This is a genomic window from Mycobacterium noviomagense (genome assembly GCF_010731635.1).
Taxonomy (GTDB): domain Bacteria; phylum Actinomycetota; class Actinomycetes; order Mycobacteriales; family Mycobacteriaceae; genus Mycobacterium; species Mycobacterium noviomagense.
Genome location: NZ_AP022583.1, coordinates 859,320 through 1,085,768, shown reverse-complemented (window position 1 = coordinate 1,085,768; position 226,449 = coordinate 859,320). Strand labels below are relative to the sequence as shown.

At 65.2% G+C, this 226,449-nt stretch carries 222 protein-coding genes, 1 tRNA gene, 7 pseudogenes and 1 riboswitch (2 of these 231 running past the window's edge); of the genes and pseudogenes, 117 read left to right on the top strand and 113 right to left on the bottom strand.

Annotation, left to right across the window (positions count from 1 at the left end; all coding sequences use genetic code 11):
* The 7 genes from G6N15_RS04980 to G6N15_RS04950 form a co-directional block, all read left to right on the top strand.
* Positions 1-400, top strand: partial view of an LLM class flavin-dependent oxidoreductase gene (locus tag G6N15_RS04980; protein WP_083087488.1) — the 3' end only. Its footprint begins 938 nt before the window's first position; only the last 400 of its 1,338 coding nucleotides appear in the window; its start codon lies off the left edge, out of view; it ends in the stop codon at positions 398-400.
* Between the two features lie 3 nt (positions 401-403).
* A complete protein-coding gene (locus G6N15_RS04975) occupies positions 404-1,234 on the top strand; it encodes a coniferyl-alcohol dehydrogenase (protein WP_083087487.1) in 831 nt (276 codons plus the stop codon).
* On the top strand, positions 1,222-2,211 hold the full coding sequence (locus G6N15_RS04970) for a cyclase family protein (RefSeq protein WP_083087486.1): 990 nt from the start codon (positions 1,222-1,224) through the stop codon (positions 2,209-2,211). Before G6N15_RS04975 ends, G6N15_RS04970 begins: the two co-directional genes overlap by 13 nt.
* Before the next feature lie 12 nt (positions 2,212-2,223).
* Positions 2,224-2,808 (top strand): NADPH-dependent FMN reductase, encoded by a 585-nt coding sequence (locus G6N15_RS04965; protein WP_083087485.1) that lies wholly within the window; start codon positions 2,224-2,226, stop codon positions 2,806-2,808.
* A complete protein-coding gene (locus G6N15_RS04960; protein ID WP_083087484.1) occupies positions 2,805-3,623 on the top strand; it encodes an alpha/beta fold hydrolase in 819 nt (272 codons plus the stop codon). Before G6N15_RS04965 ends, G6N15_RS04960 begins: the two co-directional genes overlap by 4 nt.
* Before the next feature lie 54 nt (positions 3,624-3,677).
* Positions 3,678-4,790: a phosphate ABC transporter substrate-binding protein PstS gene (pstS, locus tag G6N15_RS04955; protein ID WP_083087483.1), complete on the top strand. Its 1,113-nt coding sequence runs from the start codon at positions 3,678-3,680 to the stop codon at positions 4,788-4,790.
* Positions 4,791-4,863: 73 nt separating this feature from the next.
* Positions 4,864-6,807 (top strand): serine/threonine-protein kinase PknD, encoded by a 1,944-nt coding sequence (locus G6N15_RS04950; protein ID WP_083087482.1) that lies wholly within the window; start codon positions 4,864-4,866, stop codon positions 6,805-6,807.
* Positions 6,808-6,814: 7 nt separating this feature from the next.
* Here G6N15_RS04950 and pstA read toward each other — a convergent pair whose 3' ends face one another.
* The 3 genes from pstA to pstS (G6N15_RS04935) are packed head-to-tail and all read right to left on the bottom strand — an operon-like array spanning position 6,815 to position 9,837.
* Positions 6,815-7,714 carry a phosphate ABC transporter permease PstA gene (gene pstA, locus G6N15_RS04945; protein WP_083087481.1) on the bottom strand — a complete coding sequence of 300 codons (900 nt, stop codon included), beginning with the start codon at positions 7,712-7,714 and terminating at the stop codon, positions 6,815-6,817.
* Positions 7,711-8,709, bottom strand: coding sequence for a phosphate ABC transporter permease subunit PstC (gene pstC, locus G6N15_RS04940; RefSeq protein ID WP_083087480.1), 999 nt, complete (start codon positions 8,707-8,709; stop codon positions 7,711-7,713). The genes pstA and pstC overlap by 4 nt, the downstream gene beginning before the upstream one ends.
* A gap of 12 nt (positions 8,710-8,721) precedes the next feature.
* The gene (gene pstS, locus G6N15_RS04935; protein WP_083087479.1) at positions 8,722-9,837 is read right to left on the bottom strand and encodes a phosphate ABC transporter substrate-binding protein PstS; all 1,116 of its coding nucleotides are present in this window, start codon (positions 9,835-9,837) and stop codon (positions 8,722-8,724) included.
* Between the two features lie 283 nt (positions 9,838-10,120).
* Between pstS (G6N15_RS04935) and G6N15_RS04930 the strand changes: the two genes are divergently transcribed.
* The 10 genes from G6N15_RS04930 (at position 10,121) to G6N15_RS04885 (ending at position 20,883) form a co-directional block, all read left to right on the top strand.
* A complete protein-coding gene (locus G6N15_RS04930) occupies positions 10,121-10,933 on the top strand; it encodes an SDR family NAD(P)-dependent oxidoreductase (RefSeq protein ID WP_083087478.1) in 813 nt (270 codons plus the stop codon).
* Positions 10,934-10,995: 62 nt separating this feature from the next.
* Positions 10,996-11,661: a TetR/AcrR family transcriptional regulator gene (locus G6N15_RS04925; protein ID WP_083087477.1), complete on the top strand. Its 666-nt coding sequence runs from the start codon at positions 10,996-10,998 to the stop codon at positions 11,659-11,661.
* Positions 11,658-11,852, top strand: coding sequence for a ferredoxin (locus tag G6N15_RS04920; protein ID WP_083087476.1), 195 nt, complete (start codon positions 11,658-11,660; stop codon positions 11,850-11,852). The genes G6N15_RS04925 and G6N15_RS04920 overlap by 4 nt, the downstream gene beginning before the upstream one ends.
* A 3-nt stretch (positions 11,853-11,855) precedes the next feature.
* Complete coding sequence (locus G6N15_RS04915) at positions 11,856-13,100, top strand: cytochrome P450 (protein WP_083087475.1); 1,245 nt, start codon at positions 11,856-11,858, stop codon at positions 13,098-13,100.
* Between the two features lie 179 nt (positions 13,101-13,279).
* Positions 13,280-14,341 (top strand): amidohydrolase family protein, encoded by a 1,062-nt coding sequence (locus G6N15_RS04910; RefSeq protein ID WP_179961812.1) that lies wholly within the window; start codon positions 13,280-13,282, stop codon positions 14,339-14,341.
* Positions 14,342-14,362: 21 nt separating this feature from the next.
* Complete coding sequence (locus tag G6N15_RS04905; protein ID WP_083087512.1) at positions 14,363-15,586, top strand: M24 family metallopeptidase; 1,224 nt, start codon at positions 14,363-14,365, stop codon at positions 15,584-15,586.
* The gene (locus G6N15_RS04900) at positions 15,576-16,709 is read left to right on the top strand and encodes a M24 family metallopeptidase (protein WP_083087473.1); all 1,134 of its coding nucleotides are present in this window, start codon (positions 15,576-15,578) and stop codon (positions 16,707-16,709) included. Before G6N15_RS04905 ends, G6N15_RS04900 begins: the two co-directional genes overlap by 11 nt.
* The gene (locus G6N15_RS04895; protein ID WP_083087472.1) at positions 16,702-17,655 is read left to right on the top strand and encodes an enoyl-CoA hydratase/isomerase family protein; all 954 of its coding nucleotides are present in this window, start codon (positions 16,702-16,704) and stop codon (positions 17,653-17,655) included. Before G6N15_RS04900 ends, G6N15_RS04895 begins: the two co-directional genes overlap by 8 nt.
* 3 nt (positions 17,656-17,658) lie before the next feature.
* Positions 17,659-20,067 carry a CaiB/BaiF CoA-transferase family protein gene (locus G6N15_RS04890; RefSeq protein ID WP_083087471.1) on the top strand — a complete coding sequence of 803 codons (2,409 nt, stop codon included), beginning with the start codon at positions 17,659-17,661 and terminating at the stop codon, positions 20,065-20,067.
* A 12-nt stretch (positions 20,068-20,079) separates the two neighbouring features.
* Positions 20,080-20,883 (top strand): SDR family NAD(P)-dependent oxidoreductase, encoded by an 804-nt coding sequence (locus G6N15_RS04885; RefSeq protein WP_083087470.1) that lies wholly within the window; start codon positions 20,080-20,082, stop codon positions 20,881-20,883.
* A 5-nt stretch (positions 20,884-20,888) separates the two neighbouring features.
* Here G6N15_RS04885 and G6N15_RS04880 read toward each other — a convergent pair whose 3' ends face one another.
* The 4 genes from G6N15_RS04880 to G6N15_RS04865 form a co-directional block, all read right to left on the bottom strand.
* Complete coding sequence (locus G6N15_RS04880) at positions 20,889-21,716, bottom strand: SDR family NAD(P)-dependent oxidoreductase (protein WP_083087469.1); 828 nt, start codon at positions 21,714-21,716, stop codon at positions 20,889-20,891.
* An 18-nt stretch (positions 21,717-21,734) separates the two neighbouring features.
* A complete protein-coding gene (locus G6N15_RS04875) occupies positions 21,735-22,571 on the bottom strand; it encodes a mycofactocin-coupled SDR family oxidoreductase (protein WP_083087468.1) in 837 nt (278 codons plus the stop codon).
* A 27-nt stretch (positions 22,572-22,598) separates the two neighbouring features.
* Entirely contained in the window at positions 22,599-23,801 is a 1,203-nt protein-coding gene (locus G6N15_RS04870; protein WP_083087467.1) for a cytochrome P450, read from the bottom strand.
* A gap of 233 nt (positions 23,802-24,034) precedes the next feature.
* Positions 24,035-24,700: a TetR/AcrR family transcriptional regulator gene (locus G6N15_RS04865; protein WP_179961780.1), complete on the bottom strand. Its 666-nt coding sequence runs from the start codon at positions 24,698-24,700 to the stop codon at positions 24,035-24,037.
* A gap of 196 nt (positions 24,701-24,896) precedes the next feature.
* Here G6N15_RS04865 and G6N15_RS04860 point away from each other — a divergent pair, with 196 nt between their 5' ends.
* Positions 24,897-26,069, top strand: coding sequence for an acyl-CoA dehydrogenase family protein (locus G6N15_RS04860; RefSeq protein WP_083087465.1), 1,173 nt, complete (start codon positions 24,897-24,899; stop codon positions 26,067-26,069).
* A gap of 73 nt (positions 26,070-26,142) precedes the next feature.
* On the opposite strand, the gene G6N15_RS04855 is transcribed toward G6N15_RS04860, so the two are convergent.
* Genes G6N15_RS04855 through G6N15_RS04825 form a run of 7 tightly spaced genes read right to left on the bottom strand, consistent with a single transcriptional unit; the run spans position 26,143 to position 31,769 of the window.
* Positions 26,143-26,877: an acyl-CoA dehydrogenase family protein gene (locus G6N15_RS04855; RefSeq protein WP_083087511.1), complete on the bottom strand. Its 735-nt coding sequence runs from the start codon at positions 26,875-26,877 to the stop codon at positions 26,143-26,145.
* 50 nt (positions 26,878-26,927) lie between these two features.
* Positions 26,928-28,025, bottom strand: coding sequence for an acyl-CoA dehydrogenase family protein (locus G6N15_RS04850; RefSeq protein WP_083087464.1), 1,098 nt, complete (start codon positions 28,023-28,025; stop codon positions 26,928-26,930).
* Positions 28,022-28,444 (bottom strand): nuclear transport factor 2 family protein, encoded by a 423-nt coding sequence (locus G6N15_RS04845; RefSeq protein ID WP_083087463.1) that lies wholly within the window; start codon positions 28,442-28,444, stop codon positions 28,022-28,024. The genes G6N15_RS04850 and G6N15_RS04845 overlap by 4 nt, the downstream gene beginning before the upstream one ends.
* Positions 28,428-29,642: a metal-dependent hydrolase family protein gene (locus G6N15_RS04840; protein ID WP_083087462.1), complete on the bottom strand. Its 1,215-nt coding sequence runs from the start codon at positions 29,640-29,642 to the stop codon at positions 28,428-28,430. The genes G6N15_RS04845 and G6N15_RS04840 overlap by 17 nt, the downstream gene beginning before the upstream one ends.
* A gap of 3 nt (positions 29,643-29,645) precedes the next feature.
* On the bottom strand, positions 29,646-29,969 hold the full coding sequence (locus G6N15_RS04835) for a hypothetical protein (protein WP_083087461.1): 324 nt from the start codon (positions 29,967-29,969) through the stop codon (positions 29,646-29,648).
* Positions 29,953-31,233 carry an aromatic ring-hydroxylating oxygenase subunit alpha gene (locus G6N15_RS04830; protein WP_083087460.1) on the bottom strand — a complete coding sequence of 427 codons (1,281 nt, stop codon included), beginning with the start codon at positions 31,231-31,233 and terminating at the stop codon, positions 29,953-29,955. Before G6N15_RS04830 ends, G6N15_RS04835 begins: the two co-directional genes overlap by 17 nt.
* Positions 31,234-31,238: 5 nt before the next feature.
* Complete coding sequence (locus tag G6N15_RS04825) at positions 31,239-31,769, bottom strand: carboxymuconolactone decarboxylase family protein (protein ID WP_083087459.1); 531 nt, start codon at positions 31,767-31,769, stop codon at positions 31,239-31,241.
* Positions 31,770-32,024: 255 nt separating this feature from the next.
* Here G6N15_RS04825 and G6N15_RS04820 point away from each other — a divergent pair, with 255 nt between their 5' ends.
* From G6N15_RS04820 to G6N15_RS04765, 12 genes and pseudogenes are all read left to right on the top strand, one after another.
* Positions 32,025-33,320, top strand: a complete 1,296-nt coding sequence (locus tag G6N15_RS04820) for an amidohydrolase family protein (protein WP_083087458.1) — start codon at positions 32,025-32,027, stop codon at positions 33,318-33,320.
* Positions 33,321-33,452: 132 nt separating this feature from the next.
* On the top strand, positions 33,453-34,619 hold the full coding sequence (locus tag G6N15_RS04815; protein ID WP_083087457.1) for an acyl-CoA dehydrogenase family protein: 1,167 nt from the start codon (positions 33,453-33,455) through the stop codon (positions 34,617-34,619).
* Positions 34,619-35,377 carry an SDR family NAD(P)-dependent oxidoreductase gene (locus G6N15_RS04810; RefSeq protein ID WP_083087456.1) on the top strand — a complete coding sequence of 253 codons (759 nt, stop codon included), beginning with the start codon at positions 34,619-34,621 and terminating at the stop codon, positions 35,375-35,377. Before G6N15_RS04815 ends, G6N15_RS04810 begins: the two co-directional genes overlap by 1 nt.
* Positions 35,377-36,591: a CaiB/BaiF CoA transferase family protein gene (locus G6N15_RS04805; RefSeq protein WP_083087455.1), complete on the top strand. Its 1,215-nt coding sequence runs from the start codon at positions 35,377-35,379 to the stop codon at positions 36,589-36,591. The genes G6N15_RS04810 and G6N15_RS04805 overlap by 1 nt, the downstream gene beginning before the upstream one ends.
* Positions 36,581-37,390 carry an enoyl-CoA hydratase/isomerase family protein gene (locus tag G6N15_RS04800; RefSeq protein ID WP_083087454.1) on the top strand — a complete coding sequence of 270 codons (810 nt, stop codon included), beginning with the start codon at positions 36,581-36,583 and terminating at the stop codon, positions 37,388-37,390. The genes G6N15_RS04805 and G6N15_RS04800 overlap by 11 nt, the downstream gene beginning before the upstream one ends.
* Positions 37,383-38,528 carry a thiolase family protein gene (locus G6N15_RS04795; protein ID WP_083087453.1) on the top strand — a complete coding sequence of 382 codons (1,146 nt, stop codon included), beginning with the start codon at positions 37,383-37,385 and terminating at the stop codon, positions 38,526-38,528. Before G6N15_RS04800 ends, G6N15_RS04795 begins: the two co-directional genes overlap by 8 nt.
* A gap of 1 nt (position 38,529) precedes the next feature.
* Positions 38,530-39,697 (top strand): annotated as a pseudogene (locus tag G6N15_RS04790) (acyl-CoA dehydrogenase family protein).
* 96 nt (positions 39,698-39,793) lie between these two features.
* A complete protein-coding gene (locus G6N15_RS04785; RefSeq protein WP_083087510.1) occupies positions 39,794-40,411 on the top strand; it encodes a TetR/AcrR family transcriptional regulator in 618 nt (205 codons plus the stop codon).
* A complete protein-coding gene (locus tag G6N15_RS04780) occupies positions 40,408-40,914 on the top strand; it encodes a hypothetical protein (protein WP_083087452.1) in 507 nt (168 codons plus the stop codon). Before G6N15_RS04785 ends, G6N15_RS04780 begins: the two co-directional genes overlap by 4 nt.
* Positions 40,915-41,040: 126 nt before the next feature.
* The gene (locus G6N15_RS04775) at positions 41,041-42,294 is read left to right on the top strand and encodes a cytochrome P450 (protein WP_083087509.1); all 1,254 of its coding nucleotides are present in this window, start codon (positions 41,041-41,043) and stop codon (positions 42,292-42,294) included.
* Positions 42,291-42,479, top strand: coding sequence for a ferredoxin (locus tag G6N15_RS04770; protein WP_083087451.1), 189 nt, complete (start codon positions 42,291-42,293; stop codon positions 42,477-42,479). Before G6N15_RS04775 ends, G6N15_RS04770 begins: the two co-directional genes overlap by 4 nt.
* A 20-nt stretch (positions 42,480-42,499) precedes the next feature.
* Positions 42,500-42,784 (top strand): DUF1330 domain-containing protein, encoded by a 285-nt coding sequence (locus G6N15_RS04765; RefSeq protein WP_083087450.1) that lies wholly within the window; start codon positions 42,500-42,502, stop codon positions 42,782-42,784.
* A gap of 73 nt (positions 42,785-42,857) precedes the next feature.
* On the opposite strand, the gene G6N15_RS04760 is transcribed toward G6N15_RS04765, so the two are convergent.
* The 10 genes and pseudogenes from G6N15_RS04760 to G6N15_RS04715 all read right to left on the bottom strand — a co-directional run bounded on the left by G6N15_RS04760 (position 42,858) and on the right by G6N15_RS04715 (position 50,791).
* Entirely contained in the window at positions 42,858-43,280 is a 423-nt protein-coding gene (locus G6N15_RS04760; RefSeq protein WP_264019274.1) for a type II toxin-antitoxin system VapC family toxin, read from the bottom strand.
* An 8-nt stretch (positions 43,281-43,288) separates the two neighbouring features.
* Entirely contained in the window at positions 43,289-43,516 is a 228-nt protein-coding gene (locus G6N15_RS04755; RefSeq protein ID WP_232070352.1) for a ribbon-helix-helix domain-containing protein, read from the bottom strand.
* 32 nt (positions 43,517-43,548) lie between these two features.
* Entirely contained in the window at positions 43,549-43,746 is a 198-nt protein-coding gene (locus tag G6N15_RS04750; protein WP_083087447.1) for a ferredoxin, read from the bottom strand.
* Positions 43,743-44,948, bottom strand: coding sequence for a cytochrome P450 (locus tag G6N15_RS04745; protein WP_083087508.1), 1,206 nt, complete (start codon positions 44,946-44,948; stop codon positions 43,743-43,745). The genes G6N15_RS04750 and G6N15_RS04745 overlap by 4 nt, the downstream gene beginning before the upstream one ends.
* 110 nt (positions 44,949-45,058) lie before the next feature.
* Entirely contained in the window at positions 45,059-45,856 is a 798-nt protein-coding gene (locus G6N15_RS04740; RefSeq protein WP_083087446.1) for an NAD(P)-dependent oxidoreductase, read from the bottom strand.
* A complete protein-coding gene (locus tag G6N15_RS04735; protein ID WP_083087445.1) occupies positions 45,853-46,668 on the bottom strand; it encodes an NAD(P)-dependent oxidoreductase in 816 nt (271 codons plus the stop codon). The genes G6N15_RS04740 and G6N15_RS04735 overlap by 4 nt, the downstream gene beginning before the upstream one ends.
* Positions 46,668-47,563, bottom strand: a pseudogene (locus G6N15_RS04730) (alpha/beta fold hydrolase). Before G6N15_RS04730 ends, G6N15_RS04735 begins: the two are co-directional and overlap by 1 nt.
* Positions 47,560-49,218, bottom strand: coding sequence for a thiolase C-terminal domain-containing protein (locus G6N15_RS04725; protein ID WP_139797815.1), 1,659 nt, complete (start codon positions 49,216-49,218; stop codon positions 47,560-47,562). Before G6N15_RS04725 ends, G6N15_RS04730 begins: the two are co-directional and overlap by 4 nt.
* Complete coding sequence (locus G6N15_RS04720; protein WP_179961810.1) at positions 49,200-49,499, bottom strand: ferredoxin; 300 nt, start codon at positions 49,497-49,499, stop codon at positions 49,200-49,202. Before G6N15_RS04720 ends, G6N15_RS04725 begins: the two co-directional genes overlap by 19 nt.
* A gap of 8 nt (positions 49,500-49,507) precedes the next feature.
* Positions 49,508-50,791, bottom strand: a complete 1,284-nt coding sequence (locus tag G6N15_RS04715) for an NADH-ubiquinone oxidoreductase-F iron-sulfur binding region domain-containing protein (protein WP_083087443.1) — start codon at positions 50,789-50,791, stop codon at positions 49,508-49,510.
* Between G6N15_RS04715 and G6N15_RS04710 the strand changes: the two genes are divergently transcribed.
* Positions 50,790-51,263 (top strand): hypothetical protein, encoded by a 474-nt coding sequence (locus tag G6N15_RS04710; RefSeq protein WP_083087442.1) that lies wholly within the window; start codon positions 50,790-50,792, stop codon positions 51,261-51,263. The two genes, G6N15_RS04715 and G6N15_RS04710, sit on opposite strands and share 2 nt — an antisense overlap.
* 2 nt (positions 51,264-51,265) lie before the next feature.
* Here G6N15_RS04710 and G6N15_RS04705 read toward each other — a convergent pair whose 3' ends face one another.
* The 6 genes from G6N15_RS04705 to pcaC form a co-directional block, all read right to left on the bottom strand.
* Entirely contained in the window at positions 51,266-52,132 is an 867-nt protein-coding gene (locus tag G6N15_RS04705) for an alpha/beta fold hydrolase (protein WP_083087506.1), read from the bottom strand.
* Positions 52,133-52,200: 68 nt separating this feature from the next.
* Positions 52,201-52,593 (bottom strand): Rieske (2Fe-2S) protein, encoded by a 393-nt coding sequence (locus tag G6N15_RS04700; protein WP_083087441.1) that lies wholly within the window; start codon positions 52,591-52,593, stop codon positions 52,201-52,203.
* Positions 52,594-53,739: an amidohydrolase family protein gene (locus tag G6N15_RS04695; RefSeq protein ID WP_083087440.1), complete on the bottom strand. Its 1,146-nt coding sequence runs from the start codon at positions 53,737-53,739 to the stop codon at positions 52,594-52,596.
* Between the two features lie 22 nt (positions 53,740-53,761).
* Positions 53,762-54,856 (bottom strand): amidohydrolase family protein, encoded by a 1,095-nt coding sequence (locus G6N15_RS04690; RefSeq protein ID WP_083087439.1) that lies wholly within the window; start codon positions 54,854-54,856, stop codon positions 53,762-53,764.
* 184 nt (positions 54,857-55,040) lie between these two features.
* A complete protein-coding gene (locus G6N15_RS04685; protein WP_083087438.1) occupies positions 55,041-55,940 on the bottom strand; it encodes an NAD(P)-dependent oxidoreductase in 900 nt (299 codons plus the stop codon).
* 4 nt (positions 55,941-55,944) lie between these two features.
* Complete coding sequence (gene pcaC, locus G6N15_RS04680; protein WP_083087437.1) at positions 55,945-56,325, bottom strand: 4-carboxymuconolactone decarboxylase; 381 nt, start codon at positions 56,323-56,325, stop codon at positions 55,945-55,947.
* Between the two features lie 95 nt (positions 56,326-56,420).
* Here pcaC and G6N15_RS04675 point away from each other — a divergent pair, with 95 nt between their 5' ends.
* Together G6N15_RS04675 and G6N15_RS04670 are read left to right on the top strand one after the other, a co-directional pair.
* Positions 56,421-57,419 carry an acyl-CoA dehydrogenase family protein gene (locus G6N15_RS04675; RefSeq protein ID WP_083087505.1) on the top strand — a complete coding sequence of 333 codons (999 nt, stop codon included), beginning with the start codon at positions 56,421-56,423 and terminating at the stop codon, positions 57,417-57,419.
* A complete protein-coding gene (locus tag G6N15_RS04670; RefSeq protein ID WP_083087436.1) occupies positions 57,403-58,575 on the top strand; it encodes an acyl-CoA dehydrogenase family protein in 1,173 nt (390 codons plus the stop codon). The genes G6N15_RS04675 and G6N15_RS04670 overlap by 17 nt, the downstream gene beginning before the upstream one ends.
* A gap of 8 nt (positions 58,576-58,583) precedes the next feature.
* On the opposite strand, the gene G6N15_RS04665 is transcribed toward G6N15_RS04670, so the two are convergent.
* The 5 genes from G6N15_RS04665 to G6N15_RS04645 all read right to left on the bottom strand — a co-directional run bounded on the left by G6N15_RS04665 (position 58,584) and on the right by G6N15_RS04645 (position 63,004).
* Complete coding sequence (locus G6N15_RS04665; protein WP_083087435.1) at positions 58,584-59,024, bottom strand: PIN domain-containing protein; 441 nt, start codon at positions 59,022-59,024, stop codon at positions 58,584-58,586.
* A 772-nt stretch (positions 59,025-59,796) separates the two neighbouring features.
* Positions 59,797-61,170 (bottom strand): cytochrome P450, encoded by a 1,374-nt coding sequence (locus G6N15_RS04660; RefSeq protein WP_083087433.1) that lies wholly within the window; start codon positions 61,168-61,170, stop codon positions 59,797-59,799.
* Positions 61,167-61,412 (bottom strand): ferredoxin, encoded by a 246-nt coding sequence (locus G6N15_RS04655; protein ID WP_083087432.1) that lies wholly within the window; start codon positions 61,410-61,412, stop codon positions 61,167-61,169. The genes G6N15_RS04660 and G6N15_RS04655 overlap by 4 nt, the downstream gene beginning before the upstream one ends.
* A 10-nt stretch (positions 61,413-61,422) precedes the next feature.
* On the bottom strand, positions 61,423-62,283 hold the full coding sequence (locus G6N15_RS04650) for a mycofactocin-coupled SDR family oxidoreductase (RefSeq protein ID WP_083087431.1): 861 nt from the start codon (positions 62,281-62,283) through the stop codon (positions 61,423-61,425).
* A gap of 19 nt (positions 62,284-62,302) precedes the next feature.
* Positions 62,303-63,004: an SDR family NAD(P)-dependent oxidoreductase gene (locus G6N15_RS04645; RefSeq protein ID WP_083087504.1), complete on the bottom strand. Its 702-nt coding sequence runs from the start codon at positions 63,002-63,004 to the stop codon at positions 62,303-62,305.
* A gap of 337 nt (positions 63,005-63,341) precedes the next feature.
* Here G6N15_RS04645 and G6N15_RS04640 point away from each other — a divergent pair, with 337 nt between their 5' ends.
* The 10 genes from G6N15_RS04640 (at position 63,342) to G6N15_RS04595 (ending at position 75,977) form a co-directional block, all read left to right on the top strand.
* Positions 63,342-64,796: an aldehyde dehydrogenase family protein gene (locus G6N15_RS04640; protein ID WP_083087430.1), complete on the top strand. Its 1,455-nt coding sequence runs from the start codon at positions 63,342-63,344 to the stop codon at positions 64,794-64,796.
* Entirely contained in the window at positions 64,793-65,998 is a 1,206-nt protein-coding gene (locus G6N15_RS04635; protein WP_083087429.1) for a CaiB/BaiF CoA transferase family protein, read from the top strand. The genes G6N15_RS04640 and G6N15_RS04635 overlap by 4 nt, the downstream gene beginning before the upstream one ends.
* 343 nt (positions 65,999-66,341) lie before the next feature.
* Positions 66,342-67,151: an MlaE family ABC transporter permease gene (locus G6N15_RS04630; protein WP_083087503.1), complete on the top strand. Its 810-nt coding sequence runs from the start codon at positions 66,342-66,344 to the stop codon at positions 67,149-67,151.
* 13 nt (positions 67,152-67,164) lie between these two features.
* Positions 67,165-68,028, top strand: coding sequence for an MlaE family ABC transporter permease (locus G6N15_RS04625; RefSeq protein ID WP_083087428.1), 864 nt, complete (start codon positions 67,165-67,167; stop codon positions 68,026-68,028).
* 22 nt (positions 68,029-68,050) lie between these two features.
* A complete protein-coding gene (locus G6N15_RS04620) occupies positions 68,051-69,238 on the top strand; it encodes an MCE family protein (protein WP_083087427.1) in 1,188 nt (395 codons plus the stop codon).
* The gene (locus tag G6N15_RS04615; protein ID WP_083087426.1) at positions 69,235-70,287 is read left to right on the top strand and encodes an MCE family protein; all 1,053 of its coding nucleotides are present in this window, start codon (positions 69,235-69,237) and stop codon (positions 70,285-70,287) included. The genes G6N15_RS04620 and G6N15_RS04615 overlap by 4 nt, the downstream gene beginning before the upstream one ends.
* The gene (locus G6N15_RS04610) at positions 70,284-71,408 is read left to right on the top strand and encodes an MCE family protein (RefSeq protein WP_083087425.1); all 1,125 of its coding nucleotides are present in this window, start codon (positions 70,284-70,286) and stop codon (positions 71,406-71,408) included. Before G6N15_RS04615 ends, G6N15_RS04610 begins: the two co-directional genes overlap by 4 nt.
* Positions 71,405-72,862, top strand: a complete 1,458-nt coding sequence (locus G6N15_RS04605; RefSeq protein WP_083087424.1) for an MCE family protein — start codon at positions 71,405-71,407, stop codon at positions 72,860-72,862. Before G6N15_RS04610 ends, G6N15_RS04605 begins: the two co-directional genes overlap by 4 nt.
* Positions 72,863-72,963: 101 nt before the next feature.
* A complete protein-coding gene (locus G6N15_RS04600) occupies positions 72,964-74,328 on the top strand; it encodes an MCE family protein (protein ID WP_163747942.1) in 1,365 nt (454 codons plus the stop codon).
* Positions 74,328-75,977 carry an MCE family protein gene (locus tag G6N15_RS04595; protein ID WP_083087655.1) on the top strand — a complete coding sequence of 550 codons (1,650 nt, stop codon included), beginning with the start codon at positions 74,328-74,330 and terminating at the stop codon, positions 75,975-75,977. Before G6N15_RS04600 ends, G6N15_RS04595 begins: the two co-directional genes overlap by 1 nt.
* Before the next feature lie 26 nt (positions 75,978-76,003).
* On the opposite strand, the gene G6N15_RS04590 is transcribed toward G6N15_RS04595, so the two are convergent.
* The 3 genes from G6N15_RS04590 to G6N15_RS04580 all read right to left on the bottom strand — a co-directional run bounded on the left by G6N15_RS04590 (position 76,004) and on the right by G6N15_RS04580 (position 78,050).
* Complete coding sequence (locus G6N15_RS04590; protein ID WP_083087592.1) at positions 76,004-76,522, bottom strand: Rv2253/PknI dimerization domain-containing protein; 519 nt, start codon at positions 76,520-76,522, stop codon at positions 76,004-76,006.
* A gap of 167 nt (positions 76,523-76,689) precedes the next feature.
* The gene (locus tag G6N15_RS04585) at positions 76,690-77,205 is read right to left on the bottom strand and encodes a twin-arginine translocation pathway signal (RefSeq protein ID WP_083087656.1); all 516 of its coding nucleotides are present in this window, start codon (positions 77,203-77,205) and stop codon (positions 76,690-76,692) included.
* 71 nt (positions 77,206-77,276) lie between these two features.
* Entirely contained in the window at positions 77,277-78,050 is a 774-nt protein-coding gene (locus G6N15_RS04580) for a hypothetical protein (RefSeq protein WP_083087593.1), read from the bottom strand.
* Between the two features lie 141 nt (positions 78,051-78,191).
* On the opposite strand from G6N15_RS04580, the gene G6N15_RS04575 reads away from it, so the two are divergent.
* Together G6N15_RS04575 and G6N15_RS04570 are read left to right on the top strand one after the other, a co-directional pair.
* Entirely contained in the window at positions 78,192-78,596 is a 405-nt protein-coding gene (locus G6N15_RS04575; protein ID WP_139797821.1) for a hypothetical protein, read from the top strand.
* 772 nt (positions 78,597-79,368) lie between these two features.
* Entirely contained in the window at positions 79,369-79,674 is a 306-nt protein-coding gene (locus tag G6N15_RS04570) for a DUF732 domain-containing protein (protein WP_139797822.1), read from the top strand.
* A gap of 53 nt (positions 79,675-79,727) precedes the next feature.
* On the opposite strand, the gene G6N15_RS04565 is transcribed toward G6N15_RS04570, so the two are convergent.
* Positions 79,728-80,051 (bottom strand): hypothetical protein, encoded by a 324-nt coding sequence (locus tag G6N15_RS04565; RefSeq protein WP_083087658.1) that lies wholly within the window; start codon positions 80,049-80,051, stop codon positions 79,728-79,730.
* A 1,255-nt stretch (positions 80,052-81,306) separates the two neighbouring features.
* Here G6N15_RS04565 and G6N15_RS04560 point away from each other — a divergent pair.
* From G6N15_RS04560 to G6N15_RS04550, 3 genes are all read left to right on the top strand, one after another.
* Positions 81,307-82,149: a hypothetical protein gene (locus G6N15_RS04560; RefSeq protein WP_169922510.1), complete on the top strand. Its 843-nt coding sequence runs from the start codon at positions 81,307-81,309 to the stop codon at positions 82,147-82,149.
* The gene (locus tag G6N15_RS04555) at positions 82,146-82,754 is read left to right on the top strand and encodes a twin-arginine translocation pathway signal (RefSeq protein WP_083087596.1); all 609 of its coding nucleotides are present in this window, start codon (positions 82,146-82,148) and stop codon (positions 82,752-82,754) included. Before G6N15_RS04560 ends, G6N15_RS04555 begins: the two co-directional genes overlap by 4 nt.
* A 209-nt stretch (positions 82,755-82,963) precedes the next feature.
* Positions 82,964-84,412, top strand: a complete 1,449-nt coding sequence (locus G6N15_RS04550) for an adenylate/guanylate cyclase domain-containing protein (protein WP_139797830.1) — start codon at positions 82,964-82,966, stop codon at positions 84,410-84,412.
* Here G6N15_RS04550 and G6N15_RS04545 read toward each other — a convergent pair.
* From G6N15_RS04545 to G6N15_RS04535, 3 genes are read right to left on the bottom strand one after another with little or no spacing between them, the layout of a single operon-like run.
* Positions 84,409-85,233 (bottom strand): SDR family NAD(P)-dependent oxidoreductase, encoded by an 825-nt coding sequence (locus tag G6N15_RS04545; RefSeq protein ID WP_083087660.1) that lies wholly within the window; start codon positions 85,231-85,233, stop codon positions 84,409-84,411. The two genes, G6N15_RS04550 and G6N15_RS04545, sit on opposite strands and share 4 nt — an antisense overlap.
* Before the next feature lie 15 nt (positions 85,234-85,248).
* Positions 85,249-86,445 (bottom strand): cytochrome P450, encoded by a 1,197-nt coding sequence (locus tag G6N15_RS04540; RefSeq protein ID WP_083087597.1) that lies wholly within the window; start codon positions 86,443-86,445, stop codon positions 85,249-85,251.
* Positions 86,442-87,470 carry an LLM class flavin-dependent oxidoreductase gene (locus tag G6N15_RS04535; RefSeq protein WP_083087598.1) on the bottom strand — a complete coding sequence of 343 codons (1,029 nt, stop codon included), beginning with the start codon at positions 87,468-87,470 and terminating at the stop codon, positions 86,442-86,444. Before G6N15_RS04535 ends, G6N15_RS04540 begins: the two co-directional genes overlap by 4 nt.
* Before the next feature lie 167 nt (positions 87,471-87,637).
* On the opposite strand from G6N15_RS04535, the gene G6N15_RS04530 reads away from it, so the two are divergent.
* The 3 genes from G6N15_RS04530 (at position 87,638) to G6N15_RS04520 (ending at position 89,999) form a co-directional block, all read left to right on the top strand.
* Positions 87,638-88,231 (top strand): TetR/AcrR family transcriptional regulator, encoded by a 594-nt coding sequence (locus G6N15_RS04530; protein WP_083087599.1) that lies wholly within the window; start codon positions 87,638-87,640, stop codon positions 88,229-88,231.
* Positions 88,232-88,359: 128 nt separating this feature from the next.
* Entirely contained in the window at positions 88,360-89,070 is a 711-nt protein-coding gene (locus tag G6N15_RS04525) for a MaoC/PaaZ C-terminal domain-containing protein (protein WP_232070349.1), read from the top strand.
* Positions 89,067-89,999: an LLM class flavin-dependent oxidoreductase gene (locus G6N15_RS04520; RefSeq protein ID WP_083087601.1), complete on the top strand. Its 933-nt coding sequence runs from the start codon at positions 89,067-89,069 to the stop codon at positions 89,997-89,999. The genes G6N15_RS04525 and G6N15_RS04520 overlap by 4 nt, the downstream gene beginning before the upstream one ends.
* A 111-nt stretch (positions 90,000-90,110) precedes the next feature.
* On the opposite strand, the gene G6N15_RS04515 is transcribed toward G6N15_RS04520, so the two are convergent.
* Complete coding sequence (locus G6N15_RS04515) at positions 90,111-91,388, bottom strand: cytochrome P450 (RefSeq protein ID WP_083087602.1); 1,278 nt, start codon at positions 91,386-91,388, stop codon at positions 90,111-90,113.
* Positions 91,389-91,559: 171 nt separating this feature from the next.
* On the opposite strand from G6N15_RS04515, the gene G6N15_RS04510 reads away from it, so the two are divergent.
* Entirely contained in the window at positions 91,560-92,171 is a 612-nt protein-coding gene (locus G6N15_RS04510; RefSeq protein WP_083087603.1) for a TetR/AcrR family transcriptional regulator, read from the top strand.
* Between the two features lie 171 nt (positions 92,172-92,342).
* Here G6N15_RS04510 and G6N15_RS23090 read toward each other — a convergent pair whose 3' ends face one another.
* From G6N15_RS23090 to G6N15_RS04485, 5 genes and pseudogenes are all read right to left on the bottom strand, one after another.
* Positions 92,343-92,594: a VOC family protein gene (locus tag G6N15_RS23090; RefSeq protein WP_232070348.1), complete on the bottom strand. Its 252-nt coding sequence runs from the start codon at positions 92,592-92,594 to the stop codon at positions 92,343-92,345.
* A 40-nt stretch (positions 92,595-92,634) separates the two neighbouring features.
* Positions 92,635-93,088: pseudogene (locus tag G6N15_RS23725) on the bottom strand (nuclear transport factor 2 family protein).
* 16 nt (positions 93,089-93,104) lie between these two features.
* Entirely contained in the window at positions 93,105-93,761 is a 657-nt protein-coding gene (locus tag G6N15_RS04495) for a TetR/AcrR family transcriptional regulator (RefSeq protein ID WP_232070346.1), read from the bottom strand.
* The gene (locus G6N15_RS04490) at positions 93,758-94,846 is read right to left on the bottom strand and encodes an NAD(P)H-dependent amine dehydrogenase family protein (protein WP_083087605.1); all 1,089 of its coding nucleotides are present in this window, start codon (positions 94,844-94,846) and stop codon (positions 93,758-93,760) included. The genes G6N15_RS04495 and G6N15_RS04490 overlap by 4 nt, the downstream gene beginning before the upstream one ends.
* A 206-nt stretch (positions 94,847-95,052) precedes the next feature.
* Positions 95,053-95,778 carry an enoyl-CoA hydratase/isomerase family protein gene (locus G6N15_RS04485; RefSeq protein WP_083087606.1) on the bottom strand — a complete coding sequence of 242 codons (726 nt, stop codon included), beginning with the start codon at positions 95,776-95,778 and terminating at the stop codon, positions 95,053-95,055.
* Between the two features lie 92 nt (positions 95,779-95,870).
* Here G6N15_RS04485 and G6N15_RS04480 point away from each other — a divergent pair, with 92 nt between their 5' ends.
* The 5 genes from G6N15_RS04480 to G6N15_RS04460 are packed head-to-tail and all read left to right on the top strand — an operon-like array spanning position 95,871 to position 100,884.
* Positions 95,871-97,427, top strand: a complete 1,557-nt coding sequence (locus G6N15_RS04480; protein WP_083087607.1) for an AMP-binding protein — start codon at positions 95,871-95,873, stop codon at positions 97,425-97,427.
* 13 nt (positions 97,428-97,440) lie between these two features.
* The gene (locus G6N15_RS04475; protein ID WP_083087608.1) at positions 97,441-98,622 is read left to right on the top strand and encodes an amidohydrolase family protein; all 1,182 of its coding nucleotides are present in this window, start codon (positions 97,441-97,443) and stop codon (positions 98,620-98,622) included.
* A 10-nt stretch (positions 98,623-98,632) separates the two neighbouring features.
* On the top strand, positions 98,633-100,060 hold the full coding sequence (locus G6N15_RS04470; protein WP_083087609.1) for a FadD3 family acyl-CoA ligase: 1,428 nt from the start codon (positions 98,633-98,635) through the stop codon (positions 100,058-100,060).
* Positions 100,057-100,686: a type 2 periplasmic-binding domain-containing protein gene (locus G6N15_RS04465; protein ID WP_083087610.1), complete on the top strand. Its 630-nt coding sequence runs from the start codon at positions 100,057-100,059 to the stop codon at positions 100,684-100,686. The genes G6N15_RS04470 and G6N15_RS04465 overlap by 4 nt, the downstream gene beginning before the upstream one ends.
* A gap of 12 nt (positions 100,687-100,698) precedes the next feature.
* Entirely contained in the window at positions 100,699-100,884 is a 186-nt protein-coding gene (locus G6N15_RS04460; RefSeq protein WP_083087611.1) for a (2Fe-2S)-binding protein, read from the top strand.
* An 84-nt stretch (positions 100,885-100,968) separates the two neighbouring features.
* Here the strand turns inward: G6N15_RS04460 and G6N15_RS04455 are convergent, their stop codons facing one another.
* On the bottom strand, positions 100,969-102,648 hold the full coding sequence (locus G6N15_RS04455) for an alpha-keto acid decarboxylase family protein (RefSeq protein ID WP_179961779.1): 1,680 nt from the start codon (positions 102,646-102,648) through the stop codon (positions 100,969-100,971).
* Between the two features lie 65 nt (positions 102,649-102,713).
* Between G6N15_RS04455 and G6N15_RS04450 the strand changes: the two genes are divergently transcribed.
* From G6N15_RS04450 to G6N15_RS04435, 4 genes are read left to right on the top strand one after another with little or no spacing between them, the layout of a single operon-like run.
* Positions 102,714-103,157, top strand: a complete 444-nt coding sequence (locus G6N15_RS04450; RefSeq protein ID WP_083087613.1) for an SRPBCC family protein — start codon at positions 102,714-102,716, stop codon at positions 103,155-103,157.
* Complete coding sequence (locus G6N15_RS04445) at positions 103,157-104,230, top strand: CaiB/BaiF CoA transferase family protein (RefSeq protein ID WP_139797823.1); 1,074 nt, start codon at positions 103,157-103,159, stop codon at positions 104,228-104,230. The genes G6N15_RS04450 and G6N15_RS04445 overlap by 1 nt, the downstream gene beginning before the upstream one ends.
* Positions 104,231-104,277: 47 nt before the next feature.
* Positions 104,278-104,733 carry an SRPBCC family protein gene (locus G6N15_RS04440; protein WP_083087663.1) on the top strand — a complete coding sequence of 152 codons (456 nt, stop codon included), beginning with the start codon at positions 104,278-104,280 and terminating at the stop codon, positions 104,731-104,733.
* 8 nt (positions 104,734-104,741) lie between these two features.
* Entirely contained in the window at positions 104,742-105,200 is a 459-nt protein-coding gene (locus tag G6N15_RS04435; RefSeq protein WP_083087614.1) for an SRPBCC family protein, read from the top strand.
* Here the strand turns inward: G6N15_RS04435 and G6N15_RS04430 are convergent.
* Positions 105,175-106,374 (bottom strand): pyridoxal phosphate-dependent aminotransferase, encoded by a 1,200-nt coding sequence (locus G6N15_RS04430; RefSeq protein ID WP_083087615.1) that lies wholly within the window; start codon positions 106,372-106,374, stop codon positions 105,175-105,177. The genes G6N15_RS04435 and G6N15_RS04430 overlap by 26 nt on opposite strands.
* A 111-nt stretch (positions 106,375-106,485) precedes the next feature.
* Between G6N15_RS04430 and G6N15_RS04425 the strand changes: the two genes are divergently transcribed.
* Both G6N15_RS04425 and G6N15_RS04420 read left to right on the top strand, forming a co-directional pair.
* Positions 106,486-107,697: an acetyl-CoA C-acetyltransferase gene (locus G6N15_RS04425; protein WP_083087616.1), complete on the top strand. Its 1,212-nt coding sequence runs from the start codon at positions 106,486-106,488 to the stop codon at positions 107,695-107,697.
* A 4-nt stretch (positions 107,698-107,701) separates the two neighbouring features.
* On the top strand, positions 107,702-109,837 hold the full coding sequence (locus G6N15_RS04420) for a 3-hydroxyacyl-CoA dehydrogenase NAD-binding domain-containing protein (protein ID WP_083087617.1): 2,136 nt from the start codon (positions 107,702-107,704) through the stop codon (positions 109,835-109,837).
* 63 nt (positions 109,838-109,900) lie between these two features.
* On the opposite strand, the gene G6N15_RS04415 is transcribed toward G6N15_RS04420, so the two are convergent.
* The 3 genes and pseudogenes from G6N15_RS04415 to G6N15_RS04405 form a co-directional block, all read right to left on the bottom strand.
* Complete coding sequence (locus tag G6N15_RS04415; protein ID WP_083087664.1) at positions 109,901-110,521, bottom strand: class I SAM-dependent methyltransferase; 621 nt, start codon at positions 110,519-110,521, stop codon at positions 109,901-109,903.
* Between the two features lie 53 nt (positions 110,522-110,574).
* Positions 110,575-111,438 (bottom strand): LLM class F420-dependent oxidoreductase, encoded by an 864-nt coding sequence (locus G6N15_RS04410; RefSeq protein ID WP_083087618.1) that lies wholly within the window; start codon positions 111,436-111,438, stop codon positions 110,575-110,577.
* A gap of 3 nt (positions 111,439-111,441) precedes the next feature.
* Positions 111,442-112,649 (bottom strand): annotated as a pseudogene (locus G6N15_RS04405) (FAD-dependent monooxygenase).
* Positions 112,650-112,718: 69 nt separating this feature from the next.
* Here G6N15_RS04405 and G6N15_RS04400 point away from each other — a divergent pair.
* The 3 genes from G6N15_RS04400 to G6N15_RS04390 all read left to right on the top strand — a co-directional run bounded on the left by G6N15_RS04400 (position 112,719) and on the right by G6N15_RS04390 (position 115,373).
* Positions 112,719-113,708, top strand: a complete 990-nt coding sequence (locus G6N15_RS04400) for an LLM class F420-dependent oxidoreductase (protein WP_083087619.1) — start codon at positions 112,719-112,721, stop codon at positions 113,706-113,708.
* A gap of 87 nt (positions 113,709-113,795) precedes the next feature.
* Positions 113,796-114,209, top strand: coding sequence for a Zn-ribbon domain-containing OB-fold protein (locus G6N15_RS04395; RefSeq protein WP_083087620.1), 414 nt, complete (start codon positions 113,796-113,798; stop codon positions 114,207-114,209).
* 18 nt (positions 114,210-114,227) lie between these two features.
* Entirely contained in the window at positions 114,228-115,373 is a 1,146-nt protein-coding gene (locus G6N15_RS04390) for a thiolase family protein (RefSeq protein ID WP_083087621.1), read from the top strand.
* Positions 115,374-115,438: 65 nt separating this feature from the next.
* Here G6N15_RS04390 and G6N15_RS04385 read toward each other — a convergent pair whose 3' ends face one another.
* Both G6N15_RS04385 and G6N15_RS04380 read right to left on the bottom strand, forming a co-directional pair.
* Positions 115,439-117,091 (bottom strand): DNA repair helicase XPB, encoded by a 1,653-nt coding sequence (locus tag G6N15_RS04385; RefSeq protein ID WP_083087622.1) that lies wholly within the window; start codon positions 117,089-117,091, stop codon positions 115,439-115,441.
* 30 nt (positions 117,092-117,121) lie between these two features.
* Positions 117,122-119,404, bottom strand: a complete 2,283-nt coding sequence (locus G6N15_RS04380) for a helicase C-terminal domain-containing protein (protein WP_083087623.1) — start codon at positions 119,402-119,404, stop codon at positions 117,122-117,124.
* Between the two features lie 155 nt (positions 119,405-119,559).
* Here G6N15_RS04380 and G6N15_RS04375 point away from each other — a divergent pair, with 155 nt between their 5' ends.
* The 4 genes from G6N15_RS04375 (at position 119,560) to G6N15_RS04360 (ending at position 121,172) form a co-directional block, all read left to right on the top strand.
* Positions 119,560-119,760 (top strand): hypothetical protein, encoded by a 201-nt coding sequence (locus G6N15_RS04375; protein WP_083087624.1) that lies wholly within the window; start codon positions 119,560-119,562, stop codon positions 119,758-119,760.
* Positions 119,761-119,842: 82 nt separating this feature from the next.
* Complete coding sequence (gene moaC / locus G6N15_RS04370) at positions 119,843-120,268, top strand: cyclic pyranopterin monophosphate synthase MoaC (RefSeq protein WP_232070345.1); 426 nt, start codon at positions 119,843-119,845, stop codon at positions 120,266-120,268.
* Entirely contained in the window at positions 120,268-120,750 is a 483-nt protein-coding gene (locus tag G6N15_RS04365; RefSeq protein ID WP_083087626.1) for a MogA/MoaB family molybdenum cofactor biosynthesis protein, read from the top strand. Before moaC ends, G6N15_RS04365 begins: the two co-directional genes overlap by 1 nt.
* Entirely contained in the window at positions 120,747-121,172 is a 426-nt protein-coding gene (locus G6N15_RS04360) for a molybdenum cofactor biosynthesis protein MoaE (RefSeq protein ID WP_083087627.1), read from the top strand. The genes G6N15_RS04365 and G6N15_RS04360 overlap by 4 nt, the downstream gene beginning before the upstream one ends.
* A 3-nt stretch (positions 121,173-121,175) precedes the next feature.
* Here G6N15_RS04360 and G6N15_RS04355 read toward each other — a convergent pair whose 3' ends face one another.
* From G6N15_RS04355 to G6N15_RS04340, 4 genes are all read right to left on the bottom strand, one after another.
* Positions 121,176-122,369 carry a transglycosylase family protein gene (locus G6N15_RS04355; protein ID WP_083087628.1) on the bottom strand — a complete coding sequence of 398 codons (1,194 nt, stop codon included), beginning with the start codon at positions 122,367-122,369 and terminating at the stop codon, positions 121,176-121,178.
* A gap of 8 nt (positions 122,370-122,377) precedes the next feature.
* Positions 122,378-122,592: riboswitch (cyclic di-AMP (ydaO/yuaA leader) on the bottom strand.
* A 210-nt stretch (positions 122,593-122,802) separates the two neighbouring features.
* Positions 122,803-123,075: a MoaD/ThiS family protein gene (locus tag G6N15_RS04350; protein ID WP_083087666.1), complete on the bottom strand. Its 273-nt coding sequence runs from the start codon at positions 123,073-123,075 to the stop codon at positions 122,803-122,805.
* A 4-nt stretch (positions 123,076-123,079) separates the two neighbouring features.
* A complete protein-coding gene (gene moaA / locus G6N15_RS04345; RefSeq protein ID WP_083087665.1) occupies positions 123,080-124,159 on the bottom strand; it encodes a GTP 3',8-cyclase MoaA in 1,080 nt (359 codons plus the stop codon).
* Entirely contained in the window at positions 124,156-124,560 is a 405-nt protein-coding gene (locus tag G6N15_RS04340; RefSeq protein ID WP_083087629.1) for a YccF domain-containing protein, read from the bottom strand. The genes moaA and G6N15_RS04340 overlap by 4 nt, the downstream gene beginning before the upstream one ends.
* Positions 124,561-124,717: 157 nt before the next feature.
* Between G6N15_RS04340 and G6N15_RS04335 the strand changes: the two genes are divergently transcribed.
* The 3 genes from G6N15_RS04335 to G6N15_RS04325 all read left to right on the top strand — a co-directional run bounded on the left by G6N15_RS04335 (position 124,718) and on the right by G6N15_RS04325 (position 128,201).
* Entirely contained in the window at positions 124,718-125,125 is a 408-nt protein-coding gene (locus tag G6N15_RS04335; RefSeq protein WP_083087630.1) for a cold-shock protein, read from the top strand.
* A gap of 97 nt (positions 125,126-125,222) precedes the next feature.
* Entirely contained in the window at positions 125,223-127,160 is a 1,938-nt protein-coding gene (locus G6N15_RS04330; RefSeq protein ID WP_083087631.1) for an acyl-CoA dehydrogenase family protein, read from the top strand.
* Positions 127,161-127,184: 24 nt separating this feature from the next.
* Positions 127,185-128,201, top strand: a complete 1,017-nt coding sequence (locus tag G6N15_RS04325; protein ID WP_083087667.1) for a glutathione S-transferase family protein — start codon at positions 127,185-127,187, stop codon at positions 128,199-128,201.
* On the opposite strand, the gene G6N15_RS04320 is transcribed toward G6N15_RS04325, so the two are convergent.
* The gene (locus tag G6N15_RS04320; RefSeq protein ID WP_083087632.1) at positions 128,198-128,677 is read right to left on the bottom strand and encodes a DUF2771 domain-containing protein; all 480 of its coding nucleotides are present in this window, start codon (positions 128,675-128,677) and stop codon (positions 128,198-128,200) included. The genes G6N15_RS04325 and G6N15_RS04320 overlap by 4 nt on opposite strands.
* Positions 128,674-130,275, bottom strand: coding sequence for an MFS transporter (locus G6N15_RS04315; protein WP_139797825.1), 1,602 nt, complete (start codon positions 130,273-130,275; stop codon positions 128,674-128,676). The genes G6N15_RS04320 and G6N15_RS04315 overlap by 4 nt, the downstream gene beginning before the upstream one ends.
* Before the next feature lie 183 nt (positions 130,276-130,458).
* Here G6N15_RS04315 and G6N15_RS04310 point away from each other — a divergent pair, with 183 nt between their 5' ends.
* Positions 130,459-131,250, top strand: a complete 792-nt coding sequence (locus G6N15_RS04310; RefSeq protein ID WP_139797826.1) for a DUF3027 domain-containing protein — start codon at positions 130,459-130,461, stop codon at positions 131,248-131,250.
* Here the strand turns inward: G6N15_RS04310 and G6N15_RS04305 are convergent.
* The gene (locus G6N15_RS04305) at positions 131,247-131,702 is read right to left on the bottom strand and encodes an SRPBCC family protein (protein ID WP_083087635.1); all 456 of its coding nucleotides are present in this window, start codon (positions 131,700-131,702) and stop codon (positions 131,247-131,249) included. The two genes, G6N15_RS04310 and G6N15_RS04305, sit on opposite strands and share 4 nt — an antisense overlap.
* A gap of 22 nt (positions 131,703-131,724) precedes the next feature.
* Entirely contained in the window at positions 131,725-132,006 is a 282-nt protein-coding gene (locus G6N15_RS04300) for a DUF2530 domain-containing protein (protein ID WP_083087636.1), read from the bottom strand.
* A 93-nt stretch (positions 132,007-132,099) separates the two neighbouring features.
* On the opposite strand from G6N15_RS04300, the gene G6N15_RS04295 reads away from it, so the two are divergent.
* The 3 genes from G6N15_RS04295 to G6N15_RS04285 are packed head-to-tail and all read left to right on the top strand — an operon-like array spanning position 132,100 to position 133,657.
* A complete protein-coding gene (locus G6N15_RS04295; protein ID WP_083087637.1) occupies positions 132,100-132,531 on the top strand; it encodes an Rv0880 family HTH-type transcriptional regulator in 432 nt (143 codons plus the stop codon).
* A complete protein-coding gene (locus G6N15_RS04290; protein ID WP_083087638.1) occupies positions 132,528-133,364 on the top strand; it encodes a TrmH family RNA methyltransferase in 837 nt (278 codons plus the stop codon). The genes G6N15_RS04295 and G6N15_RS04290 overlap by 4 nt, the downstream gene beginning before the upstream one ends.
* A gap of 14 nt (positions 133,365-133,378) precedes the next feature.
* Complete coding sequence (locus G6N15_RS04285; RefSeq protein WP_083087639.1) at positions 133,379-133,657, top strand: DUF2537 domain-containing protein; 279 nt, start codon at positions 133,379-133,381, stop codon at positions 133,655-133,657.
* Here the strand turns inward: G6N15_RS04285 and sepH are convergent.
* Both sepH and serC read right to left on the bottom strand, forming a co-directional pair.
* On the bottom strand, positions 133,654-134,451 hold the full coding sequence (gene sepH, locus G6N15_RS04280) for a septation protein SepH (protein ID WP_083087640.1): 798 nt from the start codon (positions 134,449-134,451) through the stop codon (positions 133,654-133,656). The genes G6N15_RS04285 and sepH overlap by 4 nt on opposite strands.
* A 112-nt stretch (positions 134,452-134,563) precedes the next feature.
* Entirely contained in the window at positions 134,564-135,682 is a 1,119-nt protein-coding gene (gene serC, locus G6N15_RS04275) for a phosphoserine transaminase (protein WP_083087641.1), read from the bottom strand.
* Positions 135,683-135,875: 193 nt separating this feature from the next.
* Here serC and G6N15_RS04270 point away from each other — a divergent pair, with 193 nt between their 5' ends.
* Both G6N15_RS04270 and G6N15_RS04265 read left to right on the top strand, forming a co-directional pair.
* Positions 135,876-136,892 carry an AurF N-oxygenase family protein gene (locus G6N15_RS04270; protein WP_163747940.1) on the top strand — a complete coding sequence of 339 codons (1,017 nt, stop codon included), beginning with the start codon at positions 135,876-135,878 and terminating at the stop codon, positions 136,890-136,892.
* A gap of 8 nt (positions 136,893-136,900) precedes the next feature.
* Positions 136,901-138,583 (top strand): FAD-dependent oxidoreductase, encoded by a 1,683-nt coding sequence (locus G6N15_RS04265; RefSeq protein WP_083087643.1) that lies wholly within the window; start codon positions 136,901-136,903, stop codon positions 138,581-138,583.
* On the opposite strand, the gene G6N15_RS04260 is transcribed toward G6N15_RS04265, so the two are convergent.
* The gene (locus G6N15_RS04260) at positions 138,580-139,035 is read right to left on the bottom strand and encodes a VOC family protein (RefSeq protein WP_083087644.1); all 456 of its coding nucleotides are present in this window, start codon (positions 139,033-139,035) and stop codon (positions 138,580-138,582) included. The two genes, G6N15_RS04265 and G6N15_RS04260, sit on opposite strands and share 4 nt — an antisense overlap.
* A gap of 87 nt (positions 139,036-139,122) precedes the next feature.
* Entirely contained in the window at positions 139,123-140,241 is a 1,119-nt protein-coding gene (locus tag G6N15_RS04255) for a citrate synthase 2 (RefSeq protein WP_083087645.1), read from the bottom strand.
* 75 nt (positions 140,242-140,316) lie between these two features.
* Between G6N15_RS04255 and pdxH the strand changes: the two genes are divergently transcribed.
* The 3 genes and pseudogenes from pdxH (at position 140,317) to G6N15_RS04240 (ending at position 143,655) form a co-directional block, all read left to right on the top strand.
* Complete coding sequence (gene pdxH / locus G6N15_RS04250; protein ID WP_083087646.1) at positions 140,317-140,973, top strand: pyridoxamine 5'-phosphate oxidase; 657 nt, start codon at positions 140,317-140,319, stop codon at positions 140,971-140,973.
* A gap of 4 nt (positions 140,974-140,977) precedes the next feature.
* Positions 140,978-142,245 (top strand): annotated as a pseudogene (locus G6N15_RS04245) (MFS transporter).
* 114 nt (positions 142,246-142,359) lie between these two features.
* Positions 142,360-143,655 (top strand): citrate synthase, encoded by a 1,296-nt coding sequence (locus G6N15_RS04240; RefSeq protein ID WP_083087647.1) that lies wholly within the window; start codon positions 142,360-142,362, stop codon positions 143,653-143,655.
* Between the two features lie 3 nt (positions 143,656-143,658).
* On the opposite strand, the gene G6N15_RS04235 is transcribed toward G6N15_RS04240, so the two are convergent.
* Positions 143,659-145,215 carry a phytoene desaturase family protein gene (locus G6N15_RS04235; protein ID WP_083087668.1) on the bottom strand — a complete coding sequence of 519 codons (1,557 nt, stop codon included), beginning with the start codon at positions 145,213-145,215 and terminating at the stop codon, positions 143,659-143,661.
* A gap of 47 nt (positions 145,216-145,262) precedes the next feature.
* Positions 145,263-145,526: a DUF2630 family protein gene (locus G6N15_RS04230; RefSeq protein ID WP_083087669.1), complete on the bottom strand. Its 264-nt coding sequence runs from the start codon at positions 145,524-145,526 to the stop codon at positions 145,263-145,265.
* A gap of 152 nt (positions 145,527-145,678) precedes the next feature.
* Here G6N15_RS04230 and arfA point away from each other — a divergent pair, with 152 nt between their 5' ends.
* From arfA to arfC, 3 genes are all read left to right on the top strand, one after another.
* Complete coding sequence (gene arfA, locus G6N15_RS04225; protein ID WP_139797827.1) at positions 145,679-146,335, top strand: channel-forming protein ArfA/OmpATb; 657 nt, start codon at positions 145,679-145,681, stop codon at positions 146,333-146,335.
* 65 nt (positions 146,336-146,400) lie between these two features.
* Positions 146,401-146,553 carry a channel accessory protein ArfB gene (gene arfB, locus G6N15_RS22685; protein WP_169922507.1) on the top strand — a complete coding sequence of 51 codons (153 nt, stop codon included), beginning with the start codon at positions 146,401-146,403 and terminating at the stop codon, positions 146,551-146,553.
* On the top strand, positions 146,553-146,702 hold the full coding sequence (gene arfC, locus G6N15_RS04220; RefSeq protein ID WP_163747938.1) for a channel accessory protein ArfC: 150 nt from the start codon (positions 146,553-146,555) through the stop codon (positions 146,700-146,702). The genes arfB and arfC overlap by 1 nt, the downstream gene beginning before the upstream one ends.
* Before the next feature lie 11 nt (positions 146,703-146,713).
* On the opposite strand, the gene G6N15_RS04215 is transcribed toward arfC, so the two are convergent.
* Genes G6N15_RS04215 through G6N15_RS04205 form a run of 3 tightly spaced genes read right to left on the bottom strand, consistent with a single transcriptional unit; the run spans position 146,714 to position 149,973 of the window.
* Positions 146,714-148,054, bottom strand: coding sequence for a sensor histidine kinase (locus tag G6N15_RS04215; RefSeq protein WP_083087648.1), 1,341 nt, complete (start codon positions 148,052-148,054; stop codon positions 146,714-146,716).
* Positions 148,055-148,068: 14 nt separating this feature from the next.
* Positions 148,069-148,779, bottom strand: a complete 711-nt coding sequence (gene prrA, locus G6N15_RS04210; RefSeq protein ID WP_139797828.1) for a two-component system response regulator PrrA — start codon at positions 148,777-148,779, stop codon at positions 148,069-148,071.
* Between the two features lie 54 nt (positions 148,780-148,833).
* Positions 148,834-149,973, bottom strand: a complete 1,140-nt coding sequence (locus G6N15_RS04205) for an FAD-dependent monooxygenase (RefSeq protein ID WP_083087650.1) — start codon at positions 149,971-149,973, stop codon at positions 148,834-148,836.
* A gap of 95 nt (positions 149,974-150,068) precedes the next feature.
* Between G6N15_RS04205 and G6N15_RS04200 the strand changes: the two genes are divergently transcribed.
* Positions 150,069-150,620 carry a TetR/AcrR family transcriptional regulator gene (locus tag G6N15_RS04200; RefSeq protein ID WP_083087651.1) on the top strand — a complete coding sequence of 184 codons (552 nt, stop codon included), beginning with the start codon at positions 150,069-150,071 and terminating at the stop codon, positions 150,618-150,620.
* Here the strand turns inward: G6N15_RS04200 and G6N15_RS04195 are convergent.
* Together G6N15_RS04195 and G6N15_RS04190 are read right to left on the bottom strand one after the other, a co-directional pair.
* The gene (locus tag G6N15_RS04195; protein ID WP_083087652.1) at positions 150,617-152,080 is read right to left on the bottom strand and encodes an acetyl-coenzyme A carboxylase carboxyl transferase subunits beta/alpha; all 1,464 of its coding nucleotides are present in this window, start codon (positions 152,078-152,080) and stop codon (positions 150,617-150,619) included. The genes G6N15_RS04200 and G6N15_RS04195 overlap by 4 nt on opposite strands.
* Before the next feature lie 11 nt (positions 152,081-152,091).
* Entirely contained in the window at positions 152,092-153,348 is a 1,257-nt protein-coding gene (locus G6N15_RS04190) for an MFS transporter (RefSeq protein WP_232070344.1), read from the bottom strand.
* An 85-nt stretch (positions 153,349-153,433) separates the two neighbouring features.
* Here G6N15_RS04190 and G6N15_RS04185 point away from each other — a divergent pair, with 85 nt between their 5' ends.
* The 5 genes from G6N15_RS04185 (at position 153,434) to G6N15_RS04165 (ending at position 158,336) form a co-directional block, all read left to right on the top strand.
* On the top strand, positions 153,434-154,165 hold the full coding sequence (locus G6N15_RS04185; RefSeq protein WP_083087653.1) for an enoyl-CoA hydratase: 732 nt from the start codon (positions 153,434-153,436) through the stop codon (positions 154,163-154,165).
* Positions 154,166-154,169: 4 nt separating this feature from the next.
* Positions 154,170-155,282 carry an MBL fold metallo-hydrolase gene (locus G6N15_RS04180; RefSeq protein WP_083087654.1) on the top strand — a complete coding sequence of 371 codons (1,113 nt, stop codon included), beginning with the start codon at positions 154,170-154,172 and terminating at the stop codon, positions 155,280-155,282.
* Positions 155,283-155,340: 58 nt separating this feature from the next.
* Complete coding sequence (locus G6N15_RS04175) at positions 155,341-156,861, top strand: HNH endonuclease signature motif containing protein (RefSeq protein ID WP_163747936.1); 1,521 nt, start codon at positions 155,341-155,343, stop codon at positions 156,859-156,861.
* Between the two features lie 182 nt (positions 156,862-157,043).
* The gene (locus G6N15_RS04170; RefSeq protein ID WP_083087159.1) at positions 157,044-157,481 is read left to right on the top strand and encodes a type II toxin-antitoxin system Rv0910 family toxin; all 438 of its coding nucleotides are present in this window, start codon (positions 157,044-157,046) and stop codon (positions 157,479-157,481) included.
* Between the two features lie 81 nt (positions 157,482-157,562).
* The gene (locus G6N15_RS04165) at positions 157,563-158,336 is read left to right on the top strand and encodes a VOC family protein (protein ID WP_083087160.1); all 774 of its coding nucleotides are present in this window, start codon (positions 157,563-157,565) and stop codon (positions 158,334-158,336) included.
* 8 nt (positions 158,337-158,344) lie between these two features.
* On the opposite strand, the gene G6N15_RS04160 is transcribed toward G6N15_RS04165, so the two are convergent.
* Positions 158,345-158,788 (bottom strand): cupin domain-containing protein, encoded by a 444-nt coding sequence (locus G6N15_RS04160; RefSeq protein WP_083087161.1) that lies wholly within the window; start codon positions 158,786-158,788, stop codon positions 158,345-158,347.
* A 120-nt stretch (positions 158,789-158,908) separates the two neighbouring features.
* Between G6N15_RS04160 and G6N15_RS04155 the strand changes: the two genes are divergently transcribed.
* From G6N15_RS04155 to G6N15_RS04145, 3 genes are all read left to right on the top strand, one after another.
* Positions 158,909-159,340, top strand: a complete 432-nt coding sequence (locus G6N15_RS04155; RefSeq protein WP_083087162.1) for a hypothetical protein — start codon at positions 158,909-158,911, stop codon at positions 159,338-159,340.
* 215 nt (positions 159,341-159,555) lie between these two features.
* Positions 159,556-160,242: a GAF and ANTAR domain-containing protein gene (locus G6N15_RS04150; RefSeq protein WP_232070412.1), complete on the top strand. Its 687-nt coding sequence runs from the start codon at positions 159,556-159,558 to the stop codon at positions 160,240-160,242.
* Positions 160,243-160,329: 87 nt separating this feature from the next.
* Positions 160,330-161,772, top strand: a complete 1,443-nt coding sequence (locus G6N15_RS04145) for an amidase (protein WP_083087244.1) — start codon at positions 160,330-160,332, stop codon at positions 161,770-161,772.
* A 32-nt stretch (positions 161,773-161,804) separates the two neighbouring features.
* Here the strand turns inward: G6N15_RS04145 and G6N15_RS04140 are convergent.
* The 13 genes from G6N15_RS04140 to G6N15_RS04080 all read right to left on the bottom strand — a co-directional run bounded on the left by G6N15_RS04140 (position 161,805) and on the right by G6N15_RS04080 (position 172,631).
* A tRNA-Arg gene (locus G6N15_RS04140) sits at positions 161,805-161,877 on the bottom strand.
* 256 nt (positions 161,878-162,133) lie between these two features.
* Complete coding sequence (locus G6N15_RS04135; RefSeq protein WP_083087164.1) at positions 162,134-162,529, bottom strand: TA system VapC family ribonuclease toxin; 396 nt, start codon at positions 162,527-162,529, stop codon at positions 162,134-162,136.
* A gap of 59 nt (positions 162,530-162,588) precedes the next feature.
* Entirely contained in the window at positions 162,589-162,819 is a 231-nt protein-coding gene (locus tag G6N15_RS04130; RefSeq protein ID WP_083087165.1) for a hypothetical protein, read from the bottom strand.
* A 91-nt stretch (positions 162,820-162,910) separates the two neighbouring features.
* Entirely contained in the window at positions 162,911-163,723 is an 813-nt protein-coding gene (locus G6N15_RS04125) for an LLM class F420-dependent oxidoreductase (protein WP_083087166.1), read from the bottom strand.
* 15 nt (positions 163,724-163,738) lie between these two features.
* On the bottom strand, positions 163,739-164,806 hold the full coding sequence (locus G6N15_RS04120; protein ID WP_083087167.1) for a poly-gamma-glutamate hydrolase family protein: 1,068 nt from the start codon (positions 164,804-164,806) through the stop codon (positions 163,739-163,741).
* A gap of 97 nt (positions 164,807-164,903) precedes the next feature.
* Positions 164,904-166,136, bottom strand: coding sequence for an Nramp family divalent metal transporter (locus tag G6N15_RS04115; RefSeq protein ID WP_083087168.1), 1,233 nt, complete (start codon positions 166,134-166,136; stop codon positions 164,904-164,906).
* Positions 166,137-166,174: 38 nt separating this feature from the next.
* Complete coding sequence (locus G6N15_RS04110) at positions 166,175-167,251, bottom strand: NAD(P)H-dependent amine dehydrogenase family protein (protein WP_083087169.1); 1,077 nt, start codon at positions 167,249-167,251, stop codon at positions 166,175-166,177.
* 3 nt (positions 167,252-167,254) lie between these two features.
* Positions 167,255-168,046, bottom strand: coding sequence for an SDR family oxidoreductase (locus tag G6N15_RS04105; protein ID WP_083087170.1), 792 nt, complete (start codon positions 168,044-168,046; stop codon positions 167,255-167,257).
* Positions 168,047-168,087: 41 nt separating this feature from the next.
* Positions 168,088-170,289, bottom strand: a complete 2,202-nt coding sequence (locus tag G6N15_RS04100; protein WP_083087171.1) for a SpoIIE family protein phosphatase — start codon at positions 170,287-170,289, stop codon at positions 168,088-168,090.
* Entirely contained in the window at positions 170,286-170,912 is a 627-nt protein-coding gene (locus tag G6N15_RS04095; RefSeq protein WP_083087172.1) for a SpoIIE family protein phosphatase, read from the bottom strand. Before G6N15_RS04095 ends, G6N15_RS04100 begins: the two co-directional genes overlap by 4 nt.
* The gene (locus G6N15_RS04090; protein WP_083087245.1) at positions 170,905-171,315 is read right to left on the bottom strand and encodes an ATP-binding protein; all 411 of its coding nucleotides are present in this window, start codon (positions 171,313-171,315) and stop codon (positions 170,905-170,907) included. The genes G6N15_RS04095 and G6N15_RS04090 overlap by 8 nt, the downstream gene beginning before the upstream one ends.
* A complete protein-coding gene (locus G6N15_RS04085; protein WP_083087173.1) occupies positions 171,305-171,694 on the bottom strand; it encodes an STAS domain-containing protein in 390 nt (129 codons plus the stop codon). Before G6N15_RS04085 ends, G6N15_RS04090 begins: the two co-directional genes overlap by 11 nt.
* Before the next feature lie 34 nt (positions 171,695-171,728).
* Positions 171,729-172,631: an STAS domain-containing protein gene (locus tag G6N15_RS04080; protein ID WP_083087174.1), complete on the bottom strand. Its 903-nt coding sequence runs from the start codon at positions 172,629-172,631 to the stop codon at positions 171,729-171,731.
* A 168-nt stretch (positions 172,632-172,799) separates the two neighbouring features.
* Between G6N15_RS04080 and G6N15_RS04075 the strand changes: the two genes are divergently transcribed.
* Positions 172,800-173,168: an STAS domain-containing protein gene (locus G6N15_RS04075; protein WP_083087175.1), complete on the top strand. Its 369-nt coding sequence runs from the start codon at positions 172,800-172,802 to the stop codon at positions 173,166-173,168.
* A gap of 13 nt (positions 173,169-173,181) precedes the next feature.
* Here the strand turns inward: G6N15_RS04075 and ku are convergent, their stop codons facing one another.
* The 6 genes from ku to G6N15_RS04045 all read right to left on the bottom strand — a co-directional run bounded on the left by ku (position 173,182) and on the right by G6N15_RS04045 (position 180,284).
* Positions 173,182-174,111: a non-homologous end joining protein Ku gene (gene ku / locus G6N15_RS04070; protein WP_083087176.1), complete on the bottom strand. Its 930-nt coding sequence runs from the start codon at positions 174,109-174,111 to the stop codon at positions 173,182-173,184.
* 70 nt (positions 174,112-174,181) lie between these two features.
* Positions 174,182-175,495 carry an adenylate/guanylate cyclase domain-containing protein gene (locus G6N15_RS04065; RefSeq protein ID WP_139797788.1) on the bottom strand — a complete coding sequence of 438 codons (1,314 nt, stop codon included), beginning with the start codon at positions 175,493-175,495 and terminating at the stop codon, positions 174,182-174,184.
* Positions 175,496-175,548: 53 nt separating this feature from the next.
* Positions 175,549-176,475 (bottom strand): carbohydrate kinase family protein, encoded by a 927-nt coding sequence (locus G6N15_RS04060; protein WP_083087178.1) that lies wholly within the window; start codon positions 176,473-176,475, stop codon positions 175,549-175,551.
* Positions 176,472-177,881, bottom strand: coding sequence for a mannitol dehydrogenase family protein (locus G6N15_RS04055; protein ID WP_232070410.1), 1,410 nt, complete (start codon positions 177,879-177,881; stop codon positions 176,472-176,474). Before G6N15_RS04055 ends, G6N15_RS04060 begins: the two co-directional genes overlap by 4 nt.
* 10 nt (positions 177,882-177,891) lie before the next feature.
* Positions 177,892-178,749 carry an HAD family hydrolase gene (locus G6N15_RS04050; protein ID WP_083087180.1) on the bottom strand — a complete coding sequence of 286 codons (858 nt, stop codon included), beginning with the start codon at positions 178,747-178,749 and terminating at the stop codon, positions 177,892-177,894.
* A complete protein-coding gene (locus G6N15_RS04045; protein ID WP_083087181.1) occupies positions 178,746-180,284 on the bottom strand; it encodes a mannitol dehydrogenase family protein in 1,539 nt (512 codons plus the stop codon). The genes G6N15_RS04050 and G6N15_RS04045 overlap by 4 nt, the downstream gene beginning before the upstream one ends.
* Positions 180,285-180,613: 329 nt before the next feature.
* On the opposite strand from G6N15_RS04045, the gene G6N15_RS04040 reads away from it, so the two are divergent.
* From G6N15_RS04040 to G6N15_RS23080, 3 genes and pseudogenes are all read left to right on the top strand, one after another.
* The gene (locus tag G6N15_RS04040; protein WP_083087182.1) at positions 180,614-182,917 is read left to right on the top strand and encodes an ATP-dependent DNA ligase; all 2,304 of its coding nucleotides are present in this window, start codon (positions 180,614-180,616) and stop codon (positions 182,915-182,917) included.
* Positions 182,918-182,923: 6 nt separating this feature from the next.
* Positions 182,924-184,852 (top strand): fumarylacetoacetate hydrolase family protein, encoded by a 1,929-nt coding sequence (locus G6N15_RS04035; RefSeq protein WP_083087183.1) that lies wholly within the window; start codon positions 182,924-182,926, stop codon positions 184,850-184,852.
* A gap of 15 nt (positions 184,853-184,867) precedes the next feature.
* A pseudogene (locus G6N15_RS23080) lies at positions 184,868-185,005 on the top strand (enoyl-CoA hydratase/isomerase family protein); the annotation flags it as partial.
* A gap of 58 nt (positions 185,006-185,063) precedes the next feature.
* Here the strand turns inward: G6N15_RS23080 and G6N15_RS04025 are convergent.
* Positions 185,064-185,930, bottom strand: a complete 867-nt coding sequence (locus tag G6N15_RS04025) for an LLM class flavin-dependent oxidoreductase (protein ID WP_083087246.1) — start codon at positions 185,928-185,930, stop codon at positions 185,064-185,066.
* A gap of 145 nt (positions 185,931-186,075) precedes the next feature.
* Here G6N15_RS04025 and G6N15_RS04020 point away from each other — a divergent pair, with 145 nt between their 5' ends.
* Together G6N15_RS04020 and G6N15_RS04015 are read left to right on the top strand one after the other, a co-directional pair.
* Positions 186,076-186,837 carry a GAF and ANTAR domain-containing protein gene (locus G6N15_RS04020; protein ID WP_083087247.1) on the top strand — a complete coding sequence of 254 codons (762 nt, stop codon included), beginning with the start codon at positions 186,076-186,078 and terminating at the stop codon, positions 186,835-186,837.
* Positions 186,837-187,217 carry a hypothetical protein gene (locus G6N15_RS04015; RefSeq protein WP_083087184.1) on the top strand — a complete coding sequence of 127 codons (381 nt, stop codon included), beginning with the start codon at positions 186,837-186,839 and terminating at the stop codon, positions 187,215-187,217. The genes G6N15_RS04020 and G6N15_RS04015 overlap by 1 nt, the downstream gene beginning before the upstream one ends.
* A gap of 20 nt (positions 187,218-187,237) precedes the next feature.
* Here the strand turns inward: G6N15_RS04015 and G6N15_RS04010 are convergent, their stop codons facing one another.
* From G6N15_RS04010 to ctaD, 6 genes are all read right to left on the bottom strand, one after another.
* Positions 187,238-189,082: a CheR family methyltransferase gene (locus tag G6N15_RS04010; protein WP_083087185.1), complete on the bottom strand. Its 1,845-nt coding sequence runs from the start codon at positions 189,080-189,082 to the stop codon at positions 187,238-187,240.
* A gap of 48 nt (positions 189,083-189,130) precedes the next feature.
* A complete protein-coding gene (locus G6N15_RS04005) occupies positions 189,131-189,889 on the bottom strand; it encodes an STAS domain-containing protein (RefSeq protein WP_372506502.1) in 759 nt (252 codons plus the stop codon).
* Entirely contained in the window at positions 189,879-190,895 is a 1,017-nt protein-coding gene (locus tag G6N15_RS04000; RefSeq protein WP_083087187.1) for a chemotaxis protein CheB, read from the bottom strand. Before G6N15_RS04000 ends, G6N15_RS04005 begins: the two co-directional genes overlap by 11 nt.
* A 133-nt stretch (positions 190,896-191,028) precedes the next feature.
* Positions 191,029-192,048, bottom strand: a complete 1,020-nt coding sequence (locus G6N15_RS03995; RefSeq protein WP_232070409.1) for a DUF4873 domain-containing protein — start codon at positions 192,046-192,048, stop codon at positions 191,029-191,031.
* A 224-nt stretch (positions 192,049-192,272) separates the two neighbouring features.
* Positions 192,273-193,175 carry an AurF N-oxygenase family protein gene (locus G6N15_RS03990; protein WP_083087188.1) on the bottom strand — a complete coding sequence of 301 codons (903 nt, stop codon included), beginning with the start codon at positions 193,173-193,175 and terminating at the stop codon, positions 192,273-192,275.
* Between the two features lie 82 nt (positions 193,176-193,257).
* Complete coding sequence (gene ctaD / locus G6N15_RS03985) at positions 193,258-194,979, bottom strand: aa3-type cytochrome oxidase subunit I (protein WP_083087189.1); 1,722 nt, start codon at positions 194,977-194,979, stop codon at positions 193,258-193,260.
* A gap of 104 nt (positions 194,980-195,083) precedes the next feature.
* On the opposite strand from ctaD, the gene cobF reads away from it, so the two are divergent.
* The 5 genes and pseudogenes from cobF (at position 195,084) to G6N15_RS03965 (ending at position 198,000) form a co-directional block, all read left to right on the top strand.
* Positions 195,084-195,830, top strand: a complete 747-nt coding sequence (gene cobF / locus G6N15_RS03980) for a precorrin-6A synthase (deacetylating) (RefSeq protein ID WP_083087190.1) — start codon at positions 195,084-195,086, stop codon at positions 195,828-195,830.
* Between the two features lie 132 nt (positions 195,831-195,962).
* Complete coding sequence (locus tag G6N15_RS03975; RefSeq protein ID WP_083087191.1) at positions 195,963-196,361, top strand: phage holin family protein; 399 nt, start codon at positions 195,963-195,965, stop codon at positions 196,359-196,361.
* 16 nt (positions 196,362-196,377) lie between these two features.
* Positions 196,378-196,617, top strand: a pseudogene (locus tag G6N15_RS23500) (DNA-formamidopyrimidine glycosylase family protein); the annotation flags it as partial.
* A 156-nt stretch (positions 196,618-196,773) separates the two neighbouring features.
* On the top strand, positions 196,774-197,241 hold the full coding sequence (locus G6N15_RS23070) for a zinc finger domain-containing protein (protein WP_232070408.1): 468 nt from the start codon (positions 196,774-196,776) through the stop codon (positions 197,239-197,241).
* A gap of 9 nt (positions 197,242-197,250) precedes the next feature.
* A complete protein-coding gene (locus tag G6N15_RS03965; RefSeq protein ID WP_083087193.1) occupies positions 197,251-198,000 on the top strand; it encodes an SDR family oxidoreductase in 750 nt (249 codons plus the stop codon).
* 76 nt (positions 198,001-198,076) lie between these two features.
* On the opposite strand, the gene pgi is transcribed toward G6N15_RS03965, so the two are convergent.
* A complete protein-coding gene (pgi, locus tag G6N15_RS03960; RefSeq protein ID WP_083087194.1) occupies positions 198,077-199,741 on the bottom strand; it encodes a glucose-6-phosphate isomerase in 1,665 nt (554 codons plus the stop codon).
* Between the two features lie 41 nt (positions 199,742-199,782).
* Here pgi and G6N15_RS03955 point away from each other — a divergent pair, with 41 nt between their 5' ends.
* Entirely contained in the window at positions 199,783-199,956 is a 174-nt protein-coding gene (locus tag G6N15_RS03955) for a hypothetical protein (RefSeq protein ID WP_163747934.1), read from the top strand.
* A gap of 10 nt (positions 199,957-199,966) precedes the next feature.
* Here the strand turns inward: G6N15_RS03955 and G6N15_RS03950 are convergent, their stop codons facing one another.
* A complete protein-coding gene (locus tag G6N15_RS03950) occupies positions 199,967-200,269 on the bottom strand; it encodes a chorismate mutase (RefSeq protein ID WP_083087195.1) in 303 nt (100 codons plus the stop codon).
* Between the two features lie 230 nt (positions 200,270-200,499).
* On the opposite strand from G6N15_RS03950, the gene pcrA reads away from it, so the two are divergent.
* On the top strand, positions 200,500-202,824 hold the full coding sequence (gene pcrA, locus G6N15_RS03945; RefSeq protein WP_083087196.1) for a DNA helicase PcrA: 2,325 nt from the start codon (positions 200,500-200,502) through the stop codon (positions 202,822-202,824).
* Between the two features lie 10 nt (positions 202,825-202,834).
* On the opposite strand, the gene G6N15_RS03940 is transcribed toward pcrA, so the two are convergent.
* Positions 202,835-203,350, bottom strand: coding sequence for a hypothetical protein (locus G6N15_RS03940; protein WP_232070407.1), 516 nt, complete (start codon positions 203,348-203,350; stop codon positions 202,835-202,837).
* Between the two features lie 218 nt (positions 203,351-203,568).
* Entirely contained in the window at positions 203,569-204,630 is a 1,062-nt protein-coding gene (locus G6N15_RS03935) for a M23 family metallopeptidase (protein WP_083087197.1), read from the bottom strand.
* A 254-nt stretch (positions 204,631-204,884) separates the two neighbouring features.
* Between G6N15_RS03935 and sucC the strand changes: the two genes are divergently transcribed.
* The 3 genes from sucC to G6N15_RS03920 are packed head-to-tail and all read left to right on the top strand — an operon-like array spanning position 204,885 to position 208,505.
* On the top strand, positions 204,885-206,048 hold the full coding sequence (sucC, locus tag G6N15_RS03930; RefSeq protein ID WP_083087198.1) for an ADP-forming succinate--CoA ligase subunit beta: 1,164 nt from the start codon (positions 204,885-204,887) through the stop codon (positions 206,046-206,048).
* A 22-nt stretch (positions 206,049-206,070) separates the two neighbouring features.
* Positions 206,071-206,973, top strand: a complete 903-nt coding sequence (gene sucD / locus G6N15_RS03925) for a succinate--CoA ligase subunit alpha (protein ID WP_083087199.1) — start codon at positions 206,071-206,073, stop codon at positions 206,971-206,973.
* Positions 206,974-206,978: 5 nt separating this feature from the next.
* On the top strand, positions 206,979-208,505 hold the full coding sequence (locus G6N15_RS03920; protein ID WP_083087200.1) for an acetyl-CoA acetyltransferase: 1,527 nt from the start codon (positions 206,979-206,981) through the stop codon (positions 208,503-208,505).
* A 64-nt stretch (positions 208,506-208,569) separates the two neighbouring features.
* Here G6N15_RS03920 and G6N15_RS03915 read toward each other — a convergent pair whose 3' ends face one another.
* The gene (locus tag G6N15_RS03915; protein ID WP_083087201.1) at positions 208,570-209,418 is read right to left on the bottom strand and encodes an LLM class F420-dependent oxidoreductase; all 849 of its coding nucleotides are present in this window, start codon (positions 209,416-209,418) and stop codon (positions 208,570-208,572) included.
* A 270-nt stretch (positions 209,419-209,688) separates the two neighbouring features.
* Between G6N15_RS03915 and G6N15_RS03910 the strand changes: the two genes are divergently transcribed.
* The 7 genes from G6N15_RS03910 (at position 209,689) to G6N15_RS03880 (ending at position 218,064) form a co-directional block, all read left to right on the top strand.
* Entirely contained in the window at positions 209,689-210,615 is a 927-nt protein-coding gene (locus tag G6N15_RS03910; protein WP_083087202.1) for a DUF5336 domain-containing protein, read from the top strand.
* Positions 210,616-210,663: 48 nt separating this feature from the next.
* Positions 210,664-211,986 carry a cell division protein PerM gene (locus tag G6N15_RS03905; RefSeq protein ID WP_083087203.1) on the top strand — a complete coding sequence of 441 codons (1,323 nt, stop codon included), beginning with the start codon at positions 210,664-210,666 and terminating at the stop codon, positions 211,984-211,986.
* Between the two features lie 9 nt (positions 211,987-211,995).
* A complete protein-coding gene (purN, locus tag G6N15_RS03900) occupies positions 211,996-212,625 on the top strand; it encodes a phosphoribosylglycinamide formyltransferase (protein WP_083087204.1) in 630 nt (209 codons plus the stop codon).
* Positions 212,622-214,205: a bifunctional phosphoribosylaminoimidazolecarboxamide formyltransferase/IMP cyclohydrolase gene (gene purH / locus G6N15_RS03895; protein WP_083087205.1), complete on the top strand. Its 1,584-nt coding sequence runs from the start codon at positions 212,622-212,624 to the stop codon at positions 214,203-214,205. The genes purN and purH overlap by 4 nt, the downstream gene beginning before the upstream one ends.
* Positions 214,206-214,269: 64 nt before the next feature.
* Positions 214,270-215,664, top strand: a complete 1,395-nt coding sequence (locus G6N15_RS03890; RefSeq protein WP_083087206.1) for a sigma 54-interacting transcriptional regulator — start codon at positions 214,270-214,272, stop codon at positions 215,662-215,664.
* Positions 215,657-217,642, top strand: a complete 1,986-nt coding sequence (locus G6N15_RS03885; protein WP_083087207.1) for a VWA domain-containing protein — start codon at positions 215,657-215,659, stop codon at positions 217,640-217,642. Before G6N15_RS03890 ends, G6N15_RS03885 begins: the two co-directional genes overlap by 8 nt.
* Before the next feature lie 80 nt (positions 217,643-217,722).
* The gene (locus G6N15_RS03880) at positions 217,723-218,064 is read left to right on the top strand and encodes a hypothetical protein (RefSeq protein WP_083087250.1); all 342 of its coding nucleotides are present in this window, start codon (positions 217,723-217,725) and stop codon (positions 218,062-218,064) included.
* Between the two features lie 18 nt (positions 218,065-218,082).
* Here G6N15_RS03880 and G6N15_RS03875 read toward each other — a convergent pair whose 3' ends face one another.
* The 7 genes in view from G6N15_RS03875 to G6N15_RS03845 are tightly spaced (at most 46 nt apart) and all read right to left on the bottom strand, a layout consistent with a single transcriptional unit that may run on beyond the window.
* Positions 218,083-218,673: a DUF1707 SHOCT-like domain-containing protein gene (locus tag G6N15_RS03875; RefSeq protein ID WP_083087208.1), complete on the bottom strand. Its 591-nt coding sequence runs from the start codon at positions 218,671-218,673 to the stop codon at positions 218,083-218,085.
* Between the two features lie 46 nt (positions 218,674-218,719).
* A complete protein-coding gene (locus tag G6N15_RS03870; protein WP_083087209.1) occupies positions 218,720-219,508 on the bottom strand; it encodes an enoyl-CoA hydratase family protein in 789 nt (262 codons plus the stop codon).
* On the bottom strand, positions 219,508-220,674 hold the full coding sequence (locus G6N15_RS03865; RefSeq protein ID WP_083087210.1) for an acyl-CoA dehydrogenase family protein: 1,167 nt from the start codon (positions 220,672-220,674) through the stop codon (positions 219,508-219,510). The genes G6N15_RS03870 and G6N15_RS03865 overlap by 1 nt, the downstream gene beginning before the upstream one ends.
* Positions 220,671-222,665, bottom strand: coding sequence for an acetyl/propionyl/methylcrotonyl-CoA carboxylase subunit alpha (locus tag G6N15_RS03860; RefSeq protein ID WP_083087251.1), 1,995 nt, complete (start codon positions 222,663-222,665; stop codon positions 220,671-220,673). Before G6N15_RS03860 ends, G6N15_RS03865 begins: the two co-directional genes overlap by 4 nt.
* A 5-nt stretch (positions 222,666-222,670) precedes the next feature.
* Complete coding sequence (locus G6N15_RS03855; RefSeq protein ID WP_083087211.1) at positions 222,671-224,266, bottom strand: acyl-CoA carboxylase subunit beta; 1,596 nt, start codon at positions 224,264-224,266, stop codon at positions 222,671-222,673.
* Positions 224,263-225,411 (bottom strand): acyl-CoA dehydrogenase family protein, encoded by a 1,149-nt coding sequence (locus G6N15_RS03850; RefSeq protein WP_083087212.1) that lies wholly within the window; start codon positions 225,409-225,411, stop codon positions 224,263-224,265. Before G6N15_RS03850 ends, G6N15_RS03855 begins: the two co-directional genes overlap by 4 nt.
* Positions 225,408-226,449, bottom strand: partial view of an acyclic terpene utilization AtuA family protein gene (locus G6N15_RS03845; protein ID WP_083087213.1) — the 3' portion only. Its footprint extends 656 nt past the window's final position; 1,042 of the gene's 1,698 nt are visible here — the last part of the coding sequence; its start codon lies beyond the right edge, outside the window; it ends in the stop codon at positions 225,408-225,410. Before G6N15_RS03845 ends, G6N15_RS03850 begins: the two co-directional genes overlap by 4 nt.

The following is a 226,449-nucleotide window of genomic DNA, read 5'->3' as shown; positions in this document are numbered from 1 at the left end:
CGAATTCCTTCGCGGCTACGAGGAAAGCGGCGTGGACGAGCTCATCCTGCTGCTCACACCACGCAGCCACGAGGCGACGATGGAATCGATCGAGCTGATGGGAAAGCAGGTGTTGCCCGAGTTCATCGAACGCGACGAGAAGGCAAGGGCCGAAAAGGCGAAGCGGCTCGAACCCATCATCGAAAAGGTCGAGGCGCGCCGGGCCGAATCGCAAGCTCCGGAGTTCGACGAAAGCTATGCGTTCGGCGGCCTGCCCACTGGTCGGGACCACTACACCGCGAACGAGGTGTCGCTGGCGATGGACGAGATGAACGCCGGCATCGAGCAAGCCGCCCAGAAACTCAAGGAAGAAGGGTGGGCCAGCAGAAACCCGGCCGCCGACCAGCAGCGAACCACGTGAACCATGGGACGGATCGACGAACTTTGGCGCTACGACGGCCGCCGGGCGGTAGTGACCGGATGTTCGTCGGGCATCGGCGCGCACGTCGCAAAGCAGCTTACCGAGCTCGGCGCCGACGTGGTCGGACTAGACATGCGCCAGCCCACGTTCGAGATCGCCGAATTTCACGAGCTTGACCTCACCGAGCCGGCGTCCATCGACCGTGCCGTCACCGCGACCGGCAGTCAGGTCGATTCGTTGTTCAACGTCGCCGGCGTCTCCTCGGGGATCGGTGACCCGTTGCGCGTCGTGACCATCAACTTCCTGGGCCTGCGCCACCTCACCGAGGCCATCACGCCCAAGATGTCGGCGGGTTCTACCGTCGTGAGCGTGTCCTCGCTCGCGGCTGCCTCCTACCAGGAGCATCGAAAGGAGGTGGCCGGGCTGCTGCATACGCAGACGATGGCCGAGGGGATAGATTGGTGTCGCGCTCATCCCGACGCACTGGCCGACGGCGGCTACCGGTTGTCGAAAGAGGCCATCATCCTCTACACGATGAAGAAAGCTGTCCCATTGGGGGCCAACGATATTCGCATCAACTGCACCGGGCCGGGCGTCACCGAGACCCCGATCCTCGATCAGCTGCGCAGCGCGTACGGTCAGCAGTACCTGGATGACATCCCCAAACCACTGGGCCGCAATGCCGAGCCCGCCGAACAGGCCGCAGTGCTGGTGTTCTTGAACAGCCGAGCGGCCAGCTACATCACCGGCCAAGTCGTATGGGTCGACGGAGGAAACATCGGCGCTGCCATCGCCCGCGACCTCGAGAAGGGACCGGCTCCGTGGCCAGCCTGACCGAGTTTCGCCGAGTCGCCCGCGACGTCTGCAACTGGGGCCGCTGGGGTGAGAGCGACGAACTGGGCACGTTGAACTTCATCACCGCGGAGAAGGTCGCGGAAGCGGCAACCCTGGTCAAGCATGGCAAGGTGTTCCCACTCGGCGTCGACTTCGGGTCGGGCGGCCCGCAGGGCGCGTTTGAGTTCCGGCACAACCCGATGCACGTCATGACGGTCGACGGGGGTGACGCCAGCACGCTGCTTCGCTACGGCCCCGAGTGGGCCCGCAATACCGTGGCGCGCCAACTGAGCGGGTACTTCCAGGACAACCCGTTTCGGTTCAACGACGACATGATCATCATGCCGCTGCAGGCGGCCAGCCAGTGGGATGCGTTGTCTCACGTCTACTACGACGACCAGCTCTACAACGGCTTTCCGGCAAGCTCGGTGACCAGCTTCGGGGCGTACCACTGCGGTATCGACAAGGTCGACGGCAAAGGCATCACGTCTCGCGGTGTGCTGCTCGACCTCGTCCGGCACCGCGGCGTGGAAACCTTTCTCGAGCCGGGCAATCCGGTCACGCCCGAGGAACTGGACGAAGTCGTACGGGCTCAGCATGTGAGCGTCGGGCGCGGTGACATCGTCGTGATCCGCACCGGCTGGTGGGCAAGGTTTCTGGCCACCGGCGACGGCAGCGAGCCTGGATCCGGGCTGGATTGGCGGTGTGCATCGTGGTTCTACGACCACGACGTCGCGGCGGTCGCCGCCGACAACCTCATGGTCGAAGATCCGGTATCCGGGGTCGAGGGCACGTTTTTGCCGATGCACATGCTCTGCCTGCGCGACATGGGCTTGATGCTCGGCGAATACTGGGACCTCACCGCGCTGGCCGAAGACTGCGCCAACGACGGTGTCTACGAATTCCAGCTCATCGCCCCACCGCTGAGAGTCGTTGGCGCCGTGGGCTCGCCAGTGAATCCGATCGCCATCAAGTAAGTAGGTGCGTTCATGACTGCAAGCAAGACCCAAGGACCGCTCATCGTCGGGATCGGTGGCACCTTACGGCCGAACTCGTCGACCGAACGGGCACTGCGGTACTGCCTGGCGGCCGTCGAGCGACAAGGCGGGCGCACCAAGCTGTACTGCGGCAAGGATCTCGATCTGCCGATGTACAGTCCGCACGAGCTGGAACGCACCCCGAAAGCTGCGGAATTGGTCCGCGCGCTTCGCGATGCCGACGCTGTCGTGGTGGCCTCGCCCGGATACCACGGCAGCGTGTCGGGGCTGATCAAAAACGCCCTCGACTACATCGAAGACTTGCGAGAAGACCAGCGCGTCTATCTCGACAACACCCCTTGGGGCTGCATCACCTGTGCGTACGGCTGGCAGGCCTCCGTCGGTACGCTCAACCATCTGCGCAGCATCGGACACGCGCTGCGTGCCTGGCCGACCCCACTCGGTGTGGCGATCAACTCCGCGGACCGGATCTGGGACGAGAACGGCGAATTGACCGATATGACGATCAAGAGCCAACTTGAGTTGCTCGCAACGCAATTGGTCACGTTTGCACCTCCTGCCCGCGGGACGGAATGAGTACGGGCATTCAGCGAAAAACGGCAGTAGTCGACGGGCTGCTCACCCACTACTTAGAGGCCGGGCACGGCGACCCGGTGGTGTTGCTGCACGGCGGCGAATTCGGCGCCAGCGCCGAAATCGGTTGGGAACGCAACATTGCGGCGCTGGCCGAGCACCATCGCGTCATCGGCCCGGATCTGTTGGGCTTCGGCGAGTCTGCGAAAGTCATCGACTTCAACGACGGGCGCGGCATGCGGATTCGGCATGTTGCGCGGTTGTGCGTCGAGTTGGGGATCAACTCCGCGCACTTCGTCGGCAACTCGATGGGTGCCATCATGCTGCTCACCGACGCGACGTCGGATGCGCCGCGGCTGCCGGTGCGGAGCATGGTGGTCATCTGCGGCGGCGGAGAGCTCCAGCGCAATCAGTACATGCAGGCGCTCTACGAGTACGACGCGACCCTGCCGGCCATGCGCCGCATCGTCGAGGCATTGTTCTACGACCCCAGCTATCCCGCCGACGACAAGTACGTGCGGCGCCGTTACGAGTCGAGCACCGCTCCTGGAGCGTGGGAGGCGGTGGCCGCGGCGCGGTTTCGCCGCCCCGGTGCGCCGCCGCCGCCCGCTGCGTCCAGCGCACGACCGTACGAGCGCATCGACGTGCCCACGCTGGTCGTGGAGGGAGGCGACGACAAACTCCTACCGGCCGGATGGGCCGCCGAAATCGCCAAGCAGATCGACGGCGGCCGCCGGGAGGTGGTAGATCGTGCCGGCCACTGCCCGCAAATCGAGAAGGCCGACGTAGTCAACGAACTTCTGCTCGATTTCCTCTAGCGGCGCGCGACCGTTCACGCTCCGTTCACCTCCGAACCGCCGTATATTCGCGGTGTGTTCAACCACCGGTTCGGCGCCGCGCTGAGTGTGCTGGCTGTCAGCGCACTGGTGTTATCGGGCTGCGGTAGCAACGCAAACACGTCGTCGGCGGGATCCAACGGCGGGTCGACACCAGTCAATTGCGGCGGCAAGAAGAAACTCCATGCCAGCGGATCGACCGCGCAAGTTCACGCCATCGAACAATTTGTCTACGCGTATATCCGGGCATGCCCCGGCTACACGCTCGACTACGCGGCAAACGGCTCGGGCAAGGGGGTGGAGCAGTTCACCAGTAACGAAACTGATCTGGCGGGTTCCGATAAGCCGCTGAATCCGACGAAGGGTGAGCCCGACCGAGCAGCGGCGCGGTGCGGTTCGCCGGCGTGGGACCTGCCGGCAGTGTTCGGCCCGATCGCGATCACCTACAACGTCAAAGGCGTGAGCACGCTGAACCTGGACGGCCCGACCACGGCGAAAATCTTCAACGGCGGCATCACGATGTGGAACGACCCGGCAATCCACGCGCTCAATAGCGATACCGACCTTCCCGCAACACCTGTACACGTCATCTTCCGCACCGACAGGTCCGGTACCACAGCCAACTTCCAGGACTACCTCGACGACGCATCCAACGGCGCTTGGGGCAAAGGCACCGGCGAGACTTTCCATGGCGGTGTCGGCGACGGGTACAACGGCAATGACGGCACGTCAGCTGCGGTGAAGAGCACCGACGGGGCGGTCACTTACAACGAGTGGTCATACGCGGTGGGTCGTCAGCTGAGCATGGCGCAAATCATCACGTCAGCCGGCTCCGATCCGGTGGCGATCACCACCGACTCCGTCCGCAAGACGATCGACGGGGCCAGGTTCAAAGGACAGGGCAATGACTTGGTGCTCGACACGACGTCGTTCTACAAGCCGACGCAGTCCGGCGCCTATCCGCTGGTGCTGGCGACGTATGAAATAGTCTGTTCCAAGTATCCGGATTCCGCCACCGGGGCGGCTGTAAAAGCGTTTATGCAAGCCACAATTGGCGCCGGTCAAGACGGCTTGGACCAGTACGGATACATTCCGCTGCCGGACTCGTTCAAAAACAAACTCGCCACGGCGGTGAACGCAATCGCGTGAAACAGAGTCACGGTGGTAACGCTGCGGCCGGCCGTGGTCGTCTCGCTCACCTGGGCGGGGGAAGGGAGCATCGATGGTGAGCAACCCCCAGCTTTCGCGGGTCGGATCACGGTTTGGGCCGTATCAACTCTTGCGGCTGCTGGGCCGCGGCGGGATGGGCGAAGTCTACGAAGCCGAGGACACCCGCAAACACCGCGTGGTGGCCTTGAAGCTGATCTCGGGGCAATTCTCGGGCAACCCGGTGTTCCGCGCGCGCTTGCAACGCGAGGCCGACGCCGCCGGCCGGCTGACCGAGCCCCATGTGGTCCCGATCCATGACTACGGCGAGCTCGACGGCCAGTTCTACGTGGAAATGCGTTTGATCGACGGCATCTCGCTACGCAACGTTCTGCTGCGGGAGGGTCCAATGCCCCCCGCACGGGCGGTTGCGATCCTGAGTCAAGTGGCCGCCGCGCTGGACGCCGCGCATGCCGCCGGCGTCACGCACCGAGACGTCAAACCGGAAAACGTCTTGATCACCGGAAACGACTTCGCCTATTTGGTGGATTTCGGTATCGCCCGCGCTGCCACCGACCCGTCGCTGACACAGACCGGGATCGCGGTCGGCACCTACAACTACATGGCACCCGAGCGCTTCAGCGGCAACGAGGTGACACACAGCGCCGATATCTATTCGCTGGCCTGTCTGTTGAACGAGTGTGTGACCGGGGCGCCTCCGTATCCAACGGACAGCATGGAGCGGCTGATCGCCTCGCATCTGATGCAACCGCCGCCGCGGCCCAGCCAGCTCCGACCCGGACAGGTTCCACCGGCGTTAGACCAGGTGATCGCCAAGGGTATGGCCAAAAATCCGGCAGAGCGTTATCGCAGCGCCGGTGAATTCGCCCGGGCCGCCCACGATGCGCTGACCACCTCCGAGCAGCACCAGGCCGCAACGATTCTGCAGCACAGCGAGGAAGAAACCCGGCCGTCGCGCGCCCTGGGAGCCGATCCCCGGACGGGCCGTGCGCCGGCGCCCCCCGGCGGCGGTGCGACGATGGCTCGTCGTTCGCCATCGGGCACGTCGCCGGGGATGCCGACGGGAGGATGGTCACCGACTCCCGCGCCAAACAGCCTGCCGGAGTGGCTGCAACCCACCGAGCACCGCCAGGGCAGGCGGGGCATTCTGATCGGCGCTGCTTTGCTCGTCGTTATCGCGGTGGTCGCCGCGGTCGCATACCTGGTGTTGTCGCCGCCGCACGGCAAGCAGTCGGCGTCGGGAGAAACCGTGCTTCCCTTCAACGGTCTCAACTTCCGCCTCTCCCCGGGTGGGGTTGCGCTGGACAGCGCCGACGGTGTCTACGTCACCAATCAGGGCATGTACGGCCGGGTGGTGAAGCTGCCGGCCGGGTCGAGCACTCCGGCGGTGCTGCCGTTCTCCGGCCTTTACGAGCCGCAAGGCATCGCGGTCGACAGCTCCGGCGCCGTGTACGCCACCGACTTCAACAACAGGGTGGTGAAGTTGCCCGCTGGGTCGAACAACCAGAGCGATCTACCGATTACGGGTCTCAACTACCCCGAGGGAGTAGCGGTGGATACCGCCGGCAACGTGTATGTCGCCGACCGCGGCAACAACCGGGTGGTGAAGCTGGATATCGGCTCGAGCACGCAGTCCGACCTGCCGTTCACCGACCTCAATCACCCGGACGGTGTCGCGGTGGACAACGCGGGCAACGTCTACGTCGTCGATACCGACAACAACCGGGTGGTGAAGTTGGAGGGCGGCTCGAACCAGACCGTGCTGCCCTTCACTGGCCTCAGCGTGCCCTGGGGCGTCGCGGTGGACAAGGCCGGCAATGTGTACGTGACCGAACACGACGACAGCAAGGTAGTGAAACTGACGGCGGGATCGAACGCCACGAGCGTGCTGCCGTTCACCGGTCTCAACACTCCGCTCGACGTGGTGGTCGACAACTCCGGCAATGTGTATGTCGCCGACCGGGGCAACGACAGGGTGGTGAAGCTGCCACCGAGCTGACTCGGAGCTATCGCACTCTTCCTGCCCAGACTCGGATCACTGCGGCGACCAGGTTCACGGCGGCCACCACGATGATCAGGGTCAGCGCGGCACCCCAAACCCGGAGGTAGCCGGCATGTTCGGGGTTGTCGAGTTCGGTGTAGATCAACAGCGGCAGCGACGCCATGTTGCCGTTGAAGATGTCGTAGTTGATCGATCGGCTGTAGCCGACCAGCACCAGCACCGGAGCGGTTTCGCCGATGATCCGCGCGATCGACAAGAAGACACCGGAGATGATGCCCGGCGCGGCGGTAGGGATGACGACTCGCACGATCGTCTTCCATTTCGGAATCCCTAACGCGTAGCTGGCTTCTCGCAGTTCATCGGGCACCAGTTTGAGCATCTCCTCGGTGGCCCGCACCACGATCGGCAACATCAACAACACCAACGCCAGCGACACGGCGAAGGCGCTCTGCTCGAACCCCAGGGTGGCGATCCACAGGCTGAAGATGAACAGTGCTGCCACGATCGAGGGCACCCCGGCGAGCACGTCCACCATGAAGGTGGTCAACCGCGTCAGCCGATCAGGGCCGTATTCGGCCAGATACACCCCGACCATCAAGCCCAGCGGGACAGCGATCATGGCGGCCACCACGGCTTGAACCACCGTTCCGTATATCGCGTGGTACACGCCGCCCGCGAATTGCTCTGGTAGCACGCCCCGCAGCGAGTGAGTCCACCAGCCCGACCGGGTGACGGCCCACCAGCCTCGTTTGACAACGACCCACAGCAACCACACCAGCGGCACCATCGCGATGACGAACGAGGTGAAGAAAAGTGTTGTCGCCACGCCGTTTTTGATACGGCGACCGATACTGATGCCACGAAACACCGGTGCTTTGACCGGCTGGTCAAGCGTGAGGCTCATGCGTTGACCTTCCCGCCGGCGATCGCTCGGGCAGCTGCGTTGACGATGAACGTCAGGACGAATAGCGCAAACCCCGCCGAAATATAGGCGCCGGTCGGCAGCGGCTGACTGAATTCCGTGGCGGCCGAAGCGATCTTGGAGGCGAACGTGTACCCGCCGTCGAACAGCGACCAGTTCCCGCCATGCACAGTCGAGCGCAGGATGATCAGCACCGCCACGGTCTCGCCCAGAGCGCGGCCCAATCCGAGCATTGACGCAGCCACGACACCGCTACGGCCGTACGGCAGCACGGTCATGCGGACCACTTCCCATTTCGTGGCGCCCAATGCCTGGGCTGCCTCGATGTGAGTAACTGGCGTCTGCTGGAACACTTCTCGCGACACCGATGTGATGATCGGCAGGATCATCACTGCGAGCACGATGCCGGCCGTGAAGATACTGCCGCCCCCGGCCAACGACACATTGCCTTTCTTGAATAAAAAGAACCATCCCAGTTCGTCGTTGAGAAACGTTGCGACCGGCTCGAGTTGCGGCGCCAGCACGAAGATGCCCCACAACCCGAAGATGATCGAGGGCACCGCGGCCAGCAGATCGACCATTGCGCCGAACACACGCGAAAGCTGTGCCGGCACGTATTGGGCGAGGAACACCGCGATCCCGACTGCGACCGGCATGGCCAACACCAGTGCGAACACCGAACTCAGTACCGTGACCATGAACAGGTCACGGATACCGAACGCCAGGTTGGCGGGGTCGGTGGTGTCGAACCTGGCGCTGGTGAAAAAGTTCGCGTGATTCGCCCGGAGTGACGGCACCGCGCGGAGCAACAGGAATGTGGCGATCAGCGCGATCGCGGTGACGATCGTCAAACCGGCAGCGACCGCGAGCGACTTGAACAGTCGGTCTCCCCACTGCGCCGACCGTGCATCGACCGCTGTCAACGCGGAGGTCGACTCGCCGGGATCGGCCCGGCGGTTTAGCTGTCTTTCGGCCATGACGGCCTCAGACTACGAGATGGCGTTGATCGCGGTCGACAGCCGCGGCTTGAACGCAGCCGGAAGCGGGATGTATCCGTTGTCCGCCAAGCCGTTCTGCCCGGGACCGATGGTGGCTTGCAGAAACGCTTTCACCGCTGTGCCGACCGCCGGGTCAGGGTACTTGGAGCAAACAATCTCGTATGTCGCCAGCACAATCGGGTAGGCGCCGGCCTGCGTCGGCTTGTAGAACGACATCGTGTCGAGCACCAGGTCATTGCCTTGTCCCTTGATCGTCGCCCCCGAAATGGTCTTGCCAACAGAATCGGTGCTGATTGCGACGGGGTTGGGGCTGGCCGACGTGACGATCTGGGCCATGTTCAGCTTTTGCGCCTGGGCGAACGACCACTCGTTGTAGGTAATGGAGCCGTCGGTCCTCTTGACAGCCGCCGATGTGCCGTCATTGCCCTTGGCGCCCTCGCCGACACCGCCGTTGAACGTCTTTCCGCCGCCTTTACCCCACGCGCCGTTGGATGCGGCATCGAGGTACTCCTGGAAGTTGGCGGTGGTGCCGGACTGGTCGCTGCGGAACACGACATGGATCGGCTCAGCGGGCAGGGCGGCGTTGCCGTTCAGCGCCTTGATCGCCGGATCGTCCCAGCTGGTGATGGTGCCGTTGAAGATCTTCGCGGTCGTCGGCCCGTCGAGGGCCAGTGTGGTCACACCTTTGACGTTGTAGGTGACCGCGATCGGGCCGAACACGACCGGCAGGTCCCATGCCGGCGATCCGCAGCGCTGCTGCGCTCGGGTTTGCTCTTCCGGTTTCAGCGGTACGTCCGACCCGCCGAAGTCTGTTTGTTTCCCTAGGAATTCGCTTATCCCGGCACCCGAACCGTTGGCGGTGTAGTTCAACGTCTGACCTGGGCACGCTTGTTCGAACGCATTGACAAAGCGGGCCATCGCGTTGGCCTGGGCTGTCGAGCCGCTGGCCTTCAGCGTTTTGGTGCCGCCGCAGGTGACGTTGGCCGACGACGTACCGGACGTCGGCTGCTGCCCTTGATTGGCGTTGTTCTCGCTGCCACACCCAGACAGCACGAGTGCGCAGGTGGCCACGACACCGAGCGCAGCGCCAAATCGGTTGAGTTTCAAAACGGCTCCTTTGAACGGTTGACGAGCAATACCGATGCTTCTAGCAGATCCGCGAACGCGCGAGGCCAACGCCGAATGGATTCCTGGTTAACATAGGCCCCACCCACCGTCGGCGAACGTATCACGCAGCGGTGGCCTTAGTCGCTGATCGCGCGAACCAGAAGCCACGGCTGTTGTTGTGGACCGAACCGCAGCCGTAGCTTCTGGCTCGCGGCGTTGGCCCCGGCGCCGACCTAAATCAATCGCTTGACTTAACCAGGTGCGCGCAGATTAACTCGTCGATGTGGTCAACGAACTTGCCGGCAAGGTCGCGATCGTCACCGGCGGCGTGTCTGGGATCGGCGCGGGAATCGTCGAAAAGTTCCTCGCCGAGGGCGCCAAGGTGGTAATCGCCGATATCGCCGCCGACAAGGGCGCCGCAATCGCCGAGCACCACGGCGGCAATGCGGTTTTCCGGCGGACCGACACCGCAGAACCCGATCAGATCGGTGAGTTGGTGTCGTTCGCGGTAAAGCGATTCGGCGGTCTCGACGTCATGGTCAACAACGCCGGCATCTCCAGCAGGATGCACCGCAGCTTCCTTGAAGACGACCTCGCTGACTTCCATCGCGTGATGGCGGTCAACGTGCTCGGCGTGATGGCCGGTACCCGCGACGCCGCGCGTCAGATGGCAGCCAGCGGAGGTGGGTCGATCGTCAACATCTCATCGATCGGCGGCATCCAGGCGGGCGGCGGGGTGATGACGTATCGCGCGTCCAAGGCGGCGGTCATCCAATTCACCAAGTCGGCCGCAATCGAATTGGCGCACTATGACATTCGGGTCAACTGCATCGCTCCCGGCAGCATCCCGACGCCGATCCTGGCGTCCTCGGCAAAAGACATGACGCCCGAGCAGGTCGAGCGGTTCGAGCAGGTGACACGGCAGCAGATGCGCGCGGACCGGCCCTTGCAGCGCGAGGGCACACCCGAGGACGTCGCCGAGGCCGCCCTCTATTTCGCCGGCGAGCGGTCTCGCTATGTCACCGGCACGGTGTTGCCGGTCGACGGCGGCACCTCCGCAGGTAAGGCGATCAGGCGCCGTACCACGTCCCAGTAACGCAGATCTCCGTTTAAATCAAGCGCTTGACTTAACACGCCGGACGGGGTTGACTGGGGGTCGTGACCACGGCCAGGAGCGCGCGCACCGAACGTGCCAGCACGACGCAGGAAGCGATCCTGGCTGCGGCCGAGCGGCTGTTCGCCGAGCACGGAGTTTTCGCTGTCTCCAACCGCCAGGTCAGCGAGGCGGCCGGCCAGGGCAACAACGCCGCGGTCGGCTACCACTTCGGCACCAAGACCGACCTGGTGCGGGCCATCGAGGAAAAGCATCGGATACCGATCGAACAGCTGCGCGAGCAGATGGTGGCCGAGCTGGGCGACTCTGCGGACATGCGCGATTGGGTGGCCTGCCTGGTGCGCCCGATGACCGAGCATCTGGCCGCGCTGGGCAACCCCACCTGGTATGCGCGCTTCGCCGCACAGGTGATGACCGACCCCGCCTACCACAACATCGTCGTCAAAGATGCGCTCAGCTCACCGTCGCTGGTGCAAGTGATCGACGGCATCAACAGCTGCCTGCCGGAGCTGCCGGTCGAGGTCCGCGTGGAGCGCAATGTGATGGCCCGAAACCTGTTGGTGCACACCTGCGCGGATCACGAACGTGCGCTGGCCCGCGGCGCATCGGTGCCACGGCCGAGTTGGCACGCAGCAGCGTCGGGCCTCATCGATGCGATCGTCGGGCTGTGGCTGGCGCCCGTCACACCGTTGGAAGGCAGCCGCAGATGAAAGTGACTGTGGATCAAGACAAATGCGCCTCCTCGGGAAACTGTGTGATGCGCGCACCCGAGATTTTTGACCAGCGTGACGAGGACGGCGTCGTCGTGCTGCTCAACCCGAACCCGCCGGCCGACCAAGCCGACGACGCCCGCGCAGCCACTGCAAACTGCCCCGCACTGGCCATCCACATCGAGGAGTGAGAAGTGTCCGACACCCTCACGGGAACTGCAACCGAAGCGGCCGCCACCTTCCCGGAATATCCGATGGCCAGAGACAACGGCTGCCCGTTCGCCCCACCACCGGACGTGCTGGCACTCGGTCAGTCCAAACCGCTGACCCGAGTACGGATTTGGGACGGCAGCACGCCGTGGCTCATTACAGGGTACGAAGCGGTGCGGACGCTGTTCTCCGATCCGCGCGTCAGCGTCGACGACCGGCGTACCGGGTTCCCACACTGGAACGAAGGAATGCTGTCGACGGTGCACAAGCGCCCGCGCTCGGTCTTCACATCTGATGCCGAGGAGCACACGCGCTTTCGCCGGATGCTGTCGCGACCGTTCACGTTCAAACGGGTCGAAGGCCTGCGGCCGGTGATCCAGCAGATCACCGACGAGCACATCGACGCGATGCTGGCCGGCCCGAAACCGGCCGACCTGGTGGCCGCACTGGCCCTGCCGGTTCCGTCGCTGGTGATCAGCCAGCTGCTGGGTGTGCCCTATGAGGACGCCGAGTTCTTCCAGCACCACGCCAACATCGGGCTGGCCCGCTATGCAACCGGCGAGGACACCGCCAAAGGTGCGGCCGGGCTGTCGAAGTATCTGGCAAAGCTGGTCGAGGCCAAGACGGACAATCCGGCCGAGGACGCGGTCTCGGATTTGGCCGAACGGGTCAATGCCGGGGAGATCAGTGTCCGCGAAGCCGCGCAGCTAGGCACCGGGCTGCTGATCGCCGGGCACGAGACCACCGCGAACATGATCGGGCTGGGCGTGTTGGCGCTGCTGGAAAATCCCGATCAGCTGGCCGTTCTGCGTGATGCCGACGACCCGAAGATCGTTGCAAACGCGGTGGAGGAACTGCTGCGTTATCTGTCCATCATCCAAAACGGGCAGCGCCGGGTCGCGATCGAGGACATCGAGATGGGGGGCGAAGTCATCCGCGCCGGCGAGGGCATCATCATCGATTTGGCGCCGGCCAACTGGGATCCTCAGGTGTTCGACGAACCCGACCGGCTCTATCTGCATCGCTCGAAGGCCGGTCAGCATGTCGCGTTCGGTTACGGCAGACACCAATGCGTCGGCCAGCAGCTTGCCCGCGCCGAACTGCAGATCGTGTACCATTCGCTGTTTCGCCGCGTGCCGACGCTGCAACTGGCCGTCTCGGTCCACGACATCCCGTTCAAACACGACCGGCTCGCCTACGGGGTCTACGAATTGCCGGTGACCTGGTAGAACGCCCACACCCGTCAGCCCACGATGACTAACCTCGACACCACGGCGATCCGATTGGAGGGTCAATAATGTCGACTCAAACCGCAAGCGTCTCGCTTTACCCGCCGGAAGGATATGGCGCACCGAAGAATCGACGTGGTCACGCCGACCTCAGCCGTGTGGGTTTGCCCGAAGGGACGGTGGTTTTCTCGGCGGACAACCACATTTCGCTGGCCGAGGACATCTTCTACCAGCGTTTCCCCGACGACCTCAAGGACAAGGCGCCGCGGATCTGGTACGAGGAGGGCGCCTATCAGCTCGGCCGCAAGGGACAGTCGTTTCTACCCGGTGATTTCAGCGCGGTGCTGATGCAATACGACGACCTACCGGGCGCCGGGAGCACCAACATCGAGGCACGAATCCAAGAGTTGCGGGAGGACGGCGTCGAGAAGGAATTGGCGTTCCCCAACGCCGTTCTGGCGCTTTTCCACTACCCGGACAAGCAACTTCGCGAGCTGGCATTCCGGATCTACAACGAGTACATCGCCGAGCTGCAAGAGCGCTCCAACGGCCATTTCTACGGCGCCGGGCTGATCAACTGGTGGGATCCGCAAGGCACTCGGCGGACCCTCTCCGAACTGAAGTCGTTGGGCCTCAAGACATTCCTGTTGCCGTTGAACCCGGGTAAGGACGATGACGGCAACATCATCGACTACGGCAGCGACGCCATGAGCGCAGTGTGGGACGAGATCGAAGACGCCGGCCTACCGGTCACCCACCACATCGGCGAGACCCCGCCGAAAACACCATGCCGGTACAACAGTGTCGTGGTCGGCATGATGATCAACATCGACGGATTCCGGGAAACGTTCTCCAAGTACATCTTCACCGGCATCCTCGACCGCCATCCCAGGCTGCGGATCGGCTGGTTCGAAGGCGGAATCGCCTGGGTGCCATGGGCGCTGCAAGACGCCGAGCACCTGGTGGCGTCGTATCAGCACATGTTCAACCGGCCCCTTGAGCACGACGTCCGCTACTACTGGGACAACCACATGAGCGCGTCGTTCATGGTGGACCGGCTGGGACTGGAGCTGATCGACCGGATCGGGGTCGACAAAGTGATGTGGTCGAGCGACTACCCGCACAACGAAAGCACTTACGGCTATTCGGAAAAGTCGCTGACCGCGGTCGTGAACGCGGTCGGGCCCGAGAGGGCCGCCCGAATCGTCAGCGGCAACATCACCGAATTTTTAGGCCTTTAAGGCGGTTTCGTGACGACATTCATGCAGACACCGTCGTCTGCGCTCGACATCCCGCAGGCACCCGACCTGACCCGGATGCGATCGGAGACCAGTGCTCGGCTGCGATCGGCAATGGGCGACAGTGGTGTCGACGCGTTGGTCCTGCTCGGCAACAGCAACGTCGTCTATGCCACCGGGGTGAGTTGGCCGCTGGGCGACGCCGGCTTGTCCTACGTCGAACGCCCGGTTGCGGTAGTGCTCGCCGACGACCCGTGGCCGCACCTGTTTTTGCCCTTCCGCGAAGGCACCACCTCGGAGTCCGGGCTTCCGGCTGACCATCTGCACGGCCCGGTCTATTTAGAATTCGACGAGGGTGTGCGGCACTTCGCCGAAGTGCTCCGCGATGTGATCCCCGCCGGTGCAGTGGTCGCGGTGGACGAACTCACCGGAGCCATGCGCCGAGCACAACAGCAGTTGTTTCCGTCAGGGCGGCCGGTGGACGCCGCTCAGGTGATCGGCGCAGCCAAGGTCGTCAAAACGCGTGACGAATTAGCCTGTATTCGCAAGGCGTGTCGCATCACCGATGAAGCCATGGTCGATGTCCAGGCGGCGCTTGCCCCGGGGATCCGCCAGATCGACCTATCGGCCAGTTTCTTGCGCCGGGCATTCGAGCTGGGCGCGATGGCCAGCATGCTTGAGCCGATCTGGCAGGTTATGCCGCGTAGCAAAGCAGACGGGGTGTGGACCACACACGGTGACTTGGCGTTGCCACTGTTGACCACCGAGCGCGAACTCGCCGAAGGTGACGTGTTGTGGACCGACGTCAGCATCACCTATCACGGCTATTGCTCCGATTTCGGCCGCACCTGGATCGTCGGCCGCGATCCCACACCACGCCAGCAAGCCCAGTTCGACAAGTGGCGGGAGATCATGGCCGCAGTGCTCGAGGTGCTCCGCGCCGGCACGACCGCCGCGGAACTGGGCCGCGCAGCGACCAAAGCCAACGGCGGCACGCGGCCATGGCTGCCGCACTTCTATCTGGGCCACGGCATCGGGGTGAACGCAGCCGAAGCGCCAATGATCGGAACCGATCTCGGCGATGAGTTCGACGAGAATTTCGTCTTCGAGCCGGGAATGGTGCTGGTGCTGGAGCCGGTGGTGTGGGAGGACGGCACCGGCGGCTACCGCAGCGAAGAGGTCGTCGTCACCACCGAGAAAGGCTGGATTGCGTTGACGGACTACCCATACCATCCTTATGAAAACTGAGGTCCTGCCCGACGAGCGGGCTCTGCGTGTGGGGCGCCGGGAGCGGGCATTCGCCCAGATGGCGGCACACGACCTCGACGTCTTGGTGTTGGGGCGCCAAGCCAACGTGCGCTATGTGGCTGGAGCACCGCAACTGTGGGTGGCCGGCACCCGCCCGTTCGGCCCGACCTGTGTGGTGGTTCGCGAAACCAAGGCGATCCATCTGCTCAGCACCTGGGACGAGGGCGTGCCTGATGACATCCCGCACGAAAACTTGTACGGCATCGCGTGGAACCCGATGAACACCATCTCGGTGCTGCAACGCATCGACGGGGCGGCGACCGCGAAACGCGTTGGCACCGACGCGCTTTCGCCGGGATTTGCCCAGCTGCTGCCGATGGCCTTCCCCAACGCGCAGCTGGTCGACGGGGAGCCGGCCATGCGCTACGCTCGCCGCATCAAGACACCGGAAGAGGTGCAGGCCCTGCGCGAGGCAATACGGGTGGCCGAGCACGCGTTGGCGGCGGCGGTGGCCGAGCTGCGCCCCGGAGTCAGCGAGAACACCTTGGCCGGTGTCCTGCTGGAGGCCATGACGGCAGGCGGGGTGAGCACCCCGTCAATCCAGGACGTCGCATGGGTGACCTCACGCGATCACCCGTGGCGGCGGGGGAGCGACGACGGGTTGGTGCGCTCCGGCGATCTGGTGGCGTTGTCCGCGGGCGTGCTCGCCGGCGGCTACACCGGCGAGGTCGGCCGCACGTGGCCGGTCGGCGAACCGGACGCAGCCCCGGGCCTGTACCGGCGTTGGGAGGCGTTGTGGCACAAGCTCTACGATGCGTGCCGGCCCGCAGCACCGGCCAGCGACCTGCTGGCCGCTTACCAAGCCGCAGGCGAGCCGCTGCCGCCCATGCCGGTAGCGCGCGGGTTGGGCATGGGATTCGACCCTCCGGTCGTTTCCCAGCATCTGCCCGCGACCGCCGCCGATGAACGGCTGGAGCCCGGCATGGTGCTCGCGGTCACCGGCTACATCTGGGAGCGCGGCGTCGGAGCGGTGTTCGGCCGCGAGGCTGTGCTGGTTACTCCCGACGGCCCTGAGGTGCTTACGACGAGTCCGAACGCTGCGGTGGGCGTGCCGAATGGTTGAGAGCCAACGTCCTTCGCCGGAGGAAATCATCCTCTACGCGAAGGATCCGGAAACCAAGATCGCGACGATCACATTCAACCGGCCCGAGTTCCTCAATGCGCCCATTTCGGCGGCGCGACTGCGCTACGCCGATCTGCTGCACGCCGCCACCGTCGACGACGATGTCAAGGTGGTGGTCATTCGCGGTGTCGGCGACGACTTCGGCAGCGGCGCTGATCTTCCGGAGTTCATGGAAGGCCAAGTCTCGCCCGATTTCCGGCTGGCCGAACTGCGGCTCGAAAACGACGGAATCCGCTACCCGCCCAAAGGATCGTTTCGTTACGGCGCGACGATCAGCGCATGGTTTGCGAACCCGCAGGCCGGAAACCGTGCGCTGCAGGACTTCAGGAAAATCAGCATCGTCGAGGCGAAAGGCTACTGCTACGGCTGGCATTTCTACCAGGCCGCCGACGCCGACCTGGTGATCTCTTCCGACGACGCGCTCTTCGGGCACCCGTCTTTCCGGTATTACGGGTGGGGCCCGCGGATGTGGACGTGGGTCCAAACCATGGGGCTGCGCAAGTTTCAGGAAATGGTGTTCACCGGACGCCCATTCACCGCCGAGGAGATGTTCCAGTGCAACTTCCTCAACAAGGTGGTGCCGCGGGAACAGCTCGAAGCCGAAGTGCAGAAGTACGCGCTGGCGTGTGCGCGTAACCGACCGACTGACACCGTTTTCATGCAGAAAATGTTCTTCGAAGTGGTCAAGCAGTACCAGGGCGAATATATGGGCAGCCTCCTGTCGGCGTTCTTCGAATCAATGGGCAGCCACATCCATTACGACGCCGACGACCTGCAAATGGGCGACGCGATCGACCACGGCCTAAGCGACGCGGTTAAAGACAACGACAGCAAGTTCCCGCCGGGCTTCCGGCTGAGCAAGTCCAGCCGCACTCGGAACGGCTAAGTCGTGGAGCCGCTGAACGGATACCTCGTCGTCGACCTGTCCATCGGTATCGCCGGCGCCTACTGCACCAAGCTGCTGGCCGACGGCGGCGCACAGGTGATCAAAGTAGAGCAGCCACAAGGAGATCCACTGCGCCAGTGGTCGGCATCTGGCGCTCACATCCAGCCCGGAGACGACGGTGCACTCTTCAAATTCTTTGGTTGCTCCAAGCACAGCGTCGTCGCCGACCCGCACATCGACGCTGACATCAGCTTCGTCGACGAGCTGCTCGCCGCCGCCGAGGCGGTGGTGTGGTCGCGCGGATCCCAGATCACCGAACACCCCGCCTTCGCCCCCGCCGAGATACACCGTCGCCATCCCCATCTGACCGTCACCGCGATAACACCATTCGGCCTCGATGGGCCATGGCATGACCGTGCGGCGACCGAGTTCACACTGCAGGCATGGTCGGGCGGAATCGTGGGGCTGGGCCGCGGATCGCCCGATCGGGCACCCGTTTTCGTGGGCGGCCAGGTCGGGGAATACCTGGCCGGAGCATACGCGAGCGCAATAACGCTTGCGCATCGACGATGCGGTGGCCAGCTTGTCGATCTGTCCATGCTGGAGACTCAGATTCTCGGTCTCACTTATTACCCGGTCACCTATTTCGAGATGCTGGGCCGCCCGTGGCGGGATGCGCGGAAGCTGACCGTGCCCGGGATTGCCCAAGCCAAGGACGGTCTCGTCGACCTCGGCTGCGGCACGGCTCAGCAGTGGTTCGACCTGTGCGCGATGACCGGCCACGACGACTGGATCGACGAGGAGTCGCCGCTGTCGATCACCGAGCAGGCGAACGATAAGGCCGACGAACTCTACGCGTGGGTGCGTGACCACACCGTCGATGAAATACGGGAATTGGCAACGGCGTTCCGCATTCCCAACGCCCCGGTCGCCAACGGCGCCACGATCGCCGACCTCGACCACTTCCAGGCCCGCGGATCTTTCGTCAGCAACCCAAGCGGCGGCTTCCGCCAACCGGGACCGCCCTACCGCATGCAGTCCGCACGACTTCGTCCGCCGCAGCCCGCGCCGCGACTCGGGGAGCACACCGCGCGGTATCGCCGGTCGCGGCCGGCAGCGTCTCATCCGACCCATGACCGCGCGCCTCAGTTGCCGCTAAGTGGCCTTCGGGTTCTGGATATGACGACGTTTTGGGCCGGCCCCTGCTGCACGCATTTTCTGGCCATGCTCGGCGCCGACGTCATTCATGTTGAGTCGACCCGCCGACCCGACGGCACCCGGCTGATCGCCGGCATCCCGGTGACCGAAGAACAGTGGTGGGAAAAGTCGCCGATCTTCTCGGCGCTCAACACCAACAAAAAAGGCGTGACACTCGACCTGCAAAGCGAACGCGGCCGCGACCTGTTGCGCCGCTTCGTGGCAACATGCGACGTGATTGCCGAGAACTTCACTCCCAGGGTGCTGGACCAGATCGGGTTGGATTTCGCTGCTATCCAAGCGATTCGATCCGACGCGATCCTGCTCCGAATGCCCGGATTCGGACTCGACGGGCCTTGGCGCGACAACCCGGCCTTTGCATACGTCATCGAAGCAGCCGCCGGGTTGAGCTGGCTGACGGGCTATCCGGACCGCAATCCCTACGAGCCGTACACGATCGGCGATCCCAACGCGGGCATACATGCCGTCACTGCTCTACTGGTGGCGCTCGAGCACCGCCGACGCACCGGTCAGGGCGTGATGGTGGAAGCGGCGATGGTCGATGCCGCCCTGAACATCGCCGCCGAGCAGGTCATCGAGTACTCCGCGTACGGTGCACTGCTGGAACGTGCGGGCAACCGTGGACCTACTGCGGCGCCCCAAAACCTCTACCAGACCGCCGATGTCGACGAGTTCGGCCGGATTGACAGCTGGGTGGCGATCGCCGTAGCAACCGACGAGCAGTGGGCAGCCCTGTGCGAAGCGCTCGGACGGCCGCAGTGGGCCACAGACCCGGAACTGTCGACGATCGCAGGTCGGCGAGAACAGCACGACCTCATCGACGAGCAATTGGTTGCGTGGTGTCAGCAACGAAGCGGCGACGACATCGTCCGCTGTCTATGGGACGCCGGGGTACCGGTGGCCACAGTGATGCAGCCACATCGACAAACCGCGTTGCCGCAGCTGGCCTTCCGCGGCTTTTTCGAAGACGTCGGACATCCGGTCAATGCGCCCGCCCCACACAGCACGCTTCCCACGCGGCTCTCACAGAGACCGGAACGCTTCCACGTTCTTCCCGCACCGCTGCTCGGGCAGCACAACCAGGAGCTGTTCGCCGAGCTGGGCCTGACCGAGCAGGAGATCGCCGACCTCGAGGCCGATGGCGTCATCGGCCAAACGCCCGCCGGCTACGGCAGGAAAACCGCCCGAGCATGAGATGGTAGTTGCGTGGCGATCAGCCCATCCGACATTCAGCTGACCGGCCGTGTCGCAGTGGTGACCGGCGGGGGCGCCGGCATCGGGCGCGGCATAGCGGCCGGCATGGCGGCTTTCGGCGCCTCGGTTGCTATTTGGGAACGTGACGCCGACAGCTGCAAGTCGGCCGCCAATTCCATAGGAGCACTGGGCATTACGACCGACGTGCGCGACAGCGCGCAGATCGACGCTGCCCTGCAGCGCACAAACACTGAACTGGGCCCGGTGACGATCCTGGTCAACAATGCCGGCGGCACGTTCTCCTCCCCGCTGCTCGAAACCAGCGAAAACGGCTGGGACGCGCTCTATCGAGCGAACTTGCGCCATGTGCTGCTCTGCACCCAGCGGGTGGCGCGCCAGCTGGTTGCCGCCGGCCTGCCAGGTAGTGTCATCAACCTGACGTCCATCGAAGGTGTACGCGCCGCACCGGGATTCGCCGCATACGCCGCAGCCAAAGCCGGGGTGATCAACTACACCAAGACGGCGGCATTCGAGCTCGCCCCACACGGTATCCGCGTCAACGCAATCGCGCCGGATGTCACCGTGACGGAAGGGCTGGCCAACCTCAGCTACGGCGAACTCAACGAGATCGGACACGCCATCCCGATGGGCCGCCCGGGTAGCGTTGACGAAATTGCCAGCGCAGCAGTGTTTCTCGCATCCGACATGGCGAGCTACCTCACCGGGGAAACCCTGCACGTCGACGGCGGAACCCATGCCGCCGGTGGATGGTATCGCCACCCGCAGACCGGCCAGTTCCGATTCGGCCCCGGCTGACGCGACTAGTGTTCCCACCCCTCGGCGGCCTGCTCGTCGAAGGCACGGTCGATGCGCTCGAACCTGCGTCGGATCGAGGCCCGCGCGGCCTGGTGCGGCAATATGTAGAGTCGGCCGGCCAGCATTGACTCGACGGTCAGACGCGCGACGTCGGCGGCGTCGAGGACGACGTTGTCACCCGTGGCAACTTGGCCAGGGTCTCTCAGCGTCGGCGAGCCTCCGTAGTCGGCGGTGCGGTTACGCACGGAATCGGCGATATTCGTAGCGACGAGCATCGGACACAACACCGACACGCCGATGCCTGCTGATTTGACTTCGCGAGCAAGCGATTCAGCGAGTGCGACGACGCCGTACTTGGCAACGGAATACGGCCCCAGGCCGATATTGGTCACCAGACCCGCGAACGATGAGGTGAACAGCAGATGCCCGCCTTCGCCCTGCTCGAGCAGCCTGGGCAGGAAGACCTCGACGCCGTGAATGGGCCCCCAGAGGTCGACGTCGATCACCCACCGCCAGTCGTCGTGTGTCATCTGTGTCATCGGACCGGCCACCGCGATACCGGCGTTGTTGAACACCACATGCACCCTGCCCAGCAGGCGGAACGCCTCATCGGCAAGGTGACCCACCTGGTTCAGGTGACGGACATCGCAGACGACGCCGTGCGCGTCGAGTCCCTCGCCGCGCAGCTGGTTGACCGCTCGTTCCAGCGCAGGTTGTTCGATGTCTGCCAGCACCACGGTGGCCCCGCGGCGGGCGAGTTCCCTGGCGGTGGCCAAGCCAATTCCACTCGCGCCGCCCGTGATGACTGCGCCGCGCCCGGTGAATCCGTCCATAGACGGGACCTTACGCGCCTACTTCAGGCAGCTGCCCGCGTCGACCGGAAGTGTCACACCGGTGATGTAGCGGGCCTCGTCCGAAGCCAAGAACAGCACCGCGTTGCTGATGTCTTCGGGTTCCACCCAGCCGATCGGCAGCGTGTGCATCATCTGCGCGACGACCTTCATGTCGTCGGGCCCGGGGTTCTCCAAGTCCGGCCGGAACAGTTTCATCGTGCCCTCATTCATGAACAACGGAGTGTTCACATTGGTCGGGTGCACTGAATTGACGCGAATCATGTGCTGGCCCAGTTCGACTGCGAACGTGCGCATCAGCCCGACGACGCCGTGCTTGGCCGCCACATAGTGACCGGTGTGCGGATAGGCCTTCAGCCCGCCGACTGAACTGGTCAAGATGATCGATCCGCCGCGGCCGCCCGAGAGGATATGTGGCACACCGGCTTTCACCGTCTTCCAGACGCCGGAGAGGTTGACGTCGATCATGTCGGTCCAGTCTCGTTCGCTGGTTTTGTCGAGCGTTGCCCCACCATTGCCGATGCCCGCGTTGGCCACGATGATGTCCAGCCTGCCCAGCTGCTCCACACCAGCGTCTACCGCAGCTTTCAGTGCTTTGTAGTCACGGACGTCGACTTCGGCGGTATAGACGCGGCGGTTCTGGCCTTTCACCAGATCGGCGGTCTCGGCCAGATCCTCCGGGGTCGCAAGCGGAATCTGGACGCTTTCGATCGGCTTGCAGATGTCGACGGCAATGATGTCGGCACCCTCCTGCGCCAATCGCACCGCATGCGCGCGACCTTGCCCCCGCGCTGCGCCGGTGATGAATGCGACCTTGCCTTCGACTCGCCCAGTCATCGTTACCTCGTTTCTTTCAGATCGGGCTCAGGGGATAACGGCTACCATCGACTCCCAGCCGCGCACGGTAGAGGTCGGGGACAGTTTGGCGTTCGTCAGATCGACGTCCCACTCAGGGAACCGCTTCAAAATCTCTTCGAGCGCAATTCGGCCCTCCAGACGCGCCAGCGCCGAACCCAGACAGTAGTGAGTGCCGACACTGAACGTGAGGTGTTGGCGCAGTTCCCGGTGAATGTCGAAAACGTCTCCGTCCGGCGGGAATTGGCGGTGATCGCGGTTCGCCGCGCCGATGAGCATCATCATGACGCTGCCCTCCGGCACGGTCTGCCCATACCACTCGACATCGCGGGTCACGTAGCGGGCGACATGCGGTGCCGGCGGCTCGAAGCGCAGCAGCTCCTCAATGGCCCTGGGGATAAGGGCGGGGTTTTCCACCAATTCGCGCCGCTGGTCCGGATGTTCGGCCAGCACCTTGCCGGTCCAGCCGATCAGTCGGGTTGTGGTCTCATTGCCCGCACCCGAGACCACGCTGACGTAGGTCAGAAGTTCTTCGCGGGTGAGTCGACGCCACACTCCCTTCTCGTCTTCGAACTCGACGGTGAGCAGTTCGGTCATGATGTCGTCGGAGGGATGCTCGGCCCGCCAGTCGATGTACTGGGCGAAGAACTCGCCGCTGACCATGCCGTCCATGGACGCCTTCATCGGCTGACCCGCTTCTGTGCGCATCTGGGCATTGGCGAAATCGCGGGCAGCTTCTTGATCTTCTTCGGGCACGCCGAGCAGCATGCCGATCACCCGCATCGGCATCTGAGCACCGAGGTCGGCGACGAAGTCGAACCGGTCGCCACCGACCAAGGGATCCAGACAACGAGCGCAGAATTCGCGGATCTTGGGTTCCAGCGCGTTGACCTTGCGCGGTGTGAACATTCGGGCCAGCAGCTTGCGGTGGACGTCGTGCAGCGGCGGGTCTTCGAAGATCAGGACGCCCGGCGGCATTTCGATGTTCGCCTTGATCAGCTCGAGGATGGCACCCCGCGCCGAGCTGAAAGTCTCGTAATCGACCAGCGCCCGGTCGACATCGGCGAACCGGCTCAGCGCATAGAAGTCGTGCTGCTCGTTGTAGTACAGGGGCGCTTCCTCACGAAGCCTGCGGAACATCCCGTAGGGGTCAGCGTTGAGCTCAACGTTGTACGGGTCGTAGTAGACGTCGCTGGTAGCGCCGACTGTCACCGATATCGCCTCTCGCCGAAACCAAGTTGTGGCCAGGTCACAAGCTGTCGCAAGTGAACTGTGTCATCCGACTTCACCAGTGTCAACGCCGGATACATTTATGCTACTTCGCACTCTTGATTTTCAAGAATCCAATTCTCAATTCGTGCGATATTCGAACAGATTCGGTTTGGTAAGAACAGTCCGGCCGGCCATGCCCCGCAGGCGATGATGCGTTACCGGCAGGCGGTAATCTAATTCTCGCCCTTGTCGCTGACGAACCCGCGCGAGCAGAAATCCCACACCTCGTCGGCGGTGATGGGATGAACCGTCGCGTCGTCGGCGCCGCCGCTGGACTGTGCGATGAACATGACCGTCTGCATCGTCATCGCGGCCATCCGCCTGGGATTGATCTCGGCACGCAACTGACCGGCTGCAGCCGCCTCCTCCATCAGTTCGGTAAGCAACGCCAGAAGCGGCGCGTGGGCCACCTTCACCTCGGCGGGATGGGAAACCAGCAAACGAGGTGCGAAGTCGGTGAACAGCGGCCGCTTTGCGGTGGGGTCCGGACGCGACGCCTCGAACAGCAGCTGGACAGCGACTTTCAATCGCTCCAACGGATCGGAATACCCTGCGGTGGCCGCCCGGATCTGATCGGCTGACCGGCTCAGCGCATCCTCGAACAGGGCAAGCAGCAACTCATGCTTACCGTCGAACTGCAGGTAGAAGCTCCGCAATGACTGACGCGAGCGGTCGACAACCTCTTGGACCGTGAAGTCGGTGCTGCCCTTTTCGATAATGATGGCCTGCGCGGCGTCGAGGAACCGTTGCACACGCTGCGCTGCACGCAGCTTGGCCGTCTTGATGGAGCGCTCGACCGCGCGCTGCTTCCAGGCCGGCTCCTCGCTGGGGCTGGTCACGGGCGCCTCGGTTGATTGCCGCGAGGGGAGAACATGATTGAACTGTACAGGAGAACGCCGTGCCATCGGTCTTGTAGACCCCCTCACAGACGCCGTGTCTGAGATTGTAACTTTCCTATCGTGAGAATAGTATTCTCTTGCCTGCGTCCGGGGAAGCGTAATGCCGATAGTGGGACGCCGCCGGCGAGGAGTATCCATGCAACTGACCTTTGATGCCGAGGTCGAGGCTTTCCGCGCGGAGTTCGTCGCATTTCTCGACGAGAATCTGCCCGACGAAGCACAAGCCGTCCAGCGGCCGCGCTCGTGCTCGGACATCCCGGCGTGGGCACGGCGCTGGCAGCGGCTGTTGTTCGACCGCGGATGGTTGCTGCCCGGTAATCCGCCGGAGTTCGGCGGCCGCAATGCGTCGATATTGCAGCAGTATGTGCATGCTGACGAATTGGCGCGGCGACGAATCCACCTCAGTTTCAATCCGCAGGGCGTAGGCATTATTGCCGCATCGGTGTTGTCGTTCGGGACGCCGGAGCAAAAGCAGCGCTGGGCAGTGCCGATTCTCCGGGCCGAGATAACCGCATCGTTGGGCATGAGCGAACCGGGGGCCGGTTCGGACCTCGCGTCGCTGCGGACCCGAGCGGTGCTCGACGGTGACCACTTTGTGGTCAACGGTCAGAAGGTATGGACGTCCGGTGCGCATGACGCCGACGTGTTGTTGACGTTCGTGCGTACCGATCCAGATGCGTCGAAACACAAGGGGATTAGCGCACTGTTGATCCCGACGGACACCCCGGGCGTGGTGCGCCGGCCCTTCGCCTCGGCATCTGAGGCCAACGACGTGGATTTCAACCAGGTTTTTTTCACCGATGTGCGAGTGCCCGCCGAGAATCTGGTGGGCCGGCTGAACCAAGGGTGGCAGGTGGCAACCGGTTCGCTGGGACATGAACGCACCATGCTGTGGATGGGATATGCCGACCGGCTGCGAGAACTCGTCGTCGATTTCCGCCCGTCGCAGGTGCTCGACCGCGACCACTACGCCACCCTGGTCATGGATACCTACGCGTTGCAGCTGCTCGGGTCAGCTGCGCTGGCGCGTGCCGACCGCGGCGAGGAAGACGTGCCCTCGCTGTCGGTGCTGAAATTGCTCGGATCCGAAGCGGTGCAAAGCGCATCCGAGCATGCGCTGAACGCGACGGGTTCCGACGGTCTCGTGCACCCGGCAGTGACGGGACCGGTCGCGCCGCTGAACCTCGACGCCCACTACGGAAGCTGGTTCGATCGCTACTTCCGCAGTTTCGCCGGCACCATCGCCGGTGGCACGTCGGAGATCCAGCGCAACATCATCGCCGAACGAGTTCTGGGGTTGCCTCGGTAATCAGGCGCGAGCAGACGCAAAAGCTCCTATTCCACAGCGAAATCGGGGACTTATGTGTCTGCTCGCCGAAGGTTCACAGCTGCGCCAGCCGCGGGGCAAAACCTTTCACCCGCAACAAGCCTCCAGCCTCTCGGGTCAACTCCCTTGCGCTGCCCAGCATTGCGTCGAGGACCAAAACTCGCTTCACGTGCCGGTGCAGTTCGTGTTCGGCGGTAAAGCCGATTCCGCCGAGCACCTGCTGGCAGTGCCGTGCCGTGGTCAACGCGGCCTGGCCGGCCGCGGCCTTCGCCAGCAGGCAGCCGAGGTCATCGGAGGGTGCTTGCAGCGTGGCCTCCGCGCCTTCGACGGCGACCAAGGTCTCGGCCAGCCGGTGCCGAATCGCCTGAAAGGATGCGACGGGCCGGCCGAATTGGATGCGGTCGAGGGCATGCCGGCGTGCCAGTGCAAGCATCGCTCGACTGCTGCCCACCAACCACCAGCCCAGTGCGCGCCGGCCCGCGGCCAGTCGCACCGGGTCGCCCACGGACACACGGTGAATCGGAAGGTCACCGCCCAACGTCGTGCCCGCCTCGTCTGTGCGGTCCCAGACCACCCACGAACCGCCCGCGAACGGCAGCGGCACGGTGCCACCACCCTCGCCTCCAGCGGCACCCAGTACGACGTCGTTGATCACCGGCGCATGGGCACCGGTCTCACCAAGTAGACGGAATACCAAGGGGATAGCGGTGTCCGGCATTTCGGCCAGCATGTCGAGCCAGCCGAGTTCGGCCAGCGCCTCGTCGAGCTGCCGGCCCGACACTGCGGTCATCGTCTTGCGTAGCGCATCCTCGAGCAGCTGCAGGGACTCTGTGTCCACACTCACTCCTTGCCCAAGTCCAACAGCCGGCGCGCGATAATATTGCGCTGGATCTCGACGGTGCCGCCATAGATGGTCGCGGCGCGCGAGTACAAAAACTCCGTCCGCCACGAGGTGTCGTCGAGCTCGATGACACCGGGCAGCAGATCGCGCGCGGTGTCATATAACCGTTGCTCCGCGGTGGCCAACAGCACCTTGTCGATCGAGGTCTCCGGACCCAGCCGCTCGCCGTCGGCCAGCCGATGCAGCGTTGCGCGTGATCGGCAGCGCAGCATGTGCAGCGCCAGATATGCCGATCCGAGGTCATAGTCGTCGGGGTCGTTCACTTCGGCGATGAGTCGATCGAATCGTGAATACAGGTAAGCGATCCGCTGCCAAAAGCATGTCGAGCGCTCGTAGGGCAACAGGTCCATCGCCAGCCGCCAGCCGTCTCCCGGCTTGCCCAGCATGCGGCTAGCCGGGATCACCACGTCGTCGAAATACACCTCGCAGAATTCGTCGACGTCGTGCATGGTGCGCAACGGCCGAACGGTGATACCGGGCGTGTCCATGTCGACGAAGAATGCCGTGATCCCATCGTGGCCCGGTGCGGTGCGGGTCAGAAGCACGCACCGGGCCGAGTACTGCGCGAAGCTCGTCCAGACCTTCTGGCCCTTGACGATCCAGTCTTCCCCCTTGTTGCCACGCGGCTTAGCACGGGTGGACAGCGATGCCAGGTCGCTGCCCGAACCAGGTTCGGAAAAGCCCTGACACCAAAGCTCGCGACCGCTCAGAAGACGTGGCACCATTTCGGCGGCGAGTTCCGCTGGCGCGTAGTCGATCATCGTGGGCGCGAGCACCTCGACCATCGAGTACGGGCCCGGCTCGGCCAGACCGCGGCCGACGACTTCCTCTCCGACGATCGCCCGCAGTATCGGGCGCCCGCCCAATCCGCCGACGTCGACCGGCCAGCCGTAGCGCATCCACCCGGCGTCATAGAGCGCACCGTGTACGCGGGCGAGTTGGCGCATATGGCCTTCGAGCGAATGATCCGGCCCCGGTGTCAGGTCGTGGTCGTCGAGCCACGCACGCAGATCCGCCCGGAACTGCTCGACGTTCATGTCGACGACGGGCGCCCGACTGCGTGGGGGCGCCCGGAGTCGTGGGCGCCGCTGCGACGGATGAAGGTCATGGCACGGGTTTTCAGTCGCCAGCCGTCGGCGGTGCGGACATAGGTGTCGCGGTAGTAGCCGATGCGCATGTCGTGGGTGGCGTGCTCGATGAAGCACAGTGGTTGGGTGCCTTTCGCGGTGTCGCCATCGAGGTCGACCAACGCTGTTCCGGTGAGGAACAATCCTTTCGGCGCGGCCGCGACCAACTCCGGGAACTTGTCGAGGTGGTAGGTCTCCCCGAATGCGCTGTAGGTGCCGTCCGGTGTGAACACCTCGAGCAGTCCGTCGATGTCTTCTTGGGTGATGGTGACCGCGTACCGGGCAAGCAGCTGCTGGATCTCGACGAGGTCGTCAGTTCTTGTTGGCATACACCTTGCCGCCTTTCATGACGAACTGCACGTTGCGGGTAACGGTGATGTCTTCCAACGGATTTCCCGGCACCGCGATGACGTCGGCGAGTAAGCCCTCGGCCAGCCGGCCGCGGTCGGTGACGTCGATGAGCTCCGCGGCGGTGACCGTCGCTGCGCGCAGTACCGCCACCGTCGGCAGCCCGAGCTCAACCAGCGTCACCAGCTCGTCGGCGTTGCGGCCATGGGGTATTGCTGGCGCGTCCGTGCCGACTGCGATCTTGACCCCGGCCTCGTAGGCGGCCACGATCGACTTGCGTGCGCGGGGAAACATCTCGGCGGCCTTGGCTTGCAGCGCGGGCGGCGCGTGCGAGACGTCCATCGCGTCGGCGAGCCGCCGCGTCGTCACCAAAAACGTTCCGCGCTCCACCATCAACGCGATCGCCTCGTCGTCGACCAGGAAACCGTGCTCGATGCAATCGATACCCGCGGCCACCACGTGCTTGACCGCGTCGGCACCGTGTGTGTGCGCGGCGACGCGCAGGCCGCGCCGATGTGCCTCGTCGACGATGGCACATAGCTCGTCGTCCGAATAGTGTTGGGCGCCAGGCGGTCCGGTCAACGACATGACGCCGCCGGATGCGCACACTTTGATCAGCTGGGCGCCGTGCTTGATCTGGTAGCGCACCGCTTTGCGCACTTCGTCGATCCCGTTGGCGATGCCTTCTTCGACCGTGAGCGGCAGTACGCCCGGCGCGAGAGCCTGAAACATGGTGGGGTCCAAGTGCCCGCCGGTCGGGGTGATCGCATGACCGGCCGGCACCACCCGCGGGCCGTCGATCCAGCCGGCGTCGATCGCTTTGCCCAGTGCGACGTCGAGCAGATAACCGCCGGTCTTGACGAACAGCCCGAGGTTGCGCACCGTGGTGAATCCGGCACGCAGCGTGCGGCGGGCATTACCGACGGCTCGCAGCAGCCGCGTCGGGGGGTCGTCTTGAACCTGGGAGAGCCCGGGTTGCTCCCCGCGCCCGCCCATCAGGAGGTTGACCTCCATGTCCATCAGCCCCGGCAGCAGGATCTGGTCGCCGAGGTCGATGACGTCACCGTCGACGTTGCCGCCCACCCCGGCGATCCGGTCGCCGTCGACCCGCAGGATGCCGGGCCGGACGATCTCGCCCGCGTCGACGTCGAGCAGCCCAGCGGCCTTGAGCGTCAACACCTCTCAGATCACCGGTTCCCTGATGCAGTCCAGATAGGTGGCGCCGCTGTCGGGCACCCTCGGTTGCTTCCACGCCTCGATCGGGAACGACACCATGATCAGCGACTGCATCAGGTGCATCAAAGACCTGGCATCGTCGGGCAGCTCGTCGAGCGGAAACTGGTCGCAGTAGGCGATGGCGTCGTCCAGGCGTGGGAACGCAGCGTCGTAGAACGCCTGCATTTCGGCCATGGACGAGGACAGCCGCTTGGCGTAGCGCTCGGGCTCGGTGGCCAGATCCCAGTCCGAAAACGGCTCCAGGTCGGCGAATTCAGCGGGCAGAGCCATTGTTGCGGTACTCCTTAACGTAGTCTCCGGTCACCTTGTGCAGGTGGCGCAGCAGGATCTCTTGGTCACAGAGCGGAAATTCGCGGACCACTTTGGTGCCGATCATGGTCTGGGTGGCCTCCAGCGTATTGGCATCCTGAAGCGCGTACTCCTTGAACGTCACCGCGGCCAGCTCCTGGGCCAACCGTTCGCGCGCGTTCCGCGGCGGCACGAAGTACAAACTGGTCTCGAAGATGTGCTTGTCGACGGCGGTGGGCCAGTAGTGGTAGGTCAGGTACCAGCCGGGCTCCCAGATCAGCAGCATGAAGTTCGGGAAGAAGTGCCATGAATCGATACCCCACTGCGGGGCGCCGGTCGGATTGACGCCGGGCGGCAGCTGCTCGAGCTTCTCGATGACCTCGGGCTTATCCCAGGGACCGAACAACCCGCTGCGCAACTTCCGGTCCATGGGCTTGACCATGTTCAAGTCCGGGGGCGGGGCCTGGCCGCCCCAGGTGGAGATCATCGCGTGCGGGCTGGCCAGTTCGTAGTACAGCGCCTCGAAGCCGTGCTTGATGATCTTGGCGGCTTCTTCTTTGGTGTACTGGCCCTGGTGCAGCACCGGGGCGTGGTAGAACTCGGCGAACGCGTCGATGAACAGCTTCCAGTTGCTGTTGACTTCGGCCTTGTACGTGTAGACCTCGGTCATCTCGTGGAACGGGTAGCCTTCGATGCCCTTGGCCAATTGGCCGAGGTATTCGCGCAGCGGTTGCGCGTTGGAGTCGAGGTTGACGAAGACGAACCCCTCCCATACCTCGCAACGTACCGGGACCAGTCCGTACTGGCTTTTGTCGACCTCGAAGAACTCGTCCTCTTGCTGGATGAACGTCAGCTCGCCGTCAAGGTTGTAGCGCCACGCGTGGTACTTGCAGGTGAACTGCCGGCACGTACCCGCGGTTTCCTCGTGCGGATAGTCGTTCCATACCAGCTTGTTTCCGCGGTGGCGGCACACGTTGTGGAACGCCTTGATCGACCCGTCCTTGGTCTTGACCACGACCACCGACATCCCGGGGCCGGCCGAGGGCAACTCCTTGGTGAAGTAGCTGCCGGTGCGCGGGAGCCGCTCGACGCGGCCGACGGTGAGCCATGTCCGCTTGAAGATCGCCTCGCGCTCGGCTTCGAAGAAGTCCGGGTCGATCGAATCGGTGTAATCGACGGGTGCGGTGCCAAGTTCGGGATAGTTCTCTGTCCAGCTCCCCGCAGCCGGTTTCGGGAAGTGCGCCACGGTTGTTACCTCTCTCGTTCCACTTCAACGCCAAAAGTGTTCAGCGCCATCGCCAGTGCGGTGTAGCCGCCGATGGTAAAGATCAAGTCCATTAGCTGCCGCTCGTCGAGCCGCTCGCCGAGCGCGGCCCAGGTCGCATCCGACAGGTTGGACTTCTCGTCGAGCTCGTCGACGGCGCGCAGCAGGGTGCGGTCGAATTCGTCGACCGCCTCGCCCGATTGCGCGGCGGCGATGTCGGCGTCGGAGAGCCCCACCCGCTTGCCGAGCGTGACATGGTGTTCCCACTCGTAAGCACAACCGCGCCGGTGCCCGACCCGCAGGATGACCTGCTCTCGCAGCCGCGGCGGCAGCGTCGATCTGGTCAGCAGATACCCGCCGAATCGAAGAAACGCGCGCGCCAACTCCGGATGGCGCGCCAGCGTGGCCAGGAGGTTGCCGGCATCGCGCGGATTCCGGCGATCCTCTGGGAGCATCTCGGCGAGCGATCGCTGCACGGCCTCGTCCCACTGATCCGCCGGCAGCGGTTCCACGCGCATCCAGCCGCCCCTCTCAGATAGCGAGAATCATATTCTCATTTCGAACTAATAGACTTGCACGATTCGACGAATTGGTCAATGCCCGCCTTCAACCAGCCAGTTTGCGGGCCACAGTTGTGCAACAGCGCCCCTTGCGGGCGCCCGTGGCGGCGGCAGATGTTGATTCTCGTAGTGCGAGAAGATAGTTTTCAGAGGTAGAGAACTGCAGGCGGAAGCTGGGGCCAGCGGACCCGCGGCCGATCGAAAGGAACGGCGATGAACAAAGACGACATGATCCTGATCAGCGTCGATGATCACACGGTCGAGCCGCCGGACATGTTCAAGAACCATCTGCCGAATAAGTACCTCGACGACGCGCCCCGGCTGGTGCACAACCCGGACGGTTCGGACACCTGGCAGTTCCGCGACACGGTGATACCCAACGTGGCGCTCAACGCGGTGGCCGGCCGGCCGAAGGAGGAGTACGGCATCGAGCCAACCGGGCTGGACGAGATTCGGCCGGGTTGTTACAACGTCGACGAGCGGGTCAAGGACATGAACGCCGGTGGCATCCTGGCGTCAATCTGCTTCCCGTCCTTCCCGGGTTTCGCCGGGCGGCTGTTCGCCACCGAGGACCCGGAGTTCTCGGTGGCGCTGGTGCAGGCCTACAACGACTGGCACATCGAAGAATGGTGCGGGGCCTACCCCGCCCGGTTCATCCCAATGGCGCTACCGGTGATCTGGGATGCGGAGGCGTGCGCCCAGGAGGTGCGGCGCGTCTCCAAGAAAGGGGTGCACGCGCTGACCTTCACAGAAAACCCGGCGGCGATGGGTTACCCGAGCTTCCACGACCCGTACTGGAACCCGCTGTGGAAGGCGCTGTGCGACACCAACACCGTGATGAACGTGCACATCGGGTCATCAGGCAGGTTGGCCATCACGGCACCCGATGCGCCGATGGACGTGATGATCACACTGCAGCCGATGAACATCGTGCAGGCCGCCGCGGATCTGCTGTGGTCCAGGCCGATCAAGGAATACCCGGATTTGAAGATCGCGCTGTCGGAGGGCGGCACCGGCTGGATCCCGTACTTCCTCGAGCGAGTGGACCGCACGTTCGAGATGCATTCGACATGGACCCATCAGAACTTCGGCGGCAAGCTGCCCTCCGAGGTTTTCCGCGAACACTTCCTGACCTGTTTCATCAGCGACCCGGTGGGCGTCAAGCTGCGCGACATGATCGGCATCGACAACATCGCCTGGGAGGCCGACTACCCGCACAGCGACTCGATGTGGCCGGGGGCGCCGGAAGAACTCTGGGATGTGTTGTCGGAGAACAACGTTCCTGACAGCGAGATCCACAAGATCACCCACGAGAACGCAATGCGCTGGTACTCCTTCGACCCGTTCACCCACATCTCCCGTGAGCAGGCGACGGTCGGCGCGCTGCGCAAGGCCGCCGAGGGGCACGATGTGTCGATCCGAGCGCTGTCCCACCACAAAGACCGGGCGGGCTCGTCGTTCGCGGATTTCGCAGCCAACGCGAAAGCGTTGACCGGCAACAAGGACTGAGGCGCGACCTTCTCGGGCCTGGATGAGCTGCGTCGAGATTGCGCTCAGGTCGTGATTTTCGGTAATCCACGACCCTCACGGCAATCTCGGCGCAAGCAGTGAAAAGGAGATTCAGGAGTGCCCGGCGGTGGAATGAACTTCGAGCTGACCGAAGACCAGGAACTGATCCGACGGTCGGTGGCGGAGCTAGCGCAGAAGTTCGACGACCACTATTGGATGGAAAAAGATCAGGCGCATGAGTTTCCGACCGAGTTCTACCGCGCGATCGCCGATGGCGGCTGGCTCGGCATGACGATTCCCGTCGAATACGGCGGCCACGGTCTCGGGATCACCGAAGCCACCCTGCTCGCCGAGGAGGTCGCCAAGTCCGGCGGTGGCATGAACGCTGCCAGCGCGATTCACCTGTCGATTTTCGGCATGCAGCCGGTTGTGGTGCACGGCTCCGACGAGCTCAAGGCGCGCACCCTGCCTCGTATCGTGACCGGAGATCTGCACGTCTGCTTCGGTGTCACGGAACCCGGTGCAGGACTGGACACTTCCCGAATCACCACATTCGCCAAACGCCAAGGTGATCATTACGTTGTCAACGGGCGAAAAGTGTGGATCTCCAAAGCGCTGGAGTCAGAGAAGATCCTGCTGCTCACCCGCAACCAGAGCTACGACGAGGTGACCAAGAAGACTGACGGGATGACGCTGTTCTTGACCGACCTCGACCGTGCCCGCGTCGACATCCGGCCGATTCCGAAAATGGGCCGCAACGCTGTCTCTTCCAACGAGTTGTTCATCGACAACCTCGAAGTACCGGTCGAAGACCGGATCGGCGAGGAGGGCAAAGGATTTCAGTACATCCTTCACGGGTTGAACCCAGAACGGATGCTCATCGCCGCTGAAGCACTCGGCATCGGACGGGTCGCGCTGGACAAAGCGGTCAAGTACGCGACCGACCGTGAGGTCTTCGGCCGTCCGATCGGCATGAACCAGGGCATCCAGTTCCCGCTGGCCGACTCGCTGGCCCGGCTGGATGCGGCCGAACTGATGTTGCGTAAGGCCACCTGGCTCTACGACAACGGCAAGCCTTGCGGCCGGGAAGCCAATACCGCCAAATACCTTTGCGCCGACGCGGGATTCACCGCTGCGGACCGCGCCTTGCAAACCCACGGCGGCATGGGCTATGCCGAGGAATACAACGTGTCCCGCTACTTCCGTGAGGCCCGACTGATGAAGATCGCGCCGGTCAGTCAAGAGATGATCCTGAACTACCTGGGGTCGCACACCCTCAAACTGCCGAGGAGTTATTGATGAGCCGGTATTTCGACTTGTCCGGCCGCGCGGCGATGGTTACCGGCGCCGCGGGCGGCATCGGCTCCGCCGTCGCGAAGGCCCTGGCCGACGCAGGCGCGGCGGTGCTGGTCACCGATGTCGACAAGGACGCGGCAGCGGCTGTGGCAGAAAGCATTTTAGCGTCAGGCGGACGAGCCGAGTCGGCTGCGCTGGATGTCTCGGATCGAGAGTCGGCCGATGCCGCGGCCGCACAGGCGGCCGATCTCGCCGATGGCAAGCTGCACATCCTGGTGAACAACGCAGGTGTGACACAGCCGGCGATGTTCGAAAAGACCACCCAGGAATCGTTCCGCTTGCTGTTCGACATCCATGTGATGGGCACGTTCAACTGCACGCAGGCCGCGCTGCCGTACATTCCCACCGACGGGACCGGGCGCGTCATCAACGTGACGTCGGCGGCGGGAATCACCGGAACCCTCGGTCAGGTCAACTACTCTGCGGCCAAGGCAGGCATCATCGGCATCACGAAATCGTGTGCCCGTGAGTTCGCGACCAAGAACATCCTCGTCAACGCGCTGGCGCCGCTGGCCGCCACGCCGATGACGGAAACTATCCGCACCAACGAGAAGTTCGCGGCCAACATGATGAACCGCATACCGCTCAAGCGCTGGGCCGAGCCGGAGGAGATCGCCGGAGCGTTCGTCTTTCTCGCTTCTGATGCTGCGTCGTACATCACCGGGCAGGTGCTGCCGGTGGATGGCGGCATGGTGATGTGATGGCCCAAGCCCGGGCGCCACTGGCCGGCATTACGGTGGTGGCGCTGGAACAGGCGGTGTCGGCCCCGATGTGCACCCGGGTGCTCGCGGATTTCGGCGCACGCGTTATCAAAGTCGAGAACCCCAAAGGGGGAGATTTCGCTCGGCACTACGATGACGTCGTCAACGGCCTTGGCGCGCATTTCGTCTGGGCCAACCGCGGCAAGGAGTCGGTCACCCTCGATCTGAAAGCACCGGCGGGCCTGGACATCCTGCACCGACTGCTCGACCGCGCCGACGTGCTGGTGTCCAACCTGGCGCCGGGCTCCACGGCCCGGCTGGGAATCGCTCCGGCCGATCTGGCGGTACGCCACCCGAGGGTGATCGTGGTCGAAATCGACGGCTACGGCTCCGGCGGTCCGCTTTCCCACAAGCGCGCCTATGACCTGCTGGCACAAGCGGAATCAGGCGCCTGCGCGGTCACCGGTTATCCCGGGGCACCGGCCAAGCCCGGGCCGCCAGTCGCCGACATCAGCACCGGCTTGTATTCGGCCTTGTCGATCCTGGCTCTGCTCTACTCCCGGGACTGCGGTAACGACGCGTTGGGTAGAGCGGTCAGTGTCAGCCTGTTCGACACCATGACCGATCTGATGGGGTACCCGCTCACCTACACCCAGCATTCCGGCGTCGACCAGGAGCCGCTGGGAATGAGCTCACCGGCGGTGGCGCCCTACGGCGCCTACCGCACCGCCGACGGCCACACCGTGGTGCTGGGAACCACGAATGACCAAGAATGGCAACGGCTTTCGCGCGACATCCTGCAGCGTCCCGATCTCGCCGACGACGAGCGGTTCACCTGCAACGCCGGCCGCGTCGCTCACCGCGACATACTCGATGAGGCGATCGCACAGTGGTGTGCGCAGCACGATCTCGAACATGTGCAGAAGACGGCGGATGCCGCCGGGATCGGCAACGCGCGCTACAACCTGCCCAGCGAGGTGCTCACCCATCCGCAGTTGACCGCCCGAGACCGTTGGCGCCAAATCGAGACCCCGGCGGGACCGATTCCCGCGCTGCTGCCGCCTCCGGTCATTTCCGGTTACGAGCCGTCAATGGGTGCTGTACCGGGACTTGGACAACACACGGACTCGGTCCTCGCCGATTTCGGCGTGACAGCAGGGGAGATCAGCGCGCTGCGGCAACACGGCGTCATCGGGCCGGCCTATGCCGGCTGACGAGCCCGTGCTGCTCGCCGAGGACCGCGACGGCGTGCGGACGCTGACGCTGAACCGTCCGCACCGCAAGAACGCGATCAACCCCGAGTTGTGGATCGCGTTGAGGGACGCGCTGGTGGCCGCGGCCGACGACCGACACGTGCGGGCACTCGTGATCACCGGCGCCGGCGGGGCGTTCTGCTCCGGCGCCGACATCTCCGCCCCCGACGACGCCCACCCGGTCCACAAGCTGCGTCGGCTGACCGATGTGGCGTTAGCGCTGCACGAATTTCCTATGCCGACGATCGCCAAGGTGACCGGAGTCGCTGTTGGAGCGGGTTGGAACCTCGCGCTGGGTTGCGACCTGGTGGTGGCGACCCCGGAATCCACGTTCTCCCAGATATTTTCCAAGCGTGGGCTCTCGCTGGACCTCGGCGGCTCGTGGCTGCTGCCGAAGCTGGTGGGGCTGCAGCAGGCCAAACGGCTTACGCTACTGGCCGAGATCATCGACGCGGAGGAGGCACAAGCCCTGAACCTGGTGACATGGGTGGTGTCCGAGCAGGAGATCGACGAGTTCGTCACCGAGCTCGGCGAGCGCCTGGCGTCCGGCCCGGCGATCGCGCTCGCCCAAAGCAAGGCGTTGCTGAACGAAGGCGCGGATCGGACGCTGCGCGACGCGGTGGCCAACGAAGCCCGCGCCCAGATCGCGAATTTCGCGACCGTCGACGCCGCCGAGGCCTATGCGGCGTTCGCCGAGAAACGTGAGCCGTCGTTCACAGGTCGATGGGCAGTGCCCAGATCGGAGCAAACAGATGCGTGAAGCGGTGATCGTCGAGGCGGTGCGCACACCCGTCGGGAAGCGAAACGGAGCGCTGTCGAGCATGCACGCCGCCGACCTGTCGGCGGTCGTTCTCAAGGAACTGGTAGAGCGTGCCGCTATTGATCCGCAGATCATCGACGACGTGATCTGGGGATGCGTATCCCAGGTCGGCGACCAGTCCAGCAACATCGGCCGCTACGCGGTGCTGGCCGCCGGGTGGCCAGAGACCATCCCGGGCACCACGGTCAACCGGGCATGTGGCTCGAGCCAGCAGGCGCTCGACTTCGCGGTGCAGGCGGTGATGTCGGGACAGCAGGACGTCGTGGTTGCCGGCGGGGTAGAGGTGATGAGCCGGGTACCGCTGGGTGCGGCGCGGGCCACCGGAATGCCGTACGGGCCGAGAGTCCTTGAGCGCTATAACGATTTCTCCTTCAACCAAGGCATCTCCGCGGAGATGATCGCCAAGAAATGGGGGTTTTCACGCACCCGGCTCGACGAGTACTCGGCGTTGTCGCACGAGCGGGCTGCCGCCGCGCAGGACAGCGGCGCGTTCGATGCCCAGATCGTCCCGGTATGGGTCGACGGGCAGCCGGTCACCGCCGACCAGGGAGTGCGACGGGGCACCACGGTGGAAAAGCTCGCCACGCTCAAACCGGCGTTCGTCGACGACGGCGTGATCCATGCCGGCAACTCGTCGCAGATCTCTGATGGGGCAGCCGCGCTGTTGGTCACGACGCCTCCCGTGGCGCTCGAGCTCGGGTTGACCCCGATCGTGCGCTACCGCGCCGGCGCAGTCACCGGTGCCGATCCTGTGCTCATGCTCACCGGCCCGATCCCGGCCACCGAGAAGGTGCTGCGGAAGGCGGGAGTCTCGCTCTCCGACGTCGGTGTTTTCGAGGTCAACGAAGCCTTCGCTCCGGTGCCCCTGGCGTGGCTGGCCGAAACCGGCGCCGACCCGGACCGGCTCAACCCGCTTGGCGGCGCGATCGCGCTGGGCCACCCGCTCGGCGCGTCCGGCGCGGTGTTGATGACCCGCATGGTTCATCACATGCGTGACAACGGGCTTCGCTACGGCTTGCAAACCATGTGCGAGGGCGGCGGCACTGCCAACGCCACGCTTGTGGAGCTTGTGGCCTGACATGCGTCGCGAACTGTTCACCGAAGACCACGAGGCGTTTCGGCAGCTGGCCCGCGATTTCATCGAGAAAGAGATCGAACCGCACTACTCCGAGTGGAGAGAAGCCGGCCGTACAAAGTTCTGAGCCGCGCGAGGTCTTCGAAAAGCTCGGGTCGGTCGGAATGCTGGGCATGGCGATCCCCGAGGAGTACGGCGGCTCCGGCCTTCCGGACTACCGCTACAACTTCGTCCTGCAGGAGGAAGCCGCTCGCGCTCTGGTCACGACGGGAACCGTTCGCACCCAGCTCGAGGTGATCCTGCCGTACTTCCTGCACTACGCCAACGCCGAACAACGGCAACGCTGGTTCCCCCGGCCTGGCCGCCGGCACACTGCTGACCGCGATCGCGATGACCGAGCCCGGCACCGGCTCGGATCTCGCCGGCATCCGTACCACCGCGGTGCGCAGATCTGGTTAAGGGGGCGACGAGTACGTCGTCAACGGCGCCAAGACGTTCACCGGAGGTTTGCTGGCCGATCTCGTCATCGTGGTGGCGCGGACGTCGACCGACCCGGACAACCGTCGCCGCGGATTGACGCTGCTGGTGGTCGAAGACGGCATGCCCGGGTTCGTCAAGGGCCGGGCCCTGGACAAGATGGGCTGCAAGGTGCAAGACACCGCCGAACTGTCCTTCACCGACGTGCGGGTGCCGGTTGCCAACCGGCTCGGCGAAGAGGGAAACGCGTTCGAGTACCTCGGCCACAACCTGCCCCAGGAGCGCATGACGGTCGCCGTCGGGTCGGTGGCGCAGGCCCGCGCGGCCGTTGCGGCAACCATCGATTACGTCAAGGAGCGCAAGGCATTTGGGACGCCGGTGGCTTCGTTTCAGAACACGAAGTTCGAGCTGGCTGCTATGGCCGCCGAGATCGAGGCGGCGCAGACCATGGTCGACCGCGCGGTGGTGGAGCTGGTGGCCGGCGAGCTATCGGGCTCGGACACGGCGAAGGTGAAGTTGTTCTGCACCGAGATGCAAGGACGCGTCGTCGACCGGTGTCTGCAGCTGTTCGAGGGCTACGGCTACGTGATGGAGTACCCGATCGCCCGGCTCTACACGGACGCCGGGTCGCCCGCATCTATGCCGGTACCAGTGAGGTGATGAAGATAATCCTCGCCAAGTCGTTGGGGTTGTGACTCCGGGGAAAAGTTCCTGCGCTGAGACCCTTGTCACACTGGCCAAACCAACCTACTGTGTGTTCACTAGGTTAGTTCTCTCGCCCGAGGAGTGTGGTGTCCGGCGTCTCCAGCGCGACCCGCCCGTACGACACGCTGCTTGCCAAGGGTGAGGACCGTAAACAGCGGATTCTCGCCGTGGCGCAGCGGCTGCTGACCCGCAACGGCTGGCGTAATACGACGCTGGCGCAGATTGCCCGGGAAGCCGGGGTCAGTCCGGCCGGACTGCTGCACCACTTCCAGTCCAAAGAACAGCTCTTGCACGCGGTGCTCGACGTCCGCGACGCCGACGACGATGCGCACGCGGATCGAGCGGGCGATCTCATCACCGAAATCGAACGGGTGCCTGAGCGCTACGACCGGACACCCGAATTGATGGGTGCGTACACGGTGCTGCTGGTAGAGAACCTGCTGCCCGATGCTCCGCTGCACGACCGCCTTGTCAAGAGATATCGCGATGCGGTCGACATCGTCGCCGAGCTCATCCGGCAAGGCCAGCAGGCCGGCAGGTATCGCACCGACATAGACCCCGCCGTCAAGGCAGTCGAAATCCTCGCCTTCATCAACGGAATGGAAACCACATGGTTGCTCGATCCCTCGATACCGCTGACCGAGGTCTTCAAGGGGTACGCGGAGTCTCTGGCTCGCGACCTCACGCCGCCGAGCCCGAGATGAGGTACCGGCTCGACGTTGTGGCAGCCAGCGTCGTCGACGTGGTGATGTTCGCCGGCGGCTGGCTGTTCGACCGGGCGATGGCCGGCTGGGACGTCACGGTGCTGCTCACCGACCATCCCGATGATCGGCCGTTGCGGATCCTCGGCGCACGGACCCTCGACCTGGAATACGCGTTGACCTCGGTCGACCACTGGCCGCGTCCCCAGACACTGGCCGCGGCCGCGGACCTCTTCGGGTGCGACGCCCGGGTCCGGCAAGGAGTGCTGCAGGCCCTCGACCACGGCGTCACCGAAGTCACGTTGTGGGGCCAGACCTGGCCGGCCGAGCTCGACGACAGCGTCGGATTGGTGCAGCACCAGCTCAGCGCGGCCGCACAGGCGTTCAAAGGTCACGCCCTCGCCGCCGCCGCGGTCCCGCAGCCGGTCGTCGGCGCGACAGAGATTTTCCGCAGCGGCCTCATGGCCTGCCCCTCGGTGGCGGCTGACCTGGTGCCCGCGAGCTGACGCACGCCGCGGCGCTGGTTGACGACGCAGAACAGCTATGGAAATCTAATACTCATACATGAGAGGCAGATTCTCGCTAATCGAGATTGTCGAACGGAGTAGCGGACAGTGACTGACTTGACCGCGATGGATTTCTTCCGCGACGAGCGGCTTGTCGAGGATCCGTACCCATACTTCGAGGCCTTGCGCCAGCAGTGTCCGGTGGTGCGCGAACCGCATCACGATGTGATGATGGTGACCGGCTGGGACGAGGCGGTCTCGGTGTTCAACGACGCTGAGACGTTTTCGTCGTGCATCTCGGTGACCGGGCCGTTCCCCGGATTCCCGGTGCCGCTAGAAGGTGACGACGTCACAGAGTTGATCGAGCAGCACCGCGACGAGCTGCCGTTCAGCGATCAACTGCCCACGCTCGACCCGCCAACCCATACCAACCATCGCGCGCTGCTCATGCGGCTGATCACCCCGAAGCGCCTCAAGGAGAACGAGGACGCGATGTGGGCGCTGGCCGACGAGGTGCTGGACACCTTCTTGGTGGGCGGCGAGGGCGAGTTCATCAAGGGGTTCGCCGCGCCGTTCACGTTGTTCGTAATCGCCGATCTACTTGGAGTGCCCGACGCCGACCGCGACGACTTCGTGCGCAACCTGCACCGCAATGTCGGTGGCGGCCTGGGCAGTACCGAAGGCGAATCTTTGGCCCACAGTCCGCTGGAGTTCATTTACGGGCGGTTCGCCACCTATATCGAGGACCGCCGCCGCGAACCGCGTGATGACGTGCTGACCGGACTGGCGACCGCGACGTTCCCCGACGGCTCCACACCCGATGTGGCCGACGTCGTGCGGGTGGCGACCAACGTGTTCTCGGCCGGTCAAGAGACCACGGTGCGGCTGCTTGGCAGCGCGTTGAAGATCATGGCCGAAAACCGCGACGTGCAGCGGCAGTTGCGCAAAGACCGCAGCCGCATACCGAATTTCATCGAGGAGACGCTGCGCATCGAGAGCCCGGTCAAGGGTGACTTCCGCTTGTCGCGCGTTCCGACCGAGGTGGGCGGCGTCGAAATGCCAGCCGGAACAACGGTGATGGTCCTGCAGGCGGCGGCCAACCGTGACCCGCGCCGCTTCGAGGAGCCCGCCACATTCGACCCGGCACGCAAGAACGCCCGCCAGCACCTGGCGTTCGGGCGGGGAATCCACACGTGTCCCGGTGCGCCGCTGGCGAGAGCCGAGACCCGGGTCGGCATCGAGCGGCTACTGGACCGCACGACCGACATCAGGATCTGTGAACGGGTGCACGGTGCGGCGAACAGCCGCCGCTACCACTATCTTCCGACATATATCTTGCGCGGCCTGACCGAACTGCACCTGGAGTTCGACCCGGCATGAAAGTGACGGTTGACGACCAGCGTTGTCGTGGTCATGGCGTGTGTATCACGTTGTGCCCGGAAGTGTTCCAACTCAACGACGACGGCTACTCCGAAGTCCAGGTGCCGGAAGTCCCAGCTGGGCTTGAGGAATCAGCACGACAGGCGATCGCAGATTGCCCCGAGCAAGCCATCAGCGAAAGCTGATCTTAGACAAGGAGATTCGTTTGGCCAAGGGCTACATCATTCTGACCGAGGCCATCAAAGACCCGGAGGGCATGAAGGCCTACGCGCAGGCGGCGGGTGCGGCGATGGGCGGAGTCAACATCCTCGCAGTGGATACCGCACCCCAAGTCCTGGAAGGCGATTGGCACGGCGACCAGACCGTCGTCCTCGAGTTCGAATCGGTCGAGGCTGCGCGCAAGTGGTATGAGTCCGAGGCCTATCAGAAGGCAGCCAAACTGCGCCAAGCCGCCGCTGACTGCAACGCGGTCATCCTCAGCGGGTTCTAGACGCCGTCGGGCTAAAACGGCGGTGGTTCAGCCGGATCTGTGGGTAAGAGAAGCCGAGCAACTCAAGCACGAGCTAGGGCCAGTGCGTCGTCAGGGGGATCAGGGTAAAAGCGTCGACGTGGGTCGGGCGCACGACCTTGAAGTGTCGTCGATCCACGGTCGCGATCTCGCTGATGCCGAATCGCTCCGCTGCGGCCACCACTGATGCGTCGACGGTGCCCAAAGGGAGGTCTCGATACCATGCGACGAGCTCAGCGATGCGCAACCAGTCTCCGGCAGCGACGGGCTCGACCTTGAATGCGCCGTCGGCGAGGTCGCCGAGAAATCGGATTTCAGCTTTCGCGCCAAGGCGCGTACCGAGTAGGTAGACGACTTCGGTGATCACAAGCGTTGGGATGACCAGCGGCCCGGAATGCGTTTCGAGAAGCTCGAGCGACGAAGCATGGTGAGCGTCGTCAGCATCGACGTAGGCATACAGCGGGCCAGCATCGACAATGATCGCGGCTATTGCCCGACCTCAGCGGCAAGGATGGCTTCGATGCGCTCTGAGATATCGCTGCGACCGCTGCGGCCGGCGCGCGCTGCCTGAAGATGACGACGGCCACCGGACTGGCCGAAATAGGCTTCGAGGGCCTCACGAGTGATCTCCGAGACGGTCAGGTTCCGCCGCTCGGCCTCATGCCGCAGGCGCGCATCGAGAGCGTCCGAGATCTTGACCGTTGTACGTTTCATGTATGCCAGCATACCTCGCTGCGCAAGCCGGCTTACTCTTCCTTGATCGAGATGGCCTGCCGCGGGCATTGGCGCACCGCTTCCTGAATCAACTCCTCGTTCTCCGGCGTGACTTCCGGCTGAAGCACGGTCAGCATGTCGTCATCGCTTAGGTGGAACACCTCGGGAATGATGCCCATGCACACGCCATTGCTTTCGCACAGACCGAAATCGACTTCCACCTTTTTCATCGCAGCACCCTCACTGGTACGTTCTGCCAGCCCGCCACGTTCTGCATGTTGACGCGTTTGCAGCCGTCCCAATCGACTTCGTAACGCGGCATGAAGTCGAGCAACTTCTCCAGCGCGATCGCGCTTTCCATACGAGCCAGCGCCGCACCGAGACAACTGTGAATCCCATAGCCGAAGCCCACATTCAGCGCTTCATGCGGGTCGCGGTCGATGTCGAACTTGTCCGGATCGGTCCACGCCTCGGGATCCCGATTCGCCGAACCTCCGATCAAGAACACCGGCTTGCCGGCCGGAATCGTGACTCCGTGCAGGGTAACCTCTTTGCGAGAGCAGCGCACGTTGTACTGGGATGGCGCCTCGTAGCGCAACAGCTCCTCGACCGCGGCCGGGATCTTGCTGCGGTCGTCGAGCAGTTTCTGCCACTGGTCGGGGTTGCGAGCGAACACCATCGCCGCATTGCCGATCAGCTTCGTCACGGTCTCAGCACCCGCACCACCCAACAGCGTTGCGAAGCCAGCGATTTCGACGTCGTCGAGCCCTGTCTTCTCCCCGTTCTCCCGCTCGATCTCAGCGGTAATCAGCTTGGTGAACAGATCGTCGCGCAATTCGTTGCGCCGCTGCTGTACCAGGTCGAGGTAAAACATCGCCGTCTCGACGTTGGCCTGCATCCCAGCCTCGCTTGGCTCGACCTGGCCTGGCTCGCGATGCAGCGACTCGTCGATCCACAGCCGGATCTTCTGCCGGTGTTCGGGCGCCACCCCGAGCATCGTCGTGATCACTTCGACCGGGAACGGAGCGGAAAAGTCCTGCACCACATCGAACTGGTCGGGGTTCGCGGCACCCAAGAACCGCTCGATGGTCTCGGTGACCATCTGCTTCTGCGCCTGGATAGCCCGCGGCGTGAACACCTTGTTGAGCAGGCTGCGCATGTGACGGTGTTCCGGCGGATCCATGAAGATGATGGATTTCGGATGGGGGACTTGACCGGAGCGCACCATCGCCAAGTCGACTCCCCGTGCCGATGAGTACGTTTGGTAGTCCTTAAAGGCAGCGGCCACGTCGGCATGCCGGCTCAGCGCGTAAAAGTCGTACTTCTCGTCGTAGTAGACCGGGGCTTCCTCCCGCATCCGCCGATACATCTCGTACGGGCTGTTGAAGAACTCCTCGGAGAACGGATCGAAGACGACTTTGGGCTTGGTCACTGACTCCTCCTGCGGCGACATGCGGGCTGGACCGTTACAGCGGAATCGCTGACTGTAACGCTAACGGTAGCGTGTTCACGGGCCCAGCGGAATCGAAACTTCGGCAAATGTCATCCCTTCACCGCGGCGTCGATGACGTCGTCCAGTAGGCCGAGGTCGCTGCCAAGTTCGGCGGCGATCGCTCTGACGACGCCGACGTCTTTGCCCACGAATTCACCGACGCTTTCGATAAACGACGCGACTGACCCGCCCGCCGCGACGATGCTCAGCACCCGACTGGCCGCGCTGCCCTGGGGAAGGGCTTTTAGCAGCGTCGGTTCCGGTACGCCGAGCCGCGTGCCCAGTTGCACGGATTCGGCGAGCAGCCCGATCTGCGCGGCAAACAGCGCATTGTTGACCAGCTTCACCTTCTGGCCGGTGCCGGTCGGGCCGACGTGCAGGACGGGATCGCCGTAACAGCCCAATACCGGCTGCAGGCGCGCGACTGCATCATCGCCGCCACCGACGAACAGCGTCAGGGCGCCGGCCGCCGCGTCGTGCGGGCCGCCGCTGACCGGCGCGTCGGCGACGGCGACGCCATGGGTGGCCGCGCGGGCGGCGATCGCCTCGATGGTGGCGGGACTTGCGGTGGTGTGCACGACCAGGACCGAACCAGGCGGCATGCTCGCCAGCAGGTCGCTGTCCAGACAGACTTGCCGCACTTGTTCATCGGTGAACACGCATACCACCACGACGTCGGCCTCCGCGCCGACCTCCGACATGTCGGCCACCGGACTGGCGCCCAATTCGGCGACGGCAGCGCGCTTTTCAGCGGATCGGCCCAAAGCACGAACGTCGTGACCGGCTTCGACCAAACGCGCCACCATCGGGCGCCCCATCCGTCCTGCGCCGACGAATCCGATTCTCACCGCGGGTGTTTCATGAGCGTCAGCGCAGCGTCGGCAGCGTCGAGCACTGCACCGGATGACGCCGAGGCCCGCTCAGCCAGGTCGGCCACCAGCCGGACATCCTTTTGCAGCAGCGATCCCGCATAACCGGCCAGTCGGTCCAGGCCGCCGATGCCACCAAGAGCGTTGAGCGCAAAGCTGTTTCCGCTACCACGGGAAATGACCTCGGTGAGACCCTCGGGCGAGACGCCGAGCGCCTGCCCGAGGCTCAGGGTGGTCGCAGACGTGGCCAGATTGGCGGTGAACAACAGGTTGTTCAGCAGCTTGGTGGTTTGTCCGGAGCCGAGCTCGCCCAAATAAACCACGGGGTCGGCGTAGGTTTCGAACACCGGCCTGCACCGCTCGACCACGTCGGCATCGCCGCCGACCATCACGAGCAGCCGGCCTTCGGCCGCCGCGCCGCCACCGCCGCTGACCGGCGCATCGATCACCGAGACATCCTGCACTGCAGCAGTTTGCGCTAGCTCGCGGCAACTATTTGGGTGAACAGTGCTGTGCACGGCGATCACACCGCCGGGCGTCAGACCGGCAAGCACGCCCTGCTCACCGGTGGTGACCTCGTCGACGTCGGCGTCACCGACGACGCACAGGCATACCAGATCGCTGTCGGCGGCGAGTTCGGCGGGAGAGCCGGCAACCTTCGCTGCGGTGTCGGCGAACGGTTCGAGCGATTCGGGCCGACGGGCCCACAACGTCGTTGGGTATCCGGCGTCGACGATCCGTCGTGCCATGGGGCCGCCCTGGCTGCCCAACCCGATGAAACCCACCCGCATCAACCGGCCTCCAAATCGGCATCGGTGGTCGCGTTCGCGACTGCAGGATTCTCGCGCGCGACGATGCATTCCTCGACGAAGGAAAAGGCCTTCAAGTGGTAGGCGGCAGCAGTGTGGCCGAGGCTGAGATTGTGTCCGGCTGCGACTTGTTCATTGATGGTGAAGCGGGGCGCCGCCGAGAACATCGCGGCGATCTCAGCCAACGCCGCCGGATCGGACTGCCAGACCCGCTCGTGTTCGGCGACGCTGAGCTGCACCGGGACACGCACCCGGGCCGCCAGCGCCGGAAAGTCTTGGCGGGCCCAGCTTGTCACCACCGTCTCCTCGTAGGCGGGAGCCGTCGACGAATTCGTGATCCCGGTGAGCAGGTCGGGCGGATACAGCCGCGTCGGGTGCCACAACAGCTCGCGCAGTCCGGCGGGGCGGTGCTCGCGCGTCGCTGCTTTGAGCACCTCGCGGCTCGCGGGGTGATAGTGCCGGCCAGTTCGATACCGAGCAGCTGATCGCCTCGCTGGTCAGCGGCCATCCGTAGTGCCAACTCGCACCCGCCTGAATGCGCCAGCAAGAACAAGCCGGCCCCATGTGGTCGCTCGGCAAGAATGCGGTGGACTGCCGCGTAAGCGAGGGCGGCCCGCTGCTCGGGCTGTGCCATCGCGTCCGGGTAGGGCGCCGAGCTGCCATAGCCGGGCCGGTCGAGCGCAATCACCGTGTAGCCCAACATGGCTCCCAGCCGCAGCAAGGACAACGACGGGTGGCCCGGACAATCGAAATACACGGAGCTGGTGCCACCGCCGTGCAAGGCCACCACCACCGCCCGCGGTGCGGTTACTTCAGTGACCAACGCGGACATCGGTACGCCGTCGGCGTTGACGATCCGGGGGCGGGGAGCATTCATGTATCGGCCCGCAACAGGAGCACACCGCTGGGCGTGAGACCGCCGCTGCTGACCACGCCGACGCGCGCGTCGGCAACCTGGCGGTCGCCGGCCTCGCCGCGCAGCTGGCTGACCGCTTCGTGCAGCAAACCCATGCCATGAGTGCGACCGTGAGATAGCTGGCCGCCGTGCGTGTTCAGCGGCAACAGGCCGTCGCGGGCGATGTTCTTGCCGCCGTCCAGGAACTCCTTGGCCTCACCGATACCGCAAAAGCCAAGGGCCTCGATCCAGGACAGGCAGTTCATCGTGAACCCGTCGTAGAGCTCGGCGACGTCCACGTCCTGCGGGGTCAGCGAGGTGCGCGTCCACAGGTGCGCAGATTGGCCCAGTACCTGCGGCTCATGGGTCAAAGTGCTTTGGTCCCAGTCGATCCGCTCGATGATCTGTGTTCCCACCGCCTCCACCAACACCGGCGGCTTGGCCAGGTCGCGGGCAGCGTCGACCGCGGACACGATGACGGCGATCGCCCCGTCGCACGGCACGTCGCAGTCGTAGAGACCGAAGGGCGTCGTGATCGGCCGCGCGCTGAGGTAGTCCTCCATCGTCATCGGCGACCGATAGACCGCGGTCGGGTTGAGTTCCGCATTGGCCCGCTGGTTCAACGCAATCCAGCCCAGCGTCTCCTTCGTCGTCCCGTACCGATGCATGTGTCGCTGCGCATTCTGCGCCAGGGTGTGCGCTGCTGACGTGGCACCGAACGGGAAGAGCCAGCTGGTGGTACGGCCTCCAGAGGGGACGATCTTGCCCTGTTTCATCAGTTCGTTGTAGGTGGCCTCCCACAACGTCCGGAAGCACAGCACGTGACGGGCCAAGCCGCCGGCGACCGCGAGCATCGCGGCGATCACCGATCCGCCCGGGCCGAAGGTTTCGATGCCGCCGTTGTGCCACGTCGGGCGGATTCCGAGCGCGGCCTCCAGCGCGGTGACCCCGCCCTCACCGAACCCGCCGAGGTTGCCACCACCGGGATACGTTGAGAGGCCGTCGATGTCGTCGAGGGTCAGCCCCGCGTCGGCGACCGCGGCCTCGCAGGCCTGCACCGTCAGCGTGAGCGGGGGCACCATCAGCCGGCGGCCGATGTCGGACATACCGATCCCGGTCAGCGCAACTTTGTCCTCGAACTTCTCGCGGGTGAGCATGGGATGCACATGGTCGGCGAAGCGTTCCGGCTCGATCTCGTCGGCCGGGAGCGACGCGGGCTCACCACCAACGGGCCGAAATAGCGGCAGCCACACATCCTCGACGTGCTCGAAAACCACCTCCACCGGCTGGCCGAGCTGCAGCTGATCGGGGTCACACCCAATGATATTGGTAGTCAAGCGGGCTCGCGGGTCCTCGGCGATCGAAACTTGGGCCACCACATACGGCGCCGGCAAACCGGGCAGGCTGAACCGATGATTGACGGTGAAGCCGGCCAGCGTCCCACGACCGGACAGCGCTCGCACGCAGAGATTGTGGGAGCGGCAGTATCGGCAGATCGGTGCGGGCGGATGGATCAGTGCGCGGCAGTCCGCGCATTCCTGCAGTCGCAGCTTCCCGTCGGCACCTGACGTCCAGAAGAACTCATTCTCGTGGGTTAGCAGCGGCAGTGGGCGGCCGGTCAACGGGTGAACCCCCACTCCGCTTCGTTCTCTTCTGTTTTGAGATGCGCAGTGGGATCCTCGTCAGGACCGCTCGACGGTAGCCGGGTGTCGTAGGGCCTGTGCTCACCAACCTCCATGATCGCGTGGACGGGACAGTCCAGCAGCGCCCGCATGACCGCGTCGTGGTCTTCCTCGGTCACTGTGCCGTCGCCGATCAGCGACGCATACCCCCAATCGTCGAGCGAGAAATACTTCGGCGCATGCTTGGCGCAGATACCGAACCCGTCGCACAGGGTGCGGTCGAGGCGGATCGTCATGCGTTCGGTCATGCCTGGACCACCGCCTCCACTTCGTAGGGCCGGTAAGCGCGAAATGCGCCGACACGGCAAGGCTCGCAGGCATTGTCGAGATGACGTTCCACCGCATGCGGGAATTGGTCCAGCAGGCTGGCCGCCGTGTTGGTCGCGGCGTCCAGCGTCGCGCAGGCACCGCGACCGCGCAGCATCACCGACCAGCGCCTCAGCCGGGACACATCCTCGGTGGTCGCCGCACCGTCACGTAGCGCCCCGGCGACTGCCGCCATCGCGGCGGTGCCGTTGAAACACGACCCGCACTGACCGGCGTTCTCCCGATCGAAGTAGGCCAACACCGACGCGGCGACCGCAACCGCGCAGTCGTCGGTGAGCACCGAGATTGCGCCCGCGCCCAGGCCGCTGCCGAGGCCGCGCAGCCTCTCGTAGTCCAAGGTGGCATCAAGGACGCTGCGGTTGAGCATGCCCGCGAAATAGCCACCCATCAACACACCCCGCACCTGCTCAACAGAAACACCGTGCAGCGCAAGCACTTCAGTGAACGGCAGGCCGAGGGGCAGCTCGTAAAGACCGGGTGGGCGGCCCGCCCCGGTGAGTGTGAGCAAGAATGTGCCGGGGGACAGCGACGTGCCCTGGCTGCGGAATTCCGCGGAGCCGTGCTGCTGCAGATACGGCAGGTTGGCCAGCGTTTCGACATTGCTCACCAACGTCGGTCGCCCGCCGACGCCTTCTTGGAACGGGCGGGGCGGCTTGTCGGCGGGCTTGACCGGTCCGCCGTTGAGTGCCCGCACCGCGGCCGTCTCCTCACCGGCCACATAGCCGGGCTCGACTGTCCACACCTCCACCGGGACACCGAGACTGCGGAATTCGGTCAGCGCATCCTCGACGCTGCGCGCCGCTTCCGGATCGGACACATACACGTATGCGCGCTCGGCGTCGACAATCGCCGCGGCCAGTCGCAGCCCGTCGAGAACCAAGTGCGGCCGATGGCGCAACAACCAACGGTCCTTGACCGACGCCGGTTCACCCTCTTCGCCATTCGCGATCACTACCGTGCCGACTCCGCTACGCCTTCCGTTGTCGCGCACCGCACGCAGCTTCACCGCCAGCGGGAAGGCGGCACCGCCACGGCCCAGCAACCCGCTGCGCTCGACTTCGGCAAGCAAGTCGTCGGCCGATCCGAGGGCCTGATACCCGTCCAACTCTCGGTAGGCCGCGTAGTCCTCTCGGCCCGGCTGGTCGCGCAGCAGCCGCGCAGCGCACCCAGGCCAAGCCGCCACGGTTAGGCTGGCACCCATGCGAACTGCGGTGGTGCGGGTCAATGTCGATCCCTCTGGCACGTTGGCCCCGGCGCGGTTAGACGAGGGCATGACTGCGCTCCGGCAACTGGCCGGCGATGCCGGCGCGGAGGTAGTGGACAAAGACCTTGCGGCTACGTCGGTGACGCGGCGGGAAGTGCAGCTGCTGATCGCCGGCGACGACGCCCACACTCTCAAACAAACCGCGGTCGACATGTGCGCCAAGGCTTTCGGTACCGCGCCGGCTGCCGGAGTGGTCACCTACGTCAGCAGAGGAACCGACGACGACGCCCACGGCGTGCTTTCCGGCTTCGGCCTCACCGGCGACATCAAGCGCGTGGCCGGCGACGACGGCTACGACATCGTCTACGTGACGCTGCGCCAGTCCGATCTGGACCGCATCCCGGAAAGCCGCATCCACACCGCACTGGAAGCCTCGCTCAACTGCGAAGTCCACATCCGCACCGACTGACATCACGAGCCCAGGAATTCCAGGATCGCGGGCGCGGCCTGCACCCATGTGTCGAACATGTTGAAATGCTTCACTTTTCCCGCGGCGCGCTCTTCAGCGGCACGCTCCCAGGCATCCTCCGGCCAGGGCGGGTCGATGAGCTTCGATCCCTTGATCAGACAGCTGACTTCCAATGACGTCCGCTTAGGATGATCCCAGTCGTTCTCGCCGCCGCGGATGATCAGGGTCGGAACCGTGATCCGGTCGAACATTTCGTCGTCGACACCAGGAATGGTCTGCCCCGGCTTAGAGACGAACGCGCCCAGCCAGCGCAACATCACCTTGAGGAACTCGTCGCGGTCGAGCTCGAGGAATCGCTGTTTGTTGTTCGGATTCTCCTCGATTCGCTCGCGCCATTCGGGAACTTTTACAACCCCTTCCATGCCCGTTCCGCGCGCCGCGAGAATGCTCGGGATCACGTAGTAGGAGCCAAGGACGAACGTGCCGTAGATACCGCCGACGATGTTCCACACCACCAGCTTGGTGACGAGCTCGGGATAAAGCATCGTCGTCAACATCGAATCCCGCGCCCCACCCGAGCCGCCAGCGAGAATGCAGGGGCCGAGATCGAGCTTGGTCAGCAAGCCCTGCAAAGTCTCGGCGCGCATGTGCGATTCGCTTTGCCCGTAGAACTGCACATCGGATGCCCCGCAGTTCGGCCGGTCCCACAGCAAGACCTGATACCCGCCGTCCACCAGCGCCTCAGCCAACGGGCGCAGACCCGGGATTTCCTTGCTGAACCGCCCGCCCGGTGTCAGAACGATCAGATCCCCTGAGTCGCCGAGGATTTCGTAGACGACGTTGCCGCCGTTCACTTCAACAGAAGACACCGGCCACGCTCCTGTCATTGGCGACGCTCCTCCTCATCGCTTCGCTCTGCATCGTCGCCGTCGCGCGTTCACGCCTGCACCAGCACATCGTTGCCCACCACCCGGACCGGGTAGGTGCGAATGCTCCACTCCGGCTTGACTGCGGTCGTGCCGGTCGCGAGCTCGAAACCCCATTGGTGCCACGGGCAGTAAATGAATTCCTGGTCGCGGACCACCACCGCGTCGCCGGGCACGTCTTCGTCGACAACAGTGCGGCCCCGCAGCCGCCCGGAACACAGCGGACCGCCTTGGTGCGGGCAGTAATTCGCGATCGCGTAGAAGGTGCCGTTGATGTTGTACACGCCGACGCCGTGGCGCCCGATCGGCACCAGTTTGTGTGTGCCCGGCGGTATTTCGTCCACCGTGGCGACGACATGCTCGCGGCCCTGGGCCAGCCGGGGCCGTGTGGTCTGGGCGGGCATCTAGAACACCCGCACCTGACCTTCGAGGACGGGAACCGTCTCGGGGAGGTGATAGGTGGCGATGCCGTTTTTGAACATGACGGCTTCGCGGGCCGCTTTGGGTAGGTGCTTGACCAGCCAGCGCGGGTCGTCGAAGGTCCAGTGCGGGTAGTCCGAGGAATACAGCAGGATCTTGTCGCACTCCATCCACTCCAGCGCCCGCGTCAGCTCGGTCTTGTCCTCCGGATAATCGAGCGGCTGGGTGGTGAACTTGATGTGGTCCTTGACGTATTCACTTGGCTTGCGTTTGATGTCCACCCACGACTTGCGGGCCTCGTAGATGGCGTCCATCCGCCACATCAGCGGCAGTATCCAGCTGAACGCGTGCTCGACGAACACGATTCGCAGCGTGGGGAAGCGGTCGAAGACGCCGTCGAAGATCAGGCTCATCACCTGGTTGGCGGCCAGCAGCGAGTAGGTGACCATGAAGTCGTGGTTGTAGCTCGGGAACCCGACCGGCGGCATGGGCAGCATCTCGTAGTTGCTGCGGGACAGATGGCAGCTCACCACGATGTCGTGTTTGGTAGCCGCCGCCCATATCGGGTCGTACATCCGGTGGCCCCATGACGGCCGCGGTTCGGCCTTGATCAGGATCTGCGCCATGTAGGGGTGTCCGGCCCACCGCTCGATCTCGCGGGCCGCCCCTTCGGGATCTTCGATGGCCACGCAGATCGACCCGCGCCAGCGCTGGTGCCAGTTGTTGTGGCTGTCCAGCCAGTGGTTGGCCTGCCAATCGTTGAGTGCGGACGACATCGCCTGGTGTGCTTCGGGATGCTTCGGACTGCGCGCGGCGGGCTCGAGAATCGCGATGTCGGAGCCGGCCTCCATGATCAGCTGCCGGAACGCCATGTCCGGGTCGCTGCCGGGGAATTCGCCGTCGGGCGGGAAGGTATCCACCCGCATGGCGTAGGAGTGCGCGTAGTCGGGAGCGTCGTAGTAGATGAGCTCGCCGACCCGGTGCTGCAGGAAGAACTTGCTGCGCCACGGCTCGGGGATGTATTGAGTGAGCTCACCGCGTTTCGGTACCGGGTGGACGTCGGAGTCCACGCACCGGACGGCGATTTGCTCCTTCGCGGGAACCCGTTCTTGGGTTTGTATCAGCGTCATCGCGGTCTCCCTTGGTCTACGTCTACTGTGCGGCCAACTGTGCCGGAATGTCTATGCCGTAGAGCCCAGCGGCGTTGCGCCAGCACACCTTTTCGCGTTGCTCGGCGGTGAGCGCGCTGGGCAGCTGGCTGGCATCCCAGCACTGCCAGTGCGGATAGCTCGAGCCGAACATCACCATGTCTTCCTTGCCGGTGAAGCCGAACCACTGGTCGGCGAACTCGGCGTCGCGCGGAGGGCCGTCCAGACCGCCGGCGATGAAGTACACATGCCCGGGCAGGTAGTCACTCGGGATCCGCGGCGCCCACGGCGTCTGCTCCAAGTGCGGCCGGCCGAAGGTGTCCATCCGCCAGATGAACGGCGTGACGAAATCGGCGGCACCGTCGGCCCAGACGAACTTCAGCGTCGGGAAACGCTCGAAGACTCCCTCGGCGATCATGTTCATCAGGTGGTACAGGTAGTTCAGCGCCATGAAGCTGACGTACTGCTCGTAGGTCTGGGTGTGCCCCGACGGTGTTGGCGGGTACCCGATGCCTTCACCGGTTTCGATGTGCACGGCCACCGGAAGATTGGCGTCGGCCGCGGCTTCCCACAGGGGCCAGAACTGCGGCTTGCCGTAGAGCTCACGGGACTGCAGCGGAACACCGATCTGCACGACGCGGGGATGGTCTTTGTACTTCGCGAGCTCGCGCAGCGCGCCGGCGATGTCATCGGGATTCAGCCGGATGGTGCCGCGGAAGCGCTCACCGAACTCTGCGTTTTCCAGCCAACGCGCCACCATCATCTCGTTGTGTGCCGCGCACAGTGCGCTGCCCAGATGCCGGTCGGGCATGATGCCGCGACCCATCGGGTGCAGCACCGCGACGTCGACACCGCGTTCGTTGAAGAGATGGTTCCCCACGAAATCCGGGTTGGAGCCCGGATAGCTGCGGTCCGGCCCGTGGGTGTCGCGTGCGTACTCGCCGCCCGGCGCGCCGTACCAGTCCATCTCATAGTCGGGGAAGCCGCGGCTCTTGAACGGCTCCCGCAGGAACTTGCGGATGTCAGGAGTGGACGCGGAGAAAATGTGCACGCTCGCGTCGATGACGGGCGTACGGGTTCCGTCGGGATGCTGTATCACTAAACCAACCCTCCGCGGTTCCGACGACGATGTCGGACCAGGTGGCCATACGCTAGGTAATCTAACATTTTTGCCGCTCGCCAATCAACGCGTTTCCGGTAAGCATTTCGATTAAACATTGTCCCTGGTAGTCGCCACTATTGCCACCACGAGCTGTAAGGGAAGTTCTTCAGAACGGATAATATCATTCTCGCATGCGGCGGGCGCCCACGATTACGCCGGCGGCCTGTTCGATCGACTTGATAACGGTCGTGAAATCCGACTCCGGGCCCTGATCGCGGACCGTGTCTTCCCAGAGCCGTGCGACCGCTTCAGCGACACCGGTCGGCACCCCCAGCGCTTCGGCTTCGTCGAGATAGAGCCGGACATCTTTGACCATCAGCCCGGTAGCAAAGCCGTAGTCGAAAGTGCGCGGCAGGATCGCGCGCGGGAACTTGTCGCGGCTGGCGCTGGTCGCGCCGGAACCCGCATTGAGCACCTCGACCATCACGTCGGGGTCGAGACCGGACTTGACTCCCATGACGACGGCCTCCGAAGTCGCAGCCAACACGGTGGCCGCCAAGATGTTGTTGGCCAGCTTCATCGTCTGCGCTAACCCCGGCTGCTCGCCGACGTAGAACGGCCGGCCAATCGTGGTGAAAGCTGGCTGCAGCGAATCGAATTCGGTCCTCGGTCCGGACACCATGACCGCAAGCGTCCCGTTCTCCGCCCCGTTGACCCCGCCACTGACCGGACTGTCCAGCGCGACGACGTTGCGCTTGGCAAGAAGGTCATGGATGCGAGTCGCGGTTCGGCTGCCGACGGTCGACAGGTCGACATAGCGCTTGACCCGCGAGCCCTGGATGACGCCCCCTGTGCCAGTCGAGACCTCAAGCGACGCTGCGGGCGAGGGCAGGCTTGCCATCACCGTTTCGGCGCGATCAGCGACCTCTTTCGGAGAGGATGCGGGATGCGCGCCGTGGCCGACGAGGCGCTCGAGTGCTTCCCTGCGCGTGTCGAAGGCGACCACGCGGTGACCGGCCTCGATGAGCCGGCGCGCGATGGGAAATCCCATGTGGCCCAAGCCGATGAATCCGATCTCCAAGGTCCTAGTCCTGGTCGAGTTCGGCGAACGTCTCGCGGGCTATGCGAAAGCTGTCGACGGCCGCCGGAACGCCCGCGTAGATGCCGACCTGCAGCAGGATTTCGCGGATCTCTTCGCGGGTGACGCCGTTGGTCAGTGCCGCTTTGATGTGCATCCGCAGTTCATGCGGTCGGTTGAGCGCGGCAATCATGGCCACGGTGAGCATGCTGCGCGTCTTGTGGGTAAGCCCGTCGCGCCCCCACACCGAGCCCCAGCAGTACTCGGTCACGAGATCCTGAAGGGGCTTGGTGAAGTTGTCGGCTTCGGCTAATGCCTTGTCGACATGCGCCTTGCCCAGCACCGCGGAGCGTATTTGCAGGCCCTTGTCGTAGGTCTTCTGATCCACGTGTCGCCTCCTTTACGAGGAGCATGAGATTGTGACTGTGCTAATCGGAGAATGATATTCTCAGAGCGTTGGGGGGCGGCGAGGAGGCGATCCGGATGCTTTTGGAGTTCGATGCTGACCAGCGGCTGTGGCACGACACGGTGCGCGACGTCGTCACCAAGCAGTGCCCGCCCTCGCTGGTGCGCAGCGTCGCCGAGGACGGCGTCGACCCCACGCCGTTGTGGAAGTCCTATGTGGACCTCGGCTGGACGGACCTGAGCGACTCGGCCAGTGCGGTCGAGTTGGCCATCGTGCTCGAAGAGCTCGGCCGTGCCACCGACCCCACGCCGTTTTTGGCCACCATGACCCAGTTCGCGCCGTTGGCCGGCGGCCGCTTCGACCCGCACGAGTCCGGCGCCGCCGTGTACGAGGGGGTGACCGCGCATCGGGACGGCGAGGGATGGGCACTGGAGGGCACGGGTCGCCACGTCCTCGACGGTGACCGGGTCGACCGGTTGGCGGTGGTGACCGACGCCGGGGTCTTTCTTGTCGGCGCGGGTGCGGTGTCTGCCCGGCGCAGTTCGGTCTTCGACCCCGTGTTGCATGTCGCGGAGGTGTCTTTCCCGGGAGTGCCGGTGCCCGACAGCGCTCGGGTCAAGGTCGACGCCGAGCGTGCCCACCATGTCGCACTGACCGGGATGGCGATGACGATGGTCGGTGCCTGCCAACGCATTCTCGACTTGGTCCTCGACCATGTCCGCAGCCGCCACCAGTTCGGGGTACCGATCGGGTCGTTTCAGGCGGTCCAGCACAAGGCCGCCGACATGCATGTGGCAATAGAGCGCGCCCGCGCGTTGGGATATTTTGCCGCGCTGACGATTTCGGCGGACGACCCGCGGCGGCGGCTGGCGGCGGCAATGGCGAAGGCGTCGGCGGGGGAGTGCCAGGCGCTGGTTTTCCGCCACGGCCTGCAGCTTTTCGGCGCAATGGGATTCACCTGGGAGAACGATCTGCAGTTCGCGCTCAAGCGGGCCAAGGCGGGCGAGCTCATGCTCGGCGGCGCTGCGCAGCATCGGGCGATGATCGCGGAGGAGTACCGTGCAGCTGAATTTTGATCCCGACGTCGAGGCCTTCCGGGCCGAGTTTGTCGCCTTCCTGGACGAGCATCTGCCCGATGCGGCGGAGACTCTGGAGCGGCCTCGCTCGGTTTCGCACATGCCGGCGTGGGCGCGGCGCTGGCAGCGACTGCTGTTCGACAACGGCTGGCTGCTGCCCGGGCAACCGCCGGAGTTCGGCGGCCGCAACGCCACCGTGTTGCAGCAGTTCGTTCACCTCGAGGAGTTGTGCCGGCGGCGCATCTACCACAGCTTCAACCCGCAGGGCGTGAATATCGTTGCAGCGTCGCTGTTGTCGTTCGGCACCGAGGAGCAGAAGCACCGCTGGGCGGTGCCGATCCTGCGGGCGGAGATCACCGCATCGCTGGGGATGAGCGAGCCGAGCGCCGGCTCGGATCTGGCGTCACTGCGTACCCGGGCGGCGCGCGACGGCGACCACTACGTGGTCAGCGGGCAGAAGGTGTGGACGTCCGGAGCCCATGACGCCGACGTGTTGCTGACCTTCGTACGCACCGACCCAAACGCGCCCAAGCACAAAGGGATCAGCGCACTCTTGATACCCACCCATACGCCGGGCGTGGTACGGCGACCCTTCCCGTCGATCTGTAGCCGCGACGACCTGGACTTCAACGAGGTGTTCTTCACCGATGTGCGGGTCCCGGCGGAGAACCTGGTCGGGCAGGAGAACCAGGGCTGGCGGGTGGCCAACGGATCGCTCGGCCATGAACGCACGATGATGTGGCTGGGTTTCGCCGATCGCCTCCACAATCTGATCACCGATTTCCACCCCGCCACCGTGCTCGACCGCGACCACTACGCGACGCTGGTCATGGACTACCACGCCCTGCGGCTGCTCGGATCGGTGGCGCTGGCCCGCGCTGCCCGCGGGGAAGAAGACGTTCCCGCGCTGTCGGTACTCAAGCTGCTCGGCTCCGAAGCCGAACGAAACGCCTCGGAGCACGCGCTGGAATCGGCGCGCTCCGACGGGCTCATCTCTCCCGCACTGACGGGTCCCTACGCTCCGATGAACCTCGACCATTACTTCGCCAGCTGGTTCGAGCGCTATGCCCGCAGTTTCTCAGGCACGATCGCCGGCGGCACCTCGGAGATTCACCGCAACATCATCGCCCAGCGAGTGCTGGGCCTGCCGCAGTAACTCCGACGTCATGGCGGCGGCCTCCAAACATGGCCGCGACTGTCCGGTAGAACCACCATGCCGATCGCCTCGTCATGGCAAAGATCGAGCAGGTGCGGATCGGACGTAGCGACCGATGTCGCTGCAACCCGAGCGAATTCGACGACGACGCAGTCGGCGAGGCTCACGGCGCGGCGACGCCGGTGGTAGTGGCGGGCCCGCAGCAGCCCTGCCCGCATCGCCACCGTTGCGTCCAATGGCGGCGGGTCTGCCAGGCCGAGCTGGGCGAGGTCCAGCGCAGCCTCCTCTTCCGCTGCTTTTTCAATGCGGACGAGGTGATCGAGAACCTCCGCGACTCCCAACGGCGTCAACGTCGCGTCAGGGTCATCCCGCAAGAGTTGCTCAACTGGCTTCGCAGCAGGTTCGCCCTTGAGCAAAGCCAGCACCGCGTAGGCGTCGAGGACGGTCAAGCTCGCTTGCGCCGCTCAGCTGCGCTCTGGTCGGCGCGAGCGCGCCGGCGGGCGTCGTCGCTGCTTGGGTGTCGCGGATATTTGCCACTGAGGTCGCCGAGAGGATCGTGAGGCATTGGACGCATTACCACTCGGTCGCCGAAGTCCACCACCAGCAGCCGGTCCGTCTGCCAACGCGCACGAGTGTCAGCAGGAATCGAGACCTGGCCATTTCTGGACAGTTTCATCACGTAGCTGGGCACTCGTGGCCTCCGTTGTATGTCTCGGTCGATTCATTGTACGCCCCGGCGCCATGCCGTCCTAAAACCGCATTAATACCGCACCAGCGCGAAAGGATACGTGTCCGTTCCGCCCGGTCCGCCACCGCAGCTCGACTGGTAGGTGTTCACCAGCGAACCGGTGAGCGCAACGGGACCCATGTATCGGTGTCGTGGGAGGGAAGGAAGTAGATGGCGCAGCGCACACCGTCGGGGATGTCGACAACAAAAGTGTATTGGCCGTTGGCCAGGTGCGCCTCGCCGTCGTAAGCCGTGGCCTGTCCGTTGGCCTGGGTATGGCGAAAATGTTGACACGGTCATCGGCGGGTTGAGTGCACGCTCTGATTGCCCAGAACCAACTGTGGCCGGGAAAATCGCGCACGATTTGCAGCTCGTAGTTGCCGATCTGCGTGCCGGCGTGGCTTACCGGAGCCGAAATTAGCGCAGCCACCGCCAGCACAGCGCTTGCTGCCAACGCTTTCAGGGGGCTGCCGCAGGTTCATCGGCTCAGTATGTCAGTCGATGACGGCGGCTTCTTTGTATTCGGTAATCGGCCTCGCCAGACCTTGCTCGTCACAGACGCGCTGTAGTTTCTCGAGCGTTTGCTCGAGGCCGACTCCGACCCGGCGGCCGGGAGTGAAGGTGGCCGGCAGATGCCGCATCCCCTGGATGACGCCGATGGTGTCGTAGTGAACGGTGCCCGCAGGATCGCAGCGGTAGTCCGGCATCCGGTCCAGCACGGCCGTGAGCATCGACTTGAACACCACGCGTGCGACGTTGGATCCGGCGCAGCGGTGGATGCCCAGTCCGAAGCTGAAGTGCCGATTTCCCTTGCGATCCAGGATGATCTGGTTTGGGTCGGCGAACACCGAGGGATCCCGGTTCGCCATCGCCCACGAAATCCACAGGCGCTCACCTTCTTTGAACCGGGTACCGAAGAATTCGCAGTCCTCGGAGAACGTCCGGCCGTCGCCGGGCGCCGGGGTGAAGTAGCGCAGGAACTCTTCGGTCGCCGGGTCCAGCAAGGTGTCGCGGTCGCGGCTGAGCACTTCGCGCTGGTCGGGGTTCTGCGACAACCACTCGAGCGCGTGCGCCGTCAACGCCGTCGTGGTGTCGAAGCCGCCGCCGATGACCAGTCCGAGCATCCCGAACAGGTCAAGCTCAGGTGCCGGCTCGCCGTCGATCCGCAGCTCAAGAAGTGCATTGATGATGCCGGGGCGCGGATTCTCCCGAATCTCAACGAGATTGCCGAACAGGTCGATGCCCATCTGCCGGTGCTGCTCGGCCACGCGCTCGGCCTCCGGAGAGTGTTCGGGCGTGTATACCGCCGCATGCACCGGCTCGCTGTAGATCTTCCACTTCTTGAGCGGTATGCCCAGCATCCCCAATGTGAGCACGGCTGGTACGACGTTGGCGAGGTCGTCGACGAAATCGATGTGGCCGTCTTCGATCTTGTCGTCCAGGCAAGCCCGCACGACATCGTCGACGAACGGCACCCACCGCTTCACTGCAGCCGGAGACATGTACGGGTTCAGCACGTTTCGGTAAATACGGTGCTCAGGGTCGTCCATCTCCAGCATGCCGCCCCTGATGCCGCTGGCCCGCCTCGCCGGAGGAATGCTGATGCCCTGATAGGCCGGCCGTTCCCCGGTGAGGTCATGGTGGTTCGAGACATGCGGGCAGCGGGCAAGCTCGAACACCTCGCGGTTACCGGCCGCCACCCAATGCCCGCCGTAGGTGTCCGTCCAGGCGATCGGACACTTGGCGAGCATCTCCTCGGTGATCGCCTCGAACTGATTGCGGTATTCGGGCGTATGGCGGTCGAAGTGATAGCGAGGCTGCCTGCGGTCGTCGTCAGCGTCTGCGGCCGTCCTGTCCTCAACGGTCACGACGTTGTCTCCCTTGACTTTTCCGGTTTCGCCGGGTCGCCGGACGAGTCCGCATCGATGAAGATCGCGCATTCCGGACACGACTGAGCGGCCTCGCGGACCTTGTCTTCCAGCTCAGGCGGGACTTCGTCGAAGACTGCCGACGAATGGCCGTCGATGTCGTCGAGCTCAAACGCATCCGGAGCGATCATCGAACACAACGTATGTCCCTGGCACCGCTCGGGATCGACCCAAACCTTCATCGCCTGCCCCTTAGATGTGGTAGTCGTACCACTTCAGGTAACCGCCAGCGTCGACGCGTAACTGCATCCCGGTCACATACCTGGCCTCGTCAGAGGCCAGCCACAGCACCGCGTTGCTGATGTCCTCCGGTTCGATGTACGGAATCCTCATCGCTTGCTGCACGCCGAAAACCGGCTCCGCGTCTGCTCGCGTCGGCTTCTCCAGGTCGGGCCGGAAAGCGCGGTACATCGGCTCGCTTTGCAGCATCGGCGTGTTGCAGTTCGTCGGGTGAATCACATTGGCGCGAATGCCAAGCGGCGCAAGCTCCGTGGCCAGGACGTTGACATACTCCGCGATCTGCCGCTTGGAGTAGAGGTATGCCATCCCGCCGGGATCGGCGCCCGGATTGTCCTTTTTGGCGACATCCATCAGCGCAGCGGTCGACGCGGTGGCAATGATCGAGGCGCCTTCACTCAGGTGCGGCAGCGCCACTTGAATGGCGTTGATCGTTCCGATCAGGTTCGTGTTCCACACGTCGCACCACGCCTGCAGCGGCGGATTGCCCTGCATCCCCGCGATGCCGGCCTGCGCCACCACGATGTCGAGCTTGCCGAACTCGGCCAAACCGTCGTCGAGTGCAGCGCGCAATTGCGCGGCCTCGCGCACGTCGGCCTGCGCAGTGACCACGCCCTGGCCGGTCTTCTCGATGAGCCGCGCGGTTTCGTCGAGGTCTTCCGGCGTTGCCATCGGATATCCGATGGTCTCGATGTCACGACAGATGTCCACAGCGATGATGTCGGCGCCCTCTTCGGCCAGCCGAACCGCGTGGCTGCGGCCCTGGCCGCGTGCGGCACCGGTGACGAATGCGACTTTTCCCTGAACGCGTCCCACAGAATTTCCTTCCCAGTACTTATGTGTTTCGGCCGCCGTTGACGCCCAAGATCTGACCAGTGATGTAGCCCGCCTCTTCCGATACCAGGAAGGCGCATGCCGCGGCGATGTCTTCTGGCTTGCCGATCCGGCGAACCGGTGTCGCGGCAATGCTCTTCTCGATGTCGCCGAGATGACCTTGCTCCGCGGCCTTGCGCAGCATCGGGGTGTCGATGAAACCAGGCGGCACGGCATTGACCGTGATGCCGCTAGGTCCGTACTCCAGCGCCAGCGACTTGGTGAGCCCGTTGACCGCCGATTTGGCTGCCACATAGTGCGACATGTAAGGGACTCCGGAATGGGTGCTGGACGAGGAGATGTTGACGATCCGCCCCCACCCCGCCTCGATCATGTCGGGCAACGCCGCCTGAATGGTGTGGAAGACGCCGTTGAGGTTGACATCGATGATGCGCTGCCACTCCTCGAACGTGATGTGGGCGAACCGCTTGAACCCGTCGAGGCCCGCGGCATTGACCAGAATCGTGACGGGTCCCAGTTGGTCGCGGATCGCCGAAAGCGCGGCGTCGACTTGCGAGCGATCGGTCACGTCGGCGGTGAACGCGAACTCCTCTTCGGCGGGCTTGAGATCGATGGTGGCGACTCGGTGGCCGTCTTTGCGCAGCCGTTGCGCGATGGCCAAGCCGATGCCCGACCCGCCGCCGGTTACGACGGCGATCCTCACGTCGCACTCCTGACTGGATGCGTCGCCAAGCATCAAGAACATCCCTTTCGATTATGAGAACCGTACTCTCGCACTGGGAGGGCGTGCAAGATTCTGAACTACCAGTCTTGAAATGCATGAATGCTACTGACAGGTAACAGCCGGCGGTTACCGACGCATGTCAAATGAGTCGTTCCGCGCTTGAGTTCCCGTCCTCCGAATGTAAGATTCGCCGAGTACGAGAATGAAGTTATCCACCCGATGAGGAGGCCGAAATGCCATCGCAGGACTCGCAGTGACCATCGCGGCAGGTGGCGGGTCCTCGGGCGGCGCATCGGGGGCTCAAGTCCCGGATGACATGCGGGCCGACCGGCGCCTGCTGATTGACGGCCGGCTTGTCACTTCAAAGCGGACATTTCCTTCGGTCAATCCGGCGACGGGCGAAGTCCTCGGGTACGCCCCGGACGCAGGCCTCGCCGAAGCGGAAGCGGCCATCGCGGCTGCGCGGCGCGCATTCGACACCACCAGCTGGCCGACCGACGTCGAATTCCGGGTCCACTGCCTCGAGCAGCTGCATCACGCGCTGCTCGAGCAGGCCGAGGAACTGCGCGAACTGACGATTGCCGAAGTCGGCGCCACTCGGGCGCTGACCCACGGGCCTCAGCTCGACGAGCCGATCGGGATTGTCCGCTACTACGCCGACCTGCTGCGTACCTATCCGATGAGCGAGGATCTCGGCGAGATGGAATCGCGCGGTATGCGCCATCACCGCTGGGTAGAGAAGGAAGCCGCCGGGGTGGTAGGTGCCATCATTGCCTACAACTATCCCAACCAGCTGGCGCTGGCCAAGCTGGCTCCCGCCCTGGCCGCCGGATGCACGGTCGTGCTCAAGGGCGCGCCGGACACGCCGCTGATTACGCTGGCGCTGGGCGAGCTGATCGCCAACCACACCGATATCCCGGCCGGCGTACTGAATGTGCTGAGCTCGTCGGATCCAGCGGTCGGCGCCGCGCTGACCACGAGCCGTGACGTCGACGTCATCACCTTCACCGGGTCGACCGCCACCGGCCGCAAGATCATGGCCGCGGCCGCCGAAACGGTGAAGCGGGTCTTCCTCGAGCTGGGCGGCAAGTCGGCGGTGATCATGCTCGACGACGCCGACTTTTCGATGGCGAGCATGTTCGCGGCCTTCTCCATGTGCAGCCATGCGGGGCAAGGTTGCGCGTTGACGTCCCGGTTGCTGGTGCCCAGGAAGCGCCACGAGGAGATCGTCGAGCTGATCGCACAGAATTTCGCGAAGGTGCGTCACGGTGATCCGGCCGACCCCAATACCTATATGGGCCCGTTGATCAACGAGCGCCAGCGCGACAAGGTCGACGGGATGGTCCAGCGCGCCGTCGCGGCCGGCGCGACCCTGGTGACGGGCGGCAAAAAGATCGACCCCGGTTTCTTTTATGCCCCAACTCTGCTGACCAACGTCGATCCGGACAGCGAGATCGCCCAGGAGGAGGTCTTCGGGCCGGTGCTGGTGGTCATTCCGTTCACTGATGACGACGACGCCGTGCGCATCGCAAACAACTCGATCTACGGGCTTTCGGGTTCGGTGTTCGGCAGCCAGCACCGGGCGCTCTCGGTGGCGCGCCGGGTCCGCACCGGCACGCTGTCCATCAACGGCGGCAACTACTTCGCGCCGGACGCCCCATTCGGAGGCTTCAAGCAATCCGGAGTCGGCCGCGAAATGGGCGTCGCCGGGCTCGAAGAATTCCTGGAGCGCAAGACGCTGGCTCTGCCTGGGGCGGCGGTGGCCGGATGACGCCCCTGCAAGGCATCCGTGTTCTCGAAGTCGCCATGTACGGCTTCGTGCCATCGGCGGGTGCGGTGCTGGCCGAGTGGGGGGCCGACGTCATCAAGGTCGAACACGCGGTCACCGGCGACCCACAGCGCGGACTGCGCCAGACCGGCATGTTGCGGGTGGAGGGCGATCCCAACCCGAACATCGAACATGCCAACCGCGGCAAGCGCAGCATCGGCCTGGACATGTCAGTGCCCGAAGGAAAGGACGTGCTCTACGAGCTGGCTCGCCGGTCGGATGTGTTCTTGACCAGTTTCCTGCCCGGGCACCGCCAGAAGTTCGGTATCGACGTCGACGACATCCGCGCCGTCAACTCCAAGATCATCTATGCGCGCGGCAGTGCGTTCGGCCCGCGCGGTGCCGAGTCGGGCAAGGGCGGCTACGACATGACCGCGTTTTGGTGCCGGGCCGGAACCGCTGCCACCATCACACCGGTTGGCATGGAGGGCATGATCGCGCCGCCCGGACCGGCTTACGGCGACACCATATCCGGCACCAACCTTGCCGGCGGCATCGCGGCGGCCTTGCTCAAACGGGAACGCACCGGCGAACCGTCGATTGTGGACGTCTCGTTGCTCGGCAGCGGCCTGTGGTCACTGGGCCACACCGTGGCCTTGACAGTGCATCTCGGACAACGCCTGGAAGCCCCGCCGCCGGGCGTGCACGGCGCACCGAACAACCCCTTGGTGGGGCTGTACACAACTGCCGACAACCGCTACATCTCTTTCGTGATGATGCAGCCGACCAAGTTCTGGGCGGACGTATGTTGGCACATCGATCGCCCGGAACTCGCCGACGATCCCCGGTTCGCCACCGATCAGCAGATCGCCGCCAACACGGCCGAGGCGGTGAAAATCCTGACCGAAGCGATCGCAACTCGGACTTTGACTGAATGGAGCGAACGTTTCGTAACGTTGTCGGGTCCGTGGGCTCCGGTGCAGGACACGTTACAGGCAGCCCACGACGCGCAGGTTCGAGCGAACGAATATATAGTGCAGACCGGTGATTTGGAGCTGGTGTCCAATCCGGTGCAGTTCGATGTGTCCTCGCCGCACTGCGGGGCGGCACCCAAGTTCGCAGAGCAGACCGACGATATCTTGATGGAACTCGGATTCGACTGGGAGCACATCATCGAGCTGAAGACGGCCGGCGCCGTCACGTAGGGGTGGGATCTGATGCCATACTTCGCTTCTCGCAGCAGGTACCTGCGGTACCGGGAAAATCGTTGCTACCGGCCGGTAACGACCACGACATCGTGTAAGTCCGAGTTTCCTGGCAGAGATTCGCATTTCGTACCTGGGAGGCCACGCTGTGGGTCATAATCGCGACACGCATGGCGACGTTTCGGGCCTTTTCCTTCAGCGGCGAGTCCTGACGCTAGCCCCGAGTAGGGAGGGCACGTTGTGAGGAGGTTACGGTTGGCGCCGTCGGCGGTTGAATCGGCGCGAAATGTCGATCCTTCGGCGGTAGTCTCTGGCGTGACCGTTGTGGGGGGAGTGGGAACCGTTGGCGAATAAGGCAGCCGACCGCTGGTCTTCAGGCGTCACTTTGCCGAGGGGCTTCTCCGAAGCGATGCAAGCCGTGGGTGGCCTGGCCGCGATGTCGGGGGACGCGGTGAGATTTGTGTTCCGCCGGCCGTTCCAATGGAGAGAGTTCCTAGAACAGTGCTGGTTCATCGCGCGCGTTTCACTGCTTCCAACATTGTTGGTGGCCATACCTTTCACGGTTCTGGTCAGCTTTATTCTCAACATCCTGCTGCGCGAATTGGGCGCGGCAGACCTTTCCGGCGCGGGCGCCGCCTTCGGCGCGGTCACCCAGGTCGGTCCGCTGGTGACGGTGTTGATCGTGGCCGGCGCCGGCGCCACCGCGATGTGCGCGGACCTGGGTTCGCGCACTATTCGTGAAGAAATCGACGCAATGGAGGTGTTGGGCATCAACCCGGTGCAGCGTTTGGTGGCACCTCGCATGCTGGCGTCCGGACTGGTGGCGCTGCTGTTGAACAGCCTGGTCGTCATCATCGGCATCCTCGGCGGCTACAGCTTCTCGGTGTTCATTCAAAACGTCAACCCCGGCGCGTTCGCTGCCGGCATCACCCTGTTGACCGGTGTCCCGGAGGTGATCATCTCTTGCGTTAAGGCAGCGCTGTTCGGCCTTATCGCCGGCCTGGTGGCGTGTTACCGGGGATTGAGCATCTCCGGCGGGGGAGCTAAAGCGGTGGGCAACGCCGTCAACGAAACCGTGGTGTACGCGTTCATGTCGCTGTTCGTCGTCAACGTCGTCGTCACCGCCATCGGCATCCGGTTCTCGACCAAGTAACTGGGGACATGCGATGACCGTCAAGGCGCTGAGAGCCACCTACCCTCGGACGTTTGGGGTCCTCGACCAATTGCGCAAGCCCGTCAATACTCTCGGCGGGATAGGTGACCACGTTATATTCTACGGCAGAGCGCTTGCCGGCGTACCCTTTGCGACGGTTCACTACCGGCGCGAAGTCTTTCGTCTAATCGCCGAAATCAGCATGGGCACAGGTACTTTGGCGATGATCGGCGGCACCGTTGTGATCGTCGGCTTCTTGACGCTGGCCGCTGGCGGTACGCTTGCAGTACAAGGCTATAGCTCACTGGGCAATATCGGCATCGAAGCGCTGACCGGATTCTTGGCGGCATTCATCAACGTCCGCATCTCGGCACCGGTGGTCGCAGGAATCGGCTTGGCCGCTACCTTCGGTGCCGGCGTAACCGCGCAACTGGGCGCCATGCGGATCAACGAAGAAATCGATGCCCTGGAATCCATGGCCATTCGGCCGATCTCCTACTTAGTCAGCACCAGGATCATGGCGGGCATGATCGCCATCACGCCGCTCTACAGCATCGCCATCATCCTCTCGTTCGTTGCCAGCCAGTTCACCACCGTTGTCCTGTTCGGCCAATCAGGCGGCCTCTACAATCATTACTTCGATACATTCCTTTACCCGTATGACTTGCTGTGGTCGTTCCTGCAGGCCATCCTGATGGCGCTGGCCGTTCTGTTGATCCACACCTACTACGGCTATTTCGCCGGTGGCGGCCCCGAGGGTGTCGGGGTCGCCACCGGCAACGCGGTCCGTACTTCGCTCATCATCGTGGTATCGGTGACGCTTTTAGTTTCGCTGTCGATCTACGGCACCAACGGACATTTCAACCTGTCAGGGTAAGGGAAAGCGCCTGGGAAAGACAATGTCTCACAACGCGATACGCGCACTGGCCGGTTTGGCTACCATCGTCGTAATTCTTGGGATCGTCGCTGTGGCGGTCGGTTTGTTCCAGGGCAGTTTCGCCCAAACCGTTCCGGTCACCGTGGTGTCGCCGCGCGCCGGGCTGGTGATGAACGCGGACGCCAAGGTGAAGATGCGCGGCGTCCAGGTGGGCAAGGTCGCCTCAATCGAGACGCGGTCGAATGGCCAAGCGGTGCTTCACCTTGCCATGGATCCGCCGCAGCTACGCTTCATTCCCGCCAATGTGCTTGTCGACATCACGTCTACAACGGTGTTCGGCGCCAAGTTCATTGAGCTGGTACCGCCCGCCACGCCCTCACCACAGCGATTGCACGCCGGCCAAGTCCTCGACAACAAACACGTCACCGTGGAAATCAACACGGTATTCGAACGACTGACGGCAGTGCTGTCGAAGATCGATCCCGCCAAACTCAACGAGACCCTCGGTGCAATCGCTTCGGCGGTCAACGGCCGCGGCCACAGGATCGGCCAAGCACTCAGCGACTTGGATTCGTTTCTGGCCACCCTGGATCCGAGTCTTCCGGCGTTCAGCCACAACCTCGCCGTCTTTCCTGCGGTGGCGAACGCCTACGCCGACGCCGGGCCCGACCTCGTCAAAATCGCCGATAATGCGACCCGAATCAGTCAGACGATCGTCGACGAGCAGCGAAACCTGGATGAGTTTCTTATCAGCAGCATCGGTTTGGCGACGATCGGCAACGATGTAGTGGGCGGCAACCGGCAAGCGCTGACAGATGTCCTGCACATGTTGGTGCCGACCACAAATCTGCTCAACGAGTACCACCAAGCGCTGTGGTGCGGACTTGCCGGGGCAGCCCAGAATCTGAAAGCTCCGCCGCTGGATGTCCCGGGAGTTAAGATAATCGCCGGGCTGGAGTTTGGGGCCGAACGTTATCGGTACCCTGCCAACTTGCCCAAGGTTGCCGCGACGGGCGGTCCCCAATGCCACGAACTTCCCGTTGTGCGCCCGGACGTGGCGCCGCCGTACGTGGTCGCCGATGTCGGTGCCAACCCCTGGCAGTACGGGAACCAGCAACTTCTGCTCAACTCGGATGCCCTCAAGCAGCTGCTGTACGGGCCGATCGACGGGCCACCGCGCAACTCCATGCAGATCGGCCAGCCCGGATGAGCGGCTCGCGCGGGACCATCATGAAGTTCGCGGCTTTCGCGACCGTGATGCTGGTGCTGACCGTGTTCTTGTTCTTCATTTTCAGCCAGTACCGAACCGGTTCAACCAACGGATATTCCGCGGTCTTCAACGACGTGTCGCGTCTCAAGACCGGACAAACTGTGCGGGTCGCCGGCATCCGTGTGGGCACCGTGAAAAGCGTCTCGCTGCGCCCCGACAACAAGGTATTGGTGAAGTTCGACGCCGACCGCAGTGTCGTGCTCACCAGCGGAACCCGTGCCGCCGTTCGCTACCTCAACCTGGTGGGTGACCGCTACCTCGAGCTCGTCGACGGTCCCGGGTCCACTAAGGTGCTGCCGGCAGGTTCGCAGATCCCGGCCGACCGGACCGCACCGGCGCTCGACCTCGATCTGCTGCTCGGCGGTCTGAAACCCGTCATCGCGGGCCTGAACCCGCAAGACGTCAACGCGCTCAGCGCCGCGCTGGTGCAGATTTTCCAGGGCGAAGGCGGCACATTGGATTCTCTGCTGTCGAAAACCTCATCGTTCTCCAATACCTTGGCCGACAACGACCAAACGGTGCAGCAACTGATCGACCACCTCAACACCGTAGTGCGCACGCTGGACAAAGACGGTAACAAGTTCTCCGGCGCACTGGATCGTCTGCAACGGCTGATCAGCGGTTTGTCGCAAGACCGCGATACGATCGGCGCCGCGATCGATTCCCTGGACAAGGGAACCGCCTCAATAGCAAGCCTGCTCACCAACGCGCGGCCGCCACTGGCCGGCACGGTAGAGCAGCTGAACCGATTAGCCCCGCTGCTCGATGAGAACAAAGGCCGAATCGATGTTTCGCTGCAGAAACTGCCGAAGAACTACCGCAAACTGATGCGGCTCGGCGCATACGGCAGCTGGCTGCCGTATTACCTCTGCGAGATAAGCCTGCGCGTCTCGGATCTGCAGTACCGAACCGTGGTTGTGCCCATTTTCAAGCAGGAAGGCGGAAGGTGCGCGGAGCCCAGTGAAGAGGAGGTGCGCGCAAACCAATGAATAAGTACCGCGGAGCCGGACTGATTCGGGCTGGCATCATCGGCGTTGTGCTGGTGGTGCTGGTGATCGCCGTAGGACTGTCCCCTGACCAGCTGATGCAGCGGGCCACGGCGGTCAGATACCAGGCGCTGTTTTCTGAAGCGGGCGGGCTGGCCGTGGGCAATGACGTGACGGTCTCGGGAATGAAGGTTGGCAGTGTGTCGAAGATGTCGCTGCACAACGGCGATGCATTGGTGACTTTCACTGTCAAGGGGACGGTTTCGCTCGGCTCAGACACCACCGCGCACATCAAGACGGGTTCGCTGCTGGGCCAGCGGCTTCTCGCCCTGGAATCAGGGGGCACCGGCAAGCTGCATCCGATGAACCTCATACCGGTTTCGCGCACATCCTCGCCCTACTCGTTGAGCGAGGCACTCAGCGACCTCACCGCCAACATCGCCGGAACCAATACCGAAACGCTCAATCGGTCGCTTGACACGCTATCGGCCACGCTCAACCAGATCGCTCCGCAATTGGGACCAGCCTTCGACGGGGTGAGTCGGTTATCGCGAGCCCTCAACAGCCGCAACAAAACCTTGGGCGAGCTACTCAAAGGAGCCGCCGATGTAACCGGAATCCTGTCGCAACGCAGCGAACAGGTCAACACGCTGATCCTCGACGCCAACGATCTGCTCCAGGTACTCGTGGCGCGGCGGCAGGCGATCGTGCAGCTGCTGGCCAACACCTCCGCGGTCGCCAAACAGCTTTCCGGACTGGTGCATGACAACGAAGCAAAGCTGGCCCCGACACTGAAAAAGCTGAATTCGGTGACCGCGATGCTGGAGAAGAACCGGGACAACATCAGCAAAGCACTGCCCGGTCTAGCCAAGTACCAGCTCACACAGGCCGAGACGGTCGCCACCGGGTTCTACTACACCGCGTTCGTCCCCAATGCGTTCCTCCCCGAACTATTTTTCCAGCCCTTCTTCGACTTCTACTTCGGGTTCAGAAGAGGTGTGGACCAAGGCCGGCCACCGGACAACGCCGGGCCGCGGGCATTGTTCCCCTGGCCGTACAACGGTATTCCACCCTGTCCCGACTGTCATGTGGGCCTGCCGCCGGGAAGGATCGGATCACAATGAGGCGCAACAGGCTTGCCGCCTTGCTGGCGATCGGCTTGGCACTGCTCCTCGTCGCCGGCGCAGCTGTGGCGATCCGCAATACGTTCTTTCATCCCAAGACGATCACCGCCTACTTCACTTCTGCCACCGGGATCTACCCGGGCGATGACGTGCGGGTCGCCGGCATCAAGGTCGGCAGCATCGCCGCCATCCAACCCGAGGGGACCCAGGCCAAGATGACCATGCACGTCGATCACGGCGTGCCGATCCCGGCGGATGTCAAAGCGGTGATCGTCGCCCAGAACCTGGTGGCCGCCCGCTATGTCCAATTCACCCCGGCCTACCGGTCGAGCGGGCCAACCATGGGTAACGGCTCAGTGATACCGGTGGAACGGACTGCGGTACCCGTCGAGTGGGATGAGGTAAAAGACCAATTGATGCGGCTGGCAACCGATCTGGGACCCAGCGGCAAGGTGTCGAGCAGCTCGATCGGCCGCTTCATCGACAGCGCAGCCAACGCGCTGGGCGGTAACGGCGACAAACTGCGGCAGACCCTGGCTCAACTGTCCGGGGTGGGCCGGACCTTGGCCGATGGCAGCGGCAACATTGTCGAAATCATCAAGAATCTGCAGACCTTCGTCACCGCGCTTCGCAACAGCGGCCAACAACTCGTGCAGTTCAACAACCGGCTCGCCACGTTGACCAGCGTGCTTGACGACAGCAGGTCCGATTTAGATGCGGCACTGACGAATCTGGCGGCGGCACTTCCCGAGGTGCAGCGGTTCATCGCGGGAACCCGTGACCCGCTCGCCGAGCAGATTGCGCGGCTGGCCGACCTGACCCAGATCCTCGTCGACAGCAAGATGGCGTTGGAAAACGTCTTGCATGTTACGCCAAACGCGCTCGCAAACGCCTACGCCGACTACGACGTCGAAACCGGCGTGGTCCGTGGAACATTCGCCTTGAGCAACTTCACCAACGCCGTGTGGGCCGTCTGCTCGCAAATGGGGGCCATCGAGAACGTCACCGCGACAGAGACGGGCAAGCTGTGCGCCCAGTATGCCGGTCCGGCGCTGCGGGTGGTCAACCCCTTCACTTTCATAAGCGCGCCGGCTCTTTTGGCTGGGGGTTTCGGTTTCTTCCCCAACTTCAATTACCTCCACTTTCCGTTCAACCCAATCCTGTCGAAGTCGGCAAGTCCGGAGAACATCGTCTACACCGAGGCGCGGCTGGCGCCCGGTGGCGAAGGGCCAAAGCCGGGACCGCCTGAGCTACCCCCCGCGGTGTCCGCCTATACCGGGCTGCCGGGTGATCCGGTGGGACCGCCCGGGGCGGTGCCACCGGCGCGGATACCGGGAGCGGCGATGCCGCAGCCACCAGCGCCGACGAGGCCGGGCGAATCGCCACCCCCTCCTCCGCCGCCGGCGCCGAACCTGCCGGGCATGCTGCTCCCGGCGGAAGGGCCGCAATCGTGACCGCCCGGCGACGATGCGGGCCCGTGGCCCGCCCAGGAGCCAGGCCATCACAGCCAGCCCGGGTCCCGGTGCGACGGGTGCTTATCGTCGCCTGCTGCGTCATGCTGGCCGGAACCGGGTGCGCATTCAACGGGCTGAACTCGCTACCCCTACCGGGTGCGGTTGGACGCGGACCCGGAGCCAACATCTACCATGTCGAGATCGCCAATGTCGGTACCATGGAGCCGAATTCGCCGGTGATGATCAACGACGTCGTGGTCGGCAGTGTCAACAAGATGACGGTGAAAGCCTGGCACGCCGACGTTGAGATCTCGGTGAAGCGCGATGTCGTGGTACCCGCCAACTCGGTGGCCAACGTCGGCCAGACCAGTCTGCTGGGATCCATGCATCTGGAGCTGAATCCGCCGCCCGGCCAGCAGGGAAGCGGACGGCTAAAGCCCGGCGCCACCATTCCGCTGAATAGGGCGTCGACTTACCCGTCGACAGAACAAACCCTGTCGTCGCTGTCGGTCGTCATCAACTCCGGCGGATTCACCCAGATCGGCGACATCATCCACAATTTCAATGCGGCTTTGTCCGGGCGCGCAGGCGCTGTTCGCGACCTGCTTGTCCGCCTCGACCGGTTCGTGGGCACGCTCGACCAACAGCGCGACAACCTCGTCGCATCGATACAAGGATTGAACCGACTCGCCGACACCCTGGCCGGACAACGCGACGTCATCACGGCCGCGCTGCGCAAGATACCGGCCGCGCTCGATGTGCTGATCAGGGAACGGCCGCACATCGTGACCGCACTCGACAAACTCCGCGTGTTCAGCGACACCACTACCCGGCTTATCAACGACGCGGGGGCCGATCTAGTCAAAAACCTGCAAAACCTTGAGCCGGCAATTCGCGCTCTGGCTGACGTCGGGGGGCCGGACCTCGGCACAGCCCTGGTGTACGCGCCGACCTTCCCGTTCCCTCAACAATTCATCGACCGCTCCTTCCGCGGCGACTACGTGAACCTGTTTGTCGCCCTCGACTTGACGAACGCCGCGCTTAGGGGCGAAACCTTGCTGGGCACCCATTGGGAACGGCCGGGCGCTGAGCTGGTACCCGCACCCGGGGACCCGTATTACCTGCAGTACCAGTACACGCCCGATCCGCTTCATCCGGGGGCTCCCGGACCGGTACCGCCGCCCGTCGGCGCACCGCTGACGCCCACGGCGGCGCCGCCACCAAGCTTTGCCGTACCGCTGCCGCTACCACCGCCGGGGGTGTGCGGCTCGTTCGGACCTTGTCCCGCAGTCGGTGCGCCACCGCCCAGACCCATACCGCCGCTGCCGCCCGGACCGGGGGCCCCGCCACCACCGCCGCCGCCCCCGGGCCCACCGCCGGCGCCACCGGGCGCACAACCCGCGCCAGAGGCCGGGCCCGGGCCGATGCCGCCCTACGCGACCCCACCGACGGATGGGAATGGCTGATGTTAACCCGTTTCGTCCGAATCCAGCTGATGATTTTCACGATCGTGGGAACCCTCGGTGTGGTCGTGATGGTCTTGAACTACATCCATGCCGCGACCCTGCTGGGGGTCGGGCGGATGACGGTCACACTAGAGTTACCCGCCGCCGGTGGCCTCTACCAGTTCAGCAACGTGACCTACCGCGGGGTGCAGGTCGGCAAGGTCACCGCGGTGACGTTGACGGACCGCGGCGCGAAAGCGACGCTTTCCCTTGGCTCTTCGCCGAAGATCCCGGCCAACCTGCGAGCGGAAGTGCGCAGCGTCTCCGCGGTCGGCGAACAATACGTGGACCTGCGGCCACAAACCAACTCGCCGCCCTACCTGCACAACGGCTCAGTCATCGCCATGCGCGAAGCCACCATCCCGCAGCCGGTCGGGCCGGTGCTCGACCGGACCGACGCCTTGGTCGACAGCATCCCCAAGGGCAAGCTAAGCGCTTTGCTCGACGAGTCGTTCAAAGCATTCAACGGAGCGGGCTACGATTTCGGATCGCTGTTCGACTCGGCGGCGCGACTTTCCGGCGACCTCAACGGCGTCGCCGACCGCGCGCGGACCCTCAACCAGGACACCGTGCCGTTTCTGGACTCGCAAGCACAGACCACCGACGCGATCCGGCTGTGGGCGCGCAGCCTTGCCGGATTCACCGACCAGTTGGTGACCAACGACCCCCAAGTGCGCAGCCTGCTGGAAACCGGGCCCGGCGCCTTGAACGAGGCATCCCGGCTGCTTGAGCAAGTCAAACCGACATTGCCGGTATTGCTGGCGAACCTCAGCACCGTCGGCGAGATCCTCGTGGCCTACCATGCTTCGCTGGAGCAACTTTTGGTGTTGCTGCCGCCGTTCGTGGCTGCTATTCAATACTTTAATCAGACGAAAAACCCGACGGGGCTACCTCGCGGCAACTTCGCAGTGGAGGTCAGTGATCCGCCGGCATGCACGGTCGGTTTCCTACCGCCTAACCAGTGGCGTTCGCCGGCCGACCTCACGATAACCGATACGCCGGACGGGCTGTACTGCAAACTGCCGCAGGATTCACCGATCGCGGTTCGAGGAGCCCGCAACTACCCGTGCATGAGGCATCCCGGAAAGCGCGCGCCGACAGTCGAAATCTGCAATAGCGATAAGCCTTTTGAACCGCTGGCGATGCGGCAGCACATATTCGGGGCCTACCCCCTGGATCCGAACCTGCTCGCGCAGGGCATCCCGCCCGACGATCGGGTGAACTTCTTCCGCGACAGAATTTTCGGACCGGTGGAAGGAACGCCCATGCCGCCAGGATTACCACTACCTCCGGCATTACCACCTCCGCCGGCATCAGCGGCTAACGCGCAAAGCCCCGCACCACCGCCCGCGCCGCCGGGGATTCCCCCCTTAGCGCCGATGGATGTTCCCGATGCGGCCCCACCGCCCACCGGCCATGGTGGCGGTGGGCCACAGGCGGCTCCAAGCTCGTTCGACCACAATGGATCTGGCGCCGGGCCGTCTTTGGCCGTCGCCCACTACGACCCGGCGACCGGCCGGTATGTTGCCCCCGACGGACAGACGTATCGGCAGACCAACCTCGTGAAGGGGGCGGCTCCCAAGACCTGGCAGGATATGCTTCGTGCGTGAAAGCGGGCGCGATCAGGTTTGACTAATCAGGCGATTTTGTCCAGCCTGAACGGCATCTGGATCACGAGCCACCTGTTGATGCCGCACGCGCCGCTCGGGCCGACCGTCTTGTCCAGACCAGCCAGTGTGGGCGAGCCCTGCTGTATCATCCCGTCGGGGCCGACGGGAGTGAAAGTGAATGTCTGGTGGCCGGTGACCGCGGTGCCATCGGGACAGAATTCCCAATTCGGCACATCGCGTCTGACGTACCACATCGGCGTTTCATCATGGCTGGATATCCTTGCGCTCCAGCCCTGGTCGCTCGTCACCTGACCGCTGCAGTCCTGGGCGGTCTCGCACGAGGAGGTGATCGTCCACGTGCTTCGCACCGTCCCCTCGTCGTGAAACACCTCGTTAGTCTTGGCCCACTCACCGACTGACGTGGCGATATACGTTCCGTTGATCGCGTGGCCTTCTGCCCTGGCTAACGGTGCCGTGCTAAAACTGCCGATTACTATGGTAGCGACCAGCGTTGTGCTTGCGACTGTGCCGGTTGAACGGCTCATTGAACGCATCACGTGCTCCTCGACGCGCTACAGTCTTATCCAAATGACTACGAAAGCGGTTCTGCGCCGCCCCTTTCTCAAGAGCTGAGAGTAACACTGCGCCCGCCGGTAGGTGCCGATTTGCGCCAAACAGCCAGCCGCGGCTTTCATCCAAAAGTCAAACTTCGCTACGAGACAGCGTCGAACTTCGCTATGAGCCAGGAACCCTTGACCTTCGTCAGCGTTACGCGGACGCTGCTTCCGCTTTTGACCGGTTCCGGCTTTTCCTTGCTCGCCGTTTTTTGATCGATAAACACTAGTACCACAGCTGACTTCGGATGTAGCTCCGATGCCGCTGCTTTAACCACTCGGACCGTCGTCGTGAGCCCACGCTGGGCCGCCGGCGCCACGATCTGTTCAGTGAACCGCTTGTAATAGTCCTGAAAGTCGTCGCTGAGGCGCGACTTCGCATTGGCGAAATCGCGGCTCAGGCTGTCAGGCGAGTACGACAGCAGCGCTACCGCACCATCTGACGCAGCCTTGACTGCCTCGTCGGCTGCCGCTTTATCGGTTTGCTGATCCGGACGGTACTGAACGAAGAACAAGCCAACGGCCCACCCTGTTGAGGCAAGGAGCAAGGTTATCAACACAATTGGACGCCACATGGCCATGCAACGGCGAATCAAGCCCCAGCTCTGCCTCATTCGGCGGCGACGCACCGGCTTCACCTCGGATGAGACTGCCACGTCGTCGATCTGCGGATCGTCTTGGGGCGTCACGGCAGGAACTCGACTCGCGACATCTTGAGTTGGCCGCCGTCTCTTTGGAGATTCATGACGATGCGCCACGACCGCGACGGCGGTTTCGTCTTGTCTGGACTGACTATATCGGCTTTTGCCGTGACAAGGACCACGGCTGAATCGGCGGTCATCGACTCGACAGCGACGGCTTGCACGGTGGCCTTCGTGCTGGCCTTCGACTTCTCGACCGACTCAACCAGGCCGTTTGCGGTTAGCAGCATCTGATTCTTGAACTGGCCCGTGCTGTCGTCGATGACGCGCTGCAGATCGTCCCTCGCCTTGTCGGCGTCAATCGACATCAGCGTGATGGCGCTCTGCCGAGCCGCCGCGGCGAACTCCACAGCCCGCTGCCGCTGTTCCACGGATTTGCGGTGATACCACACCACATAACCGCTTGTGCCCGAGAAGGTGCAAATGAGGATCACGGCCGTTGCTACAGCGAGTGACTTCCGTCCCGGTCGCTTCAGCACCCGCCTCCGTAACCGAGACCACCTCCCGGAAACAGGCTGTGGCTCACCTACGCTGGATTCCGCAGCCGCGGCGTCTGTGTGGTCCGCGTCGACCGTTTCGATGGTCTCGGCCTGGTCGCTCGACGTCGTGTCGGCTTTCCGGCTCAACTCGATGGCGCGGGCGCGGGCTTGCCGGGCTCGCGCCTCCGCCCGGGCGGCCTCCTTCATCGCTTCCTTGAGCGTGGGGTCATCACAACGCTCGAAATCGAGCGCCCCGGTTAGACGCTCCGGCGACGGCATGGTTACCTCCTTGTCGCGATGGAGGGAAGAGCCACATTATCACCCGCTCAGCGGGAAGTCGGTACCGCGGGGTCGATCCTGGTTAATGCATATCTTCTCCGAATCGAAGAATTTTGTTTTCCGCTGTGTCAAAGTAATTGAGTGCGATTCATCGTGGCAGCCATTGCCGCGTGGGTGGCAGTTGGTATGTTGCCGACGCCGCCCGCCAACGCCGGGCCGACGGTCTGCGACTACCCAAGCTGCACGCCGGGCATCACTCCGCACGTCGTCCTGGGTGCGCCGTGCGACAATACGACCTACTACGTCTTCGGCACTGCCGATTATGACATCTCCTTCGCGACACAGCCCGGCCGGCTGATGTTCTGCGGCTCAGCGAGGAGGCGAGAGACCAGATGGTTCCGCTCACCTCCGATGGCTGGAGTCAAGGAAGAGAACTCCGACTGCACACTGTGGCCCGAGTACTACGTCGCGCAAGCGCCGGACGGCCTATTCCTCATGTGCGTGACGCAAAATGGCCGCATGACCTGGGTACGCGGCGACACATAATAGTTATGTTGAAGCTGGCGTGCGCCGGAGGATCACTATGAAGATCGGCTGGGGCTTGGTTGCGGCGGCTATTTGCACTGCAGCTGCCGTCCGCTTCGCAAGTGCTGCCGACGCGGACGATTTCAGCGGTACCTTCATCCGAACGGGGCCGGGCACCGAGTCCGATTGGCAGTCCACGTGGGTTGTAACGCCCTGCGGTCCCGGATGCGCGCACGTGGCGGATAGCACCGGGTGGAATGCTGATGCGCACATCATCAAGGGTCGCTGGACATTCGAGGTTAGCCGTCCGGATGCCACCAAATGCCTTGATGGTTGGGCACCCGGCATAGCCAACTACTCCGTCGACGCCGCACGACTCGATGGATGGGTCGTTACCACTAAGCCGGCGCCATGTGCCCTACAGGAGGGTTATTCGACTCCTCTGTATTTCACTTTGACGAGGGCCGGCTAGAACGACCAATCCGGCATGGACCCGGTTCGTTGATCATGAGAGGCGGTATGTCAGAACCTATCCGGGTTTACACGATGGCGCGTCTTGCCATCTGCCGAGACCGCCGAGTTCCTTGCTGAGTTAGTCCAGCAGTGGGTTCGCTTGTGTTGTGCCACCGATAGCCAGGGGAGCCTGGCGGCCATGGCGTAGCCACGACGGTCGCGCATACACGAGAAGGTCGCAGAATGCCCCCTGAAGCCAAAATTTCAGATAACTCGGTTCATTCCCGACCGTCCGAGCATTACGCTGTGACGGACGCGAAGAGCAGGGGTGGAGGCAAACATGCGGCTTTTCACTGCGGCCCTACTGGTCCTAGCGAGCATCGGAAGCGCGGCCACGTCGGAGATCGCCGTGGCCCATGCTTCGGGAGACAGCGATTATCTGATGCTGCTGAATCGATACGGGTTCGATGTCTCCACCGTTGAGAACCAACAGTTGACGCTCAAACTTGGTCACGCCATTTGCAACGACCTGCACAGCGACGCCACCCCTCAAAAAAAGCAAGCGATGGCCGTCCAACTCGGCGCGGCGAGCAGCGCCATCGTGAGCGCCGCCCAGCTTGAGTTGTGCCCCGACACCATTTCTTGAGCTGTGCTCCGGGCGCCGATCGTCTGGAAAACCGCGGGTCGGTAGGTGATGAGTTACCAAGGACGCATGGAACAGAGCACGCCCTTGGGGCCGTCCTTCATCGCGACGATGGCACCATCGACCAGCAGTTGGCAGTGAAACATCGGCGTACCGGGTTCATGCCCGGTACTGGCGGTGAAAAATGCCCACTGGTAAGGGTTCGCCAGGTCCAACTCGTAGGTCCATGGCGATCCTGGACCCACATCGGCTTGGACGTTCGGGACGAACGTGTAGGGATCATGACTGTAATCCGAAAAGATCGGCGGCTCTTGGCCTAGGTAGTAGATATCCGCATAGATCGGGTTGGAAGCGGTCAGTAAGTACTTGACGTGATGCATGACCGGCTGATCGTCCGCTTGCGCTGTCGCGGTAGTTTGTACCGGGGCCGCGATTGCCAAAAGCACTGCCGAACCGATGCCTAGGGCCGACCTTCTGGTCGTCACTCCTTCGCTCCTCTGCTCCTCAATGCCAACCGTGATTGCCACGCACCACACTACTTCCAGTGATTATCTCACCGGCTTTGCTGGTCCTATCGCCTTATTGCAAACGTAACCGTTCTGGAGAGGCGCTCAGCCTGGCGTATCGGTGCGGTGCACCCAACGCAGGGTTCTGTTGATCTGTTCGCAAACGAGCGGGGTTCCGTCAGGTTCCTGCGCCGACTGATCCATCGCATCACACGGCAGGGCGACTTCCCGTACACCGACCAGCGGGCCGGCCGGTGTCCAGACGCCGGCTGGGGAGCACACGTAAGTCCTGGATTTGGAATCCAACCCAAAGTCGTAGAAGTGGTGTGGCTCGCAAGGCGCTGCCGGCGCAACGTCACGAGCCACGTTCGGCACACAGTCCGTTGCGTCGCAAAACGCCAAGGCCTTCCCGGCAGGAATTATCGGTGCTGCAACCGATACTCCCATTATGACCGCCCCCGCGATGAATCGGCGCAGCTCTAACCTTCTTGCCGCTTCAGTTGGTTTGCGACGGGCGAAATAGTCGAGGGCCATAGAAAAACAGTAGTTCCCGCTTGGCTGCTTGAGAACCGCAACGAGTAAAAAGTGTTCTCGTAGACGGCGACAGGAAATTCCTGCCAAGCACGCGTCGACTCAGCTTGACGCTGAGGCCACGTCGTAAGAGTTTTCGGGGCTGAGCGCATGACGCGGCTCAATAGCCTGGGAATGCTGCGTAGTCATCTTTGTTCGCGCTGCCGCGGCACAACTTTCGCCGCGCGATCTATTAGGCATGAGACTAGTATTTCCGCAGGCCAGCACCTGCAGTCCTCGCGCAGGCGACACCGTTATTCGCAGCGGCAGGAGATGATAACGTGGCTCTCCTAGACCGGACAAGCGGTGAGGAGGTCGCATGCTGACTGGACGTCGTGGCGATCCGTCCGAGTCTGCGCACCGAATCCCGCGCAGCCAGCCTTGTCCTTCCCGGTCAACGGTAAGCGGTGGAGCGGTTCACTATTTTCCGGGTCGTGGTTCACACGCGCGGCCCCGCTTCGGGGGTTGGTGAGCTTTGAGCGCCGGCATCCGCCAAAACGCTGCTGACAAGAAACCGAATCTGGTGAACGAGGACGAAACGACCAGCACCGCTGCCGAGATGCGGGCATTGGCCGAGCAAGCGGAGGCAGAGGCCGCCGAGGCTGAGGCTCTCGCGGCCGCCGCGCGCGCCCGGGCACGCGCGATCCAATTACGTCGGCAGGCCGAACTCATTGAAGCTACGGAAAAACACAAGTCGCACGCAGCCGAGCCGGCTGAAGCTCAAGCGGAAGTTCCTCCGCCTGAGAGCGAGCCCGCTGATGTCCCTCGGCAAAGTGTTGAGGCAGAAGGGGTCGCGGATGATGCTGTCGTCGAACGCGACGCAGATGACGCTGTCGTCGAACGCGACGCTGATATCCCGTCTGCTCCGGATGTAGCGGTGGACAAGCCGGCGTGGTATCGACGTTGGCGTCGTCCCCGACTGTCTGCCATTGCCGCAAGTCTGGCCATTATCGTTATTCTCGCCGCGTCGGCGGGCAGTGTTTATATGGTGCTCGAGCATCGCGACGCGTCGCACCGTCGCCAACTTGCGGCAGAGTTCGCTGCAGCAGCGCGGCAGGGCGTCGTTACGCTGACATCACTGGACTTCAACAACGCCAAAGATGGTGTGCAGCGCATCCTCGATGACTCCACCGGCTCGTTCAAAGACGACTTCGCGAAGATGGCGGGCGACTTCACCAAAGTGGTAGAGCAGTCGAAGGTGGTCGAGCGGGGAACAGTTCAGGCGGCGGCAGTCGACTTGGACTCGATGACAAACGACTCAGCGGTGGTGCTAGTCGCATCCACCTCTGAAGTTACCAATGCGGCCGGCGCCAAGCAGGATCCGCGCAATTTCCGGTTGATAGTGACGCTCGCCCGCGACGGCGATCAGCTCAAGATGTCGAAAGTCGAGTTTGTGCCATGACGACAGACGAAACGTCGGTGGCCGAGGAGGCAGCCGACGCCGAGTCGACCGAACACGTCGGGACCGAAGACGCAAAGCCCGGGTGGGGGGCGCGCTTGACCGCCTGCATGAAGCAACTGTCCAGCAACAAGGTCCTTGCCGCACTGCTGGCAGTGTTGGTGGTAGCTTCCGCAGCCTTGGCTGCCTGTTTGCTCTACTTCCAATATTTACCGGATCGCGACACCGATGCTGCGGCCGCCAAGTCCGCGATCACCGCGGCCAGTGACGGGACCGTCGCGGTACTGTCATATTCGCCAGACACTCTCGACCGCGACTTTTCTTCGGCAAAGTCGCGTTTGACCGGTGACTTCTTGTCGTACTACAGCAAGTTCACCAACGAGATCGTCGCTCCCGCTGCCAAGCAGAAGTCCGTGAAGACGAACGCAGTGGTGGTCCGTGCCGCCGTGTCGCAACTACATCCGAACTCTGCCGTCGTACTGGTGTTCGTCAACCAAAGCACGGTAAGCAAGGATCGGCCAGAGCCGAGTTTGACCTCGAGCAGCGTTCTGGTCACATTGACGAAAGCTGATGGGAAGTGGCTCATTTCGTCGTTCAATCCAGTCTAGGACGGCGACTGAGAAGAACGCGCGGCAAACTGCGCGGACGGATATATGCGACCCCACCATTAGCGATTGCTCGACCCCGCTACGTTCTTCACGTGGGCGTACTGGGTCTATTCCGGGCTTTGGTCACCGAACAGCGACGTAGTCCGGTGGCGCGCAATGACGCCCACCGAAGAAGCGCCGCCAGGATATCGATCCGATACGCGGGCGGGCTGGTATTCGCTCATCTCGTTGCAACCAGCGAGATCCTCGTCATCGCGGTAGCGCTCAGCGGCCACACAACCGGCGGAGCACAGGTCCACTTGAGCGCGAAGAATGTGATAACGGCCATCGTTCTGGTTGTGGTCGGAACCCTCACCGTCGCAGTAGGCGCAGTCGTGATCCTTGCTCCGTCACTGCGCTGGTTTATCACCGGGCGTGAACCCGATCCGAATCACCGTCGCGCAGCGACGAAGATCTTGCGGAACCAATCGGTGCTCCTTGCGGCGACGTGGGTGTCCGGCGGAGTGGTCTTCATCCTGCTGGACCTCAACGGGGGAGTCACGGTTGCAGTGTCGACCGGCTTAGCCGTGTTGTTCGGTTGGTCTGCTGCGACGGGCACCGCCGTTCTGCTGACGCAACGCACTCTACGTCCGATCGTCGCTGCTGCCACAGAGGGTTCCGACGGCTTTGTGACAGTACCGGGCGTGCTGGTGCGGCTGATCGGCATGTGGCTGCTCAGCAGCGCGCTTCCCAGCGTGGCCATTGCGGCCCTGGTCTTCCTGCGATCGCTTGGTTGGATTATCCACAAAAACGCATCGATCGAGATTCCGGTGTTGGTGCTGTCTCTTGTCGCGGTGATGCTGGGACTGCGAGGGACCATCCTGGTCGCAAGGTCGATCTCGGACCCTGTTCGCGAGGTCGTGAACGCGATGGCAGAGGTCGAACACGGACGAATCGGCACGTTCGTCGATGTCTATGAGCGCTCTGAAATCGGCCGCCTGCAAAGGGGATTCAATCGGATGGTCTCGGGGCTGAGCGAACGTGACCGGTTGCGTGACCTGTTCGGCCGGCACGTCGGTCTGGACGTAGCTCGTCGCGCCCTCGAAGAAGACGGGTCATTGACCGGACAGGTGGTGGAAGCGGCGATTCTCTTCATCGACTTGGTGGGCTCGACCCGGTTAGCGGCGAGCCGCCCGCCGGAAGAAGTCGCCGAGCTGCTCAACAACTTCTTCCGGATCGTTGTCGCCGAAGTCGACGAAAGACACGGGTCCATCAACAAGTTCGAAGGCGACGCAGCGCTGGCCGTGTTCGGAGCGCCGCTGCGGCTGGACGGAGCGGCGTCCGCAGCGTTGGCAACAGCACGCGCGCTAGGCACCCGGTTGCCCGAACTGCCTTCGGTGGACTTCGGCATCGGCGTCTCCGCCGGGCCGGTCTTCGCCGGCAACATCGGCGCCGAAAACCGCTACGAATACACGGTCATCGGTGACCCCGTCAACGAAGCAGCGCGACTGGCCGACCTCGCGAAAAACACGGACAGGCGAACCTTGTGTTCAGATGCCGCCATCGCGCGAGCCGACGAGGCCGAGCGCGAGCATTGGGTCCCGCGGGGGTCCACCGTGCTACGCGGCCGCTCGGATACCACACACGTCTCCGCACCGGCGGACGAAAGTCTTGATTAGGTGGCGACGACGGCCACGCTCCGATCCCAGAGTTCGCGGGCCAGCGCCGTGTTATTCGCTGCCCGGTTAGGTTTGGCGATCTTGTGCCGGGAGTAGTACGCACCCGATACCCAATCGACGCCGGGCGTGCTCGCCGCCAGCCAGACCAGCTGGTCGGCTCCTTGCTCGGGGGTCGCTGTGAATAGCCGCGTCGGGGTGTGCCGCATGACAGCAAGGAACCGCGATCCGGATGCGGGGCCGAAGTTGGAGTCGACGTAGCCGGGGTGGAACGCCGCAGCCGATAGCCCGGCATCGTGATATCGCCGGTGTAACTCCTTGGTGAACAAGATGATTGCCAGCTTGGTGAGGGCGTAGACCTTACTCGGCCGAAAACGCTGGGTGTTCTCCAGGTCGTCGATGCTGACTTTGCCCAGCAGCTTCTGTGACGCGCTGGATGTATTGATGACCGACGCGCGGGAATCGACCAGCAGATCCAGCAGCAGGGTAGTGAGCAGAAACGGCGCCAGATAGTTGACCTGATACGTCTTTTCGTACCCGTCGTCTGTCAGCCGGGTTTTGGTTGTCATGCCCCCGGCGTTGTTGGCCAGCACGTCGATGCGGGAATAGCGTGATTGCAAGCTCTGCGCCAATGCTCGTACTTGGGCCAGGTCGGCGAAGTCGGTCACGAAACAGTCGGTATCCAGTTCGGCGGCCACCGCCTTGGTCTTGGTCTCCGACCGGCCGATCAGGACAACATTTTCACCGGCGTGACGCAAGCGCCGCGCTGCCGCGGCGCCAATGCCGTCGCTGGCACCCGTGATAACGATCGTTTTACCCGGCATCGTCATCCGGTTTCGTCAGTCGGTCGCCACCGGCAGACGCGCCCATCCACGCACGCTGGCGGTATGTGCCCTGACCGCGTTGTCATAGTCGACCTGCCAGTCAGGCCAGCGCTTGAGCACTTCCTCGAGAGCGACGCGCGCTTCCATGCGTGCCAGCGCCGAACCCAGGCAGAAGTGCAAGCCGTGCCCGAAGCTCAGATGGGAGCCGGTGTGACGGATGTCGAATCGCGCTGCGTCGGCGAATCGTCGTTCGTCTCGGTTCGCTGACCCATTCAGCAACAATATGATTGAGCCTGCGGGAACGGTTTGACCGTAATATTCGACGTCGTGGGCGACATATCGAGCCTGTACGGGCGATGGCGCTTCGAATCGCAGGACTTCCTCGATGGCTTGCGGGATCAGCGAACGGTCGGCCACAATCTCGCGGCGCTGATCGGGATGATCGGAGAGCAGCTGGCCGATGAATCCGATCAGCCGTGTCGTCGTCTCGTTTCCGGCCCCGGCAATGGTGCTGGTGTAGGTCACCACCTCGGTGCGGGTCAGTCGTCGGCGCGTGCCATCGGGTTCTTCGACTTCGGCGTTGAGCAATTCGGTCATCAAATCGTCGGATGGGTGCTCGGCCCGCCAATCGATGTACTCGGCGAATACCTCGTAGGACTGCTCGAAGCTGCCGGAGTCGAAGGCCGGCTTGCCTTCCTTCAATGTCAGGAGGGTGTCGGTGCGCTTGCGGATCGCCTCCTGGTCCTGCTCGGGAATGCCCACCAGATACCCGATCACCCGCATCGGCATCAGCGCGCCGAGATCTTCGATGAAGTCCAACCGGCCCGAGCCGACGTGGGGATCGAGTGCGCGGACACAATATTGACGTGCCAACCCCTCGACGGCTTCCATGCGCCGGGGAGTGAAAACCCGTGACAGCAGCCGCCGGTGAAGATCGTGCACGGGCGGATCCTCCCAGAGAATGATCCCCGAGGGGATCTCCATACCGCTGAGCAGGAGGTCGGTCGTCGTTCCTCGACCGGACCGGAATCGCTCCCAGTCGTTGAGCGCAGGCGCCACATCGGCATAGCGGCTCAGCGCGAAGAAGTTGAACTTCTCGTTGTGGTACAGCGGTGCCTCGTCGCGAAGCCGCTTCCACACCGGATAGGGGTCGTTGTCGATCTCGAAATCGAACGGGTCGTAGTAGATGTCGGTCGTTTCGGCACTTGTCATGCCTGCACCCCTTCTGTCTGCGGCAGCTTGTCGCGTTGATTCGCCAGATCGTTTTGGGCCAGTGCCGGAACCACCGCATCGGCAACATGATTCAGGTATGGCCATGCAAGATCGGGTGGCAGCCCGCCGCACAGCGGGGCCAAAGTGAGCATGCCGCCGCCGTGAACGTGGTTGATCGCTTGGGCCACAGTGAAGATCCGGTGCGAGCGGGAGGTGGCGCGAAGCTCTTCAACGGTGTATACGTCGGCGATTCCGGCTGATGTCTCGTTGCTCGGGTTCCAATCGGCGTATGTGCGAGCGTCGTGCAGCAAGTACGGGCCAAGCTCGTGCCACGCTTCGTCGACATCGTCGGCCACAAAACACACCGAGGGGGTGTCGCGGTCGGGCAACAGGGTCATCCCCGGCTCGTGACCGTGCGCGCTGCAGGCGGCTTCGTATGTTTCTTGTGACCCAGGCACATTGGCTTGAGCGAGGAAGGGCAGCCCGTACTTTCCGGCGCGTCGGGCGGCGGCCAGACTGCCGCCTCCCCACATCAGCAGCGGGCCGCCGGCCGTGTACGGCGGTGGTGTCACTTTGATGCGGCGTCCATCGCGGACCACCGCCTCACCGGCAAGCAACCGGCGTAGCAAGTCCAGCTTCTCGTCGGCGATGCGTCCACGGGCACGCATGTCCACGCCGAAGTGCTCGTACTCTTCGCGCCGGTATCCCAAACCGAGGATGTAGGAGACGCGGCCTCGGCTGATGATGTCGAGCACCGCCATTTCCTCGGCCAGCCGGACAGGGTCGTAGAGCGGGAGAAGCACCACCGACGTGATTGCCAGACGCTCGGTGCGAGCCGCAACCGCAGAGGCGAGGATCAGCGGTGTCGGCAAATAGCCGTCGTCGGACCCGTGATGTTCGCACAGCACCGCGCCGAGGCAGCCGCGAGTCTGTGCCCACGCGCACATGTCGATCGCGGTCGCATAGAGCTCGGTCGTCGGCGCGCCGATGGCAGAGGCACGCATATCGAAACGCATCGAGAACATTTGCGACCTCCGCCAGCTGGAATGCCGGCACCAAGTAGGATTTAAGCACCCGCTTAAAAGCGCTGAGCATATGCCTAACATGCTGCGTGGGAGCGGTCAAGACTCGGTGAGGCGGACACTTTGATGTTGTCCAATTACCGCCCAATAGGGAAGGATTGCGCGTCAGGATGGCATCGCCGCGCCGAATTGGCCCCTCGGATGCGAAGACCCGCACGATCCTGCTGGACGCGGCTGAGCGGTTGATGCTCGACGAGGGCTGGGCGGCGGTCACCGGCCGCCGGGTGGCCGAGAAGGCCGGCCTGCGGTCTCAGCTGGTGCACTATTACTTCCGCAGCATGGATGATCTGCTGTTGGCGGTGTTTCGCCGTCGCGCCGAACAGGGCTTCAAGGCCAACGGCAAGGCGTTGAGCTCACCGCAACCACTGTGGGCGCTGTGGCGGATGTTCAACAATCCGCCGTTCAGCGTGTTCACCATGGAGCTCTTCGCGTTGGCCAACCACCGCGCTGCGCTGAGAACCGAACTCGCCCACTATGCCGAGCGGTTCCGCGACGAACAGACAACGACTTTCGCCAACGTCCTCAAGGGTTACGGGGTCGACACACGGCAATTGCCGCCGGTGGCCGTGGCTTTCCTGCTGACCGGTGTGCAAGGTGTGCTGTTCATGGAAGAGACCCTTGGCATCTCGGCCGGCCACGTCGAGATGGTCGCGCTGGTCGAGCGTTACCTGCGTCAGCTCGAGGGCGATCCGGTCGTCCCGTGATGAGCCAGCTTCAACTAGGTGCCGTTTCGCGACATGGGCCCTTTCCGGGACGGCTCGAACCGAATTGCATTGCGGCATACGCAGCAGCGACCGGCGACACCACCGCCGCGGTACTTGCGGGAAAAGCCGTGCCCGTCGTCTTTCCGGTCATCCTGGCTTTCGGCGCGCAGCAGGCCGCCAATGCGGATGTGCCGGCAACTGCTTGGCAGCAGGCGCGTGGCGGTCTGCATGGCGAGCATGACATCGTGCTGCACCGTCCACTGATTCCCGATGAGCCGCTGGACACCTGGTCGCAGATTTCAGCCGTGCGGACCGTCCGCGCAGGCACCCAAGGGGTGCTTCACATCGAACAGCTCGACGCTCTAGGCGAGTTGGCCGTCGAACAGTGGTGGACCACTGTGCTGCTCGGCTTGCATTCGATGGCCGATGTAGGGTCGACGCCGCGCGATCACCGCTTCCCGGATTCGGCTCGACACAACTTGATCGGATCGGTGACTCAGCACATCGATGAGCAGGTGGCGCACCGGTACGCCGAGGTGTCCGGCGATTGGTCGGCGCATCACTTCGATATCGACGCAGCGCGCGCGAGCGGCTTCGATTTCCTGTTCACACACGGCCTGTGCACCATGGCGATATGCGCGCATCGTGTGCTCGCTCTCGTCGGCGTCGATGATCCGGGTCGCGTCCGGCGGGTGGCAGTGCGGTTCGCCTCGCCAACACCTCTTGGTGCCGACTTGACGGTGAATGCGTATGGCATTGACGGACGTTCATTCGCTTTCGAAGCGAGCTGCGCAGGTGTAAAGACCATTACTCATGGACGATTGGAGCTGCGGCGATGACGGGTTTGGACATCGGTGTGTACGTGCCCCAGATGGGGTTCTCCTACGACGATGTCCTGCACCGCGCTCTGCGCTGCGAGGAACTCGGCATCGGATCGCTGTGGCTGTACGACCACCTGTACGGACCGGGAGTTCCCGAGATTTCCTCGCTGGAAGCCTGGACCCTGGCGACCGCACTACTGAGCCGTACCGACCGCATCCGGATCGGACACTTGGTGTTGTGCAACCAGTTTCGGCATCCAGTGGTGCTCGCCAAGATGGCCACTACCCTCGACCACATATCGGCTGGCCGATTACAGCTCGGCATCGGCAGCGGCTCTATCGAGGACGAGCACACCAGGGCGGGCCTGCCCTGGGAGACGTTCGCCGAACGGTCGGAGCGCCTGGCCGAGACGCTGGACATTTTGAGCCAGGCATTCAGCAACGGCACCGTCGATTTCGCCGGCAAGCACTACACGATACGCAACATGCCGATCGTGCCCGGGGCTGTTCAGCAGCCTCGTCCGCCGATCATCGTCGGGGGCGTCGGCGAGAAGTACACACTGCCGTTGGTGGCGCGCTACGCCGACGTGTGGAACGTGCCAACCTACGCCCTCGGCCAGTTGGAGCGCAAACTGTCGGTGCTGCGGTCGATCTGCGACGATATCGGCCGCGATGCAGCCACCATCACGTTGTCGGTGGAGGCGGTGATGGCGCTCGCCCCTGATGATAAGTCACTGCCGAAGGTGCGGCAGGTTGCCGAAAAACGCTTCGGCGCAGCAGGGTTCGGTATACACGAAGGTGGGCTGATCGGCACACCGCCAGCGATCGTCGAGCGGCTAAACCAGCTGCGAGAGCTGGGCTTTCAGCAAGTGGTGCTGTTCACACATGACCGGGCGACCGACGAGACGCTGGAATTGCTCGCCTCGAGGGTGATCGCGGCGCTCTGAGGCGTCGTGAGGCCAGTCACGCAGCAGGGCCTCCGCGACACTTAAACATCTGCGACGACACGCCGAGGGACGTCGCAGCGGTTTAAGTATCGCGGAACTCGACGTCAGGGTTCAGCCGGCTGGCGTGAACGTCAGGTGTAGTTCGCTGAGGCCCCGCAAGATGTAGGTCGGCTCGTAGTTGTATCGGCGCTCGCCGGCTGGACCGTGCTTGGCTTCGTTGATCTTGATGTCGTGCATCCGGTCCAGAATGCGCTCGATCGAGACGCGGCCCTCGACGCGCGCTAATGGTCCGCCGGGACAGGAATGCACGCCGCGGGCGAATGCCATGTGCTCTCGGACATTCTTGCGGTCGAGTCGGAATTCGTGCGGGTCCTCGAACCGGCGCGGATCCCGGTTGGCGGCCCCCGGCAACACCATCACGATGGCGCCGGCGGGAATGTCCACACCGCCGACCGTGGTGGGCTTGCGGGCCAGCCGCGAGTCGCTTTTGACCGGGCTCTCGAAGCGCAGGGACTCCTCGATGAATGCCGGGATCAGGCTCCGGTCGTGACGCAGCCGTTGCTGGGTATCCGGACAGTCACCGAGCACCTGCAGCGCGGCGGACAGCAGCTTGGCGGTGGTTTCTTGTCCTGCGGCGAACAGGAAGGTGGCCGAGCGCACCACTTCGATGACTTCGGGGGTGGATCCGTCGGGGTACTTCGCCGTCGCCAGCGCCGTCAGGACATCGTCGCGCGGTTCGCGGCGCCGGTCCTCGATGTAGGAGCAGAACTTCTCGTCGAGCCACTCCAGCGGGTTGATGCCGACCGACTGGTGGTCGAGTGCACCCACCCGCCCACCGGGACGGTCGGCGCCCAGCACGGTGCGGAACTGCTTGTGGTCTTCCTCGGGAACGCCGAGCAGGTCAGCGATGACCAAGGTGGCGAAGGGCTTGGAGTATTCGGCGATGAACTCACACTCGCCCTCGGCGAGGAACTCTTCGAGCTGGCGGTCGGCCAGACGCCACATGAAGTCCTCGTTTTCCTTCAGCCGGCTTGGCGTCAACAGCCTGCTCAGCAGCGACCGTGCCCGGGTGTGATCCGGCGGGTCCATGGTGACCATGTGTTCGAACATCGGGAATTGGTCGCGGTGCGCCTCGATCTGGGCGCTGAGATCGTTGCAGTCCGGTTCGAAGGGCAACGGCGGGAACGGACCGCCCAACGCCACACAGTTCGAAAACGTGTCGGTGTCCTTATATACGGCGGTGGCCTCGTCATAGCCGGTGACGGCGAAGACGTTGTAGTTCGGCAGCTTCAGCACCGGGTTTACGCTGCGCAGATAGTCGAAATAGGGATGCGGATCGGGGACCAGAGACGGGTCGGTGAAGAAATCGACCGATTCGAAGGTGGTCATGCTCTGTCTGCCTCCCGATGCTGCGGTTGGTTTGTCGACGGCCATACAAAACGACGCCAGAGTAGGTAAGGTGCTGAGCACCTGCTTAGCATGACGGTATTGTCATGGTCAAGGTCACACGGTCCGGCGCCGCTACGATCGGCGTGTCCTATGAGCGAACGGAGTCGACCCATGACATCGGCGCGCAGACTCGGGGCGCCGGACGCCAAGAACCGCTCCGTGCTGCTCGACGCCGCCGAGCAGTTGATGCTCGAGGAAGGCTATGCCGCAGTTACTTCTCGCCGAGTCGCGCAGAAGGCCGCGCTCAAGCCGCAGCTCGTTCACTACTACTTCCGCACGATGGACGACTTGTTCTTGGCCGCGTTCCGCCGCCGCGGCGAAGACGGACTTCGGATGCAAGCCCAAGCGCTGCAGTCGCCGCAGCCGCTGTGGGCGCTGTGGCGGTTCAGCACCGATCCCGCGGCCACCGCGCTGACAATGGAGTACGTCGCGCTGGCCAACCATCGCAAGGCGCTCAAGGCCGAAATCGGTTACTACGCCGAGCGTTTCCGGGAAGGGCAAACCAAGGCGGTGTCGACGGTCCTGCAACGGTACGGCATCGATGCCGCCGAGGTGCCGCCGTTGGTGTGGTCGGTGTTGATCACCAGCGTCTCTCGGGTGCTGGTGATGGAGCAGGCGCTTGGCATGTCGCTCGGGCATGCCGAGACTGTGGCTTTCGTCGAGCGCTATCTACACCAGTTCGAGGGTGAGCCACAGCCGAGCGATGCCCTAGCCGCGCGCTGATCCACTGTCACTGTTTTGCATATCCCCACAGCTGTGCTGACGTTCGTTCGCCGTTCGGGTAGGACACGAACTCGATCGGGGTGCCGCAGGGGTCGCGCACGAACAACATCCGCACGCCGCCGATGTCGACCGGCTGCTGTTCGGGCTGGAAGCCGGCGGCGGTGATCGCAGCTAACGTGGCAAGTCGCGGACGCTCAACGAGATGTTCGTATAACCGAGCTTGGCGTCGTGCTGCTGTGGTTCCAAACCGCGGTGTGCGAACTCGAGAAGCTCCACGACGGTGCCGCCGAGCATGCCGCCGACCATCCTGCCGCGGGCACCGACATCTCCGGTGACCGCTTCCATCGACGGGCCCTCCAGCTGCAGATCGAAGAACACGTCGAGGCCGAGCAGGTCACGGTAGAACCGCAAGGAGGCCTCCATGTCGGACACCGCGATGCAGACATGCGAAAACCCCAGGATTTCAAATGGTGCCCAAGGCCCGGCACCGCTTGGTGTACTCCTGGACCATCGCCAGGAAGTTGAGCGGGTTGTAGGCGTCTTCTTCGTAACTCCACAACCCGTCGCCGGCGTAGTGCAGTACCGTCAGGGTCGAGGCCTGATGGATGCTGCCGTCGCCGGGATCTTTCATGCGGTTGAGAATTTTCCCGATGACCCAGCCCCGATCTTCGTCGATCGTGTACCACTCGGCTGGATAGAACGGCATCTCGGAGCCAGGAAAGACACTCATCGTCGAGCCGATCCACTCGCGGTTCGTTCTCTGCCATGCATTTTTCCGTATACATGCTCCAGGTACACGGCGTCCTCGGTGAACAGGTCTGCATAACGCGCCCAGTCCGAGATTTTTCCTATCTCGACGACCTCCTGCTGTACTCACGAAAGGCGCGCTCGATTTCATCGCGTGACCACTTACCCATCTGCTTCTCCGATCAGCTAGCGACGCACGCTTTTTTTGGGTCGCGCGGTTCGGCCACGCCGAGGTTGCCAGCGGGGATGCATCACGGCCTGCAGCGCCTCAGATACCAGAACTTGAAGCGGCTGATGCTCGTCGGTGCCGCCACGCACCCATTGCTGGAACGCGAAATCAGCAGCGGCGAAAGCCAAGTGGACCAGCAAGGCGGGCCGAATGTCACGCTCGGGGTCGGTGCGCATGCGGGTGGCGGTGAGTTTGACCAACCGCCTCTTGTCCTCGGGAGCCATGGTGAGCTTATCGAGCAGGCCGGGAGCGGCCAGGATGGCGGCGCGCCATTTTTCGGTCTCGCTGTCTTCAAAGGCGCTGGTGCGTGCTTCGATCGCGCGCGCCAGCGCCATGTCGGGTGATTCGTCGCCAGGACGCTGTTCGAGCAGCGACGCGATGGCCTCCCAGCCGCGCCGCACCTGGTCCAGGAGCAGTTCTTCTTTGCTAGCGACGTGGCGGAAGAATGTGCTCGGCGAAACACCTGCGGCAGCAGCGATCTGCTCGGTGGTGACGTTGTCGAAACCGTGCGCGGCGAACAGTTGGTAAGCCGCCAACCGGATGTCGGCGCGGATCTGGGCGCGCTGGCGGTCTCGCAACGACGAGGGCTTGGGAGGATGGGGGTCGCGGGTCACCGCACGGCACCGGCGAGTTTGGGCGCGGGCCGTCCGGCGATCAAAGGCAGATCGAGATAGGTCTTGATCCCCGGCCCGGCGGCGCATGCATGCGGGATCGCGTGCACGCAGTGATTGGCGGTGGCTACCACACCGGGGTTTCGCCGCAGGCCCTCGGCGATCGACTCCGGTTGCAAGCCTTTGACAATCAGTTCGACATCGGGGTCGCCGGTGACCTGAATCTCGAAGCGCTCACCGCGCTCCCCGAAACTCCAATTCGGCTCCAAGTTTTCCTCGCCCATCAGCCAGTTCACCGCGGCGGTGATCACGGGCTGGCCGTCGACGAGCGCTTGCCAGCGGAAGCGCCGGGCGGCCACCCTGCCCGGTTCGATGGTGAGGAAGCCCGCGTCGATCGGTGCGGTAGCCACCGCGACTTCCTGGGTCGAGGAGAACGTCGGATCGCGGAATCCCAGATAGTCGGCCACCATCCACGCCGAGGATTTGAAACCCCCTTCCAGCAGGCTGGCCATCGGGCTGCGCGCAGCCTCCTCCGGTGTGGCGCCGAAGCCCATGATGTGACGCACCACGTCGGGTGCGTTGTAGGTGCGGATGTCGGAGAACTCCTCGGCCCGCACATGCGTGATGGCCGCGGACAACGCTGAAATCATCAGGGGGAACTTCTCGGTGATCCCGCCGGGATGAATGCCTGAGCCATGCAACGTCACACCGCCGTCGAGGCAGGCCTGCTCGATGGCTTGCACCCGCGGATCGGTTCGGTCCGGGTACACCCAACCGACCGGTGTGACGACGTTCTTACCCGACCGCAGAATGGTTTTCACTTCGTCGTCGTTGGGAATCAGCGGCGAGTACACGACGCAGTCGGCGCCCACCGCAAGGACGTCATCCTTGTTCGAGGTGGCCTTCACGCCCAATGGCTCGCGACCCAGGATCTCACCGACGTCGCGGCCGTCCTTATCGGCGCTGTGGACCCAGCAGCCGACCAATTCGAGTTCGGGATGATTGAGCACGGCCTCGATCGCCGCCTTACCGACACCACCGGTAGCCCATTGAATGACTTTGAGGGTCTTGGTGTTTCGTGGTTCCATCGACCACCGTCCTACTCGAACCTGGACAATACCGCGAGCGACTCCTTAACCAGAAGCGTATGGCGAGTTGAGAGTGACTGTCAATCCGCCTGCAATTGCTCCGTTATGCGGTTTGGGGAGTAGCCGGACGTGGGGTTCCTATGTTGCTCCTGCCTGGTTCCGCGCGGGAGCGGAAACCCCTGCCTTTCAACTGAATAGTGGGGTCTTCACCGCGGGTTGGTGCTGCGTTTCGTCACCCGCTCTGCGGCCTGCCAGTGTGCGTCTGCAACCCACAGCCGGGCAAAGGATGCTATCGCTTCATCGGCCGAAACGCCGCTGATTACGCGCTTTATCTCAGCGGCCGGCCGGTTCGCCAGCGACCTGGCGAGCGAGCGCCACCCCTCGTCGAACAACGACCGGGGCAACACCACGTCTACCAACCCGATCCGCGCGGCCTCCGCGGCGTCAAGCACAGTGCCACTTCCCGCGAGCAGGAGCGCCTTACCCCTTCCGATCAATGCCGCCAGCCGCTCGGCGCCGCCCCAGGCCGGCATGATTTCCAGCGCCACCTGATTGAAGCCGATCTTGATGTCGTCGGCAGCGACTCGGATGTCAGCGGCGACTGCGACCTCGGCCCCGCCGCCGAGTGCATGACCGTTCAGCGCGGCGATCACCGGGGCGGGAAAGCCGGCGAGTCGATCGCAGATCGTCCGCATGCGCCGCGCCATGGCTGCCGCATCGGCTTCGGATCTGAGGCTGCTGAGTTCCTTGAGATCACCGCCGGAGACGAAGGCCCGGTCGCCGGCCCCGGTGATGACCAAGGCGCTCGCTCCTTCAGCCGCATCGAGCGCCTTTTCCAACTGCTCCATGGTTTCGAGCGCGATGGCATTGCGGGCATGCGGGCGATCAATGGTCAATACGGCAAGCCCTTGGTCGAACTCCACGTCCACCATGTGCCGCACTCCATTAGGTGATATTGGCATTCTCCTGTACGGAGAATAGCATGTCCCCACTGCCGTGCTTTTCGTCGGTTGGAGTCCGATCTATGCGAACCATCCCTGCCGAATTGGTCGAGCGGTACCAGCGCGAGGGCTGGTGGACGCAAGACACGCTCGGTCAGATGCTTGCGCGTGGCCTGCGCGCCGCGCCACACACTGAGTTTCGCGTCCACTCCCAAGTGCGGTCGTGGACCGGAACCTTCCGCGACGTCGAGTTGGTGGCCCGGCGTCTTGCGGCCGGATGGCATGCTCGCGGTGTCGGTCCGGGCGACGTGGTGGCGTTCCAGTTGCCGAACTGGATGGAAGCCGCCGCAGTGTTCTGGGCATCGGCATTCCTCGGCGCTGTGGCGGTGCCGATTGTGCACTTTTACGGTCGAAAAGAATTGGCGCACATACTGTCTACTGCGCAGCCGCGGGTATTCGTCACCGCCGAGTTCGGGCCGATGTCACTTCAGGAGGATCTGTGGGACGACGTGGCGATCGTCGGTGTGGTTGGCCAGGACTTCGACGACTTGCTCGGGCCCGAACCGTTGGACGGCAACATCCCCACCGACCCCGCCGCGGCGGCGGTCATCGCCTTCACCTCCGGCACGACCAGTGCCCCCAAGGGAGTGGTCCACAGTCACCAGACGCTGGGCTGCGAGACTCGGCAACTGTTCGAGGGATATCCCCCGAACCGCGGCCGGCAGCTGACGGCAGCTCCGGTCGGCCACTTCATCGGCATGCTCAGCGCGTTTCTGGTTCCTGTGCTCGAAGGCGCGGCCATCAACCTCTGCGACGCCTGGGATCCGGCCCGGGTGCTCGAGTTGATGAAAAGCGACGGTCTGGCAATCGGCGGCGGGCCGCCCTACTTCTTCACCAGCCTTCTCGACCACCCCGACTTCACCGACGAACACCTGCAGAGCATGCGCACCGCCGGCTTGGGCGGGGCGGCGATCCCCGCGGCGTTCGCCCGGCGGCTGGCCGAACACGGCATCCATGTCTTCCGGTCCTACGGCAGCACCGAGCACCCCTCGATCACACTGACGCCGCACGACGCACCAGCGCGGAAGCGGCTGTTCACCGACGGATTGCCGCGGCCCGGGGTGGAAATTCGGCTTGACGACGACGGCGAAATCCTGAGCCGCGGACCGGATCTGTGTCTGGGCTACACCGACGAGGGGTTGACCGCACGCGCCTTCGACGACGACGGCTGGTACCGGACCGGGGATGTGGGCGTTCTCGACGACGACGGGTACCTCACAATTACTGACCGCAAGTCGGACATCATCATCCGCGGTGGGGAGAACATCAGCGCCCTGGAGGTCGAAGAAGTTCTCTTGGCCATGCCGGCGGTGGCGGAAGCGGTGGTGGTTGGCGCGCCCGATGCCCGCCTCGGCGAGCACGCCGCCGCGGTGCTGCGGATCCGGCCCGGCTGCGTCATGCCGACTCTGGAGGAGATTCGCGAGCACTTCCAGCGCACGGGCGTGGCCAGGCAGAAATGGCCCGAGGAACTGCACCAGGTCGACGACTACCCGCGCACCGCAAGCGGCAAGGTACAGAAGCAGTTAGTGCGCAAGGGCATTGCGGTATGCTCGAAGCGAGAATATCATTCTCCAAAATAGCAATGGAGGATTCATGTCCACGACCGATCTGTCGTACCCGCTCTTCGACGCGGACAACCACCTGTACGAGACGCAGGAGTCGCTGACCAAGTACTTGCCCAAGAAGTACAAGGACGTGATCCAGTACGTCCAGGTCAACGGTCGGACCAAGATCGCGATTCGCGGAGTGATCAGCGACTACATTCCCAACCCGACCTTTGAGGTGGTCGCCCGCCCCGGAGCGATGGAGGAGTACTTCAAGAACGGCAACCCCGAAGGCAAGACCCGGCGCGAGATTTTCGGTGAGCCGATGCGCGCCATTCCGGCGTTTCGCGAGCCCGGCCCGCGCCTGGAATTGATGAACGAGTTGGGTGTGGACCGCTCGCTGATGTTCCCGACGCTGGCCAGCCTGGTCGAGGAGCGCATGCGCGACGACCCCGAACTCATCCACGTGGTGGTGCACGCGCTGAACCAGTGGCTCGACGAGGTATGGGGATTCAACTACCAGAACCGGATTTTCACGGTGCCGGTGGTGAGCCTGCCCATCGTCGAGAAGGCGATCGAAGAGCTCGAGTGGGTGGTGGCGCGCGGCGCGCGGGCGATCCTGGTGCGTCCGGCACCGGTGCCCGGCTATCGCGGTCCACGGTCGTTTGCGTTGCCGGAGTTCGACCCGTTCTGGCAACGTTGCGTGGAGCACGACGTGCTGGTCGCCATGCACTCGTCGGACTCCGGCTATGCCCGCTACACCGCCGAGTGGGACGGCAGCGACAAGGAAATGCTGCCGTTCCAGACCAATGCGTTCGCGATGGTAAACGAGTGGCGGCCGGTGCAGGATGCGGTGGCTTCCTGGGTGATTCACGGTGCGCTGTACCGAATTCCGCAGTTGAAGGTTGCAGTCATCGAAGCCGGGTCGAAATGGCTGTTCCCGTTGCTGGACCAACTGGCCGACGTGTACAAGAAGACCCCGGAAAGCTTCCCCGGGGGTGACCCGGTCGAAGAGATCAAGAACCGCATCCACATCAGTCCCTTCTATGAGGACGGCATCGACCGGCTGATCGACCTGATTGGTGTGGACCGGGTGCTCTACGGCTCGGACTACCCGCACCCGGAGGGGCTGGCCCAGCCGCGGCACTACGCGGATGCGTTGCAGCACTTGCCTGTCGAGGATCAAGCGAAGATCATGGGCGGCAACCTGTCTCGACTCGTTTCGGTGTGACGATCTCGGCATGAAATGGGCGACCATCCCGGAGATGGTCTTGAGTGCGGCGGACCGCTTCGGAGATGCCGAAGCGGTCGTTGACGGTTCGCTGCGGCTTAGCTTTGCCCAGCTGATCGATCGGATCCGCTGCGCCGCGGGAGCTTTCGCAGGTATCGGCATCGAGAAGGGCGAACGGGTGGCCATCTGGGCGCCCAACTGTGCTGAATGGATCATCGCGGCTTTCGGCCTGCTGACCGCCGGTGGTGTGCTGGTCCCCGTCAATACCCGGTTCAAGACCGCTGAGGCCGCAGACATCATCTGCCGCAGCAGGGTCAAAGCCGTGCTTGTCGCAAAGGGTTTCCTGGGCCAAGATTTCGCGGTCCCCGCCGATGTGCCGGCGATCGACTTGAAGTCAGACTTCCTCGCCAGCGGATCACCGTTCGAGCGCGCGGTCAGCGCGGACGACATCGCCGATATCCTCTATACCTCGGGCACCACCGGACGGCCCAAGGGCGTCATGATGAACCATGCGCAAACCCTGCGGAATTACGCGGACTGGTGCGACCTGGCCGACTTGCGCGAAGGCGACCGCTATCTGATGATCAACCCGTTCTTTCACACGTTCGGGTACAGAGCAGGCTGCATCGCATCGCTGATTCGGGGCGCCACCATGATCCCTGTAGCAGTCTTCGAGATCAACCGAGTACTGGAACTGATTGAGCGCGAACGCATTACCATGCTGCCCGGGCCTCCGACGCTGTACCACTCGCTGCTGGCGGCGCAAGGCAAGAGCGATATGTCGTCATTGCGGGCAGCAGTGACTGGAGCGGCGGACATCCCCGTGGAACTGGTTCGGAGGGTGCGCAGTGAGCTGCCGTTCCAGTCGATCATGACCGGCTACGGTTTGACCGAAGCCGGAACGGTCACCGCCTCGCGCCGCGGCGACTCGTTTGAGGACATCGCGACCACCGCAGGCACACCCTGCGACGGGATCGAGGTGCGCATTGCCGACGATGGTGAAGTCCTGGTCCGTGGTTACAGCGTCATGCAGGGCTACCTCGACGACCCGGCGGCCACCGCCGAGGCGATCGACAACGACGGCTGGCTGCACACCGGTGATCTGGGTAGCCTGGATTCGGCTGGCCGGCTGCGTATCGACGGACGCAAGAAGGACATGTTCATCGTGGGCGGATTCAACGCCTATCCGGCGGAGATCGAGGGCTTCTTGCTCGAGCATCCCGCGGTGGCGCAAGCAGCGGTGATCGGCGTTGCCGACGAGCGGCTCGGCGAGGTCGGTAAGGCTTTCGTGGTGCTGGAAGATGCCCTGTCGCACGACGATTTGCTCACCTGGTGCCGGCAGCGGATGGCGGGATTCAAGGTTCCGCGATACGTCGAATTCGTCGACGAACTGCCGCTGAACGCCGCCGGGAAGGTGATGAAGGACCAGCTCCGGTGAACTCCGTCGACCTGCAGTCCATGGTGATCGCCTCGGACTACCGCGTCCCCGATCCAACGCGGGTGTGGCCTCTGCTTCAGCGCCGCAAGTCGGCGCTGACCGAAATCGGCGCCCGCCACGTGGTGGTGTACGCGTCGACCGTTGAATACGGCCGTGTCTTGGTGACTATCGGCGTTCGCAATCGCGAGCCGATCGTCGACCTGCTGCGCTCGCGGGTGTTCTTCGACTGGTTCGACGCTGTCGGCGTCACAGACATTCCAGCAGTGTTCGCGGGTGAGACGGTCGAACGAATCGAATTGATCCAGTCGTCGCCGGCTGAGCCTCCGAGCGTCATTCTTGCCGCGATGACGTCGGTGGCAGATGTCTCGACCTTGGTTGAGCAAGTCCATGCCGCACTCGACAGGTTCAAGGCCGCCGGTGTCGAAAAGACCTGGATCTACCGGGCTTTCGATGATCCGCGTGAGGTGATGATCCTCCAGCAGATCGACAACGATACCAATGCGCGACGCTGGATCGACCATCCGGATGCGGCAGCGGAGTGGATGGACGGTGTGGGCAGGGGAGCCTATCCGCCGATCTTCATCGGCCGGTTTCTTCACATGATGCGCATCGATGACACGCACTGATCGGGTCAACCGATGTATGTGTGCCTGTGCAACGGTGTCACCAGCCATACGGTGGCCGATGCGGTCGCGAACGGCGCGTCGAGCACCAAGAAAGTCGCCGAGGCATGTGGCGCGGGCGCGGAGTGTGGCCGGTGTCGACGTACCGTGCGCGCGATCATCACGTCCTCGCGCACCGAACGCGAAGTGCGCCAACGCTAATTTCTCAGGGCGAGCAGACGCAAAATCCCCGGATTCGGCCTCGAAAAGGGGGCTTTTGCGTCTGCTCGCCAGAGCAACCGGGCGTTATCGGCGGGCACTGCCGTCCGGAGAGGTGGGCCGGGCGAGTTCAGCGAGTAGGTCAGGGATGTCGAAGCGGGGGACGACGACTTCGACGAACACCATCCGGTCCTGATGCTCGGCAGCGGCGGTGAAGGCGTCGTCGAGCTCGCCGTAGGTCTGCGCCCGAAACACGAGATGGTTCATCACCCCGAGCGCTCGTGGCACGTCGGCCCACTTCCAGCTGACAATGTCGTTGTAGCAGGCGGTTTTTCCGTGTATCGCCCGTTCGACTGTGTAGCCGTCGTTGTTGACCACCACGATGACAGGAGTGAGACCTTCACGGGAGAAGACGCCCAGCTCCTGGACGGTCAACTGGGCGGCGCCATCACCGATCAGCAGCACTGTGCGGCGATCCCGATGGGCCAGGCCGGCCCCGAGTGCCGCCGGCAGCGTGTAGCCGATCGATCCCCACAGTGGTTGGCCGATGAACGTGACACCGTGAGGAAGCCGGTGGCATGCCATCCCGTAAAACGATGTGCCCTGATCGGCGAGCACCACGTTTCCTGGGGTCAACGCGGCGGAAAGCCTGTCCCACAAGGTTTTCTGAGTCAGCGGTTGCTCTCGCGACGGAACCTCCACAGGGCCGTCGTCCGATGCCCGAGCGACCGGCGCAGACGTGATTCCGCGCTGGGCGACAATCGCGGCCAGCGCTTCCAGTGCGGCCGACATTTCCAGCGGCGCGAACACCTGGCCCGCCACGGTGCTCTGGTCCACGCCGACGTCGATGGTCCGGGCCGGGTTGATGCGCTGGCTGAAGAAGCTGCTGACCATGTCGGTGAACACCACACCGACCGTCACCAGCACCGGCGCTTCCTCGATCGCGCGGCGCACCGGCCCGGCGCTGGCTGCGCCCACGTAGATGCCGAGGAAGTTGGGTGCGCTCTCGTCGACCAGGCTTTTGCCCCACATCAAGGTGGCGTGCGGCACCACGTCGGCCGCCAGCAACGCCTCGAGTTGGGGTATTGCATCCAGGCGATGGACGAGGTAGTCCGCCAGCACGGTGACTTGGTGATCGGCGATCAGTTTGGTCGCGGCCTCGATGAAGAGCGATAGCGCCCGCGGGCTGGTGCCGCCGGTATAGCGAGGCAAAGGCGCCGCAGGCGGTTCGGCCGGAAAGCGCGCCACATCAGTAGCCATCAAGATATATCCCGGCTGCTTTTGTTCCCGCACTTCCGACAGCACCCGGTCGATCTCTCTGGTCGCTGTCGCCGGCATGAGTGCTGTTTGGGCGCAGGTGATTTCGCGACTGATCCGCAGGAAGTGCTCGAAGTCGCCGTCGCCGAGCGAATGGTGCAGCGCCCGACGCGTGCCCTGAGCGTCTTTGGAAGGACCGCCGACGATGTGCACCACGGGTACGTGCTCGGCGTAGCTACCGGCGATCGCGTTGGCTGCCGAGAGCTCACCAACTCCGAATGTGGTGACCACAGCAGACATTCCGCGCAGCCGCCCGTAACCGTCGGCGGCATAGCCGGCGTTCAGCTCGTTGGCGTTGCCCACCCAGCGAACATCGGGATGGGCGACGATGTGGTCGAGGAATTCCAGGTTGTAGTCGCCGGGTACACCGAAGATTTCCGAGATACCGAGTTCGGCGAGCCGATCGAGCAGATAGTCACCGACGGTGTAGGAAACTTCGGCACCAGTCACGACTACGACGCTACCCTCGGCCGAAAACACCCCCGGGACTGCCGCGGCTGGCTATCGTGCGGGCCATGCCAATCAAGGAAACTCGCGAAGTCGTCATCGAAGCAAGCCCCGAGGAGATCCTCGACGTGATCGCCGACCTGGAGTCCCTGACCGAGTGGTCGTCGGCGCATCAGAGCGCCGAAGTGGTCGAAAGGGGGGACGACGGCCGGCCCAAGGTCGCGCGGATGAAAGTGAAGGCCGCCGGCATCACCGACGAGCAAGTGGTGGCCTACACCTGGGGCGACAACACGGTGAGCTGGACGCTGGTGAGCGCCAATCAACAGCGCGCGCAGGACGCCGTCTACACCCTGACACCGGAGGGCGACAAGACCCGGGTGAAGTTCGACATCACCATCGACCCGATGGTGCCGCTGCCCGGGTTCCTGCTCAAACGGACCATCAAAGGGGTGATGGACACCTCGACCGAGGGATTGCGCAAGCGGGTGCTGAGCGTGAAGAAGGGTCGTTAGTGACCGGACCTTTGGCGGGAGTGAAGGTCATCGAACTCGGCGGCATCGGGCCCGGACCGCATACCGGAATGGTGCTCGCCGACCTGGGCGCCGATGTCGTGCGGGTGCGCCGACCTGGCGGGCTCACCATGCCGCCCGAGGACCGCGACTTGCTGCATCGCGGTAAACGCATCGTCGACCTGGACGTTAAGGAGCAGCCGCAGGCGCTGCTGCGGTTGGCCGCCAAGGCCGACGTGCTGCTGGACTGCTTTCGGCCGGGCACCTGCGAGCGACTCGGAATCGGCCCCGACGACTGCGCGTCGGTCAATCCCCGGCTGGTCTTCGCCCGCATCACAGGTTGGGGACAGGACGGTCCACTGGCGGCGACTGCGGGCCACGACATCAACTACTTGTCGGTCACCGGGGTGCTGTCCGCGCTGGGGTATCGCGACCGGCCGCCGCTGCCGCCGCTGAACCTGGTCGCCGACTTCGGCGGCGGTTCGATGCTGGTGCTGTTGGGCATCGTCGCTGCACTGTATGAACGGGAGCGTTCGGGCAAGGGTCAGGTCATCGACGCCGCGATGGTCGACGGCGTCAGCATGCTCGCGCAGATGATGTGGACGATGAAGACGACCGGCGCACTGCGCGACGAACGCGAATCGTTCCTGCTCGACGGCGGCGCCCCGTTCTACCGCTGCTACGAGACCGCCGACGGCAAGTACATGGCCGTCGGCGCTATCGAGCCGCAGTTCTTCGCCGAGCTGCTGAGTGGTCTGGGGCTTAGCGCCGACGAGGTGCCGGGCCAGTTGGACATCGGCGGGTACGGACGAATGCGCGAGGTCTTCACCGAACGCTTCGCCCGCAAGACGCGCGACGAGTGGACGGAGATTTTCGCCGGCACAGATGCCTGTGTGACGCCGGTGTTGACGTGGAGCGAAGCCGCCGCCCACCCGCATATGACCGCACGCGAGACGGTGATCAACGTCAACGGCGTCGAACAGGCGGCGCCTGCGCCGCGGTTCTCCCGCACGCCGGCCGAGCCGGTTGGGCCACCTCCCGCGGCCATTACGGCGCTGGACGAAATCGGTTGGTAAGCGCAGATTCGCCGTCGAAGGGCGAACGCGTTGCTAGCTTGATGGTAGTGGCCGTACGCGCATCCCGAGAAATTGTCATCGACGCGCCGCCGGAAGCGATCATGGAGGCGCTCGCCGACGTCGACGCGGTGCCGTCGTGGTCCTCAGTGCACAAACGAGCCGAAGTCATCGACACCTATCCCGACGGCCGGCCGCACCACGTCGAGGTCACCGTCAAGGTGATCGGCATCGTGGACCAAGAACTCCTCGAATACAACTGGGGCCCAGACTGGCTGGTGTGGGATGCCGAGAAGACCGTTCACCAGCACGGTCAGCATGTCGAGTACACGCTGCACCGCGAAGGCGACCAAAAGACCCGTGTGCGCTTCGACATCACGCTCGAACCCTCAGCGCCGATACCCGAGTTCCTGATCAAACGAGCCCGAAAGGCCGTGCTGCATGTCGCGACAGAGGGACTGCGCAGCCGCGTCATGGGTGGTCTCGGCGCCGAGCGGTCGAAGTAGGTGGCGAGGTGGCAGTACAAGCATCGCGGGAAATCGTTATTGACGCGCCGCCGGATGTGATCATGGAGGCGCTCGCCGATGTCAGCACGTTGACGTCGTGGTCAGCGGTGCACAAACAGGTTGAAGTACTGGATCGCTACGACGACGGTCGTCCCCACCATGTCAAGGCCACCGTCAAGATTTTTGGGATGGTCGACAACGAAATCCTGGAATACCACTGGGGTCCCGATTGGGTGGTGTGGGATGCCGAATCGACATTCCAGCAGCATGGCCAGCATGTCGAGTACACCCTCAAGCGGGAGGGCATCGACAAGACGCGGGTGCGCTTCGACATCACCGTCGAACCGTCGGGGCCGATTCCCGAGTTCGTGGTCAAGCGGGCCAGCAACATCGTCTTGGGCACGGCGACCGAGGGCCTGCGCGAGCGGGTCATGGGTAAGACTAAGGACGCACGTCAGCGACAATAGCCGGACCGTCGCGCAGCGCAGTCAGCCGCCGGATCGCCTCGTCGAGCGTGTCGTCGTGTTTGGCGAAAGTGAACCGCACCAAGTGATTCCAGAGCCGCGCGTGTTCGGCGGCGGGGTCGCAGAACGCCGACATCGGGATCGCGGCCACGCCGAGCTTCACCGGTAGTGCCGCGCAGAATGCGGAGCTGTCGTCGTAGCCCAGCGGGCGGGGGTCGGCGCACAGAAAGTAGGTGCCCGAGCTGTCGTGGACCTCGAAGCCGATCTCGGCCAGTGCGTTCGCCAGCCGGTCACGCCGTTGCTGTAGGGAGGTGCGCAGGCGGGCCACCCAGGCCTCTTCGCTGTTGAGCGCATGGGCAACCGCCGGCTGGAACGGAGCGCCGCCGACGTAGCTCAGGTATTGCTTGGCCGCCCGCACTCCGGCGACGAGTTTTGCTGGGCCGCAGGCCCATCCGATCTTCCAGCCGGTGCAGTTGAACATCTTGGCAGCGCTGGAGATAGTGATCGTGCGCTCGGCCATGCCTGGGTAGGTGGCCGGTGGCAGATGACGGCGCCCGTCATACACCAGGTGCTCGTAGACCTCGTCGGAGACGACCAAGAGGTCCGCGTTGTTGGCGATCTCCGCGATGGCGGCTACCTCGTTTTCGGAGAACACCATGCCGGTCGGGTTGTGCGGCGAGTTGACGATCAACGCTTTGGTGCGCGGCGTCACTGCGCGCCGGAGCGCGTCGGCGTCGAGCGCGAAGCCGCGGCCATCGGGCACCAGCGGCACAATCACCCGCGGCGCGCCGGCCATCGCCACCACCGGCGAGTACGAGTCATAGAACGGCTGCAGCAGGATCACCTCGTCGCCGGGCTCAACCAGTCCGAGCACCGCCCCAGCGATTGCCTCGGTCGCGCCGACCGTCACCAGCACCTCGGTGTCTGGGTCGTAATCGATGCCGAAGTGCCGTCTGCGCTGCGCGGCGATGGCCTGCCGCAGCTCCGATATGCCAATGCCAGGCGGGTACTGGTTGACGCCGTGGGCGATCGCGTCCTGCGCGGCTTTCAGCATCCCGGGTGGGCCGTCCTCGTCGGGAAAGCCCTGACCGAGGTTGACCGCGCCGACGCGCGCGGCCAGCGCCGACATCTCGGCGAACACCGTGGTCGCGTACGGCTGCAGTCGCGACACTGTCATGGGTGTTGAGCCTAGGGCGCTTGCCGGTCGCCGCTGTACCAACCAACAGGTTGATCGGGGCTGCTGTTAGGGTGGCGGACACAGGACTATCCGAAACCAAGGGGATCAGCCATGTCCGAAGAAGCCTTTATCTATGAGGCCATCCGCACGCCGCGCGGCAAGCAGAAGAACGGATCGCTGCACGAGGTCAAGCCGCTCGACCTGGTCGTCGGCCTGGTCAAAGAGCTGCGCAACCGCTTCCCCGACCTCGACGAGACGCTGATCAGCGACGTGATCTTGGGCGTGGTGTCGCCGGTCGGCGATCAGGGCGGCGACATCGCCCGCACCGCGGTGCTGGCTGCGGGCCTGCCCGACACCACCGGCGGGGTGCAGCTCAACCGGTTCTGCGCGTCCGGCCTGGAGGCGGTGAACACTGCCGCGCAAAAGGTGCGCTCCGGGTGGGACGACCTGGTGCTGGCCGGGGGCGTGGAGTCGATGAGCCGGGTGCCGATGGGCTCCGACGGCGGCGCGTGGGCGCTGGATCCGGCCACCAACTACGACTTGGGCTTTGTGCCGCAGGGCATCGGCGCTGACCTGATCGCCACGCTCGAGGGTTTCTCCCGTGAGGACGTCGACGCCTACGCGCTGCGCAGCCAGGAGCGCGCCGCCGCGGCATGGTCGGGCGGCTACTTCGCCAAGTCTGTGGTGCCGGTCCACGACCAGAACGGCCTGCTGATCCTCGACCACGACGAGCACATGCGGCCCGACACCACGATGGAAGGTTTGGCCAAACTCAAGCCCGCCTTCGAAACGGTGGCAGCGCTGGGTGGCTTCGACGACGTGGCGCTGCAGAAGTACCACTGGGTGGAGAAGATCAACCACGTCCACACCGGCGGCAACAGCTCCGGCATCGTCGACGGCGCCGCCCTGGTGCTGATCGGATCCGAGGCCGCGGGCAAGTCGCAGGGCATGACCCCGCGGGCGCGCATCGTGGCCACCGCCACCAGCGGCGCCGAGCCGACGATCATGCTGACCGGCCCGACGCCGGCCACGCGCAAGGTGCTGGACCGCGCCGGCCTGACGATCGACGACATCGACCTGTTCGAGCTGAACGAGGCGTTCGCGTCGGTGGTGCTGAAGTTCCAGAAGGACCTCAACATTCCCGACGAGAAGCTCAACGTCAACGGCGGTGCGATCGCGATGGGCCACCCGCTCGGTGCCACCGGTGCGATGATCCTCGGCACCATGGTCGACGAGCTGGAGCGCCGCAACGCCCGGCGCGCTCTGGTCACACTGTGCATCGGCGGCGGCATGGGTGTCGCCACCATCATCGAGAGGGTTTAACGGCATGGCAGACAACACGATTCAGTGGGACAAGGACGCCGACGGCATCGTCACGTTGACCATGGACGACCCGTCCGGGTCGGCCAACGTGATGAACGAGGCCTACATCGAGTCGATGGGCAAGGCGGTGGATCGCCTCGTCGCCGAGAAGGATTCAATCACCGGTGTGGTGATCACCAGCGCGAAGAAGACCTTCTTCGCCGGCGGGGACCTGACCGCGATGGTTCAGGCGAAGCCGGAGGACGCCGGGCAGTTCTTCGACACCGTGGAGCGGGTCAAGAAGCAGCTGCGCACGCTGGAGACGTTCGGCAAGCCCGTCGTCGCGGCCATCAACGGGGCCGCACTCGGCGGTGGCCTGGAGATCGCGCTGGCGTGTCACCACCGGATCGCCGCCGACGTCCCGGGTAGCCAGATCGGTGTGCCTGAGGTGACGCTCGGCTTGCTTCCCGGTGGTGGCGGCGTGACGCGCACCGTGCGGATGTTCGGCATCCAGAAGGCGTTCGTGGAGATCCTGGCGCAGGGCACCCGGTTCAAGCCGGCCAAGGCCAAGGAGATCGGTCTGGTCGACGAGGTGCTGCCGAGCGTCGAGGAGCTGGTGCCTGCGGCCAAGGCCTGGATCAAAGCCAACCCGGACGCGCATGTGCAGCCGTGGGACAAGCAGGGTTACAAGATGCCTGGCGGCACCCCGGCGTCGCCTTCACTGGCGGCGATCCTGCCGTCGTTCCCGTCAAACCTGCGCAAGCAGCTCAAGGGTGCGCCGATGCCGGCGCCGCGCGCGATCCTGGCCGCCGCGGTCGAGGGCGCGCAGGTCGACTTCGACACCGCAAGCCGCATCGAAAGCCGGTATTTCACGTCGCTGGTCACGTCGCAGGTAGCCAAGAACATGATCCAGGCGTTCTTCTTCGACCTACAGCACATCAACTCCGGTGGCTCGCGGCCCGATGGCTACGAGAAGACCACGTTCAAAAAAGTTGCGGTGCTCGGTGCCGGGATGATGGGCGCGGCCATCGCCTACGTGTGCGCCAAGGCCGGCATCGAGGTGATCCTCAAAGACGTGACCTTGGAAGCTGCGCAGAGGGGCAAGGAATACTCCGAAAAGCTGGAAGCCAAGGCGTTGCAGCGGGGCAGGACCACCCAGGAGCGCTCCGACGCCCTGCTGGGCCGCATCCATCCGACCGCTGACCCGAACGATGCCGCCGGCGCCGATCTGGTGATCGAGGCGGTGTTCGAGTCGGTTGAGTTGAAGCACAAGGTGTTCGGTGAGATCGAGCCGGTGGTGGCGCCCGACGCGGTGCTGGGCTCCAACACCTCCACCTTGCCTATTACGGAGCTGGCCACCGGAGTCAAGCGGGCCGAGGACTTCATCGGCCTGCACTTCTTCTCGCCGGTCGACAAGATGCCGCTGCTGGAAATCATCAAGGGCGAGAAGACGTCTGACGCCACCCTGGCGAAGGCTGTGGATCTGGCGATGCAGATCGGCAAGACGCCGATCGTGGTCAACGACAGCCGCGGCTTCTACACGTCGCGTGTGATCGGCACGTTCATCAACGAGGCGATCGCCATGCTCGGCGAGGGTGTCGAGCCGGCCAGCATCGAACACGCCGGCAACCAGGCCGGCTATCCCGCGCCGCCGCTGCAGCTGTCCGACGAGCTCAACATGGAGCTGATGGCCAAGATCGCCAAGGCCACTCGCGAAGGCGTGGAAAGTGCGGGGCAGACCTACACGCCGCACCCGGCCGAGGCCGTCGTCAACAAGATGCTCGAGCTGGGCCGGCCCGGGAAGCTCAAGGGTGCCGGGTTTTACGAGTACGTCGAAGGCAAGCGGGCCGGCCTGTGGCCGGGACTGCGGGAGGCGTTCAACTCCGGCTCGTCGCAGCCTCCGTTACAGGACATGATCGACCGAATGCTGTTCGTCGAGGCGCTGGAAACCCAGAAGTGTCTTGACGAGGGCGTGCTGACTTCCACAGCGGACGCCAACATCGGATCGATCATGGGGATCGGTTTCCCGCCGTGGACCGGGGGCACCGCGCAGTTCGTCGTCGGCTACCCCGGGGGCAAGGCGGGCTTCGTCGCCCGGGCCCGCGAGTTGGCCGCCAAGTACGGTGACCGGTTCCTGCCGCCGGACTCGCTGACCTCTTAGCGCGAAAAGACGCAAAAGCCCCCGAAACAACGTCGTTTTGGGGGCGTTTGCGTCTGTTGGGCACTACCTCTGGCGCTCCAGGAGATAGCGGCGTCCCTCGAATCGGGCTGCGAATCGGCCAGCGATTCCGCCCTGCGGCGTCCATCTTGGTTCATCCGCCGCTGAGAGCAGTGCCCATGCGGGAGTGAAGCGGCGCTCGACCTCGGGTTGATCGACTCCCGGCGGCCCGAAGCCCCCGCTTCGTTTGAAGGCGAGCAATAACAGCCGCGCGTCCGGCGCGGCGACCGCGCTGATCTCCTCCACGTACAGGTCACGATCGTGGTCGCTCATGCCGTGGAAGCAGCCGTTGTCCACGACCAGCTGGAAGGGTCCCTTGATTCCGCCCTGCCGCAGGTGGGTGACGTCCGCGTGCACGAAATCGACGGCAGCGCCGGCGGCTTTCGCCTTGGCGCGTGCCTTGTCCACCGCCTTGGCGGTGAAGTCAACTCCGGTGACGTGCCATCCGTGCTGGGCCAGATAGATGGACGCATCGCCGGTGCCGCATCCGACGTCGAGCGCTGATCCTGGCGGCAATGCGTCGGCTCCCTCGACCAGTTCTCCCAGCGCCGTCGAAAGCGGATGACCGTCCCACGGCGTAAACCCGATCGCGTAGAAGACCCGAAACAATGTTTGTCTTGATGCCATGGCCTCACCGTAATCCGTGGTGGCCGTGGGTTGAAGCTCTTCCGGGTCGGCCGTCAGCCCTCGGCTGCCGCGGCGATTCGGCGCCATTGCTCGCGGGGAAAGGCCCTCTGGTCAGCCAGCAGCACTTGCACGCACACATGGTCAGCACCGGCCGCCTTGTGCTCTTCGACCCTGCGCATGACCGCTGCCTCGTCACCCCAGGCGATGATCGCGTCGAAGAGCCGATCGCTGACCTGCGACAGATCGTCCGCCGAAAAGCCGCTGCGTAACAGGTTGTTAGCGTAGTTGGGTAGCGCCAAATAGGCGCGCAGCCAATCGGTTCCGATGGCGCGGGCTTCGTCGGCGCTGTCGGACAGGATCACGGTCTGCTCGGGAAGCAGCAGCGGGCCCTCGCCCAAAACCGAACGAGCCGTGGCCGTGTGCTCGGGGGTGACCAGGTAGGGATGGGCGCCTCGGGAGCGGTTGGCCGCCAGCGCCAGCATTTTCGGGCCGAGCGCCGCCAATACCCGGCGCTCGACCGGCACCGGCTGCTGCGCGGCGTCCAGCGCATCCAGGAACGATGCCGTCGCCGCCAGCGGTTTACGGTATCGCCCGGGCTCGCGGGAGTCGATGAGCGGCGCGTGGCTGACACCGATACCCAACAGGAAGCGGTCGCTGTGCTCAGCCGTCAGCGATGCGTAGGAGTTGGCGACGTCGCCGGGTTCGTGCATCCACAGGTTCAGGATGCCGGTCGCGATCACGGTCTGTTTTGTCGCGGCCAGCAGGCGCTCCACGGCGTCGAACACCGGCCCGCCCACATCGGGGATCCACAATGCCGTGAAGCCCAGTTCCTCTAATTCGGCTGCCGCCTCGGTAGATTCGGCTGGGTCGCCGTAGCGTAGTTGGCTGCTCCATATTCCGAGGCCGGAAAGCTCCATGCGTCAATGTTGCCAAACGCTGGCACCGTAGTCGGGCACCGGGATGGAGTCGTGCATGCGTACCCCGGTGGTGTTCAGCTTGGCGATGGCACGGCTGAGCGGTGTCGGCAGTGCCGACACCAGCTGGGCACTCCGGGTCATCGCCCAGAGCGCTGCCCGCGAAGCAGGGACCACGGTTTTCGCCGCACCGCGCGCGAAAGCACGGCTGCGCCGTACCGGTTCACGCATCTGTCGTTCGTAGGCCGCGAACGCTGCGCGGTAATCGCCACGCGCGCGGGCCAGTTCGCCGGCCAGCACATAGGCGCCGACCACCGCGAGGCTGGTGCTGCCGCCCACCGCTGGGCCAGGGCAGTATCCCGCGTCGCCGACGAGAGTCACTCGCCCACGCGACCAGCTGTCCAGCTGCAGTTGGGTGATGGAGTCGAAGTAGAAGGCCGGAGTGGTGTCGAGGTGTTCAAGCCAGCCGTCCACCCGCGGATGCATTCCGGCGAAGGCCTTTCGCAGTAAGTCCTTTTGCCTTGCCATATCTCGATGGTGGTATTGTAGTTCGGGGCTGTGGAACACGAACACCGCTCGCGCGTCGTCCAGGTGATGCGCACTGTAGATTCCGGCCATGCGGCCGATCCCGACGTGACCGATCATTTCCCCGTGCGGCGCCAGCGATTTCGGGGCAGACGCCACCGCCAGATAGCCCCGAGATACCGGCTCAGGCCGGCGTCCTCACCGAAGACCAACCGCCTGACGTTGGAATGTAGCTCGTCGGCGCCGACCACGACGTCGAACCTGCGAGAAGTCGCCTGTTCGAATGTCACCTCGCCGTCGGCCGAAATTGCCGTGATCGCGTCGCCAAAGAGGTACTCGACATCGGCAGCGTCGTAATAGATTTCACTGAGGTCGTTCCGCATGATCTCGACGTGCCGGTCGGAAGCGGCCCGGTAGATCTTGGTGAGGTCGACGCGGATCGGCCGTCGCGACCTGTCCCGGTAGATGCTCAGTCGCGTCGTGTTGGTGGCGCGCTCCTCGATGCGGGGGAGCACGCCCATCTTCGCCGAGATCTCCATCGCCGGCCGGAACAAGTCGACGGCGTGGCCGCCGGTCTTACGCAAGGTCCGTGCACGCTCGACGACTGTCACGTCGAACCCATATCGATCCAGCCAGAACGCCAGCACCGGCCCGGCGATGCTGGCTCCCCGACACGCCCTATAAAGAATTGCGTACCGCAGTCGTCGAGGGCGCGCTGGCCGCTTTGGGTATGTGACGCCGGTTTAGAGTCGGCAGCTATGCGCTTTGGACTTTTCATCCCGCAGGGCTGGCGACTGGATCTGGTCGGTATCGAACCCGCCAAGCACTGGCCGGTGATGCGGGAGCTGGCCGGCTACGCCGACGACAGTGCGTGGGACTCGTTGTGGGTCTACGACCACTTTCACACGGTGCCCATGCCGACCGGCGAAGCTACCCACGAGGCGTGGTCGCTGATGGCGGCCTATGCGGCAACGACATCGCGGATCAAGCTCGGTCAGATGTGCACCGCGATGAGTTACCGCAACCCGGTCTATCTGGCCAAGGTGGCGGCCACCGCCGACATTATTTCCGGCGGTCGTATCCAGATGGGTATCGGCGGCGGCTGGTACGAACACGAATGGCGCGCTTACGGTTATGGCTTCCCGGCGGCTCGGGTGCGGCTCGGGCGGCTCGACGAGGGCGTGCAGATCATGCGCGACGCGTGGCGCGATGGCAAAGTCAGCTTCACCGGCGAGCACTACCAGGCCGACGGCGCAATCGTGGCACCAAAACCATTGCAGGACAGCGGAATTCCACTGTGGATAGCCGGTGGCGGGGAGAAGGTGACCTTGCGGATCGCGGCGAAATACGCTCAGTACACCAACTTCACGCCCGAGCCGGAGGCGTTCGCCCACAAGTCGCAGGTGCTGGCAGGCCACTGCCGCGACGTGGGCACCGACTTCGACGCCATTGTGCGCTCTGTCAACGTCAATGCCGTGCTGGGCGCCTCGGAGGCGGAGGTCAAAGACCGGCTGCAGCGCGTCCGCGACCGGATCGTCGGCTACATACCCGAGTCAGCGGCCGATGCGATGATCACGGGCACCACCGGGACGGAATCGGCGACAGGCACGGCGGAGCAGGTGATCGAGCGGTTCGAGCGCCTGCGCGCGCTGGGCTGTGAGTACGTCATCTGCTACTTCCCGGAAGCGGCCTATGACCGGTCCGGTATCGAGCAGTTCGAACGGGACGTGATCCCCGCATTGGGGTAGGAGAATGGGATTTCCACTTTCGTGGAATGCTGTTGTACGGTCTGGTGCGGAGCACTATTCTCTTCTCTGACTTCGGAGGATCGCCCGATGCAGAAGGCGTTAGCACCGGATATCTCTACCTGGCCGGATGACAATCCACAGCTGGTCGGCAGTCGTTGCGAGGACTGCGGTGCCACCACGTTTCCGGTGCAGCAGCGTTGCCCACGCTGTAGCGGCGGCCAGATGTCGGAGCTGCTGCTGCCGCGTCGCGGCACCCTGGTGGCCTGGACCACTCAAGGGTTTCCGCCGGGGCCTCCCTATGCCGGTCCGACCGGCGACGCGTTCACCCCATTCGGGGTCGGCCTGGTACAGCTTGGCGATGTCATCCGCGTCGAGGGGCGGCTCACTGAAAACGATCCGGCCAAGCTGCGGTTCGGCATGGACGTTGAGCTGACCATGGTGCCGTTGACCACCGACGCCGAAGGCAACGAGGTCATGACGTTCGCCTTCCGGCCGGTCTGAATCACAAGGAGTGGCGAGATGAACGACGTGGCGATTATCGGTGTGGGCCTGCACCCGTTCGGGCGCTTCGAGGGCAAGTCCGCGATGGAGATGGGGGCCGACGCGATTCAGGCCGCGCTGGCTGATGCGAGCCTGGACTGGAAGGGCATCCAGTTCGGTGTCGGTGGCAGCCATGAGGTGTCCAATCCCGATGCGGTCACCAGACTGGTGGGGCTGACCGGAATTCCGTTCACCGACGTGTTCAACGCCTGCGCTACCGCCGCCAGTGCTACTCAGCTGTGCGCGGACACTATCCGGTTGGGCAAGTACGACATCGGCATCGCCGTGGGAATGGACAAGCATCCTCGTGGCGCCTTTACCGACGACCCGGCCAAGCTGGCGCTTCCGGCCTGGTACGCGGAGAACGGCCAGTTCGTCACCACCAAGTTCTTCGGGATGAAAGCCAACCGCTACATCCACGAGCATGGCATTTCTCCCGAAACGCTTGCCAAGGTGGCCGCCAAGAATTTCCGCAATGGGTCGTTGAACCCCAACGCGTTTCGGCGCAAGCCGTTAACCGAGGAGCAGATCCTGGCCTCGCCGGTGCTGAATTACCCCCTGACGCAATACATGTTCTGCGCTCCCGACGAAGGAGCGGCGGCGGTGATCATGTGTCGCGCCGACATCGCGCACCGCTACACCTCGAAACCGGTGTATCTGCGTGCGGCCGAGATCCGCACCCGCCGCTACGGCGCTTACGAGGTGCACGCGACATTTGCGCCTCTTGAAGAAGACGTGTCGCCGACCGTCTATGCCGCTAAAGCCGCGTTCGAGGCGGCCGGGGTTGCGCCGGAAGACGTCGACGTCATCCAGCTGCAGGACACCGACGCCGGCGCCGAGGTGATTCACATGGCCGAGGCGGGATTCTGCGCCGACGGCGATCAGGAAAAGCTGATCGCTGACGGCGCAACCGAGATCGGCGGCCCGATGCCGGTCAACACCGACGGCGGGCTGATCGCCAACGGCGAGCCGATCGGCGCATCGGGTCTGCGGCAGGTCCACGAGTTGGTACGCCAACTGCGCGGCGAGGCGGGCGACCGTCAGGTCTCCGACACCCCTCGGGTCGGGTTCGCGCAGGTGTACGGTGCGCCGGGCACCGCCGCTGCGACAGTGCTGACGACCTAGCGCGAGCAGACGCAAAAGTCCCCATTTCGCAACGAAATTCGGGACTTTTGCGTCTGCTCGCCATACTAGACGGCCGGGCCCAGTAGGTCGTCGGCGTCCTTGATGACGTAGCCGTAACCTTGTTCGGCCAGGAACCGCTGGCGGTGCGCGGCGTACTCGGCGTCCTGGCTGTCGCGGGCCACCACCGAGTAGAACACCGCGCCGCCGCCGTCGGCTTTGGGCCGCAGCAACCGGCCGAGACGCTGTGCCTCCTCCTGCCGTGACCCGAAAGTGCCCGAAACCTGCACAGCGACAGACGCTTCCGGCAGGTCGATGGAAAAGTTGGCCACCTTGGACACCACCAGGGTGTTCACCTCACCGCGGCGGAACGCGTCGAACAATGCTTCGCGCTCGGCGATCTTGGTCGACCCTTGGATCACCGGCGCGTCCAGCAGCGTTCCCAGCTCGTCGAGCTGATCGAGATAGGCGCCGATCACCAGGGTGGGCTCGCCGGGGTGGCGGTTCAGGATCGACTTGACCACCGCGATTTTCGACCGCGCGGTCGAGCACACCCGGTAGCGCTCTTCAGGTTCGGCGGTGGCGTACGTCATCCGCTCGTTGTCGGTCAGCGTCACCCGCACCTCGACGCACTCGGCCGGCGCGATCCAGCCCTGCGCTTCGATGTCCTTCCACGGCGCGTCATAGCGTTTGGGCCCGATCAGGCTGAACACGTCGCCTTCGCGGCCGTCCTCCCGGATCAGCGTCGCGGTCAAACCCAACCGGCGCCGCGATTGCAGATCGGCAGTCATCCGGAAAACCGGGGCCGGCAGCAGGTGCACCTCGTCGTAGATAATCAATCCCCAGTCGCGGCTGTCGAACAGCTCCAGGTGGCGGTAGTCGCCCTTCTTGGTGCGACGGGTGATCATCTGATAGGTGGAGATCGTGACGGGCCGAATCTCCTTGCGCTCTCCCGAATATTCGCCGATCTCGTCCTCGGTCAGCGAGGTGCGGGCAACCAGCTCGCGTTTCCACTGCCGCGCGGCAACCGTGTTGGTGACCAAGATCAGCGTCGTCGCACTGGCCTTCGCCATGGCTGCCGCGCCGACCAGCGTCTTGCCGGCGCCGCAGGGCAGCACCACCACTCCGGAGCCGCCGGACCAGAACGAGTCCGCGGCCATCTGCTGGTAGTCGCGCAGGTGCCAGCCGTCTTGCCGCAGGCTGATTGGGTGCGCCTCGCCGTCGACGTAGCCGGCCAGATCCTCTGCGGGCCAACCGATCTTGAGCAGCATCTGCTTGACTCGGCCGCGCTCGCTGGGATGCACGACGACGGTGTCCTCGTCGATGCGGGCACCGAGCATCGGGGTGATCTTCTTGTTGCGCAGCACCTCTTCGAGCACTGCACGATCGAAGCTGACCAGCGTCAGGCCGTGCGCGGGATGCTTGACCAGCTGCAGCCGCCCGTAGCGGGCCATGGTGTCGACGATGTCGACCAAAAGCGGCTGGGGCACCGCGTAACGGGAGTAGCTGACCAGCGCGTCGACCACCTGCTCGGCGTCGTGGCCGGCGGCGCGGGCGTTCCACAGCGCCAGCGGGGTGATGCGGTAGGTGTGCACGTGCTCGGGGGCGCGTTCCAGCTCGGCGAACGGCGCGATCGCCGCCCGCGCTTCGCCGGCCAGCTCGTGGTCGACCTCGAGCAGCACCGTCTTGTCGGACTGCACGATCAACGGCCCGTCAGTCATGAATTCGATTATCCGGACTCCGCCGACACGTCAGCGCCGCTCCTGCTCATCGCTGCGCTCTGCATCGTCGCCGGCGCGCACGACGGACGTGATGCGGTGCACGGCGAAATCGCGCAGCCGCCCGGAGGCCGAATCAAAAGCCACCAGCTGGCCGCCGTGCAGGGTGATCGGCGACACCACCCGCTGGGTGGCCACCCCGGCGGCGTCGACGTAGCTGATCACGACCGTGGTGCCTTCCCGCACCGCCTCGTGCAGCAGCGACATGGCCGTCGCCGCATCGACGCGGATATTGGCAAATGGTGCGGCGGTGACTTTGCGCAGCACCGAGACGATGGCGCTCACGGTCTCACGGCTCGGCCGGGGGATCGGGCGAAGTGCGCGACGGTGTTGGGGGGTGGGCACCCGTGCGCCGCGGGCGCGGATGTCGACGATGGTGCCCGACGAATCCTCGGCGGCCGGCGCGAAGCCCGCGCCGCGCAACACCGCAAGCACTTCGGAGATCGGCGCCTGTGACACCGCCACGGTCGGCGCCAGCGCCCGCAGCTGCAGCTGTTGGGCGGCGGGAGTGGCCACCGCCTGAGCCAGCAGCGCTGGATCCTCGCAGCGCACAAACGATGTCGCCATTCCGACCCGAAGCTGCCCGTGCCGACGTGCTACGTCGTCAATGAGGTAGGTAAGGCCTTGCGGTACTGGCGTTTTGGAGTGCTTCGCGAAAAGCGCGTGCAGCCAGTCGGCGGTCTTTCCGATGTCCAAGGCATGCCGGATCGACTGCTCGCTGACGCGGTAGACCATCGCCGCGCCGGCGGACTCGACCGTCGCGACCGCGCCCAATTCCTCGGCCAGACGCCGTTTCAGCGGTCCGGGCGCCACCACTGTCAGGTCCGCCTGCACCAAGAAGTGGTCGATCGGCTCCGGCAGCGCCCGCGTCATCGCGGCCACAACGACGTCGGTCTCCTGGTCCAGCAGCGCGCGGCCCGGCGTACTGATCGCGCCGCGTCCCACCAAGCCGAGGAAGTGCGCTTCATCGAGCAGGTCTGCGACCTGCCCGGGTTGCAGCCGCTTGGCCCACCGGGGCCGCCGCCACACCAAGGCTGCCGAGGCGGAGGCCTCGTCGACCCCGGCGCCGGGCGGCAGCTCGGCCAGCATGGTCAACATCAGCCAGCGGTCCAGCGGGGCCGCGGTCGAGTACACCGAATCCGACAGAGCGCCATAGGGTTTCGCATCAGGCCCGCGGGTGCCGATCAGCGCGGGACGCGTAGGCAGCTCCAGCCAGGTGCGGGCCAGCAGATGCCAGCGCTCAGCGGTGGACGCTTCGGCGAACCGGTCGGCGGCCACCGTCGGCGCCCAGTACGGTCCGTCGCCGTCGTCGGGCAGCGGAGTGGGAATGCCGCTGGCGATCAGTCCGGCGGCCGCCGCCACCTCCAGAATCAGGCCCAGCCGGGCGTCGTCGATGCCGGTCACCTTCGCCAGCCGCTTCACTTCGCGGACCCCGAGTCCGCCGCTGCGCAGCTCGGGAACCGGTGCCGCGGCGAATGTTTCGAGCAGCATGTCGAGCTCGCGCAGCAGGTCCATGACGGCTCCGGCCGCGGCGGCGTCGACGTCGGCTTGGGTGGTCGTGGTGACCACGGGATCGGGCGGGCGCAATTGCGTCGGTCCGGGGTCTTCGCCGCGCAGCAGGTGCCCGACCTGGCGGGGGAGGATCACCGTCTCGGCGTCGACACGCCGCAGCAGTCCCTTGGCCAGTAGCCGCGGCACCGGACGATCCGCCGGGGCGCCGGGCGCGGCGTCGCGGGTGCGCCCCATCGGGGAGCCTTCCAGCAGCTTCTCCAGCACGACGAGCTCGGCGTCGTCGAGACCGTCGATGAGTTCGGTGATCTGCTCCCCAGTGCGGGTTTCGTCCTCCAGGGTCACCTGGCCGGGGTACCAGGGCAGCCCGCTGCCGGCCTCGGCTGCTACCCGGACCTCCGTGTCGCCCCACACCAAGGCCCGCTCCTTGAGGTCCTCCAACGCGGCCACCACGTCGGCTTCGGGCGCACGCTCGCCGAACAGCGCCAGCAGCTTGGCGACTGGGACCGGCTCGGCGTCGGCGTGCAGGACCAGCAGCGCGTCGATCAGTGCCAGCCGCAGGAAGTCGAGCTCGTCTGTCGCGGCCTTGATCGACTGGCGGGCCTGAGCCCGCGCGGCCAGCGCTGCGATACTGCCGGGCGGCGGCTGTGCGAGATCTGGCCGCAACTCCAACAGTCGGATCAGCCGCTCGTCGGGCAGGTCGGCCAGCCAGGACCCCAGGGGGATGTCCGGGGTGTGTCGGGTCATTGCTGACCAGCGTAAAGGAGGCGAGTGTGGACGGGTCAGACGTCCAGTGGCCAGTTATGGCACGCCTGCCGATTGCGTGCATTAAGTGGCCACTCGGCCAGCTACGAGCGAGGAGTGGCGCCGCTTGCGCCGACGAGACCTGTCAGAATGGTCCCGTGGCAGACAACGCTGAGAACAAAGCGCAGAAGACCCGGTACGTCGATAACGGCTGGCCGACGACCAATCCCGACGACCACGCGGTGAGCGAACTGCGGACCGACCGCACGGGCGCGTTGTCACCGTACGGCGAGGTGGTGTTCCCGCTGCCTGCCGACGACCTGCCCTACGTCCACCCGGTCACGGTCGTCAACCGATAGCCGGAGACCTACGTTGTCCGGGACGGCAGCAACATCGGGCGCGGGCCGCCTTTCGCACCTGGACGAGCGGGGAGCGGCGCACATGGTCGATGTCACCGAAAAGGGGCCGACCAAGCGCACCGCTGTCGCCGCCGGCGCGTTGCGCACGTCGCCCGAAGTGGTGACCTTGATTTCCTCCGGGGGTCTGCCGAAGGGCGACGCGCTGGCCACCGCGCGGGTGGCGGGCATCCTGGCCGCCAAGCGCACCAGCGACCTGATTCCGTTGTGCCATCAGCTCGCGCTCACCAGTGTCGACGTCGATTTCAGCGTCGGCGAGTCGGACATCGAGATCACCGCGACCGTTCGCAGCACCGACCGCACCGGGGTTGAGATGGAGGCGCTGACCGCGGTCAGCATTGCTGCGCTCACCCTCTACGACATGATCAAAGCGGTGGACCCCGCCGCGCGCATCGACGACATCCGCGTGCTTCGCAAGGACGGCGGCCGCAGCGGCAGCTGGATGCGGTGATGGGCGCCCGATCCGCGCGAGTCATCATCGCTTCCACCCGCGCATCTGCCGGCGTGTACGACGACCGGTGCGGGCCGATCATCGCCGAATGGCTTGAACAGCATGGGTTTTCGGCTGTACAGCCGCAGGTGGTTGCCGACGGCGATCCGGTGGGTCAGGCGCTGCGCGACGCCGTCGGCGAGGGTGTCGATCTGATCATCACCTCTGGCGGCACCGGTATCTCGCCGAGCGATGACACTCCGGCTCAGACCGCGTCGGTGCTCGACTACGAGGTTCCCGGGCTGGCCGATGCGATCCGCCGTTCGGGCCTGCCCAAGGTGCCGACGTCGGTGCTGTCCCGGGGGTTATGTGGCGTCGCCGGGCGGACGTTGATCGTCAACCTTCCCGGCTCGCCCGGCGGGGTGCGCGACGGGCTCGGGATACTCGCCGATGTGCTCGACCACGCGCTGGACCAACTCGCCGGAAAAGACCATTCGCGATGACCTTGGTGTTGCGAGCGGAGCTCACCGAAGAGCCGATCCTGCTGGCCGACCATGAAGAACTGGTGAGCCATCAGGCTGCTGGCGCAGTGGTCGGCTTCGTCGGCATGATCCGCGACCACGACGGCGGGCGACAGGTGCTGCGGCTGGAATACTCGGCGCACCCGTCGGCCAGTCAGGTGCTGTCCGACGTGCTGAGTCAGATCGCCGAGCAGTCGCGGGGGGTGCGGGCGATCGCTGCCAGTCACCGGATCGGCGCGCTGCAGATCGGTGAGGCGGCGTTGGTCGCCGCGGTCGCCGCCGACCATCGCCGCGCGGCGTTCGAGACCTGTGCTCACCTCGTCGACACCATCAAGGCGCGGTTACCGGTGTGGAAGCACCAGTTCTTCGCCGATGGCACCGACGAATGGGTGGGTTCGGCCTGAGCGTTACTGGCCGGCCTGAGGCCGTTGACCAAGCGCCGCTAGCGCGCCGTTGCCGTTGACACCCTGCGCCTGAATGGCTTGCCACAGGTCCTTCAGGAAGCCGGAATCCATGTTCTGCGGAGCGGTCGCCGGCAGCCCAGACGTGTTGGGCATATTCGCCGGGTCGAGCATGGGCGCAAGTTGCGGCGGGAGCTGCAGGTCGTGCGCCGCCGAGCCGGCAGCGGCCGGATCAATCGGCAGCCCCGGTGCGGGATCACTCGGCGCAGGGGCGGCCCAATAGGAGACCGCTTGGGCCTGGTGGACCTCCGGCGCGTCGGCGGGAGGCGCTTGGTCGACCGCGGCCGGCTCGACCGGTGCGGCAGGCTCTTCGGCCGGTGCCTCGACCGCGGCGGTCTCGACCGGTGGCGCAGGCTCCTCGACCGGCGCCTGGACGGAGGTGGGGTCGACCGGTGGCGCAGGCTCCTCGGCCGGCGCCTCGACAGCGGCGGGCTCCACGGGAGCTGCTGGCTCGACCGGCGCGGCTTCGGCGACTGCCGCGGGTTCGGCAACCGGCGCGGGTTCGGCAACCGGCGCGGGTTCGGCAACCGGTGCGGGCTCGGCAGCCGGTGCCGAGGCGTCGAATGCGGCAGGCTCAGCCGCTGGAGCGGAGTGGTCGTCGGTAGCCAGCTCGACCGGCGGAGCCGGTGCATCGGGCGGTGTGGGGTCGGCGGGAGGCGCCGCTTCGGGCGGCGGAGCGTCGAAGGCCCCGGGCTCGCCGGTCACAGCCGGGCCGTCCGCCGGCTGGTCGTCCGCTGGCTGGTTCACCGGCGCGCTGGTGAGTACGTTGCGCGGCGTGGGGCTCGACAACGGCCCACCACACACCGGCCAGGCCCCGCGGCCCTGCGTGGCCAGCACCCGCTCGGCGACGGCGATCTGCTGCTCGCGGGTGGCCATGTGCGCTGACGGGGCGTACTGGCCACCACCGTGAGCGGCCCAGGTGCCTGGCGTGAACTGCAAGCCACCCTGGTAGCCGTTGCCCGTGTTGATCGACCAGTTGCCGCCGGATTCACAACGCGCTACGCGATCCCATTCGCCATCAGTCGCCGCGGATGCATGGGCCGCCAAAGCCATGCCGCCGCCCCCGATGACGGCTCCGGTAACGGCGATTTTGGCAACGCTGACATTCGATGTCGTGGGCTTACGATGCCGTCCGCTCATACGTCGGTAATTCCTCCCTGTAGGCGCCCACGAGGTCAGCTGTCGGGTTCGGGCTGGAGAGGTTGCCCGGCCATCGTCGTCATCCGCGGGGAAACGACGTGGCTTCACCCCAAGGAACCGCGAACGGCTCCAGTTCGGTCCGGGTGGACCGGTGGGTCCCCCGCCTCCATCCATGTGTTGTCGACGTCCCCGCCTACTGGATGGAGCTCGGCGCTATAGGCGGAGAGGGCCCGCCACCCGGTAATGCCTCGGCAAGCCCGCGGAAGACGGTATCGGGTCACGCCGCTTCCGTCATGTTTTCGTTTGCGCGGCGTTTCGCTTGCGGCAGTTAGGACAAACGCCAGGAAAGCGGATCGTTAACGCAGGTCGCAGGCGGCGAGATCAGTCCGTATCCGCGCCGTGATCGAACCGTTATGTGAGTGAAATCACACGTTTAACCGCCGGCGAATGGGGGCAGCACATCGATCGTCTCGCCGGAGTGAAGGGCCGTCTGTACGTCCCGGACGGCGATACCGTCGCACAGGTAGGAACAGCGGCTCAGCACCGTCGCCAACTGCGAATTCCTGGCTCCCAAGCCGTCGACCAGCTCGGCCACGGTGGCTCCCGGCCGCACGCAGACCGTTTCCGACTCGGCGCCGGCGGCCGCGCGCGCCGCCGCGAAGTAGCGGACAGTGACCCGGACGTCGCCGGGATCGTCGTAGACCATCGGTTCAGCCACCGATCGCGCTCATCGGCCGGTCGGGCTGGATGAAATGCGGGTCGTTGATGCCATGGCCGGCCGGCTTTCCCCACATCGCGGCACGCCAGGCCGCCTCGATCGCGTCATCGTCAGCGCCAGTGCGCAGCAGGCCCCGAAGGTCGGTCTCCTCCGTGGCGAACAGGCAACTGCGGATCTGGCCGTCCGCGGTCAATCGCGTGCGGTCACACGCCGAGCAGAACGCATGCGACACCGAGGCGATCACGCCGACCTTTCCGGCGCGTCCATCGGCGTCCTCGACCAGCCACAGCTCGGCGGGCGCCGAACCGCGTGGCGCCGGGTCGGGCCGAAGGCGGAAATGCGGCCGCAGCGCGGCCAGCACGTCGTCGGCAGTGAGCGCGGCGCCACGGCGCCATTGGTGGCCGGCATCCAGCGGCATCTGCTCGATGACCCGCAACTGATAGCCGTGTTCGAGGCAGAACCGCAACAGATCCACGACGTCCTCACGACCGGTCACCGGGTCGAGGACGGCGTTCACTTTGATGGGCTCCAGGCCGGCGTCCTTGGCAGCGGCCAGGCCGGCCAGCACGTCCGGGAGCCGGTCGCGGCGGGCGATCGCGGCGAAGTGGGCGCGGTCGACCGTATCCAGCGACACGTTGACGCGGTCCAGGCCCGCCTCAGCGAGCGCCCTTGCCCGCCGGCCCAACCCGAGACCATTGGTGGTCAGCGCGATCTCGGGCCGGGGCCGCAGGCTGGCTGAGGCGGCCACCACCTCTTCGAGGTGCCGGGCCAACAACGGCTCGCCGCCGGTGAAGCGCACGCTGGTGATGCCGAGCCGGGTGACCGCGATGTGCAGCAGTCGGGCCAACTCGTCCGGGCGCAGCAGGTGCTCGCTGGGCAGCCAGTCCAACCCTTCGGCCGGCATGCAGTAGGTACAGCGCAGATTGCAGCGGTCGGTCAGCGATACCCGCAGATCGGTGGCGATCCGGCCGTAGCTGTCCAGCAGCGGGCCGGCAGAGGGGACATCGGCGCGCATGACAGGGTCGTCCGCCCGGCGCCGCAGCGTCGGCAGACCCAGCGCGGTCACCGTCACGTGGGCACCCACTCCGACTGGGTCGTCGAGTCGACGGGGACGATCTCCTTGCCCAGCGGCACCAGCGACACCGGAATCAGTTTGAGATTGGCCAGCGCCAACGGAATTCCGATGATCGTCGTGGCCATCGCGATCGCGGTCACCACATGCCCGATCGCGAGCCACAGACCGAAAAGCACCACCCAGATGACATTGCCGATCAGCGCGCCGGTTCCAGCACCGGGCTTCTCGACGATGGTGCGCCCGAACGGCCAAAGGGCGAAAGAGGCGATGCGCAGCGCCGCGAAACCAAACGGGATGGTGATGATGAGCAGGAAGCAGACCAGCGCAGCCAACAAGTAGCCGACGGCCAGCCACAGGCCGCCGAAAATCAACCAGATGACGTTCAGGATCAGGCGCATATCTCCTCCAGCGGTAGTGCCAGCCTACCGAGGAAACAGGGGTGCTCGTCGGGCCGGCATCCGAGTAGGATCAGCCATTAATCGCGTCCTGCGCAGGCGGGACGCTTCCTTGTGTAGCCCATCGTAGTGTGACCCGTCAGACAAGCAGGTGAGACCAGTGCCGACTGGCAAGGTGAAGTGGTATGACGCCGCCAAAGGGTTCGGCTTCTTGTCGCAGGAGGACGGCGAAGACGTGTACGTCAGATCCTCGGCATTGCCCGAAGGTGTCGAAGGGCTCAAGGCCGGACAGCGCGTCGAGTTCGGGGTGGCCACCGGTCGCCGCGGCCCGCAGGCGTTGAGCCTCAAGCTGATCGACCCGCCGCCGAGCTTGGCTCGAGCGCGCCGCGAGACCCCGGCCGAACACAAACACAGCCCGGATGAACTGCACGGCATGGTCGAGGACATGATCACCTTGCTGGAGAGCGCTATCCAGCCCGAGCTGCGCAAGGGCCGCTACCCGGACCGCAAGACGGCCCGTCGGGTCTCCGAGGTGGTCAAGGCGGTCGCGCGCGAACTGGACGCCTAGCGGCTCTTTGCAGCGAGCTTCACGATTGCGCCTCCATTGCGAGCTACTCTGAAGTAACTTGCGAGCTACTCTGGAGTAACAAGCAAGGGGGTGCCCGATGACACAGCAAGCGCAGGTCACCGAGGAGCAGGCGAGAGCCGTAGCCGAGGAATCCCGCGAAACAGGTTGGGACAAACCGTCGTTCGCCAAAGAGCTGTTCCTCGGCCGCTTCCCCTTGGAGCTCATCCACCCCTTCCCCCGGCCATCCGACGAGGAGGCGGCTCGTACCGAAGAGTTCCTGGGCAAACTGCGTGAATTCCTGCAAACCGTTGACGGCAGCGTCATCGAACGTGATGCGCAGATTCCCGACGAATACGTGAAAGGCTTTACCGAACTGGGCTGTTTCGGCATGAAGATACCGTCGGAGTACGGCGGGTTGAACATGTCGCAAGTCGCCTACAACCGGGCACTGATGATGGTGACCACCGTCCATCCCAGTCTGGGCGCGCTGTTGTCCGCGCATCAGTCGATCGGGGTGCCAGAACCGCTCAAGCTTGCCGGGACCGAAGAACAGAAGCGCAAGTTCTTGCCGCGATGCGCCGCCGGCGCGATTTCGGCCTTCCTGCTCACCGAACCGGATGTGGGCTCGGATCCGGCGCGGCTGGCCTCGACCGCGACCCCGATCGAAGACGGACAGGCGTACGAACTCGAGGGCGTGAAGTTGTGGACGACCAACGGTGTGGTCGCGGATCTGCTGGTGGTGATGGCTCGGGTGCCGAAGAGCGAAGGGCACCGAGGCGGCATCAGCGCCTTTATCGTCGAGGCCGATGCCCCCGGCATCACCGTTGAGCGGCGCAATAAGTTTATGGGCTTGCGCGGCATCGAAAACGGCGTGACGAGGCTGCATAAAGTCCGCGTCCCTCGGGAAAACCTGATCGGCCGCGAGGGCGACGGTCTCAAGATCGCGCTGACCACACTCAACGCCGGCCGGTTGTCCATCCCCGCGACGGCGACCGGGGCGGTCAAGTGGTTGCTCAAAATCGCTCGCGAATGGTCGGGCGAACGGGTGCAGTGGGGCAAGCCGGTCGGCAAGCATGAGGCGGTCGCCAGCAAGATCTCGTTCATCGCCGCGACGTGCTACGCGCTCGAAGCGGTGCTCGACCTATCCGGTCAGATGGCCGACGAGGGTCGCAACGACATTCGGATCGAAGCGGCGCTCGCCAAATTGTGGTCCAGCGAGATGGCTTGCGTGATCGCCGACGAGCTGGTGCAGATCCGCGGTGGTCGCGGCTATGAGACCGCGGAGTCGCTGGCCGCTCGCGGGGAACGCGCGGTAGCGGTGGAGCAGATACTGCGCGATCTGCGGATCAACCGCATCTTCGAGGGATCCAGCGAGATCATGCGGCTGCTCATCGCGCGGGAAGCGGTCGACGCTCACCTGACTGCCGCCGGAGATCTCGCAAACCCCAAAGCCGACTTACGGCAGAAGGCCAAGGCGGCAGCCGGCGCGAGTGGGTTCTACGCAAAGTGGTTGCCGCAGCTGGTTTTCGGCGAAGGACAACTGCCTACCAGCTATCGCGAGTTCCGCAGCCTGGCTACACATCTGCGGTATGTCGAGCGCTCAGCTCGCAAGCTGGCCCGCAACACCTTCTACGGCATGGCGCGCTGGCAAGCCGCCTTGGAGCAAAAGCAAGGCTTCCTCGGGCGCATCGTCGACATCGGCGCAGAGCTGTTCGCGATGTCGGCCGCATGCGTCAGGGCAGAGGCCGAGCGTGCCGCTGATTCGGCGCGCGGCGAACAGGCGTACGCACTGGCGGATGCGTTCTGCCAGCAGGCAACCCTGCGGGCTGAGGCGTTGTTCGACGCGTTGTGGTCCAACACCGACAGCACTGACGCTGCGCTGGCCGATGCTGTGCTGGAAGGCCGCTACACGTGGCTGGAGGACGGGATACTCGACCAGTCGGAGGGCACCGGGCCGTGGATCGCTGCCTGGGAACCCGGTCCGTCCACCGAAGAGAATGTGGCTCGGCGGTTTTTGACGGTATCGGAATCCTGATTGCCGAGGGGCATGCTGAAAGGCATGAGTTCCTATGTCGCTGAAGCGGGCGAGTTCACCCGCGACACCAACTACATCAACACGCGCATCACGGCTGACGGACGTGACGGATATCCCGTCGAGCCCGGTCGATATCGGCTAATCGTTGCCCGGGCCTGCCCGTGGGCCAACCGCGCGATCATCGTGCGACGACTACTCGGGCTCGAACCCGTTCTCTCGATTGGGTTTTGCGGTCCCACCCATGACGAGCGCAGTTGGACTTTCGATCTGGACCCTGGCGGCGTCGACCCGGTGCTGAAGATCCCGCGACTGCGGGATGCCTACCTCAAACGCTTCCCCGACTATTCGAAGGGCATCACCGTTCCGGCGATCGTCGATATTCCGACCGGCGCCGTCGTCACCAACGATTTCGCGCAAATCACGCTGGATTTCTCCACCGAGTGGACCGCGTATCACCGCGAAGGCGCGCCGCAGCTGTATCCCGAGCCGCTGCGGGCGCAAATCGACGAGGTCAACAAGCGGGTCTACACCGAGATCAACAACGGGGTGTACCGGTGCGGTTTCGCCGGCTCGCAACAGGCTTACGAGGCGGCCTACGACCGGCTGTTCACCGCCCTGGATTGGGTCAGTGAGCACCTGTCCGGTCAGCGATATCTGGTGGGCGACACCATCACCGAAGCCGATGTGCGGCTGTTCACCACGCTGGCCCGCTTCGACGCTGTCTATCACGGGCACTTCAAGTGCAATCGCCAGAAGCTTTCCGAGATGCCGGTGCTGTGGGCTTACGTGCGTGACCTATTCCAGACTCCGGGCTTCGGTGACACCGTCGACTTCGTCCAGATCAAGCAGCACTACTACATCGTGCACAGCGACATCAACCCCACCCGCATCGTGCCGAAGGGCCCAGACCTGGCCAACTGGTTGACGCCGCATAGTCGGGAAGCATTGGGCGGCAAGCCCTTTGGCGACGGAACCCCGCCCGGTCCGCCGCTCGATGCCGAACGGGTGCCCGCCGGTCACGGTGCGGAGCCAAACCGCTAACTCCACACCGTGCGCACCGACCATTCCGCGTGGGGCACATCCTGCAGTTCACCGGCGGCGTCGCGCACCAACGTCAGCAGCTGCACGACGATCCCGGTCAGCCGCCCGCGTTGGGCGTCGACGGTGGGGATGGTGACCGCCAGCCGCGCCCCGGGCCGGAAGTAGCTTGTGGTGGTGTTGTCTTCGTACACCCGAAGCAGCCGCCACGGCGCGCGCCCGATCGCGCCGGGAACCGAGAGCTGCACCGGATCGCGCGCGGTGACCGGCAACTCGCCTTGCGCGTGCGGTGTCTGACAGTCGTTGACGTTCAAAACATTGCAATACACATACGGGCCAACGCGGGTCAGGTGCCCGTAGGTGTATGCGCTGATCTTCGGTCGCTGCGGGCCGTGGCCGGGTACCAGGAGCCAGGTGCCGACCCCGGCGCCGACGGCCAGCACCACGACAACCGCCAGCAGCACTACGCGACGCGTCATTTGCGCCCGACCGCCGCCGCATCGCTCCCGCGGCGGCCACCTTCCTGCTCGACCATGACCGGCCGATTGCCACCGAAGCCTGGGATCAACGAATCACCGTGGTAGCTAACGACCGTTTGCGCCAGACCAAGGATCAAGATGGCGGTCACCGCGGTGAAACCGACCCACAGCTCGGTGTACAACATCACGCCCAGCGCGCCACCTAGCACCCAGGCCAGCTGCAGCGTCGACTCCGAGCGGCCGAAAGCCGAGGCCCGCGATTCTTCGGGCAGATCGTCCTGCAGCGAGGCGTCCAGCGATGCCTTCCCGATCGCACTGGCTCCCGATGTCACCAAGGTGGCCACGGCGGCCACCACAAGATTTCCGGCCACCGCCGCCGCCAGCGCCGCCGCCGTGACCGCCACGGTGCATCGCACGACGAGCACTGCGGGCCTGCCCAATTGCAGCCGCGCGCTGGTGAAGTTGCCGGCAAAGTTTCCCACCGCGGCAGCAGCGCCGATCAGGCCGAGCATGCCTAACTGCACCCACCCGCTGGCGTCATGTGCTTTGGCGACGAATGCCGGATACAAAAACAGGAATCCGACCATCACCTTGATCGTGCTGTTGCCCCACAACGCCGTGATGATATTGCGGCCCAACGGTTGTCGCAGCACACCGCTGGCCCGCTTGACCTCCTCGGGCCAGCTTCGGCGCGTGCGGGCAGTGGGGACGCGATAGCTCAACGTGGCGGGAACCTCGCCGGTGGTCACCTCGACCCAGCGCGGAATCCGCATCGACAACCAGGCGCCCGCCAGTGTCACGGCGACGATGAAAAACAGCGCGCCGGGCAACTGAAACAGGTGGGTCAAGGCGAACTCGATCCCGCTTGCGATGCCACCGCCGACGATCGTGCCGCCGAGCAGCCCGAACACCGTCAAGCGGGAATTCACCCGCACCAGGTCGATGGTCGGCGGCATGACCCGCGGCGTCACCGCGCTGCGCAACACACTGAACGACTTGGACAGCACCATCATCGCCAGCGCCGCGGGATAGAGCACCCATGACGGGAAGCTGCCCGTCGCGCCGTCGTAGTTCATGATCAGCACCACCGCCAGCGCGGTACGCAACACAAACGACAACGCCAGCGCAACCCGGCGGCCATGCTGCAGTCGATCCAGCGCCGGACCGATCAGTGGTGCGACCACCGCGAACGGTGCGATGGTAATCAATAGATACAGCGCGACCCGAGACTTGCTCTCGCCCGTCGCCGCCGCAAAGAACAATGTGTTGGCAAGTGCGACGGCCATCGCGGAGTCGACCGCGAAGTTCACCACCACCGGCCACGTCAGCGCGGTCAGTCCGGACTTGTCAGCGCCGTCGGCGGTGGCGGCGCGTTGCACGAGCCAGTACATCCGCGAACCCATCTCGCGGCTGCGCTGCGCTGCGGCGCGGGTGACGGTGATGCGTTCGCCAGAGGGCGCACCCCGCGGCGGCTCATTGCGTCCGCGCCCTTCAGCCGGGTCGTGCCGCAGCGGTGGCAGGTACCGGTTGGCGCTCGGCATCGGCGGCGGGCGGCGCAAGCGCTGATCACGGAAGTCGTCGGCCGGATAGTTGGCCATACCGGGATGCTCCCCAATCCCACCTGTCGGGGGCCGTCGGCCCGACGCGCGACCAACGTCGGTGTGATCACGCCGCCATCCAGACACGAATCAATTCTTCCTCATGCCGACTGTGCGGACGCGCAGGCGATCGGTGTGGCTGCTCCCCCTCTTGCTGCGGCAAGATCGGAGACAATGGATGCCGTGATCGGAAGCACCGAAGAAGCCGCACCCGCTGCCGACAAGTGGCCGGAAGAGGTTGCTGTGCTTCTCACCAGCGCCGTCGACCAGGCCCGCGCCGCGATCGCGGAGTTCAGCGGCCCGGAAACGGTGGGCGAATACCTCGGGGTCAGCTACGAGGATGCCAGCGCGGCCACGCACCGATTCTTGGCGCGTCTGTCCGGCTATCAGGGATGGCAGTGGGCCGTCGTCGTCGCCACATACCCGGGCGCCGATCATGCGACGATCAGTGAAGTGGTGCTCGTCCCCGGTCCGACTGCGCTGCTGGCCCCCGAATGGGTTCCGTGGGAACAGCGAATCAAACCGGGAGACTTAGGACCTGGAGATCTGCTCGCCACTCCGCCGGATGACCCGCGGCTGGTCCCCGGTTACACCGCCAGTGGCGACCCGCAAGTCGATGAAGTCGCCGCCGAGATCGGCCTGGGCCGACGGCAGGTGATGAGTGCCTGGGGCCGCGCCCAAGCAGCGCAACGCTGGCATGACGGCCACTACGGTCCTGCCTCGCCGATGGCGCGTTCGACCAAACGGGTGTGCCGCGACTGCGGCTTCTACCTTCCGCTGGCAGGTTCACTCGGCCGGATGTTCGGCGTATGCGGCAACGAGATGTCGGCCGACGGGCATGTCGTGGACTCCGAGTACGGCTGCGGCGCGCACTCGGACACCCAAGCTCCAGCGGGCAGCGGTTCGCCGATGTACGACCCGTATGACGACGGGGTGCTCGACGTCACCGACAAGCCCGCGGACTCCACGAACTAGCCGCTCTCGGCTGCGGCCTTGATCTTGGCCAGCGAGGCGTTCATGCCGTCGACCAGTTCGCGCTCGAAACTGTCGACTCCACCGAACAACGCGTTCACCGTCATCGTCGAGATGGGCTTGACGCCGTTCTCGGCATGCCGGCTCTCGATCACCCGGGTGCCCTGCTCGGTCGGGTCGAGCTCGTAGCTCCAGATCGTGCCGTTGGCGTTGACCCGGAAAGCCAGTTTCTTCTCGGGAATCACTTCGGTGACCGTGCAGGTGGTCGGCCAGAACAGCTTGTTACGCCGGTTGAGGTTGAGGGTGCGGGTCCCCGGACGCAGTGGCCCGAGCGGCCGCATCCAGCGGCACTGCGGGCTCCACTGCGGCATCCGGCGGAAATCAGAGATCAGCTGCCACACCTTGGAGGCTGGTGCATTGATGCCGATTTCGGCTTGCAACAGCGGCGCTGCCATTGGTCCTCCTCGGTTTGCTCGTTCATCTGCGGTCGGGGTTGCGCTGGTGGTCCAGACCCGTCTGGGCGCCGCGTGCCCCTCGGCGGGCAGCGTCGCGTTGCCACAGGAAGATACCTGTGCCGAGCAGCCCGGTGGCCAGCCCTGCCACTGTTACGGGCCGCCACGCCTCGAGGGCCGGCACAGTGAACGCCGCGACGGTGGCGACCAACCAAACCAGTGCGCCCACGCCGATGACCGGCCATACCTCCAGCAGCCCAGCCGGAAGCGACGGCGGTTGGGGAGTGTCGTGAGGCTCGGCTGACATCGAGTTGAAGATAACGCGGCGCCGTGGAGCGGCCTGCGGAGGATTCGACGTAGACGATGCCAAGCTCTGATGTTCTGACGTAACCTTCGCGCTGTGATGGACGGCGACACGCGGCTGGCCAGCGATTTGTCGTTGGCGGTCATGCGGCTCTCTCGCCAACTGCGGTTTCGGCGCCCGCAGTCGCCGGTGTCGCTGTCACAACTGTCGGCGCTGGCGACGTTGGACAAAGACGGCCCGATGACGCCGGGCGCGCTGGCCGAGCGGGAACGAGTCAGGCCACCGTCGATGACCCGGGTGATCGCCTCGCTGGCCGAGCTGGGCTTGGTGGACCGCACCGCACATCCCGACGACGGCCGGCAAGTTCTGGTCTCGGTGTCGCACGCCGGCGCTGAGCTGCTGGAGTCCGAACGCCGCGCCAGTCGAGAGTGGCTGGCCCAACGGCTGGCCGCACTGGGCAGCGCCGAACGCGACACGCTGCGCACCGCGGCTGACCTGATGCTGGCGCTGGTCGACGAAAGCCCGTGAGCGCCAGCGTGTTCGGGGACATCGACGTCCGCGACGTCACTGATCCCGACGACCCTCGCGTCGACGACTTCCGAGACCTCAACAGTGTCGACCGTCGCCCCGATCTGCCGACCGGCAAGGGATTGGTGATCGCCGAGGGAGTGCTGGTCGTGCAGCGCATGCTGGCGTCCCGGTTCACCCCGGTGGCCCTGTTGGGTACCGACCGCCGGCTGGCCGAACTCAAAGCTGATCTGGTCGGCGTCGATGCCCCGTACTACCGGGTTTCCGCCGACGTCATGTCACAAGTGGTCGGCTTTCACCTCAACCGCGGAGTGCTGGCCGCGGCACGCCGGGTACCCGAGCCGACCGTGGCCGAAGTCGTGGACGGCGCCCGCACCGTCGTCGTGCTCGAAGGGGTCAACGACCACGAGAACCTCGGCTCGATTTTTCGCAACGCGGCCGGGCTGGGCGTCGATGCTGTGGTGTTCGGGAGCGGCTGCGCCGACCCGCTGTACCGTCGTGCGGTCCGGGTATCCATGGGTCATGCACTGCTGGTGCCGTACGCACGTGCGGCCGACTGGCCTGGCGAGCTGAAAGTACTGCGAGACAACGGATTTCGGATGCTGGCGATGACGCCGGACGAGCGGGCACAGCCGTTGTCGGCCGCGATGGCGGCACTGCACGACCAGCGGGTCGCGGTGCTGGTAGGCGCCGAGGGGCCTGGTTTGAGCGAAAAAGCGATGCGCGCCTGCGACATACGGGTGCGTATTCCGATGTCGCGCGGCACCGATTCGCTCAATGTCGCCACCGCCGCCGCCCTTGCCTTCTACGAACGGGCCAGGCTGGACCATTGAGTTAGGCTCGCGCCGTGACCGACCAATCCACGCCGTGGGGCACCGGTTTGACGGTGGCGGGGTTTGTCGCCGCAGTAACCGGGGTCGCGGTCGTGGTGCTCACCCTTGGGCTGATCCGGGTTCATCCCGTGTTGGCCGTCGGGCTCAACATCATTGCCGCCGGCGGGCTGGCGCCGACATTGTGGGGCTGGCGGCACACGCCGGTGCTGCGCTGGTTTGTGCTGGGCGCAGGTGTCGGGGTGTCGTGCGCCTGGCTGGGGCTGCTGACGTTGGCGGTGTTGGGCCGCGCTTAGCGGTTTCCGCCTGAGCGCACGCCGAGCAACACGTCTTCCCACGCCGGAACCGGTGGCTTGCCGCGGCGGGCGCGCGCCGACTGACGCTGGCGTTCCGGGGGAGCGGTCGGCTCTTGCGGCTCTTGCGGCAGCGGCGGCGGTGCTGGTTCGTCGAAGTCGAGCTGGGCCACCGGCGCTACCGACCGCAGCGGGCGGTCGAAGTCGGGATCGATCAGCTCGCTGGCGGCGTCGTCGATGGCCGTCACGGTCCCGCCGTGGGCGCCGGGGCAGTAGCGGAAGTGCGCGAGGTTGTCCGAGCGGCCGGCCTTCCAGGCGAGCTGGACCGTCCAGCGGCCGTCGTCGCGGCGCCATGCATCCCAGCTGGTGCTGTCGGGGTCCAGACCACGCGCCGACAGGGCGGCGGTCACCGTCTCCAGCAGCGTCAACACCGCGGGACCATCGGCGAGCACCGGGTGCGCTGCGGTTGCCAGCTCGGCGGCCCGAGAGCGTTCCAGCAGCACCGGGTGTGCGAACCGCTGGACCCGGGCGATGTCGGCCCCGGTCGCTGCGGCCACCTGCTCGATCGATGCGCCCGCACGGATGCGGGCCTGGATCTCTTTGGGGCTGAGCATGTTATTGACCTCGATGTCGATCCGGGTTTGCCCCAGCCGTGCGCCATCGCCGCGTACCGCCGCCCGCAGCCGGTCGTCGACCAGCAGCTTGAACCTTTCACTCGGGTCCCCGTTGCTGCCCAGGCCCTCGCAGATGATGTGTTTGCCGTCGACATCGAGTCCAAGCACCGTGAGTTCCCGCATGTCGACCTCCTCGCAGGCTCTTGGCATACCAACGCGACGGGCCTGTCAGGTGCGCACTCTAATGCAGCTAGCGGCGTCAACCGCGCTGACACGCGGGCCGGCCGACGACCGTTTAGAGCCGTTCGACCACCCAGTCGATGCACTCGGTGAGCGCGCTGACGTCATCAGGGTCGACGGCGGGGAACATACCGACCCGCAGTTGGTTGCGGCCGAGTTTGCGGTAGGGCTCGGTGTCGACGATGCCGTTGGCTCGCAGCACCTTGGCGACTGCCGCAGCATCGACGTCGTCGTTGAAGTCCAGGGTGCCCACCACTTGCGAGCGCAGCCGAGGCTCCGCGACGAACGGCGTGGTGTAGGGCCGCTCTTGCGCCCAGGAGTACAGCCGCTGCGAGGAGTCCGCAGTGCGCTTGACCGCCCAATCCAGCCCGCCGTTGCCGATCAGCCAGTCGATTTGCTCGGCCAGCAGCACGAGCGTGCCGATCGCGGGCGTGTTGTAGGTCTGGTTCTTGAGGCTGTTGTCCACGGCGATCGGCAGCGACAGGAAGTCGGGTACCCAGCGCCCGGACGCGGCGATGGCCTCGATGCGGCCTAGGGCCGCCGGGCTCAAAAGGGCTATCCACAAGCCGCCGTCGCTAGCGAAACTCTTCTGCGGCGCGAAGTAATAGGCATCAGCCTCGGTGATGTCGACCGGCAGGCCCCCGGCACCCGACGTGGCGTCGATCGCGATCAGCGCGTCGCCGGAGCCCGCCGGACGCTGCACCGGCACCGCCACCCCGGTCGACGTTTCGTTGTGTGCCCAGGCGATGACGTCGACCGACGGGTCGCTCTGCGGCTCCGGTGCGCTGCCGGGATCGGCCTTGATGACAATCGGGTCGCCGATGAACGGGTTCTTGGCGACCGCCGAGGTGAACTTGGAGCTGAACTCGCCATAGCTCAGGTGCAGTGACCGCTTGTCGATGAGGCAGAACGCCGCGGCATCCCAGAACGCCGTCGCGCCGCCGTTGCCCAGAACCACCTCGTAGCCGTCGGGTAGCGAGAAGTAGTCGCGCAGGCCGTCGCGGACCCGACCAACCAAGTTTTTCACCGGCGCCTGCCGGTGAGAGGTGCCGAACAGCCCGGCGGCACTACCGCTCAGCGTCTGTAACTGTTCCGGACGGACCTTCGACGGTCCACAGCCGAAGCGGCCGTCGCGGGGTTTGATGTCGTCGGGGATCGTCAACTGGTCAGCCATGACTACCAGCCTAATGAGCCGGCCTTTGGGGTAAGCCGCCGCGGCGAGGCGACCACGGGAAGTGGCCTGGGTCACAAGACAGCCGTCAAGTCCGGGTGTGCCACAGTGCCGGATCGGGTATAGAAAGTTCGCGGTACCTGCGGTACCGTGTACACGACCCGTCCAAATGTAAACCTCGTCAGGAGGCTAGCCCGTGGCTCGGACGAAGATAGTGCAGCGTTGGCGCCGCAACATGGAGGTGTCCGACGACGCAGAATACGTCGACAAGCTGACCACATTGTCCGAGGGGTCGGTGCGGCGCAACTTCAACCCGTATACCGACATCGACTGGGATGCACCCGAATTCGCGGTCACCGACAACGACACGCGGTGGGTCCTACCGGCCACGGACCCGCTGGGCCGCCACCCTTGGTATCAGGCGCAGCCGCTGGAGCGCCAGATCAAGATCGGTATGTGGCGGCAGGCGAACGTCGCCAAGGTGGGTCTGCACTTTGAATCGATCCTGATTCGCGGGCTGATGGAGTACGCGTTCTGGGTTCCCAACGGGTCCCCCGAGTACCGCTACTGCCTGCACGAGGCGGTCGAAGAGTGCAACCACACGATGATGTTCCAGGAGATGGTGAACCGTATCGGCGCCGACGTGCCCGGCATGCCGCGGCTACTGAAGTGGATCCAGCCGTTCATCCCGTTGGTCGCCGGCCCGTTGCCGATCCCGTTCTGGTTCGGCATCCTCGCCGGCGAGGAGCCCATCGACCACGCGCAGAAGAACATCCTGCGTGAGAGCAAGGAACTGCATCCGATCATGGAGCGGGTGATGGCCATCCACGTGGCCGAGGAGGCCCGCCACATCTCCTTCGCTCACGAGTACCTGCGCAAGCGAGTTCCGCATCTGCCGAGGCGTAAGCGGTTCTGGTTGTCGCTGTATGTTCCGCTGACGATGCGGATCCTGTGCTCGGCAATCGTGGTGCCGCCGAAGGCCTTCTGGCGTGAGTTCGACATTCCGCGTCAGGTGCGCAAGGAAGTGTTCTTCCGCTCGCCGGAGTCGCAGAAGATGATTCGCGACATGTTCGGCGACGTTCGGATGCTCTGCTACGACACCGGGCTGATGAACCCGGTCGCCAAGATCGTGTGGCGGCTCTGCAAGATCAGCGGCAAGCCGTCGCGCTATCGCAGCGAGCCGCAGCGCCAGCATCTCGTCGCTGTCGCGTAACGCGTTTCATGCCGCACGTCATCACCCAGTCGTGCTGTAGCGACGGGTCCTGCGTTTACGCCTGTCCGGTGAACTGCATCCATCCCTCACCGGACGAGCCGGGGTTTGCCACTTCCGAGATGCTCTACATCGACCCGGTAGCCTGTGTCGACTGCGGGGCCTGCGTGAGCGCCTGCCCGGTCGGGGCGATTGCCCCGGACACCCGGCTCACCGTCGAGCAGCAGCCGTTCGTCGACATCAACGCCTCCTATTACCCGGATCGGCCCACCGACAAGAAGCTGCCGCCGACGTCGAAGCTGGCGCCGGTGATCCCGGCGCCGCAGGTGCACCGCGGCCCGTTGACGGTGGCCATCGTCGGGTCAGGGCCCGCCGCGATGTACGCCGCCGACGAATTGCTCACCCAGCACGGTGTGCGGGTCAATGTCTTCGAAAAGCTGCCTACCCCTTATGGATTGGTGCGCGCTGGGGTGGCACCTGACCACCAGAGCACCAAAGGGGTCACCCAGCTTTTCGACCGGATCGCGCAGCATCGCGGCTTTCGCTTCTATCTCAATGTCGAGATCGGCAAGCACCTGAGCCACGCCGACCTGCTCGCCCACCACCACGCCGTGATCTATGCCAGCGGCGCGCCCAACGACCGTCGGCTCGACATCGACGGCATGGGTCTGCCCGGCACGGCGACCGCCACCGAGGTGGTGGCGTGGTACAACGGCCACCCCGAATTCGCTGATTTGCCAGTCGATCTCGCTCATGAGCGGGTCGTACTCATCGGCAACGGCAACGTCGCTTTGGATGTGGCGCGGGTGCTCACCGCCGACCCGGACGAGTTGGCCGGCACGGATATCTCAGACCACGCCCTGAAAGCACTGCGCGCCTCGCGGGTCCAGGAGGTGGTCATCGCCGCCCGGCGCGGGCCCGCGCATTCGGCGTTCACGCTGCCCGAGCTGATCGGGCTGACGACGACGGCCGAGGTGGTGCTGGACGCGCACGACCACGACCTGGTGCGGCGCGACCTGGCGAGCGTCTCCGACACCTTGACCCGGCAGAAGCTCGAGATCTTGAGCAAACTCGGCGACGGCTCGTCGCCGGCGACGCGGCCCCGGATCCGGCTGGCCTACCAACTCACACCCCGGCGGGTGCTCGGCGGTCAGCGCGCCACTGGCGTGGAGTTCTGCGTCACCGGCACCGACGAGGTGCGCCAACTCGACGCGGGACTGGTGCTGACCTCAATCGGCTACCGGGGCAAGCCAATTCGCGACCTGCCGTTCGACGACGTCGCCGCAGTCGTCCCGAACGACAAGGGCAGGGTCATCGATCCGGGATCGGGCCGGCCGGTGGCGGGCGCCTATGTGGCCGGCTGGATCAAGCGCGGACCGACCGGGTTCATCGGCACCAACAAGTCCTGCGCGCTGCAGACGGTGCAGCAACTGGTCGACGACTTCAACGCCGGCTTGCTCGCCGAGCCGATCAGCAGACCATCCGCGTTGGACAAACTCGTTCGGGCGCGCCAGCCCGACGCCATCGACGCCGCCGGGTGGCAGGCCATCGACGCCGCCGAGGTTGCCCGGGGCGGCGATGGACGTCCGCGCAACAAGTTCACCTCGATCGCCGACATGCTGGCCGCCGCGGCAAGCGCACCCGCGCCACCGCTGCGTCAGCGGCTGGCCAACCGGCTGCGCGAATTCGCTTAGCCTGCCTGGCCGCCCATCGCGGCGGCGATTTCGTCCATGCTGACCTCACGCACCGGTTGCCCGAGCGACCAGTGGTGCCCGAACGGGTCGGCGACCACGCCGTAGCGGTCACCCCAGAACTGGTCCTCCAATGGCGCAACGACGGTGGCGCCGGCGTCGAGCGCCTGTTGGAACTTGGCGTCCACGTCGGTGACGGTCAAATGAATCGTGACGGGAGTCCCGCCCAGCGCCTTGGGGGTCATCGACTTGCCGCCGCAGACCTCCGGGAAGTCATCGGCAAGCATGACCAAGAAGCCGTTGATGCGCACCGCGGCGTGGATCAGTTTGCCGTCCGGCCGGGGCACACGGCCCAGCTCCACGGCGTCAAACGCCTTGGTATAGAAGTCGATCGCGACGGCGGCGTCGTCGACGACCAGGTGGGGCGACAGCGCGGGTTCGACGGTGATCGCCATGGTGGCCTCCCTCAGGTTGGTTTCTCGTGGCCCGGGCGGGCTCACAAGTACTGACGGGGCCTACGACACAAACTCATCGCGGCGCCATCACCCCTTCTGGACCTGGTCCCACCCTTCGACGGATTCCGGGCTGCGCGGGCTGGGCCCAACGTAGATGGCCGACGGCCGCACCAGCTTGCCCAGATTCTTCTGCTCGAGAATGTGGGCGCACCAGCCGGCGGTGCGACCGCAGGTGAACATCGCCGGCATCATCTTGGCCGGCACCTGGGCGAAGTCGAGAATCACCGCGGCCCAGAACTCCACGTTGGTTTCGATCGCGCGATCCGGGCGACGCTCCCGCAGCTCAGCCAACGCCGCTTGCTCAACCGCCAATGCCACTTCATAGCGCGGCGCGCCCAGCCGCTTGGCCGTCGCCCGGAGTACTCGCGCTCGCGGGTCCTCTGCGCGGTAGACGCGGTGCCCGAATCCCATCAGCTTCTCGCCGCGATCGAGGATTCCCTTGACCAGACCTCGCGCGTCGTCGGTGCGCTCCACCTCTTCGAGCATGGGCAGCACCCGGGCCGGCGCACCGCCATGCAGCGGGCCGCTCATCGCGCCGATGGCTCCTGAGAGCGCGGCCGCCACATCGGCGCCGGTCGATGCGATCACCCGGGCGGTGAACGTCGAGGCGTTCATGCCGTGCTCGGCGGCCGACACCCAATACGCGTCGACGGCTTCGACGTGGCGAGGGTCGGGCTCGCCCTGCCAACGTGTCATGAAACGCGCTGTGATGGTTGAGCATTCGTCGATGACTCGTTGCGGGACGGCCGGCTGGTGGATTCCTCGCGCCGACTGGGCGACATAGGACAGCGCCATAACCGACGCTCGGGCCAGCTGCTCGCGTGCGGTGGTGTCGTCGATGTCGAGCAGCGGCTGGTATCCCCAGATCGGTGCCAACATGGCCAAACCCGCCTGCACGTCGACCCGGACATCGCCGCTGTGGATCGGCAGTGGGAACGGCTCCGCCGGCGGCAGGCCATGCCCGAATTTTCCGTCGACCAGCAGCGCCCACGTATCGCCGAAGGTGACCTGTCGGCTCACAAGATCCTCGATATCCACGCCGCGGTAGCGCAGCGCGCCGCCGTCCTTGTCCGGTTCGGCGATCTCGGTGGTGAACGCAACTACGCCGTCGAGGCCGGCGACGAAATTCTCCGGGACCACAGTCATGGCGCCGATTCTCTCATTCCGCCCGGCGACGGCCGCTACCGGTCGGTAATGAACGGCCGGAGTAGCGTAAGCGCGATGGCAGGTCCCGAAAACGAGCACCTGGCGGCGATGCGGGTGGAATACAGCGCGGAAAAAGACGGCAGCCCCGACCTCGACTCGGATTGGCTCGACGAGGGCTGGGTTGCGTTGTTCCACAAGTGGATCGGCGACGCCGAACGCGCCGGAATCGCCGAACCCAACGCCATGGTGTTGGCCACCGCCGACTCGGGAAAACCCTTCACCCGCTCGGTGCTATGCAAAGGCGTCGACGAGACCGGGATCACGTTCTTCACCAACTACGACTCGGCCAAGGGCACCCAGCTGGCGGCTATCCCGTACGCGTCGGCGACCTTTCCCTGGTACCTGTTGGGCCGGCAGTTCCACATCCGGGGGCCGGTGAGCAAGGTCGATCCTCGCGTCACCGAGGACTACTGGTCCAAGCGGCCGCGCGGCTCGCAGCTGGGCGCGTGGGCGTCACACCAGTCGGCTCCGATCGCCTCGCGTGCGGCGCTGCTCGATCAGCTCGCCGAGGTGACTGCGCGCTTCGCCGGCGTCGAGCACATCCCGGTGCCGCCGAACTGGGGCGGATACCGCATCGCGCCCGAGGTGGTCGAGTTCTGGCAGGGCCGAGAAGACCGGCTGCACAACCGAATTCGCGTCATCGGCGATCGCGTCGAACGCCTGCAGCCCTAACGAGGTGAGGCTGTTCGCCGACACCACACCGCTGGGAAGCCCCGACTTTCGCCGACTGTGGCTGGCCGGGATACCCAGCGTCATCGGTGCGAACCTGACGATTTTCGCGGTCCCCGTCCAGATCTAGGCGCTCACCCAGAATTCGGCGTACGTCGGGCTTGCCGGCGTGTTCGCGCTGGTGCCGCTGATCGTCTTCGGTCTGCTGGGCGGCGCCTGGGCCGACGCCATGGACCGGCGGGTGCTACTGATCATCGCCTCCTGCGGACTGGCGGGGGCGTCGCTGCTGTTGTGGCTGCAGGCTGCCCTGTCGGTCGACGACGTGTGGGTGGTGCTGTGCCTGTTGGCTCTGCAGCAGGCGTGCTACGCGGTGAACTCGCCGACCCGCTCGGCGGCCATTCCGCGGATGCTGCCGGGCCATCAACTGACCGCCGCCAACGCGCTGAACATGACCGTCACCGGCTTCGGCTCAATCATCGGCCCGCTGCTGGCCGGGGTGATGTTGAACTGGGTTGAGCTGTCCACGCTATATCTGATCGACGCGTTGACCTGCCTCGCCCCGATCTCGGCGACGTTTCGGCTGGCCCCGATGCCGGTGACCGAACCCGCCGAGCCCGGCCGGGCGCGGTGGGGTCTGACGGCCGTGCTCGCGGGCTTCCGCTACCTGTCCGGCAACACCGTGGTGTTGATGTCGTTCGTCGTCGACCTGATCGCGATGGTCCTGGGCATGCCGCGAGCGCTGTTCCCTCAACTGGCTCACGAGAACTTCGGCGGACCGATCGAGGGCGGCACCACGATGGCGCTGTTGGCCGGGGCGATGTCGGTCGGTGTTGTTGTCGGTGGCGTGTTCTCGGGGTGGTTCCCTCGGGTCCAACGGCAGGGGCTGGCCGTCGTCGTCGCGATCGCGGTGTGGGGGATGGCGATGGTCGGCTTCGGGCTGGTCAGCGCAGCCGCACATGGCCGGGCCGGCCCGCTGCTGTGGGCGGCCCTGGGCCGCATGGCCTTTGGTGGTGTGGCGGACACGGCTTCGGCTGCCTTCCGGCAAACCATCCTGCAGCAAGCTGACTCCGATGACCTGCGGGGGCGCCTGCAAGGAGTGTTCATCGTGGTAGTTGCTGGAGGACCCCGTCTGGTGACGCGGTGCACGGCACCGCCGGCGGCGGGGCACTGGTGATCGTCGGGGTCCTGATCGCCGCGCTGGCCGCGCCAGCGTTTCTCGGCTACCGCATCCAGCGCTTCGCCGGACAGCCGCTGCGGTCTACCAAAACCTCCTGAGTAGCCTTCGACGGCCCCCCACAGGCGCGACGGGAAGATAACGACTACCTTGAGCTATACGCGCCTGTAGGTAAGGCCAGCGTTGTCACTGCTGATTTGCGCAAAGGGGTTCTAGTGGCCGCAAGCGACGACATCGCCACTCTCCGCTACCCGGGTGGCGAGTTGGACTTGGAGATCGTGCACGCCACGGAAGGAGCCGACGGCATTGCGCTCGGCCCGCTGCTGGCCAAGACGGGGTACACCACGTTCGACACCGGTTACGCCAACACCGCCTCGACCAAAAGCTCCATCTGCTTCATCGACGGTGAAGCCGGAATCCTGCGCTACCGCGGCTATCCGATCGAGCAGCTCGCCGAGAAGTCGACGTTCATCGAGGTCAGTTATCTGCTGATCTACGGGGAGCTGCCGACCAAGGAACAACTGGCCGCCTTCACCCGCCAGATTCAGCGGCACACCCTCTTGCACGAGGACCTCAAGCGGTTCTTCGACGGATTTCCCCGCAATGCACATCCCATGCCGGTGTTGTCCAGCGCCGTCAACGCGTTGAGTGCCTACTACCAGGACTCGCTGGACCCCATGGACAGCGATCAAGTCGAGCTGTCGACGATCCGGTTGTTGGCCAAGCTGCCCACCATCGCGGCCTATGCATACAAGAAGTCGGTCGGCCAGCCGTTCCTCTACCCGGACAACTCGCACACTTTGGTGGAGAACTTCTTGCGGATGACGTTCGGGTTGCCGGCCGAGCCCTACGAGGTTGACCCCGAAGTGGTCCGCGCGCTGGACATGCTGTTCATCTTGCACGCCGACCACGAGCAGAACTGTTCGACGTCGACGGTCCGGCTGGTCGGCTCGTCGCAGGCCAACCTGTTCACCTCGATATCGGGCGGCATCAATGCGTTGTGGGGACCGCTGCACGGCGGCGCCAACCAAGCGGTGCTGGAGATGCTGGAAAAGATCCGCCAAGAAGGCGGCGACGTTCACGAGTTCGTCCGCAAGGTGAAGAACCGCGAAGCCGGCGTCAAGCTGATGGGGTTCGGGCACCGCGTCTACAAGAACTACGACCCGCGAGCCCGCATCGTCAAAGAGCAAGCCGACAAGATTTTGGGCAAGGTCGGCGCCGACGACGATCTGCTGGACATCGCTAAGGCCCTCGAGGAAGCTGCCCTCACCGACGACTACTTCATCGAACGCAAGCTCTACCCCAACGTCGACTTCTACACCGGCCTGATCTATCGGGCCATCGGGTTCCCCGTGCGGATGTTCACGGTGCTGTTCGCGTTGGGCCGGCTGCCCGGGTGGATCGCGCACTGGCGTGAAATGCACGACGAGGGCGACAGCCGCATAGGCCGGCCCCGCCAGATCTACACCGGATACGGCGAGCGCGACTACGTCACGATCGACGCGCGTTAGTTCCTACAGCGGTGTTCGCCGGGCCTGCCCGGCCACTACCGCCATCGCGGCGTTGTGACCACCGATACCTGACACTGCACGACCGCGGCGAGACGCCGAGCCGCACAACATGATTCGCTCGTGGCCGGTGGCTACCCCCCATTGGCGCGCTGGTGTATCGAGCGGGTCGTCGTCCTCGGCGAACGGCCAACACAATGCGCCGTGAAAGATGTTGCCGCCGCTCATCGCCAGCGTCCGCTCTAAATCCAGCGTGGTCTTCGTCTCGATGCAGGGCCGGCCATGGGCGTCGGCCATCAGCACCTCTTGAATCGGCTCGGCCAGAAGCGAATTCAGCGACGCCAAGACGGCGTCGGTGAGCTGCTCGCGAACTACCTCAGGGCCGGCGTCGGAAAGCAACGCATGCGGCGTGTGCAGGCCGAACACCGTCAGGGTCGCTGCACCGGAATGGCGCAAAGCCGGGGACAAGACACTGGGGTCGGTCAGCGAATGGCAATAGATCTCGCACGGCAACGGATCAGGTACTCGGCCGTGAGCTGCCATTGAGTAGGCGGCATCCAGCTGGCTCCACGTCTCGTTGACGTGGAATGTCCCGCCGAAGGCTTGCTCGGGGATCACTGCGTCGTCGCGCAACCGGGGCAGTCGCCGCACCACCATGTTCACTTTGACTTGACAACCATGCGCCAGCGGCGGTCGGTGTTCACCTAGCAGGTCGGCCAGCACCACCGGTGTGACACCGGCCAGAATGTGTCGGCCCGTGACCAACCGCTCGTCGTCGCCGACGCGGTAGCACACTTCGCCGTCGGGATCAATGGCGTAAACGTCTGCGCCAGTGGTGATTTCGGCACCATAACCCGCTGCCGCCGCGGCCAGGGCCGTCGTCACCGAGCCCATGCCGCCCACCGGCACATCCCATTGGCCAGTACCCTGGCCAAGCAGGTGATACAGAAAGCAGGTGTTCTGGCGCAGCGAGGCATCGTCGAGCCGCTCGAAGGTGCCGATCAGCGCGTCGGTTGCGATCACACCGCGGACGAGGTCGTTGCCCACCCCCGCGGCGATGGCGCGTCCGATCGGTTCCTCGATCATCGCCTGCCACGCGTCGGCGGCCGCTGGGGGACTGTGGTCGATGACGTGGCGGCGCATCTGCGCACGGGTGCGCAGCGGCTCGAGCAGCGTCGGCCACATCGGCTCGGTCACCAGTCGGCAGCGCCGGTAGAACTCGGTGAAGCCGCGTTCGTCGTCGGCGGCTCCGATCGCGGGAAACATGTTGTGCGCACCGATGAGCAGGCCCGTGCGCCCGGCGTTGGCCGGGTCGGGGCTATAGGACGCATATCGCCGCCGCGCCAGTCGCACGGGAGCACCGATATCGTCGACGATGCGCGGTGGCAGCAGGCTGACCAGGTAGGCGTACCGCGAGAGCTGTGCGTCGACGCCGTCGAAGACGTGCGCCGACACCGCGGCTCCGCCGACATGTTCCAACCGCTCCAGGACCCGCACGCGTAGGCCGGCGCGGGCCAGATACGCGGCCGCGACTAACCCGTTATGCCCCCCGCCCACCACAATCGCGTCGAATTCCCGCGCCGCATTGGCAGACACACCGCGCCGATCCGTTAGCTGAGGTAGCCCTCGACTTGGTCGGGCGGGCGCACACGCGCCTCGCGGGGGTCACCACCGGTTTCGCGCAGGGCCCGACGCTGTCGCAGCAGATCCCAACACTGGTCGAGTTCTGTCTCGACGCGGCGCAGCCGCGCGTGCTCCTCCGACTCAGTGATGTCTTTGTGCACCAGCTGCTCGCGCAGCGTCTTCTCTTCGGCAACCAAGTCCCGAATGCGAGCCAGTGTGTCTTGGTCGGTGGGTCTTCTTTCCTCTGCCACCACACCAGTGTGCCCGAGGTAGGCGTGCTGCTGCCCGAGTACCAGACCGTGGTCACGTTTTCGCGATACCAGGGCTCGCTGATGGACGGCTGCTTTAGGCTTCATATCGCTTGCGATCTGGCTTGGACATCGACGTTTATAGGGGAGGGCCCATGGCGGGTTCCGGCGAAGCACCCGCAAACACCCAATGGCGCAAAGTTTCCAAGTTCTACCGACGTCCCCCCGGCATTGCTTGGCTGGTCGCGCTGGTGGTTATTCCCCTGCTGTTGGGAGCGATCGGCTACGGGCTCGCCGAGCGTTCGCGCTCTCAGGTCACCGGTCCAAGCGGTGGTGTGCCGACCCTGACCCACACGAGCACCCCCGGCGCTACGCGGAAACCGCCGGCGATACCACCCATATCGCTGGCGCCGCTCTCAATTAGCCGCAAGGGCAACGACATAACGCTGCGCGGCGACTTCCCCGACGACATGGCCAAGGGCGCACTGCTAGAAGCTGTCAGGAGCTCGGTCGGTCCCAACGTCAACGTCATCGACACAATACGGATCAACCCGAACATCAACGCCCTCGATTTCTCCGACGCCGGACCGGTTTTCAGTGCCGCAGCGTCGATGACCGACTTCAAACTCGACGTCAACGGCGACACCGTCACCTTGGCCGGAACCGCTGCAACAACCGACCAGGCAGACGCCGTCGAACAGGCAGCCGACGACGCCTGGCCCAATCTGAACATCGTCGACAAGATCGAGATCAGCGGGCCCATCACGCTGACCGGCTCACCGAGCCCGCCGTCACCGGGACCCCCGCGATGAACAGTTGCCGGAGGTCCGCGCCAAGAATCGCCGTGTCGAAATCGTGCAGCTAAGGAGAATTCGACGTGGATTTCGTGATCCAGTGGTTGTGGTATCTGCTTGCGTTCGTGGTGGGCTCAGCGGTTGCCTGGGTGATCACCGTCGTCGCGATCAGGCGCAAGAGCGAAGACGAAGCCATCGCGGATCTGCCCGGCTCACGCGAGATAGGAACACGGTGATGGACGACGTAAACGGGTGGCTGATCGTCCTGGCGTTCTTACTCGGTTTGCTACTGACGTCCGCGCTGATGATTCGGCGCGTCACACGGGAAGTGCCGGCGGGTGGCGCTGTCGAGTCGGAGACCCAGCAGCAGGGCGAGGAGACTTAGGGCCCGAGGCCTCAGGTCGGTGCGGGCAGGCGCAGCAGCAGGCGCGCGCCGCCCAGCGGGCTGTCCTCCAGCGACGCGGTGCCCCCGTGCAGCTGGGCTTGCTGCGCCACCAACGCCAGCCCTAGACCGGAGCCCGAATGCGACGCCGTGGACCCGCGGGAGAACCGCTCGAACACCACGTGTCGCTCTTCCTCTGGCACACCGGTGCCGTTGTCGTCGATCGCGATCTCCACGCCGGCCCGTGAGCTGACCGCAGACAGCTGCACTCTATTGGCGCCGCCGTGTTTGACCGCGTTGGCGATCGCGTTGTCGACGGCCAGCCGCAATCCCGCCGGCAGCCCCACAATGATGCAGGTCGGCGAGGGCACCAGCGAAACATCGAGATTGGGGTAGACCCGCATGGCATCGTGCGCGGCACGGTCCAGCAACTCGGTGATGTCGACCGGCACATGATCTTCCCGCGTGGAGAGCTCACCCTGGGCAAGCCGCTCCAGCGCGCTCAGCGTCGCCTCGATGCGCGACTGAGTGCGGATCACGTCATTGAGCACTTCTTTGCGTTGGTCGTCCGGCAGGTCCAGGGTGGCCAGCACTTCCAGGTTGGTGCGCATCGCGGTCAGCGGGGTGCGCAGCTCGTGCGCCGACACCGACGCGAAGTCGCGAGCCGACGCCAGCGCTTCCTTGGTGCGGTTCTGCTCGTCCCAGATGCGCTGCAGCATGCCGCGCATGGCCTCAGCGATCTCGACGGCCTCGCTGGCGCCGCGCACCTGCACCTGCGGCGCCTGGTCGCCGGCGTCGATCGACCGGGTCTGCTGGGCCAGCCGCTTGAACGGCCGCACCGCGAAGGTGGCCAGCAGCCAGGCGAACACCGCTGCCGCGGCGATCGCGAACGCACAGATCAAAATCACCCGCCGGTGCAGGTTGTTGGTTTCGGCGATGGTCTCGTCGTAGGTGGCCCCGACTTCCACCGACATCGGTTGCGGCGCAGGGATTTCCACGGTGCGCACGCGGTAGCGCTTGCCGTTGATGTCGGTGTCGGCGTAGTCGTGGTTCAGCTTCGGCAGCGTGACGCTGGAATTGGAGGTCACCTGATCGCCGCGGCGGACGGTGATGACGGTGTTCTGGTCGTTAGGGGAGCGCGGAATCTCATCGAGACCGCGGGGCAGGAACGGGACGGCGAAGCCGGCGGCCTCGTCGAGGCGGCGGTCCAGCCAGTACAACCGGTCGTTGGTGATCCCGACCCACACGATGGTTCCGACGATGAGCACCGGGATCGCCGCGCCGATGGCCGTCGCGACCACAACCCGTGCGCGCAGCGATGGCGTACGGGTCAAGATTCGCGACAGTAAGTTCATAGGTTCCCTTGCGGTCACTGCATACGCAGTACGAAACCCACCCCTCGAACAGTATGCAGCAGCCGCGGTGCGCCGCCGGCCTCCAGCTTGCGCCGCAGGTAGCCGATGAACACGTCGACGACGTTGGTGTCGGCCGCGAAGTCGTAGCCCCACACCAGTTCGAGCAGTTGGGCGCGCGACAGCACAGCGGTCTTGTGCTCAGCCAGCACGGCCAGTAGGTCGAACTCGCGCTTGGTCAAGTCCACATCAATCCCGTTGACCCGGGCGCGCCGACCCGGGATGTCGACCTCCAGGGGGCCCACCGTGATGGTTTCCGAGGACGACGTCGCGGTGGAGCCGCGGCGGCGCAGCAGCGCGCGCACCCGGGCGACGAGCTCGGCCAGCACGAACGGTTTGACCAGGTAGTCGTCGGCGCCGGCTTCCAGCCCGGCCACCCGGTCGTCAACCGAGCTGCGTGCGGAGAGCACGCAGACCGGCACGTCGTTGTCCATGGCGCGCAGCGCGGTGACCACGCTGACGCCGTCCAGCACCGGCATGTTGATGTCCAGCACGATCGCGTCGGGCCGGGTTTCGGTGGCGCTGCGCAGCGCCTCGGCGCCGTCGGCCGCGGTGGACACCTCGAATCCGGACAGTCGCAGTCCGCGTTCCAGCGAGGCCAACACATCCGAGTCGTCGTCGACAACCAAAACCCGGGGTGTGGTTGCACCAGTGTCCATGCCGCCTATCTTGCCTGATGAACCGGCTTAGCTGTGGGATGCTGCGCGCTGCGATGCCGACGGTCAGCGGTAGACCAGACCCGATAGCCGCCAGGCCAGCCCACTGCGCACAGCGGGCACGCGTGCGGCGAGCCGCATGGCTCCGTTACGGATGGGACGCGCCGCTTTGGGCAGGGTCGCCAGTCGGGTCAACCGTCCGGTGGTGGCCAGCACCTGGCGGGCTATCGGCCGGCGAGCCGCGCTGTAGGCGTCGAGGGCCGTGTCGGAGCCGCCGTGCAGCACCTCGCCCAGCGCGTCGGCCAAGGCCACCGCGTCTTGGATGCCCAGATTCATGCCCTGCCCGCCGGCCGGACTGTGCACGTGGGCAGCGTCGCCGGCCAGCACCAGCCGACCGGCCCGGTAGGTGTCGGCGACGCGGTGGTGGATCCGGAATCGCGACCCCCACAGCACCTCACGCACCTGGGTGCGTCCGGGGCCGAAACCGCGGGCATCGAGCAACGACTGCACGAACTCCGTCGACGGCTCTTCGGGTGCGTCGAAGATCGGTGCGACGATGCGGTGAATGCCGTCGGGCAGCGGGGCGAGGACGTTGAGACCGCTCACTGCGTAGAACAGGATGACCTCGTCGTCGGGCGCCTCGCCCGACAGCCGGGCGTCGGCCAGCGCGAACGACTCCGGATACTCGCCGCCGGTGAAGCCGATCCCGGCCAGTTCGCGAACGGTGCTGTGCATGCCGTCGGCCCCGACGACGTAGCGTGCCCGGATATCCTCGCCGTCGTCGAAGGCGGCGGTGACGCCGTCGCGGCCCTGGGTGAGGTGGGTCAGCGTCTTGGGCCGGAGCACTTCGCCGCCGAGCTCGGTCAGCCGTTCGACGAGCAGCTTCTCTGTGGTGGCCTGCGAAATCATCAGCGTGTAGGGGTAGCGGGTGGGCAGCACCGAGAAATCGATCGGCATCAGGATCCGCGTCTGGTGGCGCATGGTGAACCGCGCTGCGATGAGACCGGCCTTGACCATGCGCCGCGACACGTCGATGCCTTCGAGAACCTCCAGCGTGCGGGCATTGACCGCCGCGGCGCGCGAGGTGTTGGCGCCTGCCGCCAAGCAGTCGCCGATCATCACTCGCGCCCCGCGGTTGAGCAGCGAGATCGCCAGAGTTAGCCCAGTGGGCCCCGCTCCCACGACGAGGACATCGGTATCGGTCATGGCGTGACTCCTTCCTAAGTCAACGCTTGTTGGCATAGTCCAGCATGCTCCTTGTGGGTTCGTATGTCAACAGTTGTTGGCCTACAATCGTTGACATGAGACGGGCGTCGGAGGAGAGCAAGGCTGCGATCCTGGCGGCCGCGCGCGAGCGGTTCGGCACTGCCGGCTTCCAGGCCGCCACCATCCGGGCGATCGCCGCTGATGCCGGTGTCGATCCGGCGATGGTGATGCGGTACTACGGCAGCAAAGACAAGTTGTTCGCGGCCGCGGCGGATTTCGACCTGAGGTTTCCTGATCTGTCGCAGGCCGAGCGGACCGACGTCGGGCGGGCGCTGGTGCGGCATTTCCTCGAGCGCTGGGAGGGCGACGACGCGCTGGTCATCCTGCTGCGCTCGAGTGCCACCAATGACGAAGCCGCACAACGGATGCGGCAGATCTTTGAAACTCAGCTGCAGCCGTTGGTGGCCAGCGTCGCGCCGGCGGCGGAATCAGAGCGCAGGGCCGGGCTGATCGCCACCCAGATCATGGGGATGGCGTTCTGCCGGTTCGTGTTGCGGCTGGCGCCGGTGGTTGCGATGAGCCGCGACGAGATCGTCGAGTGGCTTGGGCCGACGATCCAGCGCTACCTCGGCCCGCCGGATAGCTAACGCAGGCCGATGCGCCGGTAGCGCTCCAGTCGCGCTGCCATCCGCTCGGCGTCGGGCACAGCGCGCAGTGCGTGCACTTCGGCGGCGATGGCGCTGCAGAGCCGGGTGGAGAACTCGATCGGCTCGTCGGAGGCATCGGGATGCTCGACCACGATGCGATCGACGATGCCCGATGCCAGCAGGTCGGCTGACCGAATGCCCTGTGCTGCAGCTAGTTCCGCGGCATGGTCGGTGTCGCGGAAGACGATCGCGCTGGCGCCCTCGGGCGGCAGCGGCGCCAGCCAGCCGTGCAGCGCGGCCAACACGCGGTCGGCGGGCACCATCGCCAGTGCCGGGCCGCCGCTGCCCTGGCCCAGCAGCACCGACACCGTCGGCGTGTCCAGGGTGACCAGATCGGCCAAGCAGCGGGCGATCTCGCCGGCCAGCCCGCCCTCCTCAGCTTCGGCCGACAAGGCCGGGCCGGCGGTGTCGATGACCAGCACCAGGGGAAGGCGCAATTCGCCCGCGAGAGCCATGCCGCGGCGGGCCTCGCGCAACGACGCGGGACCGACGATTCCGCCGACCACGCGCTGCTGGCCGAGCACCACCGCGGGCTGACCGGCGAACCGGGCCAGCGCCAACAGAGTGGTCGCTGCCTCGCCCTGTTCGGTGCCCGACAACAGCACCTGTTCGGTGCAGCCATGCCGCAGCAGGTGGCGCACTCCCGGCCGGTCCGGCCGCCGCGATGCCACCACCGAATCCCACGCCGGCACATCGGGTATCGGCTCGCTGGACGGCGACGGCGACGATGACGCGGGCTCGTCGGCGAGCACCGCCAACGCTCGATCCAGCGTGTGCCGTAGCTCATCGAGGGGGACCACGCCGTCGATCACCCCGTGCCGCTGCAGGTTCTCCGCGGTCTGGATCCCGGCGGGAAACGGTTCGCCGTAGAGCTGCTCGTAGACGCGCGGGCCCAGGAAACCGATCAGCGCGCCGGGCTCGGCGATGGTGACGTGTCCCAGCGAGCCCCACGACGCGAACACCCCGCCGGTGGTCGGATCGCGCAGGTAGACCAAGTAGGGCAGGTGTGCCTGCTTGTGCAGGGTGACGGCTGCGGCGATCTTGACCATCTGCAGGAATGCGACTGTGCCTTCCTGCATGCGGGTGCCGCCGGAGCTCGGCGACGCCAGCAGCGGCAACCGCTCCGCCGTTGCACGTTGCACCGCGGCGGTGATCCGTTCGGCCGCCGCCACACCGATCGAGCCGCCGAGGAAGCCGAATTCACAGACCACCACCGCTACGCGGCGACCGAAGATCCGGCCCTCTCCGGTCAGCACCGACTCGTCGATGCCGGTAGCGGCCCGGGCGGCGGCCAGCTCGCGAGCGTAGGACTCCGAAGTCGGCACCGGCGTCGGCGCGGTGTCCCAGCTGACGAACGACCCGTCGTCCAGCACCGCGTCGCGCAGTTTGTCGAGTCCCATGCGGCGCCCGTTCACGTCACCTCGGCGGGCTCAGATAATGCGGGTAGGTGGTTGCCTGCCCGGCGCAGCATCGGCGCGAACGTGAGCCAGATGACCAGCGATCCCACCGACAGTCCGCCGAGCAGGAAGAAAGCGGTTGGGAATCCCCATATCTGGGCGACATAGCCGCCGAGCACCGGGCTCAGCGCGCCACCGAGACCTTGGGCTGCCATGATCGCGCCCTGGCCGATGTTGATGTGCCCCGTGCCGTCGAGCAGGCGGGCCACCAGCCCGGGCACCGCCACCGAGAGCATGCCCGCGCCGACCCCGTCGAGCACCTGCACCGGAATGACGCCCCAGGTGGTGATCACGTTGGCGGCGATGAGCCCGCGGACGGGCAGCGCGCTGAACGCGACCAGGATCGCCAGCCAGTAGCCGCGGGTTTGGGCGATCCGCATCGCCGCCAGCGAGGCGACGATCATCACAGCCTGGGCGACGACCACGGTGCTGGCCACCGTGATGAACGGGTTGGCGTGAGTGGCGACCACCGCCAGCCCGTAGAGCGGCAGCATCGCGGCGTTGCCCAGGTGGAACAGCACCACCGCGGCGGCCAACGCCAGCAGCGGCTTGGATTCGATGAGCACTCGCAGCTTTTTGACCGGGGCCTGGTCGCCGGTCAGCGCCTCGCCGCGGGCGATGTGGTGGTTGATGCGACCGGGCGGAATCGCCAGGGTCGAGGCGATGGCCACCACTGCGAAGGCCGCGGCCAACCAGAACACGCCGGCGTAGCCGAACACCCAACCCAGCAGCCCGCCCAGGCCGGCACCGGCCATGTTGCCGGCGTGGTTGAAGGCCTGGTTGCGGCCGATCTGGCTGGTGAACCCCATTTGGCCGACCAAGCCGAGCGTGATGCCGATGACCGCCGGGGCGATGGCCGCCCCGGAGATGCACATGACGGCCTGCGCGGCGGCGACCACCCAGAAGTGATGGTTGGTCAGAATCACCGCCGACGCGGCGACGGCGGCCAGGCCGACGCCGATGACGCAGGCCCGCTTGCGGGTGGTGGCATCGACCAAAGCTCCGGCGGGCGCGACGGTCACCATGCCCACGATGGCGCCCAGGGTGATGACCGCACCGATGGTCCCGGTCTGCCAGCCGCGGCTGGCCAGCAGCACCCCCAGAAAGGGCCCCATGCCGGCCTCCATGTCGGCCATGAAGAAATTCAGCGACTGCAGCGCGGCCCGATCACGCGTTCGCACCGTCGGCGCGACGAAGTCCTCGGCTGGCACGCCTAGATTCTTCCGGCATTGCAGCGGGACGTCGCAACATGACGCGGACCACTCCGCGTCGGCCTAGCCCGTTAGGCTGGCGCGCATGATCGGTGTCACCCGCGTCGAAGCCGTCACCACCATTGAGCTGCAGCGTGCTGAGCGGCGAAACGCCCTGAACTCCGAGCTGGTCGAGGAGCTGCGCGAAGCCGTGGAAAAAGCGGCGGCCGAAAATGTGCGCGCGATCGTGCTGACCGGTCAGGGCACCGTGTTCTGCGCTGGCGCAGACCTGAGCGGAGACGCGTTCGCCGCCGACTATCCGGACCGGCTCATCGCGTTGCACAAAGCGATGGATGCCGCGCCGATGCCGGTGATCGGCGCCATCAACGGACCGGCCATCGGCGCCGGCTTGCAGCTGGCGATGCAGTGCGATCTGCGGGTCGTTGCCCCAGACGCGTTCTTCCAGTTCCCCACCTCGAAATACGGCCTGGCACTTGATAACTGGAGCATCCGTCGGCTGTGCTCGCTGGTAGGTCACGGCCGCGCGCGGGCGATGCTGCTGGCCGCCGAGAAGCTGCCGGCCGACGTGGCGCTGGCCACCGGCATGGCCAACCGGATCGGCACGGTGGCCGATGCGCAGGCCTGGGCGGCGGAGATCGCCGGGCTGGCGCCTCTGGCGCTGCAGCACGCCAAGCGAGTGCTCAACGACGACGGCGCCATCGAGGAAGCGTCGCCGGTCCACAAGGAGCTGTTCGATAAGGCGTGGGCCAGCCAGGACGCGATCGAGGCCCAGGTCGCTCGCATACAGAAACGGCCACCGAACTTCCAGGGAGCCTGAACGAATGCTTCGCGGACCACTGCGGCTGGTGGCGGGCACTGCCACATTGGCGGTCGGCGGATGGGCGCTGCGGGCACTGCACGGCGCTCCGGCCGCCCTCGGCGCCGACCCGGCCGCGATCCGCGAGGTGGCGCAGCGTTCACCGAACTACCGGGACGGCGTCTTCGTCAACCTCGACCCGGCTTCGCTGTTCAACCTCGACCGCGAGCAGCAGCAGCTGATCGTGCGGGAGATCATCGGCGCACGGAAAACCACGCGGCCACCCGTGCCGATCCCGTTGGCCCGACCGGGGAGGCTCGACGACAGCCCGGGCCGGCTCGCGGTCACCTGGTTCGGCCACGCCACAGCGCTGCTGGAAATCGACGGTTACCGCGTCCTGACCGATCCGGTGTGGAGTCACCGCTGCTCGCCGTCCGACGTGATCGGCCCTGAGCGGCTGCATCCGCCGCCGATGCAGGTGGATGCGCTGCCCGCCGTCGACGCCGTCGTCATCAGCCACGACCACTACGACCATCTCGACCACGACACCGTCATCGCGCTGGCTCACAGCCAATGGGCCCCATTCGTCGTGCCGCTGGGGGTGGGTGCGCATCTTCGCGCCTGGGGCATCCCGGAGGAACGGATCATCGAACTGGACTGGTTCGAGCGCACCCAGCTCGACGAGCTGACCCTGATTTGCACGCCGGCACGCCATTTCTCGGGGCGTTTCCTGAGCCGTAACAACACGCTGTGGGCGTCGTGGGCGCTGATCGGGCCGAACCGCCGCGCGTACTTCGCCGGCGACAGCGGCTATACCAAGAGCTTCGCTCAGGTGGGCGACGACCACGGTCCGTTCGACCTGACGCTGATGCCGGTCGGCGCATACAACAAGGCTTGGCCGGACATCCACATGAATCCCGAGGAAGCGGTCCAGGCCCACCGGGACGTCACAGGCTCCGGGCTATTGGTGCCGATCCATTGGGGCACGTTCCGGCTGGCGCCGCATCCGTGGGCGGAGCCGATCGAGCGGTTGCTGCCCGCGGCTGACGCGGCCCAGGTTCGGGTTGCGGTGCCCAAACCTGGTGAGCGCGTGGACGCCGAGGAACCCGCCGAACCGATCCCGTGGTGGCGTCCCTAAGTCGCTTGCCCTCGAGCTGCGACCATTTTTGTCGGGCCACCCTGGCATACTCGCACACATGTTCGATGAGGCGGCGCGGGCGGAGGTGATTGCTCGCTTTGACGAGCTCTTCGAGCGCCGGCATCCCTCGACCACGCGCGAGTCGGCGGCGCTTATCGATCAGATCTGCGCCTTGGCGCGGGCCGAAAACCGGGCCGCGGCCGCGCAGTTGGTCGCCATTGGTGAGTTGTTTGGCTATCGGCTATCCCGCTGCTCGGAGACCGAAGACTGGGCCATCGACACCGAAGAAGCGGTGAGCGCCGAGGTGGGCGCCGCGTTGCGGATCAGCCGCGGGCTCGCGGGCAGTCGGCTGCGTTACGCGCGGGCCATGCGGGAGCGGCTACCCAAGGTGGCCGCGGTGTTTGAAGCCGGCGAGATCGGGTTGCGGCTGTTTCAGACCATCGTGTTTCGCACCGATTTGATCACCGACCCCGCGGTGCTGGCCGCCGTCGACGCCGAGCTGGCGATCCAGGTGGCGCGCTGGCCGTCGCTGACCCAGGGCCGGCTGGCCGGACAGATCGACAAGATCGTCGCTGCAGCCGATGCCGACGCGGTGCGCCGGCGCAAGCAGTACCAGGACGATCGGGAGGTCTGGATCGGCGCTGAGGTGGAGGGCACCGCCGAGATTCACGGCACCTTGTTCAGCACCGACGCCCAGGCGCTGGACCAGCGGCTGGACGCGTTGGCGGGCACGGTGTGCGCGCACGATCCGCGCACCCGCGCCCAGCGCCGCGCCGACGCGCTGGGGGCGTTGGCGGCCGGGGCGGATCGGTTGGGGTGTCGCGCGCGCCCCGATTGTGTGGCCGGGGATCGGCGGCCCGCCTCGCCGGTGGTGGTTCATGTGATCGCCGAACAGGCCACCATCGCCGGCACGGCAAGCGAGCCCGGGGCGCTGGTCGGCGCCGAGGGGCTCATCTCCCCGGAAATGGTGGCCGAACTAGCCAAGTCGGCCAAGCTGGTGGCGCTGGCTCATCCCGCTGATGCCCCACCGGAGCGCGGCTATGCGCCGTCGACGGCGCTGGCCGATTTTGTGCGGTGCCGGGATTTGACCTGCCGCTGGCCGGGCTGCGACCGCCCCGCCTTCGACTGCGACCTGGATCACACGATCCCCTATGCCGCGGGCGGGCCCACGCATGCGTCGAACCTCAAATGTTATTGCCGCGCGCATCATTTGGTGAAGAAGACGTTTTGGGGCTGGCGCGACCAGCAGCTGCCGGATGGCACGCTGATCGTGACCGCGCCGAGCGGGCACACCTATGTCACTACCCCGGGCAGCGCGCTGCTGTTCCCGAGTCTGTGCCGGCCCACCGGCCAACCGCCGGTGCCGCCAGCCGAGCCGCCGGCTGACTACTGCGCCGAGCGCACGGCGATGATGCCCAAGCGCCGGCGCACCCGAGCCCAAGACCGAGCCCAGCGCATCGCCACCGAACGCCGCCACAACCACAACGCCCGCATCGCCAACCGAGAAAAACGCCTCAGCTACTTCGACCTCGGACCCGCCCCGCCCGCAGCCGACGACGACGATCCACCACCGTTTTGAGGTGGGCTCAACGAGGACCGAAGGGCCGCTGAACGATTGATGCGCCCCTCTGCCACGACGCGACCGCCAGGTAGGGTCAGCTACGGAAAGGACGGCATATGGGTTTCTTGGACAAGCCCACAGATCTGTTCGCCAAGAATGCCCTCATCGACGACGCCGTGTGAGACCTGCAGAACTGAACTATGGCAAAACTCTCCGGATCCATCGACGTACCACTGCCGCCAGAAGAGGCGTGGGCGCACGCCTCTGACCTGTCCCGCTACAAGGAATGGCTGACCATTCACCGGGTATGGCGCAGCAAGCTGCCCGAAAACCTCGAAAAAGGCACCGTGATTGAGTCGATCGTCGAAGTCAAGGGCATGCCCAACCGGATCAAGTGGACGATCGTGCACTACAAGCCACCGGAGGCGATGACGCTCAACGGCGACGGCGTCGGCGGTGTCAAGGTCAAGCTGCTCGCCAAAGTCAAACCCAAGGGTGACGGCTCGGTCGTCAGCTTCGACGTCCACCTCGGCGGTCCCGCGCTGTTCGGGCCGATCGGAATGTTGGTTGCCGGCGCGCTCAAGAGCGACATCCGCGAATCACTGGAGAAGTTCGTCAAGGTCTTCGCCGGAACCTGATTCGTCGCGATGAGTTTCGGCTTCGGCGGCAGTCGGTAGCAGTGACCCCGATGACGGGGCCCGCCTACCGAGGAGGTCACCGTGCCAGTTCGTCACCGCGCGCCGCTGGGCGCCCCAACGTGGATCGATCTGACGTCGTCTGACGTCGACCGCGCCCAAGACTTCTATGGCAGCCTCTTCGGCTGGACGTTCGAGTCCGCCGGACCCGAATACGGTGGCTACATCAACGCCGCCAAGGACGGCCACCCGGTCGCCGGGCTGATGGCCAACAATCCCGAGTGGCAGTCTCCCGACCATTGGACTACCTACTTCCACACCGCCGATATCCAGGCCACGGTGTCGGCGCTGACCGCGGCGGGCGGCTCGTCGTGTATTGCGCCGATGGAGGTGCCTGCCAAGGGTTTCATGAGCATGGCAAGCGACCCGACAGGAGCGCCTTTCGGTCTGTGGCAGCCGCTGGAGCACCAGGGCTTCGAAGTGGTCGGCGAAGCCAGCGCACCGGTATGGCACCAGCTCACCACCCGCGATTTCCGCGCGGCTGTCGACTTCTACCAAAAGGTACTCGCGTGGCGGACTGAGCAGGTCTCCGATAGCGACGAATTCCGCTACGCCACTGCGTCATTCGGTGATCAGCAGCTGCTCGGGGTGATGGACGGCGCGGGCTGCCTGGCCTCGGAGATGCCGTCGACCTGGAGCATCTTCTTCGGCGCCCAGCATGTCGACAAGACCCTGCAGGTGATCACCGACAACGGCGGCGCGGTGCTGCGCGCGGCCGAAGACACCCCCTATGGTCGGCTGGCGGCGGCCGCCGATCCCACCGGTGCGGTGTTCAACCTGTCGTCGCTGCAGGGTTAGTCCGCGAGCTATTCCGCGGGCCCGAGGCCGAAGTCGGCGTAGTCGAAACCCGGCACCACCACGCAGCTGACCAGGCTCGGCTCGTCGTCGCGGGGACGGGCCCGCTGCCAGTGGCGCGGCGGCACCAGCACCTGGGGGCGCTCGCCGGCCAGGATGTCGCTGCCCAGCACATGCGTTGTGGCGCTGTCTCGTTCGCTTCCGACATCGAGCAGCAGCGGGCTACCCCGGTGGTGCAGCCACATCTCGGCGCTGCGCACCGTGTGCCACGCCGAGTGCTGGCCGGGCATGAGCAGCAGCAGGATCGCCGTTCCGGCGCTACGCGGCCCGGTGTAGTCCGGCGGCAACGCGGACTGGCTGACGGTCACATCGCTGCGCCACGTTTGCCGGAACCAGCCGCCCTCTGGGTTGGGCGCCAGGTCCAGCGGGCGAGCCCAATCCGGGAGCTCGGTCATCGCACCGCCTTGATGTCTGCCTTCGAGGTCTTGGGCTCCACCCTAGAGACCAACACCGGGCGAGCGGCTTGCAGCGTGTGCCGAGCGGTGAACGCGGCGGCGGAAGTTAGGGTCGCAACCATGAGCCGCCGCCTTCGCCCGGGTTGGCTGGTCGCGTTGTTCGCGGCGGTCGTGGCGGTCAGCGCATGGCTGCCGTGGCTGACGACGTCGGTCAACGGCGGCGGCTGGGCCAACGCGATCGGGGGCAGCATTGGCAGCCTGCGACTTCCGCCCGGATTCGGCGCCGGCCAGTTGATCGTGTTGCTGTCTTCGACACTCGTGGTGGCGGGCGCGATGGTCGGCCGTGGCCTCTCGCCCAGACTCGCCTCGATTGCCGCGCTGACCATCTCGCTGCTCATCGGGGTGCTGACGTGGTGGTACTACACCATCAACGTGAAGCCTCCCGTGTCGGCCGCTTATGGGCTGTATGTCGGCGCCGCCGGCACGGCTGCTGCGGTGTGCTGTTCGGCGTGGGCCGTGGTGTCGTCACTGACGCTGAAAGTAGACGTTTAAGCCGCGCCCCGCTCACGGGTGAGCGGGGCGCGGCCGGAGGCGGTCCCGTCGGCTCTCGGGCTGAACCGACGAGACCTGAGTGGACGGACAGGTCGACCTACCCGCCCACCTTCGAGCCACATTGCCCTCGGCGGCGATCGACAAACATCGTCGCGGCGTCATACGTGCTATTTGCCTGCGGTTTAATGCGGCGCAGCTCGGGAAAGTCCGTGCGTGTGGCCGAGCTGTCCAATCACGAGCTGGCTTTGCGCATGGCGGAGCTGGCCCGTTCTATCGCGCCACCGCGCAACGTCGACGACGTCTTGGTACGGGTAACAGACGCGGCGGTTGAGTTGATACCTGGCGCCGACACTGCCGGCGTGCTGCTGGTCGCGCCCGGGCGCAAGTTCCAGTCGCTTTTCGGTACCTCCGACCTTGTCTACAAAGTCGATGAGCTGCAAGCGAAATACCATGAAGGTCCCTGTCTCGATGCCGCAGAAGACGAGCTGATGCTGCGCACCGACGACTTCACAAAAGAGCCCCGGTGGCCGAACTTTTCCCGCGCGGTCAGCGAGATCGGTGTGCGCAGCTGTCTTTCTTACAAGCTCTACGCCGGTGACCGCAGCGCGGGCGCCTTGAATGTCTTCGGCTTGCGGCCCAACGTATTCAACGCCGAATCGGAAGCCATCGGATCGGTGCTCGGTGCCCACGCCGCCGCGGCGATTATGGCCAGCCGGCATGGTGAAGAGCTGCGGTCCGCATTGAACAGCCGGGATGTCATCGGCCAGGCGAAGGGCATCCTCATGGAACGGTTCGACGTCGATGCCATGCGCGCGTTCGACATGCTGCGCGAGCTGTCGCAGATCATGAACATCCGGCTGGCCGAGATTGCGCGGCGGGTCGTCGAGACCCGCGGGGATTGACCAGCTGTCGGCGTTAGTCGGCCGTTTTCTGCAATGCCCTCATTCGCACCCGGGCCCATGATGTCGGTCGTGGTAGAACCGGGAGCCATGGGTGGTCTTGGTGACGAGACGCGGTGGATGGATGCCACGGACCAGGCCACGCTGGTGGCCAAAGGCGAGGTCACGCCCAGGGAGCTGCTGGAGGCGGCGATCCAGCGGATCGAGCGGTCGAACCCGTCGTTGAACGCGGTGGTCATCGAGTGGTTCGACCACGCCCGTTCGGTCGCTGCCGATAAAAACCTTCCCGATGGCCCGTTTCGCGGCGTCCCGTTTCTGCTGAAGGACCTGTATACAAGCTTCGCCGGCCAGACGCTGTCGAACGGCAATGTGGCGTTGAAAGAGGCGGCCAAGATCGACACAGTGGATACGACGTTGGTCGCCCGGTTCAAGGCGGCCGGGCTCGTGATCGCGGGTCGGACGAATACCTCGGAGCTGGGCAGTCTGCCGACGGCGCAGCCGGTGGCCTGGGGTGCGACCCACAACCCGTGGGCCTTGGATCGCACGCCGGGCGGGTCCAGTGGCGGGGCTGCCGCCGCGGTGGCCGCCGGAATGGTTCCGTTCGCCAATGCCTCGGACGGCGGCGGCAGCATCCGCATCCCGGCATCCTGCTGCGGTGTGGTGGGACTCAAGCCGAGCCAGGGACGGACCACTACCGGACCGGTGCGCGCGGAGGCGGGGCTTGGGGTCGAGCTGTGCGTCAGCCGCACGGTGCGCGACACGGCAGGACTGCTCGATGCGGTGCGGGGTCCCGGGGTCGGCGACACCGTGATCGCGCCACCGCCCGAACGGCCATACCTCGACGAGGTGGTCGCCGATCCTGGCCGGCTGCGCGTTGGGCTGCTCGACGTCCATCCGCGCGGCGACTTCCTGCACAGCGACTGCATTGCGGCGGCGCGCGCCGCGGCCTCGATGCTGGAGGGTCTGGGGCACATCGTCGAGCCGGCGTGGCCGAAGTGCCTTGCCGACGCCACGTTGGTGTACAAGTTCATGGCGCTCTGGGCCACGCAAATGGCGGTGGCGGCACGCGGAATCGGCGAGAAACTGGGGCGCGAGGTCACGGCAAATGACATGGAGCCGGTGAACTGGGCGCTCGTCGAGCAGGCCCGGCGGCTGACCGCCGTCGACTACGCCGCAGCCCAAGAGGCTTGCTGGGCATTCCGGCGCGCCCTGCAGCAGTGGTGGGCCGACGGCTGGGACCTGCTGCTCACCCCGACACTGGCCGAACCACCGCTGCCATTGACGGAGTTCGAGAACGACCCCGAGCACCCGACGGCACCGCAACGCCGCGCCGGACGGTTCGCCGCGTTCACGCCGGCGTTCAACCTGAGCGGGCAGCCGGCGATCAGCCTTCCCCTGCATCGCAACGCCGAGGGTCTGCCCATCGGCATCCAGCTCGCCGCCGCCTACGGTCGAGAGGATGTCCTCATTCGGGTCGCCTCCCAACTGGAATCGGCCCACCCGTGGTCGTCACACCAGCCAAGCGTTCCCTGACGAAGATACCCGCTCTGACCTGCGGAAATGGGTGCCCCCGGCAGGATTCGAACCTGCGACACCGGCTTTAGGAGAGCCGTGCTCTATCCCCTGAGCTACGAGGGCGGGGGGCTAACGGCTGGGGACGTCTTTGAATACCCGACTAAAACCTAGCCGTTCGGGGCCACGGATGGTTCCGGTGGTGTTCTGGGGCGTCCTTATGGCGTTCTGGGCTGTTTCGCTGGTTGTCGGGATGTGTCGGGTCTGAGTGTAGCGGGCACGGCGATAAACACACTCGGCCCGAGTGTTGTTGAGGCTTGCGGAGTCTTCGGGCTAGCCGTAGCAGCGGTCATGGACTCCCTGCCGCCGTCGGCGTGTGCGCCTACTGGGGGATCAACACAGTCGCATTAGGGAAATGTTTTGCCAGCGGCTCGTCCAGGGTGGCGAGCAGTCCCTGGTTGGCCTCGGCCAAGCTCGCCAGGTAGGCGTCCGTAACCTGGCGGTGGCCCGTCACGTGGGTGAGGTGGGCGTCGCTGTAGGAGATTGAGTCAGGCCAGAACTCGACGCCTGGCCGACGGTGGACGGCGCGTACCAGATCGGCAGCCGCGGCGGCGCTCTCACCGATCCTGACCAGGAAGCGAATCAGCGCACCCTCGGTGATGGGGCAGACGGCGAAGCTATCGATGCCTGCCGCCCATCGCGACACCCGCTGGTGATGTTCGTGCTCGGCGACCGTGAGCGCGATCAGCACGCTGGCGTCGAGCAGATGTGGACTCACGTGGACGCCTCACAGGCGCGAGCGGCGAGAGGTGTCGATGGTTCGTCCGGCAAGCTCGCTCACTCATCGTCCAGCGCGCCGGCGACATCCTCGGCAGTGATCCGCCGGCCGACGCTTACCACCGGGAAACCGGAGCGCTTGTCGATCGAGATGCGCAGCGGTTGGTCGAGTTGGCTTAGCCCCCGCGCGGCCAGCTCCGCCACTGTCGCGGACAGCGACTGGCCTCGCGCCTTGGCGAGCTGGGCGGCACGTTTGTGCACGGCTGGAGGGAGGTCGACAGTGGTCCGCATGTTTGCATCATAACTGAATACTCTGTGATGCAGATCTGCGGATGAGGACAGGTCCCCGAGGGCGGACCGGCTGGCAGCTTACGCTGAAATCTCAGCGCAGCTCCGCGATCACCTTGGCAAAACTCTCCGCGTGGTTTTCCTGCACGGTGAACGACGTCACCCCGTACGTCTCCCGGTACCCGCGCAACCTGTCGGCCATCTCGCGGGGCGACCCGCTCAGCACCGCCGGCAGCGCGAGCAGCTCCTCATCCGACAATGCCGGCGCATATCTGCGAGTCAAGGAGAGGTCGGGCATTCCCGAGCTGTCGGCCGGCACCGCGGTGATCGCGAGGTTCAGTTCGAGATCTCGGTCGCCGGCGGCGGCGCGGACGAACTCAATGCGTTCGGCCAGCGGGTCACCGCCGCCGCGCGGGCTGGCGCCGGTGAGCCCGACGATGTCGGCGTGCCGGGCGGCCACGGTCAGCAGCCGGTCGCCGTTGCCGGCGATCAGAATCGGCACGCTCGGCAGGTGCTTTTTGAGGTAGGCCGTCACATGTTCGAGGTAGTCGACGCGCTGTCGCGCACTGGGGTAGGGCAGCTCGGCGGCCTCGAATTCTTCGCGCACATAGCCGGCGCCGAGCCCGACTTCGAGGCGGCCATCGCTGAGCAAGTCGACTCCCGCAGCATCACGGGCCAGCAGAGCCGGCTTGTAGAAGCACGCGTTGAGCACATAGGTGCCCACCCGGACCATGCTGGTGGCCGCAGCGATCGCCGTCAGCGCGGGGAACGGAGCTGGCGCGCCGAGGTGGTCCGGCAGGTACAAGACGTCGAATCCCACACCCTCCAGGCGGCGCGCCTTCTCATGCAGAGCCGAACGCGATTTCACGGCGTGGATGCCGATGGAAAAGCGAAAATCCTTGCTCATCAGCCCAATTCCGATCTACTTGGACCGTGTTTCCCAGCTGCGCCCCGCGGCCACGAGACCCTGCACCAAAGCGGAGGTCACCGGTGACAGCCCGTCGTCGTCGGGCAGGGGACTGCGGGGGCTGATGCCGCGCACCCGCGCCGACAGCTCCAACTGGACTCCGCCCGCGCGCACCCGGTTGACCGGGTTGTCCGGGTGCAGGCCGCGAAGCTCGCGCGGGATGGCATCCAAGTCGGTGACCACGTGATAGCCGGGCAGGTCGAGGTGGCGGGCCAGGTGGGTGGCCAGGTCGCGGTTGCGGCCACCGGCCAGCAGTTGTGTGCTGCGCCCGAACCGGCTGTAGCCATGCAGGGCGACCGCGACATCGACGTGGTCGAGGAACTCGGCGAGCCGCGGCGACTCGTCGGGGCGGAACCGAACCGAGGACAGATGATGCGGATAGCGATCGGGATGGCGCACCAGATACACCGAAGCGTCGGCGGCGTCGGCGGCACGTTCGGCGATCACGTCGGTCATCTGTTCCAAGCCGCCGCCGTGAAAGGCCAGAAAGCCGAACCGCGACCGCAGCCGGGTCATCTCGACGACACCAGGATCGGCCAGTAGCGCTGAAAGAGACTGCGGCGCAAGCGAACTCGACGCAGGCGGACGCGGCCACCGGGACGGATCCCACCGGCGCAAGTAGTCGACCCAGCGGTGGGGCAGCCGGTGATGTAGCGCGCCGTCGATGATGCGTTCCAGGTAGCCGGGCCGGGGCGCGCCAGGGGTCACGCGGTGGTCGATGTAGACCCAGGCGGGGAAGGGGCCGTCGTCGGTGTGCACGGTCAGCCGATCGCGGCGGTACCGCACCGGGACACCCTCGGCGCTGTCCAACGCGGCAAGGTCATGATCGGACAGCTGCCACAGCACACCGTGCACGTGGCTTCCACCGAACGGGTCCACAGTGGCCACCCCGCGCTGGTTGATCAGCCACTCGTGGTCGGCCAGCATCGCGGGGCGCGGTTCGGCCGCGTCAGGGCAGCGCCGCGCCATCTGACGCACACACAGATTCGACCCGTATGCGAAGTAGGCATGGCGGCGCACCAGGTCAGCCTCTCACCGCATGGCTACGGTCAGGGCGTCCAGGGCTCACACGACCGATGTTAGCCATCCGAAACGCCGGCCTGATGACACCGCGCGGCTGTTATGTCGCTCCGCGCACGGTCAGATAGATCAGCACCACATTGAGCACGCTGATCATCACGGCGATCGTCCAGCCGACGCCGGTGGTCACGCGGTGGTTGGTGTCGGCGCCCATGACCGCACGGTTGCTGGTCAGTCGCACCAGCGGAAACAGCGCGAACGGAATGCCGAACGACAGCACCACCTGGGACAGCACCAGCGCCCGGGTCGGGTCGAAGCCCGACGCGAGAATCAGAATTGCCGGCGTCAGCGTGACCATCCGACGCACCAGCATCGGCACCGACCGGTACAGCAATCCCTGCATGATCATGGCGCCGGCATACGCGCCCACGGAGGCCGACGCCAAACCGGATATCAGCAACCCCACCGCGAAAAACACAGCGATCAAAGGATTCACGGTGTCGCGCACCGCGGCGTAAGCCCCGTCGATCGAACCGGTGCCGCCGCGCCCGGCCATGTTGAGCGCGGCAACCAGCAGCATCGCCGCGTTCACGCCTCCGGCGACCGTCATCGCCAACCCGACATCCCAGCGGGTGACCCGCAGCAGCCAGCGCCGCGGCGGTCCCGCATCCGGTTGGCCGTGTCGGTCACGAGCCAGACCCGAATGCAGGTAGACGGCATGCGGCATGACGGTGGCGCCCAGGATCGCGGCGGCCAGCAGCACGCTTTCGCTGCCGTGGAAGTGGGGCACCAGACCGCCGAGCACCGCACCCGGCGGCGGTGTGGCGACAAAGAAGCTGGCGGTGAAGCCGATGGCGATCACCAACAACAGCCCGGTGATGAGCTGCTCGAACAACCGCTGCCCGTTGCGGTCGCGGACAGCCAGCAGCAACAGCGAGACCACCCCGGTGATCAGACCGCCGACCAGCAGCGGCAGGTGGAACAAGATGCGTAGCGCGATCGCTCCGCCGACCACTTCGGCCACGTCGGTGGCCATCGCCACGACCTCGGCCTGCACCCAGTAGGCGAGCCGAGTAGGGCGGTTGATCTGCCGGCCAACGGCCTCGGGCAGCGAGTGGCCGGTGACCAGCCCGAGTTTCGCCGACAGGTATTGCACCAGTCCGGCCATCAGGTTCGCGGCGACGATCACCCACAGGAGCAGATAGCCGAACTGGGCCCCGGCGCTGACGTTGGCCGCGACATTGCCGGGATCGACATAGGCGATGGCCGCGACGAACGCCGGCCCGAGCAGATACCACCCCGTTTTCGGCCGCGTTCGGGTGTCCTGCGCCAATTAACCGACTTTCGCTGTCTTCAAATAACCCAGCTAGGTTAGCCCGGCGTGTACAGGCCCCGACCGGTGACCAAAGGCAAGTCCAAAGTGGTGCGGATACCCGCCGGGGCGGCCACCACCGCCGGAATCGCGTTGACGATCCGCATCGCGGTCGCCACCAGCCCGGCGTGGTTGTGATCGCCGCGACGGCTGCCCAAGCAGACGTCCACCGCATAGGACGGCTCACCGGTGATCTCGATGCGGTAGGAACCGCCGGGCTGCGCCGGTTGCGGCCAGTCCGGACGTAGGTCTTCCCGCAACCGGGTGACGTGTTCGAGCACCACCGCCGGTTGGCCGTCGACCATGCCGAGCACCTCGAACCGCAGCGCCGCGGCGCTGCCCTTGGGAATGTGGCCCGAGGCGATGTCGAAGTCCTCTGGCGCGGGTTCGCGGGTGTAGCGCTCGGTAACCTCGTCGAGCGAAATGCCAAGCCCGGCAGCGAGTTGGCGCACCACCGAGCCCCATGCCATGCTCAGCACGCCCGGCTGCAGCAGCATCGGGGTTTCGTCGAGCGGCTTGCCGAAGCCCATGACGTCGAACATCACGACGGGGCTGTCGTAGGTGGCGTAGTCGACGATCTCCATGCAGCGCACCTGCTCGATGCTCTGGCAGGTGCCGGCCAACGCCAGCGGCAGCAGGTCGTTGGCGAAGCCCGGGTCGATCCCGTTGACGAACAGGCTCGAATTGCCCTCTCGCGCAGCCTCTTCCAACGGCGCGATGAGCTCCTCGGGGATCACCTGCCAGGGGTACTGCAAGAAGACCGGGCCGCTGCCGACGACGTTGACGCCGGCAGCCAGGATGCGCCGGTAGTCGTCGAGCGCCTCGGGTAGCCGGTTGTCGGCCATCGCGGTGTAGACCGCGCACTGCGGCCCGGTGGCCAGCACTGCGCTTAGGTCGGTGCTGGCTTGCACCCCGGTCGAATCCTCAAGTCCGACAAGCTCGCCCGCATCCTTGCCGGCCTTGCCCTCAGAGGACACCCACACGCCGGTGAGTTCGAATTCGGGGTTGGTGATCAGCGCTTTGAGCGCGTGGGCGCCGACGTTGCCGGTGCCGATCGCAGCGACGCGAATGGCCATGGTCTACAGGTCCGGGATCGGTAGGTCGAGGTTGGGGAAGGTGAGGCCGCCGTCGACCTCGAGCGTCTTGCCGGTCAGGTAGCCGCCCGCTGGCGATGCCAAATACACTGCGGCAGCAGCGATCTCGACCGGATCGCCGAGACGCCGCAGCGGTGTCGCTTTTTCCATCGGCTTGCGCAGCTCGTCGTTGGAGGCCACGATATCCAGCGCCGAGGTGGCGATCGAGCCCGGCGCGATGGCGTTGACCCGGATCCGTGGGCACAGGTCCAGCGCGGCTAAGCGGGTGTAGTGGGCCAGAGCGGCCTTGGCGGTGCCGTAGGCGGCGAAACCTCGTCCGGCCAGCCTGCCCATGGTCGAGGTGATGTTGATGATGCTGCCGCCGCCGGAGTGCTCGAGCATGAGTGGCACCGCTGCCATGGTCAACGCGTGGGCGGTGGCGACGTTGAAGGTGAATGCCTCTTTGAGGTCCTTGGTCGAGGTGGTCAGCAGCGCATTGGGCATCGTGCCGCCGACGTTGTTGACGACGATGTCTAGTTTTCCAAATGCCTCGACAGCGTGGCCGGCCAACTGTGCCGTGGCCTCGGGGTGGGCCAGGTCGGCGGCGACGACGTGGGCGCGCCGACCGGTGTCACGGACCTGTTCGGCGACCTCCTCGAGCTGGGATTGGGTCCGCGACGCGATCACAACGTCGGCCCCGACCTCGGCGAATGCCACGGCGATGGCCGCGCCGAGTCCGCGGCCGGCACCAGTGATGACAGCGACTTTGTCGTCGAGTCGAAAATTGTCCAGGATCACGGCGACACCGTAACAGGCCGGGCCGCTTTCTGGAACACGTTCTAATTTGACTCGGCTGGCGGTAGCCGGAAGCTCATCGTGACCGTCGTTCCAGAGGGGCCGTGCTCCAGCTCAACTCCGTCGCTCACGGCGTCGATCAGCTTCAGGCCCCGCCCGCCCGGACCGGGCTGCGGTGTCTTCCACGAACCGGAATCGGCGACCCGGGCCTGGATGATACCGCCGGCGATGTCGACGTCGACCCGCACCTGTCCGGCGCATGCACCCCGGTAGGCATGCTCGACGCAGTTGGCGTATGCCTCGTAGACCGCGAGCACGATGTCCGCGACCAGTGAACCCGGTACCGCGCACGACTCCAGCCATGCGGTGAGTCGATGCCGCACGTCGGCCAGCTGGTCTGCGCTCGCATCGGTTTTCATTCGCAGTGCAGTCTGGGGGCGCCGATATACCACCAGGGCGACGTCGTCGTCATATCCGGCTGGCGGGGCAAGCTCGCGAAGCACCGCGTCGGCAACCTGGCCGACGGTCGAATCGGCGTTTTGGGTCAAAATCTCTGCGACGCAGTTGATTCCGGCGTCGATCGGCTCGTGCTTGCGCTCGACGAGGCCGTCGGTGAAGACAATCAGCGTCGAACCCGGCGGTACGACCTGCGTGGTCTGGGGGCGGCCGTGATCCCGGTGCACCGCCAGCGGCACCGAATGAGCATCGGCGAGCAGTGCGGTCCCGGACCCGGGCGCGGCCAGTACCGCGGGCGGGTGACCGGCATTGCTGTAGCGCAGCTCGCCGGATTCGGTGTCGAGGATGCCCAAGAACACCGTCGTGCAGTAGGCGCCCGGGATCAGTGCCGCCGCCGCGTCGAGGTCTTCGAGCAGCAGCGCGGGTTCGGCGCCGGTCAGCAGCAGGGCACGTGCCGAGCTGCGCAGCTGGCCCATCACTGCGGCGGCCGGCAGGCCGCGGCCCACGCAGTCGCCCACCACGATCCCGATGCGGTGGTCGCCGAGCGACAGTACGTCGTACCAGTCGCCGCCGATTTCCAGCGGCGGAACCGCGGGCTCGTAGCGAACCGCGAAGCCGGACGGCAGAGCGATGGGCGCAAGCATCGCGCGCTGCAGGGTCAGCGACGTCTCGCGTGCGCTTTCGAATTGGCGCACATGCTGTATCGCCAGGCCGAGATGGCCGATAAGCACGGTGATCAGCAGCCGGTCCTCGGCGCTGATCCAGCGGGGTGTCGCAAGCTCCAACCACAACGCGACGTCCCCGGTGCCGGAGAGCACAGCGACGATTCCGCGTGACTTGCCTGGCGTATCGGCCCATTCGACCGTCTGGACGGTCAGCGGCAGCTGATGACGAGCCGTTTCAAACGTCTGGCGCAGCAACGGATTCAGGTCGCGCCAATTGGAGTCGGCGGGTTCGCCGGCCACTTGGACGGTCGGCTCGCCGCCGTTGGTCGGCCACATGACCGTCACGACCCGCTGCACGTCGAGCGCCACCCGACACTCGTCGAGGGTGATGGACAGCACCTCCGCGACGCTCTTGGCCACTCCCACGGCGGTGGCCAGGCGCAAAACCGCGTTCTCGCGGGCCGCGAAAGCCCGCTGTGCGGTGATGTCGCGAATCGTGCCGACGTAGATGCCTTTTTCGGCGGCGTAGTCGGTGACTGCGTTGATGCTCACCGCCACCCACGCCAGGTGGCCGTCGCGATGTCGAATCGGCGTCTCGTACTGGACGCTGCCGCCCTGTACCAGGAGGCCTTGCTGATGATTTGCGGCCTGGACGTCGACCAACCACGGGTGCGGCCACCGGTACGGCAGACCGTCGGCGGGGTAGCCGGTGATCTCGGCGAACGCGTCGTTGATCTCGACGACGGTGCCGTCTTGGTCGGCGACGAAAAACCCCTCCTGCAGCGAATTGACCAGCGCAGTGCGAAATTCGTCGCGGTCGGCAAGCTGGTCGGCGCGGGCGCGCTGTTGCGCGTAACCTTTTGCGCTGTCGAGAAATCCGCGAGTCGCGACGTCGAGTGCGGCGAGGGTTTGCAGCAGGAATTCAAGCGCTGCAGGGCCGTCGAGTCGCGCATCTTCGACCAGTCGGAAGTGGTTTTCGATGATCTCGAGCATGCTGATGCGGTCCTGCAGTGCCCGGCGGCCCAGCTCATGACCGACCGCCAGGCTGGCCTCGTTGCGGGCTTGCAGGTGGGTGCGCAGTGCGGCGGCATAGCGGACATGGAAGTCCGCTGCCAGGTCGGTCATGACGAGAAGCCTCGGTGACGCGCGGCAAGCACCAACGCGTCGTCGGTTTCCTTGGCGTGCTTATCCAGAATTTGTTCTGCGATGGTCATGGCTGGGCCGGCGAAGTCGATGCTGTCCAAATAGTCTTCAGAGATGCCGTCGCTGGCAACGATCAGCAGGTCACCGGGCCGAATTCCCACCGAATTCGGATGCAAAACTTCCGGCAGCCGATAGCCGACCGTTCCGCTGGCAAGCAGTGCACACGACCGGACCTCGACACCACTCGCCGCCTTCGCGACCAGGTTGGCGGTGACGTTGCCCACCCCGATCCAACGCATCGTCGCGGCTGCGAAATCAAGCTGCGCCAAAGTCATTGCCACACCTCTGGTGTCGGCCAGTGCGCGATGGCACAGCTGAAAGAGGATCTCCAGGGGTTCCCCGCGCGCGTCGCTGATCATGTCCGCAGCGCGCATCGCCGCTGTTGCGGCTTCTGTTCCGTGGCCGAGGCCGTCCAGCACGCCGAAAAGGGCGGCTTTGCCGCCAAGGTCGAGCGCAATCGGATAGTCGCCGCAGATTTCCTCGTCCGGCCGCGGGCGGCGTGCCGCCGCCCACTCGATCGGCCCTAGCCGGCCCCGCCTACGCACCGGACGGAACCCATTTCCACATCTCGACGTGCGTACCCCGGCCGGGCGTGGATTCCACGATCAGCCGGTCCATCAGGCGGCGCGCACCAGGCAGGCCCAGGCCGAGCCCACGACCAGTCGAGTATCCGTCTTCGAGCGCGCGCGCGATGTCGGCAATGCCGGGTCCCTCGTCTTCTGCGTGCACTACCAACGCCTTGCGGCCCTCCCGGTCGGCCACCGCCACCCGAACCGCCCCGCGGCCCGCGTAGCTGGTGATATTGCGCGCGACTTCGGAGATCGCGGTGGCGATCATGGTGACGTCGGTCAAGGAGAATCCGAGATCCCGAGCGAGTTGATGCCCTGCCTGGCGTGCGATGACGATGTCGTCGGGATGATCCACGTCCACGACGATCTCATCCCACACCGTCACGTCCGATCGTCGCTTTTCGACGCGTCAGTCGGCCATTGAGCAGGGCAAGTCCCTCTTCGAGATCCAGCGCGGTGTGCATACCGTCGAACGCAAGCCCCAGCTGGACCATCGCGAAGGCAACTTCGGGCTGCAGCCCCACGATCACGGTGTCGGCGCCGCGCAGCCGGGTCATGTGGGCGATCGTGCGCAGCGATCGGGCGGCGAACGAGTCCATTACGTCGATGGCGGTGACGTCGACGATGATGCCTTGCGCGCGGAAACGGTTGACCCGTTCCATCAGGTCCTGGCGGAGCCGTTCGGTATCCGAGTCGGTGAGCGCGGCCTGGACCGTCGCGATGAGAATGGGGCCTTGCTTCAGGATGGGTACTGGCATGCAAGGCTCCCAGTAGCCCGGGTGGAATGCACTGTTACGCGCTCTGCTCGCCGGTGCGGGTGACCTCGTAGCCGAGCAGGCGTTCCGCCTCCTCGATGCCGCCCTGCAGGTCGCCGACCGCGTTCATCTTCGACAGGTCCAGCCCGATCGTCACCAACGTCAGCGCGATTTCGGACGACAGGCCGGTGATGATGACGCTCGCGCCCATCAGCCCCGAGGCATCGACGGTCTGCACCAGGTGGTTTGCCACCGTGGAGTCGATGGTCGGCACACCGGTGATGTCGATGACCACCACCTTGGCGCGGTTATTGCGGATGGCCCGAAGCAGTTGCTCGGTGAGCTGGCGGGCGCGCTGACTGTCCAGGACGCCGATGATCGGCAGGATCAGCAGTTGCTCGCGCACCTGCAGCACCGGCGTGGACAGCTCGCGGATGGCCTCCTGCTGCTGGCGGATGATCCGCTCGCGCTCCTGCACGAAGCTGACCGCCACCGTGTTGGCGATCCGGTTGGCGGCCGGCTCGTAGGCGTCGAGCACCCGGTTCAGCAGGTCGAAGTCCGACTGGTACTTCTCGAACAGCGACCGGGCCAGCACGTCACGCAAGAGCAGCACGATGCCGACGACCTCGTCGGTCTCCACGCCCCGCGGAATGATGCGCTCGGACAGGTCGCGGGCGTAGGCCTGCAGCGCCTCGACGCTTCCGGTCTCGAGCACCTCGACGTAGTTGTCGTACACCGCGGTCGCTTCGGAGAAGAGTTCCTCCGGTGACATCGCGGTCAGCAGTTCGGCCTCGGTGATCCGGCGTGCCCACTCCTCGCGCAGGGCGGTCCGATTTTGCCGCAGATGCTGAACCAGCTGGGGCAGCAGACCCTCACTGGAGATGCCGGCTGTCGCGGCGGCGGTGGTGGTGGTCGCCAAATCGGTCGGCAAATCAGACATCTAACCTCCTGGCTTCCGCTCGCTGCGCAAAACCCCGAGCCCTTGCAGAGACTAGCGCTAGGATCGGCGCGGGACCGCCTGAAGTATGATTTTTCCAACTCCAAACCACCCCGGATTAGGCTCGGACCGTTCAGCACAGAGCGATCGACCGCCAGATAAGGATGGCCGTTGTCAGCTACGGATCCGATCACAATTTCAGTAGGGAACCGCGAGGGCGCCGTCGTGCTCGCGGTCGGCGGCGAAGTCGATCTGGTCACCATTCCGGCGTTGGAAGACGCCATCGGTGGTGTGGTCGCCGACAATCCTGCGGCGCTGGTCATCGACCTCACTGCGGTGGAATTCCTGGCATCGGCCGGGCTTCGGCTGCTGGCCGCCACGCATGAGGAAGTCAGCAAATCGGCCCCGTTCGCAGTCGTGGCGCGTGGCCCGGCAACCAGGCGGCCGATTCAGTTGACCGGCCTGGACGAGGCGTTTCCGCTGTACCAGACGCTCGAGGACGCGTTGACCGACGTGCGCGACGGCAAGCTCAAGCGCTGACGGCATGACGTAGTCAGGACTTGGCGGCCGCCTTGGCACGGGCCTTTTTCGCCGGTGCCTTCTTGGCGGGTGCTTTCTTGGCCGTTGCTTTAGCGGCTTTCTTCGCAGGTGCTTTCTGAGCGGCTGTCTTTTTCGCCGGCCCTTTTCCGCCATCGGAACGTGCCTTCACGCTGGCTTCCAGCTTGGCCAGCAGGTCGGAGACGTCCTCGGTCTCGTCGAGTTCGGTGGGCTTCTCTTCGACGGTAAACGCCTCTCCGCCTTGAAGTTTGGCTTCAACCAGCTCCCGCAGCTGTTCCTGATAGTCGTCGTGGTAGCGGTCGGGATCGAAATCGTCGGCCATCGACTCGACCACCTGCCCGGCCATTTTGAGCTCTGCCGGCTTGATATCGACCTTCTTGTCGAGCACCGGGAAATCCGGGTCGCGGATCTCGTCGGGCCACAACAAGGTGTGCACCATCATCACGTCACGCTTGCTGAAGTCCTTGACCCGCAACGCTGCAAGCCGGGTTTTGTTGCGCAGCGTGAAATGCACGATCGCTATCCGGTCGGTTTCGGCGAGCGTTTTGGCCAGCAGCACATATGATTTCGCGGATTTGGAGTCGGGCTCCAAGAAGTAGCTGCGGTCAAACATCATCGGGTCGACATCGCTGGCCGGGACGAATTCGAGCACCTCGATTTCTCGGCTGCGCTCTTCAGGGAGCGTCGCGAGGTCCTCGTCGGTGATGACCACCATTTGACCGTCTTCGGATTCGTAAGCCCGCGCCACATCCCGGTATTCGACGACTTCACCGCATACTTCGCACACCCGCTGGTAGCGGATCCGTCCGTTGTCCTTGGCGTGGACCTGGTGAAACTTGATGTCGTGGTCCTCGGTGGCGCTGTACACCTTGACAGGGACGTTCACTAACCCGAAGGCGATCGAACCCTTCCAGATGGAACGCATACCGCCAGTATGCCCGCAGTAGCCCCTAGATAAGCGTCCATCGCGGACGGGTCAGTGCGGGCGCCGGTGATTAGCACGGACCAGATGGTGGATCTAGGCTTAGCGCGGTCGAACGGTGGGCCGGCTTCCTTCCAGTCACACGCCACGTTTCGACGCGGCCTGCCCCCTTGACGTCAATCGGCCCGCAGGCCTCGCAATCGAATTCACCGCTAACAAGTTCGAAGGTGCTGCGCGTGATTTGGATTACGCCGCTTTGTCCGTGCGACTCCATGCGGCTGGCCATGTTCACGGTCTCGCCCCAAAGGTCGTAGATGAACTTTCTGTGGCCGATTACGCCCGCAACCACCGGGCCGGAGTTGATCCCGATGCGGAAGGCGAGTCTTCGGCCGCCGAAAGTCCGCCGACCGATCTCGGCACGCATATCCAGCGCGAAGCTCACCAGAGCCTCGGCGTGATCGTCGCGTGGGCGCGGTACTCCGGCGGCGACCATGTAGCAGTCGCCGATCGTCTTGATCTTCTCCAGGTCGTACTTGTCGATGAGAACGTCGAAGCACTCGAACACCTCGTTGAGGAGATCTACAAGGCTAAGCGGCGTCATGGCCGCCGCCATCGGAGTGAACTCGACAATGTCGGCGAACAGGATGCTGGCGCCGTCATAGTGGGCGGCGATCGCGTGCGGTTCCGTCTTCAGCGCTTCAGAGATCTCCTTCGGCAAGATGTTGAGCAACAGCCTCTCCGAGGCTTGCTGGAAGAAGTTGCGGCGGCCGACGAAGTAGTAAAGAAGCCCAAAGGCGATCGCGATCACCGATCCGACATTGAGCACGAAGAACCAGGTGATGAAGCTATCGGGTAGTTCCGCCGGCACCAGATGGGGCTGCAGCAACGCGGTGACAACTAGCAGCACGATGAAGCCCACGACCCAGAGCAGTGTCCGCCTGGGCTCTTCGAGCAGAAGCGATCCCAGCGGACATAGTGCGGCCCAGATAATGACTACGCTGGACTGCCGGAAACCGCCCAGCGCGAGCGTCACCAGCCACGGAAGGATGAGGATCAGCAGCAGTTGGGTGAAGCGGTAAATTTCGAGATTGCGGTTCCAGGCGAAAAATGCGGTGTTGAGCAACGTGAATACCGAATAAAACGCTGGTACTGCTGCGGCATACGGAACGTCCGCCAAAAGATAAATCACGCTCCACAGCCCCGTGAGCGGCACGGTTCCCGCGCACAGTACGACGGCGAGACGCTTCTGCAGAGCCGTTTCGTTTGTGTCGGTCGCCGCGGCACCGATGCGTCCGGCCCACGCGGCGACATCATGGGCACCATGAGGAGGCCAGGACGGCAAACCAACGCGCATAATGGCTGCCCCCAAGGTGGTTTCTCGTGTCACCGATACGTTAGCTGGCGGTGACCTTCATTAGTGCAGTTCAACCAGGTAAACGGCTACCTGAAATGCGCCGCGGCGTGCAGCGCTGAGCGATCCGGGAGATCAGCCCCTGCGCGGGCGATTGTCAGCGCCGATAGCAGGGTCGCCGCATTCAAGGCCGCGGTCAGCGCGTCAAGCCCGATCCGGCGGAGATTTCCGCGCCGGTCAGCGCCCAACAGGCCTGATCGCCACAGCCAGTCGATGAGCCCGACCATGAACGCGTCACCGGCACCGACCGTGTCTACCACCTGTACCGGTCGCGCCGGCACCTCGGCCTGGCCGGCTGCGCACACCGCGAACGCGCCCTTGACGCCCGTCGTCACCACCACGATCGACGGGCCCAGCGCCAGCCACGTCTGCGCGATTTGCTCGGGCGTGCGGTCGGGATGCATCCAGCGCAGGTCCTCGTTGCTGGCCTTCACGACATCGCTGCGCTGCACCAGGCGCTCGATGCGTTCGCACGCAACGTCTCGGTCGACGATCAGGGCGGGACGCACATTGGGATCCAGGCTGACGGTGGCCGACACCCGATATGCGTCGATAAGTGCCGCGAGGGCCAGGCAGCCCGGTTCCTGCACTGCTGCGATGGATCCGGTGTGCAGGAGAACCGGTGGCGCCGCCGTTGGGATACCGGAAAGCTGCCAGTCGAGGTCGAACATGTAGTCGGGCAGCCCTTGTTCGGACACGCTGACCCGGGCGGTCGGTGTCCGAGTCGCGGTTATGCTTCCCGAAACTAATTGTGCCCCTGACGCTTTCACGTACTCGGCGATGCGCCGGCCATAGGGATCGTCGGCGATGTGGGTCATGAAGTCGACGTCGTGGTCTAGCCGCGCCAATCCGACCGCGACGTTGAGGGGGCTGCCGCCGACATGCTCACCGGTGATTCGTCCGTCGCGCTCGATGATGTCGATCAACGATTCGCCGATCACCAGGCCGCGGCTCATCGCACCAGAGCCTCCAGTGTCGCCCGAGCTCCTTTGCGGTGCAACGAATCCAACGCCCAGCGGTATGCCATGACGAAGCGTGGCTGGCAGGCCAGATCCCCGAACAGGGGAGTGTCGATGAACGCGGTGGGATGGTCCCGCTGGGTCCGGGCGATCGGGACCAGCGAGTCGGCCAGCTGATCCACCACATCGATGGGCTCACCGTGCTCGTCGACGCCCTCGGCGTAGCGGGCCCAGCTGGCCACCGTTGCCGCCGCCAGCCGGACCGGCCCGTCGCTGGCCAGGTTGTCGCAGATGACGGGAAGCAGCCATTTCGGGATGCGATCCGACGAGTAGGCGCACAGGCGGGCAACCTTGTCGCCCACGCCCGGGTTGGCGAACCGCTCGATCAGCGTGCGGCTGTAGTCATGCAGATCGATGCCGGGCACCGGTGGCAGCGTCGGGATGGCCTCGGAATCGAAATATGCGAGCAGGAATTCGGCGAACAACGTGTCGCGGGCCGCGTCGTGAACGAACTCGAAGCCGCACAGATAGGCGAAGTAGCACAGGCATTGATGCCCGGCGTTGAGCAGTCGCAGCTTCATCAACTCGTACGGGACGACATCGTCGACCAGCAGCACGCCCGCCTTTTCCAACGGCGGCCTGCCGTCGGCGAAGTCGTCTTCGATGACCCAGGCGGCGAACGGCTCGGTCAGCACCGGCCACCGGTCGGCTACTCCGAAGTCGCGCTGAACCGCCGCAGCCATCTCCGGCGTGGTTCCCGGGGTGATTCGGTCCACCATCGAAGTTGGGAACCGGGCATGTTCTGCCACCCACTCGGCGAGCCCGGGATCCCGGCCTTCGGCATTGGCGAGGACGGCCTGCCGCGCGACTCGACCATTGCTCTCGATGTTGTCGCACGACAGGATCGTCGGTGCGGCGATCCCGCGGTCGCGACGCCTGGCCAAAGCCTCGGTGATCAACCCGAATGCGAGCCCGTCGGGGTCGCGATAGCCGCCCTCGGTGATGGTCAGCGAAATGATCCGGGTGGTTGCCGCGGCCAGTAATTCGATCACCGACTCCGGATCATCGGGCGCGTAGCGGTAGTCGACGATCGAGCCGATCACTCGTGCATCCCGGCTGCAGTCGGGATACTCGCATATCAGCGTGTACAGCCCGTCCTGGTCACGCATGACGTCGCGCATCGGCCAGTCGGAGGGCAGCACTCCCACTCCGCAGATGCCCCATTCGCGCGCCAAGCCTTGTTCCAGCAACCGGTCGATGTACATGGCCTGATGCGCGCGGTGGAAGTGACCGGCGCCGATATGCGCGATGCCGATGCCGATGCTGCCGCGGTCATAGCTTGGCGTTGCGATCGGTAACTGTTTTAGTGCTGCATTGCTCAGTTTCAACGCACTAGGCACGATGGCCCAACTCCTAAGCGGGAGAACCTCCACCTGTCACAGGCGACAACATGAGGCTATCAGCGAGAGCTTGCCACGAGTCGGTTATCGCCACTGCGCCGGCGTCAATCAATTCCGCACTGCGGCAAGACCGTTCATCGGCGGGCACGAACATCAGGTTGCCGACGGTGAGGTATCCTGCCGCTACTGCGGATTTGACGCCGGGCACGGAATCTTCGATGGCCAGGCCGTGCTGGACTTCGATGTCCATTACCTGGCCGGCATGAACATACACTGCGGGGTCGGGCTTGCTCGTCGGCACGGGAAGGGAATCTTCCGCGCTGAAGCGCAAAGCGGCTGGGATCAGCGGATCAAGGCCGGTGGTGGCGAAACACGCATCCAGCCGTTTTGCGGCGCTGGAGCTGACCGCTGCCAATGCATACCGCGATGCGAGGGCTTGCAGTGGAGCGAGCACCTGCGGGTCCGGCCGTAGGGTGGCGGCCAGATGAGCGGTGACGTGCTCGCGTTCGCGGCCGACCCATTCCTCGAGTTCCTCGGCGCACAGCGCGCGCCCGGCTGTCAGGTCGGAAGCGGAAGCGACGACGGCGTTCGGATGACCGGTTGCAAGCGTCTGCTCCATGGGCACTCCGGACTGCACCGAAAGCTCAATAGCGGTGCTGCGGAAGTTTTTTCCGACCGCTTGCTTGCGCAGCTCCTCCGCGCTGAACGGGGTCGTCACGCCGAACCTCGCCAGAAATCGATTGATCACCTCCACCGAGGCGGCGAATGCCGGTCTCTCGGAAGGAAAGAGGTTGTCATCTGCGTCGCAGAGCAAGGTCGTGATTGGTGCGGGATCGAAGTCGTGCACAACCTCCAGGCCATGTCGGTTCATAGCAGCACCAGCTCCCGCGCGTCGTTCCGCAACGCTCGGCGCAGTGTGGATATCACGCCGCGCTCATCGATGTCCCTGATCATCTGGCCGAGGCGCTCGGCAAAGCCGGGGACGAAACGTAGTTCGGTGAAGATCTCGTGCCGCAGCAATGGCAGCGGGTTGTTGCATTCCATGGCCGCCAACTTGGTCAGCAGTTCTGCGTGCGGATCATCGATGCGGATCTTGCGACCCTGTCGGTCATAGCCGCGCAGGTAGCGGGCCCACCCGGCGACAGCCAGCATCAACAGGGTGTGCGGTCTACCCTGCTCGATCGCCTCCTGCAAGGACGGCAGCAGGAACGACGACATCTTCGTCGATCCCCGGCGCGCCAATCGCGACAACTGGTCGCTCATCCGGGGATTGCTGAGCCGCGTAAGCAACGTTTCCCGATAACCCGGTGTGTTCATTCCCGGCACCGCCGGCAGCAGTGGCTGAATCTCGTCGCGCATGAGCTGCTCGACATAACCGAAGATGACCGGGTTTCTCATCGCTTCATCGGTGCGGTGGTAGCCGGCCAGCGTAGCCAGGCAGGCGATCGCGATATGAGTTCCGTTAAGCAGACGGGTCTTGACAAGCTTGTGGTCGCTGACATCGGTCACGAACTGGGCGCCGACCTCTTCCAGCGGTGGACGGCTATCGCTGAACGTGTCCTCGATGATCCACTGCGAATACGGTTCGGTCAGCACCGGCCACTTGTCGGCAATGCCGAAAGTGTGCTCGACGAATTCGCGCTCCGAGTCCGAGGTCCGCGGGGTGATGCGGTCCACCATGGTCGACGGGAATGCGACATGTCTATCGATCCAGCGGGCTAGCTTCGGATCCTTCAACGCGGCGAACGACACCAGCGCGGTCCGCGCCGCCTGGGTGTCGCCGGGAATGTTGTCACAGCACAGCACCGTAAACGGGGCAGTGCCGGCGCGGCGACGCAGGTCGAGCGCGTCCGCGAGGTATCCCCACGCCGTGACAAAGCAATCGGGGGCGACCAGGTCGGCCTGCACATCGGGGTGAGCGGCATCGAACTCACCGGTGACCGGGTCGAGGAAGTATCCGTTGGGGGTAACCGTCAGGCTGACCACGCGCGTCTGAGGGTCGACCAAAGCCCGGCGAACCGCAGCGCTGTCGTTGGGCGCGTAGTGGTAGGAGCCGATGGAGCCGACCACTCGGGCGGTTTGGCGGTCGTGGCCGCGTTGCACCACGGTGTAAAGCCCGTCCTGAGCCGACAACACATCTTTTACATCCCGGGAATGCAGGCTGACGGCCGTGACGCCCCACTGATCCGAAATACCTTGGGAGGCAAGGTCATCGAGGTAAACAGCCTGATGGGCCCGGTGAAAGTTGCCCGCTCCGATATGAACGACGCCCCGCTGAAGGGCCGACCTGTCATAGCTCGGCACGTCGATTCGTTGCGAATGCAAGGGCAAGGTGGCGTTACTGAGCGGAACGCCGGTGGCGCGGCGTTCGGGGACACGGCTTGGAAGGCTGTCGGCGTAACGCATCAGTCGCCAAAGATAGCCGGAGTGAACGCAGTTTGGTCAAGCGAAGCTGGACCCGCAGCCCCCGATATCCCCGCAGTCAACAGGCGTTTAACCGGCCTGGTGAAATGCGCCACAGCGAGTGGCGTGCCGCGGCATGGAAGCGGGCGGTGTGCGTTTCACACCAGTCACGCGAGTCTCTGAGGGTTGGGGTAGTCGCTGTGCCCAGCTTGGAGCGATTAGGTCGGCTAACAATCGCTCGAAGGCGGGCAAACGGTCCATGGCCGGACTCAGCTGGCCACGGTTGCGCCGGCATGCCGTGACCGCGGCGTCGAACGACGTACCTTGGCAGCATGGACTCGCCGCAGGTCTGGCCGCCCGGGGCAACGGCGGGGCCGCGGGTGAAGCTGACCAACCCCGACAAGGTGCTCTACCCTCCGGCGGGTCGACGGCGAAAACCCGTCACCAAGGCCGAGGTCTTCGACTACTACACCAGCATCGCCGACGTGATGGTGCCGCACATCGCCGGGCGTGCCGCGACTCGCAAGCGCTGGCCCAACGGTGTGGACCAGCCGTCGTTCTTCGAGAAGCAGTTGGCCTCCTCAGCGCCTGACTGGCTGCCCCGGGCCAGCCTCGTGCACCACTCTGGAACGACGACCTATCCGATCATCGACAACGCCACCGCGCTGGCCTGGATCGCGCAGCAGGCCGCGCTGGAGGTGCACGTGCCGCAGTGGCGCTTCGTCGCCGAGTGGACCCGCAAGGGCGAGGAGCTAAAGCAAGGCCCCGCAACACGATTGGTGTTCGACCTCGACCCCGGCGAAGGTGTGACGCTGCGCCAGCTGACCGGCGTGGCGCGCGAGATCCGCGATCTGATGGCGGACATCGGGCTCACCACCTTCCCGCTCACCAGCGGCAGCAAGGGAATACATCTGTATGCCCCGCTGGAGAAGCCGGTGAGCAGCCAGGGCGCCGTGGTGTTGGCCAAACGCGTTGCCCAGCAACTGGAAAAAGCGATGCCGACGTTGGTCACGTCGACGATGACGAAGAGCCTGCGGGCGGGCAAGGTGTTCGTGGACTGGAGCCAGAACAACGAGTCGAAGACAACGATCGCACCGTACTCGCTGCGCGGCCGGGAGCAGCCGACCGTGGCCGCGCCGCGCAGCTGGGACGAACTCGACGACCCCAAGCTTCGCCACCTGCGCTACGACGAGGTGCTGGAGCGGGTGGCCCGCGACGGTGACCTGCTGGCGCCACTGGATGCCGATATCAACGTGGACCGGCTGACCAAATACCGCAGCATGCGGGACCCGTCGAAAACACCAGAGCCCGTGCCGAACGCCAGACCCGCTGCGGGGCAGAACAATACGTTCGTCATTCAGGAGCACCACGCCCGCCGGCTGCATTACGACTTCCGGCTGGAGCGCGACGGGGTCTTGGTGTCGTGGGCGGTGCCGAAGAACTTGCCGGAAACGACGTCGGTCAACCATCTCGCGGTGCACACCGAGGACCATCCGTTGGAGTACGCCACCTTCGAAGGCACCATCCCCAAAGGCGAGTACGGCGCGGGCAAGGTGATCATCTGGGATTCGGGCACCTACGACGCCGAGAAGTTCCGCGAAGACGAGGTCATCGTCAACCTGCACGGCAACCGGGTTTCCGGACGCTATGCGCTGATTCAGACCAACGGCGACCAGTGGCTGGCGCACCGGATGAAAGACCAGACGGTCTTGGAGTTCGACGAGCTGACTCCGATGCTGGCCACGGAAGGCTCGGTGGCGAACCTCAAAGCGGCCCAGTGGGCATTCGAGGGCAAGTGGGACGGCTACCGGCTGCTCATCGACGCCGACCACGGCCGGCTGCGGGTGCGGTCTCGGCGCGGGCGCGACGTCACCGGCGAGTACCCACAACTGCGTGCGCTGGCCGCCGATCTCGCCGACCACCATCTTGTGCTCGACGGAGAAGTCGTGGCGCTCGACGAATCCGGCGTGCCGAGTTTCTCCGAGATGCAAAACCGTGTCCGGGCCACCCGTATCGAGTTCTGGGCGTTCGACCTGCTTTATCTTGACGGGCGTTCGCTGCTGCGCGCCAAATACCGGGACCGGCGTCGTTTGCTGGAAACCCTGGCGGGCGCCGGCAATCTCATCGTGCCCGAGCTGCTGCCCGGCGACGGCGCAGCGGCGCTGGAACAGTCGCGCAAGCACGGCTGGGAGGGAGTCGTCGCCAAGAAACGTGACTCGACCTACCAGCCGGGCCGCCGCTCGATGTCGTGGATCAAGGACAAGCATTGGCGCACACAGGAAGTGGTCATCGGTGGCTGGCGAGCCGGCGAGGGCGGGCGCACCAGCGGCATCGGGTCACTGCTGATGGGCATCCCCGCGGACGGCGGGCTGCATTTCGCCGGACGGGTGGGGACCGGATTCACCGAGCGCGACCTGGCCGACCTCAAGAAGACCCTGGCGCCGCTGCAAACCGACCAATCACCGTTCATCGCAAGGCTTCCCACGAAGGATGCCAAGGGTGTGACGTTCGTGGAACCAAAGCTGGTAGGCGAGGTGCGCTACAGCGAGTGGACGTCGGATGATCGGCTGCGCCAACCGAGTTGGCGGGGGCTGCGGCCGGACAAGCAGCCGGGCGATGTGGTGCGAGAGGAGTGAGATCCTATGCGGTGGGTGACCTATCGGGGCGACGGCGGTGAGCGCACCGGGGTGCTTTCCGGTGACGAGATTCACTCGATGCCGGTGGGCGTGCGGCTGCTTGACCTGATCCAGCGCGGCGCCGATGGGCTGCGCGCGGCGGGCGAGGAAGCGTTGCGTACACCGGCCACGGCCCGTCTCGGCGAGGTGAGCCTCGCCGCGCCGATTCCGCGTCCGCCGTCGATCCGCGACTGCCTGTGCTTTTTGGATCACATGCGCAATTGCCAGCAGGCCGCCGGGGGCGGGCGGATCCTCAAAGACGTCTGGTATCGGATCCCCGCGTTCTACTTCGCCTGTCCGGCAACTGTTCTCGGGCCCTACGACGACGTACCCATTGCGCCCGGAAGTGCTTGGCAGGACTTCGAATTGGAGATCGGCGCGGTCATCGGACAAACCGGCAAAGACCTGTCGGTCGAACAAGCCGAAGCGGCGATCATCGGCTACACGATCTTCAACGACTGGTCCGCCCGTGATCTGCAGCGCCTGGAAGGTCAGCTGGGCATAGGCCAGGCCAAAGGAAAAGACGCCGGGGTCACCCTCGGGCCGTATCTGGTCACGGCCGACGAATTGGAGCCCTACCACCGCAACGGCAAGCTCAGCCTCGAGGTGACCGCGCTGGTCAACGACGCGGTCATCGGCTCGGGGTCCACCGAGGCGATGGACTGGAGTTTCGGTGAAGTCATCTCCTATGCATCGCGTGGAGTGACGCTGATGCCCGGTGACGTGTTCGGGTCGGGCACCGTGCCCACCTGCACGCTCGTCGAGCATCTCGCCGACCCGCAATCGTTCCCGGGCTGGCTGCGCGACGGCGACGTCGTCACCCTGCGGGTCAACGGCCTCGGTGAAATCCGCCAAACCGTGCGCGCCACACCGGCGCCCCACCGGTTGGCGCCGCGACCGAACCCGGACGTCGAACCAGACAAGCCGCGCGTTAACCGGGCACCGGCAAAAGCGCCCTACACCCGTGGGCTGCACCAGGTCGCCGACCAGGTGTGGGCCTGGACGCTGCCGGATGGCGGATACGGCCGGAGCAACGCCGGGCTTATCGCCGGCGATGGCGCGTCGCTGCTGGTGGACACGCTGTTCGACCTGCCGCTGAGCCGCGAAATGCTGACCGCGATGCGACCCATCACCGACCGCGCGCCGATCACCGACGCGCTGATCACCCACTCCAACGGCGACCACACCCACGGCAACCAGCTGCTGGACGCATCCGTGCGCATCATCGCCGCCAAGGGCACCGCCGAGGAGATCGCGCACGGCATGCCACCCGAGATGTTCGCGATGATCCAGACCGCCGATTTCGGTCCGGTAGCGACCCGCTATGCGCGAGACCGCTTCGGGCCCTTCGACTTCAGCGGGATCACCGTCCGCAACGCCGACCAGACCTTCGACGACGAGCTCACCATCGACGTCGGCGGCCGCGAAGTCCGCCTGCTGGACCTGGGTCCAGCCCATACCGCCGCCGACTCGGTGGTGCATGTGCCCGACGCCGGTGTGCTGTTCGCCGGGGATCTGCTGTTCATCGGCTGCACTCCGATCGTGTGGGCCGGCCCGATTGCCAACTGGGTCAAGGCGTGTGAGGCGATGTTGGCGCTGGGCGTCGAGACTGTCGTGCCCGGTCATGGCCCTGTCACCGGCCCGGAGGGGATCCGCGCGGTGCAGGGGTACCTCATCCACATCACCGAGCAAGCCGACGCCGCCTACCGCAAGGGGCTGTCGTTCGCCGAGGCCGCCGACACCATCGACCTCGGCGAGTACGCCGACTGGTTGGACGCCGAACGCGTCGTCGCCAACGTGTATCGGCGCTACCGCGAACTCGACCCTGACACACCGCAGCTGGAGCCGACGGCACTTCTGGTCCTGCAGGCCGATTGGTTGGCCAAGCACAGCTGAAGCGCCGGCAGGCTTGCGCTCGATGCCCCGAGTCTGCGGCACGCCAAGGAAATCGAGAACCGCACACAGATCATCAGTGGCTTCACCAACAACCCGGTGGAGGCCGCCAAAGCGCACCAGGAAAAACGCGCTCCGAGATGGGATCCATTGTGATGGCTAGACTTCCGGCGGTGACCCGCTGTGCCCGGCTTCGCCGCGCTTGCGATCGCCTCTAGACCTTCGCGATCACATTCTCGGCGAACGTCTCCAGGTTGCGAAGCTTGGCCTCCAACGGCTCGGGGTCGGGTCCTTTGCTGTAGGGCACACGAAAGCCCACGATCACGTCGGTGACGCCGTTGTCCTCCAGGCGCTTGACGCCCTCGGGGGTGAACCCGTCGGCGGAGATCACATGGATCTCGAACGGGCCGCTGCGACCTTCTTCCTCCCGGTACCGCTTGAGCCGTTCGATCAGCCGGTCGAGTTCGCCTGGGTTGCCGCCCCCGTGCATCCATCCGTCCGCGCGGGCCGCGCGGCGCAACGCGGCATCGGCGTGCCCACCAATGAGGATCGGAATCGGCTTGGTGGGCGCGGGGGTCATCTTCGTCTTGGGGATGTCATAGAACTCGCCGTGGAACTCGAAATAATCGCCGGTGGTCAGCCCGCGCACGATTTCGATGCATTCGTCAATTCGCTTGCCGCGCTTGGCGAATGGCACACCCAACAGCTCGTAGTCTTCTGGCCATGGGCTGGTACCGACGCCCAGGCCGATCCGGTTGCCGATCAACGCCGCCAGTGAACCGGCCTGCTTGGCCACCAGCGCCGGAGGCCGGATAGGCAGTTTGAGCACGAAGAAGTTGAACCTCAGCGTGGTCGTCACCGCGCCGAGGGCGGCAGCCAGCACAAACGCCTCGATGAACGGTTTGCCGTCCAGGAACTCGCGGCTGCCGTCGGGCGTGTAGGGATATTTCGCGTCGGACTCGAATGGGTAGGCCAGGCTATCCGGAATCGTCATAGCGGAGTAGCCGGCCGCTTCGGCGGCCTTGGCCAGCGGGACATAAAACGCCGGGTCCGTCATCGCCTCTGCGTAGCTGAACCGCACCACCGCCTCCTCGATTCCACATGCCGACGACGACCCACAGACTAGAACGCGTTCCAAATTGACGAACACGTGGCGGAACAGCCGAATCGCACTACCCTTAAGGGTGCGACTGGCGCTTTGGGCGTCAGAAGAAATGGGTGCCCGCATGCAATACCGGAAAACAAACCCCGCGTCTCCGTCGCCGCTTTCGACAGAAGCGCCTGCGATCACGACTGACTGCCGGACCGGATTCGTCCTCGAAGTCGCCGAGTTGGTGTGCCACTTGCAAGACGAACACGCCACCGACGTCGACGCGGTGCTCGGCGAGTTGACTCACAGTGCGCTAAAGTTCCTGCCCGGTGCCCAGTGTGCCGGCATCACAATCGCCTCCAGCAACGGCAAAGTGCGAACAGTAGGCGCTACTGACCGCTTTCCTGCGCTGCTCGACGAAATACAGCAGCGTCACTGCGAGGGACCGTGCCTATCGGCTGCCTGGGAGCAACACATCATCCGTATCGACGACATGGCGGCCGAGCAGCGCTGGCCGGAGTACTGCCGCGGCGCCATCGACGAAACCCCGATTCGGTCGGTCCTGGCGTTCCAGTTGTTCGCCGACCACCGGACGATGGGTGCGCTGAACTTCTACGCCGAACAGCCGAATGCCTTCGACCACGACGCCGTCGAACTGGGCTTGATCCTTGCCACCCATACCGCACTTGCCTGGAGCATGGTGCGCCGCGACGAACAGTTTCGCAGCGCGCTGGCTTCCCGCGACATCATCGGCCAAGCCAAGGGCATGCTCATGGAGCGGTTCAAGATCGACGCGTTGCAGGCATTTGAACTGCTCAAGCGGTTGTCGCAGAGTTCGAATACACCGCTGGCGGCGGTGGCCCGCCAACTAGTCGAGGCTGAACAGCGCGGTGGCTGATGACCGCGACACGGCAGGACGCACCCGAACCTGACTCCGCCGAGACCCGCGCTGAGCGGGCCCGGCTAAGGGCCAGCGAACTGCAGCAGCGCAGAGCCGAACTCGCCGCCGGCTTGCCCACCAGCGTCGCGATGGCCGAGCATGCCCGCCTGCGCGCCGAGGAGTCGCTGCAGCGAGCCAGAGAGGCGCACAAGGCCGCCGCCGCACGACACCTCGAAGCCAGCGCGGCACACCGACGCGCTGCCGCCGCTCACGAGGAAGCGGCGATACTTGCCGGTGACATCGAGGCAGAGGTCCATCAAGACGCGGCCGCAGCGCACCGCTCGGCCGCAGCAATGCACGACGACGCCGCCGACAGCCAGACAAAGCAATCCGGTTAAGCCAGTGGCGGGCCGAATTCTCAGCCCTGAGGCTCCATCAAGAGAAGCGCACCGTTGACGCCGCCCTCTGCCGGAGATTGAAAACCCGTACACGTCACCCGCACCCGAATGGGACGGCCGCGCCGGTTGACGGCGTCGAGGACTGTCTCGCCTGGGTTTTGCGGGTCGACGAACGCGTTGCCGATCAGCGGGCGGACTTCCTCCACCGGCAGCCCGATGTCGAGACCGGCAAGCGCCTGGCCCACTGTTTCATCGGAGCGCATACCCCACAGTTCTTCGCAGCCGCGGTTCCACACCACCACCCGCATCTCCCGATCGACCACCACCATGCCGAAATGGATCGAGTTGATCAGCGAATCCATGAACGTCCGGGCGTCCTCGAGTTCGACGCTGCGCTCGCGCAGCTCGTCGTTGATGGTGTGCAGCTCGTCGTTTGTCGACTGCAGCTCCTCGTTCATCGTCTCGAGTTCTTCGTTGGTCGACTGCAGTTCTTCGTTGGTGGTTTCTAATTCCTCCACGGTCGACTGCAGTTCTTCGTTGGTGGTCTCGAGTTCTTCGTTGGTGGACTGCAATTCTTCGTAGGCCGCCTCGAGTTGGCGGTTGGTCTCGACCACCTTGTCCAGCAGCGCGCGGGTCGCGGTGACGTCGAAGAAGACGATCGATATCCCCAGTAGCCTGTTTTCGGCGTCGACGAGCGGGTTCACGTGAATCTCGAACCACACGGTTTCCGCGCCGGGGCGTTGCCATTTGACGTCGGGGATCCGAGTGGATCGGCGGTCCACCTTGGCTTGCTCGACGTACGCGCGCAGCTCGACCGGCCGATACGAGACTTCGAGGTCACGCAGCAGGCGGCCGATGTCGCGCGCCGAGAGCCCGAACATCGTCTCCGCTTGTTGGTTGATCATCGCCACGGTGTCTTCACCGGTGACTACGATCTGGGCGACCGGGCTGGCGCGAAAAGCCAAGTCGCGCACAGTGTTTGGGCCGGAAAGATCGCCGCGCCGGTCATACATCGTGGCCGCGGGGTCATAGCGGTCCACGCCGACATGCGACCCGGCCGCCTTGCGAAAGACTCGGTGCTTGAGGTTCAGCGGCGTGAACCGATCACTGTGGTTCAGCAGCATCTCGGCATGGCCGAGAAACAGTATGCCCTGATGAGAGAGCGCAAAGTGCAGGCGCGTCAACACGTTTCGCTGGGTTTCGGCATTCATGTACATCAGAGTGTTGCGGCACACCAGCAGATCGACTCGCGAGATGGGGGCATCCTTGACGAGGTCGTTGCGACCGAAGATCACCCCACGCCGCAGATCCTTGCGGAAGATGTAGCGGCCGTTGAGGTGTTCGAAGTAGCGCTCCAGCAGCTCCCCCGGCACCGACTCGATCGCTTTGGCGTCGTAGGTGGCGCCACGCGCCTCGCTGAGCGCATCCTCGTCGACGTCGGTCGCGTAGATCTTAACCCGGTCCCGGAATCCGTCGGGGCCGATGGCCTCGGCCAGCAGCATGGCCAGGGTGTAGGCCTCTTGTCCCGAGGCGCACCCGGCGCTCCAGACCCGGATCGGGTCATCAGGCCCGCGTTCGGCCAGGATGCGCGGAATGACGTCGGCTGAGACGTATTCCCACGCGCCCGGGTCACGGAAGAAGTCGGTGACGTTGATCAGGATGGTGTTGAACAGGGCCGAGAACTCGTCGGAACTGGCTTGCAGCACGTCGAGGTACTGCTCGAAGCTGGAATAGCCGGCCTGTTCCATGCGGTGGCGAACGCGTCGCATCAGCGTCGTGCGTTTGTACCCGGTGAAATCGAACCCGCGGGCGTCCCGCAAGTACCGCAGCAGCGCCTCAAATGATTCGTCTGGCTTGGTGTTCATATCGTTCCGTCTGCCGACAACCTGTCGCAAACTTGAACACTATCGCGGTCAGAGTTGGTTTTCGGGGCCAACGACAGCCCACACCGTCTTTCCGGAGGGCATCGGTGTGCTGCCCCAGGCTCGGGATACCGCGGCCACAATCGCCAAACCGTGCACGGCGCGCCCGTGCAGTGAATCCTCGGAACGCACCGCCGGAGCAGGGCTGTTGTCCTGGACCGCCACGCTGACCGTCGTACCGTCGCTTTCGAGCACTACCACCGGGGCACTGGCCGTGTGCTGCAGCACGTTTTCGACGAACACGTTGACGATCACGGTCGCCACCGGGATGAGGGCGGATTGCGACCAGGCGCCCAGCCACTCGGCGACAAGTTCGCGTGCCTGCCGCAGGCTTGTCGCCAACCCAGGCAACTCTGCACGAGTCCGGCGCCGGTTGAATCGATCGCTGTCAGCGGCCGCCTCCAGCGCGGCGTCGATCGTCGCATACACCGGCACATATCGCGCGACACCGCCGCGCGCGATGGTCCTGCGTCCCCGCGCATGCCCGCACACCAACATGATCGGGACATCCGGCCAGGTGCTGACATGCCAGCGTGCGCTAGTGAAAACCGACCAGGCCGACGACGCTGGGACGTCGAGCATGGTGACGTCGACGATGACAGCACGCGGCTCGTCCAGTGCGGCCTTGATGACGGTGTCGCGCAGCTTCAAGTAGGTCGAACTGTTTAACACGCCGTCAACAGTGAGCAGCCGCACCTCCGCGATCCTCGCCGCGTAGATCGTCAGCTGGCTGGTCGGCCTACTCACCAGGCGTGCCCTGTTTTCCGTAGGCCTCGGTCAGCCGGCTGCCCAGTACCGACATCGCATGCTCCGCCTCGTCGGCGAGCGCGTGGTAGCGCTCGCTCAACATCCCGGGCGTGACTTGGTCGGCCAAGCGGCGAGAAAGCTTGGCTTTCTCCTGCAGGCTGCGCACTGCGATCCACAGCGCGTCCTCGACCTCCTCGTCTCGGGCGCGCAGCAACGCGTCAGCTGTCCACGCGTGGCCGACCTGACAGCGGTAATTGCCGTCGCTGACGGCGACCAACGACCCGTTGCAGTCCGGGCAGGTATAGCCCGAAGGCGGGCCCAGCTTCTCGGTGTCGAAATCGGTTGAGAACCGTCGCGCCATCGCGATTCGGTTCTCCAGCTCCATACGCGCGTCGGGCTCCATCTCGTGTCCCTCGAATTCTCGATCTGCCAGTTGCTTGAGCAGACCTCCAACCTCGGGCGCCGACACCTCGGTGTCGATTACGCCCGCATCGATCGCGTTCTGCGGCATGGCCGAAAACAGCGCGTCGGAAGGCGATTGTGCAATCGTCGTGCCGCCCCGCGACCGGATGGCCGCCGATCCCAGCACGCCGTCGTCGAGCACACCGGAGAGCAGCACCCCGACCGCCCGCGGTCCATAACCCAGCGCCACCGACCGGAATAACGCGTTGATGGCGGGTCGGTGCCCGTTCTCGGTGGGGCCGTCCGACAGGACGATCCGGTGGTCCTTCACCAGCAGATGACGGTTCGGGATCGCGACGTGGATGGTGCCGTGCTCCAGCGGCGCGCCATGCTCGGCGGTCACGGCCGGCAGTGGACCGTTGCGGTCGATGATGCGGGCCAGGACGCTCGGTGCGCCGGCCGGCATGTGCAGGACAACCAAAACGGCACACAGCAGATCCGGCGGCAAGCCGGATGCGAACTGGGTGAGCGCCTCGACCCCGCCCGCCGATGCACCAACCGCAACTACATTGCGTGCGCTGCCTTCTTCTGCCATTGCGCTCGCCATCGCCTGGTGATTACCCACCGGTGCGTGCAGGCAACCTGTGTTCGGAACGTGCCATCAAAACTAGCTCAGATTCCGAGAGCCGAAAAGATGTGGACCGCGCTTCGCGATGGTTGCGCTCGGGCGGCTAGCCGGTTTACGGCTGGGAACCGGTGAGTTCGACACTGTCGAGTGTGAACGGCGGTGGTCCCACGCCGGCAATGGTGTGGGTGCCTTGGGGCGTTTCTTCGATGATGCGCGCCGGGGCGCTGCGCTTACCCACGCTCAGTGTCACCGCTCGCGCCTGCTTGAGAAGGTCCGTCGGCAGATTGTCGAAAAGCGTTCCCTGCCAATGGTATTGGCCGTCGATCGGCTCGACGTAGCCAGTCAGCCGGACCCGCACCTGACGAGAGGAGCCGGCGATGCTCAGCGTTGCCGGCCCGTCGTAGGTGTCGTCTTCCACACCGGCGCTTGACGACAGCTCGCACGCGGAGGTCGGGCGGTGTTGCTTTGGGGGCCGCAGGTGCACGCGTTCGTTGAACACCTGTTGAGTACTGTGGCGCACCTCGATTCGCGTGCTGGCCCTGCGTGTCATCCACTTCAGGCATCTGGTGATGTAGCGCAGTTGTGCTGCGTCATCGGGCCCGGTGATCACGAAGTAGTTGGGAAAACGGTGCACGGCAACACCGAGGTAGGGCTCCATGCCGTCGCGCCAGGCCTGCCGGATCGTCATGCCGGCAGCGCCGACCAACGTGTCATCGGCGACGTGATCGGCGAGGCAAAAACCTGTGCCGTAGATGATTGCGTCGACATCATGGTGCTCGCCGTCGCAGGTGCGGATGCCCTCGGAGGTGACGGTGTCGATGGCCGAGCGCACCAGTTCAGGCCGCCTCGGCGCAGCGGCACGCTGCATGGGCTCTGCGTGGCGACGCAGCCAGCGCTTAGCTCGTGCGGTGGGTCCGAGCAGAATCGGGATGAACCGGCGCGGCGGATAGGCGAACACCTTGACCGACGCCCCCGACGCGACGAGCCGATCGATTTCTCGGCCGGCAGTGCTGTCTGCGCCGACGACCGCGACGCGTTTGCCGGCTGGATCGAAATCGTGGTCGGGTGCCGCCGAATGAAACCACACACCTCGAAACTCGTTCGGTCCCAAGGTGTTCGGGAACCACGGCACGAACAGCCGACTGTAGGTGATCACGACGTGGGCGCGGTGGACCTCACCGCCGCTGGTGGTCACTCGCCAGGTGTCGGAGTCGTCGTCGAAGACCGAGCTGACGACTTCATTCGCCAAGCCGGTGTTGCCTGCCTCGGTTAGTGCGGTCAGTGCGAACTCTGCTGCCGCTCCCGCGCCGATGACGACGACGTCGTGCCGCGGCTCAGCGGGATCAGCCGACTGCGTCACAGAAACCCGCTGCGCCTCCACTGGCGGCGCGCGATCGGCCCCATCAAGCCGACCTCGGCCAAAAACGCCGCCAGCGGAGCAAACCCACTGATCTGAACTTCGTGCCGGTGGGCGCTGCTCAGCACCGTGCGTCGCGCCTCTCGCACGTTCAGACCCGCACGCGCATACGGGATCGGATTGCTGAACAGGTAGCGGAAGAACAGCCCGCCGAGACCGTTGATGTTGGCGATGAACCATCTGTTGAGCCGCGGCATCTCGGCCACCCGCTTGCGCAGCCCGTCACGCGCGAACTGGATGTGGCGAGCCTCTTCGGTGACGTGGATTCGCATCAGCCGCTGAACCATTGGCTGCAGCTCGGGGTCGTCCATCATCTGCCGCTGCAAGGAATCGAAGATCTCCTCGCCGATCAGCGCGGCCACCCACAGCATCGCGCCGCGAAACGCCAGCGGCAGCGCGTTGATGATGATCCGGTGGTAGAGCCGCGGGCGCACCGGCTTGGCCCCGACCCGCTCGATGGCCTTGCCGAACATGACCATGTGACGGGTTTCGTCACCGAGCTCAGTCAGCGCGTAATGCGACTCCCGGGCGGTCGGATCCTCGTGCATGAGCTTGCGCAGCAGAGCCTGGTTGAGGATGTTCTCGAACCAGATACCGGCCGAGAGCGTGTTGACGAACTCCTGGCGGGACAGTTCGATGCGCTGCGCGCGAGACATCTGGTCCCACATCGGGGTTCCGTACAAGGAGACGACCTTGGGCGGCAGGTAGAACTTGTCCGGGTCGAGCGGCGCGTCCCAGTCGATGTCGACGACCGGCGCGTAGGACTTCTTGACCGATCCCTTCAGCAAGCGCTCGGAGAACTCTTCGCGACTGGGCCCGGTCGGCTTCACCGGAGTGGTCATAGCGCCGCTCCTTCGTCGATGTCGTTGTCTCGACGGTAGGAATCATCTACCCAACATGTCAATACCCTTGGTACCGGATACCTCAGGTTCCGGCTGGCTGCTGGCGGCCCTTGTGCGCTCGCCCGATGTGTTCTTCGGCGCGCATTCGCTCGACCATGTGCGGGTAGTGCAATTCGAAGGCCGGGCGGTTCGACCGGATCCTCGGCAGTTCGGTGAAGTTGTGCCGCGGCGGCGGGCAACTGGTGGCCCACTCCAGCGAGTTGCCGTACCCCCATGGGTCGTCGACGGTGACCGGTTCTCCGTATCGGTAGCTGCGGAAGACGTTCCACACGAACGGGATCATCGAGACGCCGAGGATGAACGCCCCGACCGTGGAGACGATGTTGAGCGGCTGAAAACCGTCGCTCGGCAGGTAGTCGGCGTAGCGGCGCGGCATGCCTTGGTCACCCAACCAGTGCTGAACCAAGAACGTGGTGTGGAAACCGATGAGCGTCAGCCAGAAGTGCAGCTTGCCCAGGCGTTCGTCGAGCAGCCGGCCGGTCATCTTCGGGAACCAGAAGTAGACCCCGGCGAACGTGGAGAAGACGATCGTGCCGAACAGCACGTAGTGGAAGTGGGCGACCACGAAGTAGGTGTCGGTGACGTGGAAGTCCAGTGGCGGGCTGGCCAGGATCACACCGGTCAGACCACCCAGCAAGAAAGTTACGAGAAAGCCGATCGAGAACAGCATCGGCGTCTCAAACGTCAACTGGCCCTTCCACATGGTGCCGGTCCAGTTGAAGAACTTGATGCCCGTCGGCACCGCGATCAGGTAAGTCATGAACGAAAAGAACGGCAGCAGAACGGCTCCGGTGGCGAACATGTGGTGGGCCCACACCGCGGCGGAAAGCCCCGTGATGGCCCATGTTGCATAGACCAGCGTGGTGTAGCCGAAGACCGGTTTGCGGGAGAACACCGGCAGGATCTCGGTGACGATGCCGAAGAACGGCAGCGCGACGATGTAGACCTCGGGGTGGCCGAAGAACCAGAACAGGTGCTGCCACAAGATGGGCCCGCCGTTGGCTGCGTCGTAGACGTGGGCTCCCAGGTGCCGGTCGGCGGCGAGCCCGAACAGTGCCGCCGTCAGAATCGGGAAGGCCAGAAAGACCAGGACACTGGTCGCCACGATGTTCCAGGTGAAGATCGGCAGGCGGAACATCGTCATACCGGGCGCGCGCATGCAGATCACGGTGGTGACCATGTTGACCGCCGACAGTATCGTCCCGAAACCGGACAGGATCAGTCCCACGATCCACAGGTCGGCGCCGGCGCCTGCCGAGTGGATGGCGTCGGATAGCGGCGTATAGGCGGTCCACCCGAAGTCGGCGGGCCCGGTCGGGGTGATGAAACCGGCCAGAACGACGAGCCCGCCGAAAAGGAAGAGCCAGTAGGAAAAGGCGTTGAGCCGCGGAAAGGCGACGTCTGGTGCGCCGATCTGCAGCGGCAGCGCGACATTGGCGAAGCCGAACACGACCGGGGTCGCATACAGCAGCAACATGATCGTGCCGTGGATGGTGAACAGCTGGTTGTACTGCTCGTTGGACAAGAACTGCAGCCCCGGCGCGGCCAGTTCGGCCCGCATGAGCAGAGCCATCAGACCGGCCGTGAAGAAGAACGCGAACGCCGTGGCAAGGTACATCTGGCCGATCAGCTTGTGATCCGTCGTCGTGACGAGGTTCCAGACGAGCTGGCCGCGGGTTCGGCGAGGATGTGGATAGGGCCTATGGGCAGTCAGGGTTTGTACAGGGCCCGCTTCGGTGACCATATTTCCTCCCCTCACCAGCGCGCTGGGGAGCGACCCGCACTCGGGCCGAGATTACCCCGAAGCGATGCGCCGAAACACCGAGTCCAAACACCAGAAGGGACGACATGACCGGTCGGCATATCCACGTCATCGGCATCGGGGCCGGGGACCCCGACTACGTCACCGTCCAAGCCGTCGAGGCACTCAACGACGCCCAGGTGTTCTTCGCGATGGGCAAGGGTGAGGCCAAAAGCGATCTGGTGGCACTGCGCCGCGAGATCTGCGCGCGGTTCATCCGCGAGCCGGGCTACCGGTTTGTCGAACTAGCGGACCCGCCGCGGGCACGAAGTGCCGATTATCGAGAGGCGGTGTCGGACTGGCATGCGGCGCGCGCACGGGTCTGGGCTACCGCGATTGCTGCCGAGCTTGAACCCGGGGGCGTCGGTGCCTTCCTGGCCTGGGGCGACCCGTCGCTGTATGACAGCACGTTGCGCATCCTGGAGGCGGTGGCCGCCGAGATCGACATCAGCTATGACGTGATCCCGGGCATCACCGCGGTGCAGGCGCTGACCGCCCGCCATCGCATTCCGTTGAACGAGGTGGGCGAACCGGTTCTGATCACCACCGGCCGGCAGCTTCGCGCGCATGGGTTCTCGGGTTCGGCGGTGGTCATGCTCGACGGGGAGTGCTCGTTTCACTTGTGTGCGCCCGATACCCGGATTTGGTGGGGCGCCTACCTGGGCACCGACGACGAACTGCTGGTATCCGGCACGGTCGGCGAGGTGGGGGAGTGGATCGCCTCGCTGCGTGCCGACGCCCGCGCCCGGCACGGCTGGATCATGGACACCTATTTATTGCGCGCCGCCGATTGAGGATTGGCGGTTATGGCGACGGTTTTGGCGGTCGGTTTGACGCCGAGCCTGTAGCCGGCGTGTGGCCTAATCGGTCTTTCCTGCGCCCATTACAGGGTCGGCGAAATAGCTGCGCTGGCAGGATCTGACGCCATGGGCCCTTTTCTCCTCCGTGCCGCCTTCACCGGATTCGCGCTGTGGGTGGTCACGCTGTTTGTCCCTGGCATCAGCTTTGTCGGCGGCGACAACCGGTTGGAGAGGGTCGGCATCATCTTCGTGGTCGCGGTGATCTTTGGTCTGGTCAACGCTTTCATCAAACCGATCGTGCAAATCCTGTCGATCCCGCTCTACATCCTCACGCTGGGCCTGTTTCACGTGGTGATCAACGCGTTGATGTTGTGGATCACGGCCTGGATCACCCGCCACACGACTCATTGGGGCCTGCATATCGACCACTTCTGGTGGACCGCGATTTGGGCTGCGATCGTGTTGTCGATCGTGAGCTGGCTGTTGTCGCTGGCGGCACGCGACGTCAGCCGCGCCCGCAGGTGACGGGCACACTGGATAGGTGCCTGAACTCCCGGAAGTCGAAGCGCTGGCCGACCATCTGCGCCGCCATGCGGTCGGTATGAGGATCGGCCGCATCGACGTTGCAGCGTTTTCGGTGCTCAAGACCTTCGATCCGCCGATCACCGCGCTGCACGGCCAGACGGTCACGGGAGCCGAGCGGTGCGGCAAATACCTCGGTGTGCGGGCCGCAGAGCTGTTGTTGTTCACGCACCTGTCGCGGGCCGGCTGGCTACGGTGGTCCGACAACTTGCCGGCTGCGCCGCTGCGCCCGGGTAAAGGGCCGATCGCTTTGCGTGTCCACTTGGGCACACCGGGCCAGGCGCCCGGCTTTGATCTGACCGAGGCTGGCACGCAGAAGCGGCTGGCGGTGTGGCTGGTCGACGATGCGGCGAAGGTGCCGGGCATCGCGGCGCTGGGTCCCGATGCGCTGGAGGTCAGCCCCGACCAGCTGGCTGGTCTTTTGGCCGGGGAGAGCGGGCGGATCAAGACGGTGCTGACCGACCAGAAGGTGATCGCCGGTATCGGCAACGCCTACAGCGACGAAATCCTGCACGTCGCTCAGATTTCGCCGTTCGCCACCGCCGCGAAACTGTCGCGCGACCAGGTCGTTGCGCTGCACGACGCGATGATGTCCGTGCTCACTGACGCTGTCACTCGCTCGGTCGGTCAACAGGCCGCCACGTTGAAGGGCGAAAAGCGCTCCGGACTGCGGGTGCACGCCCGCACCGGTCTGCCCTGCCCGGTCTGCGGCGACACCGTGCGCGAGGTGTCGTTCGCCGACAAGTCGTTCCAGTACTGCCCGACCTGCCAGACCGGCGGCAAGGTGCTGGCCGACCGGCGGATGTCACGGCTGCTCAAGTAGCCTGCCCAGGTGACTCGACAGAAGATCCTCATCACCGGCGCCAGCTCGGGGCTCGGCGCCGGAATGGCGCGGCAATTCGCCGCCAAAGGCCGCGACCTGGCGCTATGCGCTCGTCGCACCGACCGGCTCGACGAGCTGAAAGACGAACTGACACAACAATATCCGGGTATCACGGTGGCAGTCGCCGAGTTGGATGTCAACGACCACGAGCAGGTGCCGAAAGTGTTCGCCGAACTTTCCGACACGCTCGGCGGACTCGACCGGATCATCGTCAACGCCGGCATCGGCAAGGGCGCGCCGTTGGGTTCGGGCAAGCTGTGGGCCAACAAAGCGACGATCGAAACCAACCTGGTGGCGGGCTTGGTGCAGATCGAAACCGCGCTGGAAATGTTCAAGCAGGCCGGGTCGGGGCATTTGGTGCTGATCTCCTCCGTGCTCGGCGCCAAGGGGGTGCCGGGCGTCAAGGCGGCGTATGCCGCCAGCAAAGCCGGTATCCGGTCGCTGGGAGAATCGCTGCGCGCCGAATACCGCAGCGGCCCGATCAAGGTGTCGGTGATCGAGCCCGGCTACATCGAGTCGGAGATGACCGCGAAATCCGCATCGACGCTGTTCATGGTAGACAACCAAACCGGTGTCAACGCGTTGGTGGGCGCCATCGAGCGTGAGCCGGGCCGCGCCGCGGTGCCGTGGTGGCCCTGGGCGCCGATGGTCCAGTTGATGAGGGTATTGCCTCCGCCGCTGATGAAATACTTCGCGTAACCCTGGCGCGAGCGGGCGTTTTTGTGCACGACGCGCCGCAGAAGTCTGTGCAAGTGCGCCCGCTCGCGAAAGGGAACTAGGCGCTGCGGCCCCTTTCGGCGCGGTAGCGGCGTACCAGCGCGTCGGTGGAGCTGTCGGACTGCTTGTCCGGTGAGGCCTCCTCGCTGATCACCGGGAGCAGCTCCTTGGCCTGCGTCTTGCCCAGCTCCACACCCCACTGGTCGAACGAGTCGATGCCCCACACCACACCCTCGGTGAACACCTGGTGCTCGTAGAGCGCGATCAGCTGCCCCAGCACCGACGGGGTTAGCCGGGTCGCCAGAATCGACGTGGTGGGCCGGTTGCCCGGCATCACCTTGTGCGGCACCACGTCTGCGGGCGTGCCCTCGGCGGCGATCTCCTCCGCGGTCTTGCCGAACGCCAGCACTTGGGTCTGGGCGAAGAAGTTGCTCATCAGCAGGTCGTGCATGCTGCCCTTGCCGTCTGCGTCCGGCAGGTCGTCGAGCGGCTGCGAAAAGCCGATGAAATCGGCCGGTATCAGCCGAGTGCCCTGATGGAGCAACTGGTAGAAGGCGTGCTGGCCGTTGGTTCCCGGCTCGCCCCAATAGATTTCACCGGTGTCCGTGGTGACGGGTGTGCCGTCGGCGCGCACCGACTTGCCGTTGGATTCCATGGTCAGCTGTTGCAGGTAGGCGGCGAAGCGCGCCATGTCGTTGGCGTAGGGCAGCACCGCTCGTGATTGTGCGCCAAAGAAATTGGAGTACCACAGCTCGATCAGGCCAAGCAGCGCAGGCGCGTTGGACTCTAGCGGCGCGGTCTTGAAGTGCTCGTCGACGATATGGAAGCCGGACAGGAAGTCCGCAAACCGTTCTCGGCCAATGGCAGCCATCACCGACAGCCCGATCGCCGAGTCCACCGAATAGCGGCCGCCGACCCAATCCCAGAAGCCGAACATGTTGGCGGTGTCGATGCCGAAATCCGCCACCCGTTCCTTGTTGGTGGAGACCGCGACGAAATGCTTGGCCACCGCGTCGTCGCCGAGCGCATCGGTCAGCCAACGTCGGGCCGCAGTCGCGTTGGTGAGTGTCTCCAGAGTCGAGAATGTCTTGGACGAGACGATGAAAAGCGTTGTGGCAGGGTCCAAGTCGGCCAGTTTCGCGGTCAAGTCGGCGGGATCGACGTTCGAGACGAACCGCGCCGAGATGCCGGCGTCGACGTAGTGGCGCAGTGCCTGATACACCATCACGGGACCCAGGTCCGAACCGCCGATTCCGATGTTGATCACGGTGCTGATCCGTTTTCCGGTGGCCCCGGTCCATTCGCCGCTGCGTAGACGATCGGTGAAATCACCCATCCTGTCCAGCACCGCGTGGACGTCCTCCACGACGTTCTGCCCGTCGACGACTAGCCCGGCATCTCGCGGCAGCCGCAGCGCGGTGTGCAGCACCGCGCGGTCCTCCGAGGTGTTGATGTGCTTACCGGCGAACATCTCGTCGCGACGCTGTTCCAGGTTGGCCGCCCTCGCCAGGTCGGTCAGCAGTGTGAGCGTCTCGCGGGTGATGCGGTGTTTGCTGTAGTCGATGTATAGATCGCCGACAGTGACAGTGAACTCGCGTCCACGGCCCGGATCGTCGGCGAACAGCTGGCGCAGGTGGGTGTCTTTGATCTCGTCGTGATGCCTGCGCAGGGCATGCCATGCCTCGGTGGCTGTGATGTCAGGAATCTGTTGGACGGAGGTCATGCTTTCCGACGATAGTCACGCCAGACAGATCAGGCCGATGAGTGGGCCCCGAGCCCCAGGTGGGTAGCCAGGCCGGGGTCGTCCATCCGCTGTGCATCCAGGGCGGAAAAATCGCCAAGGTGCCGCCGCCACCGCACGCTCGAAACCGCCAGCGCACGGTCAACACCGTCAGCGCACACTCGAAATCCTGGATGCACAACGATCCCGCGGCCTGACCGGGCGTGATCAGTGTCCGAGCCGGCCCCGGCCCATCCGCAGCAGCAGCATCGCCAGGTCCTTGCCGTCGGGACCGAGTTCGCTGTAGCGCTCGATGACCTTCATTTCGCGACTGTGTACCAGCCGGGTGCCGCCTGACGCCATCCGGCGTTTACCGATTTCTCTGGAGACCTCGGTGCGGCGTTTGACTGCGGCCAGGATCTCGGCGTCGAGGCGGTCGATCTCTTGGCGCAGCTCGTCAATGTCTGGAAGCTCTTCGGTTTCCATGGGTTTCGTCTCCGAATTCTCGTTGTGTGGGGAATCTGCTCTCATCCGGTATCGGGCCTCACACAACCGACGAGCCCCGGATCCGGACGCGAACCACGGGGCTCTGGGAAGCAGCTAAGCCACGGGCACCGCTGTGGAGTACCCGTAGAAAAATCGGTGACGCGCATGCGTCACGATCGTCGACCAAGCTGCGCTTCGAGCACGGGTCGAGTGTAGCCACTATCGGTCGCGCCAACGCAAAAACTGTCGGCCAACGGCGGTAAGTTTGGACGGATATGACCATTCGCGTGACCGACGCCCGGCCAGCCCCGGAGGCAGAGCAGCTCCTCGACGGCCTCAACCCGCAGCAGCGCCAAGCCGTGCTGCATGAGGGCTCGCCGCTGCTGATCGTCGCCGGTGCCGGCTCGGGAAAAACGGCGGTGCTGACCCGCCGCATCGCTTACCTGATGGCTGCGCGCGATGTCGGCGTCGGGCAGATATTGGCCATCACCTTCACCAACAAGGCCGCCGCGGAGATGCGCGACCGCGTGGTGCAGCTGGTCGGCCCGCGCGCCCGCAGCATGTGGGTGTCGACATTTCACTCGATGTGCGTGCGGATCCTGCGCAACCACGCCTCGCTCATTCCGGGCTTGAACTCCAATTTCTCCATCTATGACGCCGATGACTCCCGACGTCTGCTGCAGATGATCGGCAGAGACATGGGGCTCGATATCAAGCGGTACTCGCCGCGGCTGCTGGCTAACCGCATTTCCAACCTGAAGAACGAGCTGATCGACGCCGAAAAGGCCACGGCCAGTGTCTCGGAGGGCACCGACGACCTCGCCCGCACGGTTGCCGCCGTCTACGCCGAATACCAGCGTCGGCTGCGGGCGGCCAACGCGCTCGACTTCGACGACCTCATTTCGGAGACCGTCGGGATATTGCAGACTTTCCCTCAGATCGCCCAGCACTACCGGCGGCGGTTTCGGCACATCCTGGTCGACGAGTACCAGGACACCAACCACGCCCAGTACGTGCTGGTGCGGGAATTGGTCGGCCGCGACGTGGAAGACGACGTCCCTCCCGGCGAGTTGTGTGTGGTCGGTGACGCCGACCAGTCGATCTACGCGTTCCGCGGCGCCACCATCCGCAACATCGAGGACTTCGAACGCGACTACCCGGACGCCACCACGATCCTGCTGGAACAGAACTACCGCTCCACGCAAAACATTCTGTCGGCGGCCAATTCGGTGATCGCCCGCAACTCCGGGCGTCGCGACAAGCGACTGTGGACCGACGCCGGCAGTGGCGAGCTGATCGTCGGCTACGTCGCCGACAACGAACACGACGAGGCCAGGTTCGTCGCCGAGGAGATCGACGCACTCGTCGAGCGCGGCGAGATCACCTACAACGATGTGGCCGTCTTCTACCGGACCAACAACTCTTCGCGGTCGCTGGAAGAGGTCTTCATCCGCGCCGGCATCCCTTACAAAGTCGTTGGGGGAGTGCGGTTTTACGAGCGCAAAGAGATCCGCGACATCGTTGCGTACTTGCGGGTGCTGGACAACCCGGGCGACGCGGTCAGCCTGCGACGCATCCTCAACACACCGCGTCGCGGCATCGGTGATCGCGCCGAGGCCTGTGTGGCGGTGTACGCCGAGAACACCGGCGCCAGCTTCGCCGACGCCCTGCAGGCCGCCGCCGAAGGCAAAGTCCCGATGCTCAATGCCCGCGCGGAGAAGGCGATCGCGGGTTTTGTCGAGTTGCTCGACGATCTGCGCGGCCGCCTCGACGACGACCTCGGTGAGCTGGTGGAGGCGGTGCTGAACCGGACTGGTTACCGCGCCGAACTCGAAGCTTCCACCGACCCACAGGATTTGGCCCGGCTGGACAACCTCAACGAACTTGTCAGCGTCGCACACGAATTCAGCACCGACCAGGCCAACGCCGCCGCGCTCGACGAGTCGTTGCACACCCCGGAAGACGAAGACGTGCCCGACACCAGCGTGCTGGCGCAGTTCCTCGAACGGGTGTCGCTGGTCGCCGACGCTGACGAGATTCCGGAGCACAGCGCGGGCGTGGTGACGCTGATGACCTTGCACACCGCCAAGGGGCTGGAGTTCCCGGTGGTGTTCGTTACCGGTTGGGAGGACGGGATGTTCCCGCACATGCGGGCGCTGGATGATCCCGCCGAGCTCTCCGAGGAACGGCGGCTGGCCTACGTCGGCATCACCCGGGCCCGGCAACGGCTCTACGTCAGCCGCGCGAAAATCCGGTCGTCGTGGGGACAGCCGATGCTCAACCCCGAATCTCGGTTCCTGCGCGAAATCCCACAAGAGCTCATCGACTGGCGGCGCACGGATCCGACTCCGTCGTTCAGTGCACCGGTGAGCGGCGCCGGCCGCTTCGGCGCCCCACGCCCCTCTCCGGCTCGCTCAACCGCGGGAAAGCGCCCACTGCTAGTGCTTGAGCCCGGCGACCGGGTCTCCCACGACAAGTACGGGCTGGGTCGGGTGGAGGAAGTGTCCGGGGTTGGCGAATCGGCGATGTCGCTGATCGACTTCGGCAGCTCCGGGCGCGTCAAGCTGATGCACAACCACGCCCCGCTCACCAAGCTGTAACCGGGACGCCTTAGTCGACGAGCCAGCGCTTCGTCTGCGGGTGCAGCGCCAGCACCACGCTGGCGACCGGCAGTATCGGGAGCGTGTGCACGATCCAGGCCACGCGCGCACCCGCGATGAAGATGCCGCCATAGGTGAGCAACGCGACCACGGCCCCGGCGACGATCAGATAGCGGCCGAGGCTGCGACGCTGCAACAGCAGTATCACGCCCGCGACGGTTGCCAGGGCAAAGACCAAGGCCAGGAAGCCCACGGCGACGCAGAACAGCCGGTCGCTTCTCCACCAGCCGCCGATCAGGTCGGTAGCGACCACCGCGGTGGCCCAGCCGCTGACGAAGCTGACTGCAGTGGTGGCGATGGTAGTAGCGCTGCTCTGATCCCCGGCGTCAGCACCTGCTGCGCCGTAGCTCCCGCGTTGACCCGGGCGAGCGGCGCCCTGCCACGCATCCGGCCGTCGAGGAATCTGGGTGGTCTGAAGCTGGTGTGTGACCGGGGGCAGCGGTGACGTCGGGGCGCGCCGGATGATCCGCGTCCGTGGTTCCTCTTGCTGCGCTGACGCCCCAGAGTCGGCTGAGGCGTCGTCGTCGGCTGATGCAGTCGTCTCAAGGCCTTTCTGCCGTCGGTTGCGTGGGTCGCTATCCAGGTTATCCAGAAGTGCGCTGACCCAACCCACCAATGCAGCTCCGGGTGAGAGCAGAGTCCGCGACGGATCGCGGGCGAGCCGAATTGTGTTCGGTCGCTGGGTTAGCCGGCGTAGTTGCCGACGCTAAGACCCCGTTGGGCCAACCACGGCACTGGGTCGACGCGGGTGGTGCCGCCTAGCAGCACCTCGAAATGCAGGTGCGGCCCGGTGGAATCGCCGCGGTTGCCCATGGTGGCAATCTGATCGCCGGCCATCACACGCTGGCCGACGCTGACCAACGTCGTGTTGACGTGACCGTAGAGCGTGACCGTTCCGTCGGCGTGGCGCAGCTTGACCCACATTCCGTACCCGGCGGTGGGTCCGGCGTCGATGACCACTCCGTCGGACACCGCCAGGATGGGGGTGCCGATGGAGTTCGCCAGGTCGATGCCGGCGTGCAGGACGCCCCAGCGGTATCCGAAGCCCGACGTGAAGATGCCCTTGGTCGGCATGACGAACAGTGGTTGCTGCAGTCGTGCCTCGCGCTGAGCGCGTTCTTGGGCGAAGGCCACGCCTTTGGCGAGTTCCTCGTTGTGCACGACGACGTTGGCGGCCGGTCGCACGGTCACCATCTGCATCCCGCGCGCCGAGCTGCTCACGGCCCCGCCGTTGATGGACGACGCGTCAGCGGCCAGCACCGTCTCGGTCTTGGCGGTGTGGGACGGATGGGTCGCAGAGTGCGCGGCCGCGGCCGCGGCACCCGCCGCCATCGCCGAGATCAGTACCCGGCCTTTTACCGCACTGCTCGCCGGCTTGCGATGCTGGCCGCGCCGCCACGGGATCGCGGTCGTGTCGGCATCGTCATCCAGCCCGTCGAAGCCCAGATACGGGTCGTCGTCGGTGCAGCGCTCGATACCAGGATCCGGCTCGAACTCGCTCGGAGCGGCCAACCACAGCGGCGTCAGGTTGTCGGTGTCGTGCAGGTCGTCGAGTTCAGGCGCCCGCAGCACCTGCACTTCCTTGTCGAAGGCGGAGTTGTCGCTGAAGTCCAGGTCGTCGAGGCTGCCGAACTCGTTGAAGGGGATGATGTCGGTGATCTCGTTGCGATCGAGGTCTGACAAGCGGTGGGTGGATCGGCGAGAGGCTCCTGATGCAGGAGACCGGGCAAGTCGATGCTGGGTCAACCTGGAAAGTCCTCGGGTCGTAACCAAAGCGTTATCTGGACCCTGAGACGGTAACCACTTACCGAGGACAGTGGCAACCCGTGACGATGATCCGCCCGGGGATTGTGATCCGAATCACTTCACCCGTGCGGTGACCTCCACCACATCGCTGGATGCGGCGTCAGAGCTTTGCGGTCGTGTCGATACAGTTCCCCGCAGGCGTGGTTCTCAACCACAGCCGCCGAGATATAGGCCGACACATAGACAGTGAGCCCATGGATCTTTTCGAGTATCAGGCGAAGGAGTTGTTCGCCAAGCACAACGTGCCCACCACCCCGGGGCGGGTGACCGACAGCTCCGACGGCGCCAAGGCGATCGCTGAGGAAATCGGACGGCCGGTCATGGTCAAAGCGCAGGTCAAGACCGGGGGACGCGGCAAGGCCGGCGGTGTGAAATACGCCGCTACCCCTGAGGACGCCTACACGCACGCCCGCAACATTCTCGGTCTGGACATCAAGGGCCACGTTGTGAAGAAACTGCTGGTCTCCGAGGCCAGCGACATAGCCGAGGAGTACTACATCTCGTTCCTGCTCGACCGCGCCAACCGCACCTACCTGGCCATGTGCTCGGTGGAGGGCGGCATGGAGATCGAAGAGGTCGCCGCCACCAAACCGGAGCGGCTGGCCAAGGTTCCGGTCAGCGCGGTCAAGGGCGTCGACCGGGCCTTCGCGCGGTCGATCGCCGAGCAGGGTCACCTGCCGAGCGAGGTGCTCGACGCCGCCGCGGTCACCATCCACAAGCTGTGGGAGCTGTTCGTCGCCGAGGACGCCACCCTGGTAGAGGTCAACCCGCTGGTGCGCACTCCCGACGACCAGATCCTGGCGCTGGACGCCAAGATCACCCTTGACGGCAACGCCGCTTTCCGTCAGCCCGGTCACGCCGAGTTCGAAGACCGCGACGCCACCGATCCGCTGGAGCTCAAAGCCAAGGAAAACGACCTCAACTACGTCAAGCTCGACGGCCAGGTCGGCATCATCGGCAACGGCGCGGGTTTGGTGATGTCGACGCTGGACGTCGTGGCGTACGCCGGGGAAAAGCACGGCGGGGTCAAGCCGGCCAACTTTCTCGACATCGGCGGCGGCGCCTCGGCAGAAGTGATGGCCGCGGGGCTCGACGTGGTGCTGGGCGACGAGCAGGTCAAGAGCGTGTTCGTCAATGTGTTCGGCGGCATCACCGCCTGCGACGCGGTGGCCAACGGCATCGTGTCGGCGCTGCAGATGCTCGGCGACACCGCGACCAAACCGCTGGTGGTGCGGCTCGACGGCAACAACGTCGAGGAAGGCCGCCGCATCTTGGCCGAGGCGAACCACCCCCTCGTGACGGTGGTACCGACCATGGACGAGGCCGCCGACAAAGCCGCTGAGTTGGCGAGCGCCTGACGCCCAGAAAGGACTTGCGCAGATGACAATCTTTCTGACCAAGGACAACAAGGTCATCGTCCAAGGCATCACCGGGAGCGAAGCCACGGTTCACACCGCCCGGATGCTCAAGGCGGGCACCCAGATCGTCGGCGGCGTCAACGCGCGCAAGGCTGGCACCACCGTCACCCACGAGGACAAGGGCGGCAGGATCGTCGAGCTGCCGGTGTTCGGCAGCGTCGCCGAGGCGATGAAAGAGACCGGCGCCGACGTGTCGATCATCTTCGTGCCGCCCAAGTTCGCCAAGGACGCGATCATCGAGGCGGTCGACGCCGAGATCCCGTTGCTGGTGGTGATCACCGAGGGAATCCCGGTGCAGGACACCGCGTATGCGTGGGCCTACAACGTCGAGCACGGCCATAAGACCCGCATCATCGGTCCGAACTGTCCCGGCATCATCAGCCCCGGCCAGTCGCTGGTCGGGATAACCCCGGCAAACATCACGGGACCCGGCCCGATCGGTCTGGTGTCCAAGTCGGGCACGTTGACCTACCAGATGATGTACGAGCTGCGTGATCTCGGCTTTTCCACCTCGATCGGCATCGGGGGCGACCCGGTGATCGGTACCACCCACATCGACGCCATCGAAGCGTTCGAGAAGGACCCGGAGACCAAGATCATCGTGATGATCGGCGAGATCGGCGGTGACGCCGAGGAACGCGCAGCCGACTACATCAAGGCCAACGTCTCGAAGCCGGTCATCGGCTATGTCGCGGGATTCACTGCGCCGGAGGGCAAGACGATGGGTCATGCCGGGGCGATCGTGTCGGGCTCGTCGGGCACCGCCGCCGCCAAAAAGGAAGCCCTCGAGGCGGCCGGTGTCCAGGTCGGCAAGACGCCGTCGGAGACCGCTGCGCTGGCCCGGAAGACTCTGCAGAGCCTGTAGAGCCGATGAGCGTCGATCCGCACCGGACCGTCGTCGTCGGTGTCGGGCAAGCAGCCGAGCGCATCGATGACCGGTACTACCGCGCGATGTCGGCCGTGGAGTTGGCCGCCGCAGCTGCCCGGGCCGCACTAGAAGATTGCGGCGCCGATTTCGCCAAGGTGGCCGCGGCAATCGACACGGTGGCCGGTGTCCGCCAATTCGAGATCTCCGGGCCGGCTCAGCCGGTGTTGGGCAAGTCGAACAACTATCCGCGGTCGGTGGCTCAGCGCATCGGCGCCGATCCCGGCCGCGCCATCCTGGAGATCGTCGGTGGCCAGGGCCCGCAGCACCTGATCAACGAACTGGCCGCGGAGATCGCCGCGGGCCGCTGCGAGGCGGTCCTGATCTTCGGCTCGGACGCCACCTCGACCAGCCGCTACTTCGCTGAATCCGACAACCGGCCGGACTTCTCCGAGACGGTCGAGGGCTCGCTGGAAGACCGCGGCTACGGTCTGGAAGGAATCATCAGCCGCTACACGGTGATCCACGGCCTGGTGGACGCTCCGACCCAGTACGCGCTGCTGGAAAACGCCCGACGGGCCGGCACCGGTTTGAGCCCGGCCGACTACCTGCGATCGATGGGCGAGCTGTTCGCGCCGTTCACCAAGGTGGCCGCCGCCAACCCGTTCGCGGCCGCGCCCGTCGAACGCAGCGTCGAGGAGCTGATCACGGTCACCGAAAGCAACCGGATGATCTCCGACCCGTATCCCCGGCTGCTCGTCGCCCGCGACCAGGTGAACCAGGGGGCCGCCGCGCTGCTGATGTCGGTGGGAGCAGCGCAGCGGCTGGGGGTGCCGGAGGAGAACTGGGTGTATCTGCACGGCCATGCCGATCTGGCCGAGCAGAGTCTTTTGGACCGGCCCGATCTCGGACATGCCCCCTCGGCGGTGATGGCGGTGCAGGAGGCGCTCAGAGTCGCCGGCATCGGGATCGACGGCGTCGCCGCCTTCGACCTGTACAGCTGCTTTCCGGTGCCGGTGTTCAACATCTGCGACGGTATGGGCATCGCACCCGACGACCCGCGGGGGCTCACCCTGACCGGCGGGCTGCCGTTCTTCGGCGGGGCCGGCAACAACTACTCGATGCACGCCGTCGCGGAGACAGTCATCCGAATGCGGAGCGCGCCAGGCCAATTCGGCCTCGTCGGCGCGAACGGCGGCATCATGAGCAAGTACTCGGTCGGCGTCTACTCGACGACGCCGGTGGAGTGGAAACCCGATCGCAGTGCCGAGCTGCAGACGCAGATCGCCGCGGCGCCCACCGTGGCTGTCACCGAACACGCCGACGGTCCGGCCACCATCGAGACCTACACCGTCCGCCGGGACAACGGGCGTCTGACCGGGATCATCATCGGTCGGCTCGACGCCGACAACAGCCGGTTCCTTGCGACCACCGAGGACGACGAGCTGATTGCGCTGCTCACCGACGGCGATCCGCTCGGGCAGCCGGTCTCCGTGCGCTCCTTCGACTACGGCAACCGCTGCAGTCTCTAGGCCGAACAGACGCAAAAGCGCCCTTTTTCGTGCCGAAATGGGGGCTTTTGCGTCTGCTCGCGCATCAAACGCACGCGGCGAGCTTGCCCGCTAGCCGCTCGACGTAGGCGGCGATCTCCTCCTCGGAGCGGTCGGGTAACCCGAAAAGCACCTCGGTCACGCCCAATTCGGCCCAGTGCGCCAGCTTCTCCGGCACCGGTTTGAAATCCAGGGCGACTATCTGCGGCGCACCCTGGCGGCCCGCGCTCGCCCAGACGTCTAGCAGCAGCTTCACCGGTTCGTCGATGTCGAAATCGCGGGGAGTGGTGATCCAGCCGTCGGCGCTGCGGGCAATCCACTTGAAGTTCTTCTCGGTGCCGGCAGCCCCCACCAACACCGGAATGTGCTTTTGCGCAGGCTTCGGCCAAGCCCAGCTCGGCCCGAAGTTGACGAATTCGCCCTGGTAGGCAGCTTCTTCTTCAGTCCACAACGCCCGCATCGCCTCGATGTATTCGCGCAGCATCGTGCGCCGCCGCCCTGATGGCACTCCGTGGTCGGCGAGTTCGTCGGTGTTCCAGCCGAACCCGATACCAAGGCTCACCCGGCCGCCCGACAGGTGGTCGAGTGTGGCAATGGACTTCGCGAGCGTAATCGGGTCGTGCTCGACAGGCAGGGCCACCGCGGTGGACAAGCGCACCCGTGAGGTGACCGCGCACGCCGTGCCAAGGCTCACCCATGGGTCGAGGGTGCGCATGTAGCGGTCGTCGGGAAGCGACGCGTCGCCGGTCGTCGGGTGTGCGGCCTGCCGCTTGACCGGGATGTGGGTGTGCTCGGGCACGTAGAAGGTGCGAAAGCCGTGGTCCTCGGCGAGCCGAGCGGCTGCCGCCGGCGTGATGCCACGGTCGCTGGTGAAAAGCACAAGCCCGTAATCCATGTCGAGAATTAGAACGTGTTTCACCTTCAGTGGGCAAGCGGGGGCGTGATTCGCCGGGCGGGCCGCGCGCCACGGTGACACGCCGATCGCCCCGACACCCCCGCTGCAACGTGCGCTAGCGTGGATGGTCGAATCGCGTCGCAACGCCTGCGCTGGCAAGTCAGGGCGTTCATGGAGCGGTCCACGCAGCGTCGCGCACCAGCGGCGCCTGGCGAATAGAGCGTCGCAACACCGTGGCGCCCCAACGGCACTGGAAGCACAGGAGAAGCAATGACCTACTCGCCCGGTCCCGGATATCAGCCCGCGCAGTCGCCCGGCTCCTACGGAGGCTCTAGCCCGTCGTTCGCCAAATCCGATGACACCGCCAGCAAGCTGCCGTTCTACTTGATCATCGCGGTCGCGTTTCTCGGTCTGGCCGCCTACCTGGCGAGTTTCGGTCCCATGTTGACCATCAACGCCGATGTCGGCCCGGCCGGAGGCGAGATCTCAAGCGGCGGCGGAAGCGTCGGCGTCGCCGCGGCATTGCTGGCCGGGCTGCTGGCCGCGGTGAGTTTGCTGCCGAAAGCCAAGAGCTACCACGCGATCGTCGCGGCAATAGCGGTGTTAGCCGCGTTGGTGGTGATACAAGAGACGCTCAGCAAGCCCAGCGGCTTCTCCATCCGCTGGGGCCTGTGGCTTGTGTTGGCATTCGCTGTGTTGCAGGCCATTGCCGCCGTCGCCGCGCTTTTGTTGGACGCCGGTGTCGTCACCCCGCCGGCGCCGCGCCCCAAATACGACCAGTACGCGCAGTACGGGCAGTACGGGCAGCCCGGCGGTTACTACGGCCAGCCCGGGGGTCAGCAGCACAGCCCCTTCCAGCAACACGGTCCTTCCGGCTACGGGTCGCAGTTCGGCGGTTATTCCGGCCCGTCCACCGGCGGCTTCGGTGCTGTCGGTCACCAGCAGGGTTCGCAACAAGGCTCGCAGTCGGGCCCGCAGACCGGCCCGCAACAACAGTCGTCGCAGCAGGGTCCGCCAACCCCGCCGACCGGCTTCCCCAGCTACGGCCCGCCGCCGTCATCCGGGTCGGGTCAGGGCTCTTCAGGGAGCGGCCAGGGGAACTCCGGAAATCACGGGGCCTCCGGGCAGGGCCAGCAGCACAGCCAGGGCCAGCAGCCGCAGTCACCGTCCTCCCCCTCAGGCCCACCACCGTCCTAACCGGGCGCTTCCGCGCCTAGCCAGCCACGTGCGCAAAGACTGACGCAGGTGCAAGACAGTCGAGCAGCGGGCGCACACCAGGCACGTGACCTTTTACGGGTCGCGTTCGGACCGGCTCTGGTGGCGTTGGTCGTCATCGCCGCGGTCACCTTGCTGCAGTTGCTGATCGCCAACAGCGACATGACCGGCGCGCTGGGCGCCATCGCCAGCATGTGGCTCGGCGTGCATGATGTGCCGATCTCGATCGGTGGTCGCCAGCTGGGCGTCATGCCGCTACTTCCGGTGCTGCTGATGGTGTGGGGGACCGCGCGGACCACCGCACTGGCCACCCCGGCGACGGCGTCGTGGTTCGTCATCCGCTGGATTGCGGCGTCGGCGCTGGGAGGACCGTTGCTTTTTGCGGCCATTTCTTTGGCCGTCATCCACGATGCAGGGTCGGTGCTCACCGAGCTGCAAACGCCCAACGCATTGCGCGCATTCGCCAGTGTGGTTGTGGTGCATGCCGTCGGCGCCGCGATCGGGGTGGGATCACGGGTCGGGCCTCGGGCGCTCGCGGCCTCCCCACTGCCGGACTGGGTGGGCGGGTCACTTCGCGCCGCAGCTGCGGGCGTGTTCGCGCTGTTCGGGCTGTCCGGGCTGGTCACTGCGGCATCACTGGTCGTGCATTGGGCCACGATGCATGAGCTCTACGCGATCACCGGTTCGGTGTTCGGCCAGCTGAGTCTGACGGTGCTGTCCGTGCTGTATGCGCCGAACGTCATCGTCGGTACGGCTGCGGTCGCGGTGGGGTCCAGTTCGCACGTGGGATTCGCGACGTTCAGTTCGTTCACTGTCTTCGGCGGCGACATCCCCGCTTTGCCGGTCCTGGCCGCGGCACCGTCGCCGCCGCTAAGCCCGGTGTGGGTTGCGCTGCTGATCGTCGGCGCGTCGTCGGGTGTGGCGCTCGGGCAGCAATGCGCGCGTCGGGCACTGCCGCTCGTTTCGGCGATAGCCAAGGTGCTGGTGGCCGCGGCTTTGGCGGCGTTGACGATGGCGCTGCTCGGGTACGCCGCCGGCGGACGGCTGGGTAACTTCGGCGACGTCGGCGTCGATCAAGGCACGTTCGGGATCGCGGCGTTCCTGTGGTTCTCGGTCGTCGGCGCGATCACCGCGGTGATGGCAAACGGAGTCAAGCGCGGTCCCAAAAGGCCTAAGCCAGCGCCAAGTCCGCAACCGGCCGAGGAAGTCGGCGTCGAACCAGCCGCAGCAGAGCAACCGGAGTTCGAAGACGTCCCCGACACTGCCGACGACGCCGGACTGGTTTCAGCCGACGGCGCAGACGACGATATCGGCATCGCAACCGCCGACCAGCCGCCGAAGAATTCAGATTAGGCTCGCCGTGTGCAGCAACCCCTCCGCGTGCCCCCGAGCGCACCGGCACGGCTGGTGGTGTTGGCGTCGGGTACCGGCACGCTGCTCGCATCTCTGCTAGAAGCGGCCGTCGGCGACTACCCCGGCCGGGTGGTCGCAGTCGGCGCGGACCGCGATTGCCGGGCCCTCGAAATTGCCAATGATGCGTCGCTGCCCACCTTCATCGTCAGGCCCGCCGACCACCCGGACCGCGAGGCGTGGGATGCCGCCATCACTGCTGCCACCACAGCGCACGCGCCGGACCTGATCATCTCCGCCGGCTTCATGAGAATCCTTGGGCGGCAGTTTCTCTCACGTTTCTCGGGGCGTATCGTCAACAGCCATCCAGCGCTGCTGCCGGCTTTCCCGGGTGCGCATGCGGTGGCAGACGCGCTGGCCCACGGGGTGAAAGTCACCGGCTGCACGGTCCACCTGATCGACGCCGGCACCGATACCGGACCGATCCTGGCCCAACAAGCCGTCCCGGTGCTCGAAGGTGACGACGAAGCGATCTTGCATGAACGCATCAAGGTGGTGGAACGACGACTGTTGGCCGATGTGGTGGCTGCGGTGGCCACCGGCGGCGTGACGTGGAGCGGACGAAAGGCGACCATAGGATGAGCATCGACGACGGGCAGGGTTCGCAGAAAAGGCCGATCCGCCGCGCGTTGATCAGTGTCTACGACAAGACCGGGCTGGTCGAGCTCGCCCGCGGCCTGCATGCCGCCGGCGTCGATATCGTGTCCACCGGCTCGACTGCGAAAACCATTGCAAACCAAGGCGTCCGGGTCACACCTGTGGAAGAGGTGACCGGTTTTCCCGAGGTGCTCGACGGCCGAGTCAAGACGCTGCACCCACGGGTGCATGCCGGGCTGTTGGCGGATCTGCGCAAAGCGGAGCATGCCGCGGCACTTGATGAGTTGGGCATCGCAGCATTCGAGCTCGTCGTGGTCAACCTGTATCCGTTCACCGAGACCGTCAACTCCGGCGCGGTAGTCGACGAGTGCGTCGAGCAGATTGACATCGGCGGACCGTCGATGGTGCGTGCCGCTGCCAAGAACCATCCCAGCGTGGCGGTGGTCGTCGACCCGTCCGGGTATGAGGGTGTGCTGGCCGCAGTCCGCGATGGGGGATTCACGCTGGCCGAGCGAAAGCGCCTGGCAGCCCTGGCCTTTCGGCACACTGCCGAATACGACGTCGCCGTCGCCACCTGGATGGACTCCGTGCTTGCGCCCGAACAGTCGGGTGTCACGTTCCCGGAGTGGTTCGCCGGGACGTGGCGACGGTCAGCGCTGCTGCGCTACGGCGAAAACCCGCACCAAGAGGCGGCGCTCTACCGCGACGACCGCGCCTGGCCGGGGCTCGCGCAGGCTGAGCAGCTGCACGGAAAAGAGATGTCCTACAACAACTTCACTGACGCCGATGCCGCCTGGCGAGCAGCGTTCGACCACGAGCAGACCTGCGTGGCGATCATCAAGCATGCCAACCCGTGCGGCATCGCCGTCTCGTCGGTCTCGGTAGCCGATGCGCACCGCAAGGCGCACGAGTGCGATCCGCTCAGCGCGTTCGGTGGCGTGATCGCCGCCAATACCGAAGTCAGCGTCGAGATGGCCGAGTACGTGAACACCATCTTCACCGAGGTGATCGTGGCGCCCGCCTACGCGCCCGGCGCGGTCGATGTGCTGGCGCGCAAGAAGAACATCCGGATACTGGTCGCTTCTGAGCCGCCGCGCGGCGGCACCGAGCTGCGCCAGGTCAGCGGTGGGCTGCTGATGCAGCAACGCGACCGCCTCGACGCGTCCGGCGACAACCCGGACAACTGGAGGTTGGCGGCGGGCTCAGCGGCCGACCCGCAGAGGTTGGCCGATTTGGTGTTCGCCTGGCGCGCTTGCCGCGCGGTCAAGTCCAATGCGATCGTGATCGCCGTCGACGGGGCCACGGTCGGTGTCGGCATGGGGCAAGTCAATCGGGTGGACGCGGCGCGGCTGGCCGTCGAACGTGGCGGTGACCGGGTACGCGGAGCGGTCGCGGCTTCCGACGCGTTCTTCCCGTTCCCGGACGGACTCGAGACGTTGGCAGCCGCGGGAGTGACCGCGATCGCGCACCCGGGCGGCTCGGTGCGCGACGACGAGGTGACCGCTGCTGCCGCCAAAGCCGGTGTGACCTTGTACCTGACCGGCGCTCGGCATTTCTCTCACTAAGGCGCCGAACGTCGCCGGTAACCCAGGACACTATGACGCCAGTTGCAGGCCGTCGTAGCGTGGTGTGGTGACCGCACCGAATCATCTGCCCCGTACCGTCGGCGAATTGCGCGCCGCCGGGCATCGCGAACGAGGTGTCAAAGCCGAGATCCGGGAGAACTTGCTGGCACGCCTCGCCGAAGGCGCAGATGGCGAAGCTATCTGGCCGGGGATTCTGGGCTTCGACGACACGGTGTTACCACAGCTGGAACGGGCGTTGATCGCCGGTCACGACATCGTGCTGCTCGGCGAGCGCGGTCAGGGCAAGACCCGGCTGCTGCGGGCCCTGGTGGGCTTGCTCGACGAATGGACGCCGGTGATCGCCGGGGCGGAGCTGGGCGAACACCCCTATTCGCCCATCACTCCTGAGTCCATTCGGCGAGCGGCCGAACTGGGGGACGCCCTGCCGGTCGCCTGGAAACACCGCAGCGAGCGCTACACCGAAAAGCTCGCCACCCCCGATACCAGCGTCGCGGACCTGGTCGGCGACATCGACCCGATCAAGGTCGCCGAGGGCCGCACGCTGGGCGACCCGGAAACCATCGCCTACGGACTGATCCCGCGCGCACACCGCGGCATCGTCGCGGTCAACGAGCTACCCGACCTGGCCGAACGCATCCAGGTGTCGATGCTCAACGTCATGGAAGAACGCGACATCCAGGTCCGCGGATACACGTTGCGGCTGCCGCTGGACGTGCTGGTGGTCGCCAGCGCCAACCCCGAGGACTACACCAACCGCGGACGGATCATCACCCCGCTCAAAGACCGGTTCGGCGCCGAGATCCGTACCCACTACCCGCTCGAGCTGGAGGCGGAGATGGGCGTCGTCGTCCAGGAAGCTCACCTCAGCGCCCAGGTACCCGACCATCTGATCCAGATCCTCGCGCGGTTCGCGCGTTACCTGCGCGAGTCGAAGTCGGTCGACCAGCGCTCGGGGGTGTCGGCGCGGTTCGCGATCGCTGCCGCCGAGACAGTTGCGGCGGCTGCGCGGCATCGCGGCGCGGTGCTTGGCGAGACCGATCCGGTGGCCCGGGTGGTCGACCTCGGCACGATCATCGAGGTGCTGCGCGGCAAGCTGGAATTCGAATCCGGCGAAGAGGGCCGCGAGCAGGCTGTGCTCGAACACCTGCTGCGTCGGGCCACCGCCGACACCGCGTCCAGGGTGCTGGGCGGCATCGACGTCGGCTCCCTGGTCGCGGCGGTGGAGGGAGGTTCGGCGGTGACGACGGGCGAACGGGTGTCGGCCAAGAATGTGCTGGCTGCGCTGCCCGAGCTGCCCGTCATCGACAGCATCGCCAAGCGGCTGGGCGCCGAATCCGAGGGCGAACGCGCCGCGGCGCTGGAATTGGCTTTGGAGGCGCTGTATCTGGCCAAGCGTATCGACAAGGTGTCCGCAGAAGGCGAAACCATTTATGGCTGAACCTTTTAGAGCGCACCAACTACGGTATTCGGCGTACACCGGCGGGCCCGACCCCCTGGCTCCGCCGGTGGACCTGCGTGAGGCGCTCGAGCAGATCGGCCAAGACGTCATGGCCGGCACCTCGCCGCGACGGGCCCTGTCCGAATTGCTTAGGCGCGGCACCAAGAACTTGCCCGGAGCCGACCGGCTGGCGGCCGAGGCAAACCGGCGCCGACGGGAGTTGCTGCGCCGCAACAACTTAGACGGCACACTGCAGGAGATCAAAAAGCTGCTCGACGAGGCAGTGCTGGCCGAGCGCAAGGAACTGGCCCGTGCGATCGACGACGACGCCCGGTTCGGCGAGCTGCAACTGGAGTCGTTGTCGCCGTCGCCGGCCAAGGCGATCCAAGAACTGTCGGACTATAACTGGCGCAGCAACGAGGCCCGCGAAAAATACGAGCAGATCAAGGATCTGCTCGGACGCGAAATGCTCGACCAACGCTTCGCCGGGATGAAACGGGCGCTGGAAGGCGCCACCGACGAGGACCGTCGGCGGGTCACCGAGATGCTCGACGACCTCAATGAGCTGCTGGACAAGCATGCCCGCGGCCAGGACACGCAGCAAGATTTCGACAACTTCATGAACAAGCATGGCGAGTTCTTTCCGGAGAACCCGCGCAATGTCGAAGAACTGCTGGATTCACTGGCCAAGCGGGCCGCCGCCGCGCAGCGGTTCCGCAACAGCCTGAGCGCTGAGCAGCGCGCCGAGCTGGACGCGTTGGCGCAGCAGGCTTTTGGATCACCGGCGCTGATGCAGGCGTTGGAGCGGTTGGATGCACACCTGCAGGCAGCGCGTCCGGGGGAGGACTGGTACGGAAGCTCGGAGTTCTCCGGCGACAACCCCTTGGGCATGGGCGAGGGCGCCCAGGCGTTGGCCGACATCGCCGAGCTCGAACAACTGGCTGAGCAACTGTCGCAAAGCTATCCGGGCGCCACCATGGACGACGTCGATCTCGATGCCCTGGCCCGCCAGCTCGGTGACCAGGCCGCCATCGACGCGCAGACGCTCGCCGAGCTCGAGCGTGCGCTGCTCCACCAAGGCTTTCTCGATCGCGGTTCCGACGGGCAGTGGCGGCTCTCGCCGAAGGCGATGCGCAGGCTCGGTGAGACGGCGCTGCGCGATGTGGCCCAACAGCTTTCGGGGCGACGGGGCGAGCGCGACCATCGGCGTGCGGGCGCGGCCGGTGAGCTGACCGGCGCGACGCGGCCATGGCAGTTCGGTGACACCGAGCCGTGGAACGTCACCCGCACGCTGACCAACGCGGTGCTGCGACAGGCCGGGACGGCGACCGCTGAATGGCCCATCCGGATCACCGTTGACGACGTCGAAGTCTCCGAGACCGAAACCCGCACGCAGGCTGCGGTTGCGTTGTTGGTGGATACCTCGTTCTCCATGGTGATGGAAAACCGCTGGATTCCGATGAAGCGGACAGCCCTGGCGCTCAACCACCTGGTGAGTACTCGATTTCGTTCGGATGCCTTGCAGATTATCGCTTTCGGGCGCTACGCACGGACCATGACAGCCGCCGAGTTGATGGGTCTGGAGGGTGTCTACGAGCAGGGCACCAACCTGCACCACGCGCTGGCACTGGCTGGCCGACATCTGCGGCGACACCCTAACGCGCAGCCGGTTGTATTGGTGGTTACCGACGGTGAGCCAACGGCGCACCTGGAAGACTTCGACGGCGACGGCACGGCCGTATTTTTCGACTACCCACCGCATCCGCGGACCATTGCCCATACCGTGCGGGGATTCGACGACATGGCGCGACTCGGCGCGCAGGTAACGATTTTCAGGCTCGGCAGCGATCCCGGTTTGGCGCGGTTCATCGACCAGGTCGCGCGGCGGGTGGAAGGGCGCGTCGTCGTGCCGGATCTCGACGGGCTGGGCGCTGCGGTGGTCGGCGACTATCTGCGGTCTCGGCGGCGGCGACGGTAGGCTGGCTTAGCTTCTAGCACTTGCCAATTCGGATATCTTACTGGGATGACCGCAGAATTCTCATGTCATATGTGCGCGCGATGAGGCGACCATCAGCGCGCACAGTTGAGCTATTGGTCTGGAACATCATCGGCTATGTCCTGTACGCGGGCCTTCCTCCAGTGGGGATGTACGAGGTCAAGTTCTCCTCGTTGTTCCGCATGGCCACAGATGCGTGTTCTGACACGGGGTGCGACGCCAGCCACCACGTCTGGCCCGCAATGCTCACCGTATGGCTTGGGGTTCCCATCGTCTTGCTGTCGACACTGGTCGTCATGATTGTCCAGTCGTTTCGCGGCAAGGTTGTCGTCGGTTGGCCCTTGGCTGGGTTGGTGGCCTTCGGAATTGTCTTCGTTGTGGCCAGGGATGTCGTTTTGCACTGACGACCCAGGGGTGGCCGATCAGCTGCGGGCTTTGCGGTTCTTCCGCTTGATGCCGACGCCGCCCCACAGCGAGAAGCCGCGAATGGTCACTTTCGGAGCACCCGGTGTGCCTTCGCTGTTGACGTCGTGTTCGAAGCCGCCCATCACGCCGTGGCCGCGAATCTCGACGTTGACTTCGGGCGGCAGCAAGATGGTCTGGCCGCCCATGATCGAATATGCGTGGATGTCGACTTCGGTGGAGGTGAAGTCGGCATACCGCAGGTCGATGACACCGCCGCCCCACAACGCGAACGTGGTGAGTTTCTTCGGCACGGGCCATCGGCCGCGGCGTTCGAACGCGCCCATGATGGCCAGCAGCAGTGTGGACGGCGCTGGTTTGCACGCAGCACCGCGGTGAGGGACCACGGACGCATCGGGCAGGTCCGCTCGGAGCCGATCCAGTTCTTGGTACGTGGTCGCCGCATAGGCCTTGGTAAGCCGGTCCTCGTACTCGCTGAGCTGCAGCCGGCCCTGCGCCGCGGCATCGGTAAGCAACTGTGCTACCTGTATGCGATCGGTATCTGCAGCGCGCGACTCGTCCCGCACGTCGCGCTGGGCTTCTTTGCTCATCACTGCTGAGCCTACGTCGAAGAACTTCGGCCGCAAGGCGACTTAGCTAAACTGCGTCGCCAGCACTTAGAGCGACCCATCGCGGCGGGCGTTTCTGCAGGAAGGCCATCATTCCCTCGCGAGCTTCGTCGGTGACGAACAACCGCGCCGACTCGACGCTGAGCCGCTCGGCGTCGCGGTCAAATCCCTCCAGCACCGCGGCGGTGGTCAGTGCTTTCGATGCCGCCAATCCCTGCGGTGACCCGCGTCCCACTTCCGCAACAAGCGCTGCCACCGCGGCGTCGACGTCGTCAGCTGCCATGGTGATCAACCCGATAGCCGCCGCTTCGTCCGCGTCGAATTTCTCCCCGGTCAGGTAGTAACGCGCTGCCGCCCGGGCGGACATCTTCGGCAGCAGGGTGAGCGAAATGATGGCCGGTGCCACTCCGATGCGTGCTTCGGTCAGGGCGAAGCTGCTGTGCGGGCCGGCCACTGCGATATCGCAGGCACCGACCAAGCCGAACCCCCCGGCGCGGACGTGGCCGGTGATGGCGCCGATCACCGGCAGCGGCAAGTCGACGATCGCGCGCAGCAGCGCCGCCAATTCCCGGGCGCGCTCGGCGGCCATCTCGAACGGGTCGCCCCCGCTGGCTTCCGATAGATCCGCGCCCGCGCAGAAGGTGCCGCTAGTGTGGCCGAGCACCACCACGCGCACCCGCGGATCGGCGGCCGCGTCGCGCAGCCCGTGGTGCAGTTGGCTGACCAGTGTGCTGGAAAGCGCGTTGCGGTTATGCGGTGAGTCGAGCGTCAGCCGCGCAACATGTCCGTCGACGGCATACCGAACGAGTGTGTCCATCAGTAGGAGCGCGGCAGACCCAGCGATGTCTGCGCGATGAAGTTGAGCACCATTTCGCGGCTCACCGGCGCGATCCTCGACAGCCGCGACGCCGTCAACGCCGCCGCGATCCCGTATTCCTTGGTCAGCCCGTTTCCGCCCAACGACTGCACCGCTTGGTCGACGGCACGCGCAGACGCCTCGCCCGCGGCGTATTTCGCCATGTTGGCCGCCTCGGCGGCGCCCATGTCGTCGCCGGAGTCGTAGAGTGTCGCCGCCTTCTGCATCATCAGTTTGGCGAGTTCGATCTCAACGTAATTCTGCGCCAACGGATGCGAGAGCCCTTGGTGTGCACCGATCGGGGTGCCCCACACTTTGCGCGTCTTGACGTAGTCGGTGGCCTTGTTGAGGGCGAATCGTCCCATGCCGACCGCGCTGGCCGCGCCCATGATCCGCTCGGGGTTCAGTCCGGCGAACAGTTGCGCGATCGCGGCGTCTTCGGATCCGACGAGCGCGTCCGAAGGAAGCCGCACATCGTCGATGAAGACCTGGAACTGGCGTTCGGGACTGATCAGCTCCATTTCTATTGGGGTGTAGGTGAAGCCGGGAGCATCAGTGGGCACCACGAACAGCGCGGGCTTGAGCTGGCCGGTTTTGGCCTCTTCGGTGCGGCCCACCACCAGCACCGCCTGTGCTTGGTCGACGCCGGAGATGAAAACCTTTTGGCCGGAAAGAATCCAGTCACTGCCGTCGCGGCGGGCGGTGGTGGTGATCCGGTGCGAGTTGGAGCCGGCGTCGGGTTCGGTGATGGCGAACGCCATGGTGATCGACCCGTCGGCGATACCGGGCAGCCAGCGTTGTCTCTGCTCATCGGTGCCGAACTTGGAGATGATGGTGCCGTTAATGGCTGGTGACACCACCATCATCAACAGCCCGCAGCCGGCCGCCGACATTTCTTCCATCACCAGCGACAGCTCGTACATCCCTGCTCCGCCGCCGCCGTACCGTTCGGGAAGGTTCACCCCGAGGAAACCGAGTTTGCCTGCCTCGTTCCACAATTCGTCGGTGTGCTGATGCGCGCGCGCCTTTTCCAGGTAGTAGCCGGGCCCGTAGTTGGACACCAGCGCAGCGACCGCTTTGCGCAGCGCCTGGCGTTCCTCGTTTTCGATGAAACTGGTATCGGTCATGATTGTCCGTCTCCTTCTGCAAAGGTCTGGGAGGCGTCGACGCGGGCCAAGATGGCACCGACCTCGACTTGTTGGCCGGGGCTGACGTCGAGTTGTGCCAGCACACCGTCGGTCGGTGCGGTAATCGTGTGCTCCATCTTCATCGCTTCCAGCCAGACCAGTGGTTGGCCGGCGGTGACGGTGTCACCGACTTGGGCGCCGACCCGAATGACGTTGCCCGGCATCGGCGCTACTAGCGACCCTTGTTCGACCGCCGATCCCGGCTCTGGAAAGCGCGGCAGTGCCACTAGGCGTACGGAGCCGTGCGGTGAGTCGACGTAGATGTCGTCGCCGTATCGGGCGACGTTGAATCGGCAGGCCACGCCGTCACCGTCGGCTAAGACGACCTCGTCGGCGGTATGGGACACCAGGTGCACCGCTTCGTCGTCGGGCAGTTCCAAACCGTTTCGCGTGAAGCGGTATTGGATGCGATACTCGTCGCCGCTGTCGTCGCGGAAGTTTTTGACCTGATAGCCCGACGCCAGGTTGCGCCAGCCGCTGGGGACCGACCCGAACACGACGGCGGTCGCGCGGTTGCGCGCGGCGTCGGCAAGCGCCGCCGCGATCGCGGACAACCGCACTGCCGCTGCGTCGCACAGCGCTGCGGCCAGCTCGGCCAGCCCGTGGGTGTCGAAAAATGCGGTGTCCGTGGCTCCGTCGAGAAAAGCCGGATGCCGCAGCACGTTGACCAGCAGATCGCGGTTGGTGCGTACCCCGTGCAAGCGGGCGCGGGCCACTGCGTCGGCCAGCACCCTCGCCGACTGCTGGCGGGTCGGGGCGTAGGAGATGACTTTGGCCAGCATCGGGTCGTAGTGGATGGACACGGTCGACCCGTCGACAATGCCCGAGTCCAGCCTGATCCCAATGCGCCGGCCGAGGCTGTCGAACTGCGCCCGCACACCGGGCACGTCGATCGTGTGCACAAGACCGGCCTGCGGCTGCCAGCCCCGTCCCGGATCTTCCGCGTAGAGACGTGCCTCGATCGAATAACCTTGCGACGCAGGGGGATCCGGATCCAGCCGGGCGCCGTCCGCCACCGCCAGCTGTAGTTCGACGAGATCGACTCCTGTCGTCTCCTCGGTGACGGGATGTTCGACCTGCAGGCGGGTGTTCATCTCCAAGAAGTAGAACTCGCCGTCGTCGTCGGCGAGGAACTCCACCGTCCCGGCGCCGCTGTAGCCGATCGCGGCGGCGGCCAGCCGGGCGGCGTCGAACAGCTTGGCCCGCATCCCTGGGGTGCGCTCGACCAACGGGGACGGGGCCTCTTCGATGATCTTCTGGTGCCGGCGCTGGATGGAGCATTCTCGTTCTCCGACCGCCCATACCGTGCCGTGGGTGTCGGCGAGCACCTGGACCTCGACATGGTGCCCGGTAGGCAGGTAGCGCTCGCAGAACACCGTCGGATCGCCGAACGCGGATTGCGCTTCGCGCTGGGCCGCGGCCACTTCGCGTGGCAGAGCCGACAAGTCGTGCACGACGCGCATCCCGCGGCCGCCGCCACCCGCCGAGGCCTTGACCAACACCGGCAACTGTTCCTCCGTGACGGCGGCGGGGTCGAGTTCAGCCAGCACCGGCACTCCCGCGGCGGCCATCAGCTTCTTGGCTTCGATCTTCGAGCCCATCGCTCGCACCGCTGCCACCGGCGGCCCGACCCAGGTCAGGCCCGCGTCGAGCACTGCTGCCGCGAAATCGGCGTTCTCGGAGAGGAATCCGTAGCCAGGATGCACGGCGTCGGCGCCGGCGGCGCGGGCGGCGTTGATCAGCGCTTCGATGTTGAGGTAGTCGCTGACCTGCGGAAGCCGCACGCGCAGATCGGCTTCGGCGACGTGACGGGCCGCCGCGTCTGGTTCGGTGTAGACGGCGACGGTGCTCAGGCCGAGCCGCCGGCAGGTCGCAAACACCCGGCGGGCGATCTCGCCGCGGTTGGCCACCAAAACTCGAGTGATTCCCATCGCCATCACATCCGGAAGACGCCGAAGTTCGAGGTGCCCTGGATTGGGGCGTTGGCGATGGCGGACAAGCACATTCCCAGCACCGTTCGGGTGTCGCGCGGGTCGATGACGCCGTCGTCGTAGAGCATCCCGGACAGGACCAAAGGAAGCGACTCCGCTTCGATCTGGCCCTCGACAGCCGCCCGCATCGCGGCGTCGGCCTCTTCGTCGACTTGCTGCCCGCGGGCTTCAGCGGCGGCTCGGCTGACGATAGACAGCACTCCTGCCAGTTGGGCGCCGCCCATCACCGCCGACTTGGCGGACGGCCAGGCGAACAAGAACCGTGGGTCATAGGCGCGCCCGCACATGCCGTAATGGCCTGCGCCGTAGGACGCGCCAATCAGCAGCGAAATGTGCGGCACCGTGGAATTCGAGACGGCGTTGATCATCATCGATCCGTGCTTGATCATCCCGCCCTCTTCGTACTCCTTGCCGACCATGTAGCCGGTCGTGTTGTGCAAGAACAACAATGGCGTGTTGGAGCGGTTGGCCAGCTGGATGAACTGGGTGGCTTTTTGCGATTCCTCGCTGAACAACACCCCGCGAGCGTTGGCCAAAATGCCCAGCGGATAGCCGTGCAGCCGTGCCCAGCCGGTGACCAGCGACGAGCCGTACAGCGGCTTGAACTCGTCGAATTCGGAGCCGTCGACGATCCGGGCGATCACTTCGCGAGGGTCGAAGGGGATGCGCAGATCGGAGGGAACGATGCCGATCAGCTCTTCGGCGTCGTACAGCGGCTCGGCCACCGGGCCGGGTGGGGGGCCGAGTTTCCTCCAGTTCAGCCGCGCCACGATGCGGCGGCCGATGCGGATCGCGTCGAGTTCGTCGACGGCGAAGTAGTCGGCCAACCCCGAGATGCGGGCGTGCATTTCGGCGCCGCCCAACGATTCGTCGTCGGATTCCTCCCCGGTGGCCATCTTCACCAGGGGCGGGCCGGCCAGAAACACCTTCGAGCGTTCTTTGATCATCACCACGTGATCGGACATGCCAGGGATGTACGCTCCGCCCGCAGTGGAGTTGCCGAACACCAACGCAATCGTGGGGATTCCGGCAGCCGAGAGGCGGGTCAGGTCGCGGAACATCCGGCCGCCGGGGATGAATATTTCCTTCTGGGTGGGCAAGTCCGCGCCGCCGGACTCCACCAGGGAAATCACCGGAAGACGGTTTTCGAAGGCGATCTGATTGGTCCGCAGGATCTTTCGCAGCGTCCACGGGTTACTGGTGCCGCCCTTGACGGTTGGATCGTTGGCGACGATCAAGCACTCCACACCCGACACCGCGCCGATGCCCGCGACCACGCTGGCGCCGACCGTGAACGCGGTGCCGTACGCCGCCAGCGGGCTCAACTCGAGGAACGGCGAGTCCGCGTCGACGAGCAACTCGATGCGTTCCCGGGCAGTCAGCTTGCCGCGGGCATGATGGCGCTCAACATACTTCGGTCCGCCACCGGCGAGCGCCTTGGCCAGCTCGCCGTCGATCTCGTCAAGCTTGGTGGTCAACGCAGACGCCGCCTCAGCGTACGCGGCGGAGGTGGGGTCAAGCACCGACTGCAAGACGCTCATGATCTGTATCCAAGCGTCTTGGCGGCCAGCGCGGTCAGGATTTCCGTTGTGCCACCGCCGATACCGATGATCCGCATGTCGCGATATTGGCGTTCGACTTCCGATTCGGCCATGTAGCCCATGCCGCCGAATAGCTGAACCGCTTGGTGGGCAACCCATTCGCCGGCTTCCACCGCGGTGTTCTTGGCGAAACACACTTGCGCGATCAGGTTCGTTTCGCCCGAAAGTTGGCGCTCCACGACGTTGTGCGCATAGACGCGGGCGACGTCGATTCGCCGGGCCATCTCGGCGAGCGTGTTCTGCACGGCCTGCCGCGAGATCAGCGGCCGGCCGAACGTCTCCCGGTCGCGGCACCACTGCGCTGTGATGTCCAGGCAGCGCTGCGCACTCGAATACGCTTGCGCGGCAAGCCCGATGCGTTCAGCAACGAACGCCTGCGCGATCTGGGCAAAGCCGCTGTTTTCGGCGCCGACCAAATTCGCTGCCGGCACTCGCGCCTCGGTGTATGACAACTCCGCGGTATCCGAGGAGCGCCAACCCATCTTGTCCAGCTTGCGGGTGACCTCGAACCCTGGCGTGCCCTTCTCGACCACCAACAGCGACACACCGGCGGCGCCGGGGCCACCGGTGCGCACCGCGGTGACGACGTAGTCGGCGCGCACCCCGGAGGTGATGTAGGTTTTCGCGCCGTTGACCACGTAGTGGTCGCCATCCCGGACGGCGGTGGTACGCAGATGTCCGACGTCCGAGCCGCCGCCCGGCTCGGTGATGGCCAGCGCGCCGATCTTCTCGCCGGCCAGCGTCGGGCGCACGAACTCCTCGATGAGCCGCTGATCACCGGAGGCCGCCATGTGCGGCACCGCGATCCCGCAGGTGAACAGCGACGCGAACACCCCGCCGGGCACGCCGGCCTCGTGCAGTTCCTCGCAAATGATCACCGAGTCGGCGCCGTCGCCGCCTCCACCGCCGACCGTCTCGGGGAAGCCCGCGCCGAGCAGACCAGCAGCGCCGGCGCGCCGGTGCAGCTCGCGCGGCAGCTCACCGATGCGCTCCCACTCCCCGACGTGCGGGAGGATCTCCCGTTCGGCGAACGAGCGGACCGTCTTGCGCAGCTGGTCGCGTTCCGATGTGGTCCAAATGCTCACGGCAGCAGCCTTTCCGGAATGTCGACGTGGCGGCTTCGCAGCCATTCGCCCAACCCCTTGGCCTGTGGGTCGAATCGCGCCTGATACGCCACGCCCTGGCCCAGGATCTCGTCGATGACGAAGTTCACCGCGCGCAGATTGGGCAACACATGCCGGGTGACCGGCAGGTCAGCAGTCTCGGGCAGCAATTCGCACAGCTTCTCGACAGTCAGCGTGTTGGCCAGCCAGCGCCACTGCTCGTCGGTGCGCACCCATACTCCGACGTTGGCCGACCCGCCCTTGTCGCCGCTGCGGGCGCCGGCAATCACGCCCAGTGGTAGCCGCCGGCTCGGCCCGGCCGGCAGCGGCTCGGGCAGCGGCGGCTCATCGGCCGGCGCCAGTTCCAAAGTCTCGGTGGCGCAAGGGATGTAAGTCCCGGCCCCGTCGGCATGGACGGCGACGTGGGCTACTTTGGCAGCGTCAACGTAGCCGGCAGTGAACACGCCGTAGACCTGTCCGTCGCCGGGCGGGGCGGTGACCGTGAAGCCCGGGTAACTGGCCAGCGCGAGCTCGACTGCCGCAGAAGAGAATTGGCGGCCAACGTTCGCCGGGTCGGGATCACGGACCACGCAGTGCAGCAGCGCGCTGGCTGCCTCTTCGGTGTCGGCGTCGACATGGTCGGTGCGGGCCAGGGTCCACTCGAGTTCGGCGGGTTTGACGGTCAGGCTGGATTCCAGCTGCCGTCGCACCAGCTCGGCTTTGGCTTCGATGTCCAATCCGGTCAGCACGAACGTCATCGAGTTGCGGAACCCGCCGATGCTGTTCAGCGACACCTTCAGCGTCGGCGGCGGCGGCTCGCCGACCACGCCGCTGATCCGCACCCGGTCCGGGCCGTCGGCGGACAGCTCGATGCTGTCCATCCGCGCAGTGACGTCGGGGTTGGCGTAGCGGGCGCCGGTGATCTCGTAGAGCAGCTGCGCGGTGACGGTGTCGACGCTGACCTGGCCGCCCGTGCCGGGATGCTTGGTGATCACCGACGAGCCGTCGGCGTGGATTTCG

Excerpts from the sequence above, each read along its gene's own strand:
- G6N15_RS04960 (WP_083087484.1), top strand. The coding sequence starts at position 2,805 with ATGAGTACGGGCATTCAGCGAAAAACGGCAGTAGTCGACGGGCTGCTC.
- pstC (WP_083087480.1), bottom strand. The coding sequence starts at position 8,709 with ATGGCCGAAAGACAGCTAAACCGCCGGGCCGATCCCGGCGAGTCGACC.
- G6N15_RS04515 (WP_083087602.1), bottom strand. The coding sequence starts at position 91,388 with ATGACCACCTTCGAATCGGTCGATTTCTTCACCGACCCGTCTCTGGTC.
- G6N15_RS04320 (WP_083087632.1), bottom strand. The coding sequence starts at position 128,677 with ATGACGCGTCGCGTAGTGCTGCTGGCGGTTGTCGTGGTGCTGGCCGTC.
- G6N15_RS04555 (WP_083087596.1), top strand. The coding sequence starts at position 82,146 with ATGACGACAGACGAAACGTCGGTGGCCGAGGAGGCAGCCGACGCCGAG.
- G6N15_RS03920 (WP_083087200.1), top strand. The coding sequence starts at position 206,979 with ATGAGCGTCGATCCGCACCGGACCGTCGTCGTCGGTGTCGGGCAAGCA.
- G6N15_RS04530 (WP_083087599.1), top strand. The coding sequence starts at position 87,638 with ATGGCATCGCCGCGCCGAATTGGCCCCTCGGATGCGAAGACCCGCACG.
- G6N15_RS04920 (WP_083087476.1), top strand. The coding sequence starts at position 11,658 with ATGAAAGTGACTGTGGATCAAGACAAATGCGCCTCCTCGGGAAACTGT.
- G6N15_RS04000 (WP_083087187.1), bottom strand. The coding sequence starts at position 190,895 with ATGGCGAGCGCAATGGCAGAAGAAGGCAGCGCACGCAATGTAGTTGCG.
- G6N15_RS04350 (WP_083087666.1), bottom strand. The coding sequence starts at position 123,075 with ATGGTCTACGACGATCCCGGCGACGTCCGGGTCACTGTCCGCTACTTC.
- G6N15_RS04260 (WP_083087644.1), bottom strand. The coding sequence starts at position 139,035 with ATGGCGATCACCGTCGAACCCGCGCTGTCGCCCCACCTGGTCGTCGAC.
- G6N15_RS04540 (WP_083087597.1), bottom strand. The coding sequence starts at position 86,445 with ATGACAAGTGCCGAAACGACCGACATCTACTACGACCCGTTCGATTTC.
- G6N15_RS04905 (WP_083087512.1), top strand. The coding sequence starts at position 14,363 with ATGCAGACACCGTCGTCTGCGCTCGACATCCCGCAGGCACCCGACCTG.
- ku (WP_083087176.1), bottom strand. The coding sequence starts at position 174,111 with ATGCGTTCCATCTGGAAGGGTTCGATCGCCTTCGGGTTAGTGAACGTC.
- G6N15_RS04085 (WP_083087173.1), bottom strand. The coding sequence starts at position 171,694 with ATGCCAGTACCCATCCTGAAGCAAGGCCCCATTCTCATCGCGACGGTC.
- G6N15_RS04360 (WP_083087627.1), top strand. The coding sequence starts at position 120,747 with ATGACCTTGGTGTTGCGAGCGGAGCTCACCGAAGAGCCGATCCTGCTG.
- G6N15_RS04325 (WP_083087667.1), top strand. The coding sequence starts at position 127,185 with ATGAGTTCCTATGTCGCTGAAGCGGGCGAGTTCACCCGCGACACCAAC.
- G6N15_RS04770 (WP_083087451.1), top strand. The coding sequence starts at position 42,291 with ATGAAAGTGACGGTTGACGACCAGCGTTGTCGTGGTCATGGCGTGTGT.
- G6N15_RS04675 (WP_083087505.1), top strand. The coding sequence starts at position 56,421 with ATGCTTTTGGAGTTCGATGCTGACCAGCGGCTGTGGCACGACACGGTG.
- G6N15_RS04145 (WP_083087244.1), top strand. The coding sequence starts at position 160,330 with ATGGGTGGTCTTGGTGACGAGACGCGGTGGATGGATGCCACGGACCAG.
- G6N15_RS03990 (WP_083087188.1), bottom strand. The coding sequence starts at position 193,175 with ATGACCACTCCGGTGAAGCCGACCGGGCCCAGTCGCGAAGAGTTCTCC.
- G6N15_RS04155 (WP_083087162.1), top strand. The coding sequence starts at position 158,909 with ATGAGCCGCCGCCTTCGCCCGGGTTGGCTGGTCGCGTTGTTCGCGGCG.
- sucD (WP_083087199.1), top strand. The coding sequence starts at position 206,071 with ATGACAATCTTTCTGACCAAGGACAACAAGGTCATCGTCCAAGGCATC.
- G6N15_RS04315 (WP_139797825.1), bottom strand. The coding sequence starts at position 130,275 with ATGGCCAACTATCCGGCCGACGACTTCCGTGATCAGCGCTTGCGCCGC.
- pcrA (WP_083087196.1), top strand. The coding sequence starts at position 200,500 with ATGACCATTCGCGTGACCGACGCCCGGCCAGCCCCGGAGGCAGAGCAG.
- G6N15_RS04485 (WP_083087606.1), bottom strand. The coding sequence starts at position 95,778 with ATGGTGGACGTGGAGTTCGACCAAGGGCTTGCCGTATTGACCATTGAT.
- moaC (WP_232070345.1), top strand. The coding sequence starts at position 119,843 with ATGGTCGATGTCACCGAAAAGGGGCCGACCAAGCGCACCGCTGTCGCC.
- G6N15_RS04545 (WP_083087660.1), bottom strand. The coding sequence starts at position 85,233 with ATGCCGGGTAAAACGATCGTTATCACGGGTGCCAGCGACGGCATTGGC.
- G6N15_RS04080 (WP_083087174.1), bottom strand. The coding sequence starts at position 172,631 with ATGTCTGATTTGCCGACCGATTTGGCGACCACCACCACCGCCGCCGCG.
- G6N15_RS04265 (WP_083087643.1), top strand. The coding sequence starts at position 136,901 with ATGCCGCACGTCATCACCCAGTCGTGCTGTAGCGACGGGTCCTGCGTT.
- G6N15_RS04560 (WP_169922510.1), top strand. The coding sequence starts at position 81,307 with ATGCGGGCATTGGCCGAGCAAGCGGAGGCAGAGGCCGCCGAGGCTGAG.
- G6N15_RS04570 (WP_139797822.1), top strand. The coding sequence starts at position 79,369 with ATGCGGCTTTTCACTGCGGCCCTACTGGTCCTAGCGAGCATCGGAAGC.
- G6N15_RS04590 (WP_083087592.1), bottom strand. The coding sequence starts at position 76,522 with ATGAGCCGTTCAACCGGCACAGTCGCAAGCACAACGCTGGTCGCTACC.
- G6N15_RS04040 (WP_083087182.1), top strand. The coding sequence starts at position 180,614 with ATGGACTCGCCGCAGGTCTGGCCGCCCGGGGCAACGGCGGGGCCGCGG.
- G6N15_RS04400 (WP_083087619.1), top strand. The coding sequence starts at position 112,719 with ATGCGCTTTGGACTTTTCATCCCGCAGGGCTGGCGACTGGATCTGGTC.
- G6N15_RS04620 (WP_083087427.1), top strand. The coding sequence starts at position 68,051 with ATGTCTCACAACGCGATACGCGCACTGGCCGGTTTGGCTACCATCGTC.
- G6N15_RS04700 (WP_083087441.1), bottom strand. The coding sequence starts at position 52,593 with ATGCCCGCCCAGACCACACGGCCCCGGCTGGCCCAGGGCCGCGAGCAT.
- G6N15_RS03910 (WP_083087202.1), top strand. The coding sequence starts at position 209,689 with ATGACCTACTCGCCCGGTCCCGGATATCAGCCCGCGCAGTCGCCCGGC.
- G6N15_RS04195 (WP_083087652.1), bottom strand. The coding sequence starts at position 152,080 with ATGGGACTCGACAAACTGCGCGACGCGGTGCTGGACGACGGGTCGTTC.
- G6N15_RS04750 (WP_083087447.1), bottom strand. The coding sequence starts at position 43,746 with ATGAAAAAGGTGGAAGTCGATTTCGGTCTGTGCGAAAGCAATGGCGTG.
- G6N15_RS04015 (WP_083087184.1), top strand. The coding sequence starts at position 186,837 with ATGACCGCGACACGGCAGGACGCACCCGAACCTGACTCCGCCGAGACC.
- G6N15_RS04845 (WP_083087463.1), bottom strand. The coding sequence starts at position 28,444 with ATGCCAACAAGAACTGACGACCTCGTCGAGATCCAGCAGCTGCTTGCC.
- G6N15_RS03875 (WP_083087208.1), bottom strand. The coding sequence starts at position 218,673 with ATGAGCAAAGAAGCCCAGCGCGACGTGCGGGACGAGTCGCGCGCTGCA.
- pdxH (WP_083087646.1), top strand. The coding sequence starts at position 140,317 with ATGGCAGGTCCCGAAAACGAGCACCTGGCGGCGATGCGGGTGGAATAC.
- G6N15_RS04200 (WP_083087651.1), top strand. The coding sequence starts at position 150,069 with ATGAGACGGGCGTCGGAGGAGAGCAAGGCTGCGATCCTGGCGGCCGCG.
- G6N15_RS03885 (WP_083087207.1), top strand. The coding sequence starts at position 215,657 with ATGGCTGAACCTTTTAGAGCGCACCAACTACGGTATTCGGCGTACACC.
- G6N15_RS04825 (WP_083087459.1), bottom strand. The coding sequence starts at position 31,769 with ATGCGCGTGGAACCGCTGCCGGCGGATCAGTGGGACGAGGCCGTGCAG.
- G6N15_RS04110 (WP_083087169.1), bottom strand. The coding sequence starts at position 167,251 with ATGGCCATTCGCGTCGCTGCGATCGGCACCGGCAACGTCGGCGCCCAC.
- G6N15_RS04880 (WP_083087469.1), bottom strand. The coding sequence starts at position 21,716 with ATGGACGGATTCACCGGGCGCGGCGCAGTCATCACGGGCGGCGCGAGT.
- G6N15_RS04510 (WP_083087603.1), top strand. The coding sequence starts at position 91,560 with ATGACATCGGCGCGCAGACTCGGGGCGCCGGACGCCAAGAACCGCTCC.
- G6N15_RS04010 (WP_083087185.1), bottom strand. The coding sequence starts at position 189,082 with ATGAACACCAAGCCAGACGAATCATTTGAGGCGCTGCTGCGGTACTTG.
- G6N15_RS04535 (WP_083087598.1), bottom strand. The coding sequence starts at position 87,470 with ATGTTCTCGATGCGTTTCGATATGCGTGCCTCTGCCATCGGCGCGCCG.
- G6N15_RS04395 (WP_083087620.1), top strand. The coding sequence starts at position 113,796 with ATGCAGAAGGCGTTAGCACCGGATATCTCTACCTGGCCGGATGACAAT.
- G6N15_RS04475 (WP_083087608.1), top strand. The coding sequence starts at position 97,441 with ATGTCCACGACCGATCTGTCGTACCCGCTCTTCGACGCGGACAACCAC.
- cobF (WP_083087190.1), top strand. The coding sequence starts at position 195,084 with ATGACCGGTCGGCATATCCACGTCATCGGCATCGGGGCCGGGGACCCC.
- G6N15_RS03915 (WP_083087201.1), bottom strand. The coding sequence starts at position 209,418 with ATGGATTACGGGCTTGTGCTTTTCACCAGCGACCGTGGCATCACGCCG.
- G6N15_RS04815 (WP_083087457.1), top strand. The coding sequence starts at position 33,453 with ATGAACTTCGAGCTGACCGAAGACCAGGAACTGATCCGACGGTCGGTG.
- G6N15_RS04020 (WP_083087247.1), top strand. The coding sequence starts at position 186,076 with ATGCAATACCGGAAAACAAACCCCGCGTCTCCGTCGCCGCTTTCGACA.
- G6N15_RS04605 (WP_083087424.1), top strand. The coding sequence starts at position 71,405 with ATGAGGCGCAACAGGCTTGCCGCCTTGCTGGCGATCGGCTTGGCACTG.
- G6N15_RS04810 (WP_083087456.1), top strand. The coding sequence starts at position 34,619 with ATGAGCCGGTATTTCGACTTGTCCGGCCGCGCGGCGATGGTTACCGGC.
- G6N15_RS04380 (WP_083087623.1), bottom strand. The coding sequence starts at position 119,404 with ATGACCCGACACACCCCGGACATCCCCCTGGGGTCCTGGCTGGCCGAC.
- G6N15_RS04835 (WP_083087461.1), bottom strand. The coding sequence starts at position 29,969 with ATGGCTCTGCCCGCTGAATTCGCCGACCTGGAGCCGTTTTCGGACTGG.
- G6N15_RS04755 (WP_232070352.1), bottom strand. The coding sequence starts at position 43,516 with ATGAAACGTACAACGGTCAAGATCTCGGACGCTCTCGATGCGCGCCTG.
- G6N15_RS04300 (WP_083087636.1), bottom strand. The coding sequence starts at position 132,006 with ATGTCAGCCGAGCCTCACGACACTCCCCAACCGCCGTCGCTTCCGGCT.
- G6N15_RS04780 (WP_083087452.1), top strand. The coding sequence starts at position 40,408 with ATGAGGTACCGGCTCGACGTTGTGGCAGCCAGCGTCGTCGACGTGGTG.
- G6N15_RS03950 (WP_083087195.1), bottom strand. The coding sequence starts at position 200,269 with ATGAGAGCAGATTCCCCACACAACGAGAATTCGGAGACGAAACCCATG.
- G6N15_RS04860 (WP_083087465.1), top strand. The coding sequence starts at position 24,897 with ATGCAACTGACCTTTGATGCCGAGGTCGAGGCTTTCCGCGCGGAGTTC.
- G6N15_RS03855 (WP_083087211.1), bottom strand. The coding sequence starts at position 224,266 with ATGAGCGTCTTGCAGTCGGTGCTTGACCCCACCTCCGCCGCGTACGCT.
- G6N15_RS04180 (WP_083087654.1), top strand. The coding sequence starts at position 154,170 with ATGCTTCGCGGACCACTGCGGCTGGTGGCGGGCACTGCCACATTGGCG.
- G6N15_RS04170 (WP_083087159.1), top strand. The coding sequence starts at position 157,044 with ATGGCAAAACTCTCCGGATCCATCGACGTACCACTGCCGCCAGAAGAG.
- G6N15_RS04950 (WP_083087482.1), top strand. The coding sequence starts at position 4,864 with ATGGTGAGCAACCCCCAGCTTTCGCGGGTCGGATCACGGTTTGGGCCG.
- G6N15_RS04655 (WP_083087432.1), bottom strand. The coding sequence starts at position 61,412 with ATGAAGGTTTGGGTCGATCCCGAGCGGTGCCAGGGACATACGTTGTGT.
- G6N15_RS04100 (WP_083087171.1), bottom strand. The coding sequence starts at position 170,289 with ATGACCGACCTGGCAGCGGACTTCCATGTCCGCTATGCCGCCGCACTG.
- G6N15_RS04585 (WP_083087656.1), bottom strand. The coding sequence starts at position 77,205 with ATGAGGCAGAGCTGGGGCTTGATTCGCCGTTGCATGGCCATGTGGCGT.
- G6N15_RS04050 (WP_083087180.1), bottom strand. The coding sequence starts at position 178,749 with ATGAACCGACATGGCCTGGAGGTTGTGCACGACTTCGATCCCGCACCA.
- G6N15_RS04185 (WP_083087653.1), top strand. The coding sequence starts at position 153,434 with ATGATCGGTGTCACCCGCGTCGAAGCCGTCACCACCATTGAGCTGCAG.
- G6N15_RS04410 (WP_083087618.1), bottom strand. The coding sequence starts at position 111,438 with ATGGAGCTTTCCGGCCTCGGAATATGGAGCAGCCAACTACGCTACGGC.
- G6N15_RS04390 (WP_083087621.1), top strand. The coding sequence starts at position 114,228 with ATGAACGACGTGGCGATTATCGGTGTGGGCCTGCACCCGTTCGGGCGC.
- G6N15_RS04215 (WP_083087648.1), bottom strand. The coding sequence starts at position 148,054 with ATGAACTTACTGTCGCGAATCTTGACCCGTACGCCATCGCTGCGCGCA.
- G6N15_RS04330 (WP_083087631.1), top strand. The coding sequence starts at position 125,223 with ATGACACAGCAAGCGCAGGTCACCGAGGAGCAGGCGAGAGCCGTAGCC.
- pstA (WP_083087481.1), bottom strand. The coding sequence starts at position 7,714 with ATGAGCCTCACGCTTGACCAGCCGGTCAAAGCACCGGTGTTTCGTGGC.
- G6N15_RS04715 (WP_083087443.1), bottom strand. The coding sequence starts at position 50,791 with ATGGGTGCCAGCCTAACCGTGGCGGCTTGGCCTGGGTGCGCTGCGCGG.
- G6N15_RS03865 (WP_083087210.1), bottom strand. The coding sequence starts at position 220,674 with ATGACCGATACCAGTTTCATCGAAAACGAGGAACGCCAGGCGCTGCGC.
- G6N15_RS04160 (WP_083087161.1), bottom strand. The coding sequence starts at position 158,788 with ATGACCGAGCTCCCGGATTGGGCTCGCCCGCTGGACCTGGCGCCCAAC.
- G6N15_RS04430 (WP_083087615.1), bottom strand. The coding sequence starts at position 106,374 with ATGACAGTGTCGCGACTGCAGCCGTACGCGACCACGGTGTTCGCCGAG.
- G6N15_RS04855 (WP_083087511.1), bottom strand. The coding sequence starts at position 26,877 with ATGACCGCAGTGTCGGGCCGGCAGCTCGACGAGGCGCTGGCCGAACTC.
- G6N15_RS04625 (WP_083087428.1), top strand. The coding sequence starts at position 67,165 with ATGACCGTCAAGGCGCTGAGAGCCACCTACCCTCGGACGTTTGGGGTC.
- G6N15_RS04820 (WP_083087458.1), top strand. The coding sequence starts at position 32,025 with ATGAACAAAGACGACATGATCCTGATCAGCGTCGATGATCACACGGTC.
- G6N15_RS04385 (WP_083087622.1), bottom strand. The coding sequence starts at position 117,091 with ATGACTGACGGGCCGTTGATCGTGCAGTCCGACAAGACGGTGCTGCTC.
- sepH (WP_083087640.1), bottom strand. The coding sequence starts at position 134,451 with ATGCGGGAACTCACGGTGCTTGGACTCGATGTCGACGGCAAACACATC.
- G6N15_RS04800 (WP_083087454.1), top strand. The coding sequence starts at position 36,581 with ATGCCGGCTGACGAGCCCGTGCTGCTCGCCGAGGACCGCGACGGCGTG.
- G6N15_RS23090 (WP_232070348.1), bottom strand. The coding sequence starts at position 92,594 with ATGGAGGCCTCCTTGCGGTTCTACCGTGACCTGCTCGGCCTCGACGTG.
- G6N15_RS04875 (WP_083087468.1), bottom strand. The coding sequence starts at position 22,571 with ATGACTGGGCGAGTCGAAGGCAAGGTCGCATTCATCACCGGCGCAGCG.
- G6N15_RS04255 (WP_083087645.1), bottom strand. The coding sequence starts at position 140,241 with ATGACTGTGGTCCCGGAGAATTTCGTCGCCGGCCTCGACGGCGTAGTT.
- G6N15_RS04710 (WP_083087442.1), top strand. The coding sequence starts at position 50,790 with ATGCGAACTGCGGTGGTGCGGGTCAATGTCGATCCCTCTGGCACGTTG.
- G6N15_RS04130 (WP_083087165.1), bottom strand. The coding sequence starts at position 162,819 with ATGCGGACCACTGTCGACCTCCCTCCAGCCGTGCACAAACGTGCCGCC.
- G6N15_RS04805 (WP_083087455.1), top strand. The coding sequence starts at position 35,377 with ATGGCCCAAGCCCGGGCGCCACTGGCCGGCATTACGGTGGTGGCGCTG.
- G6N15_RS04125 (WP_083087166.1), bottom strand. The coding sequence starts at position 163,723 with ATGAGCAAGGATTTTCGCTTTTCCATCGGCATCCACGCCGTGAAATCG.
- G6N15_RS04580 (WP_083087593.1), bottom strand. The coding sequence starts at position 78,050 with ATGCCGTCGCCGGAGCGTCTAACCGGGGCGCTCGATTTCGAGCGTTGT.
- G6N15_RS04565 (WP_083087658.1), bottom strand. The coding sequence starts at position 80,051 with ATGCATCACGTCAAGTACTTACTGACCGCTTCCAACCCGATCTATGCG.
- G6N15_RS04045 (WP_083087181.1), bottom strand. The coding sequence starts at position 180,284 with ATGCGTTACGCCGACAGCCTTCCAAGCCGTGTCCCCGAACGCCGCGCC.
- G6N15_RS03860 (WP_083087251.1), bottom strand. The coding sequence starts at position 222,665 with ATGGGAATCACTCGAGTTTTGGTGGCCAACCGCGGCGAGATCGCCCGC.
- arfA (WP_139797827.1), top strand. The coding sequence starts at position 145,679 with ATGGCGGGTTCCGGCGAAGCACCCGCAAACACCCAATGGCGCAAAGTT.
- G6N15_RS04415 (WP_083087664.1), bottom strand. The coding sequence starts at position 110,521 with ATGGCATCAAGACAAACATTGTTTCGGGTCTTCTACGCGATCGGGTTT.
- G6N15_RS04340 (WP_083087629.1), bottom strand. The coding sequence starts at position 124,560 with ATGCGCCTGATCCTGAACGTCATCTGGTTGATTTTCGGCGGCCTGTGG.
- G6N15_RS04635 (WP_083087429.1), top strand. The coding sequence starts at position 64,793 with ATGACGCCCCTGCAAGGCATCCGTGTTCTCGAAGTCGCCATGTACGGC.
- G6N15_RS04035 (WP_083087183.1), top strand. The coding sequence starts at position 182,924 with ATGCGGTGGGTGACCTATCGGGGCGACGGCGGTGAGCGCACCGGGGTG.
- G6N15_RS04720 (WP_179961810.1), bottom strand. The coding sequence starts at position 49,499 with ATGACGATCCGCCTCGACCGCACCCTGTGCGACGGGTTCGGTATCTGC.
- G6N15_RS04480 (WP_083087607.1), top strand. The coding sequence starts at position 95,871 with ATGCGAACCATCCCTGCCGAATTGGTCGAGCGGTACCAGCGCGAGGGC.
- arfC (WP_163747938.1), top strand. The coding sequence starts at position 146,553 with ATGGACGACGTAAACGGGTGGCTGATCGTCCTGGCGTTCTTACTCGGT.
- G6N15_RS03975 (WP_083087191.1), top strand. The coding sequence starts at position 195,963 with ATGGGCCCTTTTCTCCTCCGTGCCGCCTTCACCGGATTCGCGCTGTGG.
- G6N15_RS04895 (WP_083087472.1), top strand. The coding sequence starts at position 16,702 with ATGGTTGAGAGCCAACGTCCTTCGCCGGAGGAAATCATCCTCTACGCG.
- G6N15_RS04305 (WP_083087635.1), bottom strand. The coding sequence starts at position 131,702 with ATGGCAGCGCCGCTGTTGCAAGCCGAAATCGGCATCAATGCACCAGCC.
- G6N15_RS04365 (WP_083087626.1), top strand. The coding sequence starts at position 120,268 with ATGGGCGCCCGATCCGCGCGAGTCATCATCGCTTCCACCCGCGCATCT.
- serC (WP_083087641.1), bottom strand. The coding sequence starts at position 135,682 with ATGGCTGACCAGTTGACGATCCCCGACGACATCAAACCCCGCGACGGC.
- G6N15_RS04175 (WP_163747936.1), top strand. The coding sequence starts at position 155,341 with ATGTTCGATGAGGCGGCGCGGGCGGAGGTGATTGCTCGCTTTGACGAG.
- G6N15_RS04975 (WP_083087487.1), top strand. The coding sequence starts at position 404 with ATGGGACGGATCGACGAACTTTGGCGCTACGACGGCCGCCGGGCGGTA.
- G6N15_RS04775 (WP_083087509.1), top strand. The coding sequence starts at position 41,041 with ATGGATTTCTTCCGCGACGAGCGGCTTGTCGAGGATCCGTACCCATAC.
- G6N15_RS04425 (WP_083087616.1), top strand. The coding sequence starts at position 106,486 with ATGTCCGAAGAAGCCTTTATCTATGAGGCCATCCGCACGCCGCGCGGC.
- G6N15_RS04470 (WP_083087609.1), top strand. The coding sequence starts at position 98,633 with ATGAAATGGGCGACCATCCCGGAGATGGTCTTGAGTGCGGCGGACCGC.
- G6N15_RS03880 (WP_083087250.1), top strand. The coding sequence starts at position 217,723 with ATGAGGCGACCATCAGCGCGCACAGTTGAGCTATTGGTCTGGAACATC.
- G6N15_RS04595 (WP_083087655.1), top strand. The coding sequence starts at position 74,328 with ATGTTAACCCGTTTCGTCCGAATCCAGCTGATGATTTTCACGATCGTG.
- G6N15_RS04640 (WP_083087430.1), top strand. The coding sequence starts at position 63,342 with ATGCGGGCCGACCGGCGCCTGCTGATTGACGGCCGGCTTGTCACTTCA.
- G6N15_RS04060 (WP_083087178.1), bottom strand. The coding sequence starts at position 176,475 with ATGAGCCGCGGCCTGGTGATCGGCGAATCGTTGATCGACATCATCGAG.
- G6N15_RS04795 (WP_083087453.1), top strand. The coding sequence starts at position 37,383 with ATGCGTGAAGCGGTGATCGTCGAGGCGGTGCGCACACCCGTCGGGAAG.
- G6N15_RS04610 (WP_083087425.1), top strand. The coding sequence starts at position 70,284 with ATGAATAAGTACCGCGGAGCCGGACTGATTCGGGCTGGCATCATCGGC.
- G6N15_RS04615 (WP_083087426.1), top strand. The coding sequence starts at position 69,235 with ATGAGCGGCTCGCGCGGGACCATCATGAAGTTCGCGGCTTTCGCGACC.
- G6N15_RS04520 (WP_083087601.1), top strand. The coding sequence starts at position 89,067 with ATGACGGGTTTGGACATCGGTGTGTACGTGCCCCAGATGGGGTTCTCC.
- G6N15_RS04490 (WP_083087605.1), bottom strand. The coding sequence starts at position 94,846 with ATGGAACCACGAAACACCAAGACCCTCAAAGTCATTCAATGGGCTACC.
- G6N15_RS04735 (WP_083087445.1), bottom strand. The coding sequence starts at position 46,668 with ATGCGGGTGGGTTTCATCGGGTTGGGCAGCCAGGGCGGCCCCATGGCA.
- G6N15_RS04965 (WP_083087485.1), top strand. The coding sequence starts at position 2,224 with ATGACTGCAAGCAAGACCCAAGGACCGCTCATCGTCGGGATCGGTGGC.
- G6N15_RS04355 (WP_083087628.1), bottom strand. The coding sequence starts at position 122,369 with ATGAGCGGACGGCATCGTAAGCCCACGACATCGAATGTCAGCGTTGCC.
- G6N15_RS03870 (WP_083087209.1), bottom strand. The coding sequence starts at position 219,508 with ATGGACACACTCGTTCGGTATGCCGTCGACGGACATGTTGCGCGGCTG.
- G6N15_RS04460 (WP_083087611.1), top strand. The coding sequence starts at position 100,699 with ATGTATGTGTGCCTGTGCAACGGTGTCACCAGCCATACGGTGGCCGAT.
- sucC (WP_083087198.1), top strand. The coding sequence starts at position 204,885 with ATGGATCTTTTCGAGTATCAGGCGAAGGAGTTGTTCGCCAAGCACAAC.
- G6N15_RS04850 (WP_083087464.1), bottom strand. The coding sequence starts at position 28,025 with ATGAACGTCGAGCAGTTCCGGGCGGATCTGCGTGCGTGGCTCGACGAC.
- ctaD (WP_083087189.1), bottom strand. The coding sequence starts at position 194,979 with ATGGTCACCGAAGCGGGCCCTGTACAAACCCTGACTGCCCATAGGCCC.
- purH (WP_083087205.1), top strand. The coding sequence starts at position 212,622 with ATGAGCATCGACGACGGGCAGGGTTCGCAGAAAAGGCCGATCCGCCGC.
- G6N15_RS04420 (WP_083087617.1), top strand. The coding sequence starts at position 107,702 with ATGGCAGACAACACGATTCAGTGGGACAAGGACGCCGACGGCATCGTC.
- G6N15_RS04600 (WP_163747942.1), top strand. The coding sequence starts at position 72,964 with ATGCTGGCCGGAACCGGGTGCGCATTCAACGGGCTGAACTCGCTACCC.
- G6N15_RS04450 (WP_083087613.1), top strand. The coding sequence starts at position 102,714 with ATGCCAATCAAGGAAACTCGCGAAGTCGTCATCGAAGCAAGCCCCGAG.
- G6N15_RS04205 (WP_083087650.1), bottom strand. The coding sequence starts at position 149,973 with ATGACCGATACCGATGTCCTCGTCGTGGGAGCGGGGCCCACTGGGCTA.
- pgi (WP_083087194.1), bottom strand. The coding sequence starts at position 199,741 with ATGACCTCCGTCCAACAGATTCCTGACATCACAGCCACCGAGGCATGG.
- G6N15_RS04695 (WP_083087440.1), bottom strand. The coding sequence starts at position 53,739 with ATGACGCTGATACAAACCCAAGAACGGGTTCCCGCGAAGGAGCAAATC.
- G6N15_RS04900 (WP_083087473.1), top strand. The coding sequence starts at position 15,576 with ATGAAAACTGAGGTCCTGCCCGACGAGCGGGCTCTGCGTGTGGGGCGC.